Source organism: Agreia sp. VKM Ac-1783 (assembly GCF_900177765.1).
GTDB lineage: Bacteria > Actinomycetota > Actinomycetes > Actinomycetales > Microbacteriaceae > Agreia.
In genome coordinates this window covers 1-229,005 of record NZ_FXWI01000002.1, presented here as the reverse complement: position 1 = coordinate 229,005, position 229,005 = coordinate 1, and the positions used below count along the sequence as shown (strand labels likewise).

The following is a 229,005-nucleotide window of genomic DNA, read 5'->3' as shown; positions in this document are numbered from 1 at the left end:
CACCGCGCCGCGTACCCCGAAGACGAAGCGGCTTCGGCCCACGAGCCGCTCGCGACGGGCGGCGAGTACCAGTGGCGACGCGAGGGACCACCGCACCTGTTCAACCCCGAAACGGTGTTCCGTCTGCAGCACTCGACGCGCAACCGCCGTTACGACATCTTCCGCGACTACACGCGGTTGATCGATGAGCAGGCCGAGAACCTCATGACTCTGCGCGGGCTCTTCAAGCTCCGCCACGGCGCCCGCCCGCCTGTGCCCCTCGACGAGGTCGAGCCGATCGAATCGATCGTCAAACGATTCTCGACGGGCGCGATGAGCTATGGCTCCATCTCCCAGGAGGCTCACGAGACCCTCGCCATCGCCATGAACTCCATCGGCGCGAAGTCGAACACGGGCGAGGGCGGCGAAGACACCGACCGCCTTCTCGACCCGCGGCGCAGAAGTGCGATCAAGCAGGTCGCATCCGGCCGTTTCGGCGTCACGAGCATGTACCTGACGCACGCCACCGACATCCAGCTCAAGATGGCGCAGGGCGCGAAGCCCGGCGAGGGCGGACAGCTTCCTCCCACCAAGGTCTACCCCTGGGTCGCACGCACTCGTCACGCGACCGCCGGTGTCGGACTGATCTCGCCGCCTCCGCACCACGACATCTACTCGATCGAAGACCTCAAACAGTTGATCTTCGACGTCAAGCGAGCGAACCCGTTGGCTCGCGTGCACGTCAAGCTGGTCAGCCAGTCGGGCATCGGCGCGGTCGCCGCGGGCGTGACCAAGGCGCTGGCCGACGTCGTGCTGGTCTCCGGCCACGACGGGGGCACGGGCGCGAGCCCGCTGAACTCGCTGAAGCACGCGGGAACCCCGTGGGAGATAGGCCTCGCCGAGACGCAGCAGACGCTGATGCTCAACGGTATGCGTGACCGAGTCGTCGTCCAGGTCGACGGCCAGATGAAGACCGGCCGCGACGTGATCATCGGCGCCCTGCTCGGCGCAGAGGAGTACGGCTTCGCGACGGCCCCGCTCGTCGTCGAGGGCTGCATCCTCATGCGGGTCTGCCACCTCGACACGTGTCCGGTCGGCGTCGCGACGCAGAACCCCGAGCTCCGCGCGCGCTTCACCGGAAAGCCGGAGTTCGTCGTGAACTTCTTCGAGTTCCTGGCTCAGGAGGTGCGCGAGTACCTCGCCGAACTCGGCTTCCGCTCCCTCGAAGAGGCGATCGGACACCACGAGTTGATCGACATGAACGGTGCGATCGAGCACTGGAAGGCCGACGGCCTCGACCTGAGTCCGATCCTCGTCGGACCCGACTTCGCCGACGACGAACCACGCTCGAACCGCAGACAGCAAGACCACGAGCTCGAGAAGCACTTCGACAACCGGCTCATCCGAGAGGCGCAGTCGGCCCTCGAGTTCGGCGAGCCTGTCGCCATCACGCTTCCGATCCGCAACACGGAGCGTGCCGTGGGAACGATGCTGGGCAACCAGGTCACCCTCCAGCACGGCGAGGCCGGGCTTCCCGAGGGAACCATCCAGGTCACCCTGCTCGGCTCGGCCGGCCAGTCCTTCGGCGCCTTCCTTCCCTCGGGAATCACTCTCCGGTTGGAGGGCGACTCGAACGACTACGTCGGCAAGGGGCTCTCAGGCGGACAGATCATCGTTCGCCCCGACCGCCGCAGCCAGTTCGCGGCCGAAGAGAACGTGATCGCCGGAAACGTGATCGGCTACGGCGCGACGCGCGGCAGCATGTTCATCCGGGGCATCGTGGGCGAGCGCTTCCTCGTGCGCAACTCCGGGGCCACGGCCGTGGTCGAGGGCGTGGGAGATCACGCGCTCGAATACATGACCGGTGGTCTGGCGCTGATCCTCGGCTCGACCGGTCGCAACCTCGGCGCGGGGATGTCCGGCGGAACCGCCTACATCCACCGTCTTCGCACCGAGAGTGTGAACCGCGACTCGCTCGCGAGCGGCGAGCTGAAGCTGCTTCCCCTCGGAAGCGCCGACGCGGAGATCGTGCGCGATCTTCTCACCCGCCATGAACTCGAGACAGGATCGACGCGTGCCGCGGCGATGCTGGCCGATTTCGACACGACCGTGACGGAGTTCGTCAAGGTTCTTCCCCGCGACTACGCCGCGGTGTTGGAGACAAGGCAGACGGCCGTCGATGAAGGACTCGACCCCGATGGCGACATCGTCTGGGGACGTATTTTGGAGGTAACCGGTGGCTGATCCCAAGGGATTCCTGAAGGTTCAGGAACGTGAGCTGCCCAAGAGACGACCGGTATCGGTTCGACTCATGGACTGGAAAGAGGTCTACGAGCAGGGCGATCCGTCCGAGCTCCGTCGCCAGGCCGGCCGCTGCATGGACTGCGGCATCCCGTTCTGTCACCAGGGCTGCCCGCTGGGCAACCTAATTCCGGAGTGGAACGACCTGATGTTCCGAGGAGAAGGCCGGCAGGCGATCGAACGCCTCCACGCCACGAACAATTTCCCGGAGTTCACCGGTCGGCTCTGTCCGGCACCCTGCGAGAGTTCCTGCGTTCTCGGGATCAATCAGCCTGCCGTCACGATCAAGCAGGTCGAGGTGTCGATCATCGACCAGGCCTTCGCGAACGGATGGGTGCAGCCGCACCCGCCGGAGCGCCTCAGCGGCAAGACCGTCGCCGTCGTCGGATCCGGTCCTGCCGGCCTCGCGGCTGCACAGCAGCTGACCCGTGCGGGCCACACCGTCGCCGTGTACGAGCGCGACGACCGCATCGGCGGTCTGCTGCGCTACGGCATCCCCGATTTCAAGATGGAGAAGAAGCAGCTCGAGCAGCGGCTGAACCAGATGATGGCGGAGGGCACGCGCTTCCGCGCCGGAATCACCATCGGCGTCGACATCTCCTGGGCCGACCTGCGAGCCCGCTACGACGCCGTCATCGTCTGCACTGGCGCGACCGTTCCTCGCGATCTCCCGATCCCTGGCCGCGACCTCTCGGGCGTGCACTTCGCGATGGACTACCTGGTTCAGCAGAACAAGCTCGGCGCGGGCGACACGATCGCCGACCAGATCACCGCCGAAGACAAGCACGTCGTCGTACTCGGTGGCGGCGACACCGGAGCCGACTGCATCGGAACGGCGCACCGACAGGGTGCCCGCTCCGTCACCAACCTCGCTATCGGGGCCCAGCCTCCGAGCGAGCGGCGCCCCGACCAGCCCTGGCCGACATTCCCCACTCTGTTCGAGGTGTCCAGCGCCCACGAAGAGGGCGGAGAGCGGCAGTTCCTCGCCACGACCGTCGAATTCCTGTCGAACGAGTCTGGAGAGGTGCGCGCGATCCGCGTCGCCGAGACCGAATTCGTCGATGGTCGTCGCGTGCCGAAGGCCGGTACGGAGCGCGAGATCCCGGCCGACCTCGTACTTCTGGCCCTGGGATTCACGGGTGCCGAGCACACCGACCTCACCAGTCAGCTCGGCGCTCAGTTCGACGATCGAGGCACCGTCGGTCGCGCCGGCGACTACCAGACGAGTGTGCCCGGAGTCTTCGCAGCGGGCGACGCAGGTCGCGGTCAGTCGCTCATCGTCTGGGCGATTGCTGAGGGACGTGCTGCGGCATCGGCCGTAGACGAGTACCTTGAAGGTGCCACGGAACTCCCGTTCCCCGTCAAGCCCACCGACCGCTCGATCTCGATCTAACGCTCCATCCCCGTTCCATCCTTCATCCGATTCAGCCACTATCCCGATTGCGCCCTTCCCGGGCGCAGAGAACACGGAGTACCACTACACGATGAGACGCGCAAAAATCGTCGCCACCCTCGGCCCGGCAACCTCGAGCTACGAAGACATCCGGGCGATCATCGACGCCGGCGTCGACGTCTGCCGCATGAACCTGAGCCACGGAACCTATGACGTGCACGAGGGCATCTACGCCACCGTGCGCAAGGCCGCGGCCGACTCGGGTCGTGCTGTCGCCGTGCTCGTCGACCTGCAGGGTCCCAAGATCCGCCTCGGAAAGTTCGAGGGCGGCCCCTACTACCTCAGCGAAGGTGACATCTTCACCATCACGATCGACGACGTGCTTGGCACGAAAGAGCTCTCCGGAACGACGTTCAAGGGCCTGCCGCAAGACGTGAAGCCCGGAGACTTCCTGCTGATCGACGACGGCAAGGTCAAGGTCCAGGTCGTCGAATCAGACGACCGCACTGTCACCACCAAGGTCATCGTGGCGGGCAACGTCTCCAACAACAAGGGAATCAACCTCCCCGGTGTCGCCGTCAACGTGCCTGCTCTCTCGGCGAAAGACGAGGCCGATCTGCGCTGGGGTCTGAAGCTCGGTGCAGACCTGATCGCCCTGTCCTTCGTGCGTGACGCGAAAGACGTCGAGCGTGTGCACGAGATCATGGCCGAGGAGAACCGCCGTGTTCCCGTCGTCGCCAAGATCGAGAAGCCTCAGGCCGTCGACAACCTCGAAGAGATCATCGACGCGTTCGACAGCATCATGGTGGCTCGTGGAGACCTGGGCGTAGAGCTTCCCCTCGAGGCCGTTCCGATCGTGCAGAAGCGCGCCATCGAACTGTCGCGTCGTATGGCCAAGCCGGTCATCGTGGCGACGCAGATGCTCGAGTCGATGATCTCCAGCCCGATTCCCACCCGTGCCGAGACCTCCGACGTGGCGAACGCCGTTCTCGATGGTGCCGACGCGGTGATGCTCAGCGGCGAGACCAGCGTCGGTGAGTACCCGGTCATCACGGTGCAGACCATGGCTCGCATCGTCGAGTCCACCGAGGTGCACGGGCTCGACCGCATCCCTGCGCTCGGTACGAAGCCGCGCACCCAGGGCGGCGCTGTCACGCTGGCCGCCGAAGAGGTCGCCAACTTCGTCGAGGCGAAGTTCGTGGTCGTCTTCACCGAGTCGGGCGACTCGGTGCGTCGTATGTCGCGCCTGCGCTCGAAGATTCCCATGATCGGCCTCACTCCCGAAGAGGGCATCCGCAACCGCATGGCCCTCACCTGGGGCGTCGAGTCCTACCTCACGGAGCGGGTCAAGCACACCGACCAGCTCATGGTGCAGGTCGACGATGTGCTGCTCGGCAAGGAGCTGGCAGAGGTCGGCGACAAGGTCGTCGTGATCAGCGGATCGCCTCCCGGAAAGTCGGGCACGACCAACGACATGCGCATCCACGTCGTCGGCTCGGCCCACAACCCGTCGAAGCCCGAGGTCATCGAGAACTAACGATCCGGCTTGCGCAGACGCCCCCTCACATCTCGTGAGGGGGCGTTCGTGCGTGCGGGTATAACGCCATACACCTCGGTCCCGTTCCTGGCAATGGCAGGGCTGCGCTCTGTCGTCTCTCGTCCAGCCGGAATAGTGTCAGCACATGACAGACACATCGAACAACGACGTTCCGGGCGGCGCAACACCGTCGAACACAGCCACCGGCCCCGAGGGCAAGACGATCGGCGACTGGACCGATCTCGGGCGCGAGATGTGGTCGTACCTCACGGGTCGTGGAGCCGCGGTCAACTACAGCTTCGTCGACATGGTCGTCGAAGTACCGCGAGACATCGGCCCTGACGCCCCACGAGCGACCTGGAAGTTCAACGGCACGCTGCGCATCACGACCAGCGACGACCAGGCGGCCGGCTCAGACCCGCTCCGTTCCTGACGATCATGGCTGCATCGGTCCGTTTCGACATCGACCTGACGTTCGAGCTCACCGACGGCGAGGACAACACGATCGAGGGTTCGATCACGGCCGCCGGGTCGACCATCGAGATTCTCGTATCGCGTCCCGAGGCGTTCGTGGACCGCACGCGGGCATCGCTGGCTCGCATCCGTGACCTGGCCGGCGGACTCGCCCGACGGGGTGTGACGATCCGGCTGTCTGGACCGGCGGGCATGGTGGGGGAGTTGGGCGCCGTGAAGACCTCGGTAGCGCAGCGCGTAGCCTCTGGGTCGCCGCATATCCGTCTGGGAAAGACGAGCGTCGTCACGTCGCTGCTGATGCGCCGCACCGAGGCCGCGAGCCGCGTCGCCTTTCCTCCATCGACGCTGCTGCCCCTGTTGCCCACATTCGACCGTCGCGCCCGCTTCCGTCCGACCACGACCCACGCCGCACCGGGCTCCGGGCGGCCGCGGTTGATCTTCGTGATCGGCTCCGAGAACTGGGACGGGTCGCCGCCGCGAGAATTCGAACTCATCGACGGCGTCACGGTCATCGGCTCTGGGCCCACTGCCGACCTGCGGCTCGAGGGTCTCGACCCGGTTCACGCGACGATCACGCATACCGACGATGACGAGTACACGTTGCGGCTCGCATCGGAGACGCCAGGAGACATTCCTCTTCTCGATCGCGATTCCCCACGTCGTCCGCTCGCTCGCGTGCTCCGAACGGGTGCCCGTATCGAACTCGGCGCGTGGCGGCTCGGCTACTTTCGGGCGGAGTTCGCCGATCACGGGCGTCCCTTCGGCGGCCGGATGGGCGGAGAACTCTCCCGGCAGAAGCCGCAGCCGCCTCGACCGGGCGCACGGCACGACGGGGGAGCGGAGCAGTAGCGCAGCTCTTCACGCTCATCGAGCATTAACGAAGAGTGGCCCAGGCGAAATGCCTGGGCCACTCTCAGATGGGCTGGAAATGCTCAGCTCATACTCGCTGTGGGTGTTAGCCCTGACGCGACTTGAACCGGGGGTTGAGCTTGTTGATAACGAGCGTGCGCCCGTTACGCCTGACAATCTGCGAACCCTGCATCTTCTTCATCGAACCCAGTGAATTGCGTACCTTCATACTGAACTCCTTCCCTTTGGCAGGTATAACGCCCAGCGTCGATCGTTATTCCCGACCGGGAGCACCCACACGCCGAGGCAGAAGTCACGTGATGAAAAGTACCGGTGGTGGGACTCGAACCCACAAGCCCTCACGGACAGCGCATTTTGAGTGCGCCGCGTCTGCCATTCCGCCACACCGGCTCGTTCACGTGCTGGGATCAGAATACCGTAGGCTTGCAGGGTGTCAGACCAAGAATCCACCCCCGTCGCGCCCCGTCGCGTAGTCGTTGCAGAAGACGAATCGCTGATTCGCCTCGATATCGTCGAGATCCTCCGTGATAACGGCTTCGAGGTCGTCGGTGAAGCAGGGGATGGCGAGACCGCCGTCGCGCTCGCCACCGAGCTGCGCCCCGACCTGGTGATCATGGATGTCAAGATGCCTCAGCTCGATGGCATCTCGGCTGCCGAGCGTCTCAGCAAGGGTCACATTGCGCCCGTCGTACTGCTCACCGCGTTCAGCCAGAAAGAACTCGTCGAGCGCGCGACCGAGGCCGGAGCACTCGCCTACGTCGTCAAGCCGTTCACGCCGAGCGATCTGCTGCCCGCCATCGAGATCGCACTCTCGCGTTACGCGCAGATCATCACCCTCGAGGCAGAGGTGGCCGATCTGGTCGAGCGATTCGAGACCCGCAAGCTCGTCGACCGCGCCAAGGGCCTGCTCAACGAGAAGATGGGCCTGACCGAGCCCGAGGCGTTCCGCTGGATTCAGAAGGCGTCTATGGACCGTCGCCTCACCATGCACGATGTCGCCCTGGCGATCATCGAGCAGCTCAGCGCCAAGAAGTAGAGCCGACCCTGTCGTCCAACGGTTCCGCGTTCCGTCGACCCTCTCGAGGCTCCGTCGAACCCGATCGGCCGATTCGCCGGGCCACCCTCAAACTCAAGCATGAGGTCTTGCCGGCCAACGCCGTGGCATTCTCCGATGACATCGTCGCGGTGGCACGCTCCGTCAGCGGGATCGATCTCGACTATTCGGTCGACAGCCTGGAGCAGGTCGACAGCCTCATCGCCGGCTTCCGAGCGCAGGGCGTGACCGAGGAACGATTCGCCGAGACCCTCTTCGGTTTCGGCTGCTACGTCGGCGAGGTCATGGTTCGGCACGCTGGCGGAGTATGGACGACCAGCGCCGGAACAGCCCTCGAGGCGTACGCGAGCTTTCCGCTGCTGGTCTCGCTGCCTCCGCAGAATCTCAGCAATCCCATCGGCAAGGTCTTCAAGGCCTTCCGCAACGGGGAAGCAGACAGCATCACCCACTTCTACCGGGCGATGACCTCGAACTGACTCAGTTCTTCTTGTCGATGATCATGTTCGTGATGCGGATCGTCGAGCAGCGCCGACCCTGATCGTCGTCGATGGCGATTTCGTGCGTCGTGAGGGTGCGCCCCAGGTGGATGGGCGTGCAGACGGCGGTCACCAGGCCGCTGCGAGCCGATCGCGTGTGCGAGGCGTTGATCTCGATGCCGACGGCGAGCCTGTCGGGGCCGGCGTGCAGATTCGCCGACATGGAACCGAGGGACTCGCCGAGAACGACGTAGGCGCCGCCGTGCAGAAGATTCGCCGGCTGTCTATTGCCCTCGACCGGCATCGTGGCGACGGCCCGCTCGAGCGTGAACTCGACGAACTCGATGCCCATCTTCTCCGCCAGCTCGCCGGCGCCCCTGTCGCGAATCCAGCCCAGCGCATCCACAGTGTTTTCGGTCATCGTCGCCTTCGAATGCTGGGGCCCGGCCGCCGTCGGAGGTGACTTGTAGGCTGGGGGTCGTGTCGGATTCAGAAAAGCCTACCCTCCTCGTCATCGACGGCCATTCACTCGCGTTCCGGGCGTTCTACGCCCTGCCCGTCGACAGTTTTCAGACCCGCGACGGGCAGCACACCAATGCGATCCACGGCTTCATCGCCATGCTCATCAATCTCCTCAAGGCAGAGAAGCCGACCCACATCGCGGTGGCGTTCGATATCTCCCGGCATTCGTTCCGCACGCGTGAGTACCCCGAATACAAGGGCACGAGGGGCGAGACGCCCCCCGAGTTCAAAGGCCAGATCCCTCTGCTCGAAGAGGCTCTGCACGCCATGAACATCACCACGGTGTCGAAAGAAGACTACGAAGCCGACGACATCCTGGCCACCCTCGCTCGCCAGGGTGAAGAGCAGGGTTACCGCGTCTTCGTCGTCTCGGGCGACCGCGACAGCATCCAACTCATCCGCCCCGACGTGACCCTGCTCTACCCGTCTGCCATGGGTGTGTCCCAACTCACGCGCTACGACGCCGAGAAGGTGTTCGACAAGTACGGCGTGCAGCCGCACCAATACCCCGAGATCGCCGCTCTCGTCGGCGAGACGAGCGACAACCTGATCGGTGTCGACAAGGTCGGTCCGAAGACGGCCGCCAAGTGGATCAACCTGTACGGCAGCCTCGACGCGATCATCGAGCGCAGAGACGAGATCAAGGGCGTGGTCGGCGACAAGCTGCGCGAGCAGTACGAGAACGCGGTGCGCAATAGAAAGCTCAATCATCTGCTCACCGACGTCGAGCTGCCGGTCGGTCCGGCAGATCTCGAGCGCAAGCCCATCGACGAGCAGGCTCTGCGCGAGGTGTTCGGTCGACTCGAGTTCCGCACTCTTCTCGACCGTGTCCTCAAGCTCGACGGCCAGGGTGCAGCTCCGGATGCGTCGGCCGCGCAGGGCTCCGCGGGTCCCGAGGCCGTTCCTGTCTCGATCACGGCTCCGACCCCGGCGACGGTGCTCGACGAAGAGCTCGAGCTCTGGCTCTCTCGCGCCCAGAAGAACAACCCGCAGGGGCTCGCCCTCCAGGTCGAAGAGCAGGGCGGCGTACCCATCGGCCTCGGCATCGCATCGGCCACCGAGAGCCTGTTCGCGCCCTGGAGCGCGGGGAGCCCCGACTACTCGGCTCTCGAAGCGTGGCTGGCGAGCGACTCGCCGAAGATCATGCACGGAGCGAAGGAACAGATCAAGACGCTTCGTCGAGCCGGGCTCGCCGTGTCCGGGCTGAGCTTCGATAGCACGCTCGCCGCCTGGCTGGTCCGTCCCGACTCCTCAGCCGATCGCTCGCTCGCCGAACTCGTCGACCGCACCCTCGCCGAGGTGCTGCCCACGCCCGATCCCAATCAGCTCGTGCCCGACGACGACTCCGACGTGGGCCCCGCGACCCAGGCGTGGTACATCGCACGCGTCGCGGCCGCCCAGATCTCGTCGCTCGACGAGCGAACGATGCGGGTGCTCGGCGAGATCGAGATTCCCACGCTGATGGCGCTCGTCGACATGGAACTCATCGGAATCACGGTGAGCCACGACGAACTCTCGCAGCTGTCCTCCGAACTGGCCGCCACGGCCACCGACCTCGCCACCGATGCCTACGAGATCATCGGCGGTGAGATCAACCTCGGGTCGCCGAAGCAGATCCAAGAGGTGCTCTTCGACAGGCTCTCGATGCCCAAGACGCGCGCCACCAAGACGGGCTACTCGACCGACGCCGGCGCTCTCGCCGACCTGCAAGCGTCGAGCCCGCACCCGTTCCTCGGTCTCCTGCTGCAGCATCGCGATGCGACCAAGCTGCGCCAGATCATCGAGACCGTCGACAAGGCGATCGCCCCCGACGGCCGAGTGCACACGCGCTATGTCCAGACCGGATCGAGCACCGGTCGCATCTCGTCGACCGACCCCAATCTGCAGAACATCCCCGTGCGCGCCGAAGAGGGCCGTCGCATCCGGCACGCTTTTCAGGTGGGCGACGGTTTCGAGACTCTACTCACCGCCGACTACTCGCAGATCGAGATGCGGATCATGGCCCATCTGTCGGGCGACGAGGGCCTCATCACGGCCTTCACCGAGGGCGAAGACCTGCACCGCTTCGTCGGCGCGCACGTCTTCGGCGTCGAGCCCTCCGACGTCACACCGGCCATGCGCACCAAGGTCAAGGCCATGTCCTACGGCCTCGCCTACGGGCTGAGCGCCTTCGGACTCTCGAAGCAGCTGCGTATCGAGTCCAGCGAGGCCAAGAAGCTCATGTCCGACTACTTCGAGCGCTTCGGCGCCGTGCGTGACTTTCTGCGCAACGTGGTGCTGCAGGCTAAAGAAGACGGCTACACCGAGACGATCTTCGGCCGCCGTCGTCCGTTCGCCAACCTCAACAGCGCGAACAGGGTGCTGCGCGACAACGACGAGCGGGCCGCTCTCAACGCCCCGATCCAGGGCACCGCCGCCGACATCATCAAGATCGCCATGATCAACATCGCACGCGACCTGAAAGAGCAGCAGCTCGCCTCGCGCATGCTTCTGCAGGTGCACGACGAACTGGTCTTCGATGTCGCACCCGGCGAGTGGCAGACGCTGTCCGAGATCGTTACCACGCGCATGAGCACCGCCGCCGAACTTCGGGTTCCCCTCGAAGTGCAGGTCGGTCGCGGAGCGAACTGGAACGACGCCGCGCACTGATCGTTCCCCTCGCTCAGCCCTTCTCGACACCATTCGGACACCTCCAGGACGCCCGCCCGACATCCGAGTCACAGAGAATGTCGAGGTGACAACGGCGGCGAGCATCGTATTCTCGTCTTTCACGTCGGCTGCGGACCCCATGCCACGAGCCTGGTCACGGTTTCGCGATGGGCTGACTGCTCCATCCGACCGGCCCCTCGATCGTCTCGCCGACCCGCAGAACGGTCCGGTCTGCGTCTGGCGTCTCCTCGCCAGCAACAACCGCGAACTCGGGCGGAGTGCCGTGATCTATCACTCATTCGACGACGCCCGAGACGCCGTCCTCGGCGCTCGCCTGGCCCGACACGACATCGAGATCAGGTCTGTGCACGGACCCAACGCCGGCACCCACGGATGGTTCGCACACGAAGTCGACGGTCCGCCACTGATGACGTGTGGCCGATGGTACGGCGCACACGCCGCGAGCGTCGACGCTGCGCAGCACTCGGTCGACGCATTCTTCAACGCGACTGTCCTCGGTGAGGCCCACCGGCGACTGTCCCCAGACAGACGACGTTCCACTCGAGAAACCATTCGCGTCCACTCGGGAGCCGACGATGCCGGAGGTCCTCGTTAGGCTGAATGCATGACCGATCTCCCACAGCCTCCCGCACGAACGCCAACGGAGATCGACTCCATCGCCGAAGAGTGGGTCGACACCCTCGTGCGGCTGCAACCGACGCTCGGCACCTACATCGGCCGCGTCGAAGCGAACACCCGCTTCGCCGATCTGTCTCCCACGGGCCACGAGCTCTACCTGGCCGAGGTTCTGCGAGCTCAGGCTCAGCTGGCAGCGGCAGTTCCCGTCGACGACGTCGACAGCGTCACGCAGCTCGACCTCGGCGCCTCGCTGCAACTCGAAGTGGACAGTGCCGAAGCAGGCCTCCATCTGCGAGACCTCAACGTCATCGCGTCGCCGTCCCAAGATATCCGGGAAGCCTTCGATCTGATGCCGACCGAGACGCCAGCGGACTGGCAGATCATCGAGACGCGGCTCCGCGCGGTGCCCGTCGCGCTCGACGGATACATCGAGACCCTGCGAGAGGGCATCGCCCGAAACATCGTGCCTGCCAGACGCCAGGTCGTCGAGGTCGCCGCGCAGGCACGCAAGAACGCATCCAGCGACGGCTTCTTCGCCAGACTTCCGCATGGCGCTCCCGCCGAATCTGCGACGGAGTCGCTCGAGGAGGCAGCCTTGACCGCTGCCGGCGGATACGCGCGGCTCGCCGACTTTCTCGAGACCGAGCTCCTGCCCGCGGCAACCCCGGTGGATGCCGTGGGTCGCGACATCTATACGCTTCGGTCACGCGAATTCCTCGGCGCCACGATCGACCTCGACGAGACCTACGAGTGGGGTCTCGCCGAGCTCGCCCGCATGACTCGCGAACAGGAGGCGATCGCGCAGGAGATCCTGCCGGGTGCGACGGTGCACGAGGCTATCGCTCACCTCGACGCCGACGACTCCCGCAAGCTCCACGGAACAGCTGCGTTGAAGGAGTGGATGCAGACCACGAGTGATCGGGCCGTCGCCGAACTGTCGCGAAGCCACTTCGACATCCCCGAGGAGATCCGGGCACTCGAGTGCATGATCGCACCGACCGACGAGGGCGGCATCTACTACACGGGCCCCACCGACGACTTCTCCCGCCCCGGACGCATGTGGTGGTCGGTACCCGCGGGAGTCACCACGTTCGATACCTGGCGCGAGCTGACCACGGTCTACCACGAGGGAGTGCCCGGGCATCACCTGCAGATCGGCCAGGCCGTCTACAACAGGGCCACCCTCAACACCTGGCGTCGCCAGCTGGCGGGAACGTCTGGGCACGCAGAGGGGTGGGCCCTCTACGCCGAACGCCTGATGGAGGAGTTGGGGTACCTCGACGATCCGGCCGACAGACTCGGCATGCTCGACGGTCAGAGAATGCGGGCAGCTCGGGTTGTTCTCGACATCGGAGTCCACCTCGGCAAGCCGCGTCCCGACGGCAACGGCATCTGGGACGCCGAGTACGCGCTGGACTTCATGCGAGCCAACGTGAACATGGACGACGCCTTCATTCGCTTCGAAGTGAATCGCTACCTCGGCTGGCCCGGACAGGCGCCGTCGTACAAGGTCGGCCAGCGCATCTGGGAGCAGCTGCGCGATGCCTACAAGGCACAGCAGGGCGATGCCTACGATGCCAAGGAGTTCCACCGCCGCGCACTCGATCTCGGTGGGGTCGGCCTCGATACGCTCCAGAGATTCCTGCTCGCAGACGGAGGCTCTCGATGAGCAACACGCCACCGCCCGGATGGTATCCCGAAGAGAACTCGCCACGAGAGCGCTGGTGGGACGGCGAAAAGTGGAGCGACGCACACCGCGATGCTCCACCGGCCGCGGTCACGCCGCCCCAGCAGGCCGGCCCGGTCACGGCTGCGGCGCCGAACCCGTCACGCCGTCGGGTCTGGCCGTGGGTGCTCGGGGGGTCGGTACTCGTGGTGGTCGCCGTGGTCGTCGCTGCCGTTCTCGTGCTGACGAGTGTCTTCTCGTCGATCGATCGAACATCGTCGAGTCGGTCTGAATCTGGCTCGCGAGGCACCTCCGGCGCACCGTCAGGCAGCTCCGGCGACGGCATCGAGATCGGAGACGGGGGAGACGACGCGGTTCGAGTCGTCACCTACATCGACTACTTCTGCCCGTTCTGCGGCCAATTTGAGACGACCAATGCCGAGCAGCTCTCCGAGTGGGTCGACTCGGGCAAGGTGGTGCTCGAAGTCCACCCCATCTCGATTCTCGACCGCGCCTCTCTCGGAACGAAGTACTCGACCCGAGCCGCCAATGCTGCCGCCTGCGTCGCGGACTCCGCGCCCGATAGCTTCGAGAAGTTCAGCGCGCTCCTGTTCGAGAAGCAGCCCGCAGAGAACACGGAGGGGCTGAGCGACGCCGACCTCATCGACCTGGCGAAGGAGGCTGGCGCGGGAGACGGCACCGGTGTGACGGACTGCATCGACGCGGGCGAATTCACCGGATGGGTGACGGAGGCCACCGAGCGTGCGCTGAACGAGCCCGTGCCCGACTCCGACCTCGACAGCATCTCGGGCACCCCCACCGTGATCGTCGACGGAGTGCAGTACGACGGCAGCCTGACCGACGCGCAGGAATTCGCGGACTTCGTGCTGCCGGGCGCCAACTGAACGGTCGTCGCCGAGCACCCCTCTGAGCCGCGCAGCCTCCCTGAGTAATACCGCAGGCGGGGATGAGTAGCTCATCACCTACCCCGCACTCTGCGGGCTTCGTAGCGTGTGCACATGAGCACATCAGATCCGCGCGTAGAACGCGCCGCACGCCAAGCCAGGGCAGCGAAAAGCCCCGGCACCGCCCTCGTCATCGCTCTCCTGGGAGTCGTCCACATCGTCGTGTGGGTCGTCGCCGGATTCGGCATGGGGAGCATCCTCGACATCTTCCGTCTTATGACGGTCAATCAGGTCGGCAACTGGACCAGCGACCTCGACTCGGTGGACTCCCAATTCCTCGCCGTCGGAGCCATCTGCATCGGCTCCTTCGTCGGCGTCTTCCTCACCGGGCGACTCGGCCGGGCCGGGCTGGGCGGCGCCGCGCTCATCATCCCGTTCTGCACGGCCCTCTTCGGGATCGCCATCGGACTGGTGCTCTTCATTCCGAACTGGAGCGCGCCCGATGCGATCGGCGAGAAGGTCGCGTTCATCGATGGGGGCGACCCGGAGCCGTGGCAGTCGGACGCGTGGGCCGCCTACTACCTGCCCTACTGGCTTCCCGCCACCGTCGGCGTCGTCTTCCTCCTCGCTGTCGTCGCTGCGCTGGCCGCGATGAGAGCGACCAGACGCAGTCTGAGCCGGATGACGGACATCGAAGCACGAGGCACCCGGGTGCCCGGCGTCGTCACGGAGGCGATCGCGACCGGGACCGAGATCCAGGGTTCGCCGCGCATCCAGTTCACGACGCGCTTCACGGACACCGCCGGAACGGATCGTTGGGTTACGAAGAGAGCGACCTTCCCTCGTGCTGCCACGCCGCGCGCAGGCGACCCCGCCGTCGTGTGGTTCGACCCTCTGGCGCCGAACGACGAGACGAAGATCATGGTGGGTCTCGGCCCGGAGGCGGCGCAGTTGGCGGGACGGCCCACGGTGTTGCCGCGCACCGATCTCCGGGGCTAGAATGACTTGGCACGTTTTGTGCCATCCCATCCGCTCGCCGTCGGCAGAGCAGTCTTGCTCGAAACCTCGAACTCGGCTGTCGTCGGCCTGATATATGTCCATCCTGGAGCATTTACTTTTATGACAATCGCAACGACCGACAGAGTAGCCAAGCAGGTCGCCATCAACGACATTGGCTCGGCAGAAGACTTTCTTGCCGCGGTCGAAAAGACACTGAAGTTCTTCAACGACGGAGACCTCATCGAGGGCACCGTTGTGAAGATCGACCGCGACGAGGTTCTCCTCGACGTCGGGTACAAGACCGAGGGTGTCATCCCCTCGCGTGAGCTTTCCATCAAGCACGACGTCGACCCCACCGAGGTCGTCCAGGTCGGCGATCTGGTTGAGGCCCTCGTTCTTCAGAAAGAAGACAAAGAAGGCCGCCTGATCCTCTCCAAGAAGCGCGCTCAGTACGAGCGTGCGTGGGGAGACGTCGAGAAGATCAAGGACGCCGACGGTGTTGTCACCGGTTCGGTCATCGAGGTCGTCAAGGGTGGACTCATCGTCGACATCGGACTCCGAGGCTTCCTGCCCGCGTCGCTCATCGAGCTTCGTCGCGTGCGCGACCTCACGCCCTACCTGGGCCAGGAGATCGAGGCGAAGATCCTCGAGCTCGACAAGAACCGCAACAACGTCGTTCTGTCGCGCCGCGCCCTGCTCGAGCAGACGCAGTCCGAGAGCCGCACCACGTTCCTCAACAACCTCCAGAAGGGACAGGTCCGCAAGGGCGTCGTCTCGTCGATCGTCAACTTCGGTGCGTTCGTCGATCTGGGTGGAGTCGACGGACTGGTTCACGTCTCCGAACTCAGCTGGAAGCACATCGAGCACGCCTCCGAGGTCGTCGAGGTTGGCCAGGAGGTCACCGTCGAGATCCTCGAGGTCGACCTCGACCGCGAGCGTGTCTCCCTGTCGCTCAAGGCGACGCAGGAAGACCCGTGGCAGGTCTTCGCCCGCACCCACGCCATCGGCCAGGTTGCTCCGGGTAAGGTCACGAAGCTCGTTCCCTTCGGCGCATTCGTTCGCGTCGCAGAGGGCATCGAGGGACTCGTTCACATCTCCGAGCTGTCGGGCAAGCACGTCGAGCTCGCCGAGCAGGTCGTGTCGGTCGGCGACGAGGTCTTCGTCAAGGTCATCGACATCGACCTCGAGCGTCGCCGCATCTCGCTGAGCCTCAAGCAGGCCAACGAGGGTGTCGACCCCGAGGGCACCGAGTTCGACCCGGCGCTCTACGGAATGCTCACCGAGTACGACGACCAGGGCAACTACAAGTTCCCCGAGGGCTTCGACCCGGAGACGAACGAGTGGCGCGAGGGCTTCGAGACCCAGCGCGAGAAGTGGGAGCAGGACTACGCTGCGGCCCAGGCTCGCTGGGAAGCCCACAAGAAGCAGGTTGCCACGAGCAACGCCGAGGTCGCCTCAGGCGACGGCGCCAGCGCCGGTTCCTCGTTCTCGAGCGAGTCGACCGGAGCCGGCACGCTTGCCGACGACGAGACCCTCGCCGCGCTTCGCGAGAAGCTGTCGAGCAGCAACTCCTAGGTTGCACGACAGAACGGCCGTCCTTCGGGGCGGCCGTTCCGTCGTTAAGCCGGTTCGCATCAAGAGCCCGGATAGCATGGAGCCATGTTCATCGTGGGACTCACCGGCGGAATCGCTTCAGGAAAATCCACTGTGGCGCGGCGACTCGTCGATCACGGGGCTGTCCACGTCGACGCGGATGCCCTCTCGCGCGAGGTCGTCGAACCCTCGACCTCCGGGCTCGAGGCCATCGCTGCCGAGTTCGGAGGCGGGGTGCTCGCGGACGACGGCTCACTCGATCGGGCCGCGCTGGGCGGCATCGTCTTCGCCGATCCGGATGCCCGGGGCCGGCTCGAGGCCATCATCCACCCGCGGGTGCACGCACGCACCGCCGAGCTGATCGCCGCTGCTCATGCAGCGGACCCGGCTGCCGTCGTCGTCTACGACGTTCCCCTTCTCGTCGAGGCCCGCAGGGAGCTCGAATTCGATCTCATCGTCGTCTGCGAGGCCCCGGCCGAGGTGCGGATCGAGCGTCTTCTCACGCATCGGGGAATGCCTCGAGCCGAGGCCGAACGACGCATCTCCGCCCAGGCCAGCGACGAGGAGCGGCGCGCGGTCGCCGACGTGATCATCGACACGTCGGGATCACTCCAGCACACCCTCGATCAGGTCGACGCACTCTGGGTAGACGTCGCTGCACGAGCCCTAGACCGGGCCCGCGTCTTGTGACCCTGTGCGTTCTTAGCCGAAGAGCAGAGCGGCCTCGTCGTAGCGGTGCTGCGGAACGGTCTTGAGCTTACCCAGGGCCTCGGCAAAACCGACCGTGACGATCTCCGTGCCCTTGAGGGCGACCATCTGACCCCAGGCGCCGTCCCCGATGATGTCGCTGGCAGCCATGCCGAGGCGCGTCGCGAGAACACGGTCGTAGGCGCTCGGCACGCCTCCCCGCTGGATGTGTCCGAGGGTCGTCGCACGCGTCTCGATTCCCGTGATCGATTCGATCAGGGGGGCGATGCGCTCGCCGATGCCTCCGAGGCGTGGCCGGCCGAAGGCATCCAGACCCCGCTCGGAATGCGGGTCGTCCATGCTGTCGGGCATGAAGCCCTCTGCCACCACAACCAAGGGAGCGCGACCGCGATCGTAGGCGCTCTGCACCCACTCGCACATCTGCTCGACGCTGGTCTTCTGCTCGGGAATCAGGATGGCGTGGGCGCCCGACGCCATGCCCGAGTGCAGGGCGATCCATCCCACGTGGCGGCCCATCACCTCGGCGACCATGCATCGGCTGTGCGACTCGCCGGTCGTACGAAGCCGATCCATGGCGTCGGTCGCGATCTGCACAGCGGTGTCGAAACCGAAGGTGTAGTCGGTGGCATCGAGATCGTTGTCGACCGTCTTCGGAACGCCGACGATCTTGAGGCCGGCATCGGTCAGGCGCTTGGCCGCGGCGAGAGTGCCCTCGCCGCCGATAGCCATGATCGCGTCGATTCCGTGCCGCTCCATGTTGGCCGCGATGTTCTCCGGGCCGCCGTTCTCACCCTCGAACGGATTGGTGCGGCTCGTACCGAGGATCGTGCCACCCTGCTTGGCGATGCCGCGGATGTTGTGGCGCGTCAGCTCCATGATGTCGGCGTTGACCACGCCCCGCCAGCCGTCTCTGAAACCGACGAACTCCTGGCCGTTGATCTCCGTTCCCTTGAGAACGGCCCCGCGGATGACCGCATTGAGTCCGGGACAGTCGCCGCCCGAGGTGAGAATGCCGATGCGCATGGCGCCGCTCCTGTTCGAAAGAAATCCGTTCCACTGCCAGGCAGGGACCAGTGTCACTACCCCGACCTAAACTTATTGCATGGAACCCACCCGCTCCGTCCACCCCTTCGAAGTCGTCAGTGAATACACCCCGAGCGGCGATCAGCCCACCGCCATCGCCGAGCTGACGGCCCGAATCAACGCCGGCGAGACCGACGTGGTGCTCCTCGGTGCAACAGGAACAGGCAAGTCGGCGACGACGGCGTGGTTGATCGAAGCTGTCCAGCGGCCCACGCTCGTGCTCGCGCACAACAAGACCCTCGCGGCCCAGCTCGCCAACGAGTTCCGCGAGCTCATGCCCAACAACGCCGTCGAGTACTTCGTCTCGTACTACGACTACTACCAGCCCGAGGCCTACGTTCCTCAAACTGACACGTTCATCGAGAAAGACAGCTCGATCAACTCCGAGGTCGAGCGCCTGCGCCACTCGACCACGAACTCGCTGCTGAGTCGGCGCGACGTGGTCGTGGTCTCGACGGTCTCGTGCATCTACGGCCTCGGCACCCCCGAGCAGTACATGAACGCGATGATCGCCCTTCAGGTAGGCCAGCGCATCGACAGAGACTGGCTGATCCGCAAGTTCGTCTCGATGCAGTACAACCGCAACGACATCGACTTCTCTCGCGGCAACTTCCGCGTGCGCGGCGACACGATCGAGATCATTCCCCAGTACGAAGAGCTCGCCATCCGCATCGAGATGTTCGGCGACGAGATCGAGGCGCTCTACAGCCTGCACCCGCTCACCGGCGACATCGTGCGCAAGCTCGATTCGGTCTCCGTCTTCCCCGGGTCGCACTACGTCACCGACACAGACGTGATGCAGCGCGCCATCGGCACGATCCAAGACGAGCTCGAGCTCCGCGTCGGCCAGCTCGAGAAAGAAGGCAAGCTCCTCGAGGCCCAGCGCCTACGCATGCGCACCACCTTCGACCTCGAGATGATGCAGCAGATCGGTTTCTGCTCCGGCATCGAGAACTACTCGTGGCACATGGATGTGCGTCCGCCCGGAGCCGCACCTCACTGTCTACTCGACTATTTCCCCGACGACTTCCTCGTCGTCATTGACGAGTCCCACGTGACGGTTCCGCAGATCGGCGCCATGTACGAGGGCGACTCGTCGCGCAAGCGCACGCTGGTCGACCACGGATTCCGCCTACCGAGCGCGCTCGACAACCGTCCGCTCAAGTGGCCAGAGTTCAAAGACAGGGTCGGTCAGACGGTCTACCTCTCTGCGACTCCCGGCAAGTACGAGATGGGCATCGCCGACGGTGTCGTGCAGCAGATCATCCGTCCCACGGGTCTGATCGATCCCGAGATCGTCATCAAGACGTCCACCGGCCAGATCGACGACCTGCTCGAGGAGATCCGGCTGCGCGCGGGTCGAGACGAGCGCGTCCTCGTCACCACGCTCACCAAGAAGATGGCCGAAGAGCTCACCGACTTCCTGGGCGAGCACGGGGTCAAGGTGCGCTACCTGCACGCCGACGTCGATACTCTGCGACGGGTCGAGCTGCTCACCGAGTTGCGCGCGGGGCTCTACGACGTTCTCGTGGGCATCAACCTTCTGCGCGAGGGCCTCGATCTGCCCGAGGTGTCGCTCGTCGCCATCCTCGACGCCGACAAAGAGGGATTCCTGCGCTCGTCGACATCGCTCATCCAGACCATCGGTCGAGCAGCGCGAAACGTCTCGGGCCAGGTCATCATGTACGCCGACAAGGTGACCGACTCCATGGCCTTCGCCATCAGCGAGACCACCCGCCGTCGCGAAATGCAGGTCGCCTACAACACCGAGCACGGCATCGACCCCACGCCTCTGCGCAAGCGCATCGCAGACATCACAGAGGTGCTGGCACGAGAGGGTGCCGACACGGCCCAGCTCCTCGCGGGCCGAGACGGCTCGAAGAAGAAGTCACCCACCCCCAACCTGCGCCGCGAGGGCATCGCCGCAGAAGGCGCCAACCAGCTCGAGGCCATCATCGCCGACCTCAACGAGCAGATGCTGCAGGCCGCCGGCGAGCTGAAGTTCGAACTCGCGGCGCGGCTGCGCGACGAACTGGGTGACCTGAAGAAGGAGCTCCGGCAGATGTCGGCGGCGGGACATCTCTCGTGAACAGCGAGGCCGCACCGCCGCGCAGTCGCGTCGTCGAATGGCAAGACCCCCTGATCGGTGCTGCCCAAGCCAGAACCCTGGGCGGGCTCGAGTATCTGAACGCCATGATCGCGGGCCGCATCCCGCCGCCCCCGATCGCGGTGCTGATGAACCTCGAACTCGTGTCTGCGAGCCGCGGAACGGCTGTGTTCACGTGCGCGCCCGACGAGTCCGTCTACAACCCGATCGGCGCTGTGCACGGCGGCTTCATGTGCACCGCTCTCGACTCCGCGCTCGGCTGCGCCGTGCACTCCACGCTTCGAGCCGGGCAGGGCTACACCTCGCTCGAGATCAAGGTCAACTACCTGCGGGCCCTGAACACGGTGTCGGGCATGCTCACCGTGACGGGTACGGTGACCAAGCCGGGCAGCCGCATCGCGTTCGCGGAGGGCGTCGTGACCGACTCGGAGGGACGCACCGTGGCGACAGCCTCGAGCACCCTTCTCGTCTTCGAGGCCTAGCACAGACATCCGCACCTGCACGCCGTCAGCGGAACGGGGACGGAGTGTCGGTGGCCGCACATAGACTTTCGAGGTGTCAGTTTCGAAGGTAGATTCCTCCAACGTCCTCAGCGTCCACGGCGCCCGTGTCCACAACCTGCAAGACGTGAACCTCGAGATCCCTCGAGACTCGCTCGTCGTCTTTACCGGGCTCTCAGGCTCAGGCAAATCGTCTCTGGCCTTCGACACGATCTTCGCTGAGGGGCAGCGCCGCTACGTCGAGTCGCTGTCGGCCTACGCCAGGCAGTTCCTCGGCCAGGTCGATCGGCCCGACGTCGACTTCATCGAGGGGCTCAGCCCCGCCGTCTCGATCGATCAGAAGTCGACCAACCGCAATCCCCGGTCGACCGTCGGCACGATCACCGAGATCTACGACTACATGCGTCTGCTCTGGGCGCGTATCGGCATCCCGCACTGCCCGATCTGCGGAGAGCAGATCAAGTCACAGACCGTTCAGCAGATCGCCGATCAGCTCATGGAGCTCGAAGACGGCATCCGCTACCAGGTCGCCAGCCCGGTCGTCTCGCAGAAGAAGGGCGAGTTCGTCGACCTCTTCAAAGAACTGGCCGCCGGCGGCTACTCGCGAGCCCTCGTCGACGGCGAGGTCGTTCAGTTGAACGACCCGCCCAAGCTCAAGAAGCAGATCAAGCACGACATCTCGGTGGTCGTCGACCGACTGGTGGCGGGTCCCGACATCCTGAGCCGCCTCACCGACTCCCTCGAGACGGCACTGCGCCTCACCGACGGGCTGGTGCAGATCAACTACGTCGACTCCGAGGGTCCGGATGCCTGGCAGACGTTCTCCGAGAAGCTCTCGTGCCCCAACAACCACCCCATCGCTCTCACCGAGATCGAACCGCGCACCTTCTCGTTCAACGCACCGTTCGGAGCGTGCCCCGAGTGCTCCGGTCTCGGCACGCGCATGTCGGTCGACTCCGACCTGCTTCTCGGCGACCCCGACCTCAGCATCGCCGAGGGCGTCATCGTTCCGTGGACCACCCAGGGCAAGGGCCTCTTCAGCTACTACGAGAAGCTGCTGCACGGCCTGTCACGCGACCTCGACTTCTCGCTCAAGACCCCCTGGGGCAAGCTCAGCGACGAGGTTCAGAATGCCGTTCTCCGCGGCAACAACTTCGAGGTCAAGGTCCGGTGGAAGAACCGGTATGGCCGCGAGGTGAGTTACTCCTCGGGCTTCGAGGGCGTCGTTCCCTACATCGAGCGGCAGTTCCTCCAGGCCGAGACCGACACGCAGCGCGCGCGCTGGTCTGAGTTCCTCCGCGAGATCCCGTGCCCCGTCTGCAACGGAAAGCGACTGAAGCCCGAGGTTCTGGCAGTCACGGTCAACGGTCGCAGCATCGCCGACGTCACCGACATCTCCCTGACCGACGCTCAGGAATTCATGCACGACGTGGTCCTCACCGACCGCGAGGCTGCGATCGCAGCCCAGGTGCTGCGCGAGATCAGGCTCCGCCTCGACTTCTTGATCCAGGTCGGCCTCAACTACCTCAACCTGGCCCGGGCCGCGGCATCGCTCTCCGGCGGCGAGGCCCAGCGCATCCGGCTTGCCACCCAGATCGGATCAGGCCTCACGGGTGTCCTGTACGTTCTCGACGAGCCGTCGATCGGACTGCACCAGCGAGACAACCGCAGACTCATCGAAACGCTCGTCAAGCTGCGCGACCTCGGAAACACGCTCATCGTCGTCGAGCACGACGAAGACACCATCCGCACCGCCGACTGGATCGTCGACATCGGCCCCGGCGCAGGCGTCAACGGCGGCAAGGTCGTGCACTCCGGTTCGTACGACGCTCTTCTGGCGAACACGCAGTCACTCACGGGCGACTACCTCTCGGGGCGCAAAGAGATCGAGGTGCCCAAGACCCGGCGGCCGGTCGACCCCGATCGCCTCATCACCGTCGTCGACGCCGAGGCGAACAACCTGCGCAAGGTGACCGTCGACTTCCCGCTGGGCACTTTCGTCGCCGTCACCGGCGTCTCCGGGTCGGGCAAATCGTCGCTGGTGAACGACATCCTCTACCGGGTGCTCGCGAACAAGCTCAACGGAGCCCGCAAGATCCCGGGCAAGCACAAGCGCGTCACGGGTCTCGAGAACCTCGACAAGGTCGTGCACGTCGACCAGAATCCCATCGGCCGCACCCCGCGATCCAACCCGGCGACCTATACCGGCGTCTTCGATCGCATCCGCAACCTCTTCGCCGACACGGCCGAGGCGAAGGCCCGCGGCTACCTGGCGGGTCGGTTCAGCTTCAACGTCAAGGGCGGCCGGTGCGAGGCGTGCTCGGGCGACGGAACGATCAAGATCGAGATGAACTTCCTTCCCGACGTCTACGTCAAGTGCGAGGTCTGCGGGGGAGCGCGCTACAACCGCGACACCCTCAGCGTGCACTACAAGGGCAAGAGCATCTCGGAGGTGCTCGACATGCCTATCGCCGAGGCTGCGGAGTTCTTCGAGCCCATCGGCGCCATCCACCGCTTTCTCAAGACCCTCGTCGACGTCGGGCTCGGCTACGTTCGCCTCGGCCAGAGCGCGACGACGCTGTCTGGAGGCGAGGCGCAGCGCGTGAAGCTCGCGACAGAGCTGCAGAAGCGCTCGAACGGTCGCACCGTCTACGTGCTCGACGAGCCCACCACGGGCCTGCACTTCGAAGACGTGCGCAAGCTCCTGCTCGTGCTCGGCAGTCTGGTCGACAAGGGCAACACGGTGATCGTGATCGAGCACAACCTCGACGTCATCAAGAGCGCCGACTGGCTCATCGACATCGGCCCCGAGGGAGGCGCCGGGGGCGGTCGCATCCTGGCAACGGGAACGCCGGAGCAGCTGGCCAAGGTGAAGAAGAGCCACACCGGCTTCTTCCTCAAGGAGATCCTCGAGGCTAAGTAGACATGGCACGAACCTCTCCAGACACGGTTCCCTATCGCCCGAAAGCGGGGGAGATCCCGACCCAGCCCGGCGTTTACCGGTTCAGAGATGCAACCGGACGGGTGCTCTATGTGGGCAAGGCGCAGAATCTCCGAGCCCGACTGAGCAATTACTTCGCGCCGCTCCGCAGTCTGCACGAGCGCACACGGCGCATGGTGACCACGGCCGCCTCGGTGGAGTGGACCGTCGTGGGCAGCGACGTCGAGGCACTGCAGCTCGAGTACACGTGGATCAAGGAGTTCGATCCGCCGTTCAACGTCAAGTTCCGCGACGACAAGACCTACCCGTTCATGGCCATCACCCTCGCCGACGAAGCTCCCCGTGTCATCGTCACGCGCAACACCCGCATTCCGGGCGCTCGCTACTTCGGCCCGTATCCCAAGATCTGGGCTGTGCGCGAGACGATCGAGCTCATGGTCAAGGCGTTCCCCATCCGCACCTGCTCCGACTCGAGCTACAAGAAGGCGATGCAGTCCGGGCGGCCGTGCTTTCCCGGCCAGATCGGCCGCTGCGGGGGGCCGTGCTCGCATAAGGTCACCGTCGAGGAGCACCGGGCCATCGTCGACGACTTCGTGGCATTCATGGCCGGGGGAGACAACCGCTTCGTCACCGAGGTGACCCGAAAGATGAAAGAGGCCGCAGCCGATCAGCGATACGAGGCAGCAGCAACGTACCGAGACCAGCTGCAGGCTCTCGAGGCGGTTCTCGAGAAGAGTGCCGTCGTGCTCTCCGACAATCTCGATACCGATCTCTTCGGCGTCGAGCACGACGAGTTGGCCGCTGCGGTGCAGCAGTTCATCGTCCGCGGCGGACGCATCCGCGGTGTGCGAGCCTGGGTCGTCGACAAAGAACTCGACCTCACGACGGCCGAGCTGGTCGACTCGATCCTGCAGGCCGCCTACGACGGCACGACCGTGCCGCCGCGCGAGATCATCGTGCCCGAGCTGCCCGAAGACAAGGCGGAGCTCGAGACCTGGCTCGGCACTCGACGAGACAAGGGCAAGGTCAGTCTCCGCACCGCCCAACGAGGCGAGAAGGCGGCGCTGATGCAGACGGCGAGAGTCAACGCCATGAACGCACTCCAGCTCTACAAGACCAGACGCAGCGCCGATTTCGTCGCCCGCAGTCAGGCCATGACCGACATTCAAGACGCGCTCGGCATGCCGGATGCCCCACTGCGCATGGAGTGCTTCGACGTCTCCCATCTCGGCGGCACGAACATCGTCGCATCCATGGTGGTCTTCGAAGACGGGCTCCCTCGAAAAGACCAGTACCGCCGGTTCACGATCGCCGAGTCCACCGACGACACCGACTCGATCCACCAGGTCGTCACGAGGCGGCTCGCCTATCTGCGTGAAGGAACCGAGCGAAGCGAGTCCGACTCGTCATCGAAGAAGTTCTCGTATCCGCCGAACCTCCTCGTGGTCGACGGTGGACAGCCGCAGGTGCAGGCCGCCGCGCGTGCACTTCGCGAGTCGGGCGTCGAGGGCATCTTCCTCTGCGGGCTGGCCAAACGTCTCGAAGAGATCTGGCTTCCCGACAGCGATTTCCCTGTGATCCTGCCGCGAGGCAGCGAGGCGCTTTTTATGCTGCAGCGCCTGCGCGACGAAGCCCACCGCTTCGCGATCATCCATCAGCGCACACGGCGTAAGCGCGACATCGCCTCGGTTCTCGGCGAGATCCCGGGCCTCGGTCCCAGCCGGGTCAAGCGGCTGCTCACCCATTTCGGCTCGGTGTCGCAATTGCGTCAGGCGAAACCGGATGCGATCGCCGCCGTTCGCGGCGTCGGTCCGGGTCTGGCGCAGACGGTCTTCGCGCACCTCCACCCAGACTCCGCGGCACCGGTCGCGGAGCCTCGCCGGTAGGCTAGACGTTCACCCGACCGCACTCTCGAAGAAGGCGACCCCATGACTGACGATCCACTTCCCCAAGAAGTGCTGATAGTCACCGGGATGTCGGGGGCCGGGCGTTCGACGGTCGCCAACGCTCTCGAAGACCTGGGCTGGTACGTCGTCGACAACCTGCCCCCGCAGATGCTGCGGCCCCTGGTCGATCTCGCCGAGAAGGCAGGCTCGACACTTCCGCGGATCGCCGCCGTCGTCGACGTGCGCGGCCGAGATTTCTTCAGCGATCTACAGGAGATCATCCACTCGCTCCGTGACGGCAGCCAGCTCAGAGTCCTGTTCCTCGAGGCGACCGATTCGGCCCTCGTCCGCAGGTTCGAGCAGGTAAGACGTCCACATCCGCTGCAGGGCGACGGCACGCTGCTCGACGGCATCGAACGCGAACGCGTGCGACTTCACCCCATCCGCGAGTCCAGCGACATGGTGATCGACACCTCCGATCTCAACATCCATCAGCTCGCGACACGCATCGCCGAGGGGTTCTCGACCACCGACACTCCGGGTGTTCAGGTCACGCTGATGAGCTTCGGCTTCAAGTACGGCACCCCGACAGACGTCGACTCGATCGCCGACGCACGCTTTCTGCCGAACCCGTTCTGGATCCCGGAGCTGCGTGCTCACACCGGACTCGAACCCGAGGTCAGCGACTACGTACTCGCTCAAGAGGGTGCATCCGAGTTCCTCGAGTCCTACGCGGCCTCCCTCAAACCCGTTCTCGCCGGTTATCAGCGCGAGAACAAACGGCACGCCACCATGGCCATCGGGTGCACGGGCGGCAAACACCGTTCCGTGGCCCTCACCCGAGCTCTTGCCACTCGGCTCGCGTCCTACCCGGGCGTCGTCGTCAACGTCAAGCATCGCGACCTCGGTCGCGAATAACACCGGCCATCGCGCTCGGACGCCACGAGCATCCCGCGCGACATCGGCCGCACGAACGAATGGATAGAGATTGGCTCTCACTGCCGATGTCAAAGAAGAACTGACCCGCGTCGTCGCCAAGAAGACGACACTCCGGGCCGCCGAGCTGGCGACCATCCTGCGCTTTTCGGGCGGTCTCCACCTCATCTCGAATCGCATCGCGATCGAGTCCGAGCTCGACACCCCCGACCTGGTGAAGCGCGTTCGCCGTGACCTCGCGGAGCTCTACGGCATCAGAGGCGAGGTCTCGCACGTCTCGGCGTCGGGCACCAAACGCACGGGCACGTATCTCGTGCGCGTCATCGACGGCGGCGAGACGCTCGCCCGACAGACCGGGTTGCTGGATGCGCGTCGTCGGCCGATCCGCGGCCTTCCGAACCGGCTCACCACGGGCTCGCAAGAGGAACTCTCCGCCGTGTGGCGGGGCGCGTTCCTCGCCAACGGCACGCTCACCGATCCGGGACGGTCGGCGGCGCTCGAGATCACCTGCCCCGGAAACGAGTCTGCGATGGCCCTGGTCGGGGCCGCGGCGAGACTCCACGTGCAGGCGAAGGCGCGCGAGGTCAGGGGAGTGCACCGCGTCGTGATCCGCGACGGCGAGGCGATCGCGCGCATGCTCTCGCTCATGGGCGCCGCCGACGCCGTCTCCCGATGGGAAGACCTGCGCCAGCGCCGTGAGGTCCGAGCGACGGCGAACCGGCTCGTCAATTTCGACGACGCCAACCTCCGGCGTTCGGCGCAAGCCGCAGTGGCCGCGTGCTCCCGCGTGGAGCGCGCGCTCGAGATCCTCGGGCCGGACGTGCCGCCCCACCTCAAGTACGCGGGCGATCTGCGTCTGAATTTCCGAGACTCGAGTCTCGATGAACTGGGTCACCACGCCGACCCGCCCATGACCAAAGACGCGATCGCCGGGCGCATCCGGCGTCTTCTCGCGATGGCCGACAAGCAGGCGAGCGACTTGGGCATCCCCGGCACCGACGCCAACCTTCCGCCAGATCTCGACGACTGACGCATTCATCTGCACGATACCGAGGCGACAGGAAGTTTTCAGGGCCCTGTCCGTTGACCTCAGTAGACTGATCAGGTCACTCACAGCCGTCCGGGATCACCGAGCGGCGCCTTATTCGAGGAGATATCGATGGCTGAATACACCCTTCCAGAGCTCGCGTACGACTACTCGGCGCTCGAGCCCAGCATCAGCGCCACCATCATGGAGCTGCACCACTCCAAGCACCACCAGGCCTATGTGACCGGCGCGAACACCGCGCTCGCCCAGCTCGCCGAAGCCCGCGACTCCGAGAACCTCGGCGCGGTCAACAAGCTCGAGAAAGACCTCGCCTTCAACCTCGGCGGCCACGTCAACCACTCGATCTTCTGGACGAACATGTCTCCCAACGGGGGAGACAAGCCCGTCGGCGAACTGGCCGCGGCTATCGACGACTTCTTCGGATCGTTCGACAAGTTCCAGGCGCACTTCGCCGCGACCGCCCTGGGCGTCCAGGGCTCGGGCTGGTCTGTCCTCGCCTGGGACAGCATCGGACAGCGCCTCATCATTCAGCAGTTCTTCGACCAGCAGTCCAACTTCGCGGCCGGCACCGTGCCTCTTCTGATGCTCGATGTGTGGGAGCACGCGTACTACATCGACTACAAGAACGTGCGCGCCGACTACGTGAAGGCATTCTGGAACATCGTCGACTGGCAGAACGTCGCCACGCGCTTCCAGACGGCCCGCGAAAAGACCTCGGGCCTCCTGCTACTGTCGTAGCGACGACGGCGTGCCGGGCCCCACGGCCCGGCGCGCCATCAGTTTCACCCACCCAGCCCCGCGGGGCCACACGATTCATGGAGAACTTCACGTGTCTGTAAAGATCGGTATCAACGGCTTCGGTCGTATCGGGCGTAACTACTTCCGCGCAGCCCTGGCCAAGGGCAGCGAGCTCGAGATCGTCGCGGTCAATGACCTCACCGACAACAAGGCCCTCGCGCACCTCCTCAAGTACGACACGATCTCGGGTCGTCTCGACGCAACGGTTGAGCTCGACGGCGACAACATCATCGTCAACGGCAAGCCGATCCTCGTGCTCGCCGAGCGCGACCCCTCCGACCTGCCCTGGGGCGAGCTGGGTGTCGACATCGTCATCGAGTCGACCGGTCGCTTCACGAAGTCCGAAGACGCCCGCAAGCACATTGCCGCAGGCGCCAAGAAGGTCATCGTCTCCGCTCCCGCTACAGGCTCCGACGTCGCGACCCTGGTGCTCGGTGTGAACGAGGGCACGTACGACCCGGCCATCCACGACATCATCTCGAACGCCTCCTGCACCACGAACTGCCTCGCCCCGCTGGCGAAGGTCTTCATGGACAACTTCGGCATCGAGCGCGGTCTCATGACCACGGTTCACGCCTACACCGCAGACCAGAACCTGCAGGACGGCCCGCACAGCGACCTCCGTCGCGCCCGTGCCGCCGCTGCCAACATCATTCCGACCTCGACCGGTGCGGCCAAGGCCCTTGGCCTCGTCATCCCCGAGCTGGTCGGCAAGCTCGACGGCTACGCCCTCCGCGTCCCCGTCATCACCGGTTCGATCACCGACCTCACGGTCGAGACCAGCTCGACGGTCACCGTCGAGCAGGTCAACGAGGCCTACAAGAACGCGGCCAACGGTGAACTCAAGGGAATCCTGTCGTACACCGAAGACCCCATCGTCTCGAGCGACATCCAGGGCGACCCGCACTCGTCGATCTTCGATGCCGGCCTCACCAAGGTCATCGGCAACCAGGTCAAGATCGCGTCGTGGTACGACAACGAGTGGGGCTACTCCAACCGTCTCGTCGACATCACCGAGTACGTCGCCGACCGCCTGTAATACGAGGAATCCACTGTGACTCTGCGCACTCTGGATTCGCTCGGCTCCCTCACGGGAAAACGCGTCCTCGTTCGGTGTGATCTGAATGTTCCGTTGAGAGACGGGGTCATCACCGACGACGGGCGCGTTCGAGCGTCTCTGGCAACCATCAACGCCCTGGTCAACCAGGGCGCTCGGGTAATCCTCCTCAGCCACCTCGGTCGGCCTGACGGTGCACCCGATCCCCGATACAGTCTCGAGCCGGTCGCCCAGCGCCTCTCGGAGCTTCTCGGCAAGCCTGTCGCTTTCGCCGGCGACACGGTCGGCGCGAGTGCTCGCGAGGCTGTCGACTCCCTCGAAGACGGCGACGTCGCGCTGCTCGAGAACCTGAGGTTCAACGCCGCGGAGACCAGCAAGAACGAAGACGAGAGGGCGTCGTTCGCGGCCCAGCTCGCCGAGTTCGGAGACGCTTTCGTCTCTGACGGTTTCGGCGTCGTCCATCGCAAGCAGGCGAGCGTCTACGAGCTGGCGTCAGCTCTTCCCAGCGCGGCGGGACTCCTCATCGCTGCAGAGCTCGACGTGCTCGAGAAGTTGACAGAGAACCCGGCCCGACCGTACACGGTCGTGTTGGGCGGTTCGAAGGTCTCCGACAAGCTCGGCGTCATCGGCCACTTGCTTCCCAAGGTCGACACCCTGCTCATCGGTGGAGGAATGCTCTTCACGTTCCTCGCCGCGCAGGGCTTCCGCGTGGGTGGAAGCCTGCTCGAGAGCGACCAGATCGACACCGTCAAGGGCTACCTGGCCGAGGCGCAGGAACGCGGTATCCGCATCGTCCTGCCGACCGACGTCGTCGTCGCATCCAAATTCGGCGCCGATGCAGAACACACCGTCACCAGTGCTGAAACGATCGAGGAGACGCCGTTCGGTCAGACCGGTCTAGGACTCGACATCGGCCCGGAGACGGGAGCCGAATTCGCGCGGATCATCGCCGAGTCGAAGACGGTCTTCTGGAATGGCCCGATGGGCGTCTTCGAACTAGCGCCGTTCGCGGAAGGCACGCGTGCCGTGGCCGAAGCCCTGACCCGTGTCGACGGCCTCGGTGTCGTCGGCGGCGGAGATTCGGCCGCCGCCGTCAGGGCACTCGGTTTCAGCGATGATCAGTTCGGCCATATTTCAACTGGCGGTGGTGCGAGTCTCGAGTTCCTCGAAGGCAAGCGCCTGCCCGGACTGGAGGTCCTCGGATGGTAGTCAACAGAACGCCGCTCATCGCGGGTAACTGGAAGATGAACCTGGATCACCTCCAGGCGATCGCCTTCGTCCAGAAGCTCGCGTGGAGCCTGAAGGACGCGGGGCACAACTTCGCCGACGTCGAAGCGGCCATCTTCCCGCCGTTCACCGACCTCCGCAGCGTGCAGACGCTCATCTCGGCCGACAAGCTCGAGCTCGCCTACGGCGGGCAAGACGTGTCGCAGCACGCGAGCGGCGCGTATACGGGCGAGATCTCAGGCGCGTTCCTGAAGCAGCTCGACTGCCGCTACGTGATCATCGGACACTCGGAGCGCCGTACGTTGCACGCAGAGACCGATGAGATCGTCGCGGCGAAGACCGCGGCGGCGATCGCCAACGGTATCGTTCCGATCATCTGTGTCGGAGAGACTGCCGATGACCTCGAGAAGCACGGTCCGTCGGCTGTACCGGTCGCACAACTCACGGCCGCGCTGTCGTCTGTGCAGTCGGCATCCGACATCGTGGTCGCCTACGAGCCCGTGTGGGCGATCGGGTCGGGGCAGGCGGCGACGCCCGAGCAGGCAGAGGCCGTGTGTTCGGCCTTGCGTGGCGTCATCGAGGCCACTCTCGGCTCCGACGTCGCCGCGAAGACGCGGATCCTCTACGGAGGGTCGGTCAAGTCGACGAACATCGGCGGGTTCATGAAGCAGCCGAACGTCGACGGCGCGCTCGTCGGCGGCGCGAGCCTCGACCTGGCCGAGTTCGCCAGCATCATCCGGTACCAGAAGCACGCCTTCTAGGCATCTCGAAAGGCCGGCCCCTCATCCGGGCCGGCCTTTTGTGCGCCGCTGCAAGTCATGGTGCGTCACAGCGGCGACGTACAGGTATAATTGACGTTGGTCTGACTTCACACCGGTCGGCCATCATTCTTGAGAGGCAATTCGTGCAGATCCTTCAGGTCGTTCTACAGGTGCTGCTCGGTATCACGAGCCTCCTTCTGACCCTCCTCATCCTTCTTCACCGCGGTCGCGGCGGGGGCCTCTCCGACATGTTCGGCGGAGGCGTCACCTCCAACCTCGGCGCGTCTGGCGTCGCGGAGCGCAACCTCAACCGCATCACCGTGATTCTCGGCCTTGTCTGGGTCACGTGCATCGTGGTCCTCGGCCTCATCACCAAATTCGATACCGGAATCTAGGAGAACCTCGTGGCTTCAGGCGGCAGTGCAATTCGTGGGTCCCGGGTGGGCGCAGGCCCGATGGGCGAACAGGATCGGGGCTTCCACGCCGATCGAATCAAAGTCTCCTACTGGGACGCCCTCGGCAACGAGACGGTCAAGTACTTCGCGGCGACACTGCCCGAAGACGAGATTCCCGAGACCATCGACTGCCCGTCGTCCGGTCTTCCTGCAGGGCGCGACAAAGAGAACCCGCCCTCGGTGGTCAAGCTCGAGCCCTACAAGACCCACCTGGCCTACGTCAAAGAGCGTCGTACCGAAGAAGAGGCAGCGCAGCTCCTCGAAGACGCCCTGACGCAGCTTCGCGCGAGACGCGGCACGACGACGGCCTCATAGCTTCTCGATAGACAGAGACAACGCCGAAGCCCCCTGGCAGTGCCAGGGGGCTTCGTCGTATCCGCGCGCCGATCAGTAGTAGGTCGGCGTGATCAAGTACTCGGGCACCTCGGATGCCGCATCCTTGTCGACGAAGAACACGGTGCGACGGCGTCCTTCTGCTCCCGCGACGGGAACCTCGTCGATGCTGGCGCCGGCAAGAGCCAGGCCCAGCGCCGACGCCTTGTCGGATCCCGCAAGGACGAGCCAGATGCGATCCGACGACCTGATGACCGGCAGAGTCAGACTCAGACGCTGCGGCGGCGGCTTGGGGGACTCCCGTACCGCAACCACCGTGGCGCCGGTCACCCGCACCGCCTCTTGGCCGGGGAAGAGCGACGCGATGTGCCCGTCCGGACCGACTCCGAGAAAAGTGATGTCGAACTTCGGATAGTCCTTGCCGTCGCCTGCCTCGAGGAGCTCGAGCGCATACGCGGCCGCTGCCTCGTCGATGTCCGCGATGTCGTCCGTCGAGGGGAACGCGTGCACCTGAGAGGCCGGGACGTCGATGTGATCGAGCAACGCCTCGCGCGCCTGCAGCTCGTTGCGTTCGGGGTCATCGCGGGAGACGAACCGTTCGTCGCCCCACCAGAAACTCACCCTGTTCCAGTCGACGCTGTCTCTGGCGGGTGAGGCGTTGATGGCCGCGAGCACCGCCGTGCCGACGGAGCCGCCTGTCAGGACGACGTTGACGGCATCTCTATCTTCGAGCAGGTCGATGATCTTCGTGATGAATCGCGCCGCCACGGATCCCGACAGGGAAGCCTTGTCGGGATGGATCAGCACACGGCGTTCGTTCGTCATCGCCTAACGCACTTCCGCTGTCGTGGCTGCATCCGCCGACGCGTCGGAGTCCGGCTCGCCGAGCTCGAGAACGCCCCGGGTGAGCACCTCACCGTAGAGATCGTCGGGGTCGAGACGGCGCAGTTCCTCGGCGAGGCAGTCGCGGAGCGACCGACGGGGGAGCGCCAGGTCGTGCAGCGGCTGGTTGGGCTGAACCAGGGTGGCCACGTTGGGAACCGAACGCTCGAGTTCGATGACGCCGGACGAGCGCGAGAGCTTCACTCCGTGGATTCCGCTGGATCCGTTCGCGCGTGAGGAGATTCCGTAGTCGACGGGAACCTGGAGCTGATGACGCAGCCACGCTGCGAGCAGCAGGGTCGACGGGGAATCCGACGCGCCGGAGACCTCGATGGCCGTGACGGGCTCGAAGGGCGGCTGGTCGAGAACTGCGGCGAGCTGTGCACGCCACAGTGTCAGCCGGGTCCACGCGAAATCCGTGTCTCCGGGGGAGTAGTTGCTCGACAGCGTGCGGAGGGTCTCGTTGGGGTTGGAGCTGTTCGACGAGTCCGTGATGCGGCGCTGTGCGATGCGGCCCAGGTCGGATGTCGATGGGGACTCAGGCGCGTCGCCCGGCCACCACACGACCACGGGGGCATCGGGCAGGAGCAGACCCGTGACTAGGCCCTCCTCGTCACTCGACGCGGCACCGTAGGCCTTCAGCAGGATGACCTCGCTCGCGCCGGCGTCGCCGCCCACGCGGATCTGCGCATCCAGTCGTGCGCCGCGACCCGACTTGACTCCGTCATCGGCGTCGGTCGACACCACGATCACGCGCATGGGGTGCTCTCGCGACGCGTCGTTGGCCGCCTCGATCGCGTCTTCTTCTTGGCCGAGCGCCGTGCGGATGACGAGCGTCAGAACGCGGCCGAGGGCGACAGCGCCGCCCTCCTCGCGAATCTTGACGAGGGCCTTCGAGACCTTGCTTGTATTGGTATCGGGCAGATCGACGATCATGGTCGCCTCCAGGTTCTTCCGTCGCGGGCGAGCATCTCGTCTGCGGAGTCGGGGCCCCAGGTTCCGGGGCGATACTGATCGGGCTGTCCCTGGGTGGTCCAGAACTCCTCGATGGGGTCGAGGATCTTCCAGGAGAGTTCGACCTCCTCCTGGCGGGGGAACAGCGGCGGGTCTCCGAGGAGCACGTCGAGAATGAGACGCTCGTAGGCCTCGGGGCTCGCCTCGGTGAAGGCGTGGCCGTAGCCGAAGTCCATCGTCACGTCGCGCACCTGCATGCCGGCGCCGGGAACCTTCGATCCGAATCGGATCGTCACGCCCTCGTCGGGCTGGACCCTGATGACGAGGGCGTTCTGGCCCAGGGCCGAGGTCTGGCTGTCGGCGAACAGATACTGCGGTGCCCTCTTGAAGACGACCGCGATCTCGGTCACGCGTCGGCCGAGCCGCTTGCCCGCACGCAGGTAGAACGGAACACCCGACCAGCGGCGGGTGCCGATGTCGAGCCTCATGGCCGCGTAGGTCTCGGTGAGGGATTCGGGGTTCATGCCGTCTTCCTCGAGGAACCCGGTGACCTTTTCTCCGCCCTGCCATCCGCCTGCGTACTGACCGCGTGCGGTGTGCTTGGCCAGATCCTTCGGCAGCCGGATGGCGGCGAGCACCTTCTCTTTCTCGGCGCGCAGGTCAGCGGCGTTGAACGAGATGGGCTCTTCCATCGCCGTGAGAGCGAGGAGCTGCAGCAGGTGGTTCTGGATGACGTCGCGGGCTGCGCCGATGCCGTCGTAGTAGCCGGCTCGTCCGCCCACTCCGATGTCTTCGGCCATGGTGATCTGCACATGGTCGACGTAGTTCGAGTTCCAGATGGGCTCGTATAGCTGGTTGGCGAACCGGAGCGCCAGGATGTTCTGGACGGTCTCCTTGCCGAGGTAGTGATCGATTCGGAAGACCGAATCGGGCGCGAAGACCGACTCCACGACATCGTTGAGTTCGCGAGCTGTCTTCAGGTCGCTGCCGAAGGGCTTCTCGATGACGACACGGCGCCACTGGCCGTCTTCCGGATGCGCGAGCCCCGAACGGCGCAGCTGCTCGGTGACGAGCGGGAACGCCTTCGGCGGCACCGACAGGTAGAACGCATAGTTGCCCATGGTTCCTCGCTCGGCATCGAGCGCGTCGATGGTCTCCTTGAGGTGGTCGAATGCCTCGTCGTCGCTGAACTCTCCCGAGACGAATCGGATTCCCTCGGAGAGCTGACGCCACACGTCCTCATCGAACGGGGTGCGGGCGTACTCCTTGACGGCGTCGTGAACGACCCGCTCGAAGTCCTGGTCCTCCCAGTCGCGACGAGCGAACCCGATGAGCGAGAAGCCCGGAGGCAGCAGACCGCGGTTTGCGAGGTCGTACACCGCGGGCATCAGCTTCTTGCGGGACAGGTCGCCTGTCACGCCGAAGATGACGAGGCCGCTCGGGCCGGCGATGCGATTGAGCCGCCGATCCGAAGGGATTCTGAGCGGGTTGTATTCCGGAGTGATTTCTACCGGTGGCATGAAACTCCTTGAGACCTTCTGGGTCGACGGGTTACTGCGGCGCTAGGAAGCGCGGAGAACAAGGTGGGTAGGTGCGGCCCGTCGGACGAGCCGCTCATGAGAATCTCGCCCGGGTCTTGGGGAGACGAAGGCCGGATCGACCTTCCCGGCGCGAACGACCGGGCCGGAAAGGTCGATCCGGACACTCACTTCGAGGACTCGAGCGCCGTCGTGACCGTCTCGAGGAGTTCGTTCCACGAGACGATGAACTTGTCGACACCCTCGGTCTCGAGCAGTTCGGTGACCTCGGCGTACGAGATGCCCTGAGCCGCGATTTCATCGAGGATCTTGTTGGCCGCAGCGTACGAGCCGGTGATGGTGTCGCCGGTGATCACGCCGTGATCGAATGTGGCGTCGAGGGTCTTCTCGGGCATCGTGTTGACGACCTCGGGTGCCACGAGCTCGGTGACGTAGGTCGTGTCGGGCACAGCCGGGTCCTTGACGCCGGTGGATGCCCACAGCGGGCGCTGCTTGTTGGCTCCCGCGGCAAGAAGCCCTGCGGCGCGCTCCGTCGAGAACGCCTGCTCGTAGACCTCGTAGGCAAGCTGAGCGTTTGCGACGCCCGCCTTGCTCTTGAGCGCCAGAGCCTCGTCGGTTCCGATCGCGACGAGGCGCTTGTCGATCTCGGTGTCGACTCGCGACACGAAGAACGACGCGACACTGTGGATCTTCGACAGGTCGATGCCGGCTGCCTTGGCGCGCTCGAGGCCCGTCAGGTAGGCGTTGATGACGTCGCGGTAGCGAGCGAGGCTGAAGATCAGTGTCACGTTGACGCTGATTCCGGCCGCGATGGTCTCGGTGATGGCTTCGAGACCCGCGATCGTTGCAGGGATCTTGATCAGGACGTTCTCTTTCGCGACCTTCTCGAAGAGTTCCTTGGCCTGCTTCGTCGTTCCTGCAGCGTCGTTCGCGAGACCCGGCTCGACCTCGATCGAGACGCGGCCGTCGAAGCCGTTGGTGGCGTCGTAGATGGGGCGGAAGATGTCGCAGCCATTCGCGACGTCCTGAGTGGTGATCTCGAAGACGGCCTCGGTGACGTTCTTGCCAGCCTTGGCGAGCTCGGCGACCTGCGCCGCATACGACTCACCGTTGGTGAGGGCGGCGGCGAAGATCGAGGGGTTCGTCGTGACGCCGACGACGTTCTTCTCGGCGATCAGCTTCTCGAGTCCGCCGGACGTGATGCGCTCACGCGACAGGTCGTCGAGCCAGATGCTGACGCCTGCTGCGGAGAGCTGAGCGGTGGGGGTTGTATCGGTCATGTACGTACTCCTTGAAGATTCGTGTGGTCTAGAGCGACGAGATCGAGAGCTTGGCGGCCTCGATGGCGTGCTCGGTGGTGATGCCGAACTCGCGGAACAGCGTCTGGTAGTCGGCGGAGGCTCCGAAGTGCTCGATGGAGACGCTCTTACCGTGGTCTCCGACGTAGGAGCGCCAGGTCAGGTCGAGGCCGGCCTCGATCGAGACGCGGGCCTTGACAGCTGCCGGAAGGACAGACTCGCGGTACTCCGCGCTCTGCTCCTCGAACCACTCGAGGCTCGGTGCCGACACGACGCGAGCGTTGATGCCCTCGTTCTTGAGGAGCTCGCGTGCCTCGACGGCGATCTGAACCTCGGAGCCGGTCGCGATGAAGATCACGTCGGGCGTGCCGTTCGGCGCCTCGGCCAGCACGTATGCACCCTTGGCGACGTTCTTCGCCGACGCGAAGGTCTCGCCGGTCGCGTCGCCGTCGCCACGCTCGAACACGGGGATGTTCTGGCGTGTCAGCGCGATTCCCGCGGGTCCGTTGCGACGCTCGAGGATCGTCTTCCAGGCGTAGGCGACCTCGTTGGCGTCACCGGGACGCACGATGTCGAGGCCCGGAATGGCGCGGAGCGTCGAGAGCTGCTCGATGGGCTGGTGGGTCGGTCCGTCTTCTCCGAGTGCGACGGAGTCGTGGGTCCACACGTAGATGGCGGGGGACTTCATGAGGGCGGCGAGTCGGACGGCCGGACGCATGTAGTCACTGAAAATGAGGAACGTTCCGCCGAAGGGGCGCGTGTTGCCGTGCAACACGATTCCGTTGAGGATCGCGCCCATGGCGTGCTCGCGGATACCGAAGTGCAGCACGCGACCGTAGGGGTTTCCCGTCCACTCGTGCGTCGAGTGCTCAGCGGGGATGAACGATGCTCCGGACTCGATGGTCGTGTTGTTCGACTCGGCGAGGTCGGCGGAGCCGCCCCAGAACTCGGGCATGATCGGCGCGATCGCGTTGATGACCTTGCCGGATGCTGCGCGGGTCGAGACGGCCTTGCCCGCCTCGAAGACCGGCAGGGCCTCTTCGAGACCTTCGGGTACGTCGCCAGAGAGAACGCGGTCGAGGAGGACCTTCTTCTCGGGGTTGGCGGCGGCCCACGCGTCGAACGCGTCGTTCCACTCGGCGTGCTCGGCCTGGCCGCGGGTGACGGCGCTACGGGTGTGAGCGATGACCTCGTCGGAGACCTCGAAGCTCTGCTCGGGGTCGAAGCCGAGAACCTCCTTGAGGCCCTTCAGCTCGTCGGCGCCCAGGGCGGATCCGTGGATCTTGCCGGTGTTCTGCTTCTTCGGCGACGGCCATCCGATGATGGTCTTGAGGATGATGAGCGACGGCTTGCTCGTCTCGGCCTTCGCGGCCTCGATGGCGGTGAACAGGGCCTCGACGTCTTCGACGTACTCGCCCGTCTTCTTCCAGTCGACAACCTGCACGTGCCAGTGGTACGCCTCGTAGCGAGCACGCACGTCTTCGGTGAAGGCGATATTCGTGTCGTCTTCGATCGAGATCTGGTTGCTGTCGTAGATCGCGATGAGGTTGCCGAGCTGCTGGTGTCCGGCGAGCGACGATGCCTCGCTCGTGACACCCTCCTGCAGGTCGCCATCTCCGGCGATGGTGTAGATGAAGTGATCGAAGGGGCTCGTGCCCGCCTCGGCCTCGGGGTCGAACAGACCGCGCTCGAAGCGCGACGCGTAGGCGAAGCCGACGGCGGAGGACAGACCCTGTCCGAGCGGGCCGGTCGTGATCTCGACTCCGTCGGTGTGGCCGTACTCGGGGTGGCCGGGCGTGAGCGAACCCCAGGTGCGGAGCGCCTTGAGGTCGTCGAGTTCGAGGCCGTAGCCACCGAGGTACAACTGGATGTACTGCGTCAGCGAGCTGTGACCGACCGACAGGATGAAGCGGTCGCGACCGATCCATTCGTTGTCACTCGGGTCGCGTCGCATGACCTTCTGGAAAAGGAGGTACGCGGCGGGGGCAAGGCTGATGGCCGTTCCCGGATGCCCGTTTCCTACCTTCTCGACGGCGTCAGCCGCAAGAACTTTCGCCGTGGATACGGCCTGGTCGTCAATGGGAGTCCATTGGAATGATGCCACGAGGAATAAGCCCCTTCTTAGTTGCAGACCGGGCAGATTTGCCCGTCAGGCGCCGTGTTGCCATCGGCAGCAGGGAGAACCGCGTGAGAGACCGGCGAATGACAACCAGTGCACGGTACGTCTTCGGCACTGTGGACATGGCTTCTCCGCTAGAAAGACACGCAGGAAACACCGACTGCTGTGTCGCCGGTACAAGTATAGGGAATCACGCGCTCAGCGTGCCTCCCCCCTCGACAAACTCGCGTAACGCTGCAACAACGAGGTCGTGATCGTCGATCTGGGGGAGTCCCGAGACCGTCACGACGGCCACCATCCCGACGCCCTTCACCGAGACAGGGAACCCGCCCCCGTGCGCCGCGTAGGACATCTGATCGAACCAGCCCTCGTTCTCGATGCGTTTGCCGGCGATCTTCGGGCGTGTGCCGAGCAGGAGGGACGGGATGCCGTAGCGCTCGACGGACCGCGCCTTTCGGGCGATCCACACGTCGTTGTCGGCCTGGGCGCCCTCCAGCGCAGCGTGGAAGAGAATGTGCTCGCCCCGGCGGATGTCGATGGCGATTGGGAGGGCGCCTTCAGTACCTCTGCGCACCAGGATCAACCCAAGTCGCAGAGCATCCGCAGGCCCGAAGGCATCGACCTGCAGCTGGGTGATCTCGTCTTCGATGCGCGCGGCAAGGGCCGCGAATTCCTCCGGAGTTGCGGGCTCGCGTGCTGTCATGACAGTCACGGTATCCGCTCCGGGCGAGCGACGAGTACCGATCGCCTAGACTGGTTCGGGATCGCGCGCGCCCCGCGCGGGGCCCGGCAACAGTCTGAGGAGCAATGAACGTCGCTGTAGAGGGCCGCACAGAAAAGCGGCAGATCAGCCTGTCGGCGAAAGCCAAGGCCTACGTCGCACTGACGAAGCCTCGGGTCATCGAGCTGCTCCTCGTGACGACCGCGCCGGTCATGATCCTTGCGCAGAACGGCATTCCGAACCTCTGGCTCGTGGTCGCCACTCTGGTCGGCGGTGCCCTGAGCGCCGGGAGCGCCGGAGCTTTCAACTGCTACATCGACCGCGACATCGACCGCGTGATGAAGCGCACCCAGGGTCGCCCGCTCGTCACCGGCGAGCTGACCGACCGCGAAGCCCTCGTGTTCGCGTGGGTCATCGGCGTCGCATCCATCGTCTGGCTCGCCGTCTTCGCCAACCTTCTCGCCGCGGCGCTGTCTCTGATCGCGATCCTGCTCTACGTCTTCCTCTATACGGTGTGGCTCAAGCGCCGTACGTCGCAGAACATCGTCTGGGGCGGCATCGCCGGCTGCATGCCGGTGCTCATCGGATGGGCAGCCGTGACGAACTCGCTCAGCTGGACCCCGTTCATCCTCTTCGGCGTCATCTTCCTGTGGACGCCCCCGCACTACTGGCCTCTGTCGATGAAATACCGCGACGAGTACAAGGCCGCGAACGTGCCGATGCTCGCCGTCGTACGCGGTCGCGCGGTCGTCGGACTCCAGACGATCCTCTACGCGTGGGCCACGGTGGCCTGTTCGCTGCTCCTGATTCCGGTGGCACCGATGGGCATCGTCTACAGCGTCGTCGCTCTCGCTTCGGGCGTCTGGTTCATCTACGAGACGCACCGCCTCTACAACCGTGCCATCCACGGGCACGAGGTCAAGCCGATGCGCGTCTTCCACGCGTCGATCAGTTACCTCACGCTGGTCTTCCTCGCGGTGGCGATCGACCCGCTGCTGCCGTTCTAGGCGTCTCCCTCCCGAGTAGACGGCGCCAGCCGTGAGCTACGCGGTGATTGAGTAGCCACGAGGAACGAGCGGCGTATCGACGTCACCGCCGGTGGTCTCGATACGGCCGCGGGCGGCCTACTGGACCAGCGACGGCGGATCGGCGAGCTACGAGCGCTGGCCTGCCGAGGTGAGCTCCCACGGGTCGTCGACCGATTCCGGGACGTTCGCCGTCGAACGCAGCGAGAGCACCACGGTCGTCATCGCCGCGACAAGCAGCCCCGCCAGCACCATGTGGATGCCGACGAGAAGCGGCGGCAGGCCGAGTCTTGCCTGAGCGAGTCCCACGGCGACCTGCACGGCCTCGACCGCGAGCAGTGTCAGCACCCAGCGGCGAACGTCGAGCTTCAACACCCACGCGGCCACCACCAGCACCAGAGTGAGCCCGACCAGCACATAGGCGGGCCAGCTGTGGAAGTGCTGCAGCAGTTCGGCGTCGAGCCCGTTGCGCGGCGTCTTCTCGTCGCCCGCATGCGGGCCCGAGCCCGTGGTCAGAATGCCGACCACAACCGTGATGGCGACGAACAGCGACGCGATGTGAGCGACGATCAGGTACCACAGGGGAACGGCGCGTCGAGCTCCGCGAGGGCCTCGATACACGCGGTAGACGAGGATCGTCGCGTTGACGACGAGCAGGATCGAGATCACGAAGTGCACCCCGACGATGAAAGGGTTGAGGCCGGTGAGCACCGTGATGCCGCCGATGACGGCCTGCAGCGGAATGGACAGACCCTGCAACAGCGTCAGCACGAAGAGGTCCCTGCGCTCCCTCCAGTAACGCACCACGGCCAGGAACACCGCGATCACGATCAGAGCCAGCACGAAGGTGAGCATGCGGTTCGCGAACTCGATGATGCCGTGGATGCCCATCTCCGGAGTCGAGACGAACGACGAGTCGGTGCACCGCGGCCAAGTGGGGCATCCGAGACCCGAGCCTGTCAGGCGGACCGCGCCACCCGTACCGATGAGCACCAGCTGGAAGGCGAGCGAGAGCCACGCCAGGATGCGCACCGGACGACCGACGGAGACGGGGAGGAATGCGATGAGTCGCTTCACGAGCGGGAGAGTTCCTTGTCAAGACTTGTCGGTGAAAAGGTCAGCGATCTACTTTCTGGCAGGCATTGCCTGTAGAATCTGAAAGTTGTAGAAATCCGCGTTCGAACGCGTTTTGCGCATATCGCCCAGCGTTGGGCGGGGCTCACGCCCCCAGACCTCAGTACATTCTAAGTACGGGCGTTCTCCCCACGAGAACGTGATCGGGCAATCATTTCGATGATCGGTTCCGAATCACACAAATACCCCCGGTCTGGAATGCCTGCCGCTGACCGCGGGTTGAGATCAACGAGGAAGGGAGAAAGTCATGTCTGACGTACTAATCGACCGTCCGGAACTCGAAAACCTGGGGGTTTACGAATTCGGTTGGTCCGACTCCGATGCGGCGGGTGCCGTCGCGAAACGCGGGGTCGACGCCGACGTCGTCGCGGGCATCTCCGCCCTCAAGAGCGAGCCCGAATGGATGCTGAAGAACCGGCTCAAGGGGCTGCAGCTCTTCGAGCGCAAGCCCATGCCCACATGGGGAGCAGATCTCTCCGGCATCGACTTCGACAACATCAAGTACTTCGTGCGCTCGACCGAGAAGCAGGCCACGACGTGGGACGACCTGCCCGACGACATCAAGAACACCTACGAGCGCCTCGGCATCCCCGAGGCCGAGCGTCAGCGTCTCGTCTCCGGTGTCGCCGCTCAGTACGAGTCCGAAGTGGTGTACCACACCATCCGCGAAGACCTCGAGGCCCAGGGCGTCATCTTCATGGACACCGACACGGCACTGCGCGAGCACCCGGAGTTCTTCACCGAGTACTTCGGCACGGTCATCCCGGCCGGCGACAACAAGTTCGCCGCCCTGAACACCGCCGTGTGGTCGGGTGGATCATTCGTCTACGTACCCAAGAACGTGCACGTCGAGATCCCGCTCCAGGCCTACTTCCGCATCAACACCGAGAACATGGGCCAGTTCGAGCGCACGCTGATCATCGCCGACGAGGGCAGCTACGTGCACTACATCGAGGGCTGCACCGCTCCGATCTACAAGTCTGACTCGCTGCACTCCGCCGTCGTGGAGATCATCGTCAAGAAGAACGCCCGCGTTCGCTACACGACGATTCAGAACTGGTCGAACAACGTCTACAACCTCGTGACGAAGCGCGCTATCGCTCACGAGGGCGCCACCATGGAGTGGATCGATGGCAACATCGGCTCCAAGGTGACCATGAAGTACCCGTCGATCTACCTCGTCGGCGAGCACGCCAAGGGCGAGACTCTGTCCGTCGCCTTCGCCGGCCCCGGCCAGCACCAGGACGCGGGCGCGAAGATGATCCACATGGCGCCGTACACACAGTCGTCGATCGTGTCGAAGTCCATCGCTCGAGGCGGTGGCCGCGCAGGCTACCGCGGCGAGGTACGCATGGCAGAGAACGCGCACCACTCGGCCAACACCGTGCGCTGCGACGCCCTGCTGGTCGACACCCAGTCGCGATCCGACACCTACCCGGCCATCGACATCCGTGTCGACGACGTGCAGCTCGGCCACGAGGCGACCGTCTCTCGCGTCAGCGAAGAGCAACTCTTCTACCTCATGAGCCGAGGTCTGCCCGAAGACGAGGCCATGGCCATGATCGTGCGCGGCTTCATCGAGCCGATCGCCCGCGAACTCCCCATGGAGTACGCACTCGAACTCAACAAGCTCATCGAGATGGGCATGGAAGGCAGTGTCGGCTAGATGTCCGCAGCACCAACAGCGAACACCGGACTCATCGAGACCGATCAACACGGCATGAAGGCACACTCCGACGGCGGCGACGCCTATGTGCCCGTTCAGTCACGAGCAGAGCGCTTCACCTCGACGTCCGTCGACGACTTCGAGAAGGTCACCGGGTTCGAGCTCGAGTGGAAGCTCACTCCGATCTCCCGCATCGCCGCGCTCACCGAGGGCGAACTCGATGGCTCGGCGCCCGCCACCGCGCTTCCCGAGGGCGTCGCCGGCGTCGCAGCGAGCTGGGTCGACCGATCGGATGCGCGAATCGGCACGGCCGGCGCTCCCGAAGAGCGTGCAAGCGCAAACGCGTGGTCGTCGTTCGAGAAGGCCTTGGCCATCGACGTCTCGGGCGAAGAACTGCACGAGTACCGCGTGATCCGCTCGGAGCTCGGGCAGACGCCTCGGGCCGCGCACACCGTCATCACCGCAGCGCCGTTCAGCCAGGGCCTGGTCATCCTCAGCAACTCGGGTGACGCGCAGCTCTCCGAGAACGTGGAGATCGTCGTCGGAGACCAGGCACAGCTCACCGTCGTCACCGTTCAGGAGTGGACAGACGAGAGCAACCACCTCGCCAGCCACTTCGCCCGCGTGGGGCGCGACGCGCGACTGCGGCACATCGTCATCAGCCTCGGCGGGGGAGTCGTTCGGGTCAACCCGTCCATCCACCTCGTCGAGACCGGCGCAGACGGCAGCGCATTCGGCGCGTACTTCGCCGACGCCGGCCAGCACCTCGAACAGCGCGTCTACATCGACCATGTCGCTGCCCAGACCAAGAGCCGTGTGAAGTACAAGGGTGCCTTGCAGGGCGCCACCGCACGCTCCGTCTGGGTTGGCGACGTGCTGATCGGTCCGCACGCGACCGGCACCGACAGCTACGAGGAGAACCGCAATCTGGTTCTCTCCGAGGGCCCTCGCGCCGACTCCATTCCGAACCTCGAGATCGAGACCGGCGACATCCAGGGTGCAGGACACGCATCGTCGACGGGCCGTTTCGACGACGAGCAGCTGTTTTACCTCCAGTCACGAGGCATCCCCGAAGACGAGGCTCGCCGCCTCGTCGTGCGCGGCTTCCTCGCCGAGATCGTCGCCCAGATCGGCTCCGAGCAGGTGGAGTCGGAACTCTCGGCTGCCATCGAGGCCGAGCTGACACGCGCGCAGGGAATCTGAGCCGTGGCCGCCGAACTCATCTGCAACGTATCCGACCTGACCCCGAACGAAGCGGTCCGCGTCGTCATCGACAATGTGGCCATCGCGCTCGTCATGGACTCGGCTGGAGAGTGCCACGCCATCGGCGACACGTGCACCCACGGCGACATCTCGCTGGCCGAAGGCTTCGTCGACGGCGAGACGCTGGAGTGCTGGGCCCACGGCTCGAAGTTCTCGCTCGCCTCAGGAAAGCCCCTCACCCTCCCGGCCTACGAGCCGGTTCCGGTGTACGAACTCACCATCGTGGATGGCGACGTCTACATCGACCCGACCAAAACGAAAGAGATTGTGTAGCCATGTCGAATCTTGAGATCCGCGATCTCCACGTGAGCGTGGAGACCGAACAGGGAACCAAGCAGATCCTGAAGGGTGTCGATCTGTCGATCGGCGAAGGCGAGACCCACGCGATCATGGGCCCGAACGGCTCCGGCAAGTCCACTCTCGCCTACGCGATCGCCGGACACCCCAAGTACACCGTCGAGAGCGGCTCCGTGAAGCTCGACGGAGAAGAAGTTCTCACCATGACCGTCGACGAGCGTGCTCGCGCGGGCCTCTTCCTCGCCATGCAGTACCCCGTCGAGATCCCCGGCGTGAGCGTCTCGAACTTCCTTCGCACGGCGAAGACCGCCATCGACGGTGCGGCTCCGCCCATTCGCGGTTGGATCAAGGACCTCGACTCCTCGATGTCGCAGCTGCGCATGGACAAGTCGTTCCGTGAGCGCAACGTCAACGAAGGATTCTCGGGCGGCGAGAAGAAGCGCAACGAGATCCTCCAGCTCGAACTGCTGAAGCCGAAGTTCGCCGTGCTCGATGAGACCGACTCCGGTCTCGACGTCGACGCCCTGAAGATCGTGTCCGAGGGCGTGAACCGCGCCAAGGCGAACACCGGCCTCGGCATCCTCCTCATCACGCACTACAACCGCATCCTCAAGTACATCCAGCCCGACTTCGTGCACGTGTTCGTCGCCGGCAAGGTCGTCGAGCAGGGTGGCCCCGAGCTCGCCGTGCGCCTCGAAAACGAGGGCTACGACCGCTTTCTCTCGAACGTGAACGTCGGCTCGTAGCCATGGCCTCGACACTCAGCCCGCAGCGCTTCGACGAGATCGAAGACAAGCTGAAAGACGTGATGGACCCGGAGCTCGGCGTGAACATCGTCGACCTCGGATTGATCTACGATCTCGCCTGGGACGACGAGAACGACGCCCTGCTGATCAGCATGACGCTCACCAGCGCCGGATGCCCCCTCACCGATGTGATCGAGGAGGAGACAGCCCAAGCTCTCGACGGCACCGTCGAGCAGTTCCGCATCAACTGGGTCTGGATGCCGCCGTGGGGTCCCGAAAAGATCACCGACGACGGCCGCGAGATGATGCGCGCCCTCGGCTTCTCCATGTAGCCGTGCTTCCCACCCTGCAGCCTCCGATGATGTGAGCGACCCAGGCCCCGACCGTATCGACATCGGATCGGGGCCTTCGTCTGTGCTCCGTGATGCGGGGCATCCCGAGTTTTATACTGAAGTTCTTCCCCCAAGTACTCAGCGCGAGAGCGTATGAGAAGAAATGGATTGTGCCTGTGCTGAATGTTCAAGACCTCGAGCTACGGGTCGGCGCACGGGTACTCATGCAAGACGTCTCGTTCCGGGTCGCCGATGGCGACAAGATCGGCCTCGTCGGTCGCAACGGAGCAGGAAAGACCACACTCACGAAGGTCTTGGCGGGCGAGCAGCTGTCGAATGGCGGCAAGGTCGAACGAAACGGCGAGATCGGCTATCTTCCCCAGGATCCGAGATCGGGCAACCCCGAAGATCTGGCCCGCACTCGCATCCTCGACGCCCGCGGACTCGGGCAGCTCGTGCTCGGCATGCAGCAGGCGACCGCCGACATGGGCAGCTCAGACCCCAAGATCAGCGCCCAGGGCATGACCAAGTACGGCAATCTCACTGATCGGTTCCTCGCGCTCGGCGGCTACGCCGCCGAGGCAGAGGCCGCCTCGATCGCGTCGAACCTCAATCTGCCCGACCGCATCCTCGACCAGCCGCTCTCGACTCTCTCGGGTGGTCAGCGTCGGCGCATCGAACTCGCCCGCATCCTCTTCTCAGACGCCCGCACGCTGATCCTCGATGAGCCGACGAACCACCTCGACGCCGACAGCGTCGTCTGGCTGCGGGAGTTCCTCAAGAGCTACTCCGGCGGATTCATCGTGATCAGTCACGACATCGAACTCGTCGGCGAGACCGTGAACCGCGTCTTCTACCTCGATGCGAACCGCCAGGTCATCGACGTCTACAACATGAACTGGAAGAACTACCTGCGCCAGCGCGCGGCCGACGAGGAGCGTCGCAAGAAAGAGCGCGTCAACGTCGAGAAGAAGGCGTCGGTTCTGCAGCTGCAGGCAGCGAAGTTCGGTGCAAAAGCATCGAAGGCTGCGGCGGCGCATCAGATGGTGGCCCGCGCAGAGAAGATGCTGTCCGGCCTCGAAGAAGTACGTGCCGTCGACCGCGTGGCGAAGCTCCGTTTCCCGACCCCCGCGCCGTGCGGACGAACCCCGCTCATGGCATCCAATCTCTCTAAGAGCTATGGCTCACTCGAGATCTTCGCGGCGGTCGACCTCGCCATCGACCGCGGTTCGAAGGTCGTGATCCTCGGCCTGAACGGTGCTGGCAAGACCACGCTCTTACGCATTCTCGGTGGCGCAGACAAGCCCGACACCGGGCAGATCGAGCCGGGCCACGGACTGCGTATCGGCTACTACGCCCAAGAGCACGAGACCATCGATGTGAAGCGCAGCGTGCTCGAGAACATGGTGTCATCATCGCCGAACATCACCGAGATGGAAGCGCGCAGGGTCCTCGGATCGTTCCTCTTCACCGGCGACGACTCGCACAAGCCCGCGGGGGTTCTCTCGGGTGGAGAGAAGACTCGACTCGCCCTGGCGATGATCGTGGTCTCCGGCGCCAACGTGCTGCTGCTCGACGAGCCGACGAACAACCTCGACCCGGCGAGCCGCGAAGAGATTCTCGACGCTCTGGCTCACTACGAGGGCGCCGTGGTGCTCGTGAGCCACGACGAGGGTGCCGTCGAGGCCCTCAATCCGGAACGCGTTCTCATCCTGCCCGACGGAGTCGAAGATCACTGGAACAAGGACTACGCCGACCTCATCTCGTTGGCCTGAGGACCGAGCGATCGGCTCTCAGCGCAGAGCGTCGCTCTGCACCGTGAGTCCTGCGATGAGCAGGGCCACTCCGAAGTCGAACGAGTCGCGTTCCTGACGCGATCGTGACTCCACATCCGACGGCTTCGCTTCGTGTCGGGCGGTGACGACGCCCAGGCTGTCGGCTTGGATCCTCTGCTGCTCGTGGGAGACATGGCCGAGGAGAAAGTGCAGAAACGCCCCGGCGGCGGCTCGTTCGACGCGCTCGTCGAAGTCTCCCCGGTGAAGTGCCGCGGTGAGTCTCGTGAGGGCCTCGCCTGCTCCGAGACCAAGCGCTTGAGAGCTCAGAACGACCTCGGCTCCGTCTCGGAACGACAGCAGGGCGTCGCGCAGGGCTTCGGCTTCGAGGCGGACGGCCGACGCCCAGTCGGATGTGCCGTGATCGATGACGCGTGCACCACTGACGATTCGGTCTGATACCGCCGCGAGCAGGGTCTGCTTGTTCTCGAAGTGCCAATACAGGGCGCTGGGCTGAACGGCCAAGGTCGACGCCAACCGGCGCATCGTCAGATCGGGCAGACCGTACTCGTCGAGGATGGCGAGGGCCGCCTCCACGACGTCGACCCGCGAGTGTCGCTGTGATTTTGCCGGAGGGCTGGCATTCGTGGTCATCGTTCCACCAGCGTACCAGCTAACATGAACGTTGTTCAGGTGAACGGCGTTCAGGACGCAGCGGAGGCGGAAAATGTTCAAGCAAGCGACATGGGACGTGCGTGACACGACACGAGTAGCGGCTTTCGCCGCCCTCATCGCGGTTCTCGGTCTTCCCGGTGCACTCCCCGTCTTCGGGGGAGCCGTTCCCATAACGCTGCAGACGCTGGGTGTGATGCTGGCCGGAACCATTCTCGGCCCGTGGCGCGGCGCGGCCGCAGTGCTGACTCTCGAAGCGCTGGTCCTGGTCGGACTTCCCCTCCTGTCGGGCGGCCGGGGAGGTGCGGGCGTGTTCGTGGGTCCGACGGCGGGATATCTGATCGGCTGGATTCTCGGCGCCTTCGTCACCGGCGCCATCGCCTTCTCCGGCTCGGCAAGGCCCACCTGGTGGCGCACTGCAGCAGCCTGTGTCACGGGCGGCATCCTTGTCGTCTACGCCTTCGGAATTCCGATCCAGGCCCTGGTGACGAGGCTTCCCCTCGCCGAAACAGCATTGACCAGCACGGTCTTCCTCCCGGGCGACCTCGTCAAGGCCGTGCTCGCCACGGCCATCACGCTCACCCTGTGGCGCGCATACCCGCGCGCGTTCAGCCGCAGAATCTCGCCGACGCGTTCTCGTGGTGCGGGCGTGACCAGATGATGGCATCCGATGAACCCTGATCGCCTCATCTCGTTTCGCGGCGTCTCCGTCGACTTCGACAGCAGGACCGCGCTCGAGGACGTATCCGTCCTCCTCGATCAGCGGCGTATCGCCGTTATAGGATCCAACGGATCCGGCAAGTCGACCTTCGCGCGCCTGCTCAACGGGCTGGCCTCGGCGAGCGACGGCGAGGTGCGTGTGCACGGAATCGACCCGCTCCGCCAAGGGCGGTTGCTGAGGCGTCGAGTGGGATTCATCTTCAGCAATCCCGACAGTCAGATCGTCATGCCGACGGTCGCAGAAGACATCGCCTTCTCGCTTCGGGGACGCGGGCTGTCTCGAACCGAGATCGATGAACGCGTGTCGCGCATGATCGACACGTACGGTCTCGCCGACCATGCCGACGGTCCCGCGCACAGCCTGTCGGGCGGCCAGAAGCAGCTACTGGCCCTGAGCTCGGTTCTGGTGAGCGAGCCGGAGCTCATCGTCGCCGACGAGCCCACCGCCCTGTTGGATGCCGCGAATACTCGGCGGATCAGCAATCACCTCCTCGACGACATGCACCAACAACTCGTCCTCGTCACGCACGACCTCGGCCTCGCACGACGCTGCGATGTGGCGCTCCGGTTTGATCACGGCCGTCTCGTCGCCTGTGGAGACCCCGACACGGTCATCGCGGACTATGAGAGGAGCCACGCGTGATCAGCGTCTACAGGTCGGGCACGAGCATCCTTCACCGACTGCCCCCCGGACTCAAGCTGATCGGCTTCATCGGGACGTCTCTCGTCATCGCGGTCACGACCACACATCTCCTGGAGGTGGTCGCGGCGGCGACGTTCGTTATGACGGGCTACGCGGCGGCAGGGCTGGGGGCGCGGGCTCTGACAAGCCAGATTCTCGCCGTCAAATGGGTCATCGTCTTCATGCTGGTACCCCAGCTGCTCTTTCTTTCCGCTCTCGATGCTGTCAGCAACACAGCCCGGGTGGTCCTGATCCTCGTCCTCGCGGCCCTGTTCACGATGACGACGCGCATCCCCGACCTTCTCGACGCGGCCGAACGCGCAGCGTCACCACTACGCCGCGTCGGAATACGCCCCGAGAGCGTCGCGCTCCTCCTGGGCCTCAGCATCACCTCGATCCCCGTGATCGCGGGCTTCGCTGCAACCGTGCGTGACGCACAACGAGCCCGCGGCATCTCTGCCCACCGCGTCACGTTCGCCGTCCCTCTCCTCATCATGTCGCTGAAGCACGCCGACGACCTCGCCGATGCGGTCAACGCGCGGGGAATCGAATCGTGAAGGTCTGGGGCCAGACGGTCGACGACGAAACGCGGTGCGTTCACTACCGAACGCCCAAAGACATCGTCGCCATCAAGTTCGCCTGCTGCGGCCGGTACTATCCGTGCCACCTGTGCCATGAAGAAGCAGAGAATCACCAGGCAGAGCAGTGGCCGAAACGAGAACGAGACACCAAGGCCGTTCTCTGCGGAGTGTGCTCCACCGAGGTCAGCGTCAGCGACTACCTCACGACTAGCCGCTGCCCGCACTGTCTGGCGTTGTTCAACGAGCGCTGCGATCTGCACGCCCACCTCTACTTCGAGATGTAGGTCGAGACGGCTCAGCGTGCGGCAGACCGATCGATCAGCTCGTCTTCGATGTCGTTGTCGCTCTTCGCCTTGGCCTGGCGGCGTCGCTCGCGCTCGGCCGCACGCTCTTTCTCCTCCGGGTCGTCTGCGTTCAGCGAGCGGTACTCCTGGCGGGCCGCGTAGCCCAGGCCGAGGAATCCGAGCAGAGCGAAGACGAACCACTGGAAGGCGTACGACAGGTGCGGGCCCTCATCCTCCGGAGGTCGCGTCTCGAGTTGGCCTGTGTCGGCGGAGGGCGTCTCGCTCGCCAGGTCGCCGTATGCTCCCGTATAGGTGGGCAGATCCAGTTGCTCCGCGATCGTCGGAAGATCGACGGACGGGATCTCACCTGTCGCGGCGGACCTCCCCTCGAGCTTCGGCTCGCTCGCCTTCAGACGCGCGACGACAGTGACCTCTCCCTGAGGGGAGGAAGGGACGTCATCCGGCTTGTCCTGCTCCTGGCCAGTGGGGAGCCAGCCTCTGTCGACGACGAAGACCGAGCCGTCGTCGAGCCGGAACGGAACGAGAAGCTCGAATCCGGGTTGGCCGCCCGAGGGACGGTTACGCACCAGCAGTTGCTCCGACTCGAGATAGCTTCCCGTGAGCGAGACGGTCATCCACTTCTGCGACTCGTCGAAGGATTCCAGCCCGTCGAGCACGTCGGTCACCGGCCGGGGGACGGCATCGTAGTTGGCGGCGACACGATTGTTCTCGGCGAGCGCATCCGCCCTCCTCGCCAGCTGCCAGCAACCGAGAAGCACGCACACGAGAGCGAACACCACTGTCAGCGCGAGGTACCCGCCCCAGCGCGAGCTCAGCAGGAACCGCCAGCCGGTGTTCACGCCGTACCCCGCGCATCCGCCTCGGCTATGACCTCGAGGGGAAAGTCACGGGCGGCGAGGAACTCGCGAAGGAACGAGACGTGCTCGTCGCACGCGAGCCAGATCTTTCGCCTGGTCTCGTCGTGGATCTTCGGGTTGCGCCACTCGATACGCCAATCGGATGCCGCGCGGCAGCCCGCGCGGGAACACTCCGAGCCGCTCGGCTCGAGTCCGAGGCCGATCATTCGGGGCGACCGCCGAAATCGCGGGGAGGCCGGACTCCCGGAATGGCGACGACACCGCCCGGACGATTCACGACGGACTTGGTGGGGGAGCCGACGTTGGCGAGAACGACAGCGAAGTAGGGAAGCACGATGGCGCCGATCGCCGGAAGGATCAGCCACCAGCCGTGCAGGAAGAGCATGAGCACGATGCAGATTATGCGGATGGTCATGGCGATGCCGTACTTGATCATGCGCGTGCGGCGCTCATCGCCCGGCGAAGGCGGGAGATCGGTGATCGACTGCTGTTTCATGCGCTCGTCTGTTCGGGTTCGATAGCCGGAAGGCTGCACTAAGCCTACGCCGCGTATGCACCTCCTATGCTGGTACGGGCCAGTGATCCACGCCCCGCACTTAAGGACTCGCTCATGACGACAGCTCGCACCGTACTCATCACCGGAGGAAACCGAGGAATCGGCTACTCGCTCGCTGAGGAATTCATCGCCCAGGGCCACCGGGTCGCTGTCACGGCTCGCTCGGGCGAGGGCCCCGCGGGAAGTCTCACGGTCATGGCCGACGTGACGGATACCGCTTCGATCGACCGCGCCTTCGGCGAGGTCGAGGCCGCGCTCGGACCGATCGAAGTGCTCGTCGCCAACGCCGGCGTCACCAAGGACACCCTCCTGCTTCGCATGACCGAAGACGACTTCACTTCGGTCATCGACACCAATCTGTCGGGGTCGTTCCGTGTGATCAAGCGCGCGTCGAAGGGCATGCTCAAGGCGCGATTCGGTCGGATCATCCTGATCTCGAGCGTCGTCGGCCTCTATGGCTCGCCCGGCCAGGTCAACTACGCCGCCTCCAAGGCCGGCCTCGTCGGAATCGCCCGATCGATCACCCGAGAACTCGGATCACGCGGCATCACGGCCAACGTCGTCGCTCCCGGTTTCATCGAGACCGATATGACGGCTGCCCTTCCCGAGGCTACGCAGGCGGAGTACCTCAAGTCGATCCCGGCCGGTCGCTTCGCGACGCCGACCGAGGTCGCGCGGGTGGTGGCCTGGCTCGCTTCGGATGACGCGGGTTACATCTCGGGTGCGGTCATCCCGGTCGACGGCGGTCTCGGCATGGGCCACTGACCGACCGACGCGGAATCAGCCTCGCAGGCCCAGGGCGGGCAGAATCTGGCTCAGGTCGCGATCGCTGATGGCGACGTTCGCCGAGCGTCGCACGACGGGTCGAGCATCGAAGGCGACGGACAGGCCCGCGGTCTTCATCATCTGGAGGTCGTTGGCACCGTCGCCGACGGCCACCGTGCGCGATCGAGGAACACCGTAGGCGGAAGCCCACTCGGTGAGGGCGGAGGCCTTCGCCTCGGCATCGATCACCGGGCCGAGGACAGCACCGGTGAGTTTTCCGTCGCGCACGTCGAGTCTGTTTGCCCTCCAGAAGTCGAGTCCCACGTCGCCCGCGAGCTCGTCGAGCAACTCGTGGAACCCGCCAGAGACCACTCCCACCACGCTGTCGTTCTCGTGCAGGGTGTCGATCATCTGCTGGGCTCCCGGGGTGAGCCTGATCTGCTGGGCGATGTCAGGCAGTTGCTCGACCTCGAGACCCTCGAGGGTGGCCACGCGCGAACGCAGACTCTGCTCGAAATCGAGCTCTCCGCTCATCGCGCGCTCGGTGATCTCCGCGACCTCGGCGAAACTCCCTGCGGCCTGCGCGAGCATCTCGATGACCTCGTTCTCGATGAGCGTCGAGTCGACATCGAGCACAACGAGAAAGCGAGCAGCAGCGTGAGACGCGATCCGTGAATCTATCGGCTGGCGGCCCGGGCTGTACTGAACTGCCTCCGAAGTCAGACTCATGGTTCTACGCGGATTCCCTTTCCGACGACCGTGATACCCGAGTCGGTCACGGTGAATCCGCGCTCTCGATCTCGCGCCGCATCGGTGCCCACCTGGGCACCGGCTGCAACGACCACGTTCTTGTCCAGAATAGCCCGCTTGACGATGGCGCCCGGCTCGATGTGCACGCGATCGAAGAGCACCGAATCCTGCACCAGAGCCTCGGATTCGATCGTCGACCATGGGCCGACGACGCTGCCCTCGACCCGCGCACCGGAGATGAGGCAGCCGAGCGAGACGAGCGATCCGAGCGTGGTGCCGGTGTTGCCCTTCGCATCCCGAACGAATTTGGCGGGCGGCGAATTGAGCTGCTGGGTGAAGATCGGCCACTCGCGGTTGTAGAGGTTGAAGATCGGCAGCGCCGAGATCAAGTCCTGGTGAGCGTCGTAGAACGAGTCGATCGTTCCCACATCACGCCAGTAGTAGCGGTCACGGTCCGTGGCTCCGGGAACCTCGTTGCGCTGGAGGTCGTACACGCCCGCCAGGCCGCGCTCGACGAAGTCGGGGATGATGTCGCCACCCATGTCGTGGCTGGAGTCGGGCTTCTCACCGTCGCGTATGACGGCCTCGATGAGCATGTCGGCGTCGAAGACGTAGTTGCCCATCGACGCGAGGACCTCGCCGGGGGAGTCGAGGAGGCCCTTGGCGTTGGTCGGCTTCTCGAGGAACTCCGAGATCTTGGTCGGGTCGTCGTCGGATGTCTGGATGACGCCGAACTGGTCTGACAACTCGATGGGCTGGCGGATCGCTGCGACCGTGGCACCCAGGCCCGATTCGATGTGAGCTGCGACCATCTGCTCGAAGTCCATTCGATAAACGTGGTCGGCGCCGACGACCACCACGATGTCGGGTCGCTCGTCGCCGATCAGGTTGAGGCTCTGGAGGATCGCGTCTGCCGAGCCTGCGAACCAGCGCTTGCCCAGTCGCTGCTGCGCTGGAACGGATGCGACGTAGGAGTCGAGCATCATGGGCAGTCTCCACGTCTGCGAGACGTGCCTGTCGAGGCTGTGCGACTTGTACTGCGTGAGCACCACGATCTGCCGCAGTCCGGAATTCACCAGGTTCGACAGTGCGAAGTCGATGAGCCGATAGCTGCCGCCGAACGGAACGCCGGGCTTTGCCCGGTCTGCGGTGAGCGGCATAAGACGCTTACCCTCTCCGCCGGCGAGGACGATGCCAAAAATCTTCTTCGATGCTGCCATGCACTAACAGTAGAGCCTCGGCGGAGGACTGTACTACGTTCATAGCTGTGCGAGTAGACGTAATATCCCGAGAGTATCCACCCGAGGTCTATGGCGGAGCGGGGGTGCATGTCGCCGAACTCGTCAAGGCTCTGCGCGGCAGCGTCGACGTGGTCGTGAGGGCTTTCGGAGAACCGCGTGACGAGGCGGGTGTCTTTTCGTATTCGACTCCGGTCGAGCTCGCCGAGGCGAATCCCGCGCTCAAGACGCTCGGCACCGACCTCGAGATCGCCAATGACGTCGCCGGGGCCGACGTCGTGCATTCGCACACCTGGTATGCGAATGCCGCGGGCCAGATCGCGGCGCGGCTGCACGGCATCCCGCACGTGGTGACGGCACATTCCCTGGAGCCGCTGAGGCCGTGGAAGGCGGAGCAGCTCGGCGGGGGATACCGGCTCTCGAGCTGGATCGAGAAGACGTCGTTCGAGAGCGCTGACGCGGTCATCGCCGTCAGCCACGGAATGCGACGCGATATTGTGCGCAGCTACCCCTCTCTCGATCCCGAGCGCGTCAGCGTCGTCTACAACGGCATCGACCTCGACAAATGGCACCCCGAGAAAGACGACGACGTGCTCGCCGAGTTGGGCATCGATGGCGACCGCCCCACGGTCGTGTTCGTCGGTCGGATCACTCGCCAGAAGGGGCTGCCCTATCTCCTCCGCGCGATCGAGAAGCTGTCTCCCGAGGTTCAGGTGGTGCTGTGCGCCGGCGCGCCAGACACTCCCGACATCCTTGAAGAGGTGGCCGGAGGGGTGCGCGAACTGCAGAAGACACGCTCGGGCATCGTCTGGATCGACAGGCTCCTCGACACGCGCACGCTCTCGGTGGTGCTGTCCAGCGCCACGGTCTTCGTCTGCCCCTCCGTGTACGAGCCGCTGGGCATCGTGAACCTCGAGGCCATGGCGTGCGGACTCCCGGTCGTGGGAACAGCCACCGGAGGTATTCCCGAGGTGGTCGACGACGGAGTCACCGGTGTTCTCGTGCCGATCGATCAGGTGCAAGACGGCACCGGCACTCCGATCGACCCCGATCGATTCGTGGCAGATCTCGCCGCGGCCCTCACCCGAGTGCTCGACGACCCGGAATGGGCACGGTCGATGGGCCGCGCTGGCAGGCTGCGCGCGGAGAGCACGTTCAGCTGGGCCCAAATCGCCGTCGAGACAGAGCGGATCTACCGCTCGCTCCTCTGATGACCGGTTAAGCTAGGTCCATGCCCGTGGTACTCCAGCTGTCCGATGTGTCCGTCGTGCGAGACACGAATCCCATTCTTTCGAACCTGGACTGGACGGTGGATGGCGACGAACGCTGGGTCATCCTCGGACCGAACGGCGCGGGCAAGACGACGCTCCTTCAGATCGCCGCGGCGATGAGCCATCCCTCGAGCGGCGTCGCCACGGTTCTCGACGGAAAGCTGGGCCAGGTCGATCTATTCGAGCTGCGCCCCCGTGTCGGGTTCGCCTCGAGCGCCATGGCGCGTCGCTTTCCCGCAGACGAAACCGTGCTCAACGTCGTCCTGACCGCGGCCTACTCGGTGACGGGCAGGTGGAACGAGGAATACGAAGACGTCGATCTCCGACGTGCGCATCGAGTTCTCGCGGAGTGGAAGCTCGATCACCTCGAGAACCGCCTCTTCGGCTCGCTGAGCGATGGCGAGCAGAAGCGGGTTCAGATCGCGCGCTCCGTCATGACCGACCCAGAGCTGCTCCTCCTCGATGAGCCGGCGGCGAGCCTCGACCTCGGAGCGCGCGAAGAACTGCTGCAACTGCTCGGCGGATACGCGAGTTCGTCGGAGTCGCCCGCCATCGTCATGGTCACGCACCACGTCGAGGAGATTCCCCGCGGCTTCACGAGCGCCTTGCTCGTCTCCGGTGGACGCATCGTTGCGGCCGGCCCCTTGGCAGAGGTCCTCACCGAAGACAATCTGGAGGCCACTTTCGGTTTGCCGATCACCCTCACCGAGACCGACGGCCGCTACTCGGCACGGGCCGCCTGACCTCCCTGCCGACGTCGCGCTTTTCTGATAGAGTTGACCGCTGGTCGGGTCGCCGCTGCATTGTGCCGTGCGCGTGCCAGGTCAAACAGACTTTTTCGCATCACTCGTACCCATAAGGACACCCCATGAAGACAGACATCCACCCGAACTACGCTCCGGTTGTCTTCCGCGATCTCGCCTCCGGCGCGACCTTCCTGACCCGTTCGACGGTCGGCAGCTCGAAGACCATCGAGTGGGAAGACGGAAACACCTACCCGGTCATCGACGTCGAGATCTCGTCCGAGTCGCACCCGTTCTACACGGGCAAGCAGCGCATCATGGACTCGGCCGGACGCGTCGAGAAGTTCAACACACGCTACAAGGGCTTCGGCGCGTAACTCGCCCCACAGCATCGACGAAGGGCCGGAAGCGAATCGCTTCCGGCCCTTCTTCTGTCTACGCACTCACATGCAGCCGACCGGCCAAGCCGTTCTGGCAGTGAACTCGGGATTGTGCGTGCGACGCATGTACTCCTGGAAACTCTCCGCCTGTTCTCGGAACCAATCCACCTGCTTGTCGTGCAGCTCGTGCACAGCGAGTGACGACACCGCATCGTGTTTCTGCGCCAGGGCCTGCGCGACCCGGCCGGCGGCGATGGCATCGGCTGCCGCGTCGTGTGCGTCGAGTAGCTCGACGCCATAGACGACCGCCGCCGCTTCGAGGGTGCGCTTGCCCTTGCGATAGCGATCGACGGCCTTGTCGATGACCAGGGGATCGACGATGGGGCCGGGGACGTCGAGCGGGTCGATGCCGTAGCGAACGGCCTCATGGTGCAGCAGGGTGAGGTCGTAGGGTGCGTTGTAGATGACCAGCGGCACGCCATCGGCGAGGAGAGCCCGGAGCGCCTCGACGATCTCGTACACCACGAGCGCGGCGGGACGACCCTCCGCGACGGCCCTCTCGGTGGTCACACCGTGCACGGCTGTGGCCTGCTCTGGAATCTCGACGCCGGGGTCGGCGAGCCAGTCGAGACGTGAGACCGGATGCCCATCGGCTCCGATCACGCTGACGTTCGCCGTGACGATACGGCTCGTCTGCACGTCGATGCCCGTGGTCTCGAGGTCGAAGACGGCGAGGCGGTGCCACCACGGCGCCAGAGCCTGCTGTTCGGTCTCGGGCGGATCTGCGATGAGCACCGCGTCGTCTGAGAGGCTGAACAACTCGGGCTGTGTTGAATCTGTCACAACTCGAACTCTACCGGCCACCTCGGACGCTGCCCTGGCGACACCGGGGGATCAGAAGCGCTGGTCGACCGACTGCCCGATCTGCAGCCAGTAGAAGCTCTGCGTGCCCAGGGTCAGCGTGAGGCTGCCGTCGTCTGCGATGGTCGGGAATTCGCCGCCACCGAAGAGATCGACGAGTCGACCGCCCGCCTGGTCGGGCAGCTGGATGTGCACGGCGACGGGGTTGTGGGCGAAGCTGAACACGCACAGCACCTGCTCCGGAGCGTCGCCGAGGTGTGTGCCCGAGCCCTCGTAGGTGCGCACGAAGGCGAGAACCGACTCGTGGTCGGTCTGCAGAACCTGCATGCTGCCGAGTCCGAAAGCCGGATGCGCCTTGCGCACGTGGATGACGTTGCGCACCCAGTGCAGCAGAGACCGGGACTGTGCGAGCTGCGACTCGACGTTGACGAGCGCGTAGTTGTAGACGAGCGACTGCACGACCGGCAGGTAGAGCTTGCCCGGATCCGCCGTGGAGAAGCCGGCGTTACGGTCGGGTGTCCACTGCATCGGCGTGCGCGAAGCATCCCGGTCGTTCAGCCAGATGTTGTCGCCCATGCCGATCTCGTCGCCGTAGTACAGGAACGGGCTGCCCTTCAGGGCGAAGAGCAGCGCGTGCGCGAGCTCGAGTTCAGCACGGGAGTTGTCGAGCAGGGGAGCGAGGCGCCGCCGGATGCCGATGTTCGACCTCATGCGCGGGTCGTAGGCGTACCAGCCGTACATCGCCTGGCGGTATTCCTCGGAGACCATCTCGAGCGTCAGCTCGTCGTGGTTGCGCAGGAAGACTCCCCACGCGGCCGAGTCGGGCACATCCGTCGTCTCAGACAGGATGCGCACCAGCTCGTCTGCATTCTGCGAGCGCAGCGAGTAGAAGATGCGAGGCATCACCGGGAAGTCGAAAGCCATGTGGCACTCCGGCTCCTCCTCGGTGCCGAAGAACGCTGCGACCTCGCGAGGCCACTGGTTCGCCTCGGCGATGAGCACACGTCCGGGGTAGTCCTGGTCGACCATGGCTCGGAGCTTCACGATGAAGTCGTGGGTCTTCGGTTCGCCCTCTCCATTGCCCTCTTCGGACTCGTAGAGATACGGGATGGCGTCGAGCCGCAGTCCGTCGACCCCGAGTTCGAGCCAGAAACGCACGATGTCGAAGATCGCCTCGTGCACGGCGGGGTTCTCGAAGTTGAGGTCGGGCTGGTGCGAGAAGAACCGGTGCCAGAAGAACTGGCGTCGTACCGGGTCGAAGGTCCAGTTCGACTCCTCGGTGTCGACGAAGATGATGCGGATGCTCTCGTACTTCTCGTCGGTGTCGCTCCAGACGTAGAAGTCGCCGTACGGCCCCTCGGGATCGGAACGCGACTGCTGGAACCACTCGTGGGCGTCGGACGTGTGGTTGAGCGGGAAGTCCATGACCAGGCGCATGTTGCGCTCGTGGGCCTTGGTGACCAGGTCTCGGAACTCGTCGAGGGTTCCGAACTCGGGAAGGATCGAGGTGAAGTCGGAGACGTCGTAGCCGCCGTCGCGCAGCGGCGAGTTGTAGAACGGCGGAAGCCACAGGGCGTCGATGCCGAGCCACTGGAGGTAGTCGAGTTTCGACACCAGGCCGGCGATATCGCCCGCTCCGTCGCCGTTGCTGTCGACGAACGACCTCACCATCACCTCGTAGAAGACGCTCCGGCGATACCACTGGGGGTCGAGCGTGAGTCCCGGCAACTGAATGGGGGCGGTGAAGTTCACGTACTAGTCCTTCCGAGGGCGCGTATCGGGCGTATCGCCGCGCTGCATCAGCCCAGTCTAGGCGCGGCACCTACACTGGATCACGATGATTCTTCCCTCGCCCTACGCAGCCCGACTCGACGCCATCCCGCTCGAGCGGCGTACCGAAGAACTCGCCGGAAGCGCGACGGAACTCTGGGTCTACGGCCCCCACGACGCCGACACGACGATCGTGCTGGTCCACGGCTTCCGCGGCGACCATCACGGCCTCGAACCGGTCGTCGCCCACCTGCCCCGGTACCGCACGATTGTGGCCGATCTCCCGGGCTTCGGAGCGTCGACGCCGCTCGCCGCGGACCACGACATCGATGGATATTCGGCATGGCTCCTCGAGCTCGTCGACCGTGTGCGCGGCCCGGGGCGAACAGTGGTCCTGGGTCATTCCTTCGGTTCGATCATCGTCTCTGCGGCCCTGGCACGAGGTCTCGATGTCGATGACATCGTTCTTGTCAATCCCATCGCCGCACCGGCGCTGTCCGGCCCCCGCGGCATCCTCACCCGCCTCGCCGTCTTCTACTACTGGGCGCCAGCAAAGATGCCGGAGCGCCTCGGGTTCGCGGTGCTCAAGGCGCCGATCGTCACCCGCATCATGAGCGTGACGATGGCGAAGACCAGGTCGCGATCCCTTCGCCGATGGATCCACAATCAGCACGACCTCTACTTCGGCGCCTTCTCGAACCGACGGGTCGTCCTCGACGCCTTCAGAGCGTCCATCTCTCACGACGTCTCCGAGTATGCGTCACAGAACACGACACGCACGCTGCTCATCGCGGCAGACCGAGACGACATCACCCCTGTCGAGGCCCAGCACCGACTGACCGAGAAGATCGCCGACTCACGACTCGTGGTTCTGACCGGTGTGGGCCACCTGGTGCACTACGAGATGCCCAAGCAGGCCGCCGACGCGATCGACGAGTTTCTGCGCGACGAACCGGTCGGCCGATGAGAGTCGTCGTCGACTGCCGATACACGCGCATCGGCAGGCACGACGGGATCAGCCGCTACACCGCAGGTCTCGTCAGCGCGCTGGCCGACGATCACGAGCTCGTGATGCTGATCAGCGATGTCCGCCAGCTCGAGATGCTCCCCGATCTGCCCTGGCACCTCGCCAGCTCGCCCACCAGCGCGCGAGAGCCTCTCGTGGCATTGCAGGTCAACGCCCTGAAGCCTGATGTCGTGTTCACGCCGATGCAGACGATGGGCTCGTTCGGTCGCCGCTACGCCCTCGCTCTCACGGTGCACGACCTGATCTACTACTCGAATCCCACGCCGCCCCGCGATCTCGCCTGGCCTATCCGGCTGCTGTGGCGCGCGTATCACCTGTCCTGGTGGCCCCAGCGGTTCCTGCTGTCACGCGCCGACGCCGTGGTCACCGTGTCTGAGACCACGCGCGACCTCATTGCGCGCAACAGGTTGACCCGCAGGCCGGTCACCGTGGTCAGGAACGCAGCGGATAGCGCCACGTCGTCGCCCGTGCCCGCCGAGAGCCGTGACCGGCACCTGGTCTACATGGGATCGTTCATGCCCTACAAGAATGTCGAGACGCTCGTCAGGGCGGCCGCGCTGCTGGGCGACTACGAGCTGCACCTCATGAGCCGGGTGTCGGATGCCGACACGCGACGACTCGAGGCCGTCGCGCCGAACGCGCGGCTGGTGTTCCACAACGGCGCGAGCGACGAGGAGTACACCGCGGTTCTGAGAAACGCCACGGCACTCGTCACCGCCTCGCTCGAGGAGGGCTTCGGCATTCCTCTTGTCGAGTCGATGGCGCAGGGCACACCGATCGTCGTCAGCGACATCCCCGTCTTTTCAGAGATCGGCGGCGACGCAGGCCTCTACTTCGACGCCCACGACCCCGAGGCTCTGGCGGCCCAGGTGCGCTCGCTCGAAGATCCGGCAGAGTTCACGCGACGGTCCGAGGCCGGCGTCATCCAGGCGGCCGAGTTCAGCTGGACGTCGTCAGCGAAGACGCTATGGGAGTTTCTCTCCGCACTGGCGGATCGACCGCGAGGCCGTTGAACGTCTCGAGAACGAGCGTTCCGTCGGCGTAGCGGAAGCGATGATCGGAGCCGTTCGGAATGCGTACCTCCGCCGGAGGAAGGGCTTTCTCGGTCACGTAGCGCACGAGCGAGCCGATGACACCACCGTGGGTCACGACGAGCACCCGCTGCCCAGGATGCTCCAGGGCGATGCTCTCGAGCGCGGGCAGTACTCGGCGCGTCACGTCGCTACGCCGCTCGATGCCCTGGACTCCGGCCATGGAGGGGAACCGTGTCGCGAGCGTCGCGGCATCCATGCCCTCGGCCTCGCCGTACGCCCGCTCGACGAGTCGATCGTCGATGCGCGGCTCACCGAGCCCCAGCCGTTCGGCGATGATACGCGCCGTCTCGAGGGCCCGATCGAGCGGACTCGTCACGATCGCGTGCCACTCTTCGGCTGAGAGCCTCTCGGCTGCCGCCACCGCTTGAGCACGACCGGTGTCGTTCATCGAGATGTCGGTTCGGCCCTGGATGCGCCGCGCGAGGTTCCAGTCCGTCTCGCCGTGGCGCACGAGAACGAGTTCGGTCACGCGTTCGTGCTCTCGGGCAGGAGATACCGGCTGAGCTCCGTCAGGGTCTCGGTGGCGCCGGCATCCAATTTGACGGTCGCTCGGGAGTCGCCCTTGGTGACGCCCCGATTGATGATGACGATCGGCAAGCGTCTGCGGCGCGCCTGCTCGAGAAGCCTGATGCCCGAGTTGACCACGAGCGATGAGCCCGCGATGACCATGGCCTCGGCTCCGGCGACGAGCGCGGACGCCTCCTGGAATCTCTCGGTCGGAATGAACTCGCCGAAAAACACGACGTCGGGTTTCAGCATGCCCTGGCAGACGGAGCACGCCGGCACCACGAACGAGGAGTAGTCGGTGACGTCGGCGTCGCCATCGGGCGCCAGCGTGATGGCGTCGGGCTCGTCGACCCAGGGATTGTCGGCCGAGATACGCTCGGCGATGCTCGCCCGGGCGAATGCCTGGCCGCAGTTGAGGCACAGCACCCGATCCATCGACCCGTGCAGGTCGACGAGGTGGGTGGTTCCTGCTCGGGCGTGCAGACCGTCGACGTTCTGAGTGATGACGCCGGATACGACGCCGGCGTCTTCGAGTTCGGCCAGGACCCGATGGCCAGCGTTGGGGCGTGCCGCGTGGAACATCTTCCAGCCCAGGTGGCTGCCGGCCCAGTACCTGCGGCGGTAGTCGTGGCTGTCGCGGAATTGATCGAACGTCATCGGGTTGCGCTTCGGAGCACCCTCGCCGCGGTAGTCGGGAATTCCCGAGTCGGTGCTCATGCCTGCGCCGGTCAAGACCACGATCTTTCGTCCGGCGAGCGCGGCAACGGCTTCATCGATCTCGACGGGTGAAGCTGCTCTCGGGCTCGATTCGACGAGCGGAACCATCTGCACCTCCTGTCGCCCGAGTCTGTGGACTCCGGCGCTTCGCGTTACTCTTCGAAGTCTAAACAGTCCCGGGTGCGGTTTTGTTTCCGACCGGTCGCTCGCGATCACGTCACGACCGGCACCCGGCAGAGCAAGGAGTGCCCGAGGGTGAAGACAGTGCGGATCGACAGCCTCGATCTTCCAGGACTCGACGACTACGCACGACTGACCGACGTGGTTCTGAGGCGTCTGAGCGAGCCGGCAGGTGGGCTCTACATCGCCGAGTCGTCGAAGGTCATCGCACGCGCTCTCGCCGCGGGGCATCGACCGCGCTCCGTGCTCGTGCAGGAGCAGTGGCTCGACGACATCGCTCCGCTCCTCGCGGAGTGGGACGATGTGCCGGTCTTCGTCGGTGACGCCGCGACTCTCGAGTCGCTCACCGGGTACAACCTGCACAGAGGCGCACTGGCCGCGATGCACAGGCCGGAGCTGAGGCCTGTCGCCGACGTGATCGCGGGCGCGCGTCGAGTCGTCGTTCTCGAGGACATCACCGATCACACGAATGTCGGCGCGATCTTTCGAGCTGTCGCGGGCATCGGCGCGGACGCCGTCTTGATCTCGCCCCGCTGCGCCGATCCGCTCTATCGCCGGAGTGTGAGGGTCAGTATGGGAACGGTGCTGCAGGTTCCGTGGACGCGGCTGCCGGAATGGTCGGAGGCGGCGCCCCTGCTGCACGACGCCGGCTTCCACATCGCGGCGCTTGCGCTGGCCGACGACGCTGTCACACTCGACGACTTCGCGGCGACCGTGCCGGCGAAGCTGGCGCTCGTGCTCGGATCAGAAGGTGACGGACTCTCGAGGCAGGCGTTGACGGCGGCCGATACGGTCGTGACGATTCCCATGAGCCACGGAGTGGACTCGCTCAACGTTGCCTCAGCGAGCGCCGTGGCTCTCTACACGCTTCGGTGACGGGGGAGACGGTCTCCGGCTCACGCATCTCCTAGGATTAGCGGATGCGCCCCCCGTCTGCTCCCGTTCGCCGCCGACGTCGCATCGTCGCATTCTCGGCCGGCGGCATCCTCGTGGCGATGGCGGCCACTCTCGGCCTGTACGTGCCAGCAGCCTTGGCCGCCCCGCTGCCGACCGCGCAACTGCAACTCGCTGTTCCGACGCCCACGCCGGCTCAGCCCGCAAAGCTCGCGCTCCCGGGCGTGGGAACGGGAGCCATCGCCCTGGAAGGCTCTGAGGAGTTGCTCGGCGAGAGCGGGCAGACGGGACCGGTGCCCATCGCCAGCGTCACCAAGGTCATCACGGCCCTCGTGGTTCTGGAGGCGCACCCCCTCGTCGAGGGCGACGACGGACCGGGCATCACGATGACCGCCGCCGACGTGCAGATCCTCGAGCAGACCCGCGCGGTCGACGGGTCGTACGAACTCGTCAACGAGGGCCAGGTTCTCAGCGAGCGCGAGGTGCTCGAGATCATGCTGTTGAAGTCGGCGAACAACTACGCCGAGACCGTCACAAACTGGGCGTTCGGATCGCTCGCCGCCTACCTCGACGCCGCCCGGTCGTTCACGACAGAGCACGGCCTCACAGACACGACGATCGTGGATGCGTCGGGGCTCAACCCGGGCAGCCGCAGCTCGACGAAAGATCTGATGAGGATCGCGTCGATGGCACTCGCCGATCCCGTGCTGGCCACGATCGTCTCGACCGCTGTCGATCAGGTGCCGGTGATCGGCGAGATCGACAACAGCAACAAGCTCCTCGGCATCGACGGAATCGACGGAATCAAGACGGGAACGACGGACGAAGCGGGATCGTGCCTGCTCTTCTCCGCCGAATTCACCGTCGGCGACCAGACGAAGTCCGTCGTCGGAGTGATCCTGGGAGCGGAAAGCTCTCAGGCGGCGCGCGACGCGGTGCAGGCCCTCCTCGCGAGCACGAAGGGGGCGTTCACCACGCTTCCCCTGATCCGCGCGGATACCGAGGTCGGCAGCTACACGACTGCATGGGGAGAGACCGCCCCGATCGTCGCGGCGTCCGACAGCGATGCCGTCGTCTGGTCTGACGACGGCGTCGACGTCGATGCCAGCGCGGCCGACGTCGTCACGACACAGGCGGGTATCAACGTCGGCACCATTCGCTACACGGTCGACGACACCACGGAGCAGGTCGCTCTCACCGTCGACGGATCGCTCGAGGATCCGGGATTCTGGTGGCGCGTAGGCCACCCCGAACTCGTCTTCGGCTAGTCCGAGGCGTCGGACCCGTCCGTCCTCGGCGCCGGCAGGTTCATCGGCACCGCATCGGGTCTCTTCGGCGAGATTCCGTCACCGCTCGAGCGATGGGTCACCCGCCTGATGACCCACGGTACGAAGTGCGTGCGCGCCCACACCAGATCTTCCGTGCGCGCCCGTCGCCAGGTCGCCGTGGGGAGCGGCTCTGGGGCGCCCGGCTGCAGCTCGTTCTCGACGTTGAGCGCCTGCAGGACCAGGCGAGCGACCTCGTGGTGGCCGAGCGCGTTCAGATGGAGTCGGTCGGGGCTCCACATGCGCGAGTCCTGGATGCTCGACAGACCCCATTGATCGGCGACGATGCAGTCGTGACGTGCGGCGATCGTGCGCAGGTTCTCGTTGTAGATCGCGACCTTGCCGCGAATGCCTCTGAACACGGGGGAGAAGGCCACATCGGTGCCGGTGAAGATGACCACCGTGGCGTTGTCGCGCCTCAGACGCTCGATACCGGCATCCATTCGGCGCGCGATGTCGTCGGGGTCTGTTCCGGGGCGAATGATGTCATTCCCTCCAGCCGAGATCGTGATGAGGTCGGGTTGCAGTGCCAGCGCGGGCTCGACCTGTTCATCGAGGATGCCCTGCATCAGTCGGCCCCGGATGGCGAGGTTCGCGTAAGCGAAATCATCGCCGGCCTCGGCACTCAAGACCTCGGCCACGCGATCAGCCCATCCGCGGTATCCACCGGGGCTCGCAGGCTCCGGGTCTCCGATGCCCTCGGTGAACGAGTCGCCAATCGCCACGTATCGACGCCATGGATGCCGCTCGGCCATATGCACTCCTTCGAAGAAATCCACTCGTCAATGTACTCCTGTCGACGCGGTCGTCGAGGCATCCTCTTTCGTTCGTGGTGTCGGCAGCTGCGGGTAGTGTGGATGCACGTGAACAGCCTGCCCGAACCTCTTCCCCTGCCCGAGCTCCGGGTCGATCCTTCGGGCACCGACAGCACGCCCGTGGTCGGCGGCGGAGCAGCCGAGCACCTTTCTCCGTCCTTTCCCGAGCGGGCCGCCTGGGGTACCGCGTCCAAACTCCGTGCCTGGCAGTCCGAGGCGCTCGAGGCGTATTTCACCCATCAGCCTCGCGACTTCCTCGCGGCCGCGACCCCGGGCGCCGGCAAGACGACCTTCGCGCTTCGGCTCGCCAGCGAGCTCCTGCACCGGGGCATCATCGACCGGGTCACCGTGGTCGCCCCGACAGAGCACCTCAAGAAGCAGTGGGCCGACGCCGCAGACCGCGTGCACATCCGCCTGACCCCGGGCTTCAAGAACAGCGATCGCCGCTACGGCAGTCATTTCCACGGAGTGGCCGTCACCTACGCGCAGGTCGCCGCCCGTCCCGCGCTGCATCGCGAGCTAACCGAGTCCGCACGCAGTCTGATCATCCTCGACGAGGTGCATCACGGCGGTGACGCCCTCAGCTGGGGCGAGGCCATCCGCGAGGCGTTCGCACCTGCAACCAGGCGGTTGTCTCTCACGGGTACGCCGTTCCGATCCGACACGTCGCCCATCCCGTTCGTCAGCTACCTCCAAGACGAGCACGGCATCCGGCTCTCGCAGACCGACTACAACTACGGTTACGGGCGCGCCCTGCAAGACGGCGTCGTTCGACCCGTTCTCTTCATGGTCTACGCAGGTCACATGCGGTGGCGCAGCAAGGTCGGCGACGAGATGGAGGCGCGTCTCGGCGAGGGCAACACCAAAGACATCACGTCGCAGGCCTGGCGCACAGCACTCGACCCGGCCGGCGACTGGATCCCCTCGGTTCTCGCCGCGGCGAACCGGCGGCTCGCCGAGGTTCGGCAGGGCATACCGGATGCCGGCGGCCTGGTGATCGCGACAGATCAGTTCACGGCGCGCGCGTACGCGGCGATCCTGGAAAACATTTCCGGAGAGCCGGTCACCGTGGTCCTCTCCGACGAGAAAGAGGCCTCCGGCCGCATCGAGGAGTACTCGAAGTCGTCGAGGCGGTGGATGGTCGCCGTTCGTATGGTGTCGGAGGGCGTCGACATTCCCCGCCTCGCGGTGGGTGTCTATGCCACCAGCGCGTCGACGCCGCTCTTCTTCGCACAGGCCATCGGCCGCTTCGTGCGTGCGAGACGCCGGGGAGAGACCGCATCCATCTTCCTTCCGAACGTCCCCGGTCTGATGGCCCTCGCGGGAACCATGGAACTCGAACGGGATCACGCTCTCGACCGACGCGATTCCGGCGACCCCGAGGGCGACATGTGGAATCCCGAGGACGCCATGGTCGCCGAGGCCAACGTTCAAGACAAAGCGTCTGATGCTCTGCAGAACGACTTCGCCTTCCAGGCTCTCGGCTCGCACGCCACCTTCGACAGGGTTCTGTTCGAGGGCAGTGAGTTCGGCACCGAAGCGCCGGTCGACAGCGACGAAGAGCTCGATTTCATCGGTATCCCGGGGCTTCTCGAGCCAGACCAGGTGCGCGAGCTTCTGCAGCACCGGCAGGCCAGGCAGCAGCGACATGCCGCAGATCGCCGCAAGAACTCTCCTCCCGGCCCAGCCGAAGACGAGCCCGCGGCCCCCCTGTACCGCACACTGGCCGAGCAGCGAAAGCTGCTGAACAGCCTCGTCGGCATCTGGTCGAAGACGTCAGACCAGCCGCACGGGCTCGTCCACGCAGAGCTGCGTCGAGTCTGCGGCGGTCCGGCCGTTCCCCAGGCGAGCGTGACCCAGTTGCAGTCCCGTATTGCCACGGTCCGCAAGTGGATGGGCGCCCACCACTCCTGACGACGCCCACCGTGTCACGGTCTCACGTGGGGCTACAGGAAGCGCACGAAGTAGTAGCTGCCCCAGAGCGAGTGAGCGTGGGTGACGTAACGGCCCCAATCGGGGGAGTGAATGACTCCTCCGTGGCCGTCGTAGATCCCGATGTGGCCGCTCCACACGACAGCGTCGCCGGCGCGTGCATCGGAAGACGAGACACGCACGCCCTGGGCGGCCTGGGTGGGGACGTATCGGGGTAGGTCGATGCCGAACTTGCCGTAGACGTACTGGGTCAAGCCGTCGCATCCGAAGCTGTCGCTCGGGTCTGCACCCCAGCCATAGGGAACGACCCCCACGAATTGCTCGGCGTAGGCGACCACGGCGTCGCCGTTGTAGCTCTGAGGCGGGTTCACCACGGGGGCTGACGGAGCAGGCGCCGACGGAGCAGGCGCCGACGGCGCAGGCGAGCTCGGCCCGTTGCCGCCCGACGGTCCGGCGCCGCCGTCGGAAGGTGCGGGACTCTGCGCTGCTGCGGCATCCGCCGCAGCCCTCGCCGCCTCGTCGGCCGCCTGCTTCGCCTGCGCGGCAGCTTGCACGCCCGCCTTGTATTGATCCTCGGTCAACTCGAGGTTGGTCGTCAGAGCCTGAAGTTGCACCGAGAGTTCGGCCTCGTGGTTCTGCTGCTCGATCAGTGCGGCCCCCACGGACTGTTGCGCAGCGACAGCGTCGTCGAGCGCGCTCTTCGCGGTAGCCGCCAGTGCACCCAGTGCGTTGCGCGCTACATCGGCCTGGCCGCTCAGCGAGTCGGCCGTGTTCTGATCGATCTCCGCCTGCTGGTAGATGCCCGTGGTCGACTCGCTCAGCTTCGACATCGTGCCGAGCTGGTACAGGAGGTCATTGGCCTTGTCACCCTCGACGAAGAGACGCGACGACAGGTCGTTTCCACCCGAACGAGCGAACTGCGCAGCGAGGATGGCGGCCTGGGTTCGCGACTGGGCTGCTTTGGACTTGGCCGTGGCAGCCTTGGAAGCCAATTGATCGGCCTCGAACGAGGCCGTGTTGTAGGCGGTCTGCGCCGTCTGGTTCTCTTGCCAACGCGCATCGGCAGCGGCCTGCGCCTGGGCGACCTGAGTCTGCAGCCCATCGATGAGTGTGGTGATACGGGCGATCTCAGCCTCTTTACCCGCCTCTGACGACCGAGCAGCAACGACATCGTTCCACGAAGGGTAGTTGTCGGCTGATGCCGGCGAAGACGAGATCGCGCCGGCTGCCAGCATTCCGATGACGGCTGTCGCAGCTAGAGCGCCGCGCCAGAGAGATCGACGAGCAGAAGACCGACCGGATGGCGCAGTGGTGACGAGCATGGTTTCCCCGAATTCGCAGAATGGCCGCGACGACGCATGAGTCACATTCGTCACAACAACAACATCGCTCACACTAGCAACGATTTGGATGCGGCTCTATACACGATTCAGCAGAGATCACTCGGATACACGCCGGCGTGTCGAAGTTTGTACTCCTAACGCGACGAAGACCCCCCACCCGGATGGGTGGAGGGCCTTCGTTGTCAAGCTTCGCGTCACTCGGTTTCAGTCATCGCTTTCGCGAGACATCGACCGGGCAAGGAAAGACTTAGAGGGGGCGGATGTTCTCAGCCTGGGGACCCTTGGGGCCCTGCGCGACGTCGAATTCGACCTTCTGGTTCTCGTCAAGCGAGCGGTATCCGCTGGAGGCGATAGCCGAGTAGTGCGCGAACACGTCGGGGCTGCCGTCTTCGGGGGCGATGAAGCCGAATCCCTTTTCAGCGTTGAACCATTTCACTGTGCCTGTAGCCATTGCAAACTCCTCCTGGAGTGATAATTCGGTCCCGATTGTCGGGGCCACTCGTCGGGGTGTTCGTCGTCTCCCAGGATTGGGCCCGAACAGTGTCGGGCAGGGCACCGGAGGCACCCCGGACGTGCGAGGCACATCAACTTCTGTGAACAGCCTACTATGCTCTCGCCCTCACTGTGCGACCAAAATCATCACGCCTTGGTCACGCTGCTGAAATAGTCGCCTTAGAGAACAGAAAAACCCCCGAGATCTCGATCAAATCGAGAACTCGGGGGTGAATCTTGTTTCGGTGTCCGAAGGGGGACTTGAACCCCCACGCCCTATACGGGCACTAGCACCTCAAGCTAGCGCGTCTGCCATTTCCGCCATCCGGACTGGATGAGCTGCTTTCCGTTCCCGGTGCAACCAAGGTAAGACGATAGCACGGTTTGAAACACCCTCGACGCCACGAGCCCGTCGATGCCCTGCGGTACCGTGAAACCATGACTTCGACGTCCGAAAACTCCGTCCCCGAAGCCGGTCTCGACGCCACGGCGGCGATCGCCCGCGACCTCATCCGCTTCGACACATCGAACTTCGGGGAGGGCCGGTCGAACGGCGAAACAGACGCGGCGGAATACGTCGCGGCTCATCTCGAGAGGCTTGGCCTGGTGGCCGAACTCATCGATTCAGAACCCGGCCGCACGAGCGTCGTCGCTCGCGTCGAAGGGGAGGACCGAAGCCGCGGGGCCCTCGTCGTGCACGGTCATACCGACGTGGTGCCGGCCATCGCCGGCGACTGGTCGGTCGATCCATTCGGCGGCGTCATCGCTGACGGCATGCTGTGGGGTCGCGGAGCGGTCGACATGAAGAACATGGACGCGATGATCCTGACCTCGCTCGACGACATCCTGTCCTCAGGCCGCAGGCCCGCACGAGACCTGGTGGTGGCCTTCTTCGCCGACGAGGAGGCCGGGGGAGTCCTCGGCTCTCATTACCTCGTGAAGAATCGCCCCGATCTGTTCGAGGGCGCGACCGAGGCGATCAGCGAAGTCGGCGGCTACTCGATCGACCTCGATGGCACGAGAGCGTATCTGGTTCAAACAGGCGAGAAGGCTCTCATCTGGGCGAAGCTCGTGGCCCGGGGAACGGCCGGACACGGATCCCAGATCAACTCCGACAACGCGATCACGAGGCTCGCGGGCGCCGTCGCGAGGATCGGTAGCCAGGAGTGGCCCGTACACCTCACCAAGACGACCTCGGAGCTTCTTGGTCGTGTGGCAGCGATTCTGGGCAAAGACCCGCAGAGGACGACGCCAGACGAACTCGCCGTCGCGACGGGAACGGCATCCCGTTTCATCTCGGCATCGCTGCGCAACACGGCCAACCCGACCGGGCTGACGGCCGGATACAAGCACAATGTGATCCCCGATCGAGCCGAGGCTCTTCTCGACATCCGCGTGCTGCCCGGCCAGGAGGACGAGGTGATCGCGCGTCTTCGCGAGCTCGCTGGCCCGGGCGTCGACGTCGAGATCTCGCATCAGGACATCGGGCTCGAGACGGACTTCTCGGGGCCGCTCGTCGATCAGATGATCTCGAGCCTCCACCGATTCGACCCGGAGGCCGAAGTCCTTCCGTACCTGCTGTCGGCAGGAACCGACAACAAGGCCCTCAGTACCATCGGCATCAAGGGCTATGGATTCGCGCCGCTGCAGCTTCCGCCGGCGCTCGACTTCCCTGCTCTCTTCCACGGGGTCGACGAGAGGGTTCCGCTCGACGCATTAGTGTTTGGCAGGAAGGTTCTGACGGACCTCCTGCTCCGATACTGACCAGGCTCCGCAGGTCTCCCGACCGAATCCGCCGCCACATTCCGAAGGGGAGTCCGTGGACTTTCTCAACGCCGTCATTCTCGGCCTCGTGCAAGGACTCACCGAGTTCCTGCCGATCTCGTCGAGCGCCCATCTGCTGATCGTCGGCCGCCTTCTGGGCACCGGCGACGACCCGGGAGCAGCGTTCACCGCCATCACTCAGCTCGGCACCGAGACCGCGGTGGTCATCTACTTCTGGCGCGACATCTCCCGCATTGTCTCTCGATGGTTCTTCTCGCTCACGGGCCGCGTTCCCCGAACCGACCCCGATGCGAAGCTCGGCTGGTTCATCATTCTCGGGAGCGTGCCGATCGTGGTGCTCGGCCTGATCTTCCAAGACGCGATCGAGAGCACGCTGCGCTCTCTCTGGATCGTCGCGGGAACGCTCATCGTCTTCGGCATCCTGCTCGGCGTCGCCGACTATGTCGGGGCGAAGAAGAGACGCCTCGATGAGCTCACGGTTCCTCACGCCACCGTGTTCGGATTCGCTCAGGCACTCGCCCTCATCCCCGGCGTCTCCCGCTCGGGCGGCACCATCACGGCCGGCCTCTTCATGGGGTACGAGCGCGCCGCCGCCGCCCGGTACTCGTTCCTGCTCGCCATCCCGGCCGTCTTCGGCAGCGGGCTCTACCAGGTCTTCAAGTCGGTCAAGGAGACCTGCACGGTGGCGACGGCCACGTGCACTCCCGAGGTATTCGGCCCTCTCGAGACGCTCGTCGCGACGGTCATCGCCTTCGTCGTGGGTCTCGTGGTGATCGCCTTCTTCATGAGCTACATCTCGAAGCGGAGCTTCCTGCCCTTCGTCGTGTACCGGATCGCTCTGGGACTCGTCCTCCTCGTTCTGCTCGGCACAGGTGCCATGCAGGCGTGACCCGTCGGGCGACGGTAGTCTTTTGCAGTGCATTCCTGGAGCCGGCCCATCGTCCCCTCACTTCCCGGACGAGGTCCCCTTCCCCGGGTCTTCGACGACTCGACGGGTGCTCTGGTCGAGACCGCGGGCGTCGACGGCCGGATCGGCCTCTATGTGTGCGGCATCACCCCGTACGACGCAACCCACCTCGGCCATGCGTCGACCTACCTGGCCTTCGACGGCATCCAGCGCCTGTGGCTCGACGCGGGTCTCGAGGTCGACTACGTGCAGAACATCACGGACGTCGATGACCCGCTGCTCGAGAGAGCGAATGCGACGGGCGTCGACTGGCGCGACCTCGCGGCGAGCCAGGTCGAGCTGTTCCGAACAGACATGGCTGCGCTCCGCGTCCTCCCTCCCCGTGATTACGTTGCGGTCACCGAGGTCGTCGACCCGATAGCGGATGCCGTGCGCCGGCTCGTCGACGCCGGCTTCGGCTACACGGTCGACACGCCAGACGCGCGGGATGCCGACGGCCAGGACATCTACTTCGACATCGACGCGGCCGCAGAGCGGACCGACTGGCACCTCGGACTCGAGAGCCGTCTCGACGCGGCCACGATGGCCGCCTTCTTCGCCGAGCGCGGGGGAGACCCCGAGCGCGAAGGCAAGCGCAATCGGCTCGATCCGCTGCTCTGGCGCGCCGCCCGCGAAGGTGAGCCGTCGTGGCCCAGCCCCGTCGGCGAGGGGCGCCCGGGATGGCACATCGAGTGCTCCGTCATCGCGATCGACGCGCTCGGAGCGCATTTCTGCATGCAGGGCGGTGGAAGCGACCTCGTCTTCCCGCATCACGAGTTCTCTGCAGCGCACGCCACCGCCCTCACCGGCGAGCGCTTCGCCGATGTGCAGGCCCACGCGGGCATGGTCGCCTACCAGGGCGAGAAGATGAGCAAGTCGCTCGGAAACCTCGTACTGGTCTCGGGGCTTCGCGCATCCGGCATCGACCCCTCGGCCGTGCGGCTCGCCGTCCTCGCCCATCACTACCGCTCCGACTGGGAGTGGACGGACGCGGGCCTCGCGGAAGCCGTCAGCCGGCTCGACCGCTGGCGTGAGGCGGTCAGCCTGCCGCAGGCATCCGAGGCCTTCGACGACGAAGTCGCACTGCTCGCAGAACTCCGCGCACTGTTGTCGGCAGACCTCGATACCCCGGCCGCCCTCGCGGCGATCGACGCCTGGGTTGCAGGGTCACACGCGACGAGCGGCCTCGTGGCGCGAACGGTGGATGCGCTGCTCGGAGTGCAGCTCTAGAACGAGCCTCAGGCTCCGGGGCGCCAGGGCTCGTCCGGTCGTCCGTCGCCGCGCTTGCGCAGGTACTTCTCGAACTCCTGCGCGATCGCCTCACCGCTCGCCTCCGGCGAGTCGACAGTGTCGCGTGCCTGCTCGAGCTGCTGGATATACGAGGCCATCTCGTCGTCCTCTCCGGCGAGCGCGTCGATCCCCGACTCCCAGGCGGATGCCTCGTCGACGAGATCACCGCGAGGAATCACTACGTCGACCAGTTCTTCGAGCTTGTCGATCAGCGCCAGCGTCGCCTTGGGCGACGGAGCGTTGTGCACGTAGTGGGGAACGGACGCCCAGATCGAGACCGTCGCGATTCCCAGGGCCTCAGCCGCGTCGGCGATGACGCTCAGGATGCCTACGGGCCCCTCGTAGGTGGATCTCTCGATACCCAGTTGGCTGCGCACCGACGCATTCTCGCTCGTCGCGGTGACCGAGATCGGACGCGTGTGCGGCACATCGGCGAGCATGGCGCCGAGCAGCACGATTCCCGAGACGCCGGCGGTCATGGCCGCGTCGAGCACCTCGACCGTGAACTTCTTCCAGTTGCGAGACGGCTCGGCACCCACGAGCAGATAGACATTGCCCGTGTTGTCCGATCCCACTCGGAGTTCGGCGTCGGCGGCGAGAGGAACGTTGTCGACCTCGGTGCTCGCCGGACCATAGATCGTCGCGCTCGGCCAGATCAGGGCCCTGTTGCCGTCGTCGTCTTGAGACACCACCGGCCTGTTGAACTGGAAGTCGAAGTACTCCTCAGCATCGACGCCAGCGATCGTGATCACGTCGAGTTGCTCGCGCAGCAGCTGCACCGCTCCTGTCGCCGCTTCGCCTGCGTCGTTCCAGCCCTCGAATGCGACGACGAGAAGTCGCCCTCTGAGGAATTCGTTGCCCTGTGTCACCGTGTGGAGAACCCTTTTCGTCATCTCGTGATCGTTCTGACAAGGATAGGCCGTCGATTCAAGCCAGGCTCCCGGCCCCGTAGACTCGTTCCACGTGATGACCCCTCTGCCTGCCGCTGTCCTCTGGGACATGGACGGAACGATCGTCGATACCGAGCCCTACTGGATGCGATCGCAGGAGGCACTCGTCTCGCGATTCGGCGGCACCTGGACTCACGAGGACGCGATGATGCTCGTGGGGTCCGGGCTCGACCGCACGGCACGCCTCCTGCAGGAGCACGGCGTCGATATGGCCGCCGATGCGATCATCGATCTCCTGACTCGCGAGGTCATGGCGCTGATCAGCGTGAGTGTGCCGTGGCGACCGGGTGCGCGCGAGCTTCTCTCCGCTCTGCGCGAGTCTGGCGTGCCCTGTGCTCTCGTCACCATGTCGTTCGGCGTCATGGCCGAGCACGTCAGGTCCTTCATTCCCTTCGATGCTTTCGACGTGGTCGTGTCGGGCGACAGCGTCGAGAACAGCAAGCCACACCCCGAGGCCTACCTCGAAGCAGCTCGCCTCTTGGATGTTCCCATCGACGAGTGCGTGGCTTTCGAGGACTCCGTTCCCGGTGTCACGAGCGCGGCCGCGTCCGGGGCCGTCACGATCGGCGTTCCGCACATGCTCCCGCTCGAGAACAGCCCGGCGAACGTGCTCTGGCCGACGCTCGAAGGCCGCACCGTCGACGACGTGAGCGCGGCGCTGGCAGCCCACAGGCGCACTGGCGCCATCCACCCCACAACCGGAAGTCGACACCCATAATCGTGAATTCATTCTCCGGACCGTTCCGCGTCGGCGAACGCGTGCAGCTCACGGGCCCCAAGGGCAAGCTCAACTCCATCACGCTGGCGACCGGGGCCGAGTTCCACACCCACCGCGGAGCCATCGACCACGACGCGATCATCGGGCAGCCCGACGGATCCGTCGTCGCCAATACGGTCGGCGTCGAGTACCTCGTGCTGCGACCCCTGCTCACCGACTTCGTGATGTCGATGCCGCGCGGAGCGGCGATCATCTACCCGAAGGATGCGGCGCAGATCCTCGGCCAGGCGGACATCTTCCCGGGCGCGACCGTCGTCGAGGCCGGGGTCGGCAGCGGTGCACTGTCGCTCTGGCTGCTTCGAGCGATCGGACCGGAGGGTCGCCTGTCGTCGTTCGAACGACGCGAGGAGTTCGCCGACGTGGCCATGGCCAACGTGACCGCGTTCTCCGGTTCGACTCCCGACAACTGGAGCATCACCCTGGGAGACCTCAGTGAGGCACTGCCCGAGCAGCATCCCCACCATTCGGTGGATCGCGTCGTGCTCGACATGCTCGCGCCCTGGGAGTGCATCCCCGCGGTGACCGACGCGCTGAAGCCCGGGGGAGTCGTGCTCTGTTACGTGGCCACCGTCACCCAGCTCTCGCGCGTCGTCGAGACCATCCGCAGCACCGGCTCGTTCACGGATCCGCAACCGTCGGAGACGATGATCCGGTCGTGGCACGTCGAGGGTCTGGCCGTCAGGCCTGATCACCGCATGATCGGCCACACGGGATTCCTGGTCACCGCCAGGCGCCTCGCTCCCGGCGCTCAGCTCCCCGAACTCAAGCGACGCGCCTCCAAGTCCGAATACTCCGACGACGACGTCGAGACGTGGACGCCGGGCGCGCTCGGAGAACGCGGTATCAGCCCGAAGAGCCTCCGCAAGCGGGTGCGCATGGCGACCGCGACGGCAACGGCCCGCACAGACGGCGACGCCGCACAGCAGTCGCCCAGCGAAGACGTGGAGCCGGAATAAACTATGCTGTTGTCCGCTCAACCACCACTGAAAAGAGGATCCGTGCGCAAGTCGATCGCGCTCATTCTGTCCGCGGGTCTACTCGTCGGGCTGTCGGCCTGCGCGTCGACCACGGCAACGCTCACGGAGGGTGACTGCACGCCTGCGACGGATCCGGGATCCTCCTCGGAAAGCGTGACGGTCTCGGGCGACGCGTCCACTCCCACGTACGATTTCCCGACGCCCGTCTTTGCGAAGCGCGCCGAGCGGTCTGTGCTCGAGCCGGGCTCCGGTCCCGCGGCCGAGAAGGGCTCCGTCGTCCTCGCGAGCTATACCGCCGTCGGCGGGGCTGGCCAGGGTCAGGCCCAGCCGAAGCAGTTCTCGGCCACGCTGACCGACGACAGCCCAGCCTTGCCGAAAGAGATCGTCGACAGCCTCACCTGCTCGCGAGCGGGTGAGCGCATTGCCGTTGTGCTCCCCGACGCCCAGGCCGCCGACGGCAGCGCGAACGTCTTCGTCTTCGACATCACGGGCGTCTACTCCGGACGGGCGAGCGGCTCGAATGAGCCCGCCGAGGCAGGCTTTCCGAGCGTGGTGACCGCCCCGGACGGTCGTCCAGGCCTGACCTTCGCATCCGGCCCGACGCCCACGGAGTTGCGCTCGACGACCCTGATCAAGGGCTCGGGAGACGTCGTCGCGGACAGCGATCTGCTCATCGTGCAGAAGACAGGCGTGATTTGGGGAGCAGACAGCACCTTCGAATCCACCTGGGCGGATGGTTCGGCAGCCGGCATCACACTGTCGAGTCAGGCCACACCCGAGCAGGGAGGTGTGGTTCCCGGGCTGCGATCCGCCCTCATCGGCCAGACGGTCGGGTCACAGGTTCTGGTGGTCGTGCCCCCAGCTGACGGCTTCGGCGATGCGGGCAGCACCAAGCCGGCCGTCGCGCCTGGTTCGACGGTCGTCTACGTCGTCGACATCCTCGGTAAACTGCCCGCTCAGTAGTGTTCACCACGGGCTGTCGCCCCCGCCGGCAGACTAAAATGAGACATGTGCCCGACGATTACTCAGCAGCGCCAGAGGCAGGCTAAGTGAATTCCGATGCGCCTGTGGCAGTCGAAGAGAGGCTCTTCAGTCTCGTGCTGGCTCTGGTCTCCACAGAGATCGGCCTGACGAAGGCCGAGATCCTCGGAGCCGTTCAGGGATACAGACAGAAGTTCGTGCCCGGCGGAGACAACTCGAGCCTCGAGCGCCAGTTCGAACGCGACAAAGACGATATCCGTGAGCTGGGCGTGCCCCTCGAGACGCTCGAGTCCCCGACGGATCCGGGTAACAATCAGGCTCTGCGCTACCGCATAGCCAAAGGCGATTACGACCTTCCGTCTGACATCACGTTCACGCCGGAGGAGACAACCCTGCTCAACCTCGCTGCCATGGTCTGGCGCGAGGGCTCGCTCTCGGGCGAGTCCCGCAGGGCGCTTCTCAAACTGCGCTCGCTCGGAACAGAGGGGAGCAAGCAGCTCATCGGATACGCCCCGCGCATCCGCACTCGAGACGCCGCTTTCGCCCCGCTCACCGATGCCCTCGACAGGGGCGTCCTCGTTCGGTTCAGCTACCTCAAGCCGGGGGAACAGAATGCTCGGGAGCGGACCGTCGCCCCGACCGCCGTCGTGCAGCACCAGGGTCGTTGGTACCTGCAGGCGATCGACCAGCAGGCCGACGCTCCGCGCACATTCCTCCTGTCGAGAATCGTCGGACCCGTCGTCCTCACCCGCACCGCTGCGCCGCGTCCGGCGTCGTCGACCGCCGGCGACGACGCGCTCGCCGAGCTCGACGAGATCTGGCGCACGCAGGTCGCACAGGTCTCCGTCCGGCCGGGAACCGATGCCGAATCGCGCCTCGGGAAGCGGCGGGGCAGCATCCGGCACCCCGACGCAACCATCTCGTTGCACTACACCGACCTCGCCCTTCTGGCCGACGACCTCGCTGCCTTCGGCCCCGAGGCGGTCGTGATCTCGCCGCCGACACTCGTCGACGCGGTCCGGGAGCGGCTGCGGGCTGTCGTCGCGAGCCACACAGACACGATGGATGCCGTATGAGCGCCGAGCAGACGACGTCCGGCGGCTTTCACCATGCCCAGGACAAGCTGACCTTCCTTCTCTCCCTCGTTCCCTACCTGATCCAGCAGACTCAGGTGAGCGTCCACGACGCCGCCCGCCACTTCGGAGTGTCGGAGGAGACGATTCGCGAGGCAGTGCTTCTCATCGCCGTGTCCGGGGTACCGGGAAGTGACAGCAACTACCAGCACGGCGATCTCTTCGACATCGACTGGGATGCGTTCGACCAGAACGAGATCATCATCACGCAACTCGTCGCCATCGACGACTCTCCTCGGTTCTCGGCCCGTGAGGCATCGGCGCTCATCGCCGGGTTGCAGTACCTGCAGTCCCTGCCCGAGAACGTCGACTCGGCCGCCTACTCGAGCCTGGCGGCCAAACTCGCACGGGGCGCATCGGAGACGCCGAGTCAAGTGATCGTCTCTCCGGCTGCGACGAACGAGTCGTTCGCCCGCGTCGGAGATGCCCTGTCTCGGGGAGTGCAGCTGGAGTTCGATTACAGAGATTCGCGCGGGCAGTCGGAGCGCCGACGCGTCGATCCGCTGCGACTCGATTCCGACAACGACGACTGGTACCTGCGTGCGTGGTGCCACTCGAGGCGATCGGTGCGAACGTTCAGACTCGATCGCATCGACGCGCTGCACGTCACCGACCTCGCCATCGATCATCGGCCGTCTGATGTGCAGCTCTCCGACTCCCTCTTCGACACCTCGGGAGAGCACACGACAGTGGTCCTGGAATTCCGCCCTGAGGCGCTCGGACTGCTCGGCGAGTTCGTTCCCGAGGGCACGCGCGTGACCCGTTCCGGCGACATGAGTCGAGCGTCCGTGCGCGTCGCGCACTTCCACGGTCTCACGCGCCTCGTTGCAGGTCTGGCTGGGGTCGCCCGAGTCGTCGACCCACCCGAAGCCCGACGGGCGGCACGCCAGTGGGCCCTCGAAGCACTTGCGTCGTACCCTGAGGCGCCCGCCTCCGAGACGACGATCGCGAACGCGTAGGCTGACACGATGTACTGGTGGTCGTGGATTCTGATCTGGCTCGCGCTGGCGATCCTCCTGGTCGGCACACTCGTGTTCTTCGGCTGGCGTCTCTTCAAGAAGGGCGTCGCCGTGGTCGAGGAGCTGGAGCGCCTCACAGAGAAGCTCGACCTGCTGCAGCAGAACGTGGACGACCTCACGGTGGAGACGCCGCCGAACGCGATCCTCGACGGATACTCGGCGGTTGCGAATCGCCGTGACCGCGAGAAGGATCGTCGTGCCGCGATGCGGGAGGTTCGCAGGGAGGCCCGAATGAAGCGGGGTAGACTGATCACCGCACCACAAGCCTGGGAAGGATGGACCGATGTTCGGTAACGCACTGGGGTGGCCCCATCTCGTCATCATTCTCATCGCCGTTGTCATTCTCTTCGGCGCACCGAAGCTGCCGGGCCTTGCTCGAAGCCTTGGTCAGTCCATGCGTATCTTCCGCAACGAGGTCAAGACGATGAAAGACGAGAACTCGTCGCCGTCCGACTCGACGGGCACGACCGACACCTCTGCACAGGCATCGCCTCTCGCCGATCAGGCGCCGAGCGTCGTTTCGCCTGAGTCCAAGCCAAAGCCCTAGGCACGGTGGCCGCCCGAACGAAGCGGCGTGCCAACAGCGAAGGGCGCATGTCCCTCGGCGCGCATCTCCTTGAGTTACGCAAGCGTCTCTTCATCGCGGCCATCGGTGTCGTCGCCGGAGCCATCGCCGGGTGGTTCCTCTCGGATCTGGTGCTGGATGCGATCCGGGGGCCGATCACCGAGATAGGTCAGCAACAGGGGCGCGTCGCCAGCATCAACTGGGACAACATCGGCGGCGCCTTCGACCTGAAGGTGCAGATCGCCCTCACGATCGGCTTCGTGGTGTCGTCGCCGGTGTGGCTCTATCAGATCTGGGCTTTCCTCGTGCCCGGTCTGACCAGGCGGGAGAAGGTCTACAGCGTCGGATTCCTCGGCGCATCGATTCCGCTCTTCCTGGCCGGATGCGTGGCCGGCTGGTACGTCCTGCCGCACATCGTCATCCTGCTTGCGGGTTTCGCTCCCTCCGAAGACACGAACCTGATCACCGCCCGCGGCTACTACGACTTCGTCCTCAAGCTGGTGCTGGCCGTCGGCATCGCCTTCGTCCTGCCGGTCTTTCTCGTTCTGCTCAACTTCGTGGGAGTGCTCAGCGCGTCGTCGATCATCAAGTCGTGGCGCGTCGCCATCCTCGCGATCGTTCTCTTCACCGCGATCGCGACGCCCGCCGCCGACCCGACCGCGATGATCCTGCTGGCGATCCCGATGATCATTCTGTTCTTCGCGGCGTACGGCGTCGCGTGGATCCACGACTGGCGCGTCGCCCGCGCGGCGGATCGCCTCGACAGCGAGTTGGCCGTCTGATGCCCGCACCCGACACCACTGGACTCTCGCCGGCCGAGCGCTATGCGCGCAGCAGGGCGCGAGGTGGAAAGCCCTTGCTCGACGCGTTCGCCGCGCGAGTCGACTTCGGTCTCGACACGTTCCAGATCGAGGCATGCGGCGCTCTCGAAGCCGGAGACAGTGTTCTCGTGGCCGCACCGACCGGCGCCGGAAAAACCGTCGTCGCAGAGTTCGCCCTCTTCCTCGCTATGCAGCAGAAACGCGCGAAGGTCTTCTACACGGCGCCGATCAAGGCGCTGAGCAACCAGAAGTTCCACGAGTTCACGGCTGAATACGGCGCCGAGAATGTCGGGCTCCTCACCGGTGACACGAACATCAACGCATCGGCGCGGATCGTGGTCATGACCACCGAGGTGCTCCGCAACATGATCTACGCCGACTCGGATCTTCTCACCGACCTGGCGTATGTCGTGATGGACGAGGTGCACTACCTCGCAGACCGATTCCGCGGAGCGGTCTGGGAAGAGGTGATCATTCATCTGTCGTCCGAGGTACGGCTCGTCTCGCTGAGCGCCACGGTCTCGAATGCCGAAGAATTCGGCGACTGGCTGCAGGCGGTCCGCGGGCAGACGTCGGTGATCGTCTCCGAGGAGCGCCCCGTTCCTCTCGACCAGCACGTCCTGGTGCGCAGCAAGCTCATCGATCTGTTCGACGCGACGGGAAAAGCGGCAACCAATCGAGTGAATCCCGAGCTGATGAGAATCGCTCGCAACTCGATGCCGCAGAGCGCGAATCGACGGGGATCGCGCGACCGACGCGGCGGCGGTTCGTACCATCGCGGAGGGGGCGGCGCGCAGGAGCGCGCCGACAGGCCCGACGTCATCGACATGCTCGACCGTCAGAACCTGCTGCCGGCGATCTTCTTCGTCTTCAGCAGAATCGGATGCGATCAGGCGGTCAAGCAGGTGCTGCGAGCCGGCATCAGGCTCACCACCGCAGACGAACGCGACGAGATCCGCGACATCGTCGAAGAGAGATGCCGCACGATCCTCGATGAAGATCTGGCCGTGCTCGGCTACTGGGAGTGGCTCGAGGGTCTTCAGCGCGGGGTCGCGGCGCACCACGCCGGACTCCTCCCCGCCTTCAAGGAGGTCGTCGAAGAGCTCTTTCAGAAGAAGCTCGTCAAGGTGGTCTTCGCCACCGAGACGCTGGCCCTCGGCATCAACATGCCGGCCCGCACGGTCGTGCTCGAGAAGCTCGAGAAGTTCAACGGTGAAGCCCGTGTTCCGATCACGCCGGGGGAGTACACCCAGCTGACGGGGCGTGCTGGACGGCGCGGAATCGACGTCGAGGGGCATTCCGTCATCCAGTGGCGCGACGGACTAGACCCGCAGGCGATCGCCTCGCTCGCATCCAGACGAAGCTACCCGCTCAACTCGAGTTTCCGACCCACCTACAACATGGCGGTCAACCTGATCGAGCAGTTCGGTCGTGCTCGCACCCGAGACAGCCTCGAGTCGTCATTCGCACAGTTCCAGGCCGACAGGGCCGTGGTCGATCTCGCTCGCAAGCTCCGCTCACACGAGGAGTCCCTTGCCGGGTATGCGCGCTCGATGACTTGCGACAGGGGTGATTTCGCCGAGTACGCGGCCCTTCGCCGCCAGATCACCGATCTCGAGCGATCCGGAGCGGGAAAGGCCGAGAGCCAGTCACGGGCAGAGCGCGACTCCCGGGCGAAGAAGATCAACGACCTCCGTCGTCGACTCAAGGTGCACCCTGTGCACTCGTGCCCGGATCGAGAGCAGCACGCGAGGTGGGCCGAACGATGGTGGCGCCTGAAGAAAGACACCGACCGTCTCGCTCAGCAGATCAACACACGCACAGGCGCGATCTCCAAGGTCTTCGACCGAGTCACCGATGTTCTCGTCGAGCTCGGTTACCTCACCGCGCAGCCAGATGGAGAGATGACGCTCACGTCGACGGGGCGAACCCTCAAGCGCATCTATGGTGAGCGCGACCTGCTCGTCGCCGAGTGCCTGCGTCGCCAGGCGTGGAAAGATCTGGATGCCGCGGGCCTCGCTGCCATGGCCTGCTCGCTGGTCTACGAGCCGCGTCGCGAAGAGAACGACCTCGCCGATAGATTCCTGCCGCGAGGGGCGTTCAGGGCCGCCCTCGAGTCGACGCGACACATCCTCGACTCGATTCAGGAGCTCGAAGCCCGGCACCGCCTTCCCGAAGGTTCTCCCATCTCCACTGGCCTCAGCCTCGCCATGTATCAGTGGGCACGAGGAGCCCGTCTCGATGACGTTCTGACCGATGCGGACATGCAGGCGGGCGACTTCGTTCGCTGGACCAAGCAGACCATCGATCTGCTCGACCAGTTGCAGGGACAGCCTGATGCACGCGTCGCGCGCACGGCTCGAGATGCTCTCGACCTGATTCGTCGCGGCATCGTGGCCTATTCATCGGTCGCGTGAGAACAGTGATCGCTGACTCCAGCGCCCCCGTGCGCCCGCTGATGCCCTTCTGGCTGGCCATCCTCACCGCCGCGAGCGGGGGAGTGGCCCTCGATACGGGGTTCCCCGACAAGGGGCTCTGGCCAGTCACCTTCCTGGGTATCGCACTGATCCTGATCTCGGTCATCGGGCGCAAGGCACTCGGTGCGTTGCTCATCGGGCTGGTGGGAGGATTCTCCTTCTGGGGCGTACACATCTTCTGGCTCACGCTGTATCTCGGCCCGATTCCCTGGCTTGCGCTCGCAATCCTCCAGGCTCTCTTCTTCGCCGTGGGCACCGCTCTGATCGGCGTCGTCTACGGCCGCGCCTCGCGCGTCTGGCCAGGCACGCGCATCCGGCTGGTGATGCTGCCGATCGTCATCGCGGGGCTCTGGACTGCCCGCGAGGCGATCACCGCCGTGTGGCCCGAGGGCGGCTTCTCGTGGGGCCGCGTGGTCTTCTCTCAGTCCGAGAGCCCGTACGCGTCGCTGGTGGCCTGGATCGGGTTCTCCGGTGTCTCGTTCGTCATGGTCTGGCTCGTGGCGTTCATCGTCGAGCTCGTTCGCACCACGGACGTTCTCGCGAAGACCCGTCTTCTCTGGGCCGCGACGGCCATCGTCGCCACCCTCGCGGTACCGGCCTGGTACGCGCCGACCGAGGGATCGTCGCGCATCGCTGCCGTGCAGGGGAATACCGATGCGTCGCTCTTCTCGCAGAGAGCGGCCGGCGACGTCTTGAGCGACCAGACCGCCGAGACGCTGAAGATCATCGATCAGAAAGTCGACATGGTCGTGTGGCCCGAGAACGGGTCGGACCTCGACCCGGCGCGATCGACGCTGGCCGCGAAGCAGCTGGACTATCTCAGCGAGAAGATGAACGCTCCGTTCATCGTGGGAACGATCACGAATCCCTCTCAGAACACGTACTACAACACGTCTCTGCTCTGGAAAGCAGGCCAGGGGTCGGTCGACCACTACGACAAGAGGCACCCCGTGCCCTTCGCCGAGTACATGCCAGCCCGTGCCTTCTTCCGCGCGATCGTGCCCGACCTCGTCGATCTCGTCACCCGCGACTACTCGAAGGGAACGACCGACACCGTCTTCGACGTCAACGGTGTGATCGCGGGAATCTCTATCTGCTTCGACATCACCGACGATGCGGTCGCGCGCGACATGGTGCATGACGGCGCGCAGGTGATCCTCGCTCAGACGAACAATGCCGATTTCGGCAAGACCGACGAGAACCTGCAGCAGCTGGCCATCGCCCGCCTGCGGGCCGTCGAGACCGGCCGCAGCGTCGTGAACATCTCGACCGTCGGCACATCGGCCATCGTGGCGCCCGACGGCTCGACGATCGCATCCATTGCCCCTTACGAGGCGGGCGCGATGATCGCCGATGTGCCGTTGGCCACGCAGAACACTCCGGCGACACTCCTGGGCGGGGGCATCGAATTGCTCGTCTCCGGTCTCGGATTCGCCGGGCTCGCTCTCTGCGTTCACGCGGGCCGTGGAGCACGTCGGGCACAACGAAAAGCGCCCCGCGCCAGCTGATGCTGACCGGGGCGCCGAATCGTGCCGGGAGAGGTACTAGGCGTTGACCTTCTGGCCCCGACGGGCGCGGAGGTAGGTCAGGCGCTCCTCGAGAAGCTCCTCCAGCTCTGCCCGGGTGCGTCGCTCGAGCAGCATGTCCCAGTGGCTACGCGGCGTCTTGGACTCCGCGTGTTCGACCACCACGGGCTCCGACCCGACCATGCGGGTGGCTTCCATGCTGCAGTACTTGCACTCCCAGGTGTCGGGAGCCTCGGCCTCCGCGGAGAACACCATGTCGGTGTCCTTGCCGCAGGAGGAACAGTGATACGTGTGTGTCAAGCGCGGGGAGAAGACGACGCCTTCTTCGGTCTGGAGGCTTTGACCTCCGAGTCTCATTCCGCGCAAGCTGCGATCCGCCATTGTGTGGTCCTTTCTCGCGTTGCTTACACCGTTATAAACCCCAGAACAGGGGTAATTCTTCCCGGCCGGAGCTTTACCAGAACTCTCCCAGAGAGTAAGCAGGGTCACAGCCGACGGCGTCCACCATCCGGCGATTGGATGCGATGCACGAGTTCCAGGGCGAGGTCCGCGCGATCGGTCACGATTCCATCGACCCCCAACGCGAGCAGGCGCTGCATCTCCTGAGGATCGTTGACGGTCCAGATATGGATCTCGATTCCGCTGTTATGAAGAGCCCTGATCACTCTCACGGTTGCAATCGCGAGGCGTCCGTATCGTGCCGGGACCTGCACCGCGTCGACGCCGCCGACGAGAGGGGGAAAGAGCGCCAGGAGTCCGAGCTTCGCGAGGGCCAGGATGACGACGAAACGTGCGGCACTCGCCGAACTCGCTACTCGAGGGAGAAGATCGATGGCCTGCCTGCGTCTCTTCGATGAGAACGAGGTGATCAACACCCGGTCGCTGGCCTGGGCCTCGAGAACAGCGCTGGCCACGGCCGCTCCCGCACCATTCGACTTCACGTCGATATTGAATCGGGTGAGAGGAAAGGCGGTGAGGGCCTCGAGCAGAGTAGGCATGCGATGACCGAGTCCTAGATCGATCTTCTGCAACTCTTCGGTTGTCAGATCGCACACCGCGGAATCCACGCCTGCGACCCGGATCAAACCCGGATCATGAGCAATCATGGCGACGCCGTCTTTGGACACATGAACGTCGGTCTCTATATAGAGAACTCCGAGCCTCTGTGCGGCTTCAAAGGAGGCAAGGGTGTTTTCGGGAACATCGACAGCGAATCCACGATGAGCAAGGATGCGGGGCACGGCGGGGGAGAACCACGCGCCGCCGTCGTTACTTCGGGGGCGGCGTCGGACCACGGTCGCCGAATGCTTGACCGATTCCCTTGAGCGCCTCGGTGAGTTCGCTGGGGATGATCCAGAGTTTGTTCGCCGACCCCTCCGCGAGCTTCGGCAGCGTCTGAAGGTATTGGTAGGCCAGGAGGAGTTGATCCGGCTCGCCCTGGTGGATGGCGCCGAAGACCGTGGTGATGGCCTCCGCCTCACCCTTGGCTCGCAGCACGGCAGCCTGGGCGTCGCCCTCCGCTCTCAGGATCTCACCCTGTCGATGCCCCTCCGCCTCGAGGATTGCCGACTGCTTGGTGCCCTCGGCCGTGAGAATAACGGCGCGACGCTCCCGCTCGGCCCGCATCTGTTTCTCCATCGAATCCTGAATGGAGAGCGGGGGATCGATGGCTTTGAGCTCGACTCGGCCGACCCTGATGCCCCACTTGCCGGTGGCCTCATCTAAGACGATGCGTAGTTGACCATTGATCTCGTCGCGGCTGGTCAGAGCCTGTTCGAGGTTGAGCCCACCGACGACGTTGCGCAACGTCGTGGTTGCAAGCTGCTCGACCGCGCCCAGATAGTTGGCGATTTCGTAGGTTGCCGCGCGAGCATCGGTGACCTGGAAGAACACCACCGTATCGATCGACACGACCAGGTTGTCTTCGGTGATCACGGGCTGCGGCGGGAAGGAGACGACCTGCTCGCGAAGATCGATGAGCGGGCGGAGACGGTCGATGAACGGCACCAGAACGCGGAGCCCTGGTTCGAGCGTCTTGTGGTACGCGCCCAACCTCTCGACAACCCCCGCGGTGGCCTGCGGAATGATGCGAATCGAGCGGGCGAGAATCACGAGCACGAAGATCACAATGACGGCGACGATCGCAATCACGACGATCTGGCCCACCATCCCGGAATCCGAGTTGTTCACAGGGCTGTCCTTTCTGTGGGAACGACGAACGCCGTCGCTCCGTCGATCGCGGTGACGAGCACCCGTCGACCGAGTTCGACATCGGCCGAGTCGGTCAAGGGAGATACGCGCGCCGTCCAGACGTCGCCATTCGAGAGCTTCACGTGTCCGCCAGACCCCGTGAGCCGCGTCGTGACGACGCCCTCGAGGCCGATCAGCGCATCCACATTGCTCTTGGCCGAATCCCCGCCCCGGCGAAGGGCGCGCAGAAGCGGCGGTCTGATCGTGAAGATCAGAAGCACGGAGAGCACGGCGGCGATCACGATCTGCAGCAGCCAGGGAACGCCCACAAGGCTCGAGACGAGACCACCGAGACTGCCCAGCGAGATCATGAGGAACGTGAACTCGAGACTGAACATCTCCACGATGAGGAAGACCAGCACCAGGGCCAGCCAGATCGTCCAGGCGTAAGACGCCAGAAATTCGACCATCGGTACACGACTCCTCTCGTCGGTGTATGCCTTAAAACTACCAGCAACGAGAGGAGAGGAGGCCCGTGAGTTGGTAGTCTCGGGTTCCACCGTCTAAGGAGTATCGAGCGTGTCAACAACCCCCCTGAAACCCGAATCCATGGCCACGAAGCGGGTTCTCGTCACCGGTTCATCGCGCGGAATCGGCGCTGACACTGTCTCGTACTTCGCCGCTGCCGGCGCTCGAGTGGCCATCAACTTCCGCAACAAGGAGTCTCGCGCGCTCAAGTTGGCCGCGAAGATCGCCGAAGACGGGGGAGAGGCGATCACGGTCGGCGCAGACCTCACCGACCCCGCGTCGGTCGCGCAACTGTTCGAGCGCATCCAGTCTGAGTTCGGCGGTCTCGACGTGCTGGTGTTGAACGCATCGGGCGGCATGGAGGGCGGCATGGCCGCCGATTATGCGATGACGCTGAACCGCGATGCCCAGGTGAACGTCTTGACGAACGCGGTGCCCCTTCTGGCGCCCGGCTCGAGAGTCGTCTTCGTCACGAGTCACCAGGCGCACTTCATTCACACCACAGAGACGATGCCCGAGTACGTGCCCGTGGCCCTGTCGAAGCGAGCAGGCGAGGACGCACTGCGTGCCCTCGTTCCCGAGCTCGACGAGAAGGGAATCGAGTTCGTCGTGGTCTCCGGCGACATGATCGAGGGAACCATCACCGCGACGCTGCTCGAACGAGCCAACCCGGGCGCGATCAGCTCGCGCAAAGAGTCCGCAGGCCGCCTCTACAACGTCGGCGAATTCGCAGCCGAGGTCGCACTCGCCGCTGTCGAGCCGATTCCGGAGAACCACACGCGCTACGTCGGCGACATCAGCGACTTCGCCCCCGTCGACTGATTCGGGCCGGGCAGCATGGGTGAGCACGCGGTGACGACAGATGTCGTCTATGCGAAGTCGCGGGTACTGCTCGTCGACCAGTACGACCACGTTCTGCTCCTGCTGACCCGGCATGACGTCGACACCTACCCGGCGCGCTGGCTCACGACCGGGGGCCATCTCGAGGTCGGAGAGGATCACCCGACGGCCGCGATCAGAGAACTCTTCGAAGAGACCGGCCTCGTCATCGACGATCCGGGGCCGCCCTTCTGGAGCCATGACTTCGTCGCCGAACGAGCGCCGGGAGTCTGGGCATCTCATCACGAGGTCTGGTACTCCGTGCGCACCGATCGATTCGAGATCGATACGAGCAACTGGACGCCCGAGGAACTCGTCGACATCGTCGATCAACGCTGGTGGAGCCTGCGCGAACTCGAGACGACGACCGAGCCCGTTGAGCCTGAGAATCTCGCCAGGCTGTTCCGCGGTCAGTTGTCCAGCTGCTGATACCGCACACCGGAGACGATCATGAGCCTGGCCGCCGATAACCACGACCGCATACGAGTGCGAGGGGCGCGGGAGAACAATCTCAAGAACATCGACGTCGATATCCCGAAGCGCCGCCTGACCGTCTTCACCGGTGTGTCGGGGTCTGGCAAGAGCTCTCTGGTCTTCGGCACCGTGGCTGCGGAGTCGCAGCGCATGATCAACGAGACCTACAGCGCTTTTCTCCAGGGGCTCATGCCCACGCTCGCTCGTCCCGACGTCGACGTGCTCGAGGGAGTGACGACGGCGATCATCGTCGATCAGGAGCGCATGGGCGCGAATTCCCGATCGACGGTCGGAACCGCGACCGATGCCAACGCGATGCTGCGGATCGTCTTCTCGCGGCTCGGGCAGCCGCATCTCGGACCGCCGCAGGCCTTCGCCTTCAATGTGCCCTCGATCAGCGGAGCCGGCGCCGTGACGATGGAGAAGGGCGGACGCGAGGTCAAAGAGCGCCGCAGCTTCGCGGTCACCGGGGGAATGTGTCCTCGCTGCGAGGGCATGGGCCGCGTGAATGACATCGACCTCGCGCAGCTCTACGATTCCTCGAAGTCACTGGCCGAGGGGGCGCTCACCATCCCGGGCTATACCGCGGACGGATGGGGCGTGCGCATCTTCACCGGTTCGGGCTTTCTCGACGCCGACAAACCCATCCGCGACTACTCGAAAAAAGAACTCGACGACTTTCTGTATCACGAGCCGACGAAGGTGAAGATCGGCGATATCAACATGACCTACGAGGGTCTCGTTCCGAAGGTGCAGAAGGCGTTCCTGTCGAAGGATCGTGAGGCGATGCAGCCGCACGTCCGCGCGTTCGTCGACCGGGCGGTCACTTTCACGGTCTGCCCGGAGTGCGACGGGACGCGTCTCAACCTCGGCGCCCGCTCGTCGCGTATCGGCGGTGTCAGCATCGCGGATGCTTGCGCGATGCAGATCAGCGATCTCGCCCAGTGGGTGCGCACCATCAATGAGCCGTCTGTCGCTCCACTGTTGACGGCCCTGCAGCAGTCGCTCGACTCGTTCGTCGAGATCGGCCTCGGATATCTCTCCCTCGACCGCCCATCCGGAACGCTCTCTGGCGGCGAGGCCCAGCGCACCAAGATGATCCGCCACCTGGGATCGTCGTTGACCGATGTCACGTACGTCTTCGACGAACCGACGATCGGACTGCATCCCCACGACATCCAGAGCATGAATCGCTTGCTCCTCCAGCTGCGAGACAAGGGCAACACGGTTCTCGTCGTCGAGCACAAGCCCGAAACGATCGACATCGCCGACCACATAGTCGACCTGGGTCCCCGTGCCGGAACCGCCGGCGGAACCGTCTGTTTCGAAGGAACCGTCGACGGACTGCGGGGGAGCGGAACCCTGACGGGTACCCATCTCGATGACCGACATGTGGTCAAGCAGGCCGTACGTCACCGTTCCGGCGTGCTCGAGATCCGCGGCGCACACACGCACAACCTCCGCGACGTCGACGTCGACATTCCTACCGGCGTCCTCACGGTGATCACCGGAGTGGCCGGCTCGGGCAAGAGCTCCCTCATCCATGGATCGATCGCCGGGCGCGACGGCGTGGTCTCCGTCGACCAGACGGCGATCCGAGGCTCGAGGCGCAGCAATCCCGCGACCTACACAGCGCTTCTCGAGCCGATACGGAAGGCATTCGCCAAGGCCAACGGCGTGAAGCCAGCACTGTTCAGCGCGAACTCCGAGGGCGCGTGCCCGAATTGCACCGGGTCAGGAGTGATCGTGACGGATCTCGGCATGATGGCATCGGTCACGACGACGTGCGAAGTGTGCCAGGGTCGCCGGTTCGACGCGTCGGTTCTCGACTACCGGCTGGCGGGACGCGACATCAGCGAGGTTCTCGCGATGAGCGTCGATGAGGCCCTGGAGTATTTCTCGACGGGTCAGTCGCGCACGCCGGCGGCCCAGGCCGTCCTGGCGAGACTCACCGATGTCGGCCTGGGGTACGTCCGCCTCGGGCAACCGTTGAACACCCTGTCGGGAGGAGAGCGTCAGCGACTCAAGCTCGCGACCCACATGGCCGAGCAGGGTGGCGTCTACATCCTCGACGAGCCCACGACGGGTCTTCACCTCGCTGATGTCGAGCAGTTGCTCGGCTTACTCGACCGTCTCGTCGACTCCGGAAAGTCCGTGATCGTCATCGAGCATCACCAGGCAGTGATGGCTCATGCGGACTGGATCATCGATATCGGGCCTGGCGCGGGCCACGACGGCGGCCATGTCGTCTTCGAAGGCACTCCGGCAGAGCTGGTGTCGGCACGCTCGACGCTCACCGGCGAATACCTGGCGAGATACGTCGATGCGCCCTGACGTGCCTATTTATTATGTCAACAGATTCATGCGTCGCGCCTACCGGCATCCGGATGCCGGTGGCGCGGCCGCACGCACCCGTTGCGCTGTGCGGGCGCTGACGACAGGGCCTCGCGCGTAGCGGTTGCGCTCGCCAGCCATCCATTCTGCATCGCATCGGTGTAATCACGCACTGGGGGCGATTGCGCCTCGAAGACCCCACTTCGCCCAGCCCGGCGTAAAGCCGATAATGCACATTATGTCAAGTCAACTGCACTCATCTCTGGATGACGTCCCTGATCTCCACGGGACGCCATAGCCGGAGACCGCCGACTCTCGTTCACTTTTTGTTTCTCGGTGGCGATCAGAGGGACCAGGTACTGACCGGTCCAGGATGGCGTCGTGGTGATCTGCTCGGGCGTTCCGGTTGCGACGACTGTTCCTCCCGCGTCACCGCCTTCGGGTCCGAGATCGATGACCCAGTCGGCACGCTTGATGACGTCGAGGTTGTGCTCGATGACCACCACGGTGTTGCCTTGGTCAACAAGCTTGTCGATGACGTCGACGAGTCGGCGAACGTCGTCGAAGTGTAGTCCGGTGGTTGGTTCGTCGAGAATGTAGATGTTGCGGCCACGGGTTCGTCGCTGCAGTTCGGTGGCGAGTTTCACCCGTTGCGTCTCTCCCCCGCTCAGAGTGGTGGCTGCCTGCCCCAGCTGCACGTAGCCCAAGCCCACGCCTACGAGTGCATCGAGATAGCGGGAGATGATCGTGAACGCCCCGAAGAACTCCGCAGCTTCAACGATGGGCATCCGGAGGACCTCTGCAATGCTCCTGCCTTTGTAGTGAACGTGAAGAGTGTCGCGGTTGTAGCGCGTGCCCTGGCAGACCTCGCAGTCGACGTGCACATCGGGCAGGAAATTCATCTCGATGGTGATCGTGCCGTCGCCCTTGCACGCCTCGCACCTGCCACCCTTGATGTTGAATGAGAATCGTCCCGCTTGGTAGCCACGTATCTTCGCCTCGGGCGTGTCGGCGAACAGCTGCCTGATCCTGTCGAAGACCCCTGTGTAGGTGGCCGGGTTGGAGCGCGGCGTTCGTCCGATCGGCGCTTGGTCGACGTGGACGACCTTGTCGAGGTGTTCGAGCCCGGTGATGCGGGTGTGTCGGCCAGGGGCGTGTTGGGCGTGGTTGAGCTTGTTGGCGAGAGTCTTGTACAGGATGTCGTTGATCAGAGTCGACTTCCCGGATCCGGACACCCCGGTCACCGCCGTCAGGACCCCCAGAGGCAGGTTTACAGAGAGGTTCTTGAGGGTGTGTTCTCGAGCACCTTCAATCCTCAGTATCCGGTGCTCGTCGATCGGCCGACGCCGGGCAGGAACCGGAATGGAGCGGCGTCCCGCGAGATAGTCGGCCGTGATCGAATCGGACACGTCCAAGAGACCGGGAACGGGGCCGGAGTAGACGACTCTGCCCCCTTCGGTACCCGCGCCGGGACCTATATCGACGATCCAATCCGCCGTCCGAAGGGTGTCCTCGTCGTGTTCGACCACGATGAGCGTGTTCCCGAGTCGCTGCAACCGTTTCAGCGTCTCTATGAGGCGAGCATTATCACGCTGGTGCAACCCGATCGACGGCTCATCGAGGACGTAGAGCACGCCGGTGAGACCAGACCCGACCTGGGTATCGAGTCGAATTCGCTGCGCTTCCCCACCGGAGAGGGTTCCGGAGCCGCGGGAGAGGCTCAGGTAGGACAATCCGACCGACAGCAGGAACTCCAGGCGAGCGGATATTTCTCGTACGATGGCGACGGCAATGTCAGCCTGTTGGCTGGTCAGTTCCAGCGACATGAAGAACGTCGCCGCCTTCTCGATGCTCAGCTCGGTTGCGTCGGCGATGGAGAGACCGCTGACGGTGACCGCCAATACTTCCGGTTTGAGACGGCGCCCTTGGCATACCGAGCAGGGAACCTCACGAAGGTAGCGGCCGTGTCGATCCCGTGCGGCGTCCGATTCCGCCTCAGCATGCTTGCGCTCGATGTAGGGCACGACCCCTTCGAAACCGGTCGAATACTGCACCTGCCGACCCCACCGGTTCTTGTATTGAACCGTCACCTCGAAGTCATTACCGTTCAGCACCGCCTGCTGTACTTCCTCGCTGAGTTCCCTCCAGGGTGTTTCCAGCGAGAAGTCGAGATCATCGGCCACAGCTGTCAGCAACTGGTGGAAGTAGCGACTGGATGGTCCCCCACTCTGGGCCCACGGCAGAATCACACCCTCGGCAATACTGAGCACAGGATCCCCGAGGATCAGGTATGTGTCGACCGCAAGCCGCGAACCGAGGCCTGTGCAGGCCGAGCAGGCACCGAACGGTGCGTTGAACGAGAACGTACGAGGCTCCTGCTCTGTCAGCTGTACCGGGTGCTGCTGTGGGCACGACATCCGCTCAGAGAAAAGTCGTTCCCCCGCCGACCCCTCGACGCCCACGAAGTCGATGAGCACGTTCCCGTCGGCGAGGCGCAAGGCTGTTTCAAGAGAGTCTGTGAGACGGGAGAGCATGTCTCGGCCGGCAATCATCCGGTCGACCACCACGGCGATGTCGTGCTTGATCTGCTTGCGAAGTTTCGGCTGCTCAGAGAGCTGCACGAGATCCCCGTCGATGACGGCGCGCGAATAACCGGATTGGGTGAGTTCGGCGAACAGATCGACGAACTCTCCCTTCCGGGCGGTCACCACGGGGGCCAGAATCTGAAACCTCGTGCCGTCATCCAGTTCCATCAGCTGGTCAGCGATCTGCTGCACTGTCTGGCTGCCGACGACCTCACCGCACGTCGGGCAGTGGGGAATCCCCGCGCGCGCCCACAGCAGCCGCAGGTAGTCATAGATCTCGGTGATCGTCCCAACGGTGGAACGCGGGTTTCGGCTGGTCGTTTTCTGATCGATCGACACGGCGGGACTGAGGCCTTCGATCAGATCGACGTCGGGCCGGTCGACTTGGTCGAGAAACATCCGCGCGTACGAGGACAAGGACTCGACATAGCGGCGTTGCCCCTCCGCGAAGATGGTGTCGAACGCGAGTGATGACTTCCCCGAACCCGACAATCCAGAGAAGACCGTGAGAGATCCCCTCGGAATATCCACATCGACATCTCGCAGATTGTGGGCTCTGGCCCCCCTGACTTTGATGGTCGACACTGATCAGCTCGCCTGTGACAGCTCAGCGTGAAGGTCACCGAGAACGGCTGTACGGATCATCTCCGCCGCTTCGTCGCGATCGACGTCGAGCGCGAGACTGAATTCGGTCGAGAGCGTAACCAGGATGTCACGAAGAAGTCGGCCCTCCGCGGAAGCAGGAGCCTTATGCCCATCTCGCATGATCTGACGCGCAACCCAACACGTATCGATGATTCGCCCGCCCGACAAGCGCTCCTGGTAGCCCTTCAAACGACGCGACCACCCGCCCTCAAACATCTCGGTGGGCGCGCGAAGAAGGGCCAGGAGAGCCTCGATCTGCTCGGTGGACGAGACAGGCCTGATCGACACCTTGTCGAGGTCGTCGACGGGGACTGCCAGACTCAGGCCGTGTCTCTCCGAAAAGAACTGGACGTAGTCACGGGCCTCGCCGCGCACGTGCCGCTCACGGATCGACGTCACCTCCATCAGGCCGTGATAGGGGTGGACGACGGTTTGACCTATTGTGAACTGCATGCGCGCTTCCGCTTGATGCGATGCCCACTCGACAACCTTCACCATCAAGGGCGAGGGTCGGCAACGGTGCTGAAGCAGGAGCACACGGCACGGAATCCATCGGCATCACATCGGGCGACGACGAGCGGATCCTGCGAGATCTAGCAGCCCGATTGTATCGTGCGAATTCTCGTTTTGCGCACCGCGAATGTCGAAAAAACTCGAAGAGATTCGGTCGCGTCAGCTCTCCCCGAAGCCCGACTCGATGAGTTCGGCCAGCGAGTCGACTGCTGGCTGCCCGTCAACCGATGGCGTGACCAACTCGACCGTGCTGCCCTTGACGAGCCCCATCGACATGATGCCCAGAAGGCTCCTGGCGTCTTTGCCGTTCACCGTCACGGGTGCGTCCAGAGTGTTCGCCAACTTCACGAACTCAGCCGCCGGGCGCGCGTGCAGACCGTCTCGATTCACGATCGTCACGCTGCGCGAGTAGCCCTCGGGCGGCCCAGCGGCTCCTCCATCGAGCGACGTTTTATCCTCGGTTGCGAACGCGCCGATCGCGGAGCGGGCGGCCGAGACGACCGCGGCCATGTCTCCCCCGCCCTCCGCCTCGACCGCCGCAGCGACAGCGCCCTCGACGAGCGGCGCATCCACGATGACGACCCGCTCACGGACAGCGTCGTCGAGGAAGTCTTTGGCGGTCTCGGCCGTCAGGATCGCCGAACCCAAGTCGCACAGGACGACGACACCGACGCCTGAATCGACAGCGGCGATCGCCGCGGCGACACGGTCGAAACTCGTGCCGACTCCCCCGTCATCGGTTCCGCCGGCCGCTGCAAGCGCCGTTCCTGCGGCCATCTGAGCCGCCAACTCGACGAGACCCTCGGCGATCTTCGCGCTGTGCGAGACGAAGACGAGGCCGACCTTGCCGGAGACTCCCGTCACCTCAGGCGCCCGCCGCTGCGTCTGCGGCGACACGGAGCAGCAGAGCCGAGGACTGCGCCCCGGGATCGCGGTGTCCGATCGCCCTCTCCCCCAGATAGCTCGCCCGACCCTTACGGGCGACGAGCGGTTCCGTCGCACGGGCGCCGGCCTCGGCGGCCGACGCCGCAGCATCCAGGATGGCGGCCTCGTCCAATCCGGCAGCCAAACCCTTAGCTGCTGCGTCGACGGCCGGCGTCCACGCATCTACCATCGTCTTGTCGCCTGCTTCGGCCTTGCCGCGAAGCACGATGCCGTCTCGGGCCGCCGTGAGCATGGCAACGAGCGCAGCGCCGTCGAGCTCGGCCTGACCCGCGACCGCGCCGGCCGCCTTCAGGTACGCCGTGCCGTAGAGAGGCCCGGCCGCGCCGCCCACCGTCGAGATCAGCGTCGTCGCGACAAGCTTCAGGGCATCGCCCGGCGACGCGTCGGTCGGCAGATCGTCGAGCTTCGGCAGAACGGCCGAGAAGCCGCGATCGAGATTCTCACCGTGGTCGCCGTCTCCGATCTCGCGGTCGAGCGTGATCAGTTCGACCCGATGCTCCGAGACCACTGCCGCACTTCCCTTGATCCAGCGAACAGCCCAGTCCGTGTTCAACGTCATGCTCCTACCTTCCCCACCGCAGAGCGGCTGTGTCGACCGGCGCGTCCCATAGCTGCTCCAGTTCGTCGTCGAGCTTCATCACAGTGATGCTCATGCCCTGCATTTCCAGTGACGTGACGAAATTGCCGACCAGGGTGCGCGACACCGTGATGCCGCGCTCTGCGAGAGCCTCGGCTGCGCGTCTGAACACGATATAGAGCTCGACCTGCGGCGTACCGCCCAGGCCGTTGACGAAGAGCAGCACCTTATCGCCCGACGCGAATGGCAGGTCGTCGAGGATCGGCGCGAGAATCCGATCGACGATCGCGTCGGCCGGCTCGATCTTGATTCGCTCGCGGCCAGGCTCACCGTGGATTCCGATGCCGATTTCGATCTCGTCATCGGCAAGTACGAAGCTCGGCTCGCCCGCATGCGGAACGACACACGGTGTCAGGGCGACGCCCATGGAGCGGGTCACGGAATTGACTCGAGTCGCGATCGCCGCGACTGCCGCGAGGTCGTCGCCCCGCTCAGCGGCCGCGCCCGCGATCTTCTCGACGAGCACGGTTCCTGCGACTCCGCGGCGTCCAGCCGTGTAGAGCGAGTCCTTGACGGCTACATCGTCATCGACGATCACTGTCTGCACATCGATGCCGTCGGCTGCCGCGAGGTCGGCCGCTGTCTCGAAGTTGAGCACGTCACCCGTGTAGTTCTTGACGATATGCAGGACACCCGCTCCCCCGTCGACGGCCTTTGTCGCCGCGAGAATCGGATCGGGCGTCGGCGAGGTGAACACGGGTCCCGGCACCGCGGCGTCGAGCATGCCGAATCCGACGAATCCGCCATGCAGCGGTTCATGACCGCTGCCTCCGCCGCTGACGAGGGCTACCTTGCCCTGCCGTGGGGCATCCTTGCGGGTGATATAGATCGGGTCGTGCGACACGGCGACCAGGTCGCCGTGGGCTGCTTCGAATCCGGCGACTGCTTCTTCGACCACGCGACGCGGGTCATTGATGAGCTTCTTCATGGATGGCAATCCTCTGTGATGGCCGTGCGACCTGGGCGCGTCTCTGCGACCAGGGAGCTGCGCGGGAGCGGAGCTCGCAGTGCCAAATCTACTTGCTCGGCCGAGTTCGGCGAAAGAGTCTCGACTTTTGCGCGTCGCACCATATGCGCCTCGGATTCCTGCGGATATGGTGTAGTCACCCGCTTGATGTCGGGCTCTGCACAAGGTGACGACGGAGTCACACGAAAGAAGGTCAATGTGGACAATCTCGGGGTTGTATTTCTTGCGGAGCTGGTAGGCACCGCCCTACTCGTTCTGCTCGGCTGTGGAGTCGTCGCCAACGTGGCCCTGGTGAAGAACAAGGGCTTCAACGGCGGATTCCTGATGGTCAACATCGGCTGGGGCTTCGCGGTCTTCTCAGGTGTGATCGTCTCGTACAACAGCGGCGCGCACCTGAACCCGGCCGTCACCCTCGGCCTCGTCGCGAACGGCGCGACGGAGTTCGGCTCGGGTGTTCCGGTGAACATCGTGTCGATCCTCACCTACATCGCCGCCCAGCTGTTGGGTGCCATCATCGGCGCCGTATTCGTGTGGCTGGCCTACAAGCAGCACTTCGACGAGGAACCCGACGCGGCCAACAAGCTCGGCGTGTTCTCCACAGGTCCCGCCATCCGCTCCTACGCCTGGAACCTGGTCACCGAGATCATCGGCACCTTCGTCCTCGTGTTCGTGGTGATCGGTTTCGGTCGGCAGGAACCGGGCGGCGGTCTCGCGGCGCTGGGCGCTCTTCCGGTGGCGATCCTCGTGATCGCGATCGGCGCATCCCTCGGTGGCCCGACCGGCTACGCCATCAACCCGGCCCGTGACCTCGGCCCGCGCATCGCGCACGCCCTGCTGCCGATCAAGGGCAAGGGCGCATCCGACTGGTCGTACTCCTGGGTCCCGGTCGTCGGACCGATCATCGGAGGCGTCCTCGCCGGCCTCGCCGCCGTCCCGCTCCTACCGATCATCACGTGAATTCCCAGCGGGCCCGGCCACCATGGTGACCGGGCCCGCTCTTTGCACCGGACCGCAGAACTTAACGAAGGAGTTAGACATGACGGACTACATCCTGGCCATCGACCAGGGCACCACCAGCACCAGAGCGATCGTCTTCGACCACTCGGGCTCGATCGTCTCGACGGGCCAGCTCGAGCACGAGCAGATCTTCCCCAAGGCGGGCTGGGTCGAGCACAACCCCAAAGAGATCTGGGACAACACACGTGAGGTCATCGGACAGGCCCTGTCCAAGGCCAACATCACTCGCCACAACATCAAGGCCGTGGGCATCACGAACCAGCGTGAGACAGCGGTGGTCTGGGACAAGAACACCGGCGAGCCCGTCTACAACGCCATCGTCTGGCAGGACACCCGCACCCAGGAGATCGTCGATCGCTTCGCCGCAGACGGAGGCGTCGACCGGTTCAAAGACACCGTCGGCCTCCCCCTGTCGACGTACTTCGCCGGAACGAAGATCGTCTGGATCCTCGAGAACGTCGAGGGCGCACGTGAGCGTGCCGAAGCCGGCGACCTGTTGTTCGGTACGACCGACAGCTGGGTCACCTGGAACCTGACAGGCGGGGTCGACGGCGGCGTGCACATCACCGATGTCACGAACGCGAGCCGCACCCTCTTTTTGAACCTCGAGACGCTCGAGTGGGACGACGATATCCTCGCCGTCTTCAACGTGCCGAAGTCGATGCTGCCCGAGGTGAAGAGCTCCTCGGAGACCTATGGGCTCGTCCACGACTCGAGCCTGCTTCGCGAGGTTCCGGTGGCCGGAATCCTGGGCGACCAGCAGGCCGCCACGTTCGGCCAGGCGGCGTTCGACAAGGGCGAGGCCAAGAACACCTACGGCACCGGCAACTTCCTCATCTTCAACACCGGCACCGACATCGTCAAGAGCGAGAACGGCCTGCTCACCACCATCGGCTACAAGCTCGGCGACGGAGAGACCCACTACGCTCTCGAGGGCTCCATCGCCGTCACCGGCTCGCTCATCCAGTGGCTTCGCGACAACCTCGGCATCATCTCGTCGGCGCCCGAGGTGGAGGCCCTGGCCGACACCGTCGACGACAACGGTGGCGCCTACTTCGTGCCGGCGTTCTCGGGTCTGTTCGCACCGCACTGGCGATCGGATGCCCGTGGCGCGCTGGTCGGACTCACCCGATACGTGAACAAGGGCCACATCGCCCGCGCCGCAATCGAGGCCATCGCGTTCCAGACCCGCGAGGTTCTCGACGCGGTCAACGCCGACTCGGGAGTTCCCCTGACCGAACTCAAGGTCGACGGCGGGGCATCGGCCAATGACCGCCTGATGCAATTCCAGGCCGACATCCTCGACGTACCGGTCGTACGCCCGGTCGTTGCCGAGACCACCGCTCTCGGAGCTGCCTACGCTGCCGGCCTCGCCGTGGGCTTCTGGTCGACTCTCGATGAGCTCCGCTCGAACTGGCAGGAGGACAAGCGCTGGACGCCCAGCATGGACGATGCCGAGCGCGAGCGCCTGCTTCGCAACTGGAAGAAGGCCGTCACGAAGACCCTCGACTGGGTCGACGAAGACACCCAGTGAGTCAATGACGCGTGGCCGTGGCCCACGCGTCGAGAGTGGCCGTCGCCGCCCCGGAGTCGATCGTCCGGGCGGCGACGGTCATTTTTTCGCGCAGGCGCTCCACGATCGATCGGCGTCCCTGCTCGGGATCCGATGCGAGCTCGAACGCAACGAGACCCGCAGCGGCGTTGAGCAGAACGATGTCGCGGACCGGTCCTGACTCTCCCTGAAGCACCCGCCTGGCGATATCGGCGTTGTGCTGAGCGTCGCCGCCGAGCAGATCGCCGATCTTGGCTCGGGCCAGACCCAGATCGCGGGGGTCGAGATCGTGTTCGACCACAGCACCCAGCGACACCTCCCAGATGTGGCTGTGGCCCGTGGTGGTCAATTCGTCGAGTCCGTCGTCCCCACGAAACACGAGGGCGGTGGCGCCTCGAGTCTGGAAGACGCCGACGAAAATCGGCACCCTGTCGAGCTGGGCCACACCGACAGCGGATGCCTCGGGCCGGGCCGGGTTGCACAGCGGGCCGAGGTAGTTGAAGACGGTCGGCACTCCCAATTCCCGCCGGACGTTGGCGACATTGCCGAAACCCGGGTGGAACTTCGCCGCGAAAGCGAACGTGATTCCCGCTTCGTCGAGCACCTGAGCGGTGCGTACGTTCGAGATATCGAGATCGACGCCCAGTGCCTGCAGCACGTCCGACGAACCGGACTTCGAACTGGCCGCCTTGTTTCCGTGCTTCACGACGGGAACGCCGGCAGCGGCAGCCACGATCGATGCCATGGTCGAGACGTTCACGGTGCCATGCCTGTCGCCCCCCGTGCCGACGATGTCGAGAGCGAGTGGGTCGACATCCAGGCTGATGGCGTGGTCGAGTACTGCATCCCGGAATCCGACGATCTCGTCGACCGTCTCGCCCTTGGCACGCAGGGCGACGAGAAAGGCGGCGAGTTGAGCGTCGGATGCCTCGCCCGTCATGATCTGATCCATCGCCCACGAGGAGTCCGATACCGAAAGATCCTCTCGGGCAAGAAGAGTGGAGAGAATTCCGGACCAGGACTCTGAGTACGCCATAGGCCGATTCTAAAGGCCGGACGGCTGATCGACCGGTGTCAATGGGCGCCGCCACTCATACCCAAATGCAAAAACCCTGTGCTGATATCGGACATAATGGAGAAGTGACGAGCAGCTCCCTGACCCAGACTTCGAGTGCCCCCCTGATCCAACGACCGAACGTCGTGGCAGTGGGCACAATCGTGTGGCTCGGAAGCGAGGTGATGTTCTTCGCCGGCCTCTTCGCCATCTACTTCACTCTCCGCAGTACGTCGGGGCCGTTGTGGGAGAGTGAGTCGAGCGTTCTCAACGTTCCCTTCTCCCTCGTGAACACGCTCATCCTCGTCGCGAGTTCGTTCACCTGTCAGGCCGGTGTCTTCGCTGCCGAGCGTCTGCAAGCCCGCGCCACCGGTTGGAAGCCGACCCAGTGGGGCACGACCGAGTGGTTCTTCCTCACTTACCTGCTCGGCGCCATCTTCGTCTCCGGCCAGATCTTCGAGTACGCCACCCTCGTCTCCGAGGGCATCTCGATGAGCTCCAGCGCCTACGGATCTGCGTTCTACCTGACCACCGGTTTCCACGGTCTCCACGTGACAGGCGGCCTCATCGCCTTCCTGCTCGTCATCGGCCGAATCTTCGCCGTAAAGAACATGGGACACCGAGAGGCGACCAGCGCCATCGTCGTCTCGTACTACTGGCACTTCGTCGACGTGGTCTGGATCGGCCTGTTCCTCGTCATCTACGTGCTGAAATAATCGACCGGCCCACCCGAGTCCCGGTCGAATGAAGAGAGTTGTGAAAAGAGTGAAGAGAATGGCCCGAAAAGGCAGCACGGCAAACAGACGTCACCCGCTGGCGACCGTTGCCCTGATCGCAATCGGACTCATGTTCACCGGTGGTGGGTACGCGCTCTTCAGCAGCACGGCCACAGCCGAGACCAGCACCGCATCGCAGACGACGATCGACGAGGGCAAGAAGCTCTTCGCCGCCAACTGCGCCAGCTGCCACGGACTAGACCTCCAGGGCACCGGAGCAGGCCCGAGCCTTCTCGGCGTCGGCGCTGCCTCGGTCGACTTCCAGGTCGGCACCGGTCGTATGCCCATGGCCATGCAGGGCCCGCAGGCCATGGAGAAGCCCCCGCAGTTCACCGCCGAAGACACGGAGGCACTCGCGGCCTACGTCGCCTCCCTCTCCCCCGGCCCCGCGGTTCCCGACGACAGCCTGCTCGACGGAGACGGCGATGCCAGTAACGGAGCCGAACTCTTCCGCATCAACTGCGCCATGTGCCACAACGTGGCCGGCGCCGGTGGAGCGCTTACTGAGGGCAAATTCGCTCCCGCGCTGACGGGTGTCGCCGCAGTCCACATCTACGAGGCCATGGTCACGGGTCCGCAGAACATGCCGGTCTTCAACGACAAGAACCTCTCCCCCGAAGACAAGCGCGACGTCATCACCTACCTCAAGTACATCGAGAAGAACCCGTCTCCTGGCGGATACGAACTCGGCAGCTTGGGCCCCGTGGCAGAGGGACTCTTCGTGTGGATCTTCGGGCTGGGTGCCATCGTCGCCCTGACCGTGTGGCTCACCGCGAAGTCGAACTAGACCAGCGGACCGGCTGCTAACACATTCTTCACCGAGGCGAGGACGACCTGCGAAGGACGGTCTCGAAGAAAAGCTCGAAAGGCAATCACATGGCACATGACGATCTGAGCGGCAAGGACATCACCGCTGTTTCGTCGGCTGGCGTCTCTCACGAGACGGCAGCTCCTGGCACGGCCGTCATCCCGTCCGAGACGTTCGAGAACCCGGGATTCCCGGCTCACCGTCCGCGTGTGACCGACACCGACCCGAAGGCGGAGAAGAAGGCCGAACGACAGGTCTACACCTTCTTCTACCTGTCGATCGTCGGCAGCATCTTCGCCATCGCCTCGTACATGGCGTTCCCCATCGAAGACGGCGACACGGGCGCGCTGCGTCTGCACACGATGATGCTCGGCATCGGAATCGTTCTCGCCCTCTTCGGACTCGGATTCGGCGCTGTGCACTGGTCGAAGAGCCTCATGGCCAATCACGAGGGAATCGACCAGCGCCATCCTGTCCGCGGCAGCGAAGAGACCCGCGCCCGCGCCGTCGAGATCTTCAAGCAGGCGAATGAGGAATCGGGTTTCGGACGCCGCACTCTTGTCCGCAACACTCTCCTGGGCGCTCTCGTGGCCTTCCCTCTTCCTGCCGTCGTTCTCTTCCGCGGCTGGGGTCCTCAGAATGAGAATCCCGTCGAGATGCTCGAGCACACCTTCTGGAAGAAGGGCGCACGCCTCACCCTCGACCCGTCTGGGTTGCCGATCAAGGCATCCGACGTCACGCTGGGATCAGCTTTCCACGTCATCCCCGAGGGCCTGAACGAGTCGGAGCACCGCCTCGAAGAGAAGGCAAAAGCCGCCGTTCTCCTCATGCGTCTCGATCCCTCCAAGCTCAAAGAGAGCGCGGAGCGAACCGGATGGTCGTACGACGGCATCGTCGCGTACTCCAAGATCTGCACTCACGTGGGATGCCCCGTGGCCCTCTACGAGCAGCAGACGCACCACCTGCTCTGCCCCTGCCACCAGTCGACTTTCGACGTCACCGAAGAATGCAAGGTCATCTTCGGACCGGCGAAGCGAGCTCTGCCGCAGCTGCCCATCGCCGTTGACGGCGAAGGCTACCTGATCGCCCAAAGCGATTTCCACGAACCCGTCGGCCCGAGCTTTTGGGAGCGATCTTCATCATGAGTACAGTGACCACGCCGGACACCGCTCCGGCCCCAGCCCCGACACAGACGTCGTCACAGCGGAGCAGCACAAGCCGCTTCACCGAGGCCGCCGCGAACTACATCGACGAGCGAACGAGCATCTCGGGCGTCGTCAAAGAGTTCGGCCGCAAGATCTTCCCCGACCACTGGTCGTTCATGCTCGGCGAGGTCGCCCTCTACAGCTTCGTCGTCATCCTTCTGACAGGAACGTTCCTCACGTTCTTCTTCCAGGCGTCGATGGCCGAGGTCGTCTACAACGGTTCGTATGTTCCGCTCAAGGGCGTCGAGATGTCCACGGCTATGTCGTCGACTCTGAACATCTCCTTCGACGTCCGCGGTGGTCTTCTCATCCGTCAGATCCACCACTGGGCGGCACTGACGTTCATCGCGGCCATCGGCATCCACATGCTGCGCATCTACTTCACGGGCGCGTTCCGCAAGCCGCGTGAGCTGAACTGGGTCATCGGCTTCATCCTCTTCATCCTGGCCCTGGCAGAGGGATTCACGGGATACTCGCTTCCCGACGATCTGCTCTCCGGCAACGGCCTCCGCATCATCGACGGTCTCATCAAGGGCCTGCCCGTCGTCGGTACGTGGATCTCGTTCCTGCTCTTCGGCGGTGAGTTCCCGGGCACGGATATCGTCGGACGCCTGTACTCGCTGCACATCCTCCTGCTGCCGGCCATCCTCGCTGTCATGCTCGCCCTGCACCTCGTCTTCGTCGTCGTGCACAAGCACACGCAGTGGTCGGGTCCGGGACAGACGAAGGACAACGTCGTCGGCTCCCCCATCTTGCCGATGTTCGCTGCCAAGGCCGGTGGCTTCTTCTTCATCGTCTTCGGCGTCATCGCCCTGATGGGAACGTTCTTCACGATCAACCCCATCTGGAACTACGGCCCCTACGACCCGTCGCCGGTCTCGGCCGGAACGCAGCCTGACTGGTACATCGGATTCGCCGACGGCGCTCTGCGATTGATTCCGCCGGGACTCGAGTTCGAGCTCTGGGACCGTACCTGGTCGTTCAACATCATCATCCCGGTACTGATCCTCACCGGCCTGATCGTCGCGGTGCTCGTCTACCCGTTCATCGAGGCCTGGATCACCGGTGACAAGCGCGAGCACCACCTGCTCGACCGCCCGCGCAACGCCCCGACCCGCACCGCCATCGGTGTCGCCGGCGTTCTGTTCTACGCCGCCCTCTGGGGAGCTGCGAGCTCCGACCTCATCGCCACGCACTTCCAGCTGTCGATCGAGGGCGTGATCCACGTGAACCAGGCTCTGCTCATCCTCGGTCCGATCGTCGGATACCTCGTGACGAAGCGCGTCTGCCTGGCCCTGCAGAAGAAGGATCGCGAGATCGCTCTGCACGGCTTCGAGTCCGGGCGCATCGTTCGACTCCCCGGCGGCGAGTACATCGAGGTGCACCAGCCAGTCGACGAGTACGAGCGCTGGAAGCTGGTCGACTACAACGACTACCAGCCTCTGATGATCCGCCCGAATGCCCAGGGTAAGATCACGTCGGTTCAGCGCCTGCGCGCGGGGATGTCGCGGTGGTTCTTCGAAGATCGAATCGCTCCGGTGAGTCCTAAAGAGATCGAGCGCGGCGGTCACCACTAACCTCTCGGCGACGTAGCGCAACCTGATCCGTCGGATCGTCTCACCCGAGGCGATCCGGCGGATTTTTGGTAATCTCCTCTCATGACCTTCAACTGCTCCGCATGGTGGCTGCGCTAGCAGCCGGTTGAAGTATGTTCACGGGCTGTACGCAGCTCGTGGCAGGCGCGAGAACTCCGTGCAGCTCCCACAGTCGGGAGACACAGATGGATTCACTCAGCGCAACAGCAGAACGCTCGATCGGGATCGCGGCCGCCGTAACGCAGCACCCCGAGAGCTTTCGCGTCGTCACCGGAGAACGGCCGACGGGCCCTCTTCATCTCGGGCACTACTTCGGCACGATCCGAGAGCGTGTTCGACTGCAGGAGGCCGGCGTCGACATGTTCCTGGTCCTCGCGGATTACCAGGTCATCACCGACCGCGACACAACGGCTCACGTCCGTGAGAACGTGTATAGCGCGGTGTTGGACTACCTCGCGGCGGGCATAGATCCTCAGCGGGCCACGATCTTCACTCACTCGTCGGTGCCGGCTCTCAACCAGCTGCTTCTGCCGTTTCTCAGTCTCGTTTCCGAAGCCGAATTGCACCGCAACCCCACAGTCAAAGCGGAGGCTGCGGCATCTGGGCGAGCCTTGAGCGGGCTGCTCTTGACGTACCCGGTACATCAGGCGGCCGACATCCTGTTCTGCAAGGGCAATCTGGTGCCGGTCGGCAAGGACAACCTTCCGCATGTCGAGATGACCCGCGTGATCGCCAGGCGGTTCAACGAACGCTACGGCCAGGTGTTTCCCGTGCCGGATGCCCTCATCACCTCGGCGCCGGAGGTTCCGGGTCTCGACGGCCGCAAGATGTCGAAGAGCTACGGCAACGCGATCTCGCTCTCGATGACGCCGGACGAGACCGTCGATGCGATCCGTCACACCCGCACAGATCAGGACCGCAGGATCACCTTCGACCCGGAGCGCAGGCCGGGTGTCTCAGCGCTCCTGTCGACGGCGGCGCTCTGCATGGACATCGACCCTGTCGAGTTCGCCGAGGAGATCGGCGATCGAGGAGGCAGTGCCTTGAAGTCCGCGACAGCGACGGCCGTGAATGACTTCCTGGCACCACTCAGGCAGAGACGGCGAGCATTCGCCGAGGATCCTGATCTCGCGAGCAGAATCCTCCGCGACGGAAATGAGGCAGCGAATACCGCCGCGGAGGCAACGCTGGCCGAGGTGCGCGCCGCGATGGGAACGATCTACTGACCAGCCGGGCAGGAACAGCACAAAAGGGCCCGTCTCGAATGAACGAGACGGGCCCTGAAGTGCACGTGGGATTAGCGGGCGAAGTACCCGCGATAGTACTCGTAGACCCAGCCGACGATCGCAACCAGAACGAGGGCGACACCGATGAAGGTGATCCACGTTCCGACGGCGAACCCCAGAAGCATCAGCGAGGCTGATCCGGCGAGGATGACGGGCCACCAGCTCCACGGGCTGTAGAAGCCCATCTCGGGGTCGCCGTCGTCGATGTCGGAGTCGAGTCGGTCTTCCGGGAGGTCGCCTCCCTGAGCGCTGAAGACGCGGCCCAGGTAGAACGCCAGGAACGCGGCCAGCATGCCCGCTAGGCCAATGCCGAGTGCGCCGACCCACTCGATCCTGCCGGTGTCGATGAGGCTCCAGACGATGTAGACGCCCGACAGAAGGAGACAGAAGACCGCGAGGATCCAGAAGAGATTCTTATTCGCTCTCATGGCTACTTCACCTTCTCGGATGCTGTGTCGTACGTCGGCGCGTCAGGCGCGTCTTTGGCCGGGCCCACGCCGAAGGGGATGCCCGCCTCGGGGTGGTTCAGGTCGAACGCGGGAGACTCGCTGCGGATACGTGGAATCGAGGTGAAGTTGTGCCTCGGGGGCGGGCACGACGTGGCCCACTCGAGTGAACGCGAGTAGCCCCACGGGTCGTTGACCGTGACCTTGGGTGCCCGACGCGCCGTGATGTACACGTTCAGGAAGAACGGCACCAGGGATGCCGCCAGCAGGAACGCTCCGACCGTGGACACCTGGTTCATCGACGTGAAGCCGTCTTCAGGAGAGTACGTGGCGTAGCGACGGGGCATACCGACGACACCCAGCCAGTGCTGGATCAGGAACGTCGTGTGGAAGCCGATGAACAGCATCCAGAAGTGCCATTTGCCCAGAGTCTCATTGAGCATCTTGCCGGTCCACTTGGGCCACCAGAAGTAGAACCCGCTGAACATGGCGAACACCACGGTGCCGAAGACCACGTAGTGGAAGTGGGCGACGACGAAGTAGGAGTCTGACACGTGGAAGTCGAGGGGCGGCGATGCCAGGATGACGCCGGTGAGCCCACCGAACGTGAACGTGATAAGGAACCCGATCGCCCAGAGCATGGGGGTCTCGAAGGTGACCGAACCGCGCCACATGGTGCCGATCCAGTTGAAGATCTTCACACCCGTGGGAACCGCGATGAGCATCGTCATCAGAGCGAAGAAGGGCAGCAGAACCGATCCGGTGACATACATGTGGTGAGCCCACACGGTGACGGAGAGAGCTGCGATCGAGATCGTCGCGTAGATCAGGGTCTTGTAACCGAAGATGGGCTTGCGGCTGAAGACAGGGAACACCTCGGACACGATGCCGAAGAACGGCAAAGCGATGATGTAGACCTCGGGGTGTCCGAAGAACCAGAACAGGTGCTGCCAGAGCAGCACTCCCCCGTTCGCGGCGTCGTAGACGTGGGCCCCGAGTATGCGGTCGGCGCCAAGGGCGAAGAGAGCCGCGGCGAGGACCGGGAACGCCATCAGCACGAGGATCGACGTCACCAGGATGTTCCAGGTGAAGATGGGCATGCGGAACATGGTCATGCCCGGGGCGCGCATCGTGATGATGGTCGTGATGAAGTTCACCGCTCCGAGGATCGTTCCGAATCCGGAGATTCCGAGACCGATGACCCAGAGGTTTCCGCCGTCACCCGGAGTGAACGTCTCGCTCGACAGAGGCGCGTAGGCGAACCAGCCGAAGGAGGCGGCACCCTGGGGGGTGAGGAAGCCCGCGACGGCGATGAGGCTGCCGAAGCTGTAGAGCCAGTACGCGAAGGCGTTCAGTCGCGGGAACGCGACGTCGGGGGCGCCGATCTGCAGCGGCATGAGCACGTTCGCGAAACCCGCGAACAGCGGCGTAGCGAACATGAGCAGCATGATCGTGCCGTGCATGGTGAACAGCTGGTTGTACTGATCCTTGGTCTGAAGGATCTCGAGCCCGGGCTCGAAGAGCTGAGCACGGATGACCAGGGCCATCACTCCGCCGAGGCAGAAGTAGATGAATGAGGAGATCAGGTACATGTACCCGATGGTCTTGTGGTCGGTGGAGGTGATCCACTTGACCAGGACGTTGCCCTTGCGCTCCGCGCTGCGGGACTGTCCGTCGTTGAGAGCCTGACCGGTGGTCGGCGCTACGGCTGTAGTCGTCATCTGCGTTTCCCCTACTCCGCTACCCGGGGCGACGTCGTGCCGGGGAGGTTCTGATTTCTGTCGTACTCGTGTCCGAGCTGGCCGTTGAAGCCGGCGTCCTTCAGAGACTTGATGTACGCGTCGTAGTCATCCTGCGAGACGACCTTGACCTTGAAGAGCATGAGCGAGTGGTACTCGCCGCAGAGCTCGGCGCACTTTCCGTCGTAGGTTCCGATGCGCTCCGGCGTGACGTACATGTAGTTCGTCTTGCCGGGGATCATGTCTTTCTTGTACAGGAAGTCGATGACCCAGAAGGAGTGGATGACGTCGCGAGCCTCGAGCTGGATCTCGATCTTCTTGCCGACCGGCAGGTAGAGCGTGGGGATCTCGGACTCGACAAGGCTGCCCTTGGCGTCGTTGGGGTTCTCCTGGCCCTGGATGCCGGCGGAGTAGACGTCTTCGTCGACGTAGTTGAAGTCCCACGCCCACTGCTTGCCGTAGACGGCGATCGTGACGTCGGGGTCGTCGTACTTGGCCTCGATGGCCGACTGGTCACGAGCGGTGAAAGCGAAGAACCCGAGCACGAGGATCAGCGGGACGACCGTGTAGAAGATCTCGATCGGCATGTTGTAGCGCAGCTGAGCGGGGAGACCGGTCTGTCCGCGGCGGCGACGGTAGACGATCACGGCCCAGAGCGTGAGGCCCCAGGTGATCACTCCGACGATGAGAAGCACGATCCATGACGTGACCCAGAGCCCGATCACCCGGTCGACGTTGTTCGTCGTTCCCGGCTCGGTGGGCAGCCACCCCTGGAGCTGCTGCTGAGTGCAGCCCGCGAGGAGGAATGCGAGGGTGGCGGCAATGGGAATTGCAGCCAGGCGGAGACGTCGAGAGCGCACCAGTGACCTTTCGGAAGACTGTCGGAGGAACTACCGACAAGTGTAGAGAACCGTGCTCTAGCCTACTCGACATAACACGCCCGCCTGAATCCACAAAGGGAGCCGCTTGACAGCGACTCCCGTGCGGAACAGCGTGATTCCGGGCCTCGTCGGCCCGAAGAATCAGTGGAACGAATCGCCGCAGGCGCAGCTTCCGCCCGCGTTGGGGTTGTCGATCGTGAACCCCTGCTTCTGGATGGTGTCTTCGAAGTCGATGGTCGCGCCGTCGAGGTAGGGAACGCTCATCTCGTCGACGATGACCTCGACCCCGTTGTAGTCGACGACGGCGTCGCCGTCGAGCTGACGCTCATCGAAGTACAGCTGATAGATCAGGCCCGAGCAGCCGCCGGGCTGCACGGCGACGCGAAGGCGGAGGTCTTCGCGGCCCTCTTGGACGAGCAGGCTGCGCACCTTCTCGGCTGCGGCGTCGGTGACGCCCACGCGGTGGCTGGGAGCCTCGGTCTGGGTCAATACGGTGTCGCTCATGGCTGCTCCTAGTAAGTCGGGAAAGCACGTGCGCCGTGATACGCGATCCCTCGCACACGCACGTCGCTACTCGTCAGTCTAAACACGCAAACCGTGCGTGGGCGGAATTCATTCCGCCAGCTCGGCGAGAGTTCGCTCGTTCAGCCGGGCGAGAAGGAAGGCCTCGCTCAGAATCGCACGCTTCAGGACTCCCAGATGCTGGGACTCGTTGGGGCTGTGCGCACGAGTGTCGGGATCCTCCACCCCGGTGACGAGAATCTGTGCCGACGGGAAGACGCGGGCGAGATCCGAAATGAACGGGATCGACCCACCGATGCCCGTGTCGACGGCATCGACGCCCCAGCCGTCCTTCATCGCCGTCTTTGCTTCGCGGACTGCCCAGCCGGTCGTATCGACGAGGAACGCGTCGCCGAGGTCGACGTCGCTGATCTCGATCGCTGCTCCGAAGGGGGCGTTCTCTCGCAGGTGCCTCTCGATCGCCGCGAATGCGTCACTGGCCTTCTGTCCCGGGGCGATACGAGAGCTGATGCGCGCCGCGACCTGTGGCAGAAGAGTGTTGGATGCGTTGGCGACGCTGGGCGCATCGATTCCGGTGACCGTGACGGCCGGCTGGAACCAGAGACGAGAAAGGATCGAACCGTGACCGACGCTCGTCACTCCCTCGACGAATCCAGCCTCGTGTGCCAGCTGGCTCTCGGGATAGTCAGGGGTAGCTCCCTCGGTGCCGACGAGACCGTCGACGGCGACCGACCCGTCGTCGCCATGCAGCGTAGCGAGGAGCCGCACCATCGCGAGCATCGCATCCGGAGCCGCTCCCCCGAACATGCCCGAGTGCGACGCATGCTCGAGCGTGCGCACGGTGAGCTTGAAGGTGACGTTGCCCCGAAGGCTGATGGTGAGGGCCGGGGTGTCGACGTTCCAGTTGTCGGAGTCGGCGACGACGATGACATCGGCCTCGAGCTGGTCACGGTGTTTGTCGAGAAACGCCGAGAACGATCGCGAACCGAACTCCTCTTCGCCTTCGATGAAGACGACGAGTCCGAGATCGAACTCGTTCGCCGTCGCCTCGACCAGGGCGCTGACAGACGCGACGTGCGAGACGACGCCGGCCTTGTCATCGGATGCCCCACGGCCGTAGAGGCGGTCGCCTCGAATAGTGGGCTCGTAGGGAGCGGAGTCCCAATCAGCGTCATCGCCGGGAGGCTGAACGTCGTGATGAGCGTAGAGCAGCACCGTGGGGCGGCCGTTCTTCGCTGCGCGCGAAGCCAGCACGGCCGGCTGGCCGAGAGTGCCCTCAGGGGTCTCGGCCTGGGAGACGATCACCGAGTCGAAGGCACCCGTCTGCTCGAGCAGCGACGCGACCGCATCAGCGCTCTGCGCAACGAAGGCGCGATCGAACGCATCCCACGACACAGAAGGTATGCGCACGAGGTCGGTCAGCGTCGCGACGGATGCCGGCATGTTCTGCTCGACGATGCGGCGCACCACTCGCTGCAGGTCGGTGTCGTCGGAATATGTCGCGCCCGTGTTCTCAGTCATAGAGGTAAACTTTATACTTCTGCACTTCTCGGCAAGGACGTACATCGTGGCCAAAGACAAAGCCCCCGCTCTCGACGCACCGCGCGACGCGCAGCTCGACGACGCCCCCCTCAGCGGCAAGGGCCACGCGACTCCCACCCGCAAGGAACGGGAGGCCGCCAACAAGCGCCCCCTCGTCGCCGGCGACAACAAAGAGGCGCGCAAGGCGTCACGGGCGAAGCTGCAGGAGTCGCGCGACCGCGCGCGCGTCGGCATGGCGAACGGCGAGGAGAAGTTCCTCCCCATCCGTGACAAGGGTCCGCAGCGCCGTTACGTGCGCGACTATGTCGATGCCCGGTTCAGTCTCGGTGAGGTCATGATTCCGGTGATGTTCGCGGTCATTCTCGCGACCCTCGTTCCGAACCCCACCGTGCAGACCGCCTTGATGCTGGCCCTCTACGCGTTCGTGCTGCTCGTCGTGGTCGACAGCCTCCTGTTGGGCTGGCTGGTCACCCGCAAGCTCAAGGCCAAGTTCGGCGACAGCAAGGTCGAGAAGGGCGTTCGCTGGTACGCGGCGATGCGCGCCCTGCAGTTGCGGCCTCTTCGTCTGCCCAAGCCGCAGGTCAAGCGCGGCAAGTTCCCGGTCTGATCTCCGGCGGCCCTTAGCCGACGCCGAACGCCGACACCATGAAGTTCACGACGACGATCGTGCTCGACGGCAACAACACCGGCCTCGAGGTGCCCGCCGACATCATGTCGGCGCTCGGCGCCGAGAAACGGATCCCGGTCGTCGTCACTCTCGGGTCTCACAGTTACCGCAGCAGCGTCGCGCCCTACAAGGGCCGGCTGATGATCTCGCTGAGCGCAGCCAATCGATCGGCCGCGAACGTCGCCGGTGGCGACGTGGTCGAGGTCGAGATCGAGAGAGACAGCGCGCCTCGTACCGTGACGGTTCCAGACGACCTCGCTCGTGCTTTCAGCGGCGAGCCCGAGGCGAAGGCCCGCTTCGATGCGCTGTCGTTCACGAACCAGAATCGCATCGTGCTGTCGGTCGAGTCGGCGAAGACCGAGTCGACCCGGCAAAAGCGCGTCGAGGCCGCTCTGGCAGAACTCCGCTAGAACCGCTCCGTCTGCAGAAGTCGGTCCAGACCGCGGTTGATCTGCCGAGCCCAGAGCGGGCCACGGTAGAGGAACGCCGTGTACCCCTGCACCAGGGTGGCCCCCGCCCGCAGCCGTTCGGCCACGTCGTGAGCCGTCTCGACGCCACCGACCGAGATCACACAGAGCTCGGCCGGGACCACCGACCGAATGACGCGCAGCACATCGAGCGACCTCGCAGCGAGAGGCGCCCCGGAGAGCCCCCCGGCTCCCGCCGCGGTGACGGTCTCCTCGGATGTGCGGAGCCCCTGTCTCGAGAGCGTCGTGTTCGTGGCGATGATGCCATCGAGACCGAGATCGACGGCGAGTCGCGACACTCTCTCTACCTCCTCGTCGGTGAGATCGGGCGCGATCTTCACGAGGAGCGGCGTGGAACCCGCCTCGGTCTTCACCGCCCTGAGAAGAGGCTCGAGCTTGTCGATCTCCTGCAGCCCACGCAATCCCGGAGTATTCGGAGAGCTGACGTTGACCACGAGGTAGTCGGCCACCGGCGCGAGGGCGCGGGTGCTCGAGATGTAGTCGCCGATCGCGTCGTCGACGGCGACCACGCGACTCTTTCCGATGTTGACACCGATCACGGGCCTTCCTCGAAGCCCCGTTGCCCGAGCAACACGGAGCGACGCCTCGGCCGCTCCCCCGTTGTTGAATCCCATGCGGTTCACGACCGCTCGATCGGCTATGAGACGAAAGAGGCGGGGCTTCTCATTACCCGGCTGTGGATGAGCCGTTATCGTGCCCACCTCCACATGCCCGAACCCGAGCGCGCCCAGCCCCTGGATGCCGCGGGCATCCTTGTCGAAACCGGCCGCGAGGCCGAATGGGGTCGCGAATTCGAGCCCCAGCGTATGCACGGCATGCGGCGATCGGGATGCGGTGAGGCGACGAAAGATACCGCCGAGACCGAGACGTGGAATGAGTCGGATCACCGTGAACGCGAGGTGATGTGCGCGCTCCGGATCGATACGCGTCAGGACGTGGGCGAAGAGGAGCGGATACATTCTCAGTCGACCGTGGCTTCGCTGTCGTTGCTCGATCGGGCTGCCTCGTGCTCGACTCTCAGCAGCGTGATCGCCGCTTCGAAGTCGTCGAGCGAATCGAACCCCTGATAGACGCTGGCGAAACGCAGGTACGCCACTTCGTCGAGTTCACGAAGCGGCTGCAGGATAGCCAGGCCGATATCGTTGGCCTCGATCTGGGCGGCACCGCTGAGCCGGACGGTCTCTTCGACGCGCTGCGCGAGGATGGCCAGGTCGGAATCGGTGACCGGCCGACCCTGACACGCTTTTCGCACGCCGCTCACGATCTTGTCTCGACTGAACGGCACGACCACACCGCTGCGCTTGATCACGTTGAGGCTCGCGGTCTCCGTTGTGCTGAAGCGCCGACCGCACTCGGGACACTGGCGTCGGCGTCTGATGGCGAGGCCGTCATCGGTCGTTCGGGAGTCGACGACGCGCGAATCGGGATAGCGGCAGTAGGGGCAGAACATGTCGCGGGGCCTAACGGTCGGGAGAGTGGAAGCGTACGGCAACAGCCTCAGCGTGCGCCGGAAGATTCTCGGACTCGGCGAGCGCGTGGATGCGGTCTTTCACGTCCTGCAGCGCCGCACGGTCGTAACGGATGATCTGCTGCGGACGGAGGAAGGTGTAGGCGCCGAGGCCTGAGGAGAATCGCGACTGACCTCCCGTCGGAAGCACGTGATTGGAGCCCGCCAGGTAGTCGCCGAGGCTGACGGGCGAATAAGCGCCCAGAAAAATCGCGCCGGCGTTGTGGATCGTCGAGACGACGGCGTCTGGATCGACCGTCTGGATCTCGAGGTGCTCTGGACCGTAGGCATTGCTGAAGTCGGCGGCGGCCGACAGATCGTCGACGAGCACGATCGCCGACTGCACGCCGTCGAGCGCGATCGCCACCCTCTCGGCGTGACGGGTCGAGCGTGCGACATCGTCGAGAAGTGACCGAACCTGGTCGGCGAGTTCCGGCGAATCGGTCACGAGGACCGCCGCCGCCAGCTCGTCGTGTTCGGCCTGGCTCACCAGGTCGGCTGTGACGAACGAGGAATCCGCGCTTGCGTCGGCGATGATGAGGATCTCGGTCGGTCCGGCTTCGGAGTCGATACCCGTTCGCGAACCGACGATGCGCTTCGCCGCGGCGACATAGACGTTGCCCGGGCCGGTGATGACCTGAACCGGGTGGAGATCGAGGTCGGGAACGCCGAAGGCGAGTGCACCGATGGCGCCCGCTCCGCCCATGGCGTAGACCTCGGTGATTCCCAGCAGTCCCGCTGCACCGAGAATCGTCGGGTGCACGGATCCACCGAATTCGCTCTGTGCGGGTGATACGAGGGCGATCGATGCGACTCCGGCGATCTGCGCGGGCACCACGTTCATCACCACACTCGACGGGTAGACCGCTTTGCCGCCCGGAACGTAGAGACCGACCCGTTCGACTGGGTGCCACCGCTGCTCGATGACAGCGCCATCGCCCAGCGTCGTCGTCGTGGCCGACGGAACCTGAGCTCGTGTCGCCTTGCGAACACGCTCGATCGCTTCTTCGAGAGCCGCGCGCACCTGAGGATCGAGTGTGGCGACAGCGTCGTCGATGTCGCTCTGGGACACCCGGATCGACCGCGGCGTGACACCGTCGAATCGCAGCGCCTGGTCGAGGATCGCCTGCTCTCCCCTGTCGATCACGTCATCGATCAGCTGCTGAGCTGCGACCCGCGCTACCGACACGTCGGTCAATGACCGAGGCACGAGGTCGATGAGTTCTGAAGGGCTAGGCTTGTGACCCCGAAGGTCGATCGTCTGAATCATGGCCTGTCCATTGTATTGGCCAGTGCCCGTCGGCGGCCGCCGCAGGGAATAGCTCACACGCAGTGTCGAGTTGGAGGACAGTGTGACCGATACAACCCAGCCCGACGCGCCCGAGGGCACGTCCAGTCAGCCGCAGACTCCCGACGACCTCGTCGCCTTCAAGCAGGCGTTTCGGCGCCACGCTGCCGGCGTGGCCGTCGTGACCGCCCTCTCCCCCGATGGCGCACCCGTCGGCTTCACCGCCACGTCGTTGTCGTCGCTCTCCGCTGTACCGCCGATGGCGACCTTCAATATGGCGCGCTCCGCCAGCGCCTGGCGGGCCATCGCCGAGACCGACTATGTGGCCATCCACATGCTCGGCGCGCGTAACAGGGCCGTCGCCGAGATCATGTCCGGCGACCACGCCCTGCGCTTCGAGGGCGATCACTGGCACGCGGGCCCGCATGGATTGCCGATTCTGAACGACGTGACCGCATGGATGGTGGGGCGCATCATCGGACGTATGCCACTGCACAACAACGCCGTCGTCGCCGTTCAGGTGGAGCAGGGCGGCCTCGGCGATGACGATGAGGCGCTGCTGTACCACGAGCGGGCGTACCGTCTTCTCGGCGACCACGCGTAGCCCTCGCGTCGGGCACGCGAGAGCAGCGGCCTCACGCCAGGCAGTTCGGGCCGAGCAATGACTTCAATTCGCCGTACAGATCTGCCGATACCCGCACCGGATAAGGGATCTCGAACACCCTCGCTGTCTGACCCTTGACCAGCTTCAGGCGGACCTCGGTGTCTCCGGAGTGCCGGATGAGGACGTCGTTCAAGGCCTGCACGGTGTCTGTGGTGGCGCGAGACTCGGTCATCGAGATCTCTACCGGGCCGAAACCGCCGGCCTGACCGAGGTCGGGCGAGAACAGGCTGAACGCGTGCAGATTCAGGCCATCGTCACGCATGCTGACGCGCCCGCGTACGACGACGATGGCATCGTTCGTCAGCGCTGGGGCGAACTCCTGGTACGACTTGCCCATGAACATGGCGGTGACCTCGCCGCCGAAGTCCTCGATCTGGATCATGCCGTACTGATTGCCGCTGTTGCGCGCCGTGCGGTGCTGAACGCTGGTGATCAGGCCCGCAACCGTCACCTGATCGCCGTCTTGGGTGTGCTCGCTGGCGAGCAGGTCGGTGATCGATGTCGACGCGTGCTTGGCAAGCGGAATCTCGAGACCCGCGAGCGGATGATCGGATACATAGAGGCCGAGCATCTCGCGCTCGAAGGCGAGCTTGTCGCGCTTCGTCCATTCGGGGCGCTCGGGAACCTGACTCTCGGTCTGAGGCTCATCCCAGAGACTGTCGAAGTCGAAACCGACCTGGCCGTTCGCCTCTGCCCTCTTGTCGCTCACCGCGCTCTCGACCGCGTCCTCGTGGATCTCCATCAGCGCGCGACGCGACGATCCCAGAGAATCGAACGCGCCGGCCTTGATCAGAGACTCGATAGCCCTCTTGTTGGTGACAGGAAGAGGAACCTTGCGAAGGAAGTCGTGGAACGACTCGAAGCGGCCCTTCTCTTCGCGGGAGTTCTTGATGCCGTCGACGACGTTGAACCCGACGTTGCGCACGGCACCGAGGCCGAAGCGGATGTCCTCCCCCACGGCGGCGAAGAAGCCGATCGACTCGTTGACGTCGGGCGGAAGGACCTTGATGTTCATGCGACGACACTCGTTGAGATAGAGCGCCATCTTGTCTTTGGAGTCGCCGACGCTGGTGAGAAGCGCCGCCATGTATTCGGCCGGGTAGTGCGCCTTGAGGTAGGCCGTCCAATACGAGACGACACCGTATGCCGCCGAGTGCGCCTTGTTGAAGGCGTAGTCGGAGAACGGCAGAAGGATGTCCCAGAGCTTGGTCACGGCTTCCATCGAGTAGCCGTTGGCTTTCATTCCGGCAGAGAAGCCCTCGAACTGCTTGTCGAGCTCGGACTTCTTCTTCTTTCCCATCGCACGCCGCAGCAGGTCGGCCTGCGCCAGCGTGAAGCCGGCGAGCTTCTGAGCGACCGACATCACCTGCTCCTGGTACACGATCAGGCCGTACGTCGTTCCCAGTACTTCGTAGAGGGGCTCTTCGAGCTCGGGATGAATAGGCGTGATCGGTTGCAGCCCGTTCTTGCGCAGCGCGTAGTTCGTGTGCGAGTCGGCGCCCATAGGGCCAGGCCGGTAGAGGGCGATCACAGCAGAGATGTCTTCGAAGTTGTCGGGCTTCATCAGACGCAGGAGTGAGCGCATGGCCCCACCATCGAGCTGGAACACACCGAGGGTGTCGCCGCGTGCAAGGAGCTCGTAGGACGGCACATCGTCGAGCTCGAGTTCTTCGAGGACCGGGCGGTGCCCGCGGTTCGACTGGATGTTGTCGAGCGCGTCGTCGATGATCGTCAGGTTGCGAAGACCGAGGAAGTCCATCTTGATGAGACCGAGGGCCTCAGCAGCCGGGTAATCGAACTGCGTGACGATCTGCCCGTCTTGCTCACGCTTCATGATCGGGATGATGTCGATCAGCGGCTCGCTCGACATGATCACGCCGGCAGCGTGCACACCCCACTGCCTCTTGAGGTTCTCGATGCCGACGGCCGTGTCGAACACGGTGCGCGCCTCGGGATCGCTCTCGATCACGGCACGGATGTCGGACGCTTCTTTGTAGCGCGGGTGCTTCGTGTCGAAGATGCCCGACAGGGAGATGTCTTTGCCCATGATGGGCGGTGGCATCGCCTTGGTGAGCTTGTCTCCCATGCCGAAGGGGAAGCCCAGAACGCGAGACGAGTCCTTCAGCGCCTGCTTGGCCTTGATCGTTCCGTACGTGACGATCTGGGCCACGCGCTCGTCGCCGTACTTCTCTGTGACGTATCTGATGACCTCGCCGCGGCGACGGTCGTCGAAATCGACGTCGAAGTCGGGCATCGAGACGCGGTCGGGGTTGAGGAACCGCTCGAAGATCAGACCGTGCCGGATCGGGTCGAGGCCCGTGATGTTCAGCGCATACGCCACCATCGAGCCCGCTCCGGAACCACGGCCGGGGCCGACGCGGATGCCGTTCTTCTTCGACCAGTTGATGAAATCGGCCACCACGAGGAAGTACCCGGGGAAGCCCATCTGCAGGATGACACCCGTCTCGTACTCGGCCCTCGCCCGCACATCGTCGGGGATGCCGTTGGGGTACCGCGCCATCAAGCCGATCTCGACCTCTTTGATGAGCCAGCTGTCTTCTGTCTCACCTTCGGGAACGGGAAAGCGCGGCATGTAGTTCGCGGACGTGTTGAACACCGTCTCGCAGCGTTCCGCGATCAGGAGAGTGTTGTCGCACGCCTCCGGGTGGTCTCGGAAGAGGTGCCGCATCTCGGCCGCGGTCTTGAGATAGAACTCGTCGGCGTCGAACTTGAAACGGTTGGGGTCGGAGAGAGTGGAACCCGACTGGACGCACAGCAGAGCCGCGTGACTCGTTGCATCGTGGGCATGCGTGTAGTGCAAGTCGTTGGTTGCTACCAGCGGCAGATCGAGCTCTTTGGCAAGCCGGAGCAGGTCGGGCATGATCTGCCGCTCGATGCCGAGTCCGTGATCCATGATCTCGGCGAAGTAGTTCTCTTTGCCGAAGATGTCACGGTAGTCGGCTGCCGCCTTGCGCGCCTCGTCGTATTGGCCCAGACGCAGACGGGTCTGCACCTCGCCACTGGGGCATCCGGTGGTGGCGATGAGCCCTGTCGAGTACATACTCAACAGTTCGCGATCCATACGGGGTTTGAAGTAGTACCCCTCGATCGAGGCTCGCGACGACAGTCGGAAGAGGTTGTGCATGCCCTCCGTGGTCTCGGAGAGGAGAGTCATGTGCGTGTAGGCGCCAGACCCGGAGACGTCGTCGCGGCCGGAGTTCGGGCCACCCCACTTGACTCTGGTCTTATCGCCGCGCGCGGTGCCCGGCGTGATGTACGCCTCTGTTCCGATGATCGGTTTGATGCCCGCGTCGGTGGCCGTCTTCCAGAAGTCGAACGCCCCGAAGACGTTGCCGTGGTCTGTCACGGCGACGGCGGGCATGCCCTGCTCGACTGCCGCCTCGATCAGGGGTTTCACCCGCGCGGCACCATCGAGCATCGAGTACTCGCTGTGCACGTGGAGGTGAACGAATGAATCGTGAGAGGGCACAGATGACTCCGACTAAAGCTGGGGCGAGAGGTCTCTAAGTTTACGTCGGCTCCCCCGACACGCGACCTCAGTCGCGACGAAGAATGTCGAGCGCGTGCTGCAGGTCGAGAGGATACGGCGATTCGAACGACACGTACTCGCGGGTCCGTGGGTGGATGAATCCCAGCCGCTTCGCGTGCAGCCACTGCCTCGTGAGGCCGAGGCGTGCCGAGATCGTCGGGTCCGCTCCATACATCGCATCTCCGACGCACGGATGCCGTTGGGCGGCCATATGGACGCGGATCTGATGCGTGCGGCCGGTCTCCAGATGCACCTCGAGCAGCGATGCCGAGGGGAACGCCTCGAGCGTCTCGTAGTGCGTCACGCTGGGCTTGCCGGCGGCGGTCACCGCGAACTTCCAGTCGGACCGGGGGTGACGACCGATGGGAGCATCGATCGTACCCGCGAGGGGGTCGGGATGACCCTGCACGACCGCGTGGTAGATCTTGTCGACCTCGCGGTCGTGAAAGGCACTCTTGAGCCAGGTGTAGGCGTCTTCGCTCTTCGCCACGACCATGAGTCCGCTGGTGCCCGCGTCGAGTCGATGGACGATCCCTGCACGCTCGGCGGCCCCACTCGTGGAGATGCGGAAGCCCGCGCCCGCCAGTGCTCCGAGAACCGTCGGGCCGGTCCAGCCCACAGAGGGATGCGCCGCGACGCCGACCGGCTTGTCGATGACGACGATGTCGTCGTCGTCGTAGACGATTCCGAGATCGGGCACGTCGATCGGCACGATCTGGACCTCGGTCTTGGGGCTCCAGGTGACCTCGAGCCACGAGTCGGCCCGGAGTCTGTCGGACTTGCCGACCTCGACTCCGTCGACCGTCACTCCGCCGGCATCGAGGATCTCAGCCGCAAAGGTGCGCGAGAATCCGAGCATCTTCGCCAGCGCCGCATCGACGCGGCTGCCGTCGAGGCCGTCGGGCACCGGAAATGAACGACTCTCCGCCATCAGGAGGTCTCGCCCGGCGATGTCGCCGACGATTCCCGTGCGCCGTCCGACTCGTCGTCTTCGGGCCGGACGGGTCGAGAGCCGTCGAGCCCGACGCCACGCAGGGTCAGGATGAGGAAGAGCCCCATACTGACCACGATCGCCGAGTCGGCGATGTTGAAGATGGCTGGCAGCAACGGGATGCGGAGGAAGTCGACCACGTGGCCGACTCCGAAGCCCGGCTCTCGGAACAGACGATCCGTGAGATTGCCGAGCACACCGCCGAGGAGGAGACCGAACACGATCGCCCACCCGAGGGAACGGATGCGCCGTGCGAACCAGATGATGAAGACGGTTACCACCGACGCGAGGATCGAGAAGATCCAGGTGTAGGCGTTGCCTATAGAGAAAGCAGCGCCCGGGTTTTTGACGAACTGAAACTGGAGGAGGTCGCCCAGCACGGGGACGACCTCATCCGGTTTCAGCGTTGTGACTACGAGGTACTTGGAGCCTTGATCGAGGATAAACGCAGCGATTGCAACGAGAACCAGGACGATCAGGACCCTGGGACTGGCCTTCGCGGCAGTCCTAGCCTCCAAAGCCGGTGTAGCTCGGTGCGGACGAGTTCGATCCGCCTTCGGTGCCCGAGGAGTCGAGGTCGCGGAGCTGGCCCTCGATGTAGCTCTTGAGCTTCACACGGTAGTCCTTCTCGAACGACCGCAGCTCGTCGATGCGGTGCTCGATGGCAGCCTTCTCCTGGTTGAGACGCGCGAGGTCGTTGCGCTGCTTCGTCTCTGCCTCGGCGACGATGCGTGCGGCGGTCGCGTGACCTTCGGCGATGAGTGCATCGCGCTTGTCCGCGCCCTCCTTGACGTGCTCGTCGTGCAGGCGGCGCGCCAGCTGAAGGAGATTCGTGGTCGAAGCCGCGTCGTCGTCGGCAGCGGGGGCCGGCACAGCGGAGACGGGGGCCGGAGCGGCAGCGACGGGTTCGGGGACGACCTCGTCGGCCACAGGAGCGTCGACGACCGGCTCGGAGACGACGGGCGCATCAGCAGCCGCAGAGGGAGCGGAGCCGCCCGAGGAGAGCTGAGCACGAAGCTCCTCGTTCTCCTGGGTCAGTCGACGCAGTTCGACGACGACCTCGTCCAGGAAGTCATCGACCTCGTCCTGGTCGTAGCCCTCGCGGAACTTGGTCTGCGCGAAGCGCTTGTTAACAACGTCTTCTGGAGTTAACGCCATGTTCTTCCACCTTTATTACATTCGACGAACGGGGATATCGCTAACCAACGCTAGCAATAAACACGGCGGCAGGCGTTGAGGCCCACGGGCACGTGTCTCGATTGTGCATGACACACACTACAGCGAGCTACGCCGAATACCTGACGAAGTTCAGGATGGACATGGCGATGATGACCAGCAGCATCACGATGCTCCACCCGAAATCGAATGCCACAGGTCCGAGACGGAGCGGTGGGATGATTCGGCGGAAGAACTTGATCGGAGGATCGGTCACCGTGTAGGCGACCTCAGCGATGAACAGGACGAACCCGGCCGGTCGCCAGGAGCGCTGGAAGCTCTGTACGAGGTCGAGTACGAAACGTCCCCACATGAGGAAGAAGTAGACGAGCAGCGCGTAATACGCGACTGTCGCGACGATGATGACGAGTAGATCCACTCGTCAATTATGACTGGACGAAGAAGGAAGACTCCGCGCGCGTGTCGGCCGAGGTGTCTCCGGATACGGAGACGTGCGACGGCGACAGGAGGAACACCTTGCTGGTGACGCGCTCGATCTTGCCGTAGAGCCCCTGCGAAAGGCCGCCGGCGAAGTCGATGAGACGTCGAGCGTCGGCATCCGTCATCTGCGACAGGTTGATGATGACCGGGATTCCCTCGCGGAAGTTCTCGGCGATGACCTGGGCATCTTTGTACTGTTTCGGGTGAACCGTGAGGATCTCGTTCATTTCAGTGGGTGCCACGTTCTTCTGGATGTGCGTCTTGCGCAGCGGAGTGACCGGTGCCCGCGTTGCGGCCGGTGCGGCGTGCGTCTGCGCAGAGTGGGACTGGGGAGCGGGGACCGGGGCGACGGGACCAGGGGCGGGAGTTTCGTACTCCAGCTCTTCGTCCGCCAGACCCAGGTACACCATCGTCTTGCGAAGCGGGTTGGCCATTGTGTTCCTCCGGTATGTGGTTCAGGTGCCTAGTCGCAAGATTAACCGTCCGCCGGACGATTTCCAGTGATTGCGGTACCAATTCGTAGGTGTGTCGCCCCTTCGGCGATCGCGGACTCGAAGTCCGCCGACATGCCGGTCGAGATCGACGACGCCATGGGCGCGGTCAGCCGGATGCGCTCCGACAGCTCGCGAACCCGAGCGAAGGCGGCCCGCGGGTCGGCCCCGAGAGGCGCCACGGCCATCAGGCCCTCGAGCCGGATGCCCGGGGCACGCAGTGCGTGTTCGGTCAACTCTTCGAGCTGCTCGGCCGCAGCTCCCCCGCGCGCAGGGTCGTCGGTGAGATTGACCTGCAGAAAGATCGACGTGTCCTCGTCTGCAGACGACAGCGAGTCGATCAGGGAGGCGCGGTCGATCGAGTGGATGATGTGCGCGTATGAGCGCACCTGCCTGGCCTTCTTGCCTTGCAACTGCCCTACGAAGTGCCACCGGAGGTCGGCGAGATCCGCGAGTTCAACCGCCTTCTCGCGGGCTTCCTGATGCCGGTTCTCGGCGACGTCCCGCACGCCGAGCTCGTAGAGCTCGCGCACGAGAGACGCCGGATGGAACTTGGTCACCGGAATGATCGTGAGCTCATCCACGCTGCGCCCGGCTCGGGCCGCAGCGGCTGCGGCCCGAGCCGTGACCTCGGCGAGACGCTCCTCGAGTGTCACTTCAGGAAGTCGGGGACATCCAGGTCGGTGTCATCATCTTCCGACGCAGGATCGAAGGCGACGGCTCCGGTGAGGTGATGTTCGCCCGTCTGCGACCAGGCAGGCGTCTCGGCCGGCTGCTCCTCGGCGTGGCGAACCGGCGCCAGAGTCGAGATGGCCGTTCCGCCCGCTCCGTATGGGTCTTTCTCGTCAGCTGATGCGACGAAGCTTCCGCGCCTCTGCTCCGTTGCATCGCCGCCGTCGAAGCCTGCGGCGATCACGGTGACGCGCACCTCGTCGCCGAGCGTGTCGTCGATGACCGCACCGAAGATGATGTTCGCCTCGGGGTGCACGGCGTCTTGGACGAGCTTGGCGGCGTCGTTGATCTCAAAGATTCCCAGGTTCGATCCGCCCTGAATCGAGAGGAGCACGCCGTGGGCGCCCTCGATGCTCGCCTCGAGAAGCGGCGACGCCACGGCGAGCTCAGCCGCTTTGATCGCTCGATCAGCCCCACGAGACGAACCGATTCCCATGAGTGCAGAACCCGCGCCCTGCATAACGCTCTTGACGTCGGCGAAGTCGAGGTTGATCAGCCCGGGGGTGGTGATCAGGTCGGTGATGCCCTGGACACCGGCGAGGAGTACCTGGTCGGCAGTGGAGAAAGCCTCGAGCATGCTGATGCCGCGATCGCTAATCTCGAGCAGACGGTCGTTCGGGACGACGATGAGAGTGTCGACCTCGTTCTTGAGAGTCGCGACGCCGTCTTCGGCCTGGGCGGCACGGCGCTTGCCCTCGAATCCGAAGGGCTTCGTCACGACACCGATGGTCAGAGCACCGATGGACTTCGCAATACGTGCGACGACCGGAGCGCCACCCGTTCCCGTTCCTCCACCCTCGCCCGCGGTCACGAAGACCATGTCGGCGCCGGACAGGGCCTCCTCGATCTCCTCCGCATGGTCTTCGGCTGCTCGGCGTCCCACCTCGGGGTCGGCTCCTGCACCGAGTCCGCGAGTGAGCTCACGACCGACGTCGAGCTTGACGTCGGCATCGCTCATCAGCAACGCCTGCGCGTCGGTGTTGATGGCGATGAACTCGACACCCCGCAGTCCGAGTTCGATCATTCGGTTGACGGCGTTGACGCCGCCGCCGCCGATTCCGACAACTTTGATGACTGCGAGATAGTTCTGGTTGGTTGTCACGTCCGGCCTCCGCTGGAACCCTAAACCTCTAGCTGAGACTTAAAGTTATATCGAGTATGCATTTCTTTGTTTCGAACCTAAGGGCGCGGCTGGGTCCTGCCACTCCACACGCCCCGCGTGTCGCGAACTGAACGGGCAATGAGGGCTCCTTGCGACCCGCTGGGCGGTCAGTGGGTGATCGGAGCCTCGGGCGAGGACACGTCGTATTCGGTGACGTCGGGGATGCCGGGGTTCGAGATCATGCTCGCAACGATGCGCGCCTTGAGCGCCGAGTCCTCGGCACTCCCCCACACCACCCGTTGTCCGTTCGTCAGAGCGAGCGTCACGGAATCCGGCGTGGGCGCGCTCACCGAGTCGACCTGGGCGAGGAAGTCGGGGCTCAGCGCGAGCAGGACCTGGCTTGCGGCAGCAAAGCCGGGCGAGTCCACCGGCGTCGCTGCGACATCGATGGTCGGGTAACCAGGCGCGCGGGCCGGCGTGGTCTCGACGACGACACCGGCGGCATCCACCAGATTGAAGGCACCGTCGACGGCGACCGTCACGATCGGGCGCCGCTCGACGATCCGGATCACGAGCGTGTCCGGCGGGCGAGCCTCCGTGACATAGCTCTGGATGAGCGGGAAGGTCTCGAGAGCCTGTTTGACCTCGCCGAAATCGACCAGCGTCAGCGGCCTGCCGAGCTGGTCGCTGAGGGCCGCCGACACCGCGGAGGCATCGACGCGGGACGCGCCCTCGACGGTGATCGTCCTCACAGCGAGCAGGGGTGAGTACGCGGTGAGAACAACGACGAGAACCAGTGCGACGGATGCGGCGAGACCTATGAGGTACTTGCGTCGACGCGTGCGGGTTGCCTGCGTGAACCGCCGAGCCTCCGCTCGCTCGTACCGACGACGGCGCTTCTCGGCATGGGCGAGGTTCTTCTCGGCTTCGGCCGCCTTCTCGACGGTGGGATCGGTGCGACGAGTGAGCCACCACGGCTTAGGGCTCGAATCGTCATCGTCGCGCGCCGCGTCGTGCTCTGCATCGTGCGTCACCTCGGGCAACGGAGGGAGAGATCGGAAGTCCGCGAGACCCTCCGATGCCGGATACACCGCGGCTGGAACGATGTCGATCGGTTCGGTTGTCGCGTCGTCGCCAGACGACTTCTTCGAACGACGGATGCCGACGGGGGCGCGTCGACGAGGCGTCGCGTCGCGGTGTTCGATCGGTTTCTCGGCCTCCGGTGGCCCGGCGGGCGGTGGGGTCACCCCAGGAGGTCTCTTCATGCCGCCGGGGGCGCCTGCGTCTCACGGGCCAGCGCGTCGAGCAGCTGCGGCACGATCAGATTGACATCCCCGCATCCGAGGGTGACGACGAAGTCGCCAGGCCGGGCGATCGAGGCCATGAAGTCGGCCGCTTTCTGCCAGTCATCGATGTAACGCACGGCATCGGCGTCAGAGAACCGCTCGGAGACCAGCGCACCGGTCACTCCCGGCACCGGATCTTCACGGGCGCCGCAGACGTCGAGCACGATGGTGAAGTCGGCCGTGCGCTCGAGAGTCTCGGCGAATTCACCCGCCATCAGCTGGGTGCGAGAGTACAGATGAGGCTGGTGCACTGCGATGATGCGACCCTCCCCGACGACCGTGCGGGCCGCGGTGAGAGCTGCAGCGACCTCGGTCGGGTGGTGCGCGTAGTCGTCGTAGACGCTGACCCCCCTCACCGTGTCGTGCAACTCGAATCGGCGACCTGTGCCGGCGAAGTGAGCGATGGCATCCAGCGTCTCAGCCGGCGCGAAGCCCATGCCGACCAGCACGGCGAAAGCCCCGGCCGCGTTCAGCGCGTTGTGCCGGCCGGGTACCAGCAGCGAACCCGGGTAGTCGGTGCCGAGGTAGCTCACCTGGAAAGTGACTTTGTCACCGGTCTCGACGGAGTGGAGACGCACGTCGGCGTTCTCGTCTTCTCCGAAGGTGAGCACGCGCGTGGAGGCGAGTCGCTGGGACACTCGCACCGCGCCGGCGTCGTCGGCCGAGATGACCACGAGTTCCGAGGCCTCGTCGGCGAACGTCACGAAGGCGTCCTCGACGGCCTGCACCGAGCCGTAGTGGTCGAGATGGTCGGGGTCGACGTTCGTGATGAGCGCGACGGCCTTGTCGTACAGCAGGAACGAGCCGTCGGATTCGTCGGCCTCCAGTACGAAGATCTCACCCTCGCCGCTCGCCGAACTCGTGCCGAGAGCCGAGATCACTCCTCCGTTGACGAATCCGGGCTTCTGACCGAGCTCGATCAAACCCGTCACGATCATGCCGGTCGAGGTGGTCTTGCCGTGCGCTCCCGCGACGGCGATGAGGCGATGACGGCCCGCGACCCAGGCCAGCGCCTGCGATCGGTGGAGGATCGGGATGCCGCGCTCTTTCGCGAGGACGTATTCGGGGTTGTCGGGCCAGAGGGCACTCGTCACGACGAGGGTGTCTGCGTCACCGAGGTTCTCGGCCGCGTGACCGATGCTGATGCGGGCACCGAGTTGCCGCAGAGCCTTCGTGCCCTTCGACTCCTTCGCGTCCGATCCCGAGACCGGGATGCCCGCGTCGATCATGAGGCGCGCGATACCGCTCATGCCTGAGCCGCCGATGCCGACGAAGTGCACCGCACCGAGCTCGGCGGGTATCTGCTGACTGAGGTCTGGCTTGATCACGGGGTACGACTCATTTCTTCGAACGGAACCCGGCGCAGAGCGCCGGACCAGTGATCAAGATTACGCTCTCGACACTGCGCGCTGGATCAGTTCGGCCAGTCGCGCATCGCCGTCGGCGATGCCGACCTTGCCGGCCGCACTCGCCATCGCCTCGATGCGTGGGCGGTCGGCGAGGAGTAGCCGCAGTTCGTCGGCGACGAAGCTCGGAGTGAACCGGGCATCGTCGACGAGCACGGCCGCGCCGGCCTCCACCAGGTCGTGAGCGTTGACCTTCTGCTCGCCGTTGCCGACGGGGTACGGAACGAGCACGCTCGGAAGACCCAGCACGGCGAGCTCGGAGACCGTTGCCGCTCCGGCCCGCGCGACGACGAGGTCGGCCGCGGCGAACGCGAGGTCCATGCGGTCGGAATATCTCACGACGACGTAGCCGTCGATGCCAGGGTCGACGAGGTCAGGCTTGTCACCCCAGATATGCAGAATCTGCCACCCGGCGTCGAGGACCGAACCGTACGCATCCCGGATCGTGTGATTGAGCGTCTGCGCCCCCAGCGATCCGCCGGTGACGAGGAGCACGGGAGCTGAGCTGTCGAGCCCGAAATTTTCTCGCGCGGACTCTGCCACCGCATCGATGTCGAGCGAGGCGATCTCGCTGCGGAGAGGCAGTCCCGTGAGCTCGGCGTGCGGCAGCGGCGTACCGGCGAACACGACACCGACATAGGGAGTGAACCGCGCGCCGAGCCGGTTCGCGAGCCCTGGTCGGGCGTTGGCCTCGTGGATGACGATGGGTACGTGGGCGCGACGAGCCGCCAGATACGCGGGTGCAGCCGCGTAACCCCCGAATCCGACGACGACATCGACCGATCTGTCGGCGATGAGCGAGCGCAACTGCGAGATGACACCGAGAAGACGCGGAAAGAACGTGACGGCTGCCTTGCCGGGCCTGCGAGGGAACGGAAGTCGCGGAATGACCACGAGTTCATAACCGCGGAGCGGCACGAGGCGGGCCTCGAGCCCCTCTGCCGTGCCGACCACGATGATCGACGCGTCGGGTTCACGTCGCCTCAACTCATCGGCGGTCGCGAGCAGGGGGTTCACGTGCCCGGCGGTTCCTCCACCGGCCAGAAGGTAGGTCGTCATCGAATCGCGTCCGTCGACGGCTCGCCCGCTGAGGCGCCGTTCTGTCTCGAGATCGACAACACGATGCCGATCGCCACCAGTGTGGTCACGAGAGCAGAGCCTCCGGAGGATATGAGCGGAAGTGGCACACCGAGAACGGGCACGACCTGCAGTACGACGGCGATGTTCACGAACGCCTGGCCGATGAGCCAGACCATCACCGAGCCGGTGACGACTCTCGAGAAGAGGTCGGTCGACGACCTCACGATGCGCAGGAACGAGATCGCCAAGACGACGAACAGGGCCAAGACGACGATCGCGCCGACGAGCCCCAGCTCTTCACCGATGATGGCGAAGATGAAGTCGTTGTCAGCGGCGGGCAGCCAGAGCCACTTGGCCTTGCTGTTGCCCAGCCCGACGCCGAACACTCCCCCGGCGGCCATGGCCCAGTCGGCGTGCTGGTTCTGATACGACAGACCCGTCTGGTCGCCCGAACCGATTCCGAGGAAGTTCTCGATACGCGACAGCCTGTTTGCGCTCGTGAGCGCGATCACCAGCGTCACCACGATTCCGATGATGACGGGGATGACCAGCAGGCGGAACTTGATACCTGCGAAGAACAGCGCACCGAAGACGAGGGCCGTCATGATCATGACGGTGCCGAGGTCACCACCGAGCATCACGACGAAGATTCCGAGTCCGGCCACGGGCAGCGCCGGAATCAGGACGTGACCCCACCGATGCAGATGCGGCTCTTTCTTCGAGAGGATCACTCCGAGCCACGCGACCAGGCCGACTTTGATGAGCTCCGACGGCTGGGCGTTGAACCCGCCTATGCCGATCCAGTTCCGGTTGCCGCCCACCTCGATGCCGAGCGGCGTGAACAGCACCAGCAGTTGGAGCATGATCCCGGCCACGAGAGGGAGCCAGGCCAGGCGTCGCCAGACGCGCACGGGAAGCTGGGAGATGATGAGCATCAACGGAACGCCGATCACGGCGAAGATCGCCTGGCGCCAGAACACGCCGAACGATCCCTGAGCACCCGCGTACGACGAGACCGAACTCGACGACAGCACCATGACGAGACCGAAGAGCAGCAGGAACAGCGTCGTGCCCAGGAGGAGGAAATAGCTCCGTGACTCGGGTTGGAAGGCCCGGCCGAGCGAGATTCTCGCCGTGCGGGCCGAACGGGGCTCGTCAGTCGCCGAGGAGGCGGCGCTCGTTCGGGGTTTCGCCGTCGAGGGCGGCGGCATCGTTGGTCGCAGTGCCTGCGGACGCGCCGTATGCGTCCGAACTGTCGGTCGTGTCGTCGTCAGTCGGATCGCCTCCCAAGTAATGTCGCACGGCGTGTGCAAAGCGGTCGCCACGGTCGGAATAGTCGGTGAATTGATCCATCGACGCGGCCGCAGGTGCCAGAAGCACCACGTCACCGGGCACCGCGAGAGCGGCAGCCAGTTCGACAGCGACCGACATGACACTCTTAGTCTCCGTGCCCGTCACCTCTCGCACCGGAAGGTGGGGCGCGTGTCGCTGGAATGCCTCCCGGAGGGCCGAGCGATCCTCGCCGAGAAGTACGACCCCTCTCAGCTTGGGTGCGCGCGCACGTACGAGGGGCTCGATGTCGACGCCCTTCAGGAGCCCGCCCGCGATCCACACCACCGAGGGATACGCCGAGAGCGACGCTGCGGCGGCATGCGGATTCGTGGCCTTGGAATCATCGACCCAGGTGATGTCGTCGCGGATCTCGACGACCTCGATGCGGTGCCGATCGAGCTGGAAGGCATCGAGCGCCGACCTGATGGCCGGGATCGTCACGCCCACGCTGCGGGCGAGCGCTGTCGCCGCCAGGACATCGGCCACCGTGTGCGGTGCGCCCAGGCCTGCGGCGGCCAATCGAGCGACGGTGGTGATCTCGAGAGCCGAGCTGTGACGATCGTCGTGGAACGCGCGGTCGACGAGGATGCCGTCGACGATGCCGAGATCACTGGGGCCAGGCACACCGAGATCGAATCCGATCGCTCTCGCTCCGTCGACGACCTCCGCGTCTTCGACCATCTTGAGTGTCACCTCGTCGGCGCGGTTGTAGACGCACGCGCTTCGCGTGTTCGTATAGACGCGGGCCTTCGCGGCCACATAGGCCTCCATCGATCCGTGCCAATCGAGATGATCCTCGGCGACGTTGAGACAGACGGCAGCCCACGGGGACATGCTCGAGGTCGAATGCAACTGGTAGCTCGAGAGTTCGACCACGAAGACGTCGAAGCCCTGCGGATCACGCACAGCGTCGAGCACGGGTACACCGATGTTGCCGCAGGGCGCCGCCCGCAGCCCGCCAGCGGCGAGCATTGCAGCCGTCAGTTGCACGGTGGTCGTCTTGCCGTTCGTACCGGTCACGGCGATCCACTCGGCCGGAGCGCTTCCGGCGCCCGAGACGCCGACCTTGTCGCGCAGTCTCCAGGCGAGCTCGACGTCGCCCCACACAGGAATGCCGTGCTCGAGCGCCCACACGATCACCGGATGATCCGGATGGAATCCCGGCGACACGACCAGCAGCTCGGGATCGAGCGACTCCAGCTCCGACGGCACAGACACCAGCGGCGACGCCTGCACGAGATCTGCACCGATCACCTCGAGCATGAGCCGGTAACGGTCGTCGACCTTTTCGGCGACCACGAGCACACGTGAACCGAGCTCGGCCAGCGTGTCGGCCACGGAGAATCCTGTCACGCCGAGGCCCAGCACGCCCACGCGGAGGCCCGACCAATCGTCGTGCCAACTCGTCAGACCGAGCGCCCTGGCGTCGACCGGCTCCGTCATCGCGAGATCCACTCGAGATAGAACGACCCGACGCCCGCGGCGACGAGAAGTCCGGCGATGATCCAGAACCTCACCACGATGGTGACCTCTGCCCAGCCCTTGACCTCGAAGTGGTGATGGAGCGGACTGGCCAACCAGATGCGCTTGCCCTTGGTGAGCTTGAAGTAGGTGAGCTGAATGACCACCTGGCCGGCGACGATCACGAAGATTCCGCCGATGACGACGAGCAACAGCTCCGTGCGGCTCAGGATGGCGAGGGCAGCGAGCGCCCCGCCCAGCGCGAGAGAACCGGTGTCGCCGAGGAAGATCTTCGCGGGGTTCGTGTTCCACCACAGGAACCCGATGAGAGCCCCCACGATCGCGGCGGCGACGATCGCGAGATCCATGGGGTCGCGCACCTCGTAGCACTTGCCCACGACCTCGGCATTCAAGTGCGGGTTGAAGCAGTTCTGGCTGTCCTGCCAGAAGCCGATGAAGACGAACGCCCCGATGGCCAGGATGCTCGACCCGGGCGCCAGCCCGTCGAGACCGTCGGTCAGGTTCACGCCGTTCGACGTGCCCATGACGATCACACAGACCCACACCACGAAGGCGATGACGACGATGGCGGGGATGACGAGCATGTCGAAGTCGATGTGCGTGTCGCGCACGATCGAGATCGCTGTCGAGGCCGGGGTGACGCCGTTCTTGTCGGGAAAGTTCAGCGCGAGGATCGCGAAGGCGACGCCGACCACGATCTGTCCGATGAGCTTGGCTGCAGGGCCGAGACCCAGGCTGCGCTTTCGATGCGTCTTGATGAAGTCGTCGATGAATCCCACGACGCCGAGCCCGACCATGAGGAAGAGCACGAGAAGCGCTGAGATCGAGACGCCACGTTGAGTCAGGAGGAGAGCGACGAAATAGCCGAACAGCGTGGCGAGCACGATGACGATTCCGCCCATGGTCGGCGTTCCACGCTTGACGTGGTGCGTCTCCGGGCCGTCCATATTGATGAACTGGCCCCAGGCCAGTCGTTTGAAGAGCCTGATGAAGACGGGCGTCATGAACAGCGTGAAGACCATCGAGAGGGAGCCGGCTGCGAGAAGCGTGATCATGCGAAGAGCTCCCCCAGTCGGTCGCCGAGGAACCTCAACCCGGCGGAGTTCGACGACTTGACGAACACGATGTCGCCAGATTTCAGATCCGGCGCCAGGGCGTCATATGCCTCGTCGGCGGTCTCGACGAACTGCGACTCGCCGTCCCATGATCCCTCGTGCGTCGCCGCCAGGTGGAGGGCGCGCGCGCCCTCTCCCACGACGATCAGCTTCTCGATGCCGAGCCGCACGATCATGCGGCCGATCCGGTCGTGCTCTTCGAGCGAGAATTCGCCGAGCTCGCTCATCTCGCCGAGAACGGCGATCTTGCGCGACGTCGGTGTGGCGATCTGCGCCAGCGTCTTGAGTCCGGCGACCATCGAATCGGGGCTCGCGTTGTAGGCGTCGTTGATCACGGTCACGTTGTCGCGACCGCCGAGTACCTCCATGCGCCAGCGTTCCGCTCGAGTGACGGTCTGCAGGGCGTCGACGATGCGATCGATCCCGACCCCGAGGCTCTCTGCGGCCGCGGCGGCCGCCAGGGCGTTCATCACGTGGTGCTCGCCGAGAACTTTGAACCGCACCGGTCGGCTCTCGCCCGAGGCGAGGGTCAAGACGAAGTCTGTGCCACCGGCGTGTGCCGCCACGTCGTGCGCACGCACCGCAGCCCGCTCGTCGAGGCCGAACCACACGACTCGCGCCGCGGTCTTGTCTGCCATCCCCGCAACGCGGGCATCGTCGATGTTCAGCACCGCGACATCCGACTGCTCGAGGTCGGTGACCATCTCGGTCTTCGTGGCCAGCGTCGTGGCGATGCCGCCGAACTCTCCGGCGTGCGCGAGGCCCACGGTGAGAACCACCCCGACATCGGGTTTGGCCATACGGATGAGTCTCGTGATCTCCCCGGGGCCGGATGCGCCCATCTCGGCGACGAGATACCGGGTCGACGGCGTGAGCTTCAGCATGGTGAGAGGTGCGCCCACCTCGTTATTGAACGAGTCTCGAGGAGCGACCGTCTCGCCTTCGGACTCGAGGATCGAGCGCAGCAGGTTCTTGGTGGTCGTCTTGCCGTTCGATCCCGTGATGCCGACGATCCGCAACAGTCCGTGCTGCCGAACACGGCGCACCACCTCGGTCGCCAGCGCACCGAGGGCGAGTACGGCGTCGTCGACGATGATCTGAGCGACCATCGCATCGGACGGTCGTTCAGCGATCACGAGCGAGGCGCCGGCCGATACCGCTTTGTCGATGAAGAGGAATCCATCGCTGAACTCGCCGGGCTTGGCGACGAAGATGCCTCCGTCGCGAATCTCTCGCGAGTCGGTGTCGACGACGCCGGATACGACGGTCTCAGGCGAGATCCCTTGAGCCTCGAGGGTGCCAGGGATCACGAGCCGTCCGCCGGTGATGTCGGCGATGTCATGAAGTGTGAGCTGAAGCATGGGTCAGAGCCATCCGTATTCCTGCAGGGCGAGCCGTGCCTCGTCGCGCGCGGAGTAGGGAATCTTCTCGCCCGCGACTTCCTGATAGTCCTCGTGGCCCGGACCGGCATGCAGGATGACGTCACCCTCGCCGGCCACAGAGAGGGCCTTCCTGAATGCGAGCCTCGGGTCGGGGACCTCGTAGAGTTCGACATCGTCGCGAGCGTCACGCGCGGCATCCAGGAGCACCGAGCGAATCGACGCCGGATCTTCGAACCGGGGGTTGTAGTCGGTGATGACCACGACATCCGCGAGACGCGCGGCGATCGACGCCATGTCGACCCTCTTGGTCGTGTCCCTGTCTCCATCGGCACCGAAGACCATGATCACCCGGCCATCCGTGACTCGACGGAGTGCCTCGAGGGCGCTTTGGAACGCGTCGGGGCTATGCCCGTAGTCGATATAGACACGGGGGCCCGCGTCGGCAGACACCTTCTCGGCGCGACCGGGTACGAAGGCATCGATGCCGCCGTCTCGATCGAGCACGTGCGAGATCGCCTCGAGGTCGTAACCCGATTCGACCAGCATCACGATCGCCAGTGCCGCGTTCTCGGCCATGAACCGGCCGAGAATCGGGATACTCGTGGTGATCGATCGATGATCGGGGCCTTCGATCGTGAACCGCGTGTAATCGACGGTCTCTTCGAGGATCGTCATCCGCCAATCCGCAGCGACTCCCGGCTTCGTCGAGATCGTCGCGACGGGGATTCGTGACTCGTCCGCGAGCCGGGAACCCCATTCTCCGTCGACGAGAACAACTCCGCGGCGGGCGCGATCCGGTTCGAACAGCGCGCGCTTCGCCTCGAAGTAGTCCTCCATCCGGCCGTAGTCGTCGAGGTGGTCGTGCGTGAGATTCGTGAAACCGACGACGTCGAAGACGATGCCATCTACTCGGTGTCGAGTCAGCGCCTGCGCCGAGACCTCGATGATCACCGACCGCACCTCCGCCTCGCGCATGCGGGCGAGCAGAGCATGCACCTCGGTGGCCTCCGGGGTCGTCAGCGTGCTGGTGATACGCAGCTCGCCGATGCCGCGCTCGGCCGTGGTGCTGAAGCCGGCGACGATGCCGAGCTGCGACAGGATCGCGTCGAGGATGTAGGTCACGCTCGTCTTGCCATTGGTGCCGGTCACGCCGAACAGCGTGGGCGGATCGTCGAGAGTGCGGTAGATCCAGGCCGACACCGCGCCCAGAGCCTCGCGCGGATGCGGAGTGACGATCACCGGCAGTCCGCTGTCTGCGGCGAGGGCGGCGCCCTGCGAGTCGGTGAGTATCGCCACGGCGCCGCTCTGAGCGGCGGCAGCGGCGAATGCGGCACCGTGCACATTGCGTCCGGGCAGACCGACGTAGAGGTCGCCGGGCAGGATGTCCTTCGACGTCAGGCTGATGCCGGTGACGGAATCGGGCGCGAACTCACCGATCTGCTCGAGCTCGAAGTCGGCGACGAGCTGAGAGAGCGATCGTGCGATCGGATGTTCCGGGCGCAGTCCCTGCGAAACCCGATCCGGCACAGATGACTCCTTCATTCAGTAAGTAGTGGGCAGGTTGGGCGCTGGAACCGTGGACGGCTGCACCCGATATGTCTTCAGCACCTGTGACAGTACCTTCTGGAAGACCGGCGCTGCCGCCAGTCCAGATGTAATGGTAACGGGCTTCCTGATGGTGACCGAAACCACGTACTGAGGATCGTCCGATGGTGCCATGCCCGCCATCGACGTGAGATACGCGCCTCCATATGCACCCGAACCGTTGCTCATCTCGGCCGTTCCGGTCTTGGCGGACACTCGGTATCCCGGGATCTTCAAGGCATCGGCGGCGTATCCGGTCGTCGCCACGGACTCCATCATGTGCACGGTGTCCTGGGCGGCCTGGGGCGAGATGACCTGCTCGCCGGTGGAGGGGGCGGGAGCGTCTGTGACTGTGCCGTCGTCGTGCCGACATCCCTCGAAGAGCTGGACGGGCATCCGCACGCCGTTGTTGGCGATGGCCTGGTACGCGCTCGCCATCTGCACCGCAGTCACGGTGAGTCCCTGACCGAACGTCGTGTTGTAGATCGTCTGATCGTCGAGCTGGGTCGGGCCGCTGACTCCACCGGGAAGGATGTCACCGGAATCCTCACCGACGAATCCGACCTCGGTCGGCTTTCCCAGGTGGAACTTGTTCATGTAGTCCCAGCGCTGATCGACGGACATGTTGTTGCTGAGCATGGAGATGCCCGTGTTCGAGGACTGCTCGATGACACCGGTCAAGGTCCAGCGCATGTCTGGGTGATAGAACGAGTCGTGGATGACGGCGTCGCCCGACTTGTACTCGTAGGGCGCGAGCACCTGGCTAGCCGGAGTCGCAGCGCCGGCGTCGATCAGAGACGCCGCCGTGATGGATTTGAACGTCGAGCCGGGCTCGAAGGGATCGCTGAAGACCTTGGCGCCCCGATAGGCCGGGTCGGTGGCGTCGATGTTATTCGGATCGACGGTCGGATACTCGGCCGCCGTGAGGATCTTGCCCGTCTTGGCCTCGGTCACGACGACTGTGCCCGATTCGGCGCCGACCTCGGTCACGCGCTGGGCCAGAGCCTCTTGGGCGAAGTACTGCAGGTCGCTGTTGATCGTCAGCTGCACCTTGCCACCATCGACAGCCTTCTTCAGGGTCACAGTGGATCCGGGAATCGCTACGCCGTCTTCTCCGGTCTCTGTCACCTCGCTGCCATCGCTGCCGGCGAGGCACGCGTTCTGCGTGAGTTCGGTGCCCGCCAATGCGGTTCCGTCTGCGCCGACGAATCCTACGAGGTTGCCCGCGACGCTGCCGTCGGGATACGTGCGCGACTGATCGGCCTTGTAGTAGAGCCAGGGGATGTCGAGCGCGCGGATCGCGTTGTAGGTCGACACATCGACGGACTTCGAGATCTGCGCGTACCGCGAGGTGGGGTCGGCCGTGACGATGGCCGTGATGACGGCCGGGTCGAGCCCCATCACCGATGCGAGTTCACCGATCGCCTGATCGGCACTGACCTTGACGTCGCCGGATCCGTCTGCAGCCGGGCGATCGAATTCGGCGACGGCCGAGGGGTCTGCCTCGATGGCGTAACGCAGGATGCTGGTGGCCAGCACCACACCGTTGGCGTCGACGATGTCGCCGCGCGTGCCCAGAGTGACCGTGCTGTCGGAACGACTGGCGAGCGAGGTGGCGTTCAGGCTGTCGGCCTGAACGATCTGAATATCGACGAGCCTGACGCAGAACACCGACACCACGGCGACGATGATGAGCACCGCGATGGTCACGCGCCCTCGAGTTGTTCTGGCTGTCGTCGGGGTCACGTGCGGCCTTTCATTCGGCTGGTGAGCGGGTCACCGGTCGGTCAGTGCGTCTGCGGGGAAGGAAGAGCACCCTGCCACGGTACGCTCGGGTCGGGCGCCGCCGTCGGAGGCGCGCTCGACACATCGGGAACGGGCGCGGCGACGACGGGGTCGGGCTGCAGCAACGAGTTCGGCACGAGGGCCTGGTCGGCAGCGATCGGGGCATTGGCGGCGGAGGCAGGCGTGGGCGAACCGAGAACGGCTCCGTCGGAGAGTCTGAGATAGACCGTGTTTCCGTTGGCGACCATGCCGAGCGTCTGCGCGTTCTGCACCAGATTCTGAGGCGACGACAGGGCCGTCAGCTGCTCGCTCAGCGCCTGATTCGTCCGCAACAGATCCTTCAGCTTCGACTGCTGCGCTGAAACCTGGTAGGCCCCGTCGGAGAGCCCGATGGTCAACAGGAGCTGGGCGAGGGCGATGATCGCGATGCCGCCGATAGCGACCGCGGCGTAGACGATCCGAGGCCGCCGCCGCTGACGAGGCATGCTGTCCGGCGCAGGCTTGAGCCATCGACGCCGCGGTTCGATCGCGGGCGCCGATGCGGGTGAGCCGAGTCGGGAGACGGGCACGGTGGCCAGGTTGGTCATGAGGCGCTCCTGATGCGTTCGGCAGCTCGAAAACGGACAGGGGTGGCTCGAGGGTTCTCGGCCTTTTCTTCATCGGTCGCCAGTTCGGCGCCGCGGACGAGGAGCGACAGCTCTGGCTTGTGCTGCGGCAGCTCGACAGGCAGGCCGGGAGGGGCCGTGGACACGCTGAGCGACTGGAGTGCTCGTTTGACGATGCGGTCCTCGAGCGACTGGTACGACATCACGACGATGCGACCGCCGACTCGCAGCGAACCGATGGCCGCGGGGATGGCACGCTCCAGCACGCTGAGCTCCTGGTTGACCTCGATCCGCAGCGCCTGGAAGACGCGCTTGGCGGGGTGGCCTGCGCGCGACAGAGCGGCGGGCGTGGCCTGCTGAAGGAGATCGACGAGATCGGCGGATCGCACGAGAGGCTGTTCGGCGCGCCGCTGCACGATTCGTCGCGCATACCGGTCGGCCAGTTTCTCCTCGCCGTAGTCGCGGAAGATGCGACGGAGGTCGAACTCGGAATACTCGGCGAGAATCATCTCGGCCGTCAGAGGGGCATCCTGATCCATGCGCATGTCGAGAGGCGCGTCCTTCGAGTACGCGAAGCCGCGCTCGGCGCGGTCAAGTTGCATACTCGAGACGCCGAGATCGAAGAGGACGCCGTCGACCGACGGGATGCCGAGCTTCTGTAGACCGGCGTTGATCTCGTCATAGACGCAGTGCACGAGATGCACCCGATCTCCGAAGGGCTTCAGTCGACCTTCGGCGAGTGCCAGGGCCTGCAGGTCGCGGTCGAGACCAACGAGCGTGAGCTCGGGGAAGCGAGTGAGGAACGCCTCCGCGTGTCCACCGAGCCCGAGGGTGGCGTCGACGAGAACAGCGCCAGGTCGTTCGAGAGCCGGCCCCAGAACGCTGATGCAGCGCTCGAGCATGACCGGAGTGTGGATTCGTGTGACGTCTTCCATGGTGTATCGACCTGTTCGTTCTGCCTGATCCCCATCCATTCCGACCTGGCACCGGGGAAGTGTGTCAGGGCGAGGAACGGCTGGGAGTCACGCGGAACGACTAGAAGAGGCCGGGAATCACCTCCTCGTCGGTCTCGGAGAACGCGGCCTCCTGGGCGGCCAGATAGGTGTTCCAGGCTTCGGCGTCCCAGATCTCGGCCCGCGACCCGGCGCCGATGACGACCAGTTCGCGCTCGAGGCCGGCGTAGCTGCGCAGATGAGCAGGAATGCTGACGCGGTTCTGCTTGTCGGGTACAGATGCGTCGGCGCCGGAGAGGAAGACGCGCATGTAGTCACGCGCCTGCTTGCTAGTGACCGGCGCCTGCCGGATCTTGTTGTGGAGTTCTTCGAACTCGGCAGAGCTGAACACGTACACGCAGTGTTCCTGTCCGCGCGTCAGCACGACTCCGCCTTCGAGTTCATCTCTGAACTTCGCGGGAAGGATGATGCGACCTTTGTCGTCGAGTTTGGGAGCGTACGTGCCAAGGAACATCGTCCTTTCTCCCCCTCGAATCCGGCCAGGTGTTGGGTGTTCCTCCACGCTACTCCACTTCACACCACCAAACAACGAAAAACCGCGATTAAAGCCGTGAATGGGCTCCGACTTCCGCGTCAGTAAAGGAGTTGCGGCAGTGGAGGAAAATGGAGGAGTTTTGCGCTTTCGAGCGCGTCGCCATCCCATTTCGGTGCACGAGCGGGAGCTCGAGGTCGCCAGACGACAAAAAAGGGGGCCGACCCGAAGGTCGGCCCCCTTGTGTGGAGGTGTGTGGAAGAAGCGGCTTTCGGCCTACTCCTCGCGGTCCTGACGCTTGTCCCAGCGATCGTTGAGCTTGTCCATCAGATTGGTCTTGGATGCGGCGGCGCTGGGCGAAGAGCCCGTTCGTGGGCCGGATGACGGCCGCCCGGCTGACGACGACGGACGAAGGGCCAGAAGGACCCCGGCGAACATGCCCACGAAACCGACGATTCCAATGATGGGAAGGTGCGTGATCACGCCGACGATGACGACCACGAGTCCGGCGATGGCGAGAAGAATGCCGAGGACGAGAGCGCCGTAGTTGACTCTGCCTCTGCCGGCGTTGACCGCCGATACGAAATCGGCATCGTTGTGATAGAGACTGCGCTCCATCTCATCTAGAAGCTTTTGCTCCTGCTCGGAAAGCGGCATCCTATTCACCTCAGGCTCAGTCACACGCGTCGTACTTGAAGCGATTGTAGTGCTCAGCATCTGGCTAGGCTAGGCACGTGACACAAAGCACGCACCTGGTAAGCCAGGTCGACACCGAAATCGCCGAGTTTCTCGCGTCTCGTGAACCTATTCTCGTCGCTGTCGCGGACGAACTGTCCTTCTTCACCGATTTCTCCCGGGATCTTCTCAGCGGCGGCAAGCGGTTTCGCGCACGGTTCTGCATCGCCGGATGGCAGGCGACCTCAACGCTCGCCCAGGCGGAGGAAGAGACAGCCGTCATCACGCTCGCCGCGGCGCTCGAGGTATTTCACTCCGCGGCCCTGGTGCACGACGACATCATCGACAACTCGGACACGCGTCGAGGGATGCCCGCGGCTCACATTCGATTCGCCGCACTCCACCGAGACCAGAAGTTCGTCGGCTCGGCCGACACGTTCGGTCGCGCCAGCGCCATCCTGCACGGTGACCTTCTTCTGGGGTGGAGCGACGAACTCGTCGACGTGGCGCTCGACCTGTTGACCGATCGAGGCAGAGCCCGCTCGACGAGAGCGGAGTTCAACCGCATGCGCACCGAGGTCACCGTCGGGCAGTACCTCGACATCCTCGAAGAGAACGCGTGGCCGACCGTTCCCGATACAGAGACGATCCGCCGCGCGGAACGGGTCATGACCTTCAAGTCGGCGAAGTACAGCGTCGAGGCGCCGCTCGCTCTGGGCGCCCTCATCGGCGGCGCATCCGCGGCGCAACTCCAGTCTCTGCGCCGCTTCGGCCTTCCGCTCGGACTGGCGTTCCAGCTGCGAGACGATGTTCTCGGTGTCTTCGGCGATGCGGCTGTGACCGGAAAACCCGCGGGCGACGATCTGCGCGAAGGCAAACGCACGGTTCTGGTGGCGCTTGCCCGCCAGACGATGGGCGAACCTCAGCGAGAAGCATTCGACGACGCCCTCGGTCGACCCGACCTCGACGACACGACCATCGCCGATCTGCAGCAGCAGATCGAATTCAGCGGCGCACTCGAGAGCGCCGAGCGGTCGATTGCGTCATATACGACCCAGGCGCTTGACGCTCTGCGCGCCGCGGATCTCGAGAGGGAAGCCGTCGCGGAGCTGGAGCATCTCGCCCGGCTCCTCACGGAGCGCTCGTCGTGACGAGCTGATCGCTCAGGCCAGAGCCTGCGCCACCCGACGGACCTCAGCCTTCCGTCCGGCGAGCAAGGCGTCGATCGGGGCGACCCCGAGCGACTCCTCTTCTTCGAGCAACCACTTCATCGCTTCCTCGGGCACGAAACCGGAATCGAGGAGCACGATGATGGTGCCCTTCAATTCCGGCAGAGGCTCGCCGTCGCGGATGAAGACATCCGGCACGACGAGGACCTTGTCTCGGCGGATGGCGAGCAGGGAATGCTCCTCGATCATCTTGCGGACTCGACCCGGTGTGGAACCGAACATCTCGGCGACGTCGGGGATGGTCAACCAGGTTCTTGCTGGGGTGTTTTCACTCACGTGCCAAGCCTGCCACGATCGGGGCCGTCCCCGGCACCCCGGCACCGATATCGCATCGTTATGACGGACTCGCGCGGCGCGCCGATGCACCGTTGACGAGTCCCGGCATACATGGAATTCTTGACGCACGGGTGAGATGAGTATTGCGAGGTGCACGGCCGCTATGACGAGGTCGCCGAGCCGCGCACGACGAGTGCGACGCCATCCGCCTCGTTCCTTCGTCGCTGCGGTCGCACTCCCCTTTGTTCTGGTCGGACTCGTGGCTTCGAAAGTCGCAGCGTCGTCGAATCGCCGCAGAGATCGAGCCCTCACACCCGAACCCGAAAGCACACAGGCCGAGAACGTCGAGCCCGACGAACCGTCGTACCGCGTCGAATTGGGCGATACCGTCAGCGAGATCGCCATCCGTCACGGCCTCCCAACCGCCCATGTGCTGGCGCAGAACGGCCTGAGTTGGAAGACCCCCATCTTTCCAGGGCAGCTTCTGCGACTAGAACCGATCCCCGACGATCTCGAATGGCCCGCGGCCGAGACCGCCGACAAGCGCAACAGGCGTGCCGGCTGATCGTTCGCACCGGCGGCACGGCGCGTCTTCATCTTCGCGGTGTCTATCCCGACTTCCGTGCCCGCGGCTCTCTAAACTTCATTCGTGACCACCGCGCCCACTGACCCTATGATCGGACGTCTCATCGACGGTCGGTACCAGGTGCGGTCGCGCATCGCCCGGGGCGGCATGGCTACCGTCTATCTCGCGACCGACCTTCGACTCGAACGTCGCGTCGCCATCAAGATCATGCACGGCCACCTCGCCGACGAATCCAACTTCAAAGAACGCTTCGTACAAGAAGCCCGGTCGGCCGCGAGGCTGGCGCACCCCAACGTGGTCAACGTCTTCGACCAGGGCCAGGACTCGGACATGGCGTACCTGGTCATGGAGTATCTGCCGGGCATGACTCTGCGTGACCTCTTGAAAGACTATGGAACGCTCACGACCGAGCAGACCCTCGACATCATGGACGCCGTTCTCGGAGGTCTTGCGGCAGCACACAAAGCAGGAATCGTGCACCGCGATCTCAAACCCGAGAACGTGCTGCTCGCCGACGACGGCCGGATCAAGATCGGCGACTTCGGACTCTCTCGCGCGACCTCGGCCAACACGGCCACCGGCCAGGCGCTGCTCGGAACGATCGCGTACCTCTCCCCCGAGCTCCTGACCCGAGGCACGGCAGACGCACGAAGCGACATCTACGCCGCCGGCATCATGATGTACGAGATGCTCACTGGCGCTCAGCCGTTCGTCGGCGACCAGCCGATGCAGATCGCGTTCCAGCACGCCAACGATCAGGTGCCCCGCCCCAGCGCCGTGAACCCCTCGGTGCCGCGCGACCTCGACGACCTCGTGTTATGGGCGACCGCGAAGGATCCGGTCGACCGTCCGACAGATGGTCGCGCCATGCTCGAACAGCTTCGGCTCACCGAGCAGAGCATGTCCGCGACCCAGGCAGCGACGACCGGTATCCAGCGCACGGTCGTTATGCCCGCGGCGCTCAGCCCCGATATCGCGGCGGCGCAGGCGCAGACGCAGGCGTTCAGGCAGACCGGCATGACCTCAGCTCTGAACGTGCCGAAGCCGTCTACAGCGCCGCAGCGAGCCCCCCAGGCGACAGCAGCGCACAGCGCGGTCGCCTCGGCCCCCGCGGCGCGCCTCAAAGCATCGACGGCGGTACGCCGACGACGTGCGTTCTGGCTGGTGGGCATCGTCATACTCGTCGTTGCGCTGGCCGGTGGCACCGGATGGTATTTCGGAGTAGGACCGGGCGCCCAGTTGACCATCCCTTCGGTCGCCGGTCAGGCACCAGACGCTGCTCAGTCGACCCTCGAGGAGCTCGGTGTCGTGGTCACACGTGCCGATCAATCGAGCGTGACTGTTCCGGCGGGAACGGTCATCGGTACCGATCCATCGTCCGGCGCTCACGTCGCTCGCGACTCCGCAGTCTCTCTCATCGTGTCGACAGGGCCGGCACAACTGCCACTTCCCCAACTTATCGGTGCCGACAAGGCCTCGGCCGAACAGGCGATCAAACAGGCCAAGTTCACGGTGGGCAGCGAGACGCAGGTCTTCTCGAGCAACGCAGCGGCGGGAATCGTCCTCGACGCGTACAACGCCGATGGCGCGAGCCTGGCGAGCAACGGATCCACAGAGGGCGTGATCTACAGCGAGGCACAGCCTGTCTCCCTCTTGGTCTCCGCCGGCTCCATCCCTGACGTGTCCGACAAGACCGTCGATGAGGCGACAGCGACCCTGCAGGCGGTCGGCCTGTCTGCTGCCGCCGGCGAGCAGGTCTACAGCGACTCCATCGAGGAGGGCAAGGTGATCCAGGCGATCGCCCCCGCCGACACCGTCCGCCCCGGAGACACGATGTCGCTTCAGATCTCGCGCGGTCCCGAGCCGGTCGCGGTTCCAGATGTCGTCGGCAAGTCGTGGGATAAGGCAAAGGCAACACTGGAAAGTCTAGGTTTCAACCTCGATTACAGCTTTGTTGCTGACCTACGCCCCGAGGCGTTCACCGTCAGTGCCATCAATCCCGGGGTCGGAACGAGCGTTCCGCGTGGCACGAAGGTTACTGTGAACTTCGCGCTCTGATCAACTGATCGAGTTAAAGCCGAACGCTCGCGTCCGGATGCGTGAGGCATCCGGGCGCGAGCGCACCGAACCGGTCGAACGTCGTCAGGCCTTTCGAGCCTCGCCGAGTTCTTCGGCGACGAGGAACGCGAGTTCGAGAGACTGCATGTGATTGAGCCGGGGGTCGCACAGCGACTCGTACCGAGTGGCCAGATCGGCCTCGTCGATGTGCTCGGAGCCGCCGAGGCACTCCGTGACGTCGTCACCCGTGAGCTCGACATGGATGCCGCCCGGGTGCGTTCCGGCGGCGCGGTGGGATTCGAAGAATCCCTTGACCTCGTCGACGACGTCATCGAAGCGGCGGGTCTTGTAGCCCGTCGGCGTGGTCAGCCCATTGCCGTGCATCGGGTCGGTGACCCACAGTGGAGTCGCGTCAGCCGACTTGATCGTCTCGAGCAGGGGCGGCAACGCGTCGCGGATCTTGCCGGCGCCCATACGAGTGATGAACGTGAGGCGGCCGGGCTCTCTGTTCGGGTCGAGCTTGTCGATGAGCCGCAGCATGTCGTCGCCACTCGTGGTGGGGCCGAGCTTGACTCCGATCGGGTTGCGCACCCGGCTGAGGAAGTCGACGTGCGCCCCGTCGAGGTCGCGGGTACGCTCGCCGATCCAGAGGAAGTGACTCGACGTGTTGTACGGGGTTCCCGTGCGCGAATCGATGCGCGTCATGGGGCGCTCGTAATCGAAGAGCAGGGCCTCGTGGCTCACGAAGAACTCGGTGCGCTTCAGCGCCTCGAAGTCCGCACCGCAGGCGATCATGAACTTGACGGCCCGGTCGATCTCGCGGGCGAGGTGCTCGTACCTGACGTTGGCCGGGTTCGATGTGAAGCCCTTGTTCCAGTCGTGCACCTGTCGCAGGTCGGCGAAGCCGCCCTGGGTGAAGGCGCGGATCAGATTGAGGGTCGACGCCGCCGTGTGGTACCCCTGCACGAGTCGACGAGGGTCTGCCTCGCGGGACTCGGGAGTGAAGTCGTACCCATTGACGATGTCTCCGCGGTAGGCGGGCAGCGTGACGGATCCCCGTGTCTCGGTGTCGCTCGAGCGAGGCTTCGCGAACTGCCCGGCCATGCGTCCCATCTTGATGACGGGCATCGAGGCGCCGTAGGTGAGAACGACGGCCATCTGCAGCACCGTCTTGACCCGATTGCGGATCTGCTCTGCCGTCGCGCCGGAGAAGGTCTCGGCGCAGTCGCCTCCCTGAAGCAGGAACGCTTCTCCGCGGGCGGCCACAGCCAGCCTGTCTCTGAGGTTGTCGACCTCGCCGGCGAAGACGAGTGGCGGCAGGCCCGCGATCTCAGCAGATGCGGACTCTACCGCTACGCTGTCTGGCCAAGTCGGCTGCTGCTTGACCGGGAGACCTCGCCAATAGTCCAACCCGGCGATCACAGACTCATCTGCTTGAACGACCAGTTCGGTTGGATCTACCACGTGAGGGATTCCGTATCTGTTGCTTTCGAGTGTGCGGTCCAGCCAGGTGAAGGCCGTCCGCGTCAACGAACGACGCTCGTCCGTTTCTCCTTTACCGAAGTCGCGTAGACATCTGCATATTCCTGGCCCGAGAGCCGCTGCAGTTCGTACATGATCTCGTCGGTGACGCTCCGAAGGATGAATCGGTCGGATTCCAACCCCTCGAACCTAGAGAAATCTAGCGGCTGGCCGATGATGACGCCAACTCTCCTGATCTTCGGGACCTTCGTGCCGATGGCCATCACCTTGTGCGTATCGATCATCGCGACGGGAATGACGGGAACGCCGGCCTCGAGGACCATCCGCGCCACACCGGTTCGGCCCCGATACATCTTTGCGTCCGGACTCCGGGTGCCTTCCGGGTAGATACCGAGGAGGTCGCCCCGGCCCAGTACGGCGAGTCCCGTGTTCAGCGAGGCCTCCGATGCCTTGCCGCCGGACCGGTCGATCGGCAACTGACCGGTTGCGAGAAAGAAGCCCCGCACGAGAGCACCCTTGATGCCCTTGCCCGTGAAGTAGTCGCTTTTGGCGAGGAAGGACACGCGCCTCGAGAGCACGAGGGGAAGGATCACGGAGTCGATGAACGAGAGATGATTGCTAGCCAGAATGGCTCCGCCCGTGCGCGGCACGTTCTCGAGTCCTCGAATCCACGGACGGAACACCGTGAGCACGATAGGCCCGGCGATCAGGTTCTTCATGATCCAGTAGAACATCGTGTGCCTTCGGCTCAGATCTGCGCGGCGTAGAGACGTGCGAGATCGGCGGCGCCGACGACCCCCGCATCGTTGACGAGTTCGGCGATCCTGAACTCCGGTTCCGGGTGATACCCGCGAGCGGGCAGATTGTCGAGAAAAGACTGTCGGATGGGGTCGAGCAGCAGGTTTCCGGCTTGAGCGACCCCTCCACCGATCACGAACAGTTGGGGATCGAGCACAGCGGCCAGGCTGGCACTCGCCTGTCCGATCCAATGACCGAGCTCGCGAAGGGCCGCGAGGGCGCCGGGGTCGCCCGTCTGGATGAGTTCGCTCACCTCGTGGCCCGTCAACACGCCGACACGAGTCCGAGCGGCCGCCAGAGCGATGCCGATGCCGCCGGCATCCGCCAACTCGTTCGAGTAGCGCAGGAGCGCTCGGCCAGAGCCATACTGCTCGATGCAGCCGCGGGCACCGCATCCACAGGGAAGCCCGTCGGGAACGACGCGCATGTGGCCCAACTCTGCCGCCGCGCCGAAGCCACCGCGGAACATGCGATCAGAGGAGACGATGGCTCCCCCGACCCCCGTTCCGATGGTGAGCATGCACATGTCGCTGACCAGGCGGCCCGCGCCGTAGCGGAACTCGGCCCATCCCGCCGCATTCGCATCGTTCTCGATGATGACGCGATAGGGCACGCGCCGCTCGAGCTTTTCGCGGAACGGTTCGTTGCGGTAGCTGATGTTCGGGGCGTAGTACACCGTCGACTGAGCAGCATCGATGAATCCGGCGGCGGCCACGCCGACCGCGGCGACGTCGTAGCCGTCTGCGAGCTCGGTGATCATCGCGACGACCGAGTCCTCGATGTTCTGGATGTCGACGGCCTGGGTGGGTCGTCGGTCGAATCGCACGATCTGCCCGAGGTCGTCGACCAACGCGCCAGCGATCTTCGTTCCGCCGATGTCGATGCCGATGGCGTGCATGAAACCCGTGTCCTTCCACGTCGACGGCCGCTGGGGCGAGGACGTCGCTTGCGATGCGCGTTCCGACAAACGGTCGAGTGCGCCAAGTAGAGTGTAGTTATCCGGCGCCATCCAGCACCATTTGACCGGAGCATCGGCCTCAAGCGCCGACGAGCACATTGACCTGTTGACAAAGGAGTTGACGTGGAAGAATTCTCTGTACCCGCCGTCGTGAAGGCCGACCCCGACGCGAACGTCACCGACCTGCTGCTCGCTCGAGCAGCGGCGACACCGGATGCGCCACTGTTCGCCATCCCCGACGGAGATGACGGCTGGAGCGAGATCACCGTGGCCGAGTTCCTGCATCGCGTTCGTGCGACGGCCAAGGGACTCATCGCCCGCGGCATCAAACCGGGCGACAAGATCGGTTTCATGTGCAAAACGCGGTACGAGTGGACGGTCGTCGATTTCGCCACGTGGTTCGCGGGAGCGATCCTTGTTCCGATCTACGAGACCTCGTCGCCCAGCCAGGTGCAGTGGAATCTCAGCGACTCGGGCGCCGTCGCCGTGATCCTCGAAACCGCCGACCACTTCGCCAAGTTCGACGAGGTTCACCCCGACCTCCCGCTGATCGACCGGGTCTGGCAGATCGATCTCGGCGACCTCGACAAGATCGTCTCCTCCGGCACCGGTGTCAGCGACGAGGCGCTCGAGGAGGCACGCTCCCTCGCCAAAGGCAGCGATCTGGCCACGCTCATCTACACCTCGGGAACGACCGGGCGGCCGAAGGGGTGCATCTTGACGCACTCCAACTTCGTCGAGCTGAGTCGCAACGCCGGGGTCGTGATGCAGGAGATGCTCGGGCCGGGCGCATCCACGCTGCTGTTCATCACCACGGCGCACATCTTCGCCCGGTTCATCTCGGTGCTCTGCGTGCACGCCGGTGTGAAGGTGGGTCACCAGCCCGACACCAAGAAGCTGCTGACCTCACTCGCAAGCTTCCGACCGACCTTCCTCCTCGCCGTGCCGCGAGTCTTCGAGAAGGTCTACAACTCCTCCGAGCAGAAGGCGGAGACAGGAGGAAAGGGTGCCATCTTCCGCAAGGCCGCCGCGGCCGCGATCGAGCACTCGGTCGCCCTGGATGCCGGCAAGGTCCCTCTCGGCCTGCGACTGAGATTCGCTCTCTTCGATCGTCTCGTGCTCTCGAAGATCCGCCAGGCCATGGGCGGTCGCGTGCAGTACGCCGTATCGGGCTCGGCCCCCCTCGGCCACCGTCTCGGCCACTTCTACCGCAGCCTGGGCATCAAGATCCTCGAGGGCTACGGTCTCACCGAGACGACCGCGCCCGCGACCGTCAACCTCGTGTCGAAGTTCAAGATCGGCACCGTCGGCCCTGCGCTCCCGGGAGTGGGAGTCCGGATCGCCGACGACGGCGAGATCCAGGTCACCGGCGTCAACGTGTTCGCCGGGTACTGGAACAACGAGGAGGCGACCCGGGAGGCGATGGATGGCGTCTGGTTCAAGACCGGCGACATCGGCGCGTTCGACTCCGACGGCTTCCTCACCATCACCGGCCGCAAGAAGGAGATCATCGTGACCGCGGCCGGCAAGAACGTCGCGCCGGCCGTTCTCGAGGATCCGATCCGCGCGAATCCTCTTGTGGGGCAGGTGATCGTGGTCGGCGATCAGAAGCCCTTCATCTCTGCGCTGATCACGCTCGATCCCGAGATGCTTCCTGTCTGGCTCGCCAACAACGGCCAGCCATCCGACCTCTCGCTTGCCGACGCCGCCCAGAACCCTGCCGTGCTCGCCGAGATCCAGCGCGCGGTCGACCAGGCGAACAGCACTGTTTCGCGAGCCGAGTCCATCCGCAAGTTCGTGGTGCTGAGCAACGACTTGACCGAGGACTCGGGTCATCTGACTCCGAAGCTCACGATCAAGCGACACGTGATCATGAAGGATTTCGCCGACGACGTCGAGCGTATCTATCAGGCTGCGCCCGCCACCGAGGGCCAGTCGCTCATTCTCTGACCCCACCACCGGGGCTCGCCCCTCAAGCTTCCGATTCACTGACAACCCGCCCGTTTGGTCGGTGTTGTCCAGCGCGCTCGTGAATCATCTTCTTAGACGATCGTCTAGGAAGGTGAGCGAGGATGGACGAGTCCGAGAACCGAGTTGTACACAACGCGATCTGTCACGTCCCCAACGTCGACGAGCCACTCGTGATGGAGTGCGACTGCCTGATCGGTCACGACCATCTCGGAAGCTACTCTCTCAGCGCCGACCTCGCCCACTCCCTGACGAGCTTCATCAGACGAACCGCCGCGGCGCGCCGCCGACGCGGCTGACCACTCAGCAAGGGAGACCACCATGTCACGCATCCGCACCACGACAGAGTCGACGGCTCGGCACACCGGCGTACCCCGCGCCCTCGCCGGCGCAGTGATTCTCGGCCTCGCCTTCACGGGCGCGGTCGGATCCGCCCAGGGCGCTACGGCGGCCACAATGACTTCCGCCACCGCGCAGACGTCGTCGGTCACCGGCTCAGCAGAGCACCGTTCCGCCGACGCGGACGCGCTCGATCCGATCGGGTCACTCGTGGCACAACGGCTCGCCCTCGCCGAGCCCGTCGCCCAGTCGAAGTGGCTGAGCGGAAAGCCCATCACGGATGCCGTACGAGAGCAGGCCGTCGTCGACGAAGCTGTGGCTCTCGCCACGAAGGACGGCGTCGACCCGGCTCTCGTGGAGCGCGTCATCCGTGCGCAGATCGCCGCCAGCAAGGTGGTGCAGAACGGCCTGTTCACCGCGTGGAAGCACAATGTCGAGACGCCTCCCACGACCGCTCCTGACCTCACGACGATTCGCCCCCAATTGGACTCGATCGACACCGCGCTCGTGACGGCCATCGGCGACGCATCCGTCGTGGCGAACGACTCGAGATGTTCACACGCCGTCGATGCAGAGCGCGACCGAACGTATCCGGGCATGGATTCGCTCGAGCGCAAGGCCGTGAGAGTAGCCTGGGCGTCTTTCTGCGCGAGCTGACCTGGCACTCCGCGGTCGCACCCCACGCTGAAGGCGACGCTCGATCTCCGTATAATTGGCCTTTTGCAGAGATCCGGACAGCGGCAGAGGAGGCTCATGAATCGCCGAGTACAAGCGATGGAGGCCTCGAAGGCTGCCATCATCGAGGCAGCGGGGCGGCAGTTCGGCACCTTCGGGTACGAGGCGACGACCTTCTCTCGCGTTGCTGAGGCGATGGGCAAGCCGAAGTCCGCCATCGGATACCATCTGTTCCCCTCGAAGCTCGCACTCGCGACCGCCGTGATCGAACAGCAACAGCACCGGTGGAAGAGCCTCTACGAGCGGCTGCCTCAGCAGCCGGGACTCGAACGGCTCACGGCCTTTCTTCTGACAACGTCTCTCGACGCTCGCTCGTGCCCGATAGCGGGAGGCGCGACGCGACTGCTTCACGAACTCCTCGAGGCCAAAATCGAGGTGCCTCGTGAGTTCGATTGGGCCGCGGTCGTCAGGCAACAGCTCGAACTCGCGGTAAGCGACTCTGGCGGCAACCCCGAGGATCTGCCCGACCGGACCGTCGCCCTGCTCCTCAGCGCCACGTTCGGGCTCTGGGGCGGGTCGATGACGGTGAGCGCCGACGAGTTCGAGATTCGACTCAAGTCGCTGTGGGCGCCGCTCTTCGAATCGTGGGGCATCTCAGACGCGGCAGAACGCGTCGAGCGAGTGAGCGCCCTAGACACGACAGAGATCGACCACCCCACGCCCGATCCTGACGCGGCCTAGAACCAGTCGGACTCTCGAACCTGCTTCATGGCCTCTCGCCGGGCCGGCTTGTCGAGCCGATCCAGGTAGAGCAGTCCGTCGAGGTGGTCGGTCTCGTGCTGAAGAGCCTGGGCCATCACGCCGGTACCCGAGACCTCGATGTCATTGCCGTCGAGGTCGATGCCCGTCGCGCGCGCGAACGGATGCCGGAGAGTGGGGAACCACAGCCCGGGTACCGAGAGACACCCCTCGTCGACGAGCTCGGGCTCGCCGGACAGCTCGACGAGCGTGGGGTTGAGGATGTACCCGACCTTTCCGTCGACGTTGTAGCTGAACGCACGCAGGTTGACGCCGATCTGCGACGCGGCCACGCCCGCGCGCCCCGGCAGACGCACGCTGTCTAGCAGGTCTTCTACGAGACCTCGGATGCGATCGTCGATCTCGGTCACAGGATCGGAGACGGTCTTCAGAACAGGGTCACCGAAGAGGCGGATCTCGCGCGCGCTCACTGGGCGGCCACCACGACGAGAAGGTCGCCTGCTTCGACCTGTTGCGTCACGGGGATCGCGACACGACTGACCCTCCCCGCGATGGGGGCTGTGATGGCAGCCTCCATCTTCATCGCCTCGATGGTCGCGACCGACTCCCCCGCCGCCACGACGGAACCCTCGGCGACCTTCAGCGTCACCACGCCCGAGAACGGAGCGGCAACCTGACCGGGCTTCGACGGATCGGCCTTCTCGGCCGCTGTGGTCTCGACGGTGATGCTGCGGTCTCTGACGAACACCGGGCGGAGTTGCCCGTTGAGTATGGTCATGACCGTACGCATACCCTTGTCGTCGGCCGTGCCGATCGCCTCGAGGCCGACGTAGAGCTTGACGCCCTTATCGATCTCGACGACGTTCTCGACGCCCTGGCGGAGGCCGTAGAGATAATCGACCGTATCGACCACCGACAGGTCGCCGTACTGCTCGCGCACCTGCTCGAAGGCCTTCGTCGGCCCGGCGAACAGCAATCTGTTCAGCGTCGACCTGATCGCCGCGCTGTCGTCGCCCGCCAGGGTGTCGGCGTCGGCCTGTTCGAGCGGGGTGACCCCGATCTTCACCTCGCGGCCCTTCAGGACCTTGGTGCGGAACGGCTCCGGCCATCCGCCCGGAAGCTCGCCGAGCTCGCCCGCCATGAACCCGATCACCGAGTCGGGGATGTCGTAGTTCTGCGGGTTCTGTTCGAAGTCCTCCGGGTCGGCCTTGACAGCGGCGAGGTGCAGGGCGAGATCGCCCACGACCTTCGACGATGGCGTGACCTTCGGCACGCGACCGAGAATCTTGTTCGCCGCGGCGTACAGGTCTTCGATGCGTTCGAAGTCGTCGGCGAGCCCGAGCGCGATCGCCTGCTGGCGCAGGTTCGACAGCTGGCCGCCAGGGATCTCGTGGCTGTACACCCGCCCCGTGGGACCGGCGAGACCCGACTCGAACGGGCGGTACACCGTGCGCACGGCCTCCCAATAAGGCTCGAGGTCGAGTACGGAGCGAAGCGAGATGCCGGTATCGCGGTCGGTGTGCGCGAGCGCGGCGACGAGACTGGATGCCGACGGCTGGCTCGTCGTGCCGGCCATCGGAGCGCTCGCCACGTCGACCGCATCGGCACCTGCCCGGCTCGCAGCGAGGAGCGTAGCCAACTGGCCGCCCGGAGTGTCATGGGTGTGCACATGCACGGGTAGATCGAAGTTGGCGCGGAAGGCCGTGACCAACTTCTCGGCCGCGGCCGGACGCAGGAGGCCAGCCATGTCTTTGATCGCGAGCACGTGCGCGCCCGATTCCACGATCTGCTCCGCCAGCCGCAGGTAGTAGTCGAGGGTGTAGAGATCTTCTGCCGGGTCGAGCAGATCGCCGGTGTAGCAGACTGCCACCTCGGCGACGGCATGGCCCGTCTCGAGCACCGAGTCGATGGCGGGGCGCATCTGTCCGACATCGTTGAGCGCGTCGAAGATGCGGAAGATGTCGACGCCGGTCTTGGCTGCCTCGCGCACGAAGGCGTCGGTGACCTCGGTCGGGTATGGGGTGTACCCCACCGTGTTGCGCCCCCTCAGCAGCATCTGCAGGGCGACGTTCGGAACCGCTTCCCGCAGCGAGGCGAGGCGCTCCCACGGGTCTTCTCCCAAGAATCTGAGCGCGACGTCGTACGTCGCGCCACCCCAGGCTTCGACAGACAGAAGCTCGGGCGTCATACGAGCGACGTAGGGCGCGACCGCGAGCAGGTCTCGCGTGCGCACGCGGGTGGCCAGAAGCGACTGATGCGCGTCGCGGAACGTGGTCTCTGTCACCGCGAGAGCAGTCTGTGCGCGAAGGGCGCGTGCGAAGCCCTGCGGTCCGAGCTCGAGAAGCCGCTGCCTCGAACCGCTCGGCGCGGGAGCATCGAGATCGATCGCGGGAAGTTTGTCGAGAGGATTCACGCTCGACAGACGAGCACCGTTGGGCTGGTTGACCGTCACATCCGCGAGCCAGTTGAGGATCTTGGTTCCCCTGTCTTTCGAGACATGGCCTCGAAGCAGTTCGGGACGCTCATCGATGAACGAGGTGCTCAGGTCGCCCGCTTCGAAGCTCGGGTCTTCGAGTACGGCCTGCAAGAAGGGGATGTTGGTGGAGACCCCGCGAATGCGGAACTCGGCAAGGGCCCGTTTGGAGCGTCGGACGGCGGCCGAGAAGTCGCGGCCTCGGCAGGTGAGCTTCGCCAGCATCGAGTCGAAGTGGGGGCTGATCTGCGCGCCCGGGTTGATGGTTCCGCCGTCGAGCCGGATGCCGGCGCCTCCCGGTGACCGATATGTCGTGATCTTTCCGGTGTCGGGTCGGAACCCGGCGGTCGGGTCTTCGGTCGTGATCCGGCACTGCAGTGCCGCACCGCGAAGCACGATGCTGTCTTGCGACAGCCCCATCTCGGCGAGCGTGACGCCGGAAGCGATGAGCATCTGCGACTGCACGAGGTCTACGTCGGTGACCTCTTCTGTAACCGTGTGCTCGACCTGGATGCGCGGGTTCATCTCGATGAAGACGTGTTCACCCGCGCGGTCCCCCACTGTGTCTACGAGGAATTCGACCGTGCCGGCATTCACATATCCGATCGATCGCGCGAAGGCGATCGCGTCTCGGTGCAGGGCCTCGCGCAGTTCGTCGCTGATGTTCGGCGCCGGTGCGATCTCGATGACCTTCTGGTTGCGCCGTTGAACCGAACAGTCGCGCTCGAAGAGGTGCAGAGTCTCCCCCGTCGCGTCGGCAAGGATCTGTACCTCGATGTGCCTCGGGCGCAGGACCGCCTGCTCGAGGAACATGGTGGAGTCGCCGAACGCGCTGTCGGCCTCCCGCATAGCCGCCTCGAGCGCTTCTCTCAACTCGGCCTTCGACTCGACCCTGCGCATCCCCCGACCGCCGCCGCCGGCGACCGCTTTTGCAAAGAGGGGGAAGCCGATGTCGTCGGCCCCGGCCAGAAGCACATCGAGATCCCGTGAGGCAGGAGTGGATCGGAGCACGGGCACACCCGCCGCGATCGCGTGGTCTTTTGCCGTGACCTTGTTTCCGGCCATCTCGAGAACGTGAGAGCCCGGGCCGATGAAGGTGATCCCCGCCGCGCGGGCGGCTTCGGCGAGTTCGGGATTCTCGGAGAGGAAACCGTAGCCGGGGTAGATGGCGTCGGCGCCACTCTCGAGGGCGACACGAATGATCTCGCCCACATCGAGGTACGCACGCACAGGGTGGCCGATCTCGCCGATCTGGTACGCCTCGTCGGCCTTGAGCCGATGCATGCTGTTTCGGTCTTCGTAGGGGAAGACCGCGACGGTCTTCGCGCCGAGTTCATACGCCGCACGGAATGCCCTGATGGCGATCTCTCCACGGTTGGCGACGAGAATCTTGGAGAACATGGGGGCCTTTCACAAATACGTGCGCATAAAGCGCACGGTTAGGTTGTCTCAGCCTAGTAAAGGTAACGTGGTGTCCGTGCATGTACTCAGCGTCAGCTCCCTCAAGGGAGGAGTGGGCAAGACCACGGTGACGCTCGGGCTCGCCTCGGCCGCTTTTGCAAAGGGCTTGCGTACCCTCGTCGTCGATCTTGACCCCCAGTCCGATGTCTCGACCGGCATGGACATTCGTGTCGCCGGTCACCTCAATGTGGCCGATGTTCTGGCCAGTCCCAAAGAGAAGGTCGTTCGCGCGGCCATCGCTCCCAGCGGCTGGACCAAGGATCGTGGCGGCAAGATCGATGTGCTGATCGGCAGCCCGTCTGCCCTCAACTTCGATGGCCCTCATCCGAGCATCCGCGACATCTGGAAACTCGAAGAAGCCCTCGCCACCGTCGAGGCCGATTACGACCTCGTGCTGATCGACTGTGCACCCTCGCTCAACGCGCTCACCCGCACGGCGTGGGCAGCGAGCGACCGGGTCAGTGTCGTCACCGAGCCTGGACTCTTCTCCGTGGCAGCGGCCGACAGAGCGCTTCGCGCGATCGAAGAGATCCGCCGAGGCCTCAGCCCCCGGCTCCAGCCGCTCGGAATCATCGTGAACCGTGTGCGGTCGCAGTCGTTGGAGCACCAGTTCCGCATCAAAGAATTGCGCGATATGTTCGGTCCCCTGGTTCTCAGCCCTCAGCTGCCCGAGCGTACGTCGCTGCAGCAGGCGCAGGGTGCGGCGAAGCCCCTGCATGTGTGGCCAGGAGAGGGCGCGCAGGAGATGGCACGCAACTTCGATCTTCTTCTCGAGCGCGTGATGCGCACGGGGCGACTCGGCGAGTACGCCGAGACCAAGCCCACCCGCGGCTAGATCTCCCCTTCGACAGGCTCAGGGAACGGATGCCGTTCGCTGAGCTCGTCGACGACGGCGTGCCGAGAGCGCTCGACTGAGCGCGTGTTCGCTGCTGGTTCGACGAGTTCGTCGAAGCGTGACCTAGGAGATCTTGCGGTTCGCCCGGCGTGCGGCGAGTTCGTCCATCGGGTCGGGAACACTCGAGTCGATCGAGACGAGCGTTGTCTCGACCTCCCTCAGCACCTTGCCTACGGCGATGCCGAAGACGCCCTGACCGCGGCTGACCAGGTCGATGACCTCGTCGTTCGAGGTGCACAGATAGACGCTGGCCCCATCGCTCATGAGGGTCGTCTGTGCGAGGTCGTTGATGCCGGCCTCGCGGAGCTGCTCGATCGCTGTGCGGATCTGCTGCAGCGAGATGCCCGTGTCGAGAAGACGCTTCACGAGCTTGAGCACGAGAATGTCTCGGAACCCGTAGAGGCGCTGCGAACCCGACCCGGCTGCGCCACGAACAGTCGGTTCGACGAGTGCGGTGCGCGCCCAGTAGTCGAGCTGGCGGTAGGTGATTCCGGCTGCGCGGGCAGCAACTGCTCCGCGGTATCCCGAGTCGGCGTCGAGTTCGGCCATGCCGTCGGTGAAGAGAAGGCCGTCGAAGCGAGCATCGTCGCTGCGCTTCGTGCCTGGTCCGGCACCGGTCCCGATGTTCTCGCTCAAGAAACGCGCCTCTTCCAGAAAAATTGTCGGCCGTTGAAAACCGCCTGTGTCTACTCAGTCCACGCTAGCTAGGGGATCGGTCGGCAGCAACGACATCCGTGTTTAAGGGTCGGCGTGTCGTGCAGAGTCGACCTGGAGCCAGTCTACGACCCCTGCCGCTCAGGGAACGAGTCGCCCGAGAGCCGATCTGATCAGACTGCCTCTGACGATCTCGAGCTGCCCCGCGATCTCGACGGCGAGTTCTGCCGCGCGCGCACGGCTCGACGCGTCATTGCGCCTCGACACGGGCACAAGCGCGCTCTCGATGAGCCCGAGTTCTCTCTCCGCGGCAACACGGAAGCCGCGAAGATGGCGTGGTTCGATGCCACAGCGCTGGAGTTCCACCAGGGCCTTCAATACCGCGAGGGTGTCGTCTCCGAACGTCTCGCCCGGAGTGATGACCGAAGCCGACACGGCGTCTTGAAGCAGCATCGGAGTGGCGCCGGCTTCGCGGATCAATTCATCACGACTGAGGCGTCGACCGCTCGGCAGCATCGACGGACCATGATCTGTCGTCGACCCGGGAAGGAGCGGCCCCAGGCCCGCGTCGACATCGTCGAGGTATGACTTGATGACGACGAGCGGCAGGTAGCGATCTCGTTGCATCGTGAGGATGAGCCGGAGCCGATCGAGGTCTTGCTGGCAGAACTTGCGGTAGCCCGACTCGGTTCGAGCGGGCCGCACAAGCCCTCTCTCTTCGAGAAAGCGAAGCTTCGATGGGGTGAGATCAGGAAATTCGGGCGTCAGTCGGGCGAGAACCTGGCCGATGCTGAGTAGCTGAGCCGATGCCGATCCGCGCGCCGATGCGGGTGTGGCGGCCATCTACTCGCCGGGTGCGGTGACGACGTCGAGCCGCGACGGATAGAACGTGAGGCGGAACTTGCCGACCTGCACTTCGGCGCCGTCGCTCAGAAGAGCCCGGTCGACCCGCACACCGTCGAAGTACGTGCCATTGAGCGAGCCGAGGTCGGTGACTTCGAAGGCGTTGGCCCGTCGGGTGAAGGCCGCATGTTTGCGGGACACCGTGACGTCGTCGAGAAAGATGTCTGCTTCGGGGTGACGCCCGGCGATCGTGCTGTCGGAGTCGAGGAGGAAGCGAGCTCCGTTGTTGGGCCCACGGCGCACGATCAGAAGAGCAGATCCTGACGGTAGAGCGGCGATAGCCTCGAGCTCTTCCGCCGTGACTCCACCCTCGAGAGCCGCCAGTTGGGCCGCGAATTCTGCAGTGAAGTGCAGTGTCGTGTCAGTTTCGTTGCGTGCGCGGTTCGCGGACTCGTGTGCGTTCGTGTCATCAGCCAAGTTCGTGACCTCCTAGGGTGTCCAGCGTAGCCGATACGAGTCTGCTCGCGAGCAGGGAATACGCCGAACAGCCGCCCGCAGGTGCGTGTTCCGCGACCGAGTCCGGTGTCATGACGACGCGACGGACGAAGCTCCGAGCATCCCCGTCAACCAGGCCGTTCCTCTCGTCGTGCATCCCAGCGATTCGACTCGTCTTCGAAGCTCCGCGTCGGCCGTCACGACCAGTACATCATCGCCCGCATTCCGTCGCGAAGCGGCGACCTCGACGATCGATTCGTCCCCCTCTGCCTCGGCGCGTAGCACGATGATCTCGGGCGACCGGATGCCGTCGGCCAGCGCACGAGCCGAGTCGACGACTCGCAGATCCTGCGCGTGTCTGGCCTGCCCTTCCAGTACGGCGACGATCGATGGCCAGTACACGTCGACAACGAGGCCGAGGAGCGTTGCCGGGATGCCCGCGTCGGCTCTGCGGGCGAGAGACTCGAGCAGATTCGTCGCAGCCCCCGCGCGATCCTTCCACCACCCGTTGGGCCGGGAGCCGATCACGTTGGCCGCATCGACGACCACGCTGATCGGGTTCTCGAGAAGCTCCCTGAGCGACGGCCAGCGCGCGGCGAAGCCGGGATGGAGAGGCAGCGAGTCGACCTCGTCTATCGGGACCCAGCGGAGCTCGATGCTCTCCGCGTCACCGATGACCGCGTCGAAGGCACGCGTGGCACGCACTCCGACTGTCGTGTAGCTCCAGACGCCGAGGTCGAGAACGCTCGTGAATTCGAGCTCGAGCGCGTCCCCCGGAACCCCGGCCTCCTCAGAAGCTTCTCGGAGAGCGCCGCGCACAGCAGACTCGCCCTCGTGCCGCGCTCCCCCGGGTAGACCCCAGGTTCCTCCGTGATGACTCCATTCGACCCGAAGCTGGAGCAGCACGCCACGGTGATCGTGCACGAGGAGACCCGCAGCCCCGAAGGTGCCCCAGAACTTTCGCCCATCCGGCGCGGTGACCCAGGCGTCCCCACTTCCGTGCGGGCGACGGGCAGCCGCACCGGCCGTATTCTCGGCCATCACAGCTTGGTGAAGCGCGGAACCGCCACGCCGTCGACCAGCGCTTCGCCGAGAAACATGTCGAGGGGCCGCACCCACAGGGAACCATCCGCGGATCGGTAGAGCGCCAGTCTCTCTTCTGTCTCACTGTGCCGGGCTTCACCGACGACGTCGTATCGACCGCCCTTGAAGTGAAGGTATGCGCCGGGCTCCAAGGTATCCATCACCCGATTCTGCCTCATCTTCTCTGACGTGACGCAGGCGTGGACCGGTGGGAATATTCCCCGCACACAGACGGTTTCGAACTGATATAGATGCAAACGCATTGAAATGTGTGGAGTGGAGATCATCATGAACAAGTCGATCGCAATCATTTCGGCCGGCCTCAGCCAGCCCTCGTCGACGCGCCTGCTCGCCGACCGATTGGGCGAAGCGACCACGCGGGCCCTGGCAGAGGCGGGTTCCGACGCGAGCATCACCGTGATCGAACTCCGCGACCTGGCACACGAGATCACGAACACGATGCTCACCGGCTTCGCGGCCGGCGACCTCGCCACAGCCATAGAGACCATCGCCGGCGCCGATGCCGTCATCGCCGTGACCCCGATCTTTTCGTCGTCGTACAGCGGACTGTTCAAGTCGTTCTTCGACATCCTCGAGCCGCGCACCCTGGCGGGAAAGCCAGTACTCCTCGCCGCGACTGGCGGCACAGCGCGCCACTCTCTCGCGCTCGAGTATTCGGTGCGCCCTCTGTTCGCCTACCTGCAGTCGGTCATCGTGCCTACCTCGGTTTTCGCCGCCTCCGAAGACTGGGGCAGCACCGGAGGGACTCACGGTGAACTCGCCGTGCGTATCACTCGGGCCGCCGGCGAACTCGCCGAGACCGTCGAGGGGCGCCCTGCGACGCGGCCCGTCGAGGAGCCCGTCATCCCTTTCGCTCAGCAGCTGGCGAATCTCGCCGTTTCGGCGTAACCGCAACTCATGCGCGTCGGAACTGCACGCTGATGCGGGGGCCGACGGCTTTGGCCGACTTGAGGATCGCGTGCTCGTAGGTGCGCTGACAACTGCCTCCCATCACGATGAGATCGCCGTGCCCGACGGGGAAGCGGAGGATCTCCCCGCCGCCGACCGGGCGAACGGAGAGCACGCGCTCGGCGCCGACGGAGAGAATCGCGACACGCGTGTCGCGCTGACTCGAACGACCGACACGGTCGCCGTGCCAGGCGACGCTGTCATCACCGGTGCGATAGAAACAGAGACCGGCCGTGGCGAATCGCTCACCGTCGAGATGAGAGTAATGCTCATTGAGAAGGCGCAGCGCGTCGTCGAGTGTCGAATGCGGCAGACGGTCTCTCTCACCGAACCAGCTCACGAGTCGGGGCACCTCGACGATCTTGTCGTACATCTCCCGTCTATCGGCTCGCCACTCGACAGCACCCACGAGCTCTTCGAAGAGCGAGTCGGAATTCGCAACCCAACCGGGCCTCAGGTCCATCCACGCGCCTGCGTCGAGAGCGATTCGCTGAACACTCCCGCCGAGAGCGCCTACCTCGGGGGCAGCGCCCGGATCATCGAAGAGCGAGGCCTGGTACGCGAGAGTCATATCTCGAGCATACGGACATTCGAACGTATGTTCTACTCGCGTCGCGCCCCGCTTCAGGTCTCGTAGAGTCGAGTCATGGAAGCGGGCTCATCGATCCGAGTGGATAGCTGGATCTGGGCCGTGCGGCTGATCAAGTCGCGCTCTCTCGCCACCGCTGCGTGCCGCGCGGGTCATGTGCGGGTGAATGGAGACAAGGTCAAGGCGGCCCACTCTGTACGGGTGGGCGACGAGATCAGGGTCCGGACTCCCGACGCCGAGCGCATCGTCGTCGTCAAGCGGATCCTCGCGAAACGAGTGAGTGCGGCCGTTGCGGCCGAAAGCCTCACCGACAACACCCCGCCCCCGCCGGCGCGTGAGGACGTGCCCTTCGTGCCTATCCGCGATCGCGGTGCCGGGCGTCCGACGAAGCGCGAGCGTCGCGACATCGAGAAGCTTCGGGGGCACTGAGGCGGGCGCATCGTCGTCGTCAATGGGTCACACCCACTGGGTCACGCCGACGATGTCAGACCAACTGCACGCCCTGTTGCAGGCGCGTTCGTACCTCGAAGACGTCGCCCTGGCGCCGTGCATCGCCGCTCGACACCCCAGACCGCATCACGTCTGACAACCGCGAGCGCGCGATCACGAGGGTGCCCGCATTGCGGCCTCGGTCGATCGACTCCGACGATGCCTCGACGAGAGCTCCGTCGGGAACGACGATGACCTGTCCGTCGAACCGTACCCCGAGCGATCGTCCCAGCTTGCGCGCCGAACGAACGAGGTCGCGTATCGGCAGTTCGCCGTCGGGAATCGTGTCGCCCGTCAGCTCGCCCCGGTGGAGATGGACAGACTCTCCCCAGTCTTCGCTCATCACGGCGAAGAGACCGGCAGGGCCGAGCGCGACATGATCGATCTTGTGGCCCGTGGGCGTGGCGACATCATTCCATACGGTGAATCCCATGCCCAGGTCCGACAGGGTGCGAGCTGTCTGCTCTTCGGCTAAGGCCTTGCCGAGCAGCCACCGGATCTCCCGAGGAGCGCTTCGTACGAGCGCGGCATCATAGGGATCAGGCAGGTCGGATCCGCGCCCCGCCCACTCTCTGATGAGCGTCAGAAATCGTTCTCTGGCCTGTCCGCCGGGATGCCCATAGGAGCGTGCCTTCAAACTCGATGCACTCGACGGCGCCGCAGCGCGAGCAGCCCACGACGACGATCCCGTGGCACGTGCTGAACCGGTGTGAGCCGAGCTCGCCGATGCTCCCCTGTCATACGCCGAACGCGACGCCGGGTCGCCCAATACCTCCCACGCAGCTTGGACGGCATGGAATCGCGCGGGTGAACCGCCCGTGTCAGGGTGGGTCTCGCGCAAGCGACGACGATAGGCACGCCGCATCTCGTCGAGGCTCGCAGAGGGAGCGATGCCGAGCACCTCGTAAGGAGTGGCCGAGGCCGGACTGTCAGACATGCCGCTCGTGAACCTTCCTGATCAGAGTGTGACCCACGGGGCCCGAGCACGAGAATACCGGCCATTCCTGACGTCGTGCCCCGGAGCATTCGGCTGTACACCGTCACCGGCCGCGTGTCCACCCGTGCGCGCCGCATGGCGGCTTCGACGCACGATGGACACATGAGAGCACTCACCTGGCAAGGAAAACGAAACGTACACGTCGAGACAGTGCCGGATCCGGTCATCGTGGCTCCGACCGATGCGATCGTGCGCATCACGTCGACGGCGATCTGCGGATCCGACCTGCACCTCTACGAACTGTTCGGCCCCTTCCTCGACCGCGGCGATGTTCTCGGCCACGAGCCCATGGGCATCGTCGAAGAGATCGGTTCCGATGTACGCAATCTCGCTGTCGGCGATCGCGTCGTCGTGACCTTCAATATCGCGTGCGGCCACTGCTACATGTGCCGCCGTGGTCTGCAGTCCCAGTGCGAGACGACTCAGGTCAGGGAACAGGGCTCCGGCGCCTCCCTCTTCGGCTACACGAAGCTCTACGGGCAGGTTCCGGGAGGACAGGCGGAGTTGCTTCGGGTGCCCCTCGCCGACTACAACGCCGTGAAGGTGTCGCCCGAAGGACCGGATGACCGTTATCTGTTCCTGAGCGACATCCTGCCGACGGCCTGGCAGGGCGTGAAGTACGCGAATGTGCCCGATGGCGGCACCCTGGGTGTGCTCGGGTTGGGGCCTGTCGGCCAATTCGTCGCACGGGTCGGCACCCATCTCGGCTACCGGGTACTCGCCGTCGATCCCGTGCCCGAGAGGCGCGCGTTGGCAGCTCGATACGGCGCTGAGGTGTGGGATCTCGATGACGACATCGTCGACATTCTTCGCGACCAGACGGAGGGACGAGGTCCGGACTCCGTTGTCGACGCCGTCGGCATGGAGGCACACGGCTCTCCCGGAGCGGGATTCGCGCAGGCCGTCGTCGGCATCCTGCCCGACGCTGTGGCGCGACCGGCCATGGACAAGGCAGGCATCGACAGGCTCGCCGCCCTGCACACCGCGCTCGACGTGGTGCGGCGAGGCGGAACGGTGTCGCTGAGCGGGGTCTACGGCGGTGAGGCCGACGTGATGCCGATGAAGTCGATGTTCGACAAGCAGGTCTCCCTGCGCATGGGACAGTGCAACGTGCGCAGCTGGATAGACGACCTGCTGCCTCTCGTCGAAGACCCGCGTGATCCCCTCGGCGTTCTCGATCTGACGACTCACCGCGTGTCGCTCGAAGAGGCTCCGGCGATGTACGAGGTGTTCCAGAAGAAAGAAGACGGATGCATCAAGGTCGTCCTGACGCCCTGATCGGCGGCTCTTCCCCCACGACAGCGGCGGGACTACCGTATGCAGCATGACCAATAATCCGCTCGCCGCCGCTAGCAGAGGTATCTGGTGGGCCGTTCTCCTGCGGGGCATCCTCGCAGTGATCTTCGGCATCATCGCCCTCGCTGCTCCCGGCGCGGCACTGACGGGCGTCGTGATCGTGTTCGGCGCGTATGCGATCGTCGACGGCGTCGCAGCGGTGGTGCATGCGTTTCAGCTGCGCACGGCGGGCACCGGATGGGGATGGCTGGCGTTCCAGGGCGCCATCTCGATCGTCGCCGGTCTCGTCGCGTTCGCCTACCCCGCCCTCACCGGACTAATCGGGGGCATCTTCGCCGTGTGGACGATCGTCATATACGCGGTGATGCACGGGGCCATCGGCATCCGGTCGGCCGCCGGGCTGCAAGATGGGCGCGGACGAACCATCGGCATCATCTCGGCCGTACTCACGCTGGTGTTCGGCATTCTGCTCGGAATCGTAACGCTCGTGACGCCGGGCGCGACCGTGCTCAGCCTCATCTGGCTCGTCGGGATCTACGCCATCATCTTCGGCGTGATGTTCATCGTCGTCGCCGTCCAACTGCGACGGGGTGCGGCGCGGCCGAGCGAGAGCAGTTCGGCTCGGCCGGCAGCTTGAGTCTCAATCGGACTCGGGCGGGCGAATCACGTCGATGCGACCGGTGAACAGGCTCGCCCTGTCTTCGGCCTCGCGGTCGCCCGAGAACAGACCGCCGGTTCCGAGGTTCGGCTCAGGCTCGAGCGAGGGGCGGCGCATGTCGGCATCCTTCGTGTCCTGCACCCGCACCCGCGGAAGAGAGACTGGGCTCTGCTCGTGCAACCAGGTCACCAGCTCCTCTCTCACGAAACAGCGCAGGTCGAAGAGCGTGGGCGCGTCGACAGCGCTGACCAGGATGCGGATTCGCACGTAGCCGCCGATCGCATCCGTGACCTGAAGCACCTTCACCCGCTCGTCCCAGAGCGGGGTACGCGACAGGATGCGGTCCAGCTCCTCTCTCATGTGCTGCGGGGTGACCCGCCAATCGAGGTCGAACTCGACCGAGCCGAGCAGCTCCGAGTTCCGCCGAGTCCAGTTCTGATAGGGCTTCGAGGTGAAATACGTCGACGGGAGGATCATGCGCCGGTCGTCCCAGATGTGCACCACGACGTAGGTGAGAGTGATCTCCTCGACCCGGCCCCACTCGCCTTCGACGATCACCACGTCGTCGACGCGGATCGCGTCACTGAAGGCGAGCTGCATTCCCGAGAAGACGTTGGAGAGGCTGGACTGCACGGCGAGACCCGCGATGATCGAGAGCAATCCGGCGGATGCAAGAAGGCTGGCCCCGAAGGTCTGGGCACCGGGAAAGGACAGCAGGACGGCACCGAGGGCGACCACCACCACGATCACGATGCTGAGCCGCTTGAGAATGAGGACCTGCGTGCGAACGCGCCGGGCCACCCGGTTGTCGGGAGTGTCGATGCGATAGCGCGCGAGACCGAGATTCTCGAGAAAGACGATGATGGCGCCGGCAAGCCAGGCGACGGCGACGATGGCCAGAATCCGCATCACCAGGCTCAGGGCGGAGGCGAGCTGAGGATCGGTCACGGTGAGACTCAGCGACACCCAGACGAAGCTCACGACCAGAGCGGCCCGGAAAGGTCGCCGCGCCGTGTCGACGAGCTGGCCCGCCCAGGGACGGTGCCGGGCGGTGACTCGAAAGACGATCGCGACGATGATGACCACGACGATAGCGGCGGCGATGGCGATGAGCGCCCCGAGGACACTCCGCACGAGCTCGGATTGAAGGATGTCGGTGAGCATCTGCGTTCCCCTTTCGATGATGCGGCGGAATTGTGCGTCGAGCAGGCTGGACGATGTCCTCCATGCTGGCAAGCAGGGGCATCCGCGCCAAATCCTCGGCACTGCGCGCGATCGTTAGTCTTGAATCCTCCTCCTGTCCGGCGTCCGCGAAAGGCCATGCTCCTACCGTGTTCGATCTGCTCGACTTCTTTCAGGCGACGGCCTTCTCCGTGCTCGGCGAGAGCGTGACCGTCATCGAGGTGATCGGGTTCGTCACGGGGGCGCTCTGTGTCTGGGCCGTGACTCGACAGTTCGTGTGGAACTGGCCGGTCGGTATCGCGAACAACGTCGCGTTCGTGATTCTCTTCGTGGGGGCAGGCCTCTATGCGGACGCGGCGCTGCAGGTGATCTTCGCAGCGATCGCCGTGTACGGATGGATCCTCTGGACCCGGCGCAGGTCGGCCGACTCCTCGATAGCCGTCGAAGTTCGTCGCGCCACGCGTCGCGAAGGGGTCTGGGGAGCCGCCGTGACGGTCGTGCTCACCGCTGCTGCAGCGGTGACTCTCAACACAGCGACGGATTCGACCGTGCCCCTGCCCGACGCGTTCGTCTTGGCGGCCTCGCTTCTCGCGACGTGGGGGCAGGCGCGCAAGATCATCGAGCAGTGGTGGGTATGGATCATCGTCGACATGGTGTCGATTCCCCTCTACATCTCTAAGGGGCTCTGGCTCACCGCGATTCTGTACACCGGATTCCTCGCCCTCTGCTTCGACGGCCTCCGTCGATGGCGGGTCGAGCTGCGCCGTACCTCGGCGGACTCGCATTCGAGCGCTGTGCACGATCGTCAGGTCGCGGCCCCATGACGACACGTACGGGCCTGATCATCGGCAAGTTCTATCCCCCGCACCTCGGTCACCTCGCTCTGATCGAGCGTGCATCTCGAGAATCCGACCGTCTCGTTGTGCTGGTGATGGCGACGCAGATCGAGACCATCCCGCTCGAGCAGCGCGTGGCCTGGGTCACGGCGGCCACCGCCCATTTCGACGCCGTGACCGTCCTCGGAGTTCTCGACGATGCGCCCGTGCACTATGACAGCGAGATAGCGTGGGTCGCCCACCTCGAGGTCACTCAGGCCGCACTCCGCAACGCCGGAATCGACGCTGTCGACGTCGTCTTCAGCTCTGAGGACTACGGACGAGACCTGGCGACACGGATGGGTGCAGCGCACGTGCTGGACGACCCCGAGCGGCGCCGGATCCCGATAAGCGGAACCGCCGCGAGAGAGAACCTCGCCCAACGCTGGTCGCAGCTCGTCGAACCCGCGCGCCTCGACCTCGCGACGCGGATCGTCGTGATCGGCGCTGAGTCGACGGGCACGACCACCCTTGCCGTGGCGCTTCGACGCCACTACCGCGCTCGGCCGGGGTTCGAGGCGATCACGGAGGTCGACGAGTACGGCCGGCGATTCACCTACGACCTGCACGAGTGCGCTTCGGCCGAGGCCGAGGCCTCCGGGTTGCCTAGTCCGACCATCGACGACCTCGTCTGGTTGCCTGAGCATTTCGGGCACATCGCGCGCGAACAGACACGGATGGAGCAGGCCGCGGCCCTCGACTGCGCACTCGTGATCGCCGACACGGATGCGTTCGCGACCTCGCTGTGGGAACGGCGCTATGTCGGAGCGCACAGCAGGGAGGCGCTCCTCGCTGCTACGTCCGAGCTGCCCCGCCGCGACCTCTACCTCATCACCGATCACGTCGGCGTGCCATTCGATCAAGACGGGTGGCGAGACGGCGAGCACATACGCCCGGAGATGACCCGGTGGATCGTCGACGGTCTGACCGCGCGCGGGCTGCCCTGGGTACTTCTGCGAGGATCGCACCAGACTCGCCTGGACTACTCGATCGAGGTCATCGACGCGATGTTCGCCCGCAACTCGACATTCGTCTCCCCGTCGTGGGCCGACGTGACACGTCTGTCCGTTGACGGAGCCCTCTGATGCACCGTTCCCAGACTTTCTCCAGCCTGACCATGACAAGTTGTAGCTACAACCGATAAATCCGACCGAATCGAGAGACGTGACCCCGCCGCCCGAAGACGCCCGAGAATCACACCGCCCCCAGAAGTTGACGGTGAAACAGCAGCGCGCCGCGGATCGTGAGGTCAAACTGGCAGCATTCCGCCAGGCGCAGGCACGGCAGAAACGCAACCGCCTCGTCGCTATCGTCACTGGATCGGTAGCCGCTGTCGCCGTTGTGGGTCTACTCATCGGTTTCGTCGTCACGTCGGCCACGCCCAAGCCCGATCCGTCGTCTATCGCCATCGACGGGCTCGAGACGTACCCGGGACTCACCGCGAACCACGTCACCACCCCCGTCGACTATCCGCAGAACCCGCCGGTCGGCGGTGATCATGCGGCCGTCTGGCTCAACTGCGGCGTCTACTCCCAGCCCGTGCCCAATGAGAACGCCGTGCACGCCCTCGAGCACGGAGCCGTCTGGGTCGCTTACGACCCGGCGAAGCTCGATGCTGCCGGCGTCGAGGCACTCCGGTCCAAGCTTCCCGACTCCTACATCGTGGTCTCCCCCGTCGATGGACTCGACTCACCGATCGTCGCCAGTGCGTGGGGGGCCCAGGTCGCCCTCGACGATCCGGACGACGTGCGTCTCGGATCATTCCTCGACCGCTTCTGGCGCTCCAATGACGCACCGGAGCCTGGAGCCGCCTGCACCGGTGGAATCGACGCACCGGGTCGCGTGGCGTGACCGGAGTAGAGCCGGCCGCGGCGAAAAGTCGCTGGCGGCTCGTCACCGCCGGTGTCATCGCAGCAGCGCTCGTTCTGACGGTCGGTCTGGCCGGGGGCTGGATGCTCGCAGCTCGGGGCGCAGACCCGACTTCGACGAGCGCGGAGGCGGGATTCGCGCGCGATATGCAGACCCATCACGATCAGGCCGTGCAGATGGCCCTCATCGTTCGTGACCGCACCGACGACCCAGAAATTCGCAGTCTGGCCTACGACATCGCCACGAGCCAGGCGCAGCAGTCCGGCCAGATGTACGCGTGGCTCAACGACTGGGGAGTCCCCCAAGCACGTCCGGGCGCCGTCATGCAATGGATGTCCACTCCCACGCTCGATGGCGACGCAGACCGCGGACACGGTCACGGCGGCGTGTCCTCGACGAGCACGTCATCGGACGGTTCGGCCGCCGGCTCCGGCGTCATGCCGGGGATGGCGAGCGAGGAAGACCTGGAGCGCTTGCGCAATTCCACCGGATCAGACGCAGAGACGCAGTTTCTGACGCTGATGATCGCGCACCACAAGGGCGGCGTCGACATGGCCGAGGCGATCCTCGACCGCAGCACTCATCCGCTCGTCACGACCCTGGCTCGGGCTATCGTTTTCGCTCAGTCGGGCGAGATCGAGTACATGGAGAGTCTCCTCGCTCAGCGGGCGACGTGATCACCGCGTCGAGCAGTCTCTACGAATCAGTGGTTCGCTGAGTCCAGGCATCGGCGATCTCGCCGAGATGGCGGGATGCTTCGCTCAGCACGTCGGCGCGCGCCGAGTAACGCAATTCACGACCGACCCGCTTCGACGACACCAGTCCGGCTGCGCCGAGGGCGGCGAGGTGCTTTGCGATTGCCTGCCTGCTGACCGGCAGCGATTCGGCAAGCGCCGACGCCGAGAGCTCGGCACCCGCGATCCTGCCGAGAATCTGCCATCTCGTCGCCTCACCGAGAGCAGAACACACCTGCCTCAGGTGTTCGAGATCGTGGGCCACAGAAATACTCCTTCGACGAGACCGGCAGCGGGCGTGGCCAGTCTAAGGCAACCTCACGGTTGCGGTGAGGAGGCTCAGTACCAGTTGACCGACTGCGAGTGCGACCAGGCCGCGCACGGAGTTCCGTAGCCGCGTTTGATGTAGTCCAGCCCCCAGGTCACCTGTGTCGTGGCGTTGGTCTCCCAATCTGAGCCGGCCGACGCCATCTTGCTTCCGGGAAGCGCCTGGGGAATTCCCGCCGCCCCGCTCGACGAGTTCTCGGCCTGGTAGTTCCACCCAGACTCCTTCGTCCAGAGCGAGACCAGGCACGAGAACTGAGCGTCGCCCCAACCGTATTTCGACGCGGCGAGAGACTGCGCGGTGGCCTTCGCACCCGCGACCGTGTTTCCGGCAGCGAGAGCTTCCGCGGCGGCAGCCTCCGCAGCCGCGGCGGCCTCCGCAGCTGCCTGGTCTGCCTGGCTGGCTGCGGCCTGAACGTTCGCCTTCGCCTCGGTGGTCTGCTTCATCAGCGACAGCACGGTGTCTCTGTCGAGCGTCTGATACGACGCAAGGGATGCCACCGTGGTCGACAGCGGCGTCGTGTCGACCTTGTTCTGCACCGCCGCGATCACCTGGTTCGCGTCGTCGATGGTCGCCTTCGCCTTCTGATCGGTCTGTGCCTTGGCAATAGTCGCGTAGACACCCAGCTGCTCATGCTGCAGGCCTGTTCCGCTCGACAGCTGCGCGGTCGCCGCCGCGCGTTCTGCGGCTGCGGAATTCGACTGAACGATGAAGCCGGTGCCGACGAGCGAGCCAGCGACGGCCACAACGGCGGTCGCAGCGAGATAACGCTTGCGGGTGCTCTGTCGGCGGTTCTTGGCCAGCTCACGTCGGGTGGAGGCGGTTCGGGTAGAGGCGGATTGTGGAGCCTGGTGCATGTCGTCCAATGGATCTTCGACCGGCATGCCGAAAGCGAGCGCGCTCGTGGCAGATGCTCGCGTTCCCCCGTGGTTCTCTGTCTGTCCGGAGGGGACGAGGCCGTCATCGCAACCGGGTAAGCGGGGCGTGGCCTCGTGGCGTGACGAATCGGTGTCGGGTGCACCCTCGGCCTCTTTAGGCGCGGGGGCGAAGCCGACAGTATGCGAAGCTGTCCTGAGATTTCACAGTTAAACCCCTGTGCGGCTCGTGCACACGTTCGCGGGTTCGGCCTGTTGCGACAGCCGTGGGCGTGGCATTGTGAGAGTGCAGACGAAGGAGATCATCGATGTCACAGAACGAATCCGCAGCCCGTCCCGGAGCCGACCAGGAGTATCCCGACGCGGCAGGATATCCCGACGGCACAGGCACTCTCGATGAGGGCACCTCAGCGTCCTCGGCCGCTGAGCCCGCCGGAGACGCCGAGGTCGATGAGCTCGAAGAGTTCTCGATGGCCGACGAGGAAGACCTCGAGAACTAGCTCATCGGCCTGGCGGCACCGCCTCGTGCCCCGGTCGACCGTGACTTCGCCTGTCTTCCTTCATCTCCGCCTCGAAGAGATGGCGACGGCCTTCCACGAGCTGCGATCGGGCGGATGCCTCCGCCTCACGGAAAGCTGAATAGTATCCGTCGTCGTACTCCTCGACGATCTGAAAGGTCCACCGGCCATCGATGACGTTGCGGCCGACGAGCACCTCCTCGATGCGCGAGGCGAGCCCGTCATGCCCGGCGTCGCGCAGAAGCTCGACAGATTCGCCCAGCGCCAGATCGGCCGCGCCTGTCAGTCGATGAAACGCGTAGAGCTGGCCGCGCGCCTGTTCGACGATCTCGAGGGCCTCCGACAGCTTTCCCAGTGCCTCCACCGTGGCATCGTCCACCCCCTCAGGTCGTCGATGGCGGGTGTCGGGTTCGTCGTTTGTCGTCATGCCCACCATTGTCATGGACATCGACTCCCTCCTCTCGGGGGTTGATCTCGGTCGCAGCAAGGGGCTTGGCTCCCTGCCACCGACGGGGCAGGATCATTCGCATGGCATCTCCACTCGTACCGGTACCTCTTCCCATGCTCGCGAAGGCAGTCACCGCTCTTCCCGCTGCGGACACTGTGGCCGGCGGTCTCGGCTACGAACCCAAGTGGGATGGTTTTCGCGGAATCGTCTCGTTCGACGGCGACTCCGTGGAGATCTCCAGCCGCGGGGCGAAGCCTCTCACCCGGTACTTTCCCGAACTCGTCGAGGCCTTTCTCTCGCAGCTCTCCGAGCCGTGCATCATCGACGGAGAGATCGTCGTGAGAAAGGGCGCTCCGGGGGCGGAGCGGCTCGACTGGGAGGCGCTCTCGCAACGCATCCACCCGGCGGCCAGCCGCATCCAGAGCCTGTCGACCGAGACGCCGGCGAGTTTCATCGCGTTCGACCTGATGGGTCGCGGCGGTACGTCGCTGATGGAGAAGCCGTTCAGCGAGCGTCGGCGCTCTCTCGATGAACTGCTCGAGACCGCAGTGGCACCGATCCACTGCAGCCAGCTCACGCGGGATGTCGATGTGGCGCGGCGTTGGCTCGTCGAGTTCGAAGGGGCGGGCCTCGACGGCGTCGTCGCCAAGCCCTTGTCCGCGTCGTATGCGCCCGGCAAACGCGTGATGCTCAAGGTGAAGCATCATCGCACCGCCGATGTGGTCGTGATCGGCTACCGGATCCACGCCAGCGGGTCGGGAGTCGGATCGCTGCTTCTCGGCCTCTACGACGACTCCGGGGAATTGCGGAGCGTCGGCGGGGCCACGGCGTTCACAACAGCGCGGCGACTCGAGCTCGTGAACGAACTCGAGTCGGGCGTGGTGCGGAATCCAGATGGCTCCGCAGCCACCGGAGAGGGCGAACGCAGCCGATTCTCGGCAGGCAAAGACGTATCGTTTGTTCGCCTCGAGCCGACGATGGTCGCCGAGGTGCGCTACGACCAGATGGAGGGCTCCAGGTTTCGCCACACGGTGCAGTTCGACCGCTGGCGCCCCGATCGGGACGCCAGCTCGTGCACGTTCGAACAGCTCGAGACGCCTGCCGCCTACGACTTCGGTGCGGTGCTCGCATAACGACGACGGGCGCGCAGACCGATCATCGTGACACCGATCAGCAGAGCGAGCGAGGATGCTCCGACGAGAGCGACGGCGTCGGACGACCCGGTGGCCGCGAGTGCCGGCTTCGGTGCTGCCGCCGATGCGGGATCTCCCGGTGCGGGCGCCACCGGAACGGCCGTGCCGGGAGAGGGAGCCGCCACCCCGTTGATGAGCACGGTGTCGTTGGCGAGCGACGCCGTGGCGAACGCGATTGCACGCGACATGATGCCGAGGGCCTCCTGATTGATGTTTGCGAGATCATCGCCGGCCTGGTGGTAGTTCTGGTCGTGGGTCTCGCCGGCGATGCCGCCGAATAGTGCGACCTCCTCCGCGGTCTTGACGTCGTCAGCGCCCGTGAACAGGCCCGATGCGGGAATGCCGTTGTCGATGAAGGCCTGGTAGTCGCTTCTGCCGTCGAACGACGTTCCGACGAACGGCTGGCCGATAGACGCGAAGTAGTTCTCGAAGACGTCCTCGGTCTCGACGGATCCCTCGGGGATCTCGACATCGGCAGGCACGCTCGATTCGTCGGCGTCATAGGTTCCGATGATGTAGTTGGGCGAGCCGACCATGTCGAAGTTGAGGTAGGTCGCGATTCGCTCGAGCTCATCCGGGTCGTTCACGGCAAGGTCGTCTACATAGTGAGTGGATCCGACGAGTCCGAGTTCTTCAGCACCCCACCAGGCGAACCGCACCTTGTTGTTGAGCTCCCCCTGCTGAGCGAGCTGCACGGCGACCTCGAGCAGAGTAGCTGAGCCGCTGCCGTTGTCGTTGATTCCGGGGCCCTCAGGCACGCTGTCGAGGTGAGAGCCGAGCATCACCACGTTGTCGGGGTTGCCCGTGCTGGTCTCCGCGATGACGTTGAACGTAGAAACGGTCTCGACGCTCTGCTCTAGAGCGACAGAGATGGAGACGGGCGCCTGACCGATGGAGGCCACGAGCGCGGCTCCCCTGTCGGCCTCGATGCCGAACGTCGGCACGGTGCCGTCGGTCACCTCTCCGAATGTGCCGTTCAAGGGTCCAGGCTCCGAGTTGTAGACGATGAGGGCTGGGGCTCCAGCGGCTGCGGCCGCCAGCGACTTCTCAGTGAATGAGCAGACCCCCCGGCTTACGACGGCGATCCGATCCGTCGCGTCGGTGCCCGCCCAATCGTCTGCGGTGCATCCCGTGATCACCGTCGGAAGGATCGCATCGAAGGTGATCGACGGCGTTCCCGGCGTATAGGTCATCGGGATCGCCTGCTCCGGCGTCAGCGTCTCGCCGCCGATCGACACGGACTGCGACGCGATGGTCTGCGTGGCCACGTCGAACACCTGTCGTGATGTGGCGTAGCCCGCCTCGGCGAGCACACTCTCCACGTACTGCCCACTCGCCTCATAGCCCGGGCTTCCGGCGGCTCTGTTGCCGCCGTTGCCGGGTGCGTCGGCGATGTCCTGCAGCGCGCCCAGTCGCTGCATGATCGCCTCGACGGTGACTGTGTCGGCGAATTCGAGAGGCTCGACGGCCCATGCAGCGGTGGAGCCGCCCCACGTCATGGCACCGACCAGAGCGGTGGCGCCCAGAGCGGCGAAGGCGGAGCGTGAACGTGAACGTGAACGGCGTTGTGCCATGCGAAAAAATACCCCCATTGGTCTGGCCCCGTACGATTCGGTGGACCGGTTGCGCCAGCCTAGGGAGACAGCGACGTGCCCCCAAGAGGGGGTATCGGGTTGTTACCCGATCTTTACACCGACGAAACGTGTCAGGGCTGTTTCTTGGCCCTGCTCGGCTGCACGCGCGGCGGCTCCCCCGGCATCTTCGGGTAGTCGGGAGGAAAGGGCAGCTCGCCCAGCCCGTTCTCGGTGTCGCGCGCCCACCATCCGAGAAGCACCTCGATGGAACCCGGAGACGCGTGCATGTGTGTCCATGGGTCTCCTGTGACCGACAGCCTCTCCGGCACGGTCAGAATCGTGAACACCGAGGGATCTGCGCCGTCGAGTTCACTCCACTCGAGAGGGCACGAGACGGGAGCGTGGGCGAGAGCTCGAGGGCTGTAGGCGCCGGCCATCGTGCGATCGCGGTTGGCCTGGTTGTAGTCGACGAAGATGCGCTCGCCGCGCTCCTCTTTCCACCAGTTCGTGGTGACCTCGTGCGGCATGCGACGTTCGAGTTCGCGAGCCGCGGCGATGACCGCGTGTCGTACGTCGAGGAACTCGTGTTCCGGTCGGATGGGTGCGAACACGTGCAACCCACGGTTTCCCGAGGTCTTGATGAACGCATCCAGGCCCGCCTCGGCGAGGACGGCCCGCAACTGGACCGCCACGGGTTTCGCATCGTCGAAGTCGGTGCCCGGCTGCGGATCGAGATCGATGCGCAACTGGTCGGGGAAATCGCTCGAGGACGCGCGCGATGCCCAGGGGTGAAAGACGATGGTGTTCATCTGAGCTGCCCAGACGGCTGCAGCCGGCTCGTCGAGCACGAGTTGCGGATGCGTGCGGCCGCTCGGGTAGACCACCATCTCGCTGCGCACGTAGTCGGGCGCACCCTTCGGCGGATTCTTGGAGAAGAACTGCTCGCCGTCGATGCCGCCGGAGAAGCGCTGCAGCGACACGGGGCGGTCACCGTTCGCGGTGATGAACGGCTCACCGACGGCGACGAGGTAGCGCGCGAGATCGAGCTTCGTGATGCCGGGCTCGGGCCAGATGACCCGATCGGGGCTCGAGATCCGCACCTCGCGATCGCCGTGAGGGCCGGGGACACTGATGCTTGCCGCTTCGCTCGCCATAGGGGGAAGGCTACTCGTGTGGGCGGCGCGGAGTCACTCCCTGCCGCCCACACGAGGTGGTGCGCTACTCGGCCGTCAGCGAGTCGACATAATCGCGGTTCTCCGAGATCCACTTCTCGACGACGGGGCCGAAGTCCTGGCCGTCGTAGTCGACGAACATGGCCTTCTCGAGCGAGTACAGCTGCTCGAGGTCCATCTTGTAGTTGCCGATCCACTTCGCGGCCTGCGGGAACTCCTTCGCGAAGTCCGACTGCGCGAACGCGTGCAGGCTCTCCACGGACGAGAGCGTTCCCTCGGGGTCTTCGAGGTTCTTGATCGGCAGGTCCGTGTACGCCCAGTGCGGCTCCCACAGGGTCACGACGATGTTCTCGCCCTTGTCGGTCGCGCTCTTGAGCTCGGTCAACATCGCGGCCGTCGAGCTCGTCACGTATTCCATGTCCTCGAGACCGTAGGTGGGAATGACCCGCTCAGTGGTGGCCTTCGTGAGGCCCGCTCCGGGCTCGATGCCCACGATCCGGTTGTCGAACTTGTCAGCGTTGTCGGCCAAATCGGCCAGCGAATCGATGGGCGCATCCTCGTTGACCGCGATGGTCAGCTTCGACTCGTCGTTCCAGGCACCGATGTCGACGATGTCATCGCCGTACTCGTCGAGGTACGACGCGTGCGTGTCGGGCAGCCAGACGTCGAGGGTGAGGTCGTAATCGCCGGTCGAGAGGCCCGAGAAGACGGGCGCGACATCGGCATATTCGAGCTCGACGTCGTAGCCCTTCTCATCGAGGATCGCCTTCCAGAGCTCCGACGCGGCGATTCCCTCGTCCCAGCCGTTGAACACGGCGAGGCTGAGCTCTTTCTTGTCGTCGTTGCCGTCTCCGACCGTCTCGGCTTCGACGGCCGCGCAGCCTCCGAATGCAAGGACTCCTGCGGTCGAGAGGGCGAGCAGAGACATGATGCGGGTGCTGTTCTTCATGGGTGTTCCTGTTCTGGGCGACCGGATGGGCCACCCGTCGGGTGAGAAAAGAGTGCGGGTCGCCGTCGGTCAGACGAGGGCGGGGTCGGCGCGTTCCGGCGCCGGCTCCTCGAGGCGCTCCGGAGCCGCAGGTGCGGAGGCTGCCGTCGCGCGGCGGCGCGCGGCCCGTGCGCCGAGCATCCGGCCGAGCACCGTGTCGCCGTCGCCGAGCGCGCCGGTCAGACGGTCGAGGAAGATCGCGAGGATGACCACGGAGAGACCGGCCTCGAAGCCGAGGGCGACGTCGATGCGGTTGAGGCTCGCCACGACCTGTGCGCCCAGGCCGCCGGCGCCGACCATACCGGCGATGACGACCATCGAGAGCGAGAGCATGATCACCTGATTGACACCGGCCATGATCGTCGGCCGGGCAAGGGGCAGCTGAATCTGTCGCAGAATGCGCCAGTGCGAGGCACCGAACGCCTGGCCTGCCTCGACGATCTCCTTGTCGACACCGCGAATGCCCAGCTCGGTCAGCCTGACGCCCGGGGCGAGCGCGAAGATGACCGTCGCCACGATTCCCGGAACGACGCCGACGCGAAAGAGGATGAGCGCCGGGATCAGATAGACGAAGGCGGGCATCGTCTGCATGAAGTCGAGAATCGGACGGATGATGCGCGATGCAACCGAAGAGGTGGCCGCCCAGATGCCGAGCGGGATGCTCACAACGATCGCCAGCACGCTCGCGACGAGAACGAGCGCGAGTGTATCCATCGCGTTCTCCCATTGATCGACGCTCACGATCACGAACAGGCCCACGACGGTGCCGAGAGCGAACTTCCACCCTCGGGCGAGATACCCGAGGACGGCGGCGACCACGATCACGACCCAGAAGGGCGGCGATGCGAGAAGCAGATCGACCACGTCGTATGCGGCCAAGAAGATGGCTCGGACGACGTCGAAGCCCCCACCGAAGGTGTCGGTGACATACGAGATGAACCCGGCAACCCAGGTTCCGAGATCGAGACGGAAGTCTGTCATCGCACGGCTCCTTCCGTCGTCGACTCGCGGAGGGTCTCGGCGATGACCTCCAGCGTCAGAGTCGTCGGAGGAAGCTGCACGGGGATGTCTCCCGTGCTGGTCGACATGTTGCCGAGCGCGGCAAGCAGTGTGACGCGGGGAATGACGCCGAGCAGACGTCCGTCGTCGCCGACGACCGCGATCGGGAGATCGCTGCCCACGGACGGCTCGACCAGATCGACGAGGTGCGCGTCCGTCGGAACGACGGTGGCTTCGTGACGGAGGATCGCCTCGAGATCGTTCTGATTGGACTTGACCTGGCGAAGCACGTCGCGGTCGCGCACGACGCCTGCGAGAGTACGGTCGCGTCGGGTGACGAAGACGGCGGAGGTCTGAAGGTCGCGCATGATCCGCAGCGCCGCGCGGGGCCCGGCAGACAGCGGGATGACGGCCTTCGCGTGCTCCATCACGCTGGAAGCGGTGAGCACGCGGGCCCGGTCGACATCCTGCACGAATTGGGCGACGTAATCGTTCGCCGGGTCGGTGAGGATCTCCTCGGGAGTACCGATCTGCACGATCCGACCGTCGCGCATGACGGCGATCCTGTCGCCGAGGAACATGGCCTCGTTGAGGTCGTGGGTGATGAAGACGATGGTCTTTCCGAGCTTCTGCTGCAGCTCGATGAGCTGTTCCTGCATCTCGCGACGAATCAGCGGATCGAGGGCGGAGAACGCCTCATCCATCAGCAGAACGTCAGTGTCGGCGGCGAGGGCGCGCGCCAAGCCGACGCGCTGTTGCATGCCGCCAGAGAGCTCTCCGGGCAGCGAGTCGGCCCAGCCGTCGAGATTCACGGTGGTGACCATGTCTCGGGCCCGCTTCGTGCGCTCGGCCTTAGAGATGCCCTGGATCTCGAGCCCGTAGGCGATGTTGTCGACCACGGAACGGTGCGGAAGCAGCGCGAAGTGCTGGAACACCATCGAGACCTTCTGACGACGGACGTCGCGCAGCTTGGCCTTGGGCACCCCGGTGATGGGAGAGTCGCCGATGGTCACGCTTCCGCTGGTCGCCTCGAGCAGGCCGTTCAGCATGCGGATGAGTGTCGACTTGCCGGAGCCTGAAAGGCCCATGACCACGAAGATCTCGCCGGGTTGCACATCGAAGGATGCGTCGATGACGGCGGCCGTTCCGAGCGATGACAGCTCCGCTCTGGTGCTGCCCGCTTTGAGCTTGTCGACGATGTCGGATGATCGGCGGCCGAACGCCTTGTAGAGGTTCTCGGCCTTCAGTGCCGGGGTTGTCAGTGTCACGTGAGGAATCTCCATCACGACCGGCGGCGCTCTCGAGTGTTAAAGGCGGTCGCCAGACGTGTTCCGTACTCGCAGACGGGTTGCCGTGATCGCTCTCGTCGCATCACAATGCGCGGGCGGAAGCCATCATGAGATCGCTTCGTCACGGTTTACCGTACGAACCCGCGGCAAGGTGGCCTGCGGATGCGCGTCTTGGGGTGATTGGCCAATGGACCGGGCATAACCGTAACAGCTATTCGACGCGCAGTGGAGCAAAAGTCACCCTCGAACGGGGGTAATCCGCGTGCTCTGATACATCGAATCCAGCACGATCCGCGAGACGACGGCGATCGCGGACGATGCCGATTCGTTACCTTCGGGTAACGTGATGGACCATGGATGCGTACCCAGAGAACCCCCGCACGAACGTTCTTTCGATCGTCACTCTGGTGACGAGCATCCTCGGCTTCGCCATCGTGCCGATCATCCTCGGGCACATCTCGATCAGGCAGATCAGGCGCACACGAGAGCAGGGTCGCGTGATGGCGATCATTGGACTGGTCATCGGATATCTGACCCTGCTCGGCTACCTCATCGCTATCACGGTGGCCGTGGTCATCTTCGTCAGTCGAGGAATGTCAGGCGCCTGAAGATCGTTGACGAAGGAGGATGGCTCGCTCCCAGCGCCATCCGTGCACTCGAACCGAAAGCCGTCCCACATGTCGATTCCGCTGTCCATTCTCGATCTCGCCCCGATCGCGCCCGGGCAGACCGCGCGCGAGAGCTTCGAAGGCAGCGTCGCCCTCGCCCAGGCCGCCGAACGGGCCGGATATCGTCGGGTCTGGTACGCCGAACACCACAACATGGCCAGCATCGCCTCGTCGGCGACGAGTGTTCTGATCGGTTACGTCGCGGCGCACACCTCGTCGATCCGCCTCGGTTCTGGCGGCGTGATGCTGCCGAATCACTCCCCCCTGACGATCGCAGAGCAGTTCGGCACCCTCGAGACCCTCTTCCCCGGACGCATCGACCTGGGCCTGGGGCGCGCGCCAGGAAGCGACCAGAACACGATGCGCGCACTCCGTCGCGACCCCATGTCGGCGGAGTCCTTTCCGCAGGATGTGGTCGAACTCCAGGGTTTCCTGAGCGGTGAATCGCGCATCCCCGGCGTTCAGGCCGTGCCGCGCGCCCGCGGCATCGTGCCGCTCTACATACTCGGCTCGTCACTCTTCGGCGCACAGCTCGCGGCGAAGCTCGGCCTGCCCTACGCGTTCGCGTCGCACTTCGCACCGGATGCGCTGCACGAGGCCGTCGCGGCGTATCGCGGCGGATTCCGGCCTTCCGAGCAGCTCAACGAGCCGCACGTGATCGCGGGAGTCAACGTCGTCGCATCCGATGATCACGACGACGCCGTCGATCAGGCGGCGACGACCAGACGCGCCCGTGTGCGCGGAATGATCTCCCGCGGCCCAGCGACCCCCGACTACAGCGACGCGCAGATCGACGAGTTCCTCACGACGCCGAACGGTCGCCAACTCGCGTCGATGATGACCTACTCCGCCGTGGGCACCCCCTCGGAGGTGCGCGAGTACCTCGAGGACTTCGCCCGCCACGCCCAGGCAGACGAGCTGATCCTCGCCCACCAGTCCCCCGAATTGACCGGACGACTTCGGTCGGTCGAACTCACGGCCGAAGCCATGAACGGGGTGTCCGTCTAGTAGCCGGTTCGTCGGTCACCAGGTGCCGGCGGGAGACTCGATCACCGGAACGGGCGAGTACGACCAGTGGCCGCCGTTCGCGTAATGGCTCGTCGCCCAGGGAGACGCCCAGATCGCCTGCTCGATCTGGGCCGTGGGAGCCGACGACGAGAAGCCGGCCACGATGGCGGAGTAGCCCGGGTTGCTGTGCAGTGCCTCGGCTGCGTTCTCGGCGGCGATGACCAGATTGTCGTAGCTTCCGAGTCCACTGTTGCCGCCAGAGCCCCAGCCGTTGTTCAGCGGATTGTTGCGGTTCCACCAGTTATCGGGGCCATTCTCCTGTCGCATCCACCGCATCATGACCGTGATGTTGTCTTCGGTGCGGGGAAAGTCGCCGAGCAGCAGCACCAGCTCTGCCCAATCCCGATTCGTGCGCCCCTGGGCCAGGCCCTGCACTCCGGCAACGGCCTCGACCGAATCCCGAGTGATCGACGATTGCGTGAGTCCGGCGGGAAGGTCGAACACCTGCTCCGACGCAGCCGATCCGGACACAGCGCTGGCGGCGAGCAACTCATCCTGACTGGGAGGTGGCGGCGGTGCGATCGCGGTGAGGGACGCCATCGCGAGCACTGCGGCGCCGGCGGCGACGGCAAGGATGCGACGCGTCAGTCGTGCGCGTCGGGAGGCGGGTCTGGAAACCGGCCTCGACGGGGGCTCGTGATAGCTGTTCATGGGCGGCTACGCCAACTGTACGCTCGGATCATGCAGGAGTACTTCTCGAGGGACGACGTCTTCGCGGTCTGCGACGCGCTCCCGGCCACGCGCAATGAGAATCCCTTCGGTCCCGAGACGAGCGTGTACAAGGTCGTGGGCAAGGTTTTCGCCCTCACGAACCTCGACGGCGAGCCCGTGACCGTGACGCTGAAGGCCGATCCGCCGCACGCCGAGGCCCTGGTCAGAGACCATGCGTGGATCACGCCCGGCTATCACATGAACAAGCGCCACTGGGTGACTCTCACCCTCGGTCCAGACGTCGATCCGCAGCTCGTCACCGACCTGATCGTGAACTCCTATGAACTCGTCGTGGCGGGGCTCCCGCGCGACAAACGGCCCACCTGACGCCCACACCCACGCGTTGGGCTACCGTTGGAGGATGGCATCCTCTACAATTTCCGGCCCGACCGAGGCCGACACCGCGCAGGTCGAGCAGACATTCTCTGATCTCGGGCTCGATGACGCGGTACTCAAGGCTCTGAAAGACGTGGGTTACGAGACCCCGTCTGCGATCCAGGCCGCGACGATCCCCCTTCTTCTCGACGGTCGTGACGTCGTCGGACTGGCCCAGACGGGCACCGGCAAGACCGCGGCGTTCGCCCTGCCGATCCTTTCCCGTCTCGACCTGGCGCAGAAGACCCCGCAGGCGCTCGTTCTCGCCCCGACCCGCGAGCTGGCTCTGCAGGTCTGTGAGGCGTTCGAGAAGTACGCCTCTCATCTGCGCGGCGTTCATGTGCTGCCCGTCTATGGCGGACAGGGCTACGGTGTGCAGCTCTCCGCACTGCGCCGCGGCGTTCACATCGTCGTCGGCACGCCCGGTCGCATCATGGATCACCTCGAGAAGGGCACGCTCGACCTCTCGCAGCTGAAGTACCTCGTTCTCGACGAGGCCGACGAGATGCTCAAGATGGGCTTCGCCGAAGATGTCGAGACGATCCTCGCCGACACTCCGGAAGACAAGCAGGTCGCCCTCTTCTCGGCCACGATGCCCTCGCAGATCCGACGCATCTCGGCCAAGTACCTGCACGACCCCGAAGAGATCACGGTCAAGAACAAGACCACGACCTCGGTCAACACGACGCAGCGCTACCTGATCGTCTCGTATCCGCAGAAGGTCGACGCGCTGACGCGCATTCTCGAGACCGAGAACTTCGAGGGCATGATCGTCTTCACCCGCACCAAGAACGAGACCGAGACACTCGCCGAGAAGCTGCGCGCGCGCGGATACTCCGCCGCGGCCATCAACGGTGACATCGTGCAGGCTCAGCGGGAACGAACGGTGAACCAGCTCAAGTCGGGCAAGCTCGACATCCTCGTCGCCACCGATGTCGCGGCCCGAGGCCTCGACGTCGAGCGCATCAGCCACGTCGTCAACTTCGACATCCCGATCGACACCGAGTCCTATGTGCACCGCATCGGACGCACCGGCCGCGCCGGACGCACGGGAGATGCGATCAGCTTCGTCACGCCACGAGAGCGGCGGATGCTCACGGCGATCGAGAAAGCGACCCGCCAGCCGCTGACAGAGATGAAGCTGCCGAGTGTCGACGATGTGAACGCCACACGCCTCACCCGCTTCGACGACGCGATCACCGCGGCCCTCAGCCAGCCGGAGCAGATCCAGCAGTTCCGCGACATCGTCGGGCACTACGTCGAGCACCACGATGTGCCCGAGGCCGACGTCGCGGCAGCGCTCGCCGTCGTGGCGCAGGGCGACACTCCCCTGCTGCTCGACCCGGAGCCGGTGCGCACTCCCCGGTTCGAGCGCGATTCTCGCGACCGCCCGGAGCGCTCGGACAGGAACGATCGCTTCCGCGACGACCGTCCTGCGCGCGCCGAGCGAGGAAGCCATGGAGACAAGTGGGAGCGTCCCGACCGCGGCGACCGCCCCGACCGCGCACCGAGGAGCTCCGGAGGGCCGAAGACCACCTACCGCATCGCCGTCGGCAAGCGTCAGAAGGTCGAGCCGCGCCAGATCGTCGGCGCCATCGCCAACGAGGGCGGACTCAATCGCGGCGACTTCGGAGCGATTCAGATCAGACCCGACTTCTCGCTTGTCGAGCTGCCCTCCGACCTTCCGGGCGACGTGCTCGACCGCCTTCAGAACACGCGTATCAGCGGCAAACTCATCGAGCTGCGCCCCGACCGCGCCGGAAACTCGGCGAAGCGCGAAGACCGTCCGCGCTACGGTCGCGACTGACAGACTCCGCCTGCGCCGCCGCCCGCGACTACTGCTTCGTGGTCTTCTCGATGCTCATCACGAGAATGACACGATCAGCCGAATCGGGCGGCGGCGTCTGCTCGGCGTTGCCGTAGCGCTTGCCCAGGACGACGTAGAACTCGCCCGTGGGATCTGGTTCGACGGCAATGAGCCGCCCGCGCACCTCGAGATACCTGAAGGGATTCTCCGCATCGATGACCGACAGGCTCATCGATGGGTTGTGCTGGAGATTCCTGAACTTCGCTCTCTTCGTCGTATGAGTGAACTTCAGGGTGTCTCCATCGCGCAGGAACCACATCGGATTCACCTGAACGGTGTCATCGGGGCGAACCGTTCCCAGGTGGCCATAGTTCGGCTTCTCGAGCAACTCCGCGTAGTCGGCGGGAATGATTTCTGTCATGCCTTCATCCAAGCACGCAGTCGCACGAAGGTGCGAGAGAGAACAGGCTGCCCGAGCATCACCCCGATGAGGATGACGAGCACACCCACGGACTGCTTGAGGGTGAGGAACTCCCCCGCGACGAGCGTTCCCAGCACCACACCCGTCACCGGATTGAGCAGGCCGATCAGTCCGACCGTTCCCGCGCCGAGGTGGCGCAAGCCCGTGAACCAGGCGACGAATGCCACGGCCGTTCCGATGATCGAGATGTAGCCGTACGCGAGCCAGGTCGTCGCATCCATCGCCGGCGGCGCACCCTCGACGACGGCCGCGACGGGCGCGAGAATCACCCCGGCGGCGATGAGTTGCCAGGCGGTCGACGAGAGGGCGTCGACATCGGAGCCCCACTTCTTCGCGAGCACATAACCGAGCGACGACATGATGAGCGCAGAGACGGATGCCGCAACACCGAGGCCATTCACGGTCTGGGTTCCGGTCAGCAGCAGCAGGGCGACCCCGAGGATGCCGACCGCCGCCGCGATCGCCTGCGCGACCCGCGGCCTCGAGCCGAGAAGACCCCACGCCAGCAGCATCATAACGACGGGACCGGCGGCCATGACCGTCGATGCGATGCTCGTCGGCAGGAGCTGAGCGGCCAGGTACACCAGAACGAAGAACGCACCCATATTGAGCACGCCGAGCACCACAGATTTCCACCACCATGATCCCCGCGGTCGTCGTCGCGCGAGAACCAGCAGCAGGATTCCCGCCGGGAGCGCTCTAATCAGAGCTCCGTACAGCGGGTAGCCGTCAGGAAGAAATTCCCGCGTCACGAAGTACGTCGTTCCCCAGGCGATCGGCGCGACCGCCGTGAGAAGCGCCCACCCGCCGGCCCCAGAGCGGTCATCGATCACGCTATTAGTTTCCATGGAAGATAGTTTATCTTCCATGGAAGGTAATATGGAGCCATGGCAGACGAACTACAGGCCGCGACCCCCGACCATGTGGCACGCATCCAACAGGAGTGGGCGCGCGAGCGGCCAGACGTCGACGTACGTCCGCAGGGCGTCATCGGCCGACTGCACCGCGTGAGTATGCATCTGACCGACTCCATCCTCGAGGTCTACGCGAAGCACGGCCTGGGGGAAGGCGAATTCGATGTACTCGCCGCCCTTCGCCGGGCGGGGCATCCCTACGAACGGGTGCCCGGGGAGCTCGCGGCGCACACCATGGTCACCACCGGGGCGATCAGCAAACGGGTCGACCGCTTGGAACGCTCCGGGCTCGTCGTGCGACGCGTTGACGAGAACGACAGCCGATCGCGCGTCGTCGCGCTCACCGAGAAAGGGCGTGCGTTGATCGACGCCGCGTTCACCGACCACATGCAGAACGAGAGAGAGTTGCTCGACGGCCTCACCCTGCAGCAGACAGAGCAGCTCGAGACGCTTCTGACGACTTGGCTGGCCCGCTTCGAGGGATGAGCCGACGGTCCCACGACGACACCGTCGAGCAGCTAGCACAGTCTCGTCAGCGACCGGAGCATCAGGTAGGCGGGAGATAATCGAGTATGCCTACAGTGAACGCGTTCGCCGCGACCTCCGCCAGCGAGCCCCTCTCCCGAACCACCATCGAGCGCCGAGATGTCGGCGCCAAAGACGTCTTGATCGAGATCGCCTACTCGGGCATCTGCCACTCCGACATCCACACCGTGCGCGGCGAATGGGGCGACATCGCCTACCCGCAGGTCGTCGGTCACGAGATCGTCGGAACCGTCACCGAGGTCGGGTCCGAGGTGACCCTGCACAAGGTCGGCGACCGCGTCGGCGTGGGCTGCATGGTCAACTCGTGCCGCGAATGCGAGAACTGCCTCGCCGGCGAAGAGCAGTACTGCCTCAACGGAAACACGGGCACGTACGCCTCCGTCGATCGTGACGGCACCATCACCCAGGGTGGCTATTCCACGCACATCGTGGTCGTCGAGGACTTCGTCTTGCGCGTGCCCGAATCCATCCCGTTCGACAAGGCCGCGCCGCTGCTCTGCGCCGGCGTCACGACCTACTCGCCCCTCGCCCACTGGAAGGTCGGCCCCGGATCGCGGGTCGCCGTTGTCGGCATGGGCGGACTCGGTCATATGGCCGTGAAGATCGCGCACGCCATGGGTGCCGAGGTCACCGTGCTGTCTCAGAGCCTCAGCAAGCAGGAGGACGGCCTGCGTCTCGGCGCAGATCACTACTACGCCACGAGCGACCCCGAGACCTTCGACAAGCTCAAGAACACCTTCGACCTCATCGTCAACTCGGTCAGCGCGAAGATCGACATCAACGCCTACCTCTCGCTGCTTCGTCTCGACGGAACGCTCGTGAGCGTCGGAGCACCGCCCGAGCCGCTGCCCGTTCAGGTCTTCAGCCTGTTCGGCAACCGGCGCTCGTTCGCGGGTTCTGGCATCGGCAGCATCCGCGAGACCCAGGAGATGCTCGACTTCTGTGCCGAGCACGGCATCGCACCCGAGACCGAGCTCGTCGCCGCCGACGACATCAATGAGGCGTACGAGCGCGTACTGGCGTCAGACGTGCGCTACCGCTTCGTGATCGATGTGGCGACGCTGGCCTGATCGATACGACCGGCGACTGACCGATGCCCGACGCCCCTCCGCACGATCGGGAGGGGCGTCGGGCATTTTCGTGCCCCGACAGTTAGGCGGGCTCGGCCGTGACCCGGGCCGGGCGTCGGCGGGCCGCCGCTCCGACGCCCGCACGACGAAGGGCTGCTGCGATCCCGATTCCTCCTGCGGTGCCGGCGACGCAGCTCGCCAGGGTCAGCGCGAAGAAGGCGATCTGCACCCCCAGAGGATAAGCATCGAGGTTGAAGGACTGGCGAGCCAGAATCGGATACGCCACGCCGACGACGACGGCGCCTGCGTAGTGCTGCCAGATCGTCCAGAAGCGATAGCCCACGAGGAGGAAGGCGACCTCGGCGAAGAATGCCCACCAGACGTTCGTTGCGACCGTCGCGAATCCGTAGCCAGAGAAGGGGGCGAGTACCAGGCCAGAGATGATGCCCACCAGCAGACCCGCGCCAGGGCGCTGGATCAAACGGAGAGCGATGACAGCCGGCAGCAACCAGAGGCCGGCGATGGCGACCGAGAAGAATGGCACGGAGGCGTAGAGCGCTGTCGAGAGCCAGTTGGCTGGAGCGAGGAGCAGTCCGCCCGCGACGCCCAGAACGGCGCAGGTCAGGAGGTAAGCGGTCGAGGCTCGTTTCATCGTGTCGTCTTCTCCGATCGTGCCGCGTCGAGGCTCGACTTAGGCTCCCCTAACTTAGCCGGATTGTCGGCGGTACGCGATACCGTGTGGCCATGAGCGAGCCTCCTCACCCGTCGACACTGTCACCGGGCGAGCTGTCATGCGGTCTCATGGGGCCTCTCGGAGCGTGCGGCGCCCCCGTTCCTCCGGGAACCGAGCTGAACCTGTGCCTCCGACACCACCTCGCCGCCTACGACTGGGTTGCTCGAGACGTCGGGGTCACCGATGTGCTCCCGTCTCCCTGCCTGGCGTGCGGCTCTCGCCTGGGTGTGCGCTATCCGTCGGGTTGGCTGTGTGCCGTGTGCGAATGGAAGGTGGGCGACCTGCCCGACGGGATCGTCGCATCCACTCGCCTCGACGTCGTGTACTACCTTCGGGCGGGCGACCGCATCAAGATCGGAACGTCGGCCAACCCGCGCGCCCGCCTCGCCCAGCTCAGCTTCGACGACCTCCTGGCGTTCGAGCGAGGCAACCGCACGCTCGAGCAGCGACGACACGCGCAGTTCGCCGCGCACCGCATCGGTCGGGGCGAGTGGTTCGATACCAACGACGAACTGCTCGCGCTCATCGAATTGCTGCGCGCTGGGGTCGACGACCCCTGGAACGCGGACAGCCTCTGGGTCAGCCAGCACCTCGCGGCACATGGCTGACCCGCGTCGTCATGATCGATCGCGCGTCGTCATGATCAATCCCGCGTCGTTATGATCGATCGCGCGTGATCGTCGCTGTCGTCACGGCCGGCGCATCCGAACCGAACAGATAGTCGCCCCCGGTCAGCCGCACCGACGCCGTGGTCTGCTTGTGCGCACACGATCCTCCGACCCACAGCTCGACGTCACCGGGCTCGACGACCCGAACGAAGTCGCGATTGGTGAACCCGAGCCGCGCTGAGGGAACATCGAACGCCACTCGCGCCTCCTCTCCTGGCTCGAGGTCGACTCGGACGTAGCCGAGCAATTGCGCGACGGGACGGGTGACGCTTGCGACCACGTCGTGCCCGTAGAGCTGCACGAGATCACTCCCTGCGCGCCGCCCCGTATTGCGAACGAGCACGCTCGCCCGAACGACGCCATTCGTCGGCGCGTCCTCGTCGACCCGCAGCTCGGTCCGGTCGAACGTCGTGTAGCCCAGCCCGAACCCGAACGCTCGCACGGGTGTGCTGTCTGAACTGGTCACGTCGTTCGGCCCGCCGAGGAGCGGATGCAGGTAGCTGTATGGTTGCGCGCCGGCGGAACGCGGGAGCGAGACCGGCAGGTGGCCCGACGGATTCGCGTCGCCCGCGAGGATCTCGACGATTGCCGCGCCGCCCTCCTCCCCCGGAAAGAAGGACTGCACCACGGCAGCGGCCGCGCCGTCGCCGTCGAGTGCCCATCCGATCGCGTAGGGCCGGCCCGAGAGCACCACCATGACGACGGGCGTTCCTGTCGCGATCACCGCCTCGACGAGCTCTCGCTGAAGTCCCGGCAATTCGAGCGACTCCACATCGTTGCCTTCGCCGACGGTTCCACGGCCGAAGAGTCCGGCACGATCCCCCACGACCACGATGGCGACGTCGCTCGACCGAGCGGACTCCACGGCGGACGCGATACCCGAGCGATCATCGCCCTCCACGGCACAGCCCTCGTGACGCTCTATCCGGGCGTCGGGATACCGAGCGCGAAGCTCCTCGGCCACGGTCGGGATCTCGAATCCGAGAGGCACGCCGGGGTGGTGAGCGAGAACATGGTTGGCGAACGAGTAGCACCCCATCAAGGCCTCCGCGCTGTCGGCGTTCGGGCCGATCAGGGCGATCCTCGCAGGGGCACCGAGGGGCAGCGTCGAATCGTTCGACAGAAGCACGATCGACTTCTCGGCCAATTCGCGTGCGATCGCGCGATGCTCGGCGTCGTCGAGATCGATGGATGCGGGGGGCGAGTCGAAGGTCGCGTCGAGCAGACCGAGTTCTTCTTTCTGGGCCAGCACGCGCAGGACCGCGCGATCGACGAGACTCTCCGGCGTCCGTCCGTCTCGGATCCGTTCGGCGAGCGGTTCGAGGTAGGCGTCGCCACTGGGCAGTTCGACGTCGATGCCCGCCTCGAGGGCGAGGTGGGCCGCGTGGCCCTTGTCCTCGGCAACGGCATGCATCGTCTCGAGGAAGGCGACGGCGAAGTAGTCCGAGACCACGACGCCGTCGAAACCCCAGCGATCGTGCAGGATGCCCGTCAAGTAGTCCGCGGTCGCCGCGACCGGCACGCCGTCGATCTCGGCGTAGGAGTTCATCACGCTGCGCACACCGCCCGAGCGCAAGGCCATCTCGAAGGGAGGCAGAAACACGTCTTCGAGCTCGCGCCGGCCCACGTGCACCGGCGCATGGTTGCGACCCGACTGAGAGGCGGAGTAGCCCACGAAATGCTTGAGCGTCGCGTGCACCCCGGCGCCCTGAAGACCTCTCACATACGCCGTGCCGATCGTGCCGACGACGTAGGGATCTTCGGCGATGCACTCGTCGACGCGCCCCCACCGCGGGTCTCGAATGACGTCGAGCACCGGAGCCAGCCCCTGATGCACCCCGAGTTCGCGCATGGAGCGGCCGATTGCGTTAGCCATGCGTTCGACGAGCTGCGGATCGAAAGCCGCACCCCAGGCCAAGGGCGTGGGAAAGGTGGCCGCCTTCCAGGCGGCGAGGCCTGTGAGGCACTCCTCGTGCACCAGAGCCGGGATGCCGAGCCTCGTCTCGGCCTGCAGCCGGCGCTGTTCGGACCACAACCACGACGCGCGCTCCGCGGGGTCGACGGGACGCGTTCCGTAGACCCGGGTGAGATGCCCGAGTCCGTGTGCCGTCGCATCCTCGTATCTGGCCGACGATGCCATCTCGCCAGCCATCGGAGCGACGACCTCGTCGCCCTGGTCGACCCAGAATCCCACCAATTGCGCGAGTTTCTCGTCGAGCGTCATCTGCGACAGCAGCTCGAGCACGCGGCTCGATACCTCGGGAGCGGCAGCGGCCAACTCCACGTGTTCTATGCTCATGCCCTCAGCCCTTGACCGCGCCGGTGAGTCCGCCGACGATGCGGCGCTCGAAAAGACTGAAGAAGATCAGCGCGGGAATCATCGACAACGAGGTGAACGCGAGCACCTTGGCCGTGTCGACCGCGTACTGCGAGGCGAATGCCTGCGTGCCGAGCGGCAGCGTGTACGACGCCTCACCGTTCAGGATGAACAGCGGCAGCAGGTAGGCGTTCCAGCTCCCGATGAACGCCAGGATTCCCACCGTGATGACACCGGGTAGCGAAAGGCGCAGAACCATTCGGAAGAAGAAGCCCAGTCTGCCGAGACCGTCGATCGCGGCTGCCTCCTGGAGCTCGTTCGGAATGGCAGCGAGAAATGGCACCAGCACGATGATCGTCAGGGGAAGCGCGAAAGCGATCTGCGGGATGACGACGCCCGCGAGGGAATTCGTCAGGCCGAGGTTGCGCACCAGGATGTACAGCGGCGTGATGGCGACGGTGAGCGGAAACATGAGGCCGGCGGTGAACAGCGCGTACACGGCCGCTCTCCCCCGAAACGCATAGCGTGACAGTCCGTAAGCGGCCATGAGTCCGAGTGCCACGACGAACACCGTGGTGCAGACGGCGGCGACAGTGGAGTTGAGCACCTGGGTCCAGAATGATCCGCTGGCGAGCACGTCGCCGAAGTTCGACCACGCCCAAGCTTGGGGGAACCCTGATGGATCGACCGTGATCTCCGAGTTCGAGCGGAAGCCACCGAGGATGATGTAGGCCACGGGCGCCAGCATCAGTCCGATCAGAACGAGGGCGACGAAGTATGAGACCAGGCTCGAACGCCTGCTCTGTTCCGAGACGCGCCGGCGAGGGCGGGGTCGGGATGCGACGGGTGCGGCGATGGCCATCAGTGTGCGCCTCCGGTAGTGGTGACCGCTGAATCGCGGCGCAGGATGAAGCGCTGATAGAGCAGCGCGACGACGAGTGAGATGAGGAAGATGACGACCGCGACCGCGTTGCCGTAGCCGTAGCTGCCGGCATTGCGACCATTGGCCACCATGTAGGTCGCCATGGTCGATGTGCCCGCTGTACCGGCCACGTATTGGCCCCAGACGATCCAGACCAGGTCGAAGAGTTGGAGCGATCCGATGATCGACAGGAACGCCCAGATGCGAACGGTCGGTCCCATGAGAGGAAGAACGATGTATCGCTGAACCTGCCAGTAGCTGGCTCCGTCGATGCGTGCTGCCTCGGTGATCTCGTCGGGAATACCCTGCAGACCGGCGAGGAACAGGATGACCGCGAATCCGACGTACTTCCAGGTGATGATGACCAGCAGCGTCCAGATAGCAGCGCTCGGGTCGCTCAGCCAGTCGGTGGCGAGACCGCCGAGCCCCACTTTCTCGAGGAGCCCGTTCAGCGCGCCATTCGACTGGAGCATCAGGCTCCAGCCGAGGCCGACCACGACCTCGGAGATCACGTAGGGAACGAAGATCAGCACGCGGATCAACGACTGGAAGCGAAGCCTGCGGTTCAGCAGCAGCGCGATTCCGAGTGCGAGTGGCCCCTGGAGCACGAGCGACATCACGACGATGAACGCGTTGTGACTCAGAGCCTCGAGGAATGCCGGGTCGGTGAGGATCGTGACGTAGTTGCGCAGACCGACGAAATCGGTGGCTGCTCCGTATCCCGACCAGCTGAAGAATCCGTAGTACGCAGCCAATGCCACCGGCAGGATGACGAAGGCCACGAAGACCACGAGGGCGGGCCCGATGAGCAGAAGGAGCTCAGCTCGCTTCGGCCAGCGGGATCGCGCCCGTGGGGGTGAGCCCACCGGGGGCAGCGCTGGAGCGCCTCCCCCGGCCGGGCTCTGGCTGCCCCGCGCAGCGTGTTCTGTGTGCGTTTCTTCGCGCAGGACAGCCATCGGTACTTCTCCTACGACTTCGCTGCGGCAGCGTTCACTGCGTCGACGATGCCCTGTGCGTCACCCTTGCCTGCGAACATGTCGACCACAGCCACGTTGAGCGCATTTCCCACGTTCTGGCCGTAGAGAGTGTCGAGCCAGACACTCACGTACGGTGCTTGGTTGTACGCCGCCAGAACATCCTTGAGCGCAGGGTCGGAGACGGTCGACTGGGCTTCGGTGGAGGCGGGAAGCGTCTGGAATGCCGTGGCATACGCCTCCTGGTTGCTCTTCTCAGCCATGAAGTTGAGGAAGTCGACGCACTCCTTCGGAGCGTTCACCCAGCAGCTGTAGCCGTCGACGCCGCCCATCATCGCGCCGGCCTCGCCGTCGCCGCCTTCCACCTCGGGGAAGGGGAACCACTTGAGATCGGCCAGGGGCTTCTGGTCAGGCGTGAGCGATGCGATCACTCCCGGGTCCCATGCGCCCATCAGTTCCATGCTTGCCTGCTTGTTCGCGAGCAGACCGGCGGAGGATCCGGCGCCCTGCTGGGCGGCCGTGGTGAGGAAGCCGTCGTTGAAGGGCTCGGTGTCGATGAACGACTGGAGGTTCTCGCCGGCCTTCAGCCAGCAGTCGTCGTCGAAGTTGCGACTCTTGGCCGCATCATTGAGCACGTCTTGGGAGCAGGCGCGCAGAGCGAAGTTGTAATACCAGTGCGCTGCGGGCCAGGCGTCCTTCGCGCCGACAGCGATGGGGTCGATTCCGGCCGCCTTGAGCTTCTCATCGGCGGCTTCGAGGTCGCCGATGGTCTTCGGAGTCTCGGTGACGCCCGCCTGAGTGAACAGATCAGACGAGTAGAAGAACCCGGAAGGCAGCACCGCGACGGGCACCCCGTAGCTCTTGCCGTCGACCTCGAAGGCCGACAGGCTGTTTCCGACCGCGGTCTTCGTCGCGTCCGAGAGGCCGTCGCTGATGTCCATCGCCTGGCCTGCTTTGACGACATCGGCGAGCTTGCCTCCGCCGCGAGCCATGAAGACGTCGGGTGCATCGCCCGAGTTGAGAGCGGTCTGCAGCTTGCCGTCCATCTCCTCGTTCTGCACCGACTGGATCTTGACGGTGACGTTGGGGTTCGCCTTCTCGAACGCCGCGGCCGTGTCGGCCCAGTACTTCTTCCCGTCTCCGGTCGTGGAGTTGTGCCACATCGTCAGAGTGACTTTTCCGTCGGCCGAGTCGCCTGATCCGGCGCTGCATCCGCTGAGCGCGAGTGCACCCAGGAGAATCGCGGCCGAGCCAGCGACGAATTTGGTGAGTCTCATGTGATTCGAACCTGCTCTCTTCATTGAGGGGGCGGCCGCGGCAGTGCGGGCGCTTTGCTGGTGCACGGGTGGTGCGTCGTGCCGTCCCACCGAGTACCCGGATCCATCGGGATCCGAAGCAACGCTGTCTGGTCGGGCGTGATCAGTGTGCGTGAGCCGATGGGGGTCGTCAAACGTTTTCGAAATCATTTTCGCACGCGCGGTTTCGGCACTATGCTCAGCGCATGATGGCGAGGGCGACAATCCACGACGTTGCTGCTGCGGCGGGCGTTTCGGTCGCCACCGTGTCTAAAGCGGTCAACGGCCGGTACGGCGTCTCGGCGGTCACCACGGATCGCGTACTCGAGGCCGTAGCGGCCCTCGGCTACGAGTCGAGCCTCGTCGCAAGCAGCATGCGTTCACGCCGCACCGGCGTGATCGGGGTGCTCGTCGCCGGCTTCGAGCCGTTCAGTGCCGAGGTCTTGAAGGGGGTGGCGGTCGGGCTCCGAGACTCACGGTACGACCTGCTCGCCTACAGCGGATCGCGGAGGGGCGAGGGTGATGGCTGGGAACGTCGCTCACTCAGCCGATTGAGCGGCACCCTGATCGACGGGGCCATCATCGTAACCCCGACGGTCGTCAACGTGGCAGCCGATGTTCCCATCGTGGCCGTCGACCCTCACACGGGTCGAGCCGATCTGCCGACCGTCGAAGCCGACAGCCGCGGCGGCGCATTCGAAGCAACCACCTACCTGATCAGCCTCGGGCACCGGCGCATCGGTTTCGTGTCGGGGCGACCCGACCTCAAGTCGTCTCGTCTCCGCGATACGGGGTATCGCGAGGCTCTCGCCGCGGCATCCATCGTCTTCGACCCGGCGCTCGTTCGCGTCGGGTTCTACGAAGCCGACACGGCACGCCGCGCGGCACAAGATCTGCTGACTCGGGACAACCGGCCCACGGCGGTGTTCGCGGCGAACGACCTGTCGGCTATCGCCATCATCGAGGTCGCTCAGTCACTGGGTCTCGAGGTTCCCCGTGACCTGTCGGTGGTCGGCTTCGACGACGTTCCCGAGGCATCCCGGCTCGTTCTGCCCCTCACGACCGTTCGCCAGCCGATGCAGAGCATCGGTCAGGCCGCCGCACGCATGCTCACGAGTCTGATGGACGGCGAGGCCCTGGCGTCGACGCATGTGCTGCTGCCGACTCGTCTCGTGGCGCGCGCCACCACTGCGCCCCCGGCTTCGGCGTCGAGCTGAGATCAGCCCGCTCGGCGCCCGGAGAACAGAGCGTGCAGTAGCGGAACCGCCGAGGCCGCCATCAGCACTGTGCCGAACACGGTGTCGTCTGACCGAACCAACGCTCCCGCGATGAGCAAGGCGCCGAAGACGAGAGCCGACACGAGCCTCCGAGCCGCATGCTCGAGCCGGATCACCCGCCGTTCGAGTCCCGGATTGGAGACGGCGATGGAGCCATCCTCGATTCGCGTCACCAGGCCGTCGATGCGTTTCGGGAGTCGCAACGCGATGGTTGCGCCGTCGAGCGCCTGTCGACCCAGGTCGCCCACGACGTTGCCGCGCTCATCTCGAATCAACTGCGCGGCGTAGGGCTCGACCGAATCCCAGAGGTTGAACGACGCGTCCAGCGCGCTGCAGACCCCCGACGTGAGCGACATCGCGCGGATGATGAGCAAGAAGTTCTCGGGCAGCTGGAACGGCAGCGACCTGACGACATGTCCGAACTGATCGGCGAACTCGCGGAACTCCCGTGGATCGACCTCACGGAGCTCGGCGAATCCCATGCCTCCGAAGCGGGCGAACAGCTGCGTCATGGCGCGCTCGAGTTCCCGGGTGTCTGCAGACGGGAGCAGCACGCCCACGTCGCGGATCGCATCCACCAGGCCCTTGCCGTCGCGTGAGGCGGCGGCGATGAGCAGCTTGCGAAGCCCGCTGCGGGTGTTCGACGGAACCTCGCCCATCATGCCGAAGTCGATGAACGTGAGCGTGAAGCCCTGCTTGCCGGTCGTCTCAGATACCTGACCCGTGGGCGTGACGAAGATGTTGCCGGGGTGCGGGTCGGCGTGGAAGAAGCCGTTCGTGAACATCTGGTCGAACATGACCGCGGCGAAGACCGGGGCCACATCGGCGGGATCGATGCCAGCCGCGTGGAGGGCCGCCGCGTCGGTGATCTTGACGGCCGTGACGTCTTCGAGCGTGAGGACCCGGCGGGTTGTGCGCTCCCACACGATCTGTGGAACGGAGACGCGTTCGTCGCCGGCGAAGTCCGCGGCGAACCTCTCGGAGCTCGCCGCCTCGTGCAGGTAGTCGATCTCCTCGAGACTCGTCGCCGCGAACTCCTCGACGAGGGCGGGCATGTCGACGCGATCCGAGACGAGTCGAACGTGACTCAGCCAGCCGCCCACCCGACGAAGCGCGGCAAGGTCGACGTCGACGATCTCATCGATTCCCGGACGCTGCACCTTCAACACGACCCCGGTGAGTCCCGTGTCGGCTGCGGCCGTCGGCGCGAGCATGGCGCGATGGGCCTGGCCGAGGGATGCTGCGGCGACCGGAGTCTCATCGACCTGCGCGAACGCCGCGTGGAGGGGCACACCCAGCTCGGCCTCCGCGAGCGCGCGGATGGCCGCGAACGGAACGGCGGGCACCTCGTCTTGCAGGCCCTCGAGTTCTTTCGTGATCTCGGGAGGAAGCACATCGAGACGCGACGACATGAACTGGCCGACCTTGATCATGAGCCCGCCGAGATCGACGGCGAGCACGTGAAAGCTCCGGGCGAATCGGCGCATTCGCCGGGTTCGCGTGCGTTCGGCGACCTTCAGCAATCCGATACGCGGCAGGAACAGTTCATACCACCACGTGACCGCCAGATGCCAGGCCGAGAACCGCAGGATGCGGCGGTACCGCGCGCGGGTATTGCCGGCGCCGGACGAGAAGTCTGCCCGGGCCGGCCTGAGTGACGACACTCCGGTCAGTCCTGCGCGAGGATCGAGTACAGGCGTCGACGGGCATCCTCGAGAATGGCCACGGCCTGCTGCACCTGGTCAGGCGTTCCGGTGCGACCCACCTGGGCCGCGGCCTGGGCGAGTTCGATACCGGCCTTGGGGAGCGCGCCGAACGCAGGAGCGTCTTCTTTCGCGTCGGTTGTTGCCCATGGCGTGGACGTGCCGTCGGTGTCGACGACCTGCCGACCCGCGTCGGTGAGCGCATAGGTCTTGCGACCGTTCGACTCCTCGGCGCTCACGAGCCCTTCGTCGGCCAAAAGCTGCAGGGTCGGATAGACGCTGCCGGCGCTGGGCTTCCAGCTGCCTCCGGACCGCTCTTCGATCTCGCGGATGATCTGGTATCCGTGCATCGGCTGTTCGGCGAGCAGCGAGAGCACCGCCGCTCGTACGTCGCCCTTGCCCATACGGGTTCCGGCTCCGGCCTTCTTCTCGAAGGCGGCGCGCAGCTGCTCCATCGCCTGCCACATGCCATCGGTGTGGCCGCCGAGAGTGCCGAAGTTGAACCCGCCTGCGGGGAATGAGTTGCCCATGATGTCCTCCTGGATTGATCGCGAACGATACTCAACGATATATCGTCCAAGCTGTGACCTGCCGGGGAGTGCACGATGCGCGATCAGGGATCGGTGAGAGTCTTGATACATCGCCGTCCCGCGATTCTCCGCTCTCCCGAAAGCTGCACAGTGACCACCCCTGCCACCACTCCCCCTCACCCCGCTCGCACCTCGCTCGTGCGAACCGCATTCCGCATCATGCTCGGCCTCTTTCTGCTCCTCGCAGGAATTAGTCATCTGACCGTCAACCGCGAGGCGTTCCTCGCGCAGGTGCCCACGTGGCTGCCGATCGACGGCGACGTCGTTGTCGTGGCATCCGGCATCGTCGAAATCGTGCTCGGCCTTTCACTCGTCGTGCTGGGCCGCTACCGCGTGCAGGTGGGGTGGATCGTGGCGGCATTCTTCGTCGCCATCTTCCCCGGCAACATCTCCCAGCTGGTCACCCACACCGACTCCTTCGGCCTGAACACGGACCTCGCGCGGTCTATCCGGCTGCTCTTCCAACCGGTGTTGGTGATCTGGGCGCTGTGGTCGAGCGGGGCGTGGCAGGCCTGGCGCGCGCGGCGTCGGCGTCATTCGGCACAGCAGAACACGCAATAGACTCCGCGTCATGCGACTTGGCGTCATCGATGTGGGATCCAACACTGTTCACCTTCTGGTCGTGGATGCCCACCCCGGCGCGAGCCCCGTGCCGTACCACTCCCAGCGGTCGACGCTGCGGCTCATGCGCTTCCTGGATGCCGGTGGCGCCATCGTCGAGGAGGGCGTGCAGCGCATCGTCTCGGCGGTGAAGGAATCAGCGGAGACCGCCCGCTCTATCGGGGTCGACGATCTCATCTCGACGGCCACGAGCGCGATCCGAGAGGCTACGAACGGCGACGAGGTGTTGCGCCGGATCGCGCGCGAGACCGGCGTCGAACTGGTCGTGCTCTCGGGAGAAGACGAGGCGCGCATCACGATGCTCGCCGTGCGGCGGTGGCTCGGCTGGTCGGCAGGCGAGATCCTGCTGTTCGACATCGGTGGCGGCTCCTTCGAGATCGCCCAGGGCGCGGACGAGTACCCCGATGTGCAAGCCTCGCTCCCCCTCGGCGCGGGCCGAACGACGGTCGGATTTCTCGCAGAGGACCCGCCGCAGCGTTCGGACATCTCGCGTCTGCGAGCCCACGCGCGCGCCGAGTTGACGCAGCTGCGCACGGAGCTCTTCGCGGACCGGCCGCGGCCCAAGCGGGTCGTCGGCACGTCGAAGACCATCCGATCCCTCGCTCGACTGGTCGGCGGTCCGTCTGATCCCCTCACCGGAGACCTCGCGCAGTTGCACTACGCGGGCCTTCGCGAATGGGAACCCTCCTTGCGGGCCATGACCGGAGCCGCACGCGAGCACCTGCCCGGCATCACTCCGGAGCGCGGTTACCAGATTCTCGCGGGTGCGGTCGTGCTCCGCACGGCCATGAAGGTCTTCGAGGTCGACACCATGACGATCTCACCGTGGGCACTGCGTGAGGGAATCGTCCTTCGCTACATCGACGCGCTCGACGGGCGCGAGAGTCTCTTCGGCACAGGTGGCCAGGAAAGAGCTGTCACAAGCTGACGCTCGTCGCTAATGTGTGTTCCATGAACGATCCGAAGAACCCTGTGCCACCCTCGTCAGCGGCTCGACGCTCGATCGCCGTCACGTTCGTGATCATCGGCATTCTGATGGGCACGATCGGCTTCGTGCTCGATCTGAATGGCGGGCCGTCCGTCCTGCACGTTCTGACCTGGGTGGGCGGTGGCCTCTTCGGTTTTGGATTGGTGTCGCTCATCTACGTGCGGCGCGACGACCTTCGGTAGTCGATGCGTAGGCTGGGTCGGTGACGCCGAAGGAGGCCCGCCATCGCTCGCCCGCCTCACCCGCTGCTCAGTCGCGACCTGATCGCACGCACCGCTCTCGATCTCATCGACCGCGAGGGCTCCGACGGTGCCAGCGTCAGGCGAATCGCAGCGAAGCTCGGCGTGAATCCCACCTCCCTGTACAACCACGTGCCCAATCGGGCGGCGATCATCGAAGACGTTCGAGCCATCGTGTCGGCGAACATCGATTCCCGCCCACTCCGCAGGGATTCGTGGGAAGACGGCCTCAGAGCCTGGGCCAGATCGTATCGCGCGGCGTTCGCCGGCCACCCGCGAGCCATTCCGCTGTTGATGACGACTCGTGCCTCAGCGCCGGTCCTCCTTGCCGAGTACGAAGACTTCACCCTCGCGGCGGAGGCGGTCGGCTGGATGAGTCGGGATGTGCTGCCGCTGTTGACAGCCTTCGAATCTTTTATTCTCGGCAGCGTTCTCGATATGTCGGGGCCGACGGTGGTCTTCGATCCCACGGGCCAGGAAGAGCAGTTTCCGCGCTTCGCGGCCGCTTTCTCCTCACTGGAGCACGAGGACCAGACAGATCCGGTCGCCTCGCGTGCCTTCGAGCTGGGTCTCAGCATGCTCGTCTCCTCCGCGAGACCGGAGCACCATCACGCCCGCTGATCGCCCGCGAGGGCTCTCGAGAAGCAGGTGCGAGCCGGCTATGGCGCGCCAAAAACCAACGGTGTATGTTTCAGGTGTCACGCCAACGGGCGTCACACCGGCAGGTCTCGCCCGACAGGTCTTCCCCCTGCCGGTCTCCCCTGAAAGCGAGAACCATGGCTCCGCGGGACTTCACGGTCGTCGAAGCCGACATCGACCAGCTTTATGACGCGCTGGAGGCGGGCTCGGTGACCAGCGTCGAGCTGGTTGCCCGGTATCTGAACCGCATCGCGTTCTACGACAGGGCGGGCATCCGACTCAACTCCGTTCCCGTCATCAACCCCACGGTGTTCGACGAGGCGAGGGAGTCCGACGCCAGACGAGCGCTCGGCACTGCGCGCGGGGTCCTCGACGGAATCCCCTTCACTGCGAAAGACAGCTACCGGGTCACCGGACTCCCCGTCGCATCGGGTTCACCCGCCTTCGCCGAGCTGATCGCCCACGACGACGCGTTCGCCGTCGCTCGCCTCCGCGAGGCCGGCGCAGTTTTCCTCGGCCTCACCACCATGCCGCCGATGGCGGCGGGCGGCATGCAGCGCGGCGTCTACGGCCGCGCCGAATCGCCCTACAACGCCGAGTATCTGACGTCTGCCTTCGGATCAGGATCGTCGAACGGCTCAGGTACCGCCACGGCGGCGAGCTTTGCCGCGTTCGGGCTCGGCGAAGAGACGTGGTCCTCCGGTCGAGCGCCCGCGTCGAACAACTCGCTCGTGGCCTACACCCCGTCGCGCGGAGTCATCTCGGTGCGCGGCAACTGGCCCCTGGTGCCGACGATGGACGTCGTCGTGCCTCACACCCGATCGGTCATGGACATGAAGCATGTCCTCGACGCCGTGGTCGCCGACGATCCCTCCCCCGCCGGCGATCTGTGGCGCATCCAACCCTGGATCAGCCTGCCGAGACCCTCCGAGATTCGACCGGATTCCTTCGCCGATCTCCCCGACCTTCCTCTGAAAGGACTACGGCTCGCGCTTCCGCGGATCTACGTCAACGGCGACCCCGAGAGCAGATATCCGATCGAGACCCGTGAGTCGATCATGCAGCTGTGGTCCGAGCTGCGCGCCGATCTCGAAGAGGCGGGCGCCGAGGTGGTCGAAACGACCTTCCCCGCGGTGGACAACTACGAGAGACTCCACGAGGGCGACCGCGACTTCGTCGACCGAGGGTGGGTGAGCCGCGACTTTCTGCGCGACGAGCTCGGACGACTCACCGCCTGGGCACTCGATGATTTCCTGCGCCAGAACGGCGATGCGATCCTCGGGCGGCTCGCCGTCGCTGACGCCTCTCTCGTCTTCCCTCACCCGCAGGGGGCTCTGCCCGACCGCTACGGCATCTTCGACTTCGACGTCGCCTACGACATGTCCGACGTCGTCGCTCAGGCGAAAGACGGCGTCCCCGGTTGGGAGCAGATCGAGACCCTCGAAGCTGGGCTGCGGGGGCTGGAGAAGACCCGCCAGCTCGACTTCGAGAACTGGCTGACGGCCGAGGACTTCGACGCCGTGATCTTTCCGACGGCCTCCGACGTCGGCCCCGCAGACGCAGACACGAACGCGGAGTCAGCCGACATCGCCTGGAGAAACGGTGTCTGGGTGTCGAACGGCAATCTGGTTCCCCGGCACCTGGGGATTCCGACCTTCACGGTTCCGCTCGGAGTGATGCCCGACACTCGGATGCCGGTGGGCGTCACGGTGGCGGGCGCAGCTCATACGGACGCGCGGCTCCTTCAGCTGGCATCTGCCATCTCGAATCTCCGACCGCGCCGGGGCACTCCGTCGAGAACGCCTGCTCTCTCCGACGAAGCCCTATTCGCTCACCCCCTCACGCCCTCCGCGAGCGCGCTCGCGGTACACATCGACGCCGTCGAGGTCGAGAGATTCGACACCCACACGACAGCGCGTTTCTCGGCCACGGTCACGGCGGGAGCGGCAGAGGAACACGCGGCATTCATCGACGGCCATCGCATCCCGGCAACGAGACAAGGCGACCAGATCGTCGGCGAACGACAAACGGATGCGGACGCGTACGCGCATCCGCACAGCGAATGGCGACCGGCGTACGGCCCGCTCGTCACGATCATCGTGCGGAGCGCTGACGGATCCGTCGCGGGAGCCGTGAGCACGAGCGTCGACACACCCCTCTGACACCCTGTCCCGACACCACCACGCAGCAACTACTACCCCTCACCACCCCTCAAGGAGCACCATGTCGAACACGACTTTCGACTACTTCGCGCAGGTCGAACTGCCGACGCCGACCCTCGAGGTTGCCGAAGTCCTGCAGCTCGTCTCGTCGCAGTTCGGACTCGATGTCGACGCTCGATCGCTCGGCAGCCAGCAGGATCAGAATTTCCGTCTGTTCTCCCGCGAATCCGGCGATCCTCTCGGCGTTCTCAAGATCAGCAACCCGGCTTTCAGCGAGGCCGAGATCGATCTGCAGGATCGCGCCGCCTCCGTCGTGGCCGACCACGACGCTGGTCTGCGCATCCCCCGTATCGTCGAGGGGCCGCGTGGGCCTATGTCTGGATGGTGGGAGACGTCAGAGGGCCGGTTCCACGCAAGGGTGATCGAGAACATCTCGGGCAGCACCCTCATGGGCTCCGACTACCTGTCACCATCTGTGGTCGAACGCATGGGCGAACTCTCTGCCCGGGTGAGTGTGGCGCTCGAGTCGTTCGAGCACGGCGCGACGAGTCGAGTCCTGCAGTGGGATCTCCGCTACGCACGACGCGTCATCGAGACCCTTCTGCCTCTCGAGCCCGACGCATCCGTTCGTGCGCTCGTGCAGCAGGCGACGGAGCGGGCACTGGATATTCTGGAGCCGGTGCAGAACGCGTTGCCCGTGCAAGCCGGTCACTTCGACATCACCGATGACAACGTGCTGCGGCCCGTCGGCGAGCGACTCCCGGATGCGGTCATCGACTTCGGCGACGTATCCGCATCATGGCGGGTCGGTGAGATCGCCATCACGGTCTCGTCGCTGCTCCACCATGACGGAGCAACACCGGCGACCGCTCTCCCCGCCGTGCGTGCGTTCCACGCCCTCCGCCCGCTCAACGACGACGAGCTCACTGCACTGTGGCCGCTCGTCGTCCTCCGCGGCGCCGTCCTCGTGTTGAGCGGCCGGCAGCAGGTGCGACTCGACGAGGCGAACAGCTATGCCGACGCCGCACTCGACCGCGAGTTCCGCGTTCTCACGGTCGCCTCTTCTGTGCCGTCCGACGTGATGGCCGGCGCCCTTCGACAGGCCGTTGGACTGGAGCCCGATTCGCGCCAGCCGTGGAGCCGCGTGCCGGTGCTCGATCCCTTCGATCGAGTGGTCGCGCTCGACGGCGGCACCGTCTCGCCGGTGAACGACGACGGCGCGTGGCTGAGGGCGAACAGCATCGACGATGCGGCGATCGCGCACCTCGACTCCGGCGCGGATGCCGTGTACGTGCCCGCCTGGAAGGCTGTTCTCGCGGGCGCTCCGACCCGCACGCCGTCGGCGCCCGCAACGATCCCGACCGGGACGACTCTCTGGCTCTCGTCAGCCACCGCGATACGCGAATCGGCTCAGACCTCTGTCGTCGGCCCCGGAGTGATCTCGGTGACCGTCGGCGACGAGACGCTCACAATCTCCGGCGCAGGTGTCGACACGGCGGGCGGCGCGCTTCCCGCACGCACGCGGCTTGTCGTTCACCGCGCCGCGCAGACACCGGATGCCCCGCACCTCGTCTCAGCGGATCTTGCGGCGGGGTGGCAATCGGTACTGGGCGACCCGGCGCCCGCGCTCGGCCTTCCCGCGACGGAAGCGCTTGCGCCAGACGACGTACTCTCTCGACGGGAGGCGGTGCTGGCCGAGGTGCAGGAACACTACTATTCAGCGCCCCCGCAGATCGAGCGAGGGTGGCGCGAGTATCTCGTCGGGGTCGACGGCCGGGTCTATCTCGACATGGTCAACAACGTCGCCTCCGTCGGACACGCCCACCCGCGAGTCGTCGAGGCCGCGTCACGACAGCTGCGGTTGGTCAACACGAACTCGAGGTTCAACTACCGGGCGATCGCGGATTACGCCGAGCGGATCGCGGACACCCTGCCCGCCGAGCTCGACACCGTCTTCTTCGTCAACTCGGGTTCGGAAGCCGCAGACCTGGCCATCCGGCTCGCCATGGCCACGACGGGGCGCCCCGACATGGTCGCGATGCGCGAGGCCTACCATGGCTGGACCTTCGCGAGCGACGCCGTGTCGACATCCATCGCAGACAACCCGTCGGCCCTCTCCACCCGCCCCGCGTGGGTGCACACCGTCGCGGCGGCGAATTCGTACCGCGGCGAACTGCGCGGCGCCGACGCATCCGGCTACGGGCCACAGGCCGTGCAGCTGATCGATGAGCTCGCGGCCGCGGGTACCCCACCCGCCGGCATCATCTGCGAGACCTACTTCGGCAACGCGGGCGGCGTCGCTCTGCCCGACGGATACCTCGCACAGGTCTACGAGGCCATCCGCAGGCACGGAGGAATCGCGATCGCCGATGAGGTGCAGGTCGGCTTCGGCCGTCTGGGCGAGTGGTTCTGGGGCTTCCAGCAGCAGGGCGTCGTACCCGACGTCGTCGCCGTGGCGAAGTCGATCGGCGCGGGCCAGCCGATCGGGGCCGTCATCACCCGCCGCGAGATCGCTGACCGCTACCGCACACAGGGGTACTTCTTCTCGTCGACGGGCGGATCGCCCGTGTCGGCGGTCATCGGCATGGCCGTGCTCGACATCATTCGCGACGAGGAACTCCAAGAGAACGCGCGCGTCGTCGGCGCCCACCTCAAGAATCGACTCGAGGAGCTCGGCAGAGATCACGACATCGTCGGCACCGTGCACGGCTCGGGCCTGTATCTGGGCCTCGAGTTCGTGAGGGATCGCGAGACGCTCGAGCCCGCGACCGAGGAGACCGCTGCGATCTGCGATCGCCTCCTCGAGCTGGGCGTCATCATGCAGCCCACGGGCGATTACCAGAACGTGCTCAAGATCAAGCCTCCCCTCTGCATCACTCGGGAGTCGGTCGACTACTTTGCCGACCAGCTCTCCCGGGTGCTCGCGACGGGCTGGTGACTCTTCCCCCACATGTCAACCCAATCACCTCTCGAACACGAAGAGAAGGAGTCCGCCATGTGGCGCATGCCCTCAGAGACTGCCGAGCACGCACGAACCTGGATGGCGTTTCCCCGTGAGGGGTTCACGCTCGGCTCCGACGATTCAGAGCGGGAGGCGGGTTATGCGGCGTGGACGGCGGTCGCGCACGCGATCCTGCCCTTCGAGCCCGTGTCGATGGTCGTCGACCCCACCGAGGTCGCTCGAGCGCGCCGCATGCTCGACTCGTCTATCGAGATCGTCGAAGCACCGCTCGACGAGTTCTGGATGCGCGACATGGGTCCGACGTTCGTCGTAGACGACCAGCGGCCTGGCGTTCTCGGCGCGGTCGACTGGATCTTCAATGGATGGGGTGCGCACGACTGGGCCGAGTGGACGACGTCCGCTCACATCGCACGGGTGGTCGGCGAGCATGTCGGCGCCGAGATCATCAGCTCGACTCTGGTCGCGGAGGGCGGCGGTCTCCACGTCGACGGTGCAGGCACCGTGCTGCTGACCGACACCGTGCAGCTCGATCCTCGGCGGAACCCCTTCGCGGACAGGGCTCGCGTCGAGGCCGAGATGAACCGCACGATCGGCTCGACGCAGGCAGTCTGGCTGTCGCGAGGACTCACGCGCGACTATGACGAGTTCGGAACCAGCGGCCACGTGGATATCGTCGCGACCTTCGCCTCGCCCGAGCGCATCCTCCTTCACGCCCAGCAGGATCCCGCGCATCCGGATGCCGAGGTGAGCACCCTTCTGCGCGGCGAACTCGAGCGGGCGTTCGAGGCCCTCGCTCGCTCCATCGAGATCACCGATCTTCCTGCACCGTCGACCCTGCGCGACGATGTCGGCTTCGTCGATTGGAGCTACGTCAACCACCTCGTCGTGAACGGAGGCGTCATCGCCTGCGGCTTCGGCGAGGAGCGGGCGGACGCCCGGGCCCGCGAGATCCTTTCTGAGGCGTATCCCGGACGCACGGTCGTGACTGTCGATGCTCGCGAGCTGTTCGCCCGCGGTGGTGGCGTCCACTGCATCACGCAACAGCAGCCCACAGTGCCTCCGGCTGGCTGACGCGAAGGTCGCAGACCCCCTGATCGGAAGCCCGCACCAACTCGATCACTCCGCGTCGGCAGGCTCCGGGCGGGCGAGCATGAGGATACGACGCAGATGCATCGCCGAGAGCACGCCCGGTCCCATAGATCGGCGCGCCTCGAGAGTGCGGTCATCGATGGTCTCGAGAAGCTGTCGTACGGCCCGGGCGGCCTCGGCCCGGAGTCGGTGCGCCTCTGCGCTGTCTTCCGTGCCCACGGGCAGCGCATCGGCGACGGCATGGCAAGCGGCTGTCAGCGGTTCGGGCAGGGCGGGGTCGAGCTCGAGAGCCGCGGGACGGTTCCAGATGGTGTCTGCAATGGCGACCGAGATGTCACGCACGTGGTGCGCGATCGTATCCAGAGCATCCATCTCGGCCCAGACGTCGCGGGGTCGGGCGCGACGCAACAAGGCGCGCGGGTTACCACGGCGGCTGTCATCGGCCTCCATCAACGCGACACGGATCTCGCGTGTCGTGTCGGCGAGGGATGCCGCATCCGACGCCCACTGGTCTCGCTCGGGCGGCCACGCTGCCGACACGGCGTCGCCGATGTCCCGCAGATGCGCGGAGAGCTGGGCGCGGAACGCATCCACGCGCGCCGAGGCCTGGGCAGTGAGCGGCGCGGGGGCAATCAGCACATTGACCAGCAGACCGATCGCCACACCGACCCCCGTCTGCACCAGGTACCCGAGCGAGTAGTCGTCGGCCTTCTGCCCGCCGATGATGAGAACGAACAGGGCGGCCATGGGCACGTACTCGCGCCCCGCGCCGAACCATCCGGTTCCGGAGACCAGCACGGCGACGCCGACCACGGCCGGGATGCTCCACCAGGTCGGGCCCACCGTCAGAATGACGAGTGTCGCGAGCCCGATGCCGGCGGCCAAGCCGAGAATCGTCTGCAGCCCCGAGCGCACCGACCCCATGAGCGTCGGGTACATGCTGATCAGCGCCCCGAGCGGGGCGTAATAGGGGTAGTCGTTGACCACGCCGGGCATGTGCGGTGCCACGAGCCAGGCGATTCCCACCGCCAGGGCGGTCTTGGCCACGAGTAGGAGTCGCGCGGGAGTGGTCGCCTGGCGAGCCGCGGTTCGGATGGCGGACGCCCAGGTGCGCACACGGCCGTTCGGCGCGGTATCGGACATCACATCGCCTCCACAAACAACAAAGCCCTGATGAGAACTTCTTCTCATCAGGGCTTCTTCTGTCGGGCTGACAGGATTTGAACCTGCGACCCCTTGACCCCCAGTCAAGTGCGCTACCAAGCTGCGCCACAGCCCGTGGCTTGCTGTCCGCGAAGACAACTTGTCCATATTAGCCTGACTTTTCTCCTCCCGCGAACACGGCCCAGAGGCTGAGGAATCAGAGGCGACTCACGGACTATCGGCGTACGGTAAATGGAACGCGCCGTGGTGTTCGCCGCCGTCGCTCGCATCGCCCGAAAGGTGGCACGCCATGCCTCGCACCTGGCACCGTTGGATTCCCGCAGCCGCAGCTCCCGTCGTCGTCGGAGCAGTCGTCCTTGGCGGAGTCTTCGCCGCGAGTGCCTCCGCCGATCCGGCAGACAAGACGCCGCAGCAGGTTCTGGAGCTGGCGGCCTCGAGCACGGTCGACACGTTCTCTGGCACCATCGAGCAGTCGTCGAACCTCGGCTTGCCCGACGCATCCGGCCTCGGCGGCACCGGCTCATCCGGGTCGTCCAACGACGGCGACCTGTCGTCTGCGCTCGAGCTCCTCACCGCGTCTCACACGCTCCGCGTCTACGTCGACGGCCCCACCCAGAGCCGGGTGCAGATCCTCGACGACATGGCCGAGCGCGATGCGATCCGCAACGGCGACGACCTGTGGCTCTACGACTCGAAAGACGCATCAGCCGTTCACTCGACAGTGCCGGCCGACGCATCCGGTTCGACCGAGACGCCCGCCGAGGCACTCACCCCGGCCGAACTCGCGACGAAGTTCCTCGACGCCGTCGATCCCAGCACGAAGGTGACCGTTGGCGACCCCGTGAAGGTGGCCGGTCGCTCGGCCTACGACCTCATCCTCACCCCCGACAGCTCGACGACGCTCGTCTCACGCGTCGACATCGCCGTGGATGCGGACACCGGGCTCCCCCTAAGCGTCGACGTCTTCGCCCAGGGCTCGTCGGATCCGGCGTTTCACGTGGCCTTCAGCTCGCTCTCGCTCGACGCGCCGTCAGCCGACCTCTTCGATTTCACTCCGCCGTCCGGCACCGATGTCACCGAGAAGGCGCTTCCGAACCGCGCTGACGCGCCTGCCGACGGCAGCGCCCCGGATGCCGGCTCGCACCCGGAGCCGACGGTCACGGGAACGGGGTGGGACACCATCGTCGAACTGCCCGCAAGCGGCGACGCCACTCTGCCGAGCGACACGTCGATGCTCTCGCAACTGACGACACCCGTCGAGGGCGGTCATGTGCTGCAGACGACGCTGCTCACCGTGCTCATCACCGACGACGGCCGGGTTCTCGCCGGAGCGGTTCCGGTCGACAGCCTGCTGGCTGCTGCCGCGCAGTGACAACAGCAGTGATCGCGAGCCCTTCGGAGCTCGCGATCAAGACCGACGGGCTGACGAAACGCTTCGGCCGTCAGACGGTGGTCGACGACCTGGCTCTGTCGGTTCCTCGAGGGTCGGTCTTCGGATTTCTCGGTCCGAACGGCTCAGGCAAGACCACGACGATCCGCATGCTGCTCGGCCTCGCCCAGGCGAGTGCCGGCGACATCTCGGTGTTGGGTGAGCGTATGCCGCAGCGACTGGGCGGCGTCTTGCCCCGGGTCGGCGCACTGATCGAAGGTCCCGGCTTCTACCCGTTTCTCTCCGGTTCGGCCAACCTGCACCGCTTGGATTCGGCCGACGGCTTCGCTCCTCGCGGCACGCGCTCCGAGCGCGTCGCTCACGCACTCGACCGTGTCGGCTTGAGCCACGCAGCCGACAAGAAGGTGCGCGCCTACTCGCTCGGCATGAAGCAGCGTCTCGGCATCGCCAATGCGCTCCTCGCGCCTCGCGATCTCATCGTGCTCGACGAACCGACCAACGGACTCGACCCGCAGGGCACGCGCGAGGTACGCAGTCTCATCCGGTCGTTGGCCGACGAGGGAACGACCGTCTTCGTCTCGAGCCACCTGTTGGCCGAGATCGAGCAGATGTGCACCCACGCGGCCGTCATGCGCGCGGGTCGGCTTGTGGCGCAGGGCACGCTCGACGAGCTGCGCTCGGCCGGCGCCACCCGCGTGAGCATCACCACTCCCGACGTCGAGGCCGCCACCAGAGTCCTGCTCGCCCTCGGCCTCGACCCCGGGCTTCCGGATGCGACGGGCCCGGTCGCCGCGTCGGTCGCCGGGGCGGCGTCGGCGGGGCAGCCGGGCACCATTCTCAGCGCCGCCCTGCCCGAGGCTGTGGCGCCAGAGGACATCGTCGCGAAGCTCGTCGCTGACGGGGTGCGCGTGCGTGGATTCAGCGTCGACCACGCGTCGCTGGAGGATCTCTTCGTGGCGCTGACCGGAGAGGGCTTCGATGTCGTCCAGTGATTCCGGCGCAACGCCGGTGAGGAGCGGCCTGACGGAACGCAGAAACCGCCGCAGCGTCGGCCTGGGCTTCTTCGCCTCGGAGCTCGCCGTGCTGTTCCGGCGCCGCCGCACGTGGGCGATGTTGCTGGCTCTCGCAGCCGTTCCGATACTCATCGCGGTTGCGGTGCGCATCTCGTCGTCGGGCTCGAGCGGCCGCGGCCCGGCCTTCATCGACAGCATCACCCAGAACGGCCTGTTCGTCGGCGTCGCGGGGCTCACCATCGCGATTCCGCTCTTTCTCCCACTGACCGTCGGCGTCGTGTCGGGCGACTCCATAGCGGGCGAGGCGAACACGGCGACGCTGCGCTATCTGCTGGTGTCGCCCGTCGGGCGCATCCGTTTGCTCGTGGTGAAGTACCTCGCCGCTGCCGTGTTCTGCCTGGCGGCGACGCTCACCCTCTCGATCGCGGGCATCCTGATCGGAATCGCGCTCTTCCCCGTCGGCCCGGTGACGCTACTGTCGGGAGACACCGTGAGCATCGGCGACTCCCTCGTTCGCTCGCTGCTCATCGCCCTGTACGCCACGGTTTCGCTGTTGGGACTCTCGGCGATCGGCCTGTTCATCTCGACTCTCACCGACGCACCGGTGGGGGCAATGGCCGCCACGGTCGTTCTGTCGATCGTTGCCCAGGTACTGGACTCGCTCTCACAGACGGAGTGGCTGCATCCGTGGCTCTTCAGCCACTACTGGTTGAACTTCGCCGATCTGCTGCGTCAGCCCATCGAGTGGTCGTCGTTCGGGCAGAACGCCCTGCTGCAACTCGGCTACGTCTTCGTGTTCGGGGCGCTCGCCTACGGGCGCTTCTCGAGCAAAGACATTCTGTCCTAGCGCGCGTTTCAGTTGATGATCACTGAGCCGCGCGCCGATTCCGGCGGGTGACGACGAGCCCGGCGAGGGCGCGCCAGCCGAACAGGAACGCGGCGAGCACCAGGAGTGTCACGATCACGAACGACACGGCGACACCTTGACCACTCACGGCCCGCAGAAGCACCCCGATCACGACCGTGGATGCCCAGACCGGCAGGGCCGCGCGCCGCATCGACAGGGGCTCGCGCCACGCTCGTGAGACGAGCCACCCCAGAGCGAGCCCCACCACGAACGGCCATGCGGTGTTGAGCGTGCCGAGCAGGGTGAAGCCCTCCTCGTGACTGCCCCGACCGATGAGCACGAAGACGAGCACCAGAAACAGGTCCGCGACGGCGGCGATGAGGGCGAGACGAGGGGCTGCAACGGGGGTAGGCACCTGAAGATCCTACGGTTCACATCCCTGTGAAGCTGCCGCTCGGGTCGATGTCGGAGGGTGCGTGTTGACTTGGAACATGCACACGATGAACGATATGCACGCACCGCCCGACGAGGCCGAGTTCTCGTCGCATCGCTCGTTGATGAACGTGCTCGGCCTGCTCGTCGACGAATCGATCGACGCGAACGCCGAGCTCAACAGGGCGCACGCCCGCCGGGCCAAAACCATCGATGACGCGCGCCAGTGGTGCGAATTCACCTACCACCTCGAGAACGCTCTCCGATCCATGGGCTGGTCCCCCAAGGTCACCTGTCGACGCGTCCTCGAGTCCGAGCTGGCGGCGGCCCTGCGCGTTCCAGAGCGCACCATGTCCCGCCTGATCGACGAAAGCGAAGCACTGCTGCATCAGCTCCCCGGCACCTATGAAGCACTCAGCCGCGGCGTGCTGAGCTATCGGCATGCGCAGGTCATCATCGATCAGGCGCTATCGCTGCCGAGAGAGAGCCGCATCCCCTTCGAGGACGCCGTTCTCGCCGATGCCGAGACGCTCACCGTGTCCAAATTCGAACGGCGCGCACGGCGACTGCGTGAACTCACGCACCCCGAGAGCATCCAGTCGAGAAGGGCGACGGCAACCCTCGATCGCTCGGTCGAGCTGAAGCCTGCCCACGACGGCATGTCGTGGCTCACGGCGTACGTGCCGTGTGAGCGGGCCCAGGCGGTATACACCCGGCTGGGCGACATCGCGCGCGGGCTGCAGACAGCAGACAGCAGACAGCAGACGAGAGTCGCACGCTCACACAGCTGATCGCCGATGTCGCTCTCGACCTGCTCGAGAACGGCGAGCCGACGCTCTCCGGGGCGGCCCACGGCATCCGGCCGACCGTGCTCGTGACCGTGCCCGCCCTCACACTGCTCGGGGTAAGCGAAGAGCCGGCCACGCTCGAAGGATACGGACCGATCGACGCCGACACCGCCCGTCGGGTGGCTGCACGGGCTCCCAGCTTCTTCCGGCTACTCACCCACCCCGAGACGGGCACCGTGCTGTCAGTCGGACGCGACCACTACGAGGTTCCCGCCGACCTGCGTCGATGGCTGCGCGTGCGAGATGAGACATGTCGGGCTCCCGGCTGCAACAGGCTGGCGCGTCGAAGCGATTGCGACCACTGCACCGACTGGAGTGCCGAGGGCCTCACGGCTCACGACAACCTCGCGCACCTCTGCCGTGGTCATCACTCGTTGAAGCACCGCACCGATTGGAACTACGCGCATCGCGGAGGCGGAACCCTCGAATGGACGTCGCCGACGAAGAAGACGTACGTCACGCATCCAGCGGTGCAAATGAGAGGAGCGCCGACCCTGTAACCGGATCGGCGCTCCTCGCTTAATCTCTTTCTCGCGTGCTTGTCGGCTAGCGCTTGCGCTTCTCGCGCACGCGCATGCTGACGATGATCGGCGAGCCCTCGAAGCCGTAGACCTCGCGCAGTCGGCGCTGAATGTAGCGACGGTATCCGGGGTCGAGGAACCCCGTCGTGAAGAGCACGAATGTCGGCGGGCGGCTCGATGCCTGCGTTCCGAAGAGGATGCGCGGCTGCTTTCCTCCGCGCACCGGGTGCGGGTGGGCCGAGGTGAGCTCTGCGAGGAACGCATTGAACTTGCCCGTCGGGAGGCGCGTGTCCCACGAGTCGAGCGCGAGCTCGAGTGCGGGAACGAGCTTCTCTAGGTGACGACCGGTCTTGGCCGACATGTTGACGCGGGGAGCCCACGACACGTGCGCCAGATCCTGTTCGATCTCACGCTCGAGGTAGCGTCGACGTTCATCGTCGAGCATGTCCCACTTGTTGAAGGCGAGCACGAGTGCGCGGCCGGACTCGAGCACGAGGTCGATGATCCGCACGTCTTGTTCGCTGATCGGCTCGGTCACGTCGATCATCACGACGGCGACCTCTGCCTTCTCGAGCGCGGCCGAGGTGCGCAGCGACGCATAGAAGTCGGCGCCCTGCTGCAGGTGCACCCGACGACGGATGCCGGCGGTGTCGACGAAGCGCCAGATGCGACCGGCGATCTCGACCTGCTCGTCGACGGGGTCCCGAGTGGTTCCGGCGAGCTCGTTGACGACGACGCGCTCTTCTCCGGCTGCCTTGTTCAGCAGCGACGACTTGCCCACGTTGGGGCGTCCGAGGATGGCCACGCGACGCGGGCCTCCCACCTCCTGCTTGGCGACGGCAGAGACCTGAGGCAGGTCCTTCAGGATGATGTCGAGCAGGTCGGCGACGCCGCGGCCGTGCAAAGCCGACACGGGGTACGGCTCTCCGAGCCCCAGCGACCACAGCACAGAGGCGTTGGGCTCCTGGCGCAGGTCGTCGACCTTGTTCGCGGCGAGATAGACGGGCTTCTTGGCCTTGCGCAGCAGACGCACGACGTGCTCGTCGGTCGAGGTGGCACCGACGTTGGCGTCGACGACGAAGAGAACCGCGTCGGCCAGGTCGATCGCGATCTCGGCCTGCATGGCGACGGACGCGTTGATGCCCTTGGCGTCCGGCTCCCAGCCGCCGGTGTCGACGATCGTGAAGAAGCGGTCGGCCCACTCGGCCTTGTACGAGACGCGGTCACGGGTGACACCGGGGGTGTCCTCGACTACGGCCTCGCGGCGACCGAGGATGCGGTTGACGAGAGCGGACTTGCCGACGTTCGGCCGTCCGACGATCGCCAGCACGGGCAGGGCCGGCAGGTAGGTGATGGCGTCGGGGTCGTCTGTAGCCGCCTCGAGGATCTCGAGGTCGTCGTCGTCGAGATCGAAGTCGGCCAGGCCCGCGCGCAGCGTCTCGGTGCGCGCTGAGATCAGCTCGTCGTCGAGGGTTCCGAGCCTGTCGAGCAGGGTCGGATCGGTGCCCTCGAAGTCGTCTTCGGAGTCGGTCATCGGGCTGGACGGGTTGGGAGCCTTTTTATCGGCCATGCGAGATCCTCGCTGTTTGAGTGTGGACGATCTCGACCACCGCGTGAACGGTCTGGTCGAAGTCGAGTTCGGTTGAATCGAGGGTGAGAACACCATCGGCGGCGTTCATGAAATCGACGACTCGAGAGTCGGCCTGATCTCTGGACCGGAGCTGTTCACCCACGACGGCAGCACTCTGATCGGTCAGTTCGTTGGAACGCCTCGCCATTCTAGCCTCTTCTGACGCCGTCAGCAGGATTCTGACCGGCGCATCCGACGCGACGACCGTGGTGATGTCGCGCCCCTCGACCACGATGCCGGGGTTCGGGGTCGCACGGATGATGCGACGGAACAGAGCCGTGAGCCCCGCCCGCACCTCAGGAACCTTCGAGATATGCCGCACCGCGTTCGTCACCCGCGGCTCCCGGATGGCGTCGGTCACGTCGATCTCGCCGACGCGCACGAAGTAGTCGTCGGGCTCCGTGCCGATGTCGAGGTCGAACGTCTTCTGCGCTTCGATGGCGGCATCCGCATCTTCGAGGTCCACGCCTCGCTGCAGCAAGCTCCAGGCTAGGGCGCGGTAGCACGCGCCCGAGTCGAGATACGCGTAGCCGAGCGCAGCGGCGGCGGCCTTACTCACGCTCGACTTACCGCTGCCGGCCGGACCGTCGATGGCCACGACGAAGGTCGTGCTGCCGTTGGCGTCGGGGATGTTCTCATGATTCGTATTCGTGAGATCGGGCATCGTCATCCTGCAATCCTCCAGCCGCGTTGCGACAGTTCATCGGTGAGGCGCTGCACCACTTCGGGCAGCACCGAGATCTCGGCGAGGCCGATCTGCGCTCCGGGCGAATGCTCGAGCCGTAGGTCTTCGAGGTTGACGTTCGCCTCGCCGATCTCCAGGAACAGCCTCGCCAGCTCGCCCGGCTTGTCGTCGACCATGACCACGAGTGACGAGTACCGACGGTCGAGACCATGTTTGCCGGGAATCCGAGCGACTCCCACATTGCCGCCGGCCAGTTCCTCGTTGATCCGTCGCCGCGACGAGCCCTGCGAGGGGTGCTCGAGTGCCTCGATGAAGCGGTCGAGGTCGGCACGGAACTCGCGCAGCACGTCGACGACCGGCCCTGCGTTGGCGCCAAGGATCTGCACCCAGAGCTCCGGGTCGCTCGCCGCGATCCGCGTCACGTCACGCAGGCCTTGGCCCGCGAGATTGACGGCCGCGTCGGGCGCATCGGAGAGCCTGCGCGCCATCACGCTCGAGATCACCTGCGGAACGTGTGACACCAGAGCAACCGATGAGTCGTGCTGCTCGGGACTCATCTCGACGAGCGTCGCGCCCAGATCGAGGATCAGGTCGTCGAGCAGAGCGGCACGCTGGTACGACACTCCCCCGTGATCGGCGACCACCCAGGGCCGCCCCAGAAACAGGTCGGCCCGACCAGAGAGCGGACCGCCGCGCTCGCGCCCGGCGAGAGGGTGCGAGCCGATGTAGCGCGAGACGTCGGCCCCGGATGCGCGCAGCTCCTCGAGCGGCGCGAGCTTGACGCTGGCGACGTCGGTCACGAGGGCGTCGGGGTAAGCGAGGAGTTCTGCCGCAATGATCTGCGCCGTCACATCGGGCGGAACGCAGACGACGATGATCTGGGGGGCGTCATCCACCAGAGCGCCACGACCGGCTCCATAGTCGATGGCGATGCTGAGGTTGGTCGGAGATGCGTCGGCGAGGATCACGTCGACGCCCCGAGCTCGCAGCCCGAGGCCGATACTGGTGCCGAGCAGTCCGACGCCGACGACGCGAACCTGGCCGGTGAGGCGCGATTCGACCATGCGCTACTCCCCCGAATCCGAGGTCGGGGCGGGCGCGATCGAGTCGTTGGAGCGCGACAGAGTGAGGATCTGGCCGAGTTCTGCGCCGCTCAGCTCTCTCATCGCTCCCGCACGCAGGTTGCCGAGGTGCAAAGGGCCGAACGAGCGGCGAACGAGGTCGACGACGGGGTGCCCGACCTCCTTGAGCATGCGCCGCACGATGCGGTTGCGACCGGAGTGCAGTGTGATCTCGATCAGGCTGAAGCCGTTCGAGGTCTCGAGCAGGCGCGCCTTGTCGGCCGCGATCGGGCCGTCCTCCAGCTCGAGGCCGGTCGTCAGACGCTGCACCGTCTGCGGAGTCATAGCACCGCGCACCTTGGCGATATAGGTCTTCATCACTCCGAACGAGGGATGCGCGAGAACGTGCGCCAGGTCGCCGTCGTTGGTGAGGATCAGCAGGCCCGACGTCTCGGCATCGAGGCGGCCCACGTTGAACAACCGTTCCTCGTACTGCTCGGTGAACTCGCGCAGATCAGGCCGGCCGTTCTCATCGGCGAGGCTCGACACGATTCCCACGGGCTTGTTGAGCATGACGTAGCGCTTCGACTGGTCCAGCTGGATGGCGACGTTGTCGACGGCCAGCTTGTCGACGGCCGGATCGATCCGTCGCCCCGGCTCGCGCACGACCTGCCCGTTCACTCGCACGCGGCCGGCGGCGATCAGTTCCTCAGAGGCTCGACGCGAGGCCACTCCCGCGGCCGCCATCACTTTCTGCAGGCGAATACCGGTCTCGTCGGGAGAGGCGGGCGCCTGTGCGTCGTCAAAGTCGTTCATCAAAGCCTTCCGCGCCGTCTGCGAGCAGCGGCGAAATCGGTGGGAGTTCATCGAGGGAGTTGAGGCCCAACTGGGTGAGCACGAGGTCGGTGGTGCCGTAGAGGATCGCGTGCGTCTCGGCATCCGTCGACACCTCGGTGATGAGCCCGCGGCCGAGCAGTGTTCGCACGACCGAATCGACGTTGACGGCGCGGATCGACGCAATGGACCCACGAGAGATCGGCTGTTTGTAGGCGATCACCGCGAGCGTCTCGAGCGCGGCCTGGCTCAACCGCGAGGGGTTCTGGGTCGAGACGAAGTCCGTGACGACGTAGTCGTAGTCACCGCGAACGTAGAGCCGCCAGCCGCCGCCGACCTCGCGCAGCTCGAAGCCCCGTCTAATCGATCCGTGCACACCGTCGAAGTCGTCGACGAGTCGTTCGATCGCCTGTCGAACCACGGCGACGGGGCGCGACACCACCGTCGCGAGGGCCACCAGGCTCTGCGGTTCGTCGGCCACCATGAGAATCGCCTCGAGTGCGCGGTCGACATCGGCGACGACGACCGGTGCAGGCGCGACCGGGTCGTCGGCCGAGGGAACGTCTTCGATCGAGGTGTCAGTTGTCATAGTCCGCTCCCAGATTAGAGAGGTTCTCTTCGGTCCACGACTCGGCCGTCCAACTCAGGGTGAGCTCACCGAGCGGCTCGATCTGCTCGAACGAGATCGACGCGTGCCGGTAGAGCTCGAGCACGGCCAGGAATCGCGCGATCACGACGCCCTTTTCGGCGATGCCGGCGATGAGCTGACGGAACGAGACGGGACCGGCACTCGAACGAAGCAGCGTCACGACGTGGGCCGCCTGTTCCCGGATGCTCACCAGAGGCGCGTGCAGATGTTCAAGACCCACGGTCGGTATCTCACGGGGGGCCAGAGCCAGAGCCGCAAGCGCTGCGAAGTCGTCCGGCGTCAGCGTCCAGACGAGTTCGGGTGTCTGCTGGCGGTACTTCTCCTCGAGTCGCACCTGCCTCACGTGACGGGTCGATTCGGTGTCGAAGCTGTCGGCGAACCACTGCGCGACCTGCTTGAAAGCCCTGTACTGCAGCAGACGGGCGAACAAGAGATCGCGTGCCTCCAGAAGCGCCACGTCTTCGGCGTCGACCAATTCGCCCTGCGGCAGCAGACCCACGATCTTCAGGTCGAGCAGAGTCGCGGCCACGACGAGGAACTCCGACGCACGATCGAGCTCCTCGGCGGAGTCGAGGCCCCGAAGAAATCCGATGAACTCGTCGGTGACCTTGCTCAGCGCGATGTCCGTGATGTCGAGCTCGTGCTTGGAGATGAGCGACAGCAGCAGATCGAACGGACCCTCGAAGTTGTCGAGGCGAAGTTCGAACGCGGGCGCGTTCTCGCCCGCGTAGAGGTCTGGGCTAGGCGACCGCGCCACGCGCGACCAGTTCTCGGGCGAGCTGCTTGTATGCCTTCGCCGCCGAGTGCTCGGGTGCGAACTGGGTGATGGGGCGACCGGCGACGGACGCGTCGGGGAACTTGACCGTGCGCCCGATCACGGTTTCGAGAACGGCGTCACCGAACGCATCCACGACCCGCTCGAGCACCTCACGCGAGTGCAGCGTGCGCGGGTCGTACATCGTGGCGAGGATGCCGTCGAGTTCGATGGCGGGGTTGAGCCTGTCGCGCACCTTGTCGATCGTCTCGACGAGCAGCGCAACACCTCTGAGCGCGAAGAACTCGCACTCGAGGGGAATGAACACCCCGTGGCTCGCCGTCAGAGCGTTGATCGTCAGGAGTCCCAGCGAGGGCTGGCAGTCGATGAGGATCACGTCGTAATCGGCGCTGACCTTGCGCAGGACCCGGGCCAGAATCGTCTCTCGTGCGACCTCGTTCACGAGGTGCACCTCGGCGGCCGACAGATCGATGTTCGCGGGGATCACGTCGAGTCCCTCGACCGACGTGTGCTGGATCGCGGCAGACGGATCTTTGGCGCTTCCGAGCAGAAGATCGTAAATGGTCAGCGCATCGTGCGTGTTCACGTTGAGGCCGGCAGAGAGGGCGCCCTGTGGATCGAAGTCGATCGCGAGAACCTTGCGTCCGTAACCGGCGAGCGTCGCACCGAGATTGATGGTCGTCGTCGTCTTGCCGACTCCACCCTTCTGGTTGCAGAGGGAGATGATTCGAGCGGGGCCATGCGACTTGAGCGGTGCCGGATCGGCGAACTCTCGCAGGGGTCGCCCCGTGGGGCCGAACTTCGGTGTCTCGAGTCCCGGAAGCTCGGACCGACCGGTGTTCTTAGTGCCCGCCACGAACGCTGCTCCCATTCCTTCCGGCAACTGTCACCGGAACGAACTCAACTGTACCGGCCCTGTAGCTCTCGGCCGTGTAGGCGGCTCAGCGCGCCCGCGGGTGGGCCGTCACATACATATCCCGCAGAGTGTCGGCAGTGACCAGCGTGTAGAGCTGTGTCGTTGCCACGGACGAGTGGCCGAGCAGGTCTTGCACGACGCGGACATCGGCGCCGCCCTGCAATAAGTGGGTTGCAAATGAGTGACGAAAAGTGTGTGGAGAGACGTGCGCCTCCAGCCCGGCGCGGCGGGCGACCGACTGGATCACGAGCCACGCACCCTGTCGCGACAGCCGCTGCCCACGTTGGCCGAGAAAAAGTCCCGGAGTCGCCCGGCCACGCGCCGACAGCACCGGCCTCGCCCGGACGAGGTAGGCATCCACCGCCTCGCGAGCGAAGCTGCCGACCGGAACCACCCTCTGCTTGCTGCCCTTGCCGACCAGCCGCACGATCTCTGCGTCGTCCATCACGTCGTCGACGTTGAGTCCCACGGCCTCTGACACGCGAGCCCCGGTCGCGTAGAGCATTTCGAGCAGCGCTCTGTCGCGGAGCGCCAGCACGTCGTCTCCGGTGACGGCACCAAGAAGAGTGCTCATCTGATCGATCGTGATGGCCTTCGGAAGTCTGCTGGCGAGCTTCGGAGGTTTGATCTCACGCGCGGGATCGGTCTCGAGAGTGCCCTCGTCGGCGAGATGGCGATGGAACCCGCGCACAGACGACAGCACGCGCGCGACGCTGGAAGCGGCAAGCGGAGCTGACGGAGTCTCGTCTGCCTTCTCGACCGTGCGCAGCGACCCCGCGAAGAGACCGATCTGCGCCGGAGTGATGAGCCGCGCGTCGGAGACGCCCTGCGTGTCGAGCCAGTCGGTGTAGCGCGTGAGGTCACGCCTGTACGCCGCCAGCGTGTTGATCGACAGACCGCGTTCGATGGTGAGGTGACGCAGGTATTCGTTCACCTGCGGCTCGAGAGCCATGCGCTACGACGACTGCCGAGAACTGCGCAGGAGCTCGCACTGAGGCCACGGCGCGTCTCCAGGCCCGAGGGTGGACCATCCGCGAGACCGGGCGACAGACGCCGCGTAGACGGCCACGACCAGAGAGGGGTTCTGGATGCGCCGGGCCACAACCGCGTCGAGCGCCTCGTCGAGCGGCACCCACCGCTTCTCGATGTCGGCCTCTTCGTCTTCGCGGGCGAAGGCGTCGGTGTCGCTGAGCTCGCGGGCGAGATACACCCGGATGGCCTCGTTGTTTCCACCGGGAGTCGTCACGTAATCACTGAGCACGTTCCACGAGGCCGCGGCGAGGTCGACCTCTTCGGCCAGTTCGCGCTTGGCCGCGTCGAGAGGATTCTCGTCGGCGACATCGAGGAGTCCGGCGGGAATCTCCCACTCCCGCGAACGGATGGGATGCCTGTACTGCTTGATCAGGAGTATCCGATCCTCGTCGTCGATGGCGAGAACGGCGACCGCTCCCGTGTGGTCGACGAACTCGCGAGTGATCTGGTCTCCGTTGTAGTCGAACGTCTCGCGGCGCACGTCCCAGATCGCACCCTCGAAGACGACATCGCTCGACACGATCGGAAGCGCGATGTGCTCATCGGCGAGAACGTCGACCGGCAAAGCATCAGACACTGGGAACGACCTCATCGATCTCGCCGATCGTCGCTGCTTCGTCTTGCGAGAACAGGCTCGATGCCTCGTGCCGCTCGAGAGCGGCCTCGACGAGACCACGGAAGAGCGGGTGCGGGTCGCTGGGCCGGCTACGCAGTTCGGGATGCGCCTGGGTAGCGACGTAGAACGGGTGCACGGTGCGGGGCAGCTCGACATATTCGACCAGCGAGTCGTCGGGCGATGTGCCGCTGAACCAGAGGCCGGCCTCGGCGATCTGCGAGCGGTAGTGGTTGTTGACCTCGTACCGGTGACGGTGACGCTCGCTGGCGACCGGAGCGCCGTAGAGCGCCTCGACGATCGATCCTTCGGCTAGCTTGGCCTCGTAGAGGCCCAGACGCATCGTTCCGCCCAGGTCTCCCCCGGCGATGATGTCGACCTGTTCGGCCATCGTGGCGATCACGGGGAACTCGGTGTCGGGATCGAACTCGCTCGACGACGCGCCCTCCAGACCCGCTTCGTGCCGGGCATACTCGATGACCATGCACTGCAGACCGAGGCACAGACCGAGAGTCGGGATGCCGTTCTCGCGGGCGAATCGGAGGGCGCCGAGTTTGCCCTCGATGCCTCGCACGCCGAATCCGCCGGGTACACAGATTCCGTCGACCTCCGAGAGTTCACGCGCGGCGCCCTCGGGAGTCTCGCAGTTGTCCGACGGGATCCACTTGATCGCGACTTTGGTCTTGTGCGCGAACCCGCCGGCCTTCAGCGCCTCGGTGACCGAGAGGTAGGCGTCGGGCAGGTCGATGTACTTGCCGACCAGGCCGATCGTCACGTCGTGCTTCGGCTCGTGCACGGCGGTGAGCAGTGGCGACCAACGAGACCAGTCGACGTCTCCGGCCCCCTGAGCGAGGTCGAGACTGTCGATGATGTAAGCGTCGAGACCCTGGTTGTGCAGCATGGTGGGAATGTCGTAGATGCTGGGAACGTCGACGGCATTCACGACAGCCGCCTCATCGACGTCGCACATCAGCGCGATCTTGCGCTTGTTCGACTCGGAGACGGGGCGGTCGCTGCGCAGAACGAGCGCATCGGGCTGGATGCCGATGGAGCGCAGGGCGGCGACGGAGTGCTGCGTCGGCTTCGTCTTCTGTTCGCCGGATGCGCCCATGTAGGGCACCAGCGAGACGTGCACGAAGAACACGTTCTTGCGACCGAGCTCGTGTCGCACCTGGCGGGCCGACTCGATGAACGGCTGGCTCTCGATGTCGCCGACCGTGCCCCCGATCTCGGTGATGATCACGTCAGGACGCGGCGAACCGTCGGCCGGCTGCTCGGCCTGCAGGCGCATCCGGCGCTTGATCTCGTCGGTGATGTGCGGGATGACCTGCACCGTGTCGCCGAGGTACTCGCCGCGGCGTTCCTTGGCGATGACCGTGGAGTAGATCTGACCGGTCGTCACATTGGCGGCCTGGTCGAGATTGATGTCGAGGAAGCGCTCGTAGTGCCCGATGTCGAGGTCGGTCTCAGCGCCGTCGTCGGTCACGAAGACCTCGCCGTGCTGGAACGGGTTCATGGTGCCCGGGTCGACGTTCAGATACGGGTCGAGCTTCTGCATCACGACGTGCAGCCCGCGCGCGGTGAGGAGGTTGCCGAGACTGGCGGCCGTGAGGCCTTTGCCGAGACTGGAAACCACACCGCCGGTGACGAAGATGTGCTTCGTCGGGGTGTTCGAGGTCGAGGGGAGGCCGGTCACCGGAGTGCCCGCCTGGGATGCCATCGACGAGCCGGAAAGGACCTGGGGATTTTGACCATCTGCCACGGAGTTTCATCCTAACAGTCGTGGTGGGCGGTGCGGCCCGCAAAGCTCGCTCGGCGGGTCCGTCGAGCGAGTAGTTCTATCCCGCTGAAGCGAGATCCAGCAGTTCACGGGCGTGTTCGAGCCCGCTCTTCGAATCGGGAAGACCAGACAAGAGACGCGCCATCTCGGCCGCCCGTGCATCGCCGTCGAGTTGGGTCACGCTCGACGCCGTGACGGCGCCCGACGAGTCTTTGACGACGGTCAGATGGTTGGTGGCGAACGCCGCGACCTGGGCCAGGTGCGTCACGACGATCACCTGCGAGGTCTTGGCGAGCAGGGCGAGTCGGCGCCCGATCTCGATGGCGGCAGCACCGCCGATGCCGGCATCCACCTCGTCGAAGACGAACGTGGGCACCGGATCGGTCGCCGCCAGCACCACCTCGATGGCGAGCATCACACGCGAGAGCTCGCCTCCCGAGGCACCCTTCGCCAGGGGCCGAGGAGCGCTGCCGCCATGCGGCTGCAGCAGGAAGGTGATGACGTCGGCTCCGGAGGCGCTCAGCTCGTCGCGAGCCGAGACCTCGATGACCAGTCGGGCCGTGGGCATGGCGAGCGCGGCGAGTTCGTCGGTCACCCGCGACGACAGGGCAGCGGCAGCCTCGGTGCGCGCGGCGGTGAGTTCGGCGGCGAGAGCGATCGACTGCGCGTCGAGGTCTTCGAGTTCTGCCCCGAGCTGCTCGATGCGATCGGAGTCGTTGTCGAGTTCGAGGAGCCGAGGACCAGCCGCCTCTCCGAAGCGGATCACGTCGGCGAGATCCGGGCCGTACTTTCGTGCAAGCACAGCGAGCGACGCTCGACGCTGTTGAATCGAGTCGAGTTCTGCCGCCGAATCGGAGTCGAGCGATGCGAGGTAGCTGGCGAGCTGAGTCGAGACCTCGGCGACGAGAAAGCCCGCGCTTGCCAGCGAATCGACGATGGGCGCGAGAGCCGCGTCGTGCGGTGCCACTCGCTCGAGCTGGCGACGCGCGGTGTCCAACAGCCCGATGATGTCGGGATGCGAGTCGATACCCTCGGACGACACGAGGTCGCGGGACTCTTCCGCAGCGAGCCGCAGGTCTTCGAGATTGGTGAGCTTCTCGGCGCGCTCGGCGAGGTCGACATCTTCTCCGTCGACCGGATCGACCTCGGCGATCTCGGCCAGAGCGATACGCAGTCCCTCAGCCTCTCGTGCGCGATCGTCGCGCTCGTCGATGAGCCGGGAGAGCTCTGCCCGCGCGGCGCGAGCCTGACCGAATGCCCCGGCGTATCGGGATGCGATGCCCGCTACCGCTTCTCCGGCGAACCGGTCTAGGGCCGCTCGCTGCTCGCTCGACGAGGTGAGTCGCATCTGATCGGACTGGCCGTGCACCACGATGAGATGCTCGCCGAGCTCGGCGAGCAGACTGGCCGGGGCGCCGCGTCCACCGACGACGGCCCTGCTGCGGCCTTCACTCGACACTGTGCGCAAGAGGATGAGCTCCGCCAGATCGTCGCCCTGGGGATCGAGGTCTCCCCCGGCATCCTGCACGCGTGTGGCGACATCCCCCGCTGCGGGGACCAGCCAGCGTCCTTCCACCGACGCCTGCCTGCTACCGCTCCGAACTGTGCCGGAGTCGGCGCGAGCACCGAGCACGAGGCCGAGCGCTTGGACGACCATCGTCTTGCCCGCACCTGTCTCACCGGTCACCGCGGTGAAGCCCGGGCCGAGCGGAAGGACGGCATCGTCGATCACACCGAGGTCGCGAATGGAGATTTCGTTAATCACGGGTCGCAGGGCCTCGCCATCCTGAGACGGGAAGATTGAATTTGCCCACGAGTCGGTCCGAGAACGGGCCGAGGTGCAGTCTCGCCAGCCGCACGGGGGTGGGCGACCGACGAACGACGACGCGGGCTCCGAGCGGTAGGTCGTGGGTGCGCCTGCCATCGCACCAGAGAACTCCTGTGCCCTGGGTGCGCGGAAGGACCTCGACGGCCAGAGCAGAGTCAGGGCCGACCACGAGAGGTCGCGCAAACAGTGCGTGGGGGCTGAGCGGCACCATCAGGAGCGCATCGAGGCTCGGCCAGACCACCGGTCCGCCGGCCGAGAAGGCATACGCCGTCGACCCTGTGGGGGTGGACATGACCACGCCGTCGCATCCGAAGCTCGACAGCGGCCTTCCGTCGACCTCCATCACGACCTCGAGCATGCGTTCCCTGCTCGCCTTCTCGACGGTCGCCTCGTTGAGCGCCCACGTCTCGTAGACCACCTCGGAGTCGACCTTGACGCGCACGGACAGCGTCATGCGCTCCTCGACGTGGTAGTCGAGAGCGAGCGCACGTCGCACGGTCTCGGTGAGGTCTTCCCGCTCGCTCTCCGCGAGAAACCCGACGTGACCTAGATTCACGCCGAGAAGTGGCACAGCCGAGCCGCGCACGAGTTCGGCGGCGCGCAGAATGGTTCCGTCTCCCCCGAGCACGATGACGAGTTCGAGATCGGCCATGTCGACATCGACGCCGAGCACGGGCATGCCCGCGAGTTGCTCGGGGTACGCCCCGACATCGTCGACTTCCTGCGGGGCGATGACGGCGTTGACGCCCGCCTCTCGCAGCTGCCCGCAGACCCGCACCGCGGCGTCGACGGAATCCTGGCGGCCGGTGTGCAGCACCACGAGGATGTTGCGCTCGTTCACCATTCTCAGACTCCCGTCATTCTGGTCACGCGATCCAACCATTCTGTCGGATTACGTCCGACAACCGCGCTCAACCAGATCAGGTACTCCTTGTTCCCGGCCGCCCCGACGATTGGGGAGGACGCGATTCCCGCCGTTCCGAGCCCTAGGTCGAAGGCGCTCCACAGCACGCGGGTCACGGCTTCGCCGCGGAGCCCGGAGTTCTTGACGATGCCCTCTCTGATGCCGGTGCGACCGACTTCGAACTGCGGTTTGACCAGCAGAACGAAGTCGGCGTCCGGAGTGGCCACTGCCTGCAGCGCCGGCAAAACGGTTGTGAGCGAGATGAACGAGAGGTCTCCGACGACAAGTGCCGGGCGCTCGTCGACACGAGCTGCCGCGCTGAGGGTCTCGGGTGTGGCGAAACGAACGTTGAAACCCTCGACGACTCGAACACGGTGGTCGTCGGCGACCACCGGGGCGAGTTGTCCATGACCGACGTCGAGAGCGATCACCTGACGGGCGCCGCGCTCCAGTAGAACCTGCGTGAAGCCGCCGGTCGAGGCACCCGCGTCGAGCGCGAGCCGGCCTTCAACGACCACATCGGCAAACGCATCCAGTGCGGACACGAGCTTGCCGGCCGCTCGACTCACATAGCCGTCGTCACCGTCGACAGAGAGCGCCTGCCCTTCGCGCACGCGGAACGACGCTTTGACCTGGGCGACGCCGTCGACCCGCACCAGGCCGGCCGTGATGAGTTGCGCCGCGTGGGTGCGACTTCGCGCGAGCCCGACAGCGGGTAGCGCGGCATCGAGTCGAGAGTCAGTCATCGAGACGGGCATCCCCGCCCTCGAGGCGCACGCGCAACGCATCGTGCAGCTGCACGTATGCGTCGGCTCGGGCGTCGAGCGGTTGCTGTTCGATGACGCGAATGCGCGAGAGGAGCGCGTTCGAGGTCTCGGGGTCGGCGTCAGTCACAGCTTCTAGAGTACCGTCGCGGCACGGCTCAACCGGCGTAGAGCTCCTCGGGTACCTGAAGACCGTAGATGGCGCGTCCCGACTTCCAGATGACCGCGCACGCAGCCCGAAGCAGGTCGGTCGGATTGTCTCCCGCTGCCGCCACAACCACGTCGTTGCCGCGAATGAGCACTTTAGCTTCGTTGACCGTCGCCGTCTGAGAGTCCTTGGAGAACGTCGTCTCGGGATAGGGCTCGAAGAGGCCACGCAGGTCGTCGAGGATGAACTGAGGCCTTTCATCGGGCTTGGCCGAGATAAGCTGCTTTGCCGTGTCGACCCCTGTCAGAACGTGCGCCACGGGCATCCCCGCCCGGTTCGCTCCGAGGATGTCGGTATCGAGCCTGTCTCCGACGAAGAGCGGAGATTTCGCGTCGAAGCGGCGCTGAGCCTCCTCGAAGATCGCCACCTCCGGCTTGCCCGCAACGACGGGAAGGCGACCGACCGCCGTGTGCACCGCAGAGACGAGTGTGCCGTTTCCCGGGGCGATTCCACCAGCGACAGGAATGGTCCAGTCCGTGTTCGTCGCCACCCAGGGGATCCCTCGGTGAAGCGCGAAGCTCGCCTCGGCCAGCTGCTTCCAGCCCACGTCTGGCGAAAAGCCCTGGATGACCGCAGCCGGCTGATCCGCCGCCTCGCGCGTCACACGGAACCCGGCTTTGCCGAGCTCGTCGATGAGACCGTCGCCGCCGACGACGAGAATCAGGGAACCGGGCTCGACCAGGTCGGCCAGCAGCCGCACGGCTGCCTGAGGACTGGTGACCACATCGCTGGCCGCGACAGCCAACCCGAAGCTCGACAGATGCTCCGCGACCTGCACATCGGTTCTCGATGCATTGTTGGTGATGTAGCCGATTCGAGCACCGGATGCCGAGACCCGAGAAAGCGATTCGACCGCAAACGGAATCGCGTTCGGCCCCTGGTACACGACACCGTCGAGATCCGCGAGAACCACATCGACGCCATCGAGGGGGGTCGCCACGCTACGCGTCCGACGGGCGAACAGGCTCATCGCCAGTCTCCTCGGTCGGTTCGTTCTGCGCCGCGTCGGCGATCACGTCGTCGACGGTGTCGAACACGACGTCCTCTTCGTAGACCTCCACGAGGTCTCCGTCGTCGCCCCCGAGAGCCGCGTCCGCCCGCGACGCGCGTTCACGCCACGACTCTGCCTCGTCCTCCCTGCCCAGGTCCTCGAGCACATCGGCATAGGCGGAGAACAGGTCGGCGCTATAGGAGTACGCGACGTCGGGGTTCAGCTGCGGAATATCGAGCTCGTCTAGTGCGGCTTCCGTCTGTCCGAGGTCGAGTCGCGCGCCGCTCATGGCGATCGCGACGGCCACCTGCGTGGCAGACGACAGTTCGGATCGCTGAACAGATCGACCCACCTCGAGAGCGCGGTCCGGGCGTCCGACACCACGCTCGCTGTCGACCATGAGGGCGAGCTGCTCGTTCGAGCCCGAAATACGACGGTAGGTCCTCAGCTCCCGGATGGCCAGGGCGTAGTCCCCTGTGGCGTAGGCCGTGATAGCGAGGGTCTCTCGAACGATGCCGATCCGGCCGGCCCGACGGGCAGCGGAGATGGCATGCCGGTGGGCGAGCTCGGGGTCGGATTCGATGAGCCTGGCCGCCATTGCGAGGTGCTGAGCCACACCCTCGGCGTTCTCCTTGCTCAGAGTCTTCAACTCGTTGCGGGCGCCCTTGTCGAGATCCCGCGCGGTGACACCCTCGGGGATCTCCGGGTCGTCGTGTCGGGGACGCACGGCGCGCAGAGCACGCGCCTGCTTCTCCTCTTCGCTGAGCTCGACCTCGCGCGAACGCGCGTCGCGATCGTTTCGAGCCGGCTTGCCCCCACTGGTCCAGAGCTTTCGATCCGAACCCCTGTCGGGACGGCCGCCGCGAACGGGTCGATCGCGCTGAGGGCGATCACCATCGCGTGCAGGGCGGTCGGTACCACCCTGTCTATCGGTGCGATTCGGACGCTCGGTGCGGTTCGGCCGATCGGGACGGTCTGAGCCCGACGGACGTCCGGACTGCGGACCCCGGTTCTGGCGGGGAGCGTCGTCTCGTCGGCCAGGTCGCTGCGGACCTCGATCAGGTGAATCGGTCATCGAAAATATCTCCCCACGCTGACGCGGACTCCGCGGCGTGCTCTGAATGCTGTGTAGTTGATTGGTTCATCCAATGCTTCACACACGGTACACGGTCACGCGTGTCGCAGCAGTGAATGGGTGGTTAAACAGCGAATGGCCACCCCGGTGTGGGGTGGCCATTCGTGTAATAGGAGTCCGGCGGTGTCCTACTCTCCCACAAGGTCCCCCTTGCAGTACCATCGGCGCAGAGAGTCTTAGCTTCCGGGTTCGG

General features: G+C 65.2%; 221 protein-coding genes, 3 tRNA genes, 1 rRNA gene and 1 pseudogene (1 of these 226 only partly in view). 109 read left to right on the top strand and 117 right to left on the bottom strand.

Annotated features, from left to right (window positions below; translation table 11 throughout):
• The 5 genes from gltB to CCK87_RS06095 all read left to right on the top strand — a co-directional run.
• Nucleotides 1-2,223 carry the end of a glutamate synthase large subunit gene (gene gltB / locus CCK87_RS06115; protein WP_283160434.1) on the top strand. The gene continues 2,301 nt to the left of window position 1, outside the view, so only the last 2,223 of its 4,524 coding nucleotides appear in the window; its start codon lies off the left edge, out of view; the stop codon is at nt 2,221-2,223.
• Nucleotides 2,216-3,673, top strand: coding sequence for a glutamate synthase subunit beta (locus CCK87_RS06110; protein WP_086460576.1), 1,458 nt, complete (start codon nt 2,216-2,218; stop codon nt 3,671-3,673). Before gltB ends, CCK87_RS06110 begins: the two co-directional genes overlap by 8 nt.
• A gap of 91 nt (nt 3,674-3,764) precedes the next feature.
• Complete coding sequence (pyk, locus tag CCK87_RS06105) at nt 3,765-5,210, top strand: pyruvate kinase (protein ID WP_086460575.1); 1,446 nt, start codon at nt 3,765-3,767, stop codon at nt 5,208-5,210.
• A 145-nt stretch (nt 5,211-5,355) separates the two neighbouring features.
• Complete coding sequence (locus CCK87_RS06100) at nt 5,356-5,643, top strand: hypothetical protein (protein WP_170927171.1); 288 nt, start codon at nt 5,356-5,358, stop codon at nt 5,641-5,643.
• A 5-nt stretch (nt 5,644-5,648) separates the two neighbouring features.
• Nucleotides 5,649-6,533, top strand: coding sequence for a hypothetical protein (locus tag CCK87_RS06095; RefSeq protein WP_086460574.1), 885 nt, complete (start codon nt 5,649-5,651; stop codon nt 6,531-6,533).
• A gap of 106 nt (nt 6,534-6,639) precedes the next feature.
• Here the strand turns inward: CCK87_RS06095 and CCK87_RS06090 are convergent, their stop codons facing one another.
• Nucleotides 6,640-6,762, bottom strand: a complete 123-nt coding sequence (locus CCK87_RS06090; RefSeq protein ID WP_055928744.1) for a ribosomal protein bL36 — start codon at nt 6,760-6,762, stop codon at nt 6,640-6,642.
• A gap of 99 nt (nt 6,763-6,861) precedes the next feature.
• Nucleotides 6,862-6,944 (bottom strand) — tRNA-Leu (locus tag CCK87_RS06085).
• Between the two features lie 40 nt (nt 6,945-6,984).
• Here CCK87_RS06085 and CCK87_RS06080 point away from each other — a divergent pair.
• Together CCK87_RS06080 and CCK87_RS06075 are read left to right on the top strand one after the other, a co-directional pair.
• On the top strand, nt 6,985-7,590 hold the full coding sequence (locus tag CCK87_RS06080; RefSeq protein ID WP_055781364.1) for a response regulator: 606 nt from the start codon (nt 6,985-6,987) through the stop codon (nt 7,588-7,590).
• A 107-nt stretch (nt 7,591-7,697) separates the two neighbouring features.
• Nucleotides 7,698-8,084, top strand: coding sequence for a hypothetical protein (locus tag CCK87_RS06075; protein ID WP_212638197.1), 387 nt, complete (start codon nt 7,698-7,700; stop codon nt 8,082-8,084).
• A 1-nt stretch (nt 8,085) separates the two neighbouring features.
• On the opposite strand, the gene CCK87_RS06070 is transcribed toward CCK87_RS06075, so the two are convergent.
• Entirely contained in the window at nt 8,086-8,505 is a 420-nt protein-coding gene (locus tag CCK87_RS06070) for a hotdog fold thioesterase (RefSeq protein ID WP_085486133.1), read from the bottom strand.
• 59 nt (nt 8,506-8,564) lie between these two features.
• Here CCK87_RS06070 and polA point away from each other — a divergent pair, with 59 nt between their 5' ends.
• The 6 genes from polA to coaE all read left to right on the top strand — a co-directional run bounded on the left by polA (nt 8,565) and on the right by coaE (nt 17,747).
• Nucleotides 8,565-11,255, top strand: coding sequence for a DNA polymerase I (gene polA, locus CCK87_RS06065; protein ID WP_086460572.1), 2,691 nt, complete (start codon nt 8,565-8,567; stop codon nt 11,253-11,255).
• Nucleotides 11,256-11,880: 625 nt separating this feature from the next.
• Complete coding sequence (locus tag CCK87_RS06055; RefSeq protein WP_086460570.1) at nt 11,881-13,563, top strand: DUF885 domain-containing protein; 1,683 nt, start codon at nt 11,881-11,883, stop codon at nt 13,561-13,563.
• A complete protein-coding gene (locus tag CCK87_RS06050) occupies nt 13,560-14,465 on the top strand; it encodes a thioredoxin domain-containing protein (RefSeq protein WP_086460569.1) in 906 nt (301 codons plus the stop codon). The genes CCK87_RS06055 and CCK87_RS06050 overlap by 4 nt, the downstream gene beginning before the upstream one ends.
• Before the next feature lie 114 nt (nt 14,466-14,579).
• Nucleotides 14,580-15,464 (top strand): DUF3592 domain-containing protein, encoded by an 885-nt coding sequence (locus tag CCK87_RS06045; protein WP_086460568.1) that lies wholly within the window; start codon nt 14,580-14,582, stop codon nt 15,462-15,464.
• Nucleotides 15,465-15,584: 120 nt separating this feature from the next.
• Nucleotides 15,585-17,039: a 30S ribosomal protein S1 gene (gene rpsA, locus CCK87_RS06040; protein WP_044443396.1), complete on the top strand. Its 1,455-nt coding sequence runs from the start codon at nt 15,585-15,587 to the stop codon at nt 17,037-17,039.
• Between the two features lie 84 nt (nt 17,040-17,123).
• Nucleotides 17,124-17,747, top strand: a complete 624-nt coding sequence (coaE, locus tag CCK87_RS06035; RefSeq protein ID WP_086460567.1) for a dephospho-CoA kinase — start codon at nt 17,124-17,126, stop codon at nt 17,745-17,747.
• A 12-nt stretch (nt 17,748-17,759) separates the two neighbouring features.
• Here coaE and CCK87_RS06030 read toward each other — a convergent pair whose 3' ends face one another.
• The gene (locus CCK87_RS06030; RefSeq protein WP_055781386.1) at nt 17,760-18,788 is read right to left on the bottom strand and encodes a 6-phosphofructokinase; all 1,029 of its coding nucleotides are present in this window, start codon (nt 18,786-18,788) and stop codon (nt 17,760-17,762) included.
• Between the two features lie 79 nt (nt 18,789-18,867).
• Between CCK87_RS06030 and uvrB the strand changes: the two genes are divergently transcribed.
• From uvrB to CCK87_RS05970, 12 genes are all read left to right on the top strand, one after another.
• Nucleotides 18,868-20,937 carry an excinuclease ABC subunit UvrB gene (gene uvrB / locus CCK87_RS06025; protein WP_086460566.1) on the top strand — a complete coding sequence of 690 codons (2,070 nt, stop codon included), beginning with the start codon at nt 18,868-18,870 and terminating at the stop codon, nt 20,935-20,937.
• Nucleotides 20,934-21,437, top strand: a complete 504-nt coding sequence (locus CCK87_RS06020) for a PaaI family thioesterase (protein WP_249273745.1) — start codon at nt 20,934-20,936, stop codon at nt 21,435-21,437. Before uvrB ends, CCK87_RS06020 begins: the two co-directional genes overlap by 4 nt.
• Nucleotides 21,438-21,510: 73 nt before the next feature.
• Nucleotides 21,511-24,378 (top strand): excinuclease ABC subunit UvrA, encoded by a 2,868-nt coding sequence (uvrA, locus tag CCK87_RS06015; protein ID WP_086460565.1) that lies wholly within the window; start codon nt 21,511-21,513, stop codon nt 24,376-24,378.
• Between the two features lie 2 nt (nt 24,379-24,380).
• Nucleotides 24,381-26,282, top strand: coding sequence for an excinuclease ABC subunit UvrC (gene uvrC / locus CCK87_RS06010; protein ID WP_086460564.1), 1,902 nt, complete (start codon nt 24,381-24,383; stop codon nt 26,280-26,282).
• Between the two features lie 42 nt (nt 26,283-26,324).
• On the top strand, nt 26,325-27,200 hold the full coding sequence (gene rapZ, locus CCK87_RS06005; protein ID WP_086460563.1) for an RNase adapter RapZ: 876 nt from the start codon (nt 26,325-26,327) through the stop codon (nt 27,198-27,200).
• Nucleotides 27,201-27,270: 70 nt separating this feature from the next.
• On the top strand, nt 27,271-28,248 hold the full coding sequence (gene whiA, locus CCK87_RS06000) for a DNA-binding protein WhiA (protein WP_044443383.1): 978 nt from the start codon (nt 27,271-27,273) through the stop codon (nt 28,246-28,248).
• Between the two features lie 129 nt (nt 28,249-28,377).
• Nucleotides 28,378-29,004: a superoxide dismutase gene (locus CCK87_RS05995; protein WP_086460562.1), complete on the top strand. Its 627-nt coding sequence runs from the start codon at nt 28,378-28,380 to the stop codon at nt 29,002-29,004.
• A gap of 91 nt (nt 29,005-29,095) precedes the next feature.
• Nucleotides 29,096-30,103 (top strand): type I glyceraldehyde-3-phosphate dehydrogenase, encoded by a 1,008-nt coding sequence (gap, locus tag CCK87_RS05990; RefSeq protein WP_086460561.1) that lies wholly within the window; start codon nt 29,096-29,098, stop codon nt 30,101-30,103.
• Nucleotides 30,104-30,118: 15 nt separating this feature from the next.
• Complete coding sequence (locus CCK87_RS05985; RefSeq protein WP_086460560.1) at nt 30,119-31,330, top strand: phosphoglycerate kinase; 1,212 nt, start codon at nt 30,119-30,121, stop codon at nt 31,328-31,330.
• On the top strand, nt 31,324-32,109 hold the full coding sequence (gene tpiA / locus CCK87_RS05980; protein WP_086460559.1) for a triose-phosphate isomerase: 786 nt from the start codon (nt 31,324-31,326) through the stop codon (nt 32,107-32,109). The genes CCK87_RS05985 and tpiA overlap by 7 nt, the downstream gene beginning before the upstream one ends.
• Nucleotides 32,110-32,252: 143 nt before the next feature.
• Nucleotides 32,253-32,504 (top strand): preprotein translocase subunit SecG, encoded by a 252-nt coding sequence (gene secG, locus CCK87_RS05975; RefSeq protein WP_086460558.1) that lies wholly within the window; start codon nt 32,253-32,255, stop codon nt 32,502-32,504.
• A gap of 9 nt (nt 32,505-32,513) precedes the next feature.
• On the top strand, nt 32,514-32,879 hold the full coding sequence (locus CCK87_RS05970; RefSeq protein WP_086460557.1) for an RNA polymerase-binding protein RbpA: 366 nt from the start codon (nt 32,514-32,516) through the stop codon (nt 32,877-32,879).
• A 72-nt stretch (nt 32,880-32,951) separates the two neighbouring features.
• On the opposite strand, the gene pgl is transcribed toward CCK87_RS05970, so the two are convergent.
• From pgl to CCK87_RS05940, 6 genes are all read right to left on the bottom strand, one after another.
• The gene (pgl, locus tag CCK87_RS05965) at nt 32,952-33,722 is read right to left on the bottom strand and encodes a 6-phosphogluconolactonase (protein ID WP_086460556.1); all 771 of its coding nucleotides are present in this window, start codon (nt 33,720-33,722) and stop codon (nt 32,952-32,954) included.
• Nucleotides 33,723-33,725: 3 nt separating this feature from the next.
• Nucleotides 33,726-34,715 (bottom strand): glucose-6-phosphate dehydrogenase assembly protein OpcA, encoded by a 990-nt coding sequence (locus tag CCK87_RS05960; protein WP_086460555.1) that lies wholly within the window; start codon nt 34,713-34,715, stop codon nt 33,726-33,728.
• The gene (gene zwf / locus CCK87_RS05955; RefSeq protein ID WP_086460554.1) at nt 34,712-36,253 is read right to left on the bottom strand and encodes a glucose-6-phosphate dehydrogenase; all 1,542 of its coding nucleotides are present in this window, start codon (nt 36,251-36,253) and stop codon (nt 34,712-34,714) included. The genes CCK87_RS05960 and zwf overlap by 4 nt, the downstream gene beginning before the upstream one ends.
• A 185-nt stretch (nt 36,254-36,438) precedes the next feature.
• Nucleotides 36,439-37,551, bottom strand: a complete 1,113-nt coding sequence (gene tal / locus CCK87_RS05950; protein WP_086460553.1) for a transaldolase — start codon at nt 37,549-37,551, stop codon at nt 36,439-36,441.
• A gap of 28 nt (nt 37,552-37,579) precedes the next feature.
• Complete coding sequence (tkt, locus tag CCK87_RS05945) at nt 37,580-39,673, bottom strand: transketolase (protein ID WP_086460552.1); 2,094 nt, start codon at nt 39,671-39,673, stop codon at nt 37,580-37,582.
• Nucleotides 39,674-39,878: 205 nt separating this feature from the next.
• Complete coding sequence (locus CCK87_RS05940; protein ID WP_086460551.1) at nt 39,879-40,391, bottom strand: heme-degrading domain-containing protein; 513 nt, start codon at nt 40,389-40,391, stop codon at nt 39,879-39,881.
• A 104-nt stretch (nt 40,392-40,495) separates the two neighbouring features.
• On the opposite strand from CCK87_RS05940, the gene CCK87_RS05935 reads away from it, so the two are divergent.
• Complete coding sequence (locus tag CCK87_RS05935; protein ID WP_086460550.1) at nt 40,496-41,416, top strand: heme o synthase; 921 nt, start codon at nt 40,496-40,498, stop codon at nt 41,414-41,416.
• A gap of 147 nt (nt 41,417-41,563) precedes the next feature.
• Here the strand turns inward: CCK87_RS05935 and CCK87_RS05930 are convergent, their stop codons facing one another.
• Complete coding sequence (locus CCK87_RS05930) at nt 41,564-42,511, bottom strand: COX15/CtaA family protein (RefSeq protein ID WP_086460549.1); 948 nt, start codon at nt 42,509-42,511, stop codon at nt 41,564-41,566.
• 304 nt (nt 42,512-42,815) lie between these two features.
• Between CCK87_RS05930 and sufB the strand changes: the two genes are divergently transcribed.
• The 6 genes from sufB to CCK87_RS05900 all read left to right on the top strand — a co-directional run bounded on the left by sufB (nt 42,816) and on the right by CCK87_RS05900 (nt 48,647).
• Entirely contained in the window at nt 42,816-44,234 is a 1,419-nt protein-coding gene (sufB, locus tag CCK87_RS05925) for a Fe-S cluster assembly protein SufB (RefSeq protein ID WP_055781442.1), read from the top strand.
• On the top strand, nt 44,235-45,437 hold the full coding sequence (gene sufD, locus CCK87_RS05920; protein ID WP_249273744.1) for a Fe-S cluster assembly protein SufD: 1,203 nt from the start codon (nt 44,235-44,237) through the stop codon (nt 45,435-45,437).
• A 3-nt stretch (nt 45,438-45,440) separates the two neighbouring features.
• Nucleotides 45,441-45,770 carry a non-heme iron oxygenase ferredoxin subunit gene (locus CCK87_RS05915; protein WP_055781444.1) on the top strand — a complete coding sequence of 110 codons (330 nt, stop codon included), beginning with the start codon at nt 45,441-45,443 and terminating at the stop codon, nt 45,768-45,770.
• 2 nt (nt 45,771-45,772) lie between these two features.
• A complete protein-coding gene (sufC, locus tag CCK87_RS05910; RefSeq protein WP_085486184.1) occupies nt 45,773-46,540 on the top strand; it encodes a Fe-S cluster assembly ATPase SufC in 768 nt (255 codons plus the stop codon).
• Between the two features lie 2 nt (nt 46,541-46,542).
• Complete coding sequence (locus CCK87_RS05905; RefSeq protein WP_044443352.1) at nt 46,543-46,872, top strand: metal-sulfur cluster assembly factor; 330 nt, start codon at nt 46,543-46,545, stop codon at nt 46,870-46,872.
• Nucleotides 46,873-47,048: 176 nt separating this feature from the next.
• Nucleotides 47,049-48,647: an ABC-F family ATP-binding cassette domain-containing protein gene (locus tag CCK87_RS05900; protein ID WP_086460548.1), complete on the top strand. Its 1,599-nt coding sequence runs from the start codon at nt 47,049-47,051 to the stop codon at nt 48,645-48,647.
• An 18-nt stretch (nt 48,648-48,665) separates the two neighbouring features.
• On the opposite strand, the gene CCK87_RS05895 is transcribed toward CCK87_RS05900, so the two are convergent.
• Nucleotides 48,666-49,298, bottom strand: coding sequence for a TetR/AcrR family transcriptional regulator C-terminal domain-containing protein (locus CCK87_RS05895; protein ID WP_170927170.1), 633 nt, complete (start codon nt 49,296-49,298; stop codon nt 48,666-48,668).
• Between the two features lie 73 nt (nt 49,299-49,371).
• Between CCK87_RS05895 and CCK87_RS05890 the strand changes: the two genes are divergently transcribed.
• Genes CCK87_RS05890 through CCK87_RS05875 form a run of 4 tightly spaced genes read left to right on the top strand, consistent with a single transcriptional unit; the run spans nt 49,372 to nt 51,583 of the window.
• Nucleotides 49,372-49,977: a biotin transporter BioY gene (locus CCK87_RS05890; protein ID WP_086460546.1), complete on the top strand. Its 606-nt coding sequence runs from the start codon at nt 49,372-49,374 to the stop codon at nt 49,975-49,977.
• A gap of 9 nt (nt 49,978-49,986) precedes the next feature.
• Nucleotides 49,987-50,679 carry an ABC transporter ATP-binding protein gene (locus CCK87_RS05885; protein WP_086460545.1) on the top strand — a complete coding sequence of 231 codons (693 nt, stop codon included), beginning with the start codon at nt 49,987-49,989 and terminating at the stop codon, nt 50,677-50,679.
• Entirely contained in the window at nt 50,676-51,275 is a 600-nt protein-coding gene (locus tag CCK87_RS05880) for an energy-coupling factor transporter transmembrane component T (RefSeq protein ID WP_086460544.1), read from the top strand. Before CCK87_RS05885 ends, CCK87_RS05880 begins: the two co-directional genes overlap by 4 nt.
• The gene (locus CCK87_RS05875; RefSeq protein WP_086460543.1) at nt 51,272-51,583 is read left to right on the top strand and encodes a CHY zinc finger protein; all 312 of its coding nucleotides are present in this window, start codon (nt 51,272-51,274) and stop codon (nt 51,581-51,583) included. Before CCK87_RS05880 ends, CCK87_RS05875 begins: the two co-directional genes overlap by 4 nt.
• Nucleotides 51,584-51,594: 11 nt before the next feature.
• Here the strand turns inward: CCK87_RS05875 and CCK87_RS05870 are convergent, their stop codons facing one another.
• The 3 genes from CCK87_RS05870 to CCK87_RS05860 are packed head-to-tail and all read right to left on the bottom strand — an operon-like array spanning nt 51,595 to nt 52,957.
• Nucleotides 51,595-52,443, bottom strand: a complete 849-nt coding sequence (locus CCK87_RS05870) for an SURF1 family protein (protein WP_086460542.1) — start codon at nt 52,441-52,443, stop codon at nt 51,595-51,597.
• Nucleotides 52,440-52,667 (bottom strand): hypothetical protein, encoded by a 228-nt coding sequence (locus CCK87_RS05865; RefSeq protein ID WP_086460541.1) that lies wholly within the window; start codon nt 52,665-52,667, stop codon nt 52,440-52,442. The genes CCK87_RS05870 and CCK87_RS05865 overlap by 4 nt, the downstream gene beginning before the upstream one ends.
• Nucleotides 52,664-52,957 (bottom strand): DUF3099 domain-containing protein, encoded by a 294-nt coding sequence (locus tag CCK87_RS05860; RefSeq protein WP_086460540.1) that lies wholly within the window; start codon nt 52,955-52,957, stop codon nt 52,664-52,666. The genes CCK87_RS05865 and CCK87_RS05860 overlap by 4 nt, the downstream gene beginning before the upstream one ends.
• A 114-nt stretch (nt 52,958-53,071) precedes the next feature.
• Here CCK87_RS05860 and fabG point away from each other — a divergent pair, with 114 nt between their 5' ends.
• Nucleotides 53,072-53,782 (top strand): 3-oxoacyl-ACP reductase FabG, encoded by a 711-nt coding sequence (gene fabG, locus CCK87_RS05855; protein WP_086460539.1) that lies wholly within the window; start codon nt 53,072-53,074, stop codon nt 53,780-53,782.
• A gap of 15 nt (nt 53,783-53,797) precedes the next feature.
• Here fabG and serB read toward each other — a convergent pair whose 3' ends face one another.
• Together serB and CCK87_RS05845 are read right to left on the bottom strand one after the other, a co-directional pair.
• On the bottom strand, nt 53,798-54,511 hold the full coding sequence (serB, locus tag CCK87_RS05850) for a phosphoserine phosphatase SerB (protein WP_086460538.1): 714 nt from the start codon (nt 54,509-54,511) through the stop codon (nt 53,798-53,800).
• Nucleotides 54,508-55,752 (bottom strand): glucose-1-phosphate adenylyltransferase, encoded by a 1,245-nt coding sequence (locus tag CCK87_RS05845; protein ID WP_085486209.1) that lies wholly within the window; start codon nt 55,750-55,752, stop codon nt 54,508-54,510. Before CCK87_RS05845 ends, serB begins: the two co-directional genes overlap by 4 nt.
• Before the next feature lie 47 nt (nt 55,753-55,799).
• Between CCK87_RS05845 and glgA the strand changes: the two genes are divergently transcribed.
• The 3 genes from glgA to CCK87_RS05830 all read left to right on the top strand — a co-directional run bounded on the left by glgA (nt 55,800) and on the right by CCK87_RS05830 (nt 58,161).
• The gene (gene glgA / locus CCK87_RS05840) at nt 55,800-56,981 is read left to right on the top strand and encodes a glycogen synthase (protein WP_086460537.1); all 1,182 of its coding nucleotides are present in this window, start codon (nt 55,800-55,802) and stop codon (nt 56,979-56,981) included.
• Nucleotides 56,982-57,001: 20 nt separating this feature from the next.
• Nucleotides 57,002-57,784, top strand: a complete 783-nt coding sequence (locus CCK87_RS05835) for an ABC transporter ATP-binding protein (RefSeq protein ID WP_086460536.1) — start codon at nt 57,002-57,004, stop codon at nt 57,782-57,784.
• 125 nt (nt 57,785-57,909) lie between these two features.
• Nucleotides 57,910-58,161: a type B 50S ribosomal protein L31 gene (locus CCK87_RS05830; protein WP_085486215.1), complete on the top strand. Its 252-nt coding sequence runs from the start codon at nt 57,910-57,912 to the stop codon at nt 58,159-58,161.
• Nucleotides 58,162-58,227: 66 nt separating this feature from the next.
• On the opposite strand, the gene CCK87_RS05825 is transcribed toward CCK87_RS05830, so the two are convergent.
• Nucleotides 58,228-58,920, bottom strand: coding sequence for an exonuclease domain-containing protein (locus CCK87_RS05825; RefSeq protein WP_086461189.1), 693 nt, complete (start codon nt 58,918-58,920; stop codon nt 58,228-58,230).
• A 138-nt stretch (nt 58,921-59,058) separates the two neighbouring features.
• Complete coding sequence (gene treS, locus CCK87_RS05820) at nt 59,059-60,777, bottom strand: maltose alpha-D-glucosyltransferase (protein WP_086460535.1); 1,719 nt, start codon at nt 60,775-60,777, stop codon at nt 59,059-59,061.
• An 85-nt stretch (nt 60,778-60,862) separates the two neighbouring features.
• Here treS and CCK87_RS05815 point away from each other — a divergent pair, with 85 nt between their 5' ends.
• Both CCK87_RS05815 and CCK87_RS05810 read left to right on the top strand, forming a co-directional pair.
• The gene (locus CCK87_RS05815) at nt 60,863-61,762 is read left to right on the top strand and encodes an alpha/beta hydrolase (protein WP_086460534.1); all 900 of its coding nucleotides are present in this window, start codon (nt 60,863-60,865) and stop codon (nt 61,760-61,762) included.
• The gene (locus tag CCK87_RS05810) at nt 61,759-62,835 is read left to right on the top strand and encodes a glycosyltransferase family 1 protein (RefSeq protein WP_086460533.1); all 1,077 of its coding nucleotides are present in this window, start codon (nt 61,759-61,761) and stop codon (nt 62,833-62,835) included. The genes CCK87_RS05815 and CCK87_RS05810 overlap by 4 nt, the downstream gene beginning before the upstream one ends.
• Here the strand turns inward: CCK87_RS05810 and CCK87_RS05805 are convergent.
• Together CCK87_RS05805 and CCK87_RS05800 are read right to left on the bottom strand one after the other, a co-directional pair.
• Nucleotides 62,762-63,385 carry a histidine phosphatase family protein gene (locus CCK87_RS05805; RefSeq protein WP_086460532.1) on the bottom strand — a complete coding sequence of 208 codons (624 nt, stop codon included), beginning with the start codon at nt 63,383-63,385 and terminating at the stop codon, nt 62,762-62,764. The genes CCK87_RS05810 and CCK87_RS05805 overlap by 74 nt on opposite strands.
• Nucleotides 63,382-64,248 (bottom strand): Sir2 family NAD-dependent protein deacetylase, encoded by an 867-nt coding sequence (locus CCK87_RS05800; protein ID WP_086460531.1) that lies wholly within the window; start codon nt 64,246-64,248, stop codon nt 63,382-63,384. The genes CCK87_RS05805 and CCK87_RS05800 overlap by 4 nt, the downstream gene beginning before the upstream one ends.
• Nucleotides 64,249-64,395: 147 nt before the next feature.
• On the opposite strand from CCK87_RS05800, the gene CCK87_RS05795 reads away from it, so the two are divergent.
• Together CCK87_RS05795 and CCK87_RS05790 are read left to right on the top strand one after the other, a co-directional pair.
• Nucleotides 64,396-65,196 (top strand): RNA methyltransferase, encoded by an 801-nt coding sequence (locus tag CCK87_RS05795; RefSeq protein WP_086460530.1) that lies wholly within the window; start codon nt 64,396-64,398, stop codon nt 65,194-65,196.
• A gap of 44 nt (nt 65,197-65,240) precedes the next feature.
• Nucleotides 65,241-66,482 carry a D-alanyl-D-alanine carboxypeptidase gene (locus tag CCK87_RS05790; RefSeq protein ID WP_086460529.1) on the top strand — a complete coding sequence of 414 codons (1,242 nt, stop codon included), beginning with the start codon at nt 65,241-65,243 and terminating at the stop codon, nt 66,480-66,482.
• Here CCK87_RS05790 and CCK87_RS05785 read toward each other — a convergent pair.
• Nucleotides 66,479-67,294 carry an SGNH/GDSL hydrolase family protein gene (locus CCK87_RS05785; protein WP_086460528.1) on the bottom strand — a complete coding sequence of 272 codons (816 nt, stop codon included), beginning with the start codon at nt 67,292-67,294 and terminating at the stop codon, nt 66,479-66,481. The two genes, CCK87_RS05790 and CCK87_RS05785, sit on opposite strands and share 4 nt — an antisense overlap.
• Nucleotides 67,295-67,474: 180 nt before the next feature.
• On the opposite strand from CCK87_RS05785, the gene CCK87_RS05780 reads away from it, so the two are divergent.
• Nucleotides 67,475-69,268, top strand: a complete 1,794-nt coding sequence (locus tag CCK87_RS05780) for a DEAD/DEAH box helicase (RefSeq protein ID WP_249273812.1) — start codon at nt 67,475-67,477, stop codon at nt 69,266-69,268.
• Between the two features lie 32 nt (nt 69,269-69,300).
• Here CCK87_RS05780 and CCK87_RS05775 read toward each other — a convergent pair whose 3' ends face one another.
• The 3 genes from CCK87_RS05775 to CCK87_RS05765 form a co-directional block, all read right to left on the bottom strand.
• On the bottom strand, nt 69,301-70,608 hold the full coding sequence (locus tag CCK87_RS05775; protein WP_086460526.1) for an NlpC/P60 family protein: 1,308 nt from the start codon (nt 70,606-70,608) through the stop codon (nt 69,301-69,303).
• A gap of 268 nt (nt 70,609-70,876) precedes the next feature.
• Nucleotides 70,877-71,080 carry a cold-shock protein gene (locus CCK87_RS05770; RefSeq protein WP_044443312.1) on the bottom strand — a complete coding sequence of 68 codons (204 nt, stop codon included), beginning with the start codon at nt 71,078-71,080 and terminating at the stop codon, nt 70,877-70,879.
• A 287-nt stretch (nt 71,081-71,367) separates the two neighbouring features.
• A tRNA-Leu gene (locus CCK87_RS05765) sits at nt 71,368-71,452 on the bottom strand.
• A gap of 107 nt (nt 71,453-71,559) precedes the next feature.
• On the opposite strand from CCK87_RS05765, the gene CCK87_RS05760 reads away from it, so the two are divergent.
• Genes CCK87_RS05760 through mshC form a run of 3 tightly spaced genes read left to right on the top strand, consistent with a single transcriptional unit; the run spans nt 71,560 to nt 75,082 of the window.
• Nucleotides 71,560-72,885 carry a M20/M25/M40 family metallo-hydrolase gene (locus tag CCK87_RS05760; RefSeq protein ID WP_086460525.1) on the top strand — a complete coding sequence of 442 codons (1,326 nt, stop codon included), beginning with the start codon at nt 71,560-71,562 and terminating at the stop codon, nt 72,883-72,885.
• A 55-nt stretch (nt 72,886-72,940) separates the two neighbouring features.
• Complete coding sequence (locus tag CCK87_RS05755; RefSeq protein WP_086460524.1) at nt 72,941-73,795, top strand: undecaprenyl-diphosphate phosphatase; 855 nt, start codon at nt 72,941-72,943, stop codon at nt 73,793-73,795.
• 27 nt (nt 73,796-73,822) lie between these two features.
• A complete protein-coding gene (mshC, locus tag CCK87_RS05750; protein WP_086460523.1) occupies nt 73,823-75,082 on the top strand; it encodes a cysteine--1-D-myo-inosityl 2-amino-2-deoxy-alpha-D-glucopyranoside ligase in 1,260 nt (419 codons plus the stop codon).
• Between the two features lie 8 nt (nt 75,083-75,090).
• On the opposite strand, the gene CCK87_RS05745 is transcribed toward mshC, so the two are convergent.
• The gene (locus CCK87_RS05745) at nt 75,091-76,035 is read right to left on the bottom strand and encodes a PAC2 family protein (protein ID WP_086460522.1); all 945 of its coding nucleotides are present in this window, start codon (nt 76,033-76,035) and stop codon (nt 75,091-75,093) included.
• 70 nt (nt 76,036-76,105) lie between these two features.
• Between CCK87_RS05745 and CCK87_RS05740 the strand changes: the two genes are divergently transcribed.
• The 10 genes from CCK87_RS05740 (at nt 76,106) to lnt (ending at nt 86,351) form a co-directional block, all read left to right on the top strand.
• Entirely contained in the window at nt 76,106-76,810 is a 705-nt protein-coding gene (locus tag CCK87_RS05740; RefSeq protein ID WP_086460521.1) for an HAD family phosphatase, read from the top strand.
• Nucleotides 76,810-77,826, top strand: coding sequence for a tRNA (adenine-N1)-methyltransferase (locus CCK87_RS05735; protein WP_086461188.1), 1,017 nt, complete (start codon nt 76,810-76,812; stop codon nt 77,824-77,826). The genes CCK87_RS05740 and CCK87_RS05735 overlap by 1 nt, the downstream gene beginning before the upstream one ends.
• A 42-nt stretch (nt 77,827-77,868) precedes the next feature.
• Nucleotides 77,869-78,810 (top strand): FKBP-type peptidyl-prolyl cis-trans isomerase, encoded by a 942-nt coding sequence (locus CCK87_RS05730; RefSeq protein WP_140162772.1) that lies wholly within the window; start codon nt 77,869-77,871, stop codon nt 78,808-78,810.
• Between the two features lie 86 nt (nt 78,811-78,896).
• Complete coding sequence (locus CCK87_RS05725) at nt 78,897-79,904, top strand: WYL domain-containing protein (RefSeq protein WP_249273743.1); 1,008 nt, start codon at nt 78,897-78,899, stop codon at nt 79,902-79,904.
• Entirely contained in the window at nt 79,901-80,920 is a 1,020-nt protein-coding gene (locus CCK87_RS05720) for a WYL domain-containing protein (protein ID WP_086460519.1), read from the top strand. The genes CCK87_RS05725 and CCK87_RS05720 overlap by 4 nt, the downstream gene beginning before the upstream one ends.
• 9 nt (nt 80,921-80,929) lie before the next feature.
• Nucleotides 80,930-81,274, top strand: coding sequence for a hypothetical protein (locus CCK87_RS05715; protein WP_086460518.1), 345 nt, complete (start codon nt 80,930-80,932; stop codon nt 81,272-81,274).
• A complete protein-coding gene (gene tatA, locus CCK87_RS05710; protein WP_086460517.1) occupies nt 81,264-81,527 on the top strand; it encodes a Sec-independent protein translocase subunit TatA in 264 nt (87 codons plus the stop codon). The genes CCK87_RS05715 and tatA overlap by 11 nt, the downstream gene beginning before the upstream one ends.
• A 47-nt stretch (nt 81,528-81,574) precedes the next feature.
• Nucleotides 81,575-82,327 carry a twin-arginine translocase subunit TatC gene (gene tatC / locus CCK87_RS05705; protein WP_086460516.1) on the top strand — a complete coding sequence of 251 codons (753 nt, stop codon included), beginning with the start codon at nt 81,575-81,577 and terminating at the stop codon, nt 82,325-82,327.
• Nucleotides 82,327-84,783 (top strand): DEAD/DEAH box helicase, encoded by a 2,457-nt coding sequence (locus CCK87_RS05700; RefSeq protein WP_086460515.1) that lies wholly within the window; start codon nt 82,327-82,329, stop codon nt 84,781-84,783. Before tatC ends, CCK87_RS05700 begins: the two co-directional genes overlap by 1 nt.
• 5 nt (nt 84,784-84,788) lie before the next feature.
• Nucleotides 84,789-86,351 carry an apolipoprotein N-acyltransferase gene (gene lnt, locus CCK87_RS05695; protein WP_249273742.1) on the top strand — a complete coding sequence of 521 codons (1,563 nt, stop codon included), beginning with the start codon at nt 84,789-84,791 and terminating at the stop codon, nt 86,349-86,351.
• Between the two features lie 36 nt (nt 86,352-86,387).
• On the opposite strand, the gene CCK87_RS05690 is transcribed toward lnt, so the two are convergent.
• The 4 genes from CCK87_RS05690 to CCK87_RS05675 form a co-directional block, all read right to left on the bottom strand.
• Nucleotides 86,388-86,750, bottom strand: coding sequence for an RNA polymerase-binding protein RbpA (locus CCK87_RS05690; RefSeq protein WP_085486257.1), 363 nt, complete (start codon nt 86,748-86,750; stop codon nt 86,388-86,390).
• Nucleotides 86,751-86,854: 104 nt separating this feature from the next.
• Nucleotides 86,855-87,610: a glycerophosphodiester phosphodiesterase family protein gene (locus CCK87_RS05685; protein ID WP_249273741.1), complete on the bottom strand. Its 756-nt coding sequence runs from the start codon at nt 87,608-87,610 to the stop codon at nt 86,855-86,857.
• 28 nt (nt 87,611-87,638) lie between these two features.
• Nucleotides 87,639-88,538 (bottom strand): SPFH domain-containing protein, encoded by a 900-nt coding sequence (locus tag CCK87_RS05680; protein ID WP_086460513.1) that lies wholly within the window; start codon nt 88,536-88,538, stop codon nt 87,639-87,641.
• Between the two features lie 17 nt (nt 88,539-88,555).
• Nucleotides 88,556-89,029 carry an NfeD family protein gene (locus tag CCK87_RS05675; RefSeq protein WP_086460512.1) on the bottom strand — a complete coding sequence of 158 codons (474 nt, stop codon included), beginning with the start codon at nt 89,027-89,029 and terminating at the stop codon, nt 88,556-88,558.
• Between the two features lie 139 nt (nt 89,030-89,168).
• On the opposite strand from CCK87_RS05675, the gene CCK87_RS05670 reads away from it, so the two are divergent.
• The 3 genes from CCK87_RS05670 to CCK87_RS05660 are packed head-to-tail and all read left to right on the top strand — an operon-like array spanning nt 89,169 to nt 92,774.
• Nucleotides 89,169-89,909 carry an SDR family oxidoreductase gene (locus CCK87_RS05670; protein WP_086460511.1) on the top strand — a complete coding sequence of 247 codons (741 nt, stop codon included), beginning with the start codon at nt 89,169-89,171 and terminating at the stop codon, nt 89,907-89,909.
• Between the two features lie 30 nt (nt 89,910-89,939).
• Nucleotides 89,940-90,395, top strand: coding sequence for an NUDIX domain-containing protein (locus tag CCK87_RS05665; protein ID WP_170927169.1), 456 nt, complete (start codon nt 89,940-89,942; stop codon nt 90,393-90,395).
• 21 nt (nt 90,396-90,416) lie between these two features.
• Nucleotides 90,417-92,774 (top strand): excinuclease ABC subunit UvrA, encoded by a 2,358-nt coding sequence (locus CCK87_RS05660; protein ID WP_086460509.1) that lies wholly within the window; start codon nt 90,417-90,419, stop codon nt 92,772-92,774.
• Between the two features lie 236 nt (nt 92,775-93,010).
• Here the strand turns inward: CCK87_RS05660 and uvrA (CCK87_RS05655) are convergent, their stop codons facing one another.
• The 5 genes from uvrA (CCK87_RS05655) to dhaK form a co-directional block, all read right to left on the bottom strand.
• On the bottom strand, nt 93,011-95,944 hold the full coding sequence (gene uvrA / locus CCK87_RS05655) for an excinuclease ABC subunit UvrA (protein ID WP_086460508.1): 2,934 nt from the start codon (nt 95,942-95,944) through the stop codon (nt 93,011-93,013).
• Between the two features lie 3 nt (nt 95,945-95,947).
• A complete protein-coding gene (locus CCK87_RS05650) occupies nt 95,948-96,457 on the bottom strand; it encodes a CarD family transcriptional regulator (RefSeq protein ID WP_170927168.1) in 510 nt (169 codons plus the stop codon).
• 219 nt (nt 96,458-96,676) lie between these two features.
• Nucleotides 96,677-97,381 (bottom strand): dihydroxyacetone kinase phosphoryl donor subunit DhaM, encoded by a 705-nt coding sequence (gene dhaM / locus CCK87_RS05645; protein WP_249273740.1) that lies wholly within the window; start codon nt 97,379-97,381, stop codon nt 96,677-96,679.
• A 1-nt stretch (nt 97,382) separates the two neighbouring features.
• Nucleotides 97,383-98,021 carry a dihydroxyacetone kinase subunit DhaL gene (gene dhaL, locus CCK87_RS05640; protein WP_086460506.1) on the bottom strand — a complete coding sequence of 213 codons (639 nt, stop codon included), beginning with the start codon at nt 98,019-98,021 and terminating at the stop codon, nt 97,383-97,385.
• Nucleotides 98,022-98,025: 4 nt separating this feature from the next.
• Nucleotides 98,026-99,027: a dihydroxyacetone kinase subunit DhaK gene (gene dhaK / locus CCK87_RS05635; RefSeq protein ID WP_086460505.1), complete on the bottom strand. Its 1,002-nt coding sequence runs from the start codon at nt 99,025-99,027 to the stop codon at nt 98,026-98,028.
• Nucleotides 99,028-99,213: 186 nt separating this feature from the next.
• Between dhaK and CCK87_RS05630 the strand changes: the two genes are divergently transcribed.
• Nucleotides 99,214-100,023, top strand: a complete 810-nt coding sequence (locus tag CCK87_RS05630; RefSeq protein ID WP_086460504.1) for an MIP/aquaporin family protein — start codon at nt 99,214-99,216, stop codon at nt 100,021-100,023.
• A 79-nt stretch (nt 100,024-100,102) separates the two neighbouring features.
• On the top strand, nt 100,103-101,617 hold the full coding sequence (gene glpK / locus CCK87_RS05625; RefSeq protein WP_086460503.1) for a glycerol kinase GlpK: 1,515 nt from the start codon (nt 100,103-100,105) through the stop codon (nt 101,615-101,617).
• A 1-nt stretch (nt 101,618) separates the two neighbouring features.
• Here the strand turns inward: glpK and trpD are convergent, their stop codons facing one another.
• The gene (gene trpD, locus CCK87_RS05620) at nt 101,619-102,671 is read right to left on the bottom strand and encodes an anthranilate phosphoribosyltransferase (RefSeq protein ID WP_086460502.1); all 1,053 of its coding nucleotides are present in this window, start codon (nt 102,669-102,671) and stop codon (nt 101,619-101,621) included.
• Nucleotides 102,672-102,736: 65 nt separating this feature from the next.
• Here trpD and CCK87_RS05615 point away from each other — a divergent pair, with 65 nt between their 5' ends.
• From CCK87_RS05615 to trpS, 5 genes are all read left to right on the top strand, one after another.
• Nucleotides 102,737-103,405: a heme-copper oxidase subunit III gene (locus CCK87_RS05615; protein ID WP_082466303.1), complete on the top strand. Its 669-nt coding sequence runs from the start codon at nt 102,737-102,739 to the stop codon at nt 103,403-103,405.
• A 58-nt stretch (nt 103,406-103,463) separates the two neighbouring features.
• Nucleotides 103,464-104,252 carry a c-type cytochrome gene (locus CCK87_RS05610; RefSeq protein ID WP_086460501.1) on the top strand — a complete coding sequence of 263 codons (789 nt, stop codon included), beginning with the start codon at nt 103,464-103,466 and terminating at the stop codon, nt 104,250-104,252.
• Between the two features lie 89 nt (nt 104,253-104,341).
• Entirely contained in the window at nt 104,342-105,418 is a 1,077-nt protein-coding gene (locus tag CCK87_RS05605; RefSeq protein WP_086460500.1) for a Rieske 2Fe-2S domain-containing protein, read from the top strand.
• A complete protein-coding gene (locus CCK87_RS05600; RefSeq protein WP_086461184.1) occupies nt 105,415-107,055 on the top strand; it encodes a ubiquinol-cytochrome c reductase cytochrome b subunit in 1,641 nt (546 codons plus the stop codon). The genes CCK87_RS05605 and CCK87_RS05600 overlap by 4 nt, the downstream gene beginning before the upstream one ends.
• Before the next feature lie 203 nt (nt 107,056-107,258).
• The gene (gene trpS / locus CCK87_RS05595; protein ID WP_086460499.1) at nt 107,259-108,299 is read left to right on the top strand and encodes a tryptophan--tRNA ligase; all 1,041 of its coding nucleotides are present in this window, start codon (nt 107,259-107,261) and stop codon (nt 108,297-108,299) included.
• A 71-nt stretch (nt 108,300-108,370) separates the two neighbouring features.
• Here trpS and CCK87_RS05590 read toward each other — a convergent pair whose 3' ends face one another.
• The 5 genes from CCK87_RS05590 to CCK87_RS05570 form a co-directional block, all read right to left on the bottom strand.
• The gene (locus CCK87_RS05590) at nt 108,371-108,787 is read right to left on the bottom strand and encodes a cytochrome c oxidase subunit 4 (protein WP_086460498.1); all 417 of its coding nucleotides are present in this window, start codon (nt 108,785-108,787) and stop codon (nt 108,371-108,373) included.
• A 2-nt stretch (nt 108,788-108,789) separates the two neighbouring features.
• On the bottom strand, nt 108,790-110,526 hold the full coding sequence (gene ctaD / locus CCK87_RS05585) for a cytochrome c oxidase subunit I (protein WP_086460497.1): 1,737 nt from the start codon (nt 110,524-110,526) through the stop codon (nt 108,790-108,792).
• An 11-nt stretch (nt 110,527-110,537) separates the two neighbouring features.
• Nucleotides 110,538-111,407: a cytochrome c oxidase subunit II gene (gene coxB / locus CCK87_RS05580; RefSeq protein ID WP_086460496.1), complete on the bottom strand. Its 870-nt coding sequence runs from the start codon at nt 111,405-111,407 to the stop codon at nt 110,538-110,540.
• Nucleotides 111,408-111,566: 159 nt separating this feature from the next.
• Nucleotides 111,567-111,929, bottom strand: coding sequence for an iron-sulfur cluster insertion protein ErpA (erpA, locus tag CCK87_RS05575; protein ID WP_086460495.1), 363 nt, complete (start codon nt 111,927-111,929; stop codon nt 111,567-111,569).
• A 108-nt stretch (nt 111,930-112,037) separates the two neighbouring features.
• Nucleotides 112,038-113,468, bottom strand: a complete 1,431-nt coding sequence (locus CCK87_RS05570) for a dipeptidase (protein WP_086461183.1) — start codon at nt 113,466-113,468, stop codon at nt 112,038-112,040.
• A gap of 46 nt (nt 113,469-113,514) precedes the next feature.
• On the opposite strand from CCK87_RS05570, the gene CCK87_RS05565 reads away from it, so the two are divergent.
• Nucleotides 113,515-114,096, top strand: coding sequence for a DUF3043 domain-containing protein (locus tag CCK87_RS05565; protein WP_249273739.1), 582 nt, complete (start codon nt 113,515-113,517; stop codon nt 114,094-114,096).
• 38 nt (nt 114,097-114,134) lie between these two features.
• A complete protein-coding gene (locus CCK87_RS05560) occupies nt 114,135-114,566 on the top strand; it encodes a YdeI/OmpD-associated family protein (protein ID WP_086460493.1) in 432 nt (143 codons plus the stop codon).
• On the opposite strand, the gene CCK87_RS05555 is transcribed toward CCK87_RS05560, so the two are convergent.
• The 3 genes from CCK87_RS05555 to hisD are packed head-to-tail and all read right to left on the bottom strand — an operon-like array spanning nt 114,563 to nt 117,421.
• Nucleotides 114,563-115,603, bottom strand: a complete 1,041-nt coding sequence (locus CCK87_RS05555; RefSeq protein WP_086460492.1) for a quinone-dependent dihydroorotate dehydrogenase — start codon at nt 115,601-115,603, stop codon at nt 114,563-114,565. The two genes, CCK87_RS05560 and CCK87_RS05555, sit on opposite strands and share 4 nt — an antisense overlap.
• Before the next feature lie 2 nt (nt 115,604-115,605).
• A complete protein-coding gene (nrdR, locus tag CCK87_RS05550; protein ID WP_086460491.1) occupies nt 115,606-116,094 on the bottom strand; it encodes a transcriptional regulator NrdR in 489 nt (162 codons plus the stop codon).
• A 10-nt stretch (nt 116,095-116,104) separates the two neighbouring features.
• Nucleotides 116,105-117,421, bottom strand: coding sequence for a histidinol dehydrogenase (gene hisD, locus CCK87_RS05545; protein WP_086460490.1), 1,317 nt, complete (start codon nt 117,419-117,421; stop codon nt 116,105-116,107).
• 82 nt (nt 117,422-117,503) lie between these two features.
• Here hisD and CCK87_RS05540 point away from each other — a divergent pair, with 82 nt between their 5' ends.
• Nucleotides 117,504-118,043 (top strand): flavin reductase family protein, encoded by a 540-nt coding sequence (locus tag CCK87_RS05540; protein WP_086460489.1) that lies wholly within the window; start codon nt 117,504-117,506, stop codon nt 118,041-118,043.
• A gap of 31 nt (nt 118,044-118,074) precedes the next feature.
• Here CCK87_RS05540 and dnaE read toward each other — a convergent pair whose 3' ends face one another.
• The 21 genes from dnaE to CCK87_RS05435 all read right to left on the bottom strand — a co-directional run bounded on the left by dnaE (nt 118,075) and on the right by CCK87_RS05435 (nt 141,884).
• A complete protein-coding gene (gene dnaE, locus CCK87_RS05535) occupies nt 118,075-121,593 on the bottom strand; it encodes a DNA polymerase III subunit alpha (RefSeq protein WP_086460488.1) in 3,519 nt (1,172 codons plus the stop codon).
• Between the two features lie 67 nt (nt 121,594-121,660).
• Nucleotides 121,661-122,584, bottom strand: a complete 924-nt coding sequence (locus tag CCK87_RS05530) for an RluA family pseudouridine synthase (protein WP_086460487.1) — start codon at nt 122,582-122,584, stop codon at nt 121,661-121,663.
• Entirely contained in the window at nt 122,584-123,162 is a 579-nt protein-coding gene (lspA, locus tag CCK87_RS05525) for a signal peptidase II (RefSeq protein ID WP_283160429.1), read from the bottom strand. Before lspA ends, CCK87_RS05530 begins: the two co-directional genes overlap by 1 nt.
• Nucleotides 123,152-123,802 carry a DivIVA domain-containing protein gene (locus CCK87_RS05520; RefSeq protein ID WP_086460486.1) on the bottom strand — a complete coding sequence of 217 codons (651 nt, stop codon included), beginning with the start codon at nt 123,800-123,802 and terminating at the stop codon, nt 123,152-123,154. Before CCK87_RS05520 ends, lspA begins: the two co-directional genes overlap by 11 nt.
• Nucleotides 123,803-123,929: 127 nt before the next feature.
• Nucleotides 123,930-124,238, bottom strand: coding sequence for a YggT family protein (locus CCK87_RS05515; RefSeq protein WP_283160428.1), 309 nt, complete (start codon nt 124,236-124,238; stop codon nt 123,930-123,932).
• 7 nt (nt 124,239-124,245) lie between these two features.
• Entirely contained in the window at nt 124,246-124,734 is a 489-nt protein-coding gene (gene sepF, locus CCK87_RS05510) for a cell division protein SepF (RefSeq protein ID WP_085488220.1), read from the bottom strand.
• A 41-nt stretch (nt 124,735-124,775) separates the two neighbouring features.
• A complete protein-coding gene (locus CCK87_RS05505) occupies nt 124,776-125,447 on the bottom strand; it encodes a YggS family pyridoxal phosphate-dependent enzyme (RefSeq protein ID WP_086460485.1) in 672 nt (223 codons plus the stop codon).
• On the bottom strand, nt 125,444-126,625 hold the full coding sequence (gene ftsZ / locus CCK87_RS05500) for a cell division protein FtsZ (RefSeq protein WP_086460484.1): 1,182 nt from the start codon (nt 126,623-126,625) through the stop codon (nt 125,444-125,446). The genes CCK87_RS05505 and ftsZ overlap by 4 nt, the downstream gene beginning before the upstream one ends.
• A gap of 167 nt (nt 126,626-126,792) precedes the next feature.
• Nucleotides 126,793-127,890 (bottom strand): FtsQ-type POTRA domain-containing protein, encoded by a 1,098-nt coding sequence (locus CCK87_RS05495; RefSeq protein WP_086460483.1) that lies wholly within the window; start codon nt 127,888-127,890, stop codon nt 126,793-126,795.
• Nucleotides 127,887-129,299, bottom strand: coding sequence for a UDP-N-acetylmuramate--L-alanine ligase (murC, locus tag CCK87_RS05490; protein ID WP_086460482.1), 1,413 nt, complete (start codon nt 129,297-129,299; stop codon nt 127,887-127,889). Before murC ends, CCK87_RS05495 begins: the two co-directional genes overlap by 4 nt.
• A gap of 60 nt (nt 129,300-129,359) precedes the next feature.
• Nucleotides 129,360-130,436 (bottom strand): UDP-N-acetylglucosamine--N-acetylmuramyl-(pentapeptide) pyrophosphoryl-undecaprenol N-acetylglucosamine transferase, encoded by a 1,077-nt coding sequence (locus CCK87_RS05485; RefSeq protein ID WP_086460481.1) that lies wholly within the window; start codon nt 130,434-130,436, stop codon nt 129,360-129,362.
• Entirely contained in the window at nt 130,433-131,668 is a 1,236-nt protein-coding gene (gene ftsW, locus CCK87_RS05480; RefSeq protein ID WP_086460480.1) for a putative lipid II flippase FtsW, read from the bottom strand. The genes CCK87_RS05485 and ftsW overlap by 4 nt, the downstream gene beginning before the upstream one ends.
• Complete coding sequence (gene murD / locus CCK87_RS05475; RefSeq protein WP_086460479.1) at nt 131,613-133,232, bottom strand: UDP-N-acetylmuramoyl-L-alanine--D-glutamate ligase; 1,620 nt, start codon at nt 133,230-133,232, stop codon at nt 131,613-131,615. Before murD ends, ftsW begins: the two co-directional genes overlap by 56 nt.
• Entirely contained in the window at nt 133,229-134,326 is a 1,098-nt protein-coding gene (mraY, locus tag CCK87_RS05470) for a phospho-N-acetylmuramoyl-pentapeptide-transferase (RefSeq protein ID WP_086460478.1), read from the bottom strand. The genes murD and mraY overlap by 4 nt, the downstream gene beginning before the upstream one ends.
• Nucleotides 134,323-135,747, bottom strand: a complete 1,425-nt coding sequence (gene murF, locus CCK87_RS05465) for a UDP-N-acetylmuramoyl-tripeptide--D-alanyl-D-alanine ligase (protein WP_086460477.1) — start codon at nt 135,745-135,747, stop codon at nt 134,323-134,325. The genes mraY and murF overlap by 4 nt, the downstream gene beginning before the upstream one ends.
• Nucleotides 135,748-135,750: 3 nt before the next feature.
• A complete protein-coding gene (locus CCK87_RS05460; RefSeq protein ID WP_249273738.1) occupies nt 135,751-137,295 on the bottom strand; it encodes a UDP-N-acetylmuramoyl-L-alanyl-D-glutamate--2,6-diaminopimelate ligase in 1,545 nt (514 codons plus the stop codon).
• A 15-nt stretch (nt 137,296-137,310) separates the two neighbouring features.
• The gene (locus tag CCK87_RS05455) at nt 137,311-139,098 is read right to left on the bottom strand and encodes a penicillin-binding protein 2 (RefSeq protein ID WP_086460475.1); all 1,788 of its coding nucleotides are present in this window, start codon (nt 139,096-139,098) and stop codon (nt 137,311-137,313) included.
• 41 nt (nt 139,099-139,139) lie between these two features.
• Nucleotides 139,140-139,724, bottom strand: coding sequence for a hypothetical protein (locus tag CCK87_RS05450; protein ID WP_086460474.1), 585 nt, complete (start codon nt 139,722-139,724; stop codon nt 139,140-139,142).
• Nucleotides 139,721-140,677: a 16S rRNA (cytosine(1402)-N(4))-methyltransferase RsmH gene (gene rsmH / locus CCK87_RS05445; RefSeq protein ID WP_086460473.1), complete on the bottom strand. Its 957-nt coding sequence runs from the start codon at nt 140,675-140,677 to the stop codon at nt 139,721-139,723. Before rsmH ends, CCK87_RS05450 begins: the two co-directional genes overlap by 4 nt.
• 100 nt (nt 140,678-140,777) lie before the next feature.
• The gene (mraZ, locus tag CCK87_RS05440; protein ID WP_055928434.1) at nt 140,778-141,209 is read right to left on the bottom strand and encodes a division/cell wall cluster transcriptional repressor MraZ; all 432 of its coding nucleotides are present in this window, start codon (nt 141,207-141,209) and stop codon (nt 140,778-140,780) included.
• 294 nt (nt 141,210-141,503) lie between these two features.
• Nucleotides 141,504-141,884, bottom strand: coding sequence for a DUF3040 domain-containing protein (locus CCK87_RS05435; protein WP_086460472.1), 381 nt, complete (start codon nt 141,882-141,884; stop codon nt 141,504-141,506).
• Nucleotides 141,885-141,961: 77 nt separating this feature from the next.
• Here CCK87_RS05435 and CCK87_RS05430 point away from each other — a divergent pair, with 77 nt between their 5' ends.
• Complete coding sequence (locus CCK87_RS05430) at nt 141,962-143,053, top strand: polyprenyl synthetase family protein (RefSeq protein ID WP_086460471.1); 1,092 nt, start codon at nt 141,962-141,964, stop codon at nt 143,051-143,053.
• A gap of 12 nt (nt 143,054-143,065) precedes the next feature.
• Here the strand turns inward: CCK87_RS05430 and CCK87_RS05425 are convergent, their stop codons facing one another.
• Nucleotides 143,066-143,407, bottom strand: coding sequence for an Rv2175c family DNA-binding protein (locus CCK87_RS05425; RefSeq protein ID WP_349289987.1), 342 nt, complete (start codon nt 143,405-143,407; stop codon nt 143,066-143,068).
• Nucleotides 143,408-143,666: 259 nt separating this feature from the next.
• On the opposite strand from CCK87_RS05425, the gene CCK87_RS18670 reads away from it, so the two are divergent.
• Both CCK87_RS18670 and pknB read left to right on the top strand, forming a co-directional pair.
• Nucleotides 143,667-143,972: a LysM domain-containing protein gene (locus CCK87_RS18670; protein WP_349289986.1), complete on the top strand. Its 306-nt coding sequence runs from the start codon at nt 143,667-143,669 to the stop codon at nt 143,970-143,972.
• An 84-nt stretch (nt 143,973-144,056) separates the two neighbouring features.
• Nucleotides 144,057-146,051, top strand: coding sequence for a Stk1 family PASTA domain-containing Ser/Thr kinase (pknB, locus tag CCK87_RS05415; RefSeq protein WP_086460469.1), 1,995 nt, complete (start codon nt 144,057-144,059; stop codon nt 146,049-146,051).
• An 84-nt stretch (nt 146,052-146,135) separates the two neighbouring features.
• Here the strand turns inward: pknB and CCK87_RS05410 are convergent, their stop codons facing one another.
• The 3 genes from CCK87_RS05410 to CCK87_RS05400 form a co-directional block, all read right to left on the bottom strand.
• On the bottom strand, nt 146,136-147,473 hold the full coding sequence (locus tag CCK87_RS05410) for a class II 3-deoxy-7-phosphoheptulonate synthase (protein WP_086461179.1): 1,338 nt from the start codon (nt 147,471-147,473) through the stop codon (nt 146,136-146,138).
• 104 nt (nt 147,474-147,577) lie between these two features.
• Nucleotides 147,578-148,267 carry a lysophospholipid acyltransferase family protein gene (locus tag CCK87_RS05405; RefSeq protein ID WP_086460468.1) on the bottom strand — a complete coding sequence of 230 codons (690 nt, stop codon included), beginning with the start codon at nt 148,265-148,267 and terminating at the stop codon, nt 147,578-147,580.
• A 14-nt stretch (nt 148,268-148,281) separates the two neighbouring features.
• Nucleotides 148,282-149,229: an ROK family glucokinase gene (locus tag CCK87_RS05400; protein WP_086460467.1), complete on the bottom strand. Its 948-nt coding sequence runs from the start codon at nt 149,227-149,229 to the stop codon at nt 148,282-148,284.
• A 183-nt stretch (nt 149,230-149,412) separates the two neighbouring features.
• Here CCK87_RS05400 and CCK87_RS05395 point away from each other — a divergent pair, with 183 nt between their 5' ends.
• The 4 genes from CCK87_RS05395 to CCK87_RS05380 all read left to right on the top strand — a co-directional run bounded on the left by CCK87_RS05395 (nt 149,413) and on the right by CCK87_RS05380 (nt 153,012).
• Entirely contained in the window at nt 149,413-151,239 is a 1,827-nt protein-coding gene (locus tag CCK87_RS05395; protein WP_086460466.1) for an AMP-dependent synthetase/ligase, read from the top strand.
• A 122-nt stretch (nt 151,240-151,361) separates the two neighbouring features.
• Entirely contained in the window at nt 151,362-151,556 is a 195-nt protein-coding gene (locus tag CCK87_RS05390; protein ID WP_086460465.1) for a hypothetical protein, read from the top strand.
• A gap of 22 nt (nt 151,557-151,578) precedes the next feature.
• Nucleotides 151,579-152,253: a gamma subclass chorismate mutase AroQ gene (gene aroQ / locus CCK87_RS05385; protein ID WP_086460464.1), complete on the top strand. Its 675-nt coding sequence runs from the start codon at nt 151,579-151,581 to the stop codon at nt 152,251-152,253.
• A 96-nt stretch (nt 152,254-152,349) separates the two neighbouring features.
• Nucleotides 152,350-153,012, top strand: coding sequence for a helix-turn-helix domain-containing protein (locus CCK87_RS05380; protein ID WP_086460463.1), 663 nt, complete (start codon nt 152,350-152,352; stop codon nt 153,010-153,012).
• Here the strand turns inward: CCK87_RS05380 and CCK87_RS05375 are convergent.
• On the bottom strand, nt 153,009-153,500 hold the full coding sequence (locus CCK87_RS05375) for a peptide deformylase (protein WP_086460462.1): 492 nt from the start codon (nt 153,498-153,500) through the stop codon (nt 153,009-153,011). The genes CCK87_RS05380 and CCK87_RS05375 overlap by 4 nt on opposite strands.
• A complete protein-coding gene (locus tag CCK87_RS05370) occupies nt 153,497-156,904 on the bottom strand; it encodes a pyruvate carboxylase (RefSeq protein WP_086460461.1) in 3,408 nt (1,135 codons plus the stop codon). Before CCK87_RS05370 ends, CCK87_RS05375 begins: the two co-directional genes overlap by 4 nt.
• 76 nt (nt 156,905-156,980) lie before the next feature.
• Here CCK87_RS05370 and CCK87_RS05365 point away from each other — a divergent pair, with 76 nt between their 5' ends.
• Complete coding sequence (locus CCK87_RS05365) at nt 156,981-157,799, top strand: ParA family protein (protein ID WP_086461178.1); 819 nt, start codon at nt 156,981-156,983, stop codon at nt 157,797-157,799.
• A 123-nt stretch (nt 157,800-157,922) separates the two neighbouring features.
• Here CCK87_RS05365 and CCK87_RS05360 read toward each other — a convergent pair whose 3' ends face one another.
• The 5 genes from CCK87_RS05360 to CCK87_RS05340 all read right to left on the bottom strand — a co-directional run bounded on the left by CCK87_RS05360 (nt 157,923) and on the right by CCK87_RS05340 (nt 161,095).
• Nucleotides 157,923-158,408 carry a MerR family transcriptional regulator gene (locus tag CCK87_RS05360; RefSeq protein ID WP_086461177.1) on the bottom strand — a complete coding sequence of 162 codons (486 nt, stop codon included), beginning with the start codon at nt 158,406-158,408 and terminating at the stop codon, nt 157,923-157,925.
• A gap of 246 nt (nt 158,409-158,654) precedes the next feature.
• On the bottom strand, nt 158,655-159,356 hold the full coding sequence (locus CCK87_RS05355) for a MerR family transcriptional regulator (protein ID WP_086460460.1): 702 nt from the start codon (nt 159,354-159,356) through the stop codon (nt 158,655-158,657).
• Nucleotides 159,357-159,833, bottom strand: coding sequence for an FHA domain-containing protein (locus tag CCK87_RS05350; protein ID WP_228515454.1), 477 nt, complete (start codon nt 159,831-159,833; stop codon nt 159,357-159,359).
• Between the two features lie 108 nt (nt 159,834-159,941).
• On the bottom strand, nt 159,942-160,892 hold the full coding sequence (locus tag CCK87_RS05345) for an NUDIX domain-containing protein (RefSeq protein WP_086460459.1): 951 nt from the start codon (nt 160,890-160,892) through the stop codon (nt 159,942-159,944).
• Nucleotides 160,892-161,095 (bottom strand): DUF1653 domain-containing protein, encoded by a 204-nt coding sequence (locus CCK87_RS05340; RefSeq protein WP_212638196.1) that lies wholly within the window; start codon nt 161,093-161,095, stop codon nt 160,892-160,894. Before CCK87_RS05340 ends, CCK87_RS05345 begins: the two co-directional genes overlap by 1 nt.
• Before the next feature lie 127 nt (nt 161,096-161,222).
• Between CCK87_RS05340 and CCK87_RS05335 the strand changes: the two genes are divergently transcribed.
• The gene (locus tag CCK87_RS05335; protein WP_086461176.1) at nt 161,223-161,843 is read left to right on the top strand and encodes an FMN reductase; all 621 of its coding nucleotides are present in this window, start codon (nt 161,223-161,225) and stop codon (nt 161,841-161,843) included.
• Nucleotides 161,844-161,850: 7 nt separating this feature from the next.
• On the opposite strand, the gene CCK87_RS05330 is transcribed toward CCK87_RS05335, so the two are convergent.
• Nucleotides 161,851-162,474, bottom strand: a complete 624-nt coding sequence (locus CCK87_RS05330; RefSeq protein ID WP_086460457.1) for an alpha-ketoglutarate-dependent dioxygenase AlkB — start codon at nt 162,472-162,474, stop codon at nt 161,851-161,853.
• A 75-nt stretch (nt 162,475-162,549) separates the two neighbouring features.
• Here CCK87_RS05330 and CCK87_RS05325 point away from each other — a divergent pair, with 75 nt between their 5' ends.
• Complete coding sequence (locus CCK87_RS05325) at nt 162,550-162,921, top strand: RNA-binding S4 domain-containing protein (RefSeq protein ID WP_086460456.1); 372 nt, start codon at nt 162,550-162,552, stop codon at nt 162,919-162,921.
• Between the two features lie 55 nt (nt 162,922-162,976).
• Here the strand turns inward: CCK87_RS05325 and CCK87_RS05320 are convergent, their stop codons facing one another.
• Entirely contained in the window at nt 162,977-163,918 is a 942-nt protein-coding gene (locus tag CCK87_RS05320) for a DnaJ domain-containing protein (RefSeq protein WP_086460455.1), read from the bottom strand.
• 162 nt (nt 163,919-164,080) lie between these two features.
• Between CCK87_RS05320 and CCK87_RS05315 the strand changes: the two genes are divergently transcribed.
• The gene (locus CCK87_RS05315) at nt 164,081-165,256 is read left to right on the top strand and encodes an alcohol dehydrogenase catalytic domain-containing protein (RefSeq protein ID WP_086461175.1); all 1,176 of its coding nucleotides are present in this window, start codon (nt 164,081-164,083) and stop codon (nt 165,254-165,256) included.
• 46 nt (nt 165,257-165,302) lie between these two features.
• Complete coding sequence (locus tag CCK87_RS05310; protein WP_086460454.1) at nt 165,303-165,911, top strand: DUF308 domain-containing protein; 609 nt, start codon at nt 165,303-165,305, stop codon at nt 165,909-165,911.
• Between the two features lie 3 nt (nt 165,912-165,914).
• Here the strand turns inward: CCK87_RS05310 and CCK87_RS05305 are convergent, their stop codons facing one another.
• On the bottom strand, nt 165,915-167,096 hold the full coding sequence (locus tag CCK87_RS05305) for a mechanosensitive ion channel domain-containing protein (protein WP_086460453.1): 1,182 nt from the start codon (nt 167,094-167,096) through the stop codon (nt 165,915-165,917).
• A 167-nt stretch (nt 167,097-167,263) separates the two neighbouring features.
• Between CCK87_RS05305 and pnuC the strand changes: the two genes are divergently transcribed.
• The 4 genes from pnuC to CCK87_RS05285 all read left to right on the top strand — a co-directional run bounded on the left by pnuC (nt 167,264) and on the right by CCK87_RS05285 (nt 170,535).
• Nucleotides 167,264-167,938: a nicotinamide riboside transporter PnuC gene (gene pnuC / locus CCK87_RS05300; protein ID WP_249273736.1), complete on the top strand. Its 675-nt coding sequence runs from the start codon at nt 167,264-167,266 to the stop codon at nt 167,936-167,938.
• A complete protein-coding gene (locus CCK87_RS05295) occupies nt 167,935-169,074 on the top strand; it encodes an AAA family ATPase (RefSeq protein ID WP_086460451.1) in 1,140 nt (379 codons plus the stop codon). Before pnuC ends, CCK87_RS05295 begins: the two co-directional genes overlap by 4 nt.
• Nucleotides 169,075-169,207: 133 nt before the next feature.
• Nucleotides 169,208-169,840, top strand: a complete 633-nt coding sequence (locus tag CCK87_RS05290; RefSeq protein WP_249273735.1) for a DUF3105 domain-containing protein — start codon at nt 169,208-169,210, stop codon at nt 169,838-169,840.
• Entirely contained in the window at nt 169,837-170,535 is a 699-nt protein-coding gene (locus CCK87_RS05285; protein WP_249273734.1) for a DUF305 domain-containing protein, read from the top strand. The genes CCK87_RS05290 and CCK87_RS05285 overlap by 4 nt, the downstream gene beginning before the upstream one ends.
• Nucleotides 170,536-170,554: 19 nt before the next feature.
• Here the strand turns inward: CCK87_RS05285 and CCK87_RS05280 are convergent, their stop codons facing one another.
• Together CCK87_RS05280 and CCK87_RS05275 are read right to left on the bottom strand one after the other, a co-directional pair.
• A complete protein-coding gene (locus CCK87_RS05280; RefSeq protein ID WP_170927166.1) occupies nt 170,555-170,857 on the bottom strand; it encodes a metalloregulator ArsR/SmtB family transcription factor in 303 nt (100 codons plus the stop codon).
• Nucleotides 170,858-170,931: 74 nt separating this feature from the next.
• The gene (locus CCK87_RS05275; protein WP_249273733.1) at nt 170,932-171,801 is read right to left on the bottom strand and encodes a hypothetical protein; all 870 of its coding nucleotides are present in this window, start codon (nt 171,799-171,801) and stop codon (nt 170,932-170,934) included.
• A 299-nt stretch (nt 171,802-172,100) separates the two neighbouring features.
• Between CCK87_RS05275 and CCK87_RS05270 the strand changes: the two genes are divergently transcribed.
• Nucleotides 172,101-172,292 carry a hypothetical protein gene (locus CCK87_RS05270; protein ID WP_086460450.1) on the top strand — a complete coding sequence of 64 codons (192 nt, stop codon included), beginning with the start codon at nt 172,101-172,103 and terminating at the stop codon, nt 172,290-172,292.
• Nucleotide 172,293: 1 nt separating this feature from the next.
• On the opposite strand, the gene CCK87_RS05265 is transcribed toward CCK87_RS05270, so the two are convergent.
• A complete protein-coding gene (locus CCK87_RS05265) occupies nt 172,294-172,737 on the bottom strand; it encodes a hypothetical protein (protein WP_170927165.1) in 444 nt (147 codons plus the stop codon).
• A gap of 101 nt (nt 172,738-172,838) precedes the next feature.
• On the opposite strand from CCK87_RS05265, the gene CCK87_RS05260 reads away from it, so the two are divergent.
• Nucleotides 172,839-173,891 carry an ATP-dependent DNA ligase gene (locus tag CCK87_RS05260; protein WP_086460448.1) on the top strand — a complete coding sequence of 351 codons (1,053 nt, stop codon included), beginning with the start codon at nt 172,839-172,841 and terminating at the stop codon, nt 173,889-173,891.
• Here CCK87_RS05260 and CCK87_RS05255 read toward each other — a convergent pair.
• From CCK87_RS05255 to CCK87_RS05235, 5 genes are all read right to left on the bottom strand, one after another.
• Nucleotides 173,864-175,525, bottom strand: a complete 1,662-nt coding sequence (locus CCK87_RS05255) for a M20/M25/M40 family metallo-hydrolase (protein ID WP_170927164.1) — start codon at nt 175,523-175,525, stop codon at nt 173,864-173,866. The genes CCK87_RS05260 and CCK87_RS05255 overlap by 28 nt on opposite strands.
• 131 nt (nt 175,526-175,656) lie before the next feature.
• Nucleotides 175,657-176,679 carry a non-homologous end-joining DNA ligase gene (ligD, locus tag CCK87_RS05250; RefSeq protein ID WP_086460446.1) on the bottom strand — a complete coding sequence of 341 codons (1,023 nt, stop codon included), beginning with the start codon at nt 176,677-176,679 and terminating at the stop codon, nt 175,657-175,659.
• Between the two features lie 64 nt (nt 176,680-176,743).
• Entirely contained in the window at nt 176,744-177,646 is a 903-nt protein-coding gene (locus CCK87_RS05245) for a glycine betaine ABC transporter substrate-binding protein (RefSeq protein WP_086460445.1), read from the bottom strand.
• 69 nt (nt 177,647-177,715) lie between these two features.
• On the bottom strand, nt 177,716-178,666 hold the full coding sequence (locus CCK87_RS05240; RefSeq protein WP_086460444.1) for a proline/glycine betaine ABC transporter permease: 951 nt from the start codon (nt 178,664-178,666) through the stop codon (nt 177,716-177,718).
• The gene (locus CCK87_RS05235) at nt 178,663-179,967 is read right to left on the bottom strand and encodes a glycine betaine/L-proline ABC transporter ATP-binding protein (RefSeq protein WP_170927215.1); all 1,305 of its coding nucleotides are present in this window, start codon (nt 179,965-179,967) and stop codon (nt 178,663-178,665) included. The genes CCK87_RS05240 and CCK87_RS05235 overlap by 4 nt, the downstream gene beginning before the upstream one ends.
• Before the next feature lie 359 nt (nt 179,968-180,326).
• Between CCK87_RS05235 and CCK87_RS05230 the strand changes: the two genes are divergently transcribed.
• Together CCK87_RS05230 and CCK87_RS05225 are read left to right on the top strand one after the other, a co-directional pair.
• A complete protein-coding gene (locus CCK87_RS05230; protein ID WP_086460443.1) occupies nt 180,327-180,581 on the top strand; it encodes a DUF4190 domain-containing protein in 255 nt (84 codons plus the stop codon).
• Nucleotides 180,582-180,650: 69 nt separating this feature from the next.
• Entirely contained in the window at nt 180,651-181,649 is a 999-nt protein-coding gene (locus CCK87_RS05225) for an LLM class flavin-dependent oxidoreductase (protein ID WP_086460442.1), read from the top strand.
• A gap of 15 nt (nt 181,650-181,664) precedes the next feature.
• On the opposite strand, the gene CCK87_RS05220 is transcribed toward CCK87_RS05225, so the two are convergent.
• A complete protein-coding gene (locus CCK87_RS05220; protein WP_086460441.1) occupies nt 181,665-182,360 on the bottom strand; it encodes a hypothetical protein in 696 nt (231 codons plus the stop codon).
• A gap of 30 nt (nt 182,361-182,390) precedes the next feature.
• On the opposite strand from CCK87_RS05220, the gene CCK87_RS05215 reads away from it, so the two are divergent.
• Nucleotides 182,391-182,747 carry an MmcQ/YjbR family DNA-binding protein gene (locus CCK87_RS05215; protein ID WP_086460440.1) on the top strand — a complete coding sequence of 119 codons (357 nt, stop codon included), beginning with the start codon at nt 182,391-182,393 and terminating at the stop codon, nt 182,745-182,747.
• 34 nt (nt 182,748-182,781) lie between these two features.
• Complete coding sequence (locus CCK87_RS05210) at nt 182,782-184,602, top strand: DEAD/DEAH box helicase (protein WP_086460439.1); 1,821 nt, start codon at nt 182,782-182,784, stop codon at nt 184,600-184,602.
• A gap of 28 nt (nt 184,603-184,630) precedes the next feature.
• Here CCK87_RS05210 and CCK87_RS05205 read toward each other — a convergent pair whose 3' ends face one another.
• Nucleotides 184,631-185,023: a PPOX class F420-dependent oxidoreductase gene (locus CCK87_RS05205; RefSeq protein WP_086460438.1), complete on the bottom strand. Its 393-nt coding sequence runs from the start codon at nt 185,021-185,023 to the stop codon at nt 184,631-184,633.
• The gene (locus CCK87_RS05200; RefSeq protein WP_086460437.1) at nt 185,020-185,931 is read right to left on the bottom strand and encodes a DMT family transporter; all 912 of its coding nucleotides are present in this window, start codon (nt 185,929-185,931) and stop codon (nt 185,020-185,022) included. The genes CCK87_RS05205 and CCK87_RS05200 overlap by 4 nt, the downstream gene beginning before the upstream one ends.
• 39 nt (nt 185,932-185,970) lie before the next feature.
• On the opposite strand from CCK87_RS05200, the gene CCK87_RS05195 reads away from it, so the two are divergent.
• Together CCK87_RS05195 and CCK87_RS05190 are read left to right on the top strand one after the other, a co-directional pair.
• Nucleotides 185,971-186,483 carry a MarR family transcriptional regulator gene (locus CCK87_RS05195; protein WP_086460436.1) on the top strand — a complete coding sequence of 171 codons (513 nt, stop codon included), beginning with the start codon at nt 185,971-185,973 and terminating at the stop codon, nt 186,481-186,483.
• Nucleotides 186,484-186,569: 86 nt separating this feature from the next.
• Nucleotides 186,570-187,613, top strand: coding sequence for an NAD(P)-dependent alcohol dehydrogenase (locus CCK87_RS05190; RefSeq protein ID WP_086460435.1), 1,044 nt, complete (start codon nt 186,570-186,572; stop codon nt 187,611-187,613).
• A gap of 82 nt (nt 187,614-187,695) precedes the next feature.
• Here CCK87_RS05190 and CCK87_RS05185 read toward each other — a convergent pair whose 3' ends face one another.
• Nucleotides 187,696-188,265 (bottom strand): ECF transporter S component, encoded by a 570-nt coding sequence (locus CCK87_RS05185; protein WP_086460434.1) that lies wholly within the window; start codon nt 188,263-188,265, stop codon nt 187,696-187,698.
• Between the two features lie 92 nt (nt 188,266-188,357).
• On the opposite strand from CCK87_RS05185, the gene CCK87_RS05180 reads away from it, so the two are divergent.
• A complete protein-coding gene (locus CCK87_RS05180) occupies nt 188,358-188,954 on the top strand; it encodes a GIY-YIG nuclease family protein (protein WP_249273732.1) in 597 nt (198 codons plus the stop codon).
• Between the two features lie 49 nt (nt 188,955-189,003).
• On the opposite strand, the gene CCK87_RS05175 is transcribed toward CCK87_RS05180, so the two are convergent.
• Genes CCK87_RS05175 through CCK87_RS05160 form a run of 4 tightly spaced genes read right to left on the bottom strand, consistent with a single transcriptional unit; the run spans nt 189,004 to nt 194,504 of the window.
• On the bottom strand, nt 189,004-191,313 hold the full coding sequence (locus CCK87_RS05175; protein ID WP_086460432.1) for a glycoside hydrolase family 3 N-terminal domain-containing protein: 2,310 nt from the start codon (nt 191,311-191,313) through the stop codon (nt 189,004-189,006).
• Nucleotides 191,314-191,317: 4 nt separating this feature from the next.
• On the bottom strand, nt 191,318-192,193 hold the full coding sequence (locus tag CCK87_RS05170; protein WP_086460431.1) for a carbohydrate ABC transporter permease: 876 nt from the start codon (nt 192,191-192,193) through the stop codon (nt 191,318-191,320).
• Nucleotides 192,193-193,209 (bottom strand): sugar ABC transporter permease, encoded by a 1,017-nt coding sequence (locus tag CCK87_RS05165; RefSeq protein WP_086460430.1) that lies wholly within the window; start codon nt 193,207-193,209, stop codon nt 192,193-192,195. Before CCK87_RS05165 ends, CCK87_RS05170 begins: the two co-directional genes overlap by 1 nt.
• An 11-nt stretch (nt 193,210-193,220) precedes the next feature.
• Nucleotides 193,221-194,504 (bottom strand): extracellular solute-binding protein, encoded by a 1,284-nt coding sequence (locus CCK87_RS05160; RefSeq protein WP_086460429.1) that lies wholly within the window; start codon nt 194,502-194,504, stop codon nt 193,221-193,223.
• A gap of 224 nt (nt 194,505-194,728) precedes the next feature.
• Here CCK87_RS05160 and CCK87_RS05155 point away from each other — a divergent pair, with 224 nt between their 5' ends.
• Entirely contained in the window at nt 194,729-195,739 is a 1,011-nt protein-coding gene (locus tag CCK87_RS05155; protein WP_086460428.1) for a LacI family DNA-binding transcriptional regulator, read from the top strand.
• 2 nt (nt 195,740-195,741) lie between these two features.
• Here CCK87_RS05155 and CCK87_RS05150 read toward each other — a convergent pair whose 3' ends face one another.
• Nucleotides 195,742-197,463, bottom strand: a complete 1,722-nt coding sequence (locus tag CCK87_RS05150) for an AarF/UbiB family protein (protein WP_086460427.1) — start codon at nt 197,461-197,463, stop codon at nt 195,742-195,744.
• A gap of 5 nt (nt 197,464-197,468) precedes the next feature.
• Nucleotides 197,469-198,032, bottom strand: coding sequence for a PadR family transcriptional regulator (locus tag CCK87_RS05145; RefSeq protein ID WP_086460426.1), 564 nt, complete (start codon nt 198,030-198,032; stop codon nt 197,469-197,471).
• A 219-nt stretch (nt 198,033-198,251) separates the two neighbouring features.
• On the opposite strand from CCK87_RS05145, the gene CCK87_RS05140 reads away from it, so the two are divergent.
• From CCK87_RS05140 to CCK87_RS05110, 7 genes and pseudogenes are all read left to right on the top strand, one after another.
• Nucleotides 198,252-198,653 carry a hypothetical protein gene (locus tag CCK87_RS05140; RefSeq protein ID WP_086461169.1) on the top strand — a complete coding sequence of 134 codons (402 nt, stop codon included), beginning with the start codon at nt 198,252-198,254 and terminating at the stop codon, nt 198,651-198,653.
• 10 nt (nt 198,654-198,663) lie between these two features.
• Entirely contained in the window at nt 198,664-199,641 is a 978-nt protein-coding gene (locus CCK87_RS05135) for a Ppx/GppA phosphatase family protein (protein ID WP_086460425.1), read from the top strand.
• Nucleotides 199,642-199,664: 23 nt separating this feature from the next.
• Nucleotides 199,665-199,883: a hypothetical protein gene (locus tag CCK87_RS05130; RefSeq protein ID WP_086460424.1), complete on the top strand. Its 219-nt coding sequence runs from the start codon at nt 199,665-199,667 to the stop codon at nt 199,881-199,883.
• A 42-nt stretch (nt 199,884-199,925) separates the two neighbouring features.
• Complete coding sequence (locus tag CCK87_RS05125; RefSeq protein WP_349289991.1) at nt 199,926-200,561, top strand: TetR/AcrR family transcriptional regulator C-terminal domain-containing protein; 636 nt, start codon at nt 199,926-199,928, stop codon at nt 200,559-200,561.
• A 155-nt stretch (nt 200,562-200,716) separates the two neighbouring features.
• A pseudogene (locus tag CCK87_RS05120) lies at nt 200,717-202,390 on the top strand (amidase); the annotation flags it as partial.
• 412 nt (nt 202,391-202,802) lie between these two features.
• The gene (locus CCK87_RS05115) at nt 202,803-205,679 is read left to right on the top strand and encodes an aminotransferase (RefSeq protein WP_086460421.1); all 2,877 of its coding nucleotides are present in this window, start codon (nt 202,803-202,805) and stop codon (nt 205,677-205,679) included.
• 66 nt (nt 205,680-205,745) lie between these two features.
• Nucleotides 205,746-206,774, top strand: a complete 1,029-nt coding sequence (locus CCK87_RS05110) for an agmatine deiminase family protein (protein ID WP_086461168.1) — start codon at nt 205,746-205,748, stop codon at nt 206,772-206,774.
• Nucleotides 206,775-206,819: 45 nt separating this feature from the next.
• Here the strand turns inward: CCK87_RS05110 and CCK87_RS05105 are convergent, their stop codons facing one another.
• Nucleotides 206,820-207,935 carry an FUSC family protein gene (locus tag CCK87_RS05105; RefSeq protein ID WP_170927161.1) on the bottom strand — a complete coding sequence of 372 codons (1,116 nt, stop codon included), beginning with the start codon at nt 207,933-207,935 and terminating at the stop codon, nt 206,820-206,822.
• A gap of 62 nt (nt 207,936-207,997) precedes the next feature.
• Nucleotides 207,998-208,071, bottom strand: a tRNA-Pro gene (locus CCK87_RS05100).
• A gap of 174 nt (nt 208,072-208,245) precedes the next feature.
• On the opposite strand from CCK87_RS05100, the gene CCK87_RS05095 reads away from it, so the two are divergent.
• Genes CCK87_RS05095 through CCK87_RS05085 form a run of 3 tightly spaced genes read left to right on the top strand, consistent with a single transcriptional unit; the run spans nt 208,246 to nt 211,206 of the window.
• Nucleotides 208,246-209,328, top strand: coding sequence for a hypothetical protein (locus tag CCK87_RS05095; RefSeq protein ID WP_086460419.1), 1,083 nt, complete (start codon nt 208,246-208,248; stop codon nt 209,326-209,328).
• A gap of 8 nt (nt 209,329-209,336) precedes the next feature.
• A complete protein-coding gene (locus CCK87_RS05090) occupies nt 209,337-210,338 on the top strand; it encodes an ATP-binding cassette domain-containing protein (RefSeq protein WP_249273731.1) in 1,002 nt (333 codons plus the stop codon).
• Nucleotides 210,325-211,206 (top strand): ABC transporter permease subunit, encoded by an 882-nt coding sequence (locus CCK87_RS05085; protein WP_086460417.1) that lies wholly within the window; start codon nt 210,325-210,327, stop codon nt 211,204-211,206. Before CCK87_RS05090 ends, CCK87_RS05085 begins: the two co-directional genes overlap by 14 nt.
• Before the next feature lie 19 nt (nt 211,207-211,225).
• On the opposite strand, the gene CCK87_RS05080 is transcribed toward CCK87_RS05085, so the two are convergent.
• Nucleotides 211,226-211,621 (bottom strand): DUF3054 domain-containing protein, encoded by a 396-nt coding sequence (locus tag CCK87_RS05080; protein WP_086460416.1) that lies wholly within the window; start codon nt 211,619-211,621, stop codon nt 211,226-211,228.
• 76 nt (nt 211,622-211,697) lie between these two features.
• On the opposite strand from CCK87_RS05080, the gene CCK87_RS05075 reads away from it, so the two are divergent.
• Together CCK87_RS05075 and CCK87_RS05070 are read left to right on the top strand one after the other, a co-directional pair.
• The gene (locus CCK87_RS05075) at nt 211,698-212,429 is read left to right on the top strand and encodes a DUF222 domain-containing protein (protein WP_086460415.1); all 732 of its coding nucleotides are present in this window, start codon (nt 211,698-211,700) and stop codon (nt 212,427-212,429) included.
• Complete coding sequence (locus tag CCK87_RS05070; RefSeq protein WP_086460414.1) at nt 212,345-212,986, top strand: HNH endonuclease signature motif containing protein; 642 nt, start codon at nt 212,345-212,347, stop codon at nt 212,984-212,986. Before CCK87_RS05075 ends, CCK87_RS05070 begins: the two co-directional genes overlap by 85 nt.
• 46 nt (nt 212,987-213,032) lie before the next feature.
• On the opposite strand, the gene der is transcribed toward CCK87_RS05070, so the two are convergent.
• The 17 genes from der to rrf form a co-directional block, all read right to left on the bottom strand.
• A complete protein-coding gene (gene der, locus CCK87_RS05065) occupies nt 213,033-214,541 on the bottom strand; it encodes a ribosome biogenesis GTPase Der (RefSeq protein ID WP_086460413.1) in 1,509 nt (502 codons plus the stop codon).
• A gap of 25 nt (nt 214,542-214,566) precedes the next feature.
• Nucleotides 214,567-215,301: a (d)CMP kinase gene (gene cmk, locus CCK87_RS05060; RefSeq protein ID WP_086461167.1), complete on the bottom strand. Its 735-nt coding sequence runs from the start codon at nt 215,299-215,301 to the stop codon at nt 214,567-214,569.
• Nucleotides 215,302-215,303: 2 nt separating this feature from the next.
• A complete protein-coding gene (locus CCK87_RS05055) occupies nt 215,304-216,386 on the bottom strand; it encodes a prephenate dehydrogenase (RefSeq protein WP_086460412.1) in 1,083 nt (360 codons plus the stop codon).
• A 3-nt stretch (nt 216,387-216,389) separates the two neighbouring features.
• A complete protein-coding gene (locus CCK87_RS05050) occupies nt 216,390-217,199 on the bottom strand; it encodes a pseudouridine synthase (RefSeq protein ID WP_086460411.1) in 810 nt (269 codons plus the stop codon).
• A complete protein-coding gene (gene scpB, locus CCK87_RS05045; protein ID WP_086460410.1) occupies nt 217,186-217,806 on the bottom strand; it encodes an SMC-Scp complex subunit ScpB in 621 nt (206 codons plus the stop codon). The genes CCK87_RS05050 and scpB overlap by 14 nt, the downstream gene beginning before the upstream one ends.
• Complete coding sequence (locus CCK87_RS05040) at nt 217,796-218,623, bottom strand: ScpA family protein (RefSeq protein ID WP_086460409.1); 828 nt, start codon at nt 218,621-218,623, stop codon at nt 217,796-217,798. Before CCK87_RS05040 ends, scpB begins: the two co-directional genes overlap by 11 nt.
• Nucleotides 218,607-219,512 (bottom strand): ParA family protein, encoded by a 906-nt coding sequence (locus tag CCK87_RS05035; protein ID WP_086460408.1) that lies wholly within the window; start codon nt 219,510-219,512, stop codon nt 218,607-218,609. Before CCK87_RS05035 ends, CCK87_RS05040 begins: the two co-directional genes overlap by 17 nt.
• A 70-nt stretch (nt 219,513-219,582) precedes the next feature.
• On the bottom strand, nt 219,583-220,509 hold the full coding sequence (xerD, locus tag CCK87_RS05030; protein WP_086460407.1) for a site-specific tyrosine recombinase XerD: 927 nt from the start codon (nt 220,507-220,509) through the stop codon (nt 219,583-219,585).
• 3 nt (nt 220,510-220,512) lie between these two features.
• Entirely contained in the window at nt 220,513-221,166 is a 654-nt protein-coding gene (locus CCK87_RS05025; protein ID WP_249273730.1) for an NUDIX hydrolase, read from the bottom strand.
• Entirely contained in the window at nt 221,159-222,922 is a 1,764-nt protein-coding gene (locus tag CCK87_RS05020) for a CTP synthase (RefSeq protein ID WP_086460405.1), read from the bottom strand. The genes CCK87_RS05025 and CCK87_RS05020 overlap by 8 nt, the downstream gene beginning before the upstream one ends.
• A gap of 118 nt (nt 222,923-223,040) precedes the next feature.
• Nucleotides 223,041-224,747, bottom strand: coding sequence for a DNA repair protein RecN (gene recN / locus CCK87_RS05015; protein WP_086460404.1), 1,707 nt, complete (start codon nt 224,745-224,747; stop codon nt 223,041-223,043).
• Nucleotides 224,740-225,654 (bottom strand): NAD kinase, encoded by a 915-nt coding sequence (locus CCK87_RS05010; RefSeq protein WP_086460403.1) that lies wholly within the window; start codon nt 225,652-225,654, stop codon nt 224,740-224,742. The genes recN and CCK87_RS05010 overlap by 8 nt, the downstream gene beginning before the upstream one ends.
• Before the next feature lie 2 nt (nt 225,655-225,656).
• A complete protein-coding gene (locus CCK87_RS05005) occupies nt 225,657-226,460 on the bottom strand; it encodes a TlyA family RNA methyltransferase (RefSeq protein WP_086461166.1) in 804 nt (267 codons plus the stop codon).
• The gene (locus CCK87_RS18215; protein ID WP_170927160.1) at nt 226,453-226,608 is read right to left on the bottom strand and encodes a hypothetical protein; all 156 of its coding nucleotides are present in this window, start codon (nt 226,606-226,608) and stop codon (nt 226,453-226,455) included. Before CCK87_RS18215 ends, CCK87_RS05005 begins: the two co-directional genes overlap by 8 nt.
• A gap of 28 nt (nt 226,609-226,636) precedes the next feature.
• The gene (locus CCK87_RS05000; protein ID WP_086460402.1) at nt 226,637-227,656 is read right to left on the bottom strand and encodes an HAD-IIA family hydrolase; all 1,020 of its coding nucleotides are present in this window, start codon (nt 227,654-227,656) and stop codon (nt 226,637-226,639) included.
• Nucleotides 227,628-228,752 (bottom strand): hypothetical protein, encoded by a 1,125-nt coding sequence (locus tag CCK87_RS04995; protein WP_249273729.1) that lies wholly within the window; start codon nt 228,750-228,752, stop codon nt 227,628-227,630. The genes CCK87_RS05000 and CCK87_RS04995 overlap by 29 nt, the downstream gene beginning before the upstream one ends.
• 175 nt (nt 228,753-228,927) lie before the next feature.
• Nucleotides 228,928-229,005 (bottom strand): 5S ribosomal RNA (rrf, locus tag CCK87_RS04990); the annotation flags it as partial.

Excerpts from the sequence above, each read along its gene's own strand:
- CCK87_RS05845 (WP_085486209.1), bottom strand. The coding sequence starts at position 55,752 with ATGGCAGCATCGAAGAAGATTTTTGGCATCGTCCTCGCCGGCGGAGAG.
- zwf (WP_086460554.1), bottom strand. The coding sequence starts at position 36,253 with ATGCCACCGGTAGAAATCACTCCGGAATACAACCCGCTCAGAATCCCT.
- CCK87_RS05235 (WP_170927215.1), bottom strand. The coding sequence starts at position 179,967 with ATGGAGATTCCTCACGTGACACTGACAACCCCGGCACTGAAGGCCGAG.
- CCK87_RS05205 (WP_086460438.1), bottom strand. The coding sequence starts at position 185,023 with ATGACAGAAATCATTCCCGCCGACTACGCGGAGTTGCTCGAGAAGCCG.
- CCK87_RS05130 (WP_086460424.1), top strand. The coding sequence starts at position 199,665 with ATGAACGATCCGAAGAACCCTGTGCCACCCTCGTCAGCGGCTCGACGC.
- CCK87_RS05180 (WP_249273732.1), top strand. The coding sequence starts at position 188,358 with ATGAGCGAGCCTCCTCACCCGTCGACACTGTCACCGGGCGAGCTGTCA.
- CCK87_RS05885 (WP_086460545.1), top strand. The coding sequence starts at position 49,987 with ATGAACCCTGATCGCCTCATCTCGTTTCGCGGCGTCTCCGTCGACTTC.
- CCK87_RS05005 (WP_086461166.1), bottom strand. The coding sequence starts at position 226,460 with ATGACTGACTCTCGACTCGATGCCGCGCTACCCGCTGTCGGGCTCGCG.
- CCK87_RS05790 (WP_086460529.1), top strand. The coding sequence starts at position 65,241 with ATGCGCCCCCCGTCTGCTCCCGTTCGCCGCCGACGTCGCATCGTCGCA.
- CCK87_RS05610 (WP_086460501.1), top strand. The coding sequence starts at position 103,464 with ATGGCCCGAAAAGGCAGCACGGCAAACAGACGTCACCCGCTGGCGACC.
- xerD (WP_086460407.1), bottom strand. The coding sequence starts at position 220,509 with ATGGCTCTCGAGCCGCAGGTGAACGAATACCTGCGTCACCTCACCATC.
- CCK87_RS05405 (WP_086460468.1), bottom strand. The coding sequence starts at position 148,267 with ATGTTCTACTGGATCATGAAGAACCTGATCGCCGGGCCTATCGTGCTC.
- CCK87_RS05075 (WP_086460415.1), top strand. The coding sequence starts at position 211,698 with ATGCACACGATGAACGATATGCACGCACCGCCCGACGAGGCCGAGTTC.
- CCK87_RS05775 (WP_086460526.1), bottom strand. The coding sequence starts at position 70,608 with ATGCTCGTCACCACTGCGCCATCCGGTCGGTCTTCTGCTCGTCGATCT.
- CCK87_RS05330 (WP_086460457.1), bottom strand. The coding sequence starts at position 162,474 with ATGACTCTCGCGTACCAGGCCTCGCTCTTCGATGATCCGGGCGCTGCC.
- CCK87_RS05835 (WP_086460536.1), top strand. The coding sequence starts at position 57,002 with ATGCCCGTGGTACTCCAGCTGTCCGATGTGTCCGTCGTGCGAGACACG.
- CCK87_RS05435 (WP_086460472.1), bottom strand. The coding sequence starts at position 141,884 with ATGCCGCTTTCCGAGCAGGAGCAAAAGCTTCTAGATGAGATGGAGCGC.
- CCK87_RS05165 (WP_086460430.1), bottom strand. The coding sequence starts at position 193,209 with ATGGCTGTCCTGCGCGAAGAAACGCACACAGAACACGCTGCGCGGGGC.
- pgl (WP_086460556.1), bottom strand. The coding sequence starts at position 33,722 with ATGACGAACGAACGCCGTGTGCTGATCCATCCCGACAAGGCTTCCCTG.
- CCK87_RS05670 (WP_086460511.1), top strand. The coding sequence starts at position 89,169 with ATGGCCACGAAGCGGGTTCTCGTCACCGGTTCATCGCGCGGAATCGGC.
- CCK87_RS05450 (WP_086460474.1), bottom strand. The coding sequence starts at position 139,724 with ATGACCAACCTGGCCACCGTGCCCGTCTCCCGACTCGGCTCACCCGCA.
- CCK87_RS06070 (WP_085486133.1), bottom strand. The coding sequence starts at position 8,505 with ATGACCGAAAACACTGTGGATGCGCTGGGCTGGATTCGCGACAGGGGC.
- sufD (WP_249273744.1), top strand. The coding sequence starts at position 44,235 with ATGTCCGCAGCACCAACAGCGAACACCGGACTCATCGAGACCGATCAA.
- CCK87_RS05115 (WP_086460421.1), top strand. The coding sequence starts at position 202,803 with ATGTCGAACACGACTTTCGACTACTTCGCGCAGGTCGAACTGCCGACG.
- CCK87_RS05660 (WP_086460509.1), top strand. The coding sequence starts at position 90,417 with ATGAGCCTGGCCGCCGATAACCACGACCGCATACGAGTGCGAGGGGCG.
- CCK87_RS05050 (WP_086460411.1), bottom strand. The coding sequence starts at position 217,199 with ATGAACGACTTTGACGACGCACAGGCGCCCGCCTCTCCCGACGAGACC.
- aroQ (WP_086460464.1), top strand. The coding sequence starts at position 151,579 with ATGTCACGCATCCGCACCACGACAGAGTCGACGGCTCGGCACACCGGC.
- CCK87_RS05520 (WP_086460486.1), bottom strand. The coding sequence starts at position 123,802 with ATGGCGTTAACTCCAGAAGACGTTGTTAACAAGCGCTTCGCGCAGACC.
- CCK87_RS05720 (WP_086460519.1), top strand. The coding sequence starts at position 79,901 with ATGAGCGCCGAGCAGACGACGTCCGGCGGCTTTCACCATGCCCAGGAC.
- der (WP_086460413.1), bottom strand. The coding sequence starts at position 214,541 with ATGACCGACTCCGAAGACGACTTCGAGGGCACCGATCCGACCCTGCTC.
- serB (WP_086460538.1), bottom strand. The coding sequence starts at position 54,511 with ATGAGTCTGACTTCGGAGGCAGTTCAGTACAGCCCGGGCCGCCAGCCG.
- CCK87_RS05055 (WP_086460412.1), bottom strand. The coding sequence starts at position 216,386 with ATGGTCGAATCGCGCCTCACCGGCCAGGTTCGCGTCGTCGGCGTCGGA.
- CCK87_RS05400 (WP_086460467.1), bottom strand. The coding sequence starts at position 149,229 with ATGCACGCCATCGGCATCGACATCGGCGGAACGAAGATCGCTGGCGCG.
- ligD (WP_086460446.1), bottom strand. The coding sequence starts at position 176,679 with ATGGCGAGCGAAGCGGCAAGCATCAGTGTCCCCGGCCCTCACGGCGAT.
- sufB (WP_055781442.1), top strand. The coding sequence starts at position 42,816 with ATGTCTGACGTACTAATCGACCGTCCGGAACTCGAAAACCTGGGGGTT.
- CCK87_RS05560 (WP_086460493.1), top strand. The coding sequence starts at position 114,135 with ATGAAGTTCACGACGACGATCGTGCTCGACGGCAACAACACCGGCCTC.
- CCK87_RS05105 (WP_170927161.1), bottom strand. The coding sequence starts at position 207,935 with ATGTCCGATACCGCGCCGAACGGCCGTGTGCGCACCTGGGCGTCCGCC.
- CCK87_RS05860 (WP_086460540.1), bottom strand. The coding sequence starts at position 52,957 with ATGAAACAGCAGTCGATCACCGATCTCCCGCCTTCGCCGGGCGATGAG.
- CCK87_RS05035 (WP_086460408.1), bottom strand. The coding sequence starts at position 219,512 with ATGGGAGCAGCGTTCGTGGCGGGCACTAAGAACACCGGTCGGTCCGAG.
- CCK87_RS05245 (WP_086460445.1), bottom strand. The coding sequence starts at position 177,646 with ATGAAGAACAGCACCCGCATCATGTCTCTGCTCGCCCTCTCGACCGCA.
- tatA (WP_086460517.1), top strand. The coding sequence starts at position 81,264 with ATGTTCGGTAACGCACTGGGGTGGCCCCATCTCGTCATCATTCTCATC.
- CCK87_RS05260 (WP_086460448.1), top strand. The coding sequence starts at position 172,839 with ATGGCATCTCCACTCGTACCGGTACCTCTTCCCATGCTCGCGAAGGCA.
- CCK87_RS05555 (WP_086460492.1), bottom strand. The coding sequence starts at position 115,603 with ATGTATCCGCTCCTCTTCGCCCACGTCCTGACGCGTATCGATCCGGAG.
- CCK87_RS05815 (WP_086460534.1), top strand. The coding sequence starts at position 60,863 with ATGATTCTTCCCTCGCCCTACGCAGCCCGACTCGACGCCATCCCGCTC.
- pyk (WP_086460575.1), top strand. The coding sequence starts at position 3,765 with ATGAGACGCGCAAAAATCGTCGCCACCCTCGGCCCGGCAACCTCGAGC.
- ctaD (WP_086460497.1), bottom strand. The coding sequence starts at position 110,526 with ATGACGACTACAGCCGTAGCGCCGACCACCGGTCAGGCTCTCAACGAC.
- nrdR (WP_086460491.1), bottom strand. The coding sequence starts at position 116,094 with ATGTTCTGCCCCTACTGCCGCTATCCCGATTCGCGCGTCGTCGACTCC.
- dhaK (WP_086460505.1), bottom strand. The coding sequence starts at position 99,027 with ATGAAGAAGCTCATCAATGACCCGCGTCGCGTGGTCGAAGAAGCAGTC.
- CCK87_RS05145 (WP_086460426.1), bottom strand. The coding sequence starts at position 198,032 with ATGGGCAACTCATTCCCCGCAGGCGGGTTCAACTTCGGCACTCTCGGC.
- CCK87_RS05745 (WP_086460522.1), bottom strand. The coding sequence starts at position 76,035 with ATGACGAAAAGGGTTCTCCACACGGTGACACAGGGCAACGAATTCCTC.
- CCK87_RS05000 (WP_086460402.1), bottom strand. The coding sequence starts at position 227,656 with ATGAGCCTGTTCGCCCGTCGGACGCGTAGCGTGGCGACCCCCCTCGAT.
- CCK87_RS05340 (WP_212638196.1), bottom strand. The coding sequence starts at position 161,095 with ATGGATACCTTGGAGCCCGGCGCATACCTTCACTTCAAGGGCGGTCGA.
- CCK87_RS05810 (WP_086460533.1), top strand. The coding sequence starts at position 61,759 with ATGAGAGTCGTCGTCGACTGCCGATACACGCGCATCGGCAGGCACGAC.
- uvrC (WP_086460564.1), top strand. The coding sequence starts at position 24,381 with ATGGCACGAACCTCTCCAGACACGGTTCCCTATCGCCCGAAAGCGGGG.
- CCK87_RS05715 (WP_086460518.1), top strand. The coding sequence starts at position 80,930 with ATGTACTGGTGGTCGTGGATTCTGATCTGGCTCGCGCTGGCGATCCTC.
- CCK87_RS05495 (WP_086460483.1), bottom strand. The coding sequence starts at position 127,890 with ATGAAGAGACCTCCTGGGGTGACCCCACCGCCCGCCGGGCCACCGGAG.
- CCK87_RS05325 (WP_086460456.1), top strand. The coding sequence starts at position 162,550 with ATGGAAGCGGGCTCATCGATCCGAGTGGATAGCTGGATCTGGGCCGTG.
- CCK87_RS05020 (WP_086460405.1), bottom strand. The coding sequence starts at position 222,922 with ATGGCATCCCAGGCGGGCACTCCGGTGACCGGCCTCCCCTCGACCTCG.
- sufC (WP_085486184.1), top strand. The coding sequence starts at position 45,773 with ATGTCGAATCTTGAGATCCGCGATCTCCACGTGAGCGTGGAGACCGAA.
- CCK87_RS05530 (WP_086460487.1), bottom strand. The coding sequence starts at position 122,584 with ATGGCGGAGAGTCGTTCATTTCCGGTGCCCGACGGCCTCGACGGCAGC.
- CCK87_RS05160 (WP_086460429.1), bottom strand. The coding sequence starts at position 194,504 with ATGAGACTCACCAAATTCGTCGCTGGCTCGGCCGCGATTCTCCTGGGT.
- CCK87_RS05315 (WP_086461175.1), top strand. The coding sequence starts at position 164,081 with ATGAGAGCACTCACCTGGCAAGGAAAACGAAACGTACACGTCGAGACA.
- CCK87_RS05230 (WP_086460443.1), top strand. The coding sequence starts at position 180,327 with ATGGATGCGTACCCAGAGAACCCCCGCACGAACGTTCTTTCGATCGTC.
- CCK87_RS05865 (WP_086460541.1), bottom strand. The coding sequence starts at position 52,667 with ATGATCGGCCTCGGACTCGAGCCGAGCGGCTCGGAGTGTTCCCGCGCG.
- CCK87_RS05690 (WP_085486257.1), bottom strand. The coding sequence starts at position 86,750 with ATGGCGGATCGCAGCTTGCGCGGAATGAGACTCGGAGGTCAAAGCCTC.
- uvrB (WP_086460566.1), top strand. The coding sequence starts at position 18,868 with ATGGAACCCACCCGCTCCGTCCACCCCTTCGAAGTCGTCAGTGAATAC.
- CCK87_RS05380 (WP_086460463.1), top strand. The coding sequence starts at position 152,350 with ATGAATCGCCGAGTACAAGCGATGGAGGCCTCGAAGGCTGCCATCATC.
- CCK87_RS05215 (WP_086460440.1), top strand. The coding sequence starts at position 182,391 with ATGCAGGAGTACTTCTCGAGGGACGACGTCTTCGCGGTCTGCGACGCG.
- CCK87_RS05760 (WP_086460525.1), top strand. The coding sequence starts at position 71,560 with ATGACTTCGACGTCCGAAAACTCCGTCCCCGAAGCCGGTCTCGACGCC.
- CCK87_RS05095 (WP_086460419.1), top strand. The coding sequence starts at position 208,246 with ATGCCTCGCACCTGGCACCGTTGGATTCCCGCAGCCGCAGCTCCCGTC.
- CCK87_RS05770 (WP_044443312.1), bottom strand. The coding sequence starts at position 71,080 with ATGGCTACAGGCACAGTGAAATGGTTCAACGCTGAAAAGGGATTCGGC.
- fabG (WP_086460539.1), top strand. The coding sequence starts at position 53,072 with ATGACGACAGCTCGCACCGTACTCATCACCGGAGGAAACCGAGGAATC.
- coaE (WP_086460567.1), top strand. The coding sequence starts at position 17,124 with ATGTTCATCGTGGGACTCACCGGCGGAATCGCTTCAGGAAAATCCACT.
- CCK87_RS05890 (WP_086460546.1), top strand. The coding sequence starts at position 49,372 with ATGTTCAAGCAAGCGACATGGGACGTGCGTGACACGACACGAGTAGCG.
- CCK87_RS05570 (WP_086461183.1), bottom strand. The coding sequence starts at position 113,468 with ATGACTGAGAACACGGGCGCGACATATTCCGACGACACCGACCTGCAG.
- CCK87_RS04995 (WP_249273729.1), bottom strand. The coding sequence starts at position 228,752 with ATGACCGATTCACCTGATCGAGGTCCGCAGCGACCTGGCCGACGAGAC.
- CCK87_RS06045 (WP_086460568.1), top strand. The coding sequence starts at position 14,580 with ATGAGCACATCAGATCCGCGCGTAGAACGCGCCGCACGCCAAGCCAGG.
- CCK87_RS06100 (WP_170927171.1), top strand. The coding sequence starts at position 5,356 with ATGACAGACACATCGAACAACGACGTTCCGGGCGGCGCAACACCGTCG.
- CCK87_RS05390 (WP_086460465.1), top strand. The coding sequence starts at position 151,362 with ATGGACGAGTCCGAGAACCGAGTTGTACACAACGCGATCTGTCACGTC.
- CCK87_RS05800 (WP_086460531.1), bottom strand. The coding sequence starts at position 64,248 with ATGGTTCCGCTCGTCGAATCGAGCCCGAGAGCAGCTTCACCCGTCGAG.
- CCK87_RS05905 (WP_044443352.1), top strand. The coding sequence starts at position 46,543 with ATGGCCTCGACACTCAGCCCGCAGCGCTTCGACGAGATCGAAGACAAG.
- CCK87_RS05370 (WP_086460461.1), bottom strand. The coding sequence starts at position 156,904 with ATGTTCTCCAAGATTCTCGTCGCCAACCGTGGAGAGATCGCCATCAGG.
- tatC (WP_086460516.1), top strand. The coding sequence starts at position 81,575 with ATGTCCCTCGGCGCGCATCTCCTTGAGTTACGCAAGCGTCTCTTCATC.
- CCK87_RS05355 (WP_086460460.1), bottom strand. The coding sequence starts at position 159,356 with ATGGCCGCCACACCCGCATCGGCGCGCGGATCGGCATCGGCTCAGCTA.
- CCK87_RS05110 (WP_086461168.1), top strand. The coding sequence starts at position 205,746 with ATGCCCTCAGAGACTGCCGAGCACGCACGAACCTGGATGGCGTTTCCC.
- tal (WP_086460553.1), bottom strand. The coding sequence starts at position 37,551 with ATGACCGATACAACCCCCACCGCTCAGCTCTCCGCAGCAGGCGTCAGC.
- CCK87_RS06030 (WP_055781386.1), bottom strand. The coding sequence starts at position 18,788 with ATGCGCATCGGCATTCTCACCTCGGGCGGCGACTGTCCCGGACTCAAT.
- dhaL (WP_086460506.1), bottom strand. The coding sequence starts at position 98,021 with ATGACGTTGAACACGGACTGGGCTGTTCGCTGGATCAAGGGAAGTGCG.
- murD (WP_086460479.1), bottom strand. The coding sequence starts at position 133,232 with ATGACGGAGCCGGTCGACGCCAGGGCGCTCGGTCTGACGAGTTGGCAC.
- CCK87_RS06090 (WP_055928744.1), bottom strand. The coding sequence starts at position 6,762 with ATGAAGGTACGCAATTCACTGGGTTCGATGAAGAAGATGCAGGGTTCG.
- CCK87_RS05680 (WP_086460513.1), bottom strand. The coding sequence starts at position 88,538 with ATGGTGGGCCAGATCGTCGTGATTGCGATCGTCGCCGTCATTGTGATC.
- CCK87_RS05895 (WP_170927170.1), bottom strand. The coding sequence starts at position 49,298 with ATGACCACGAATGCCAGCCCTCCGGCAAAATCACAGCGACACTCGCGG.
- CCK87_RS05140 (WP_086461169.1), top strand. The coding sequence starts at position 198,252 with ATGCTCGGCCTCTTTCTGCTCCTCGCAGGAATTAGTCATCTGACCGTC.
- CCK87_RS05225 (WP_086460442.1), top strand. The coding sequence starts at position 180,651 with ATGTCGATTCCGCTGTCCATTCTCGATCTCGCCCCGATCGCGCCCGGG.
- CCK87_RS05650 (WP_170927168.1), bottom strand. The coding sequence starts at position 96,457 with ATGCAGTTCACAATAGGTCAAACCGTCGTCCACCCCTATCACGGCCTG.
- rapZ (WP_086460563.1), top strand. The coding sequence starts at position 26,325 with ATGACTGACGATCCACTTCCCCAAGAAGTGCTGATAGTCACCGGGATG.
- CCK87_RS05605 (WP_086460500.1), top strand. The coding sequence starts at position 104,342 with ATGGCACATGACGATCTGAGCGGCAAGGACATCACCGCTGTTTCGTCG.
- CCK87_RS05600 (WP_086461184.1), top strand. The coding sequence starts at position 105,415 with ATGAGTACAGTGACCACGCCGGACACCGCTCCGGCCCCAGCCCCGACA.
- glpK (WP_086460503.1), top strand. The coding sequence starts at position 100,103 with ATGACGGACTACATCCTGGCCATCGACCAGGGCACCACCAGCACCAGA.
- CCK87_RS05590 (WP_086460498.1), bottom strand. The coding sequence starts at position 108,787 with ATGAGAGCGAATAAGAATCTCTTCTGGATCCTCGCGGTCTTCTGTCTC.
- CCK87_RS05995 (WP_086460562.1), top strand. The coding sequence starts at position 28,378 with ATGGCTGAATACACCCTTCCAGAGCTCGCGTACGACTACTCGGCGCTC.
- CCK87_RS05830 (WP_085486215.1), top strand. The coding sequence starts at position 57,910 with ATGAAGACAGACATCCACCCGAACTACGCTCCGGTTGTCTTCCGCGAT.
- scpB (WP_086460410.1), bottom strand. The coding sequence starts at position 217,806 with ATGACAACTGACACCTCGATCGAAGACGTTCCCTCGGCCGACGACCCG.
- CCK87_RS05270 (WP_086460450.1), top strand. The coding sequence starts at position 172,101 with ATGTCACAGAACGAATCCGCAGCCCGTCCCGGAGCCGACCAGGAGTAT.
- CCK87_RS05170 (WP_086460431.1), bottom strand. The coding sequence starts at position 192,193 with ATGGCCATCGCCGCACCCGTCGCATCCCGACCCCGCCCTCGCCGGCGC.
- CCK87_RS05220 (WP_086460441.1), bottom strand. The coding sequence starts at position 182,360 with ATGAACAGCTATCACGAGCCCCCGTCGAGGCCGGTTTCCAGACCCGCC.
- rpsA (WP_044443396.1), top strand. The coding sequence starts at position 15,585 with ATGACAATCGCAACGACCGACAGAGTAGCCAAGCAGGTCGCCATCAAC.
- CCK87_RS05615 (WP_082466303.1), top strand. The coding sequence starts at position 102,737 with ATGCAAAAACCCTGTGCTGATATCGGACATAATGGAGAAGTGACGAGC.
- CCK87_RS05275 (WP_249273733.1), bottom strand. The coding sequence starts at position 171,801 with ATGCCGGTCGAAGATCCATTGGACGACATGCACCAGGCTCCACAATCC.
- CCK87_RS05155 (WP_086460428.1), top strand. The coding sequence starts at position 194,729 with ATGATGGCGAGGGCGACAATCCACGACGTTGCTGCTGCGGCGGGCGTT.
- CCK87_RS06050 (WP_086460569.1), top strand. The coding sequence starts at position 13,560 with ATGAGCAACACGCCACCGCCCGGATGGTATCCCGAAGAGAACTCGCCA.
- tpiA (WP_086460559.1), top strand. The coding sequence starts at position 31,324 with ATGGTAGTCAACAGAACGCCGCTCATCGCGGGTAACTGGAAGATGAAC.
- mraY (WP_086460478.1), bottom strand. The coding sequence starts at position 134,326 with ATGATCACGCTTCTCGCAGCCGGCTCCCTCTCGATGGTCTTCACGCTG.
- CCK87_RS05320 (WP_086460455.1), bottom strand. The coding sequence starts at position 163,918 with ATGTCTGACAGTCCGGCCTCGGCCACTCCTTACGAGGTGCTCGGCATC.
- CCK87_RS05175 (WP_086460432.1), bottom strand. The coding sequence starts at position 191,313 with ATGAGCATAGAACACGTGGAGTTGGCCGCTGCCGCTCCCGAGGTATCG.
- CCK87_RS05630 (WP_086460504.1), top strand. The coding sequence starts at position 99,214 with ATGTCGGGCTCTGCACAAGGTGACGACGGAGTCACACGAAAGAAGGTC.
- CCK87_RS05785 (WP_086460528.1), bottom strand. The coding sequence starts at position 67,294 with ATGGCCGAGCGGCATCCATGGCGTCGATACGTGGCGATTGGCGACTCG.
- CCK87_RS05195 (WP_086460436.1), top strand. The coding sequence starts at position 185,971 with ATGGCAGACGAACTACAGGCCGCGACCCCCGACCATGTGGCACGCATC.
- erpA (WP_086460495.1), bottom strand. The coding sequence starts at position 111,929 with ATGAGCGACACCGTATTGACCCAGACCGAGGCTCCCAGCCACCGCGTG.
- CCK87_RS05335 (WP_086461176.1), top strand. The coding sequence starts at position 161,223 with ATGAACAAGTCGATCGCAATCATTTCGGCCGGCCTCAGCCAGCCCTCG.
- CCK87_RS05200 (WP_086460437.1), bottom strand. The coding sequence starts at position 185,931 with ATGGAAACTAATAGCGTGATCGATGACCGCTCTGGGGCCGGCGGGTGG.
- CCK87_RS06055 (WP_086460570.1), top strand. The coding sequence starts at position 11,881 with ATGACCGATCTCCCACAGCCTCCCGCACGAACGCCAACGGAGATCGAC.
- CCK87_RS05135 (WP_086460425.1), top strand. The coding sequence starts at position 198,664 with ATGCGACTTGGCGTCATCGATGTGGGATCCAACACTGTTCACCTTCTG.
- CCK87_RS05310 (WP_086460454.1), top strand. The coding sequence starts at position 165,303 with ATGACCAATAATCCGCTCGCCGCCGCTAGCAGAGGTATCTGGTGGGCC.
- CCK87_RS05940 (WP_086460551.1), bottom strand. The coding sequence starts at position 40,391 with ATGACAGCACGCGAGCCCGCAACTCCGGAGGAATTCGCGGCCCTTGCC.
- ftsW (WP_086460480.1), bottom strand. The coding sequence starts at position 131,668 with ATGCCGCCGCCCTCGACGGCGAAACCCCGAACGAGCGCCGCCTCCTCG.
- CCK87_RS05345 (WP_086460459.1), bottom strand. The coding sequence starts at position 160,892 with ATGGCCGAGAATACGGCCGGTGCGGCTGCCCGTCGCCCGCACGGAAGT.
- cmk (WP_086461167.1), bottom strand. The coding sequence starts at position 215,301 with ATGCCCGATCTCACGAATACGAATCATGAGAACATCCCCGACGCCAAC.
- CCK87_RS05190 (WP_086460435.1), top strand. The coding sequence starts at position 186,570 with ATGCCTACAGTGAACGCGTTCGCCGCGACCTCCGCCAGCGAGCCCCTC.
- CCK87_RS05010 (WP_086460403.1), bottom strand. The coding sequence starts at position 225,654 with ATGGTGAACGAGCGCAACATCCTCGTGGTGCTGCACACCGGCCGCCAG.
- murF (WP_086460477.1), bottom strand. The coding sequence starts at position 135,747 with ATGCTTCAGCTCACACTTCATGACATCGCCGACATCACCGGCGGACGG.
- CCK87_RS05360 (WP_086461177.1), bottom strand. The coding sequence starts at position 158,408 with ATGGCCGAACTCGACGCCGACTCGGGATACCGCGGAGCAGTTGCTGCC.
- CCK87_RS05700 (WP_086460515.1), top strand. The coding sequence starts at position 82,327 with ATGCCCGCACCCGACACCACTGGACTCTCGCCGGCCGAGCGCTATGCG.
- CCK87_RS05210 (WP_086460439.1), top strand. The coding sequence starts at position 182,782 with ATGGCATCCTCTACAATTTCCGGCCCGACCGAGGCCGACACCGCGCAG.
- mraZ (WP_055928434.1), bottom strand. The coding sequence starts at position 141,209 with ATGTTCCTTGGCACGTACGCTCCCAAACTCGACGACAAAGGTCGCATC.
- CCK87_RS05960 (WP_086460555.1), bottom strand. The coding sequence starts at position 34,715 with ATGATCGTCGATCTGCCCGATACCAATACAAGCAAGGTCTCGAAGGCC.
- CCK87_RS06095 (WP_086460574.1), top strand. The coding sequence starts at position 5,649 with ATGGCTGCATCGGTCCGTTTCGACATCGACCTGACGTTCGAGCTCACC.
- sepF (WP_085488220.1), bottom strand. The coding sequence starts at position 124,734 with ATGGCCAACCCGCTTCGCAAGACGATGGTGTACCTGGGTCTGGCGGAC.
- CCK87_RS05485 (WP_086460481.1), bottom strand. The coding sequence starts at position 130,436 with ATGACGACCTACCTTCTGGCCGGTGGAGGAACCGCCGGGCACGTGAAC.
- CCK87_RS05085 (WP_086460417.1), top strand. The coding sequence starts at position 210,325 with ATGTCGTCCAGTGATTCCGGCGCAACGCCGGTGAGGAGCGGCCTGACG.
- rsmH (WP_086460473.1), bottom strand. The coding sequence starts at position 140,677 with ATGGAAGACGTCACACGAATCCACACTCCGGTCATGCTCGAGCGCTGC.
- trpD (WP_086460502.1), bottom strand. The coding sequence starts at position 102,671 with ATGGCGTACTCAGAGTCCTGGTCCGGAATTCTCTCCACTCTTCTTGCC.
- CCK87_RS05255 (WP_170927164.1), bottom strand. The coding sequence starts at position 175,525 with ATGGCACAACGCCGTTCACGTTCACGTTCACGCTCCGCCTTCGCCGCT.
- CCK87_RS05185 (WP_086460434.1), bottom strand. The coding sequence starts at position 188,265 with ATGAAACGAGCCTCGACCGCTTACCTCCTGACCTGCGCCGTTCTGGGC.
- hisD (WP_086460490.1), bottom strand. The coding sequence starts at position 117,421 with ATGATTCAGACGATCGACCTTCGGGGTCACAAGCCTAGCCCTTCAGAA.
- CCK87_RS05305 (WP_086460453.1), bottom strand. The coding sequence starts at position 167,096 with ATGCTCACCGACATCCTTCAATCCGAGCTCGTGCGGAGTGTCCTCGGG.
- CCK87_RS05935 (WP_086460550.1), top strand. The coding sequence starts at position 40,496 with ATGAACGTCGCTGTAGAGGGCCGCACAGAAAAGCGGCAGATCAGCCTG.
- CCK87_RS05265 (WP_170927165.1), bottom strand. The coding sequence starts at position 172,737 with ATGACGACAAACGACGAACCCGACACCCGCCATCGACGACCTGAGGGG.
- trpS (WP_086460499.1), top strand. The coding sequence starts at position 107,259 with ATGGATTCACTCAGCGCAACAGCAGAACGCTCGATCGGGATCGCGGCC.
- CCK87_RS05240 (WP_086460444.1), bottom strand. The coding sequence starts at position 178,666 with ATGACAGACTTCCGTCTCGATCTCGGAACCTGGGTTGCCGGGTTCATC.
- CCK87_RS05295 (WP_086460451.1), top strand. The coding sequence starts at position 167,935 with ATGACGACACGTACGGGCCTGATCATCGGCAAGTTCTATCCCCCGCAC.
- CCK87_RS05675 (WP_086460512.1), bottom strand. The coding sequence starts at position 89,029 with ATGGTCGAATTTCTGGCGTCTTACGCCTGGACGATCTGGCTGGCCCTG.